Genomic DNA, 177,328 nt, shown 5'->3' with positions numbered 1-177,328 from the left:
ACGCGGCAACGCGGCAACGCGGCAACGCGGCAACGCGGCAACGCGGCAACGCGGCAACGCGGCAACGCGGCAACGCGGCAACGCGGCAACGCGGCAACGACAGACATTGGCCGCCAATAGGACATAGCGGCAGTCGTTCTCGCGTCAGTCCACCACCATGCCCCGTCAATCATGAGATGCCCGATCTTGGTGAGCGATCGAAATGGTTGACTACGTGGGTGATTGAATACGAGGTGTTGCGCGTCTTCTGCGGCCCTGACGGTCGACATGGCAATCAACTCGGCGTCGTGCGCGATGGGTCGGCTGTCGCCGGGGAAGCCGAGCGCCAGGCTTTCGCCAGGAAGCTGGGTTTCAGCGAGACCGTGTTCATCGATGACCCCGAGCGCGGCGTCATCGACATCTACACGCCGACCCTCCGACTGCCTTGGGCCGGACACCCGTGCGTAGGCACAGCCTGGCTCCTCAACGTCCCCACCCTGATCACGCAAGCAGGCGTCGTGCGCACCCGCACCGACGGAGAGTTCACTTGGATTGCGGCGCAAGCCGAATGGGCACCGCCGCGCACCCTGCGCCAGTACAACTCCGCGGCCGAAGTGGACGCACTGGCCGTGCCGGAACCGGGCGAGTGGATCTACGCCTGGGCCTGGCAGGACGAGCCTGCCGGTCAGCTCCGAGCCCGCGCCTTCCCCGGCCGCGACGACGGCATCGACGAGGACGAGGCAACCGGCGCCGCAGCCCTACTCCTCACCGCCAGTCTCGGCCGCCCGCTGCACATTTCACAGGGACACGGCTCGCAAATCGTGACCGCCCCGCGCCCGGACGGTCTGATCGAAGTGGGCGGACGCGTAAGACAGGAAACGAAGCTCGAGTACTAATTCCAAGCCAGCGGAGCGTTGGCTGTCGCCAAGCGGATCCGCTTGGCGACAGCCGCGAGGGCTCACGAGGATCGGACCCGAGCAGAGCGATACCCGCTGGCCGTGCCTGCTCTTTCGCCGCAGCCGCCGCATACGTGCACGCGGATCGCGCTCTCGCTCAGCGGATCAGGAAACCCGATCCACGGTCACGCGATCCGATCCCGGGTCCACTGCGATCCTGATCGACCGCGATGCAATCCCGATCCACTGCGGCGCGAACTCAACTCACCGCGCCGCGAGCCAACCACCGATCCGTCGGGCGATGTCCGGCGCGGTCAACCCGAGCTCCGCGTGCACGGCACCGCGCGACGCGTGATCCAGGAACTGTTGTGGCACACCGAGATCCCGGGTCGGGATGTCCAGTCCGGAGTTGCGCAACCGGGCCGAGACGGTCGAGCCGATGCCTCCGTGCAGCCCACCGTCTTCCAATGTCACTACGAGCCGGTAGTTTTCGGCAAGCTTGACCAGGGTGTCGGAGACCGGCAGGACCCAGCGCGGATCGATGACGGTGACCGAAACACCTTCGTTCTCCAGCAGATCCGCGGCCTGCAGGGCAACCTCGGCGAAGGAGCCGACGGCCACCAGCAGCACATCACCGCGCACCGCCTGGACCGATCCGCCACCGTCGAGGGCGTCGCCGGCGCGATCGCCCGCGGCAAGCCGGAGCACATCGACCCCGTCGAGTCGCTCGACCGCCGAGATATCGTCGGAGACACTACCTTTGGGGAACCTGATCGCGGTGGGTCCGTCGTTGACGGCGAGCGCCTCCGCCAGTTCCTCGCGCAACGTCGCCGCGTCACGCGGTGCCGCCACCCGGATCCCCGGAATGATGCCGAGCACGGACAGATCCCACATCCCGTTGTGGCTGGCGCCGTCCGGTCCGGTGATGCCGGAGCGATCGAGCACCACGGTTACCGGCTGCTTCAACAGCGCGACGTCCATCAGCAGCTGATCGAACGCACGGTTGAGGAACGTCGAATAGATCGCCACGACCGGATGCATGCCGCCGAGCGCGAGCCCGGCCGCCGACGCCATCGCGTGCTGTTCGGCGATGCCGACATCGAACATCCGCTCCGGAAACCGCTCCCCGAACGCCGCGAGCCCGGTCGGCCCCGGCATGGCCGCGGTGATCGCGACGATGTCGTCGCGCCGTTCAGCGTGTGCGACAAGTTCCTGCGAGAACACCGACGTCCACCCCAGCGCCTTCGGCCCACCCACCGGCACCCCGGTGAGCGGATCGATCGGATCGCAAGCGTGCATCTGATCGGCGATGTGGTTCTCGGCCGGCGCGTACCCGTGCCCCTTCTGCGTCACCGCGTGCACCACGACCGGCCCGCCGAAGTCCTTGGCCCGGCGCAGCGCGGATTCCAGCGCGACGATGTCGTGCCCGTCGACCGGGCCGACGTACTTCATCCCGAGGTCGCTGAACAGCTCCTGCGGGCTCACCGCATCCTTTATCCCGGCCTTCACCGCGTGCATCATCGAGTACGCGGACTCGCCGACCCGCGGGATGCTCTTCAGGATCCGCTTCCCGGCGTCGAGCGCGTGCTCGTAGGCGGGTTGGGTGCGTAGCGCGGTCAGCCGGTCGGCCAGGCCGCCGATGGTCGGCGCGTAGGAGCGGCCGTTGTCGTTGACGACGATCACCACCGGCCGGTCCGGCGCGCCCGCGATGTTGTTGAGCGCCTCCCAGCACATGCCGCCGGTGAGCGCGCCGTCGCCGACCACGGCGACCACCCGCCGGTCCTGCCCGGTCAGCGCGAACGCCTTGGCCAGTCCGTCGGCGTAGGACAGCGACGCGGAGGCGTGCGAGGACTCCACCCAGTCGTGCGCGCTCTCGGCGCGGCTCGGGTAGCCGGACAGGCCGCCCTGCTTGCGCAGCGTGTCGAACTCGCCCTTGCGGCCGGTCAGGATCTTGTGCACGTAGGCCTGGTGGCCGGTGTCGAAGATCAACGGATCGGCGGGCGAATCGAAGATCCGGTGTAGCGCGATGGTCAGCTCGACCACGCCTAGGTTCGGGCCGAGGTGCCCGCCGGTCGCGGCAACCTTCTGCACGAGGAAATCGCGGATCTCGTCCGCCAGCTCACGCAATTGCGGTGCGGTGAGCGGACGAAGATCTTCGGGCGTGTCGACCCGGGAAAGCACTCCCACCTGAACTCGCTCCCTCCGGATAGCGCTTCTGATCCGATCAGTCTACGGAGCGGCGGGCAGTGCCTTCGAACGAGAACCCAACTGCCACACCTGGCAACGACCGCCACCTGCCGACATCAGGCCGAAATGTGAGCCTCGGCATACCGTACTCGGCCTACAGTGATCGTGTGGCCCAGCCCGAAGAGGCGATCGAGCGGACAATTGAACCGGGCGTCGTGTCCAGGATCGTCAACGACGTATTCCAACTGTGCCGGCCCGACGATTCCGGTACACTTGCCGACTACATTCCGGAACTCGCTGCGGCGCAGCCGGATTCGTTCGCCTTGTGCCTGGCCACCGCCGACGGGCGGGTCTACGGCACCGGCGACCTGGACATCTCCTTCACCATCCAATCCATCTCCAAGCCGTTCACCTACGCGCTCGCGCTCGCCGATCGCGGCACCGAGTTCGTGGACGAACGCATCGACGTGGAGCCCTCCGGGGAGGCGTTCAACGAGATCAGTTTGGATCCGGTGACCGAGCGCCCACGCAACCCGATGATCAATGCGGGCGCGATCACCGCCGCGTCGCTGATCACCGGCCGCGATCCGAGCGAGCGATTCGAGCGCATCCGGCGCTGCTATTCGCGCTTCGCCGGGCGCGAACTGAGCATGAACGAGGCGGTGTACGCGTCCGAAGCGCGCACCGGTTTCCGCAATCGCGCGATCGGTTACATGCTGCGCTCGTTCGGCATCATCGACTCCGACCCGGACGAGGCGGTCGACCGCTACTTCCGGCAGTGCTCGATCGACGTGACCTGCCGCGACCTCGCGCAGATGGCGGCCACCCTGGCCAACAACGGACGCAACCCGGTGACCGGCGAACGCGCACTGTCCACGGCGCTCACCGAGCGGGTGCTCAGCGTGATGACCACCTGCGGCATGTACAACGCGGCGGGCGACTGGGTGACCAGCGTCGGACTGCCCGCGAAGAGCGGGGTCGGCGGCGGCATCGTCGCCGTGCTGCCCGGGCAGATCGGCATCGCGGTCTACTCGCCGCGGCTGGACAAGCACGGCAACAGCGTGCGCGGCGTCGCGGCCTGCCGGGAGCTGTCGCAGCGGCTGGAACTGCACTTTCTGCACGTCACGCGGGCGGCGCGGACGGCGATCCGAGCCGGGTACTCGGTGGCCGAGGTGCCATCGCGGCTGCGCCGGACGACCGAGGAGATCGCCGTGCTCGCCGAACACGGGCATCGGGCGCGGGTCTACGAACTGCACGGCGATCTGTTGTTCGCGGGCGCGGAGAGTGCGGTACGGACCATCGAGACCCAGGCGGGTGAGCTGGAGGCGCTGGTAGTGGATCTGCGCCGGGTCGGTGAGGTGAGCGAGATCGCGGTGCGGATGATCGATGATCTGCAGACCGAACTCGCGGCGGTCGGTGTGCGGGTGGCACTGGTCGATCCCGACGCCAAGCTCGGGCACGTGGTGTCGAGCCTGGATCCGAACGATCCGCGCGGGCGAGTGTTCATCGACCGCGACACGGCGACCGAATGGTGCGAGGACATCGTGCTCGACCAGCATCGGCCCGGCGACGAGCCGGTGTGCACATCGATCGCGATCGAGGATCATCCGGCGCTCGCGGCGCTCGAGTCCGATGATCGGGTGCAGTTGGCGAAGGAGTTCGAGGTGCACACCTTCGCCCGCGGTGAGGTGATCGCGCGGCGCGGGAGTGCCCGGTCCGGGCTGTATCTGATCCTGGAGGGGCGGGTGCGAATCACCTTCGAGGGCAGTGACAACCGGACGCATCGGCTGGTGAGTTTGTCGTCCGGGATGTCGTTCGGGGAGATTCCGATGCTGGTCGGGACCCCGTTCGTGAACGAGGCGCGGGCCGAGACCGGGGTACGGGTCGCGGTGTTGAGTCCTGCGCGATTCGATCAGCTCGCATCCCGGGCCCCGCAGTTGAAGTTGGCGTTGCTCGAGCGGTTGGCGGCAGGGGCGTATGCGCAGATGGACGCGGCGGTGCGCGCGATTGCCGTGCGCGGGGGTGATTACTGAGCGATTCATTGGTTGGTGCGTGGGTTGCCGTCATCACGGCGGACGGCGGTGCTGCGAGATTTCGGGGAACGCGGGGGGGTGTGGTGGTGGAGACTCTTCGTGAAGGGTGTACGCGTCCCACGTATTTACCCAATAGTGCTGAGCACGCCGTGCGCCGTACCCGACCTTCCCCGTACGGTCAGGCGCGCGCGTGGACTTCCAGCCTGGCTGGCCGGCTGTGGCGGCGTATCGAGACCTTCGGAACCCGAGTTCGGTGCGCATTGGCCCGTTCCAGCGTCGTCAGGCAGCTGTCGTTGCGCGACAGGGCTTCGGAGAATCGAGTCGAGTCAAATGGTCGCTAATTGATCTTCAACAACGACCTTTTGACTCGACTCAACGCAGCCACGACGACTTGACGTACGAAGCATCCTCTTGACGTAGGTTGCAACATGCGTCAAGAGGACACAACCTACGTCAAGTGGCACTGCACAGGCTCGCTCGACACCACCGACTACACCGCACCCGAGTCACTCCCCTGGCGGACAGCGGTGGGGTGCGATTTCGGGGGCCGCGGGGGTTTTGCGGGTGGCGACTTCCCGTGAAGATGTACGCGTCCCACGTATTTACCCAATAGTGCTGAGCACGCCGTGTGCCGTACCCGGCCTTCCCCGTACGGTCAGGCGCGCGGCGTGGACTTCCAGCCTGGCTGGCCGGCTGTGGCGGCGTATCGAGACCTTCGGAACCCAAGTTCGGTGCGCATTGGATCCGTTCCAGCGTCGCCAGGCAGCTGTCGTTGCGCGACAGGGGCTTCGGAGAATCGAGTCGAGTCAAATGGTCGCTACTTGATCTTCAACAACGACCTTTTGACTCGCCTCGATCCGCAAACGACCATTTGACTCGACTCAACGCAGCCACGACGACTTGACGTACGAAGCATCCTCTTGACGTAGGTTGCAGCATGCGTCAAGAGGATGCAACGTGCGTCAAGTGGCAATGTGTTGGCTCGCTCGACACCACCGACTGCACCGCACCCGACACACTCGCTGCTCAAGATGCTTGAGAGCAGCACCGCAGCGGGCCAGCCAGGCTGGAACCGCCACTCCGTGACCAACAGCAGGGGAAGGCCGGGAACCCCACCTCACGCGCTCGGCAGTACTCGATCATTCCCGAACAAGCAGACGTCCCTGAACCGTTGTTGCGTCGGCAGCATCGCACCCCGCACCCGGCACGCAACCGACGACGAGAGTCACCCAACCAGCGGACGCCGAGATCGGGTCGCGACGCGTGGGCAAAAGGTGCGGCTCTGACCAGGTATCCCGAGGAAGGCTGACAAACTTTGACCGGCGGGGACGATTGCGTGCTTTCCGCCGTTGACCACATGAAGCGAGACTCACCGCCGACCATTTGAGGAGCATGCCGTGAACGAGAAGTCCGAGTCCGCCGGTGCGGGCGTAATCACGATTTTCGGCAGCGGCACTGCACGCGCCACGCCGGATTTGATGCGCGTCACGATTTCTGTCGAATGTCGGGCGGGCAAGGTCGCGCTTGCCTACAGCAAGGCTGGTGAGCGGGTCGCGGGTGTCACTCGTTCGCTGCGCTCCGACGGTGTCGAGGGTAAGGACATTGCGACCAGCGGATTGTCGGTGCACACCGAGACAGTGTGGACCGAGGGCCAGGGCAATCGGATCACCGGATATCTCGCGAGTACGTCGCTGACCGTCGCGTTGCGCAACCTTGGTGACGATGCCGATCCGGGTCCCGCGACGATCATCGCCAACGCTGTCGACGCGGGGGGCGACGATGTTCGGCTCGGTGGGTTGAACCTCACCTTCGCCGATCAGGAGTCGCTGCTCGTCCAAGCCCGGGACGCGGCGTGGGAGAACGCGGTCGCCAAGGCCGAGCAGTTCGCGGCAAGGGCGGGCCGGGCGCTCGGCGCGGTGCTCGAGATCACCGAGAATACTTCCGCCGCACCGCCTTCCTTTCCGCGGGTGAAGGCGATGTCGGTCGCGATGGACGCCTATGGTGCCGCTCCGGTTCCGGTCGAGCTCGGCGAGAGCGAGATCTCGGCGGACATTCGGGTTACCTGGCAGATGGATTAATCCGACAGGGCCAGACTGCCACAGGTCTCGGCAATCATTTATCGCAAACCGTTTGCCGCAAACCGTTGTCGCAAATGGATTGTCGCACATAGTTTGTCGCACATAGTTTGTCGCACACGGAATCTCGCGTGTCGGTCAACGAATCCGATGGCCGTTCATCTCGGTGAACTCATCGCCCTGCAGCAGTCCGGCCCGCTCCGGCTCACCGTCCGCCACATTCCCCGCTCGGACATCGGACAACCTGCCGACCAACCGTTGCTGGTCTCAGCGGGCATGCGCAACAGATCGACTGGCGACGAGCCGCCACCGTTCTGATCGGGCGACAATAGAAGAACTTTCGACATCGATGGAACCGGACGGACGTCCGCCGCGTCCGAGTAGGTAAGGCAGCACGCCGTCCTAAGGATGTCGGATGATCGCTCGTCGCAACGATTTCGTTCTGTTCCTGCTCGTCGCGTTCGGTGCGGCGTGGGTGCTCGCGTCCGGGCCGTGGCTCGATGGTCAGGGGCTGCGGTCCGGACTGTGGCTGCATACGGCGGCCGCGTTGATGATGCTGTCCCCCGCGCTCGGCGTGCTGGCGGTGTGGCGATACCGGCGACTATCGTGGTCTGCGCTGTTCTCGCAGAACGGGTTACGGCTCGGCGCGCGACCACGGCGGACAGGGTGGCTCATCGTGGCCGCCTGGCTCGGCGCGCCAGTGTTCCTCTGGCTGGCGTTCGGGTTGAGTGCGCTGTTCGGCGTGTACATCTTCGAGTTCCCGAGCCCCGCGATGGTGGCAGCCCTCGTCGTCGACGCGGTCACCGTATCCACCCTCGGCACCCTGCCGTTCGCGCTCGGCGAGGAGCTCGGCTGGCGTGGCTGGCTGATGCCGCAGCTCACCCGCCGCCTCGGCCTCACCGGCGGAATCGTTGCCACCGGCGTGATCTGGGCGCTGTGGCACGCTCCGCTGACGCTGCTCGGCTACAACTATCCGAACCTCGGCGCCTGGGCCGCCGTCGCGTTCATCGGATTCTGCGTGCCGCTCGGCGCCATCCTCGGCTGGCTGCGGATGTATACCGGCAGCATCTGGCCATGCGTCGTCGCGCACGCCGCGATCAACGGCAGCGCAGCGCTGTTCGGTTGGTTCAACTCCCCTGCACACGAAGCGAATCCGCTGCTCGCGGGCTGCGGAATCGTCGGCTGGGGCGTGCTCACCGTCATCGCGGCGTTGCTGTTCACCTGGTTCCCGGTCCGTCCAGTGGCGGCCAAATCGGAAACCTTTGCGGCACCGGCAAACTCCTGGCCTTCATTCGGCTGAGGCTCCGCATCCCTTGCGGCAAGCGCGTATCCGGCACAACCCGGCGCGCGTCCGAGGAACCGCGACCGGACATGGTGAGCGTCGATCACCATCACCGCAACCGGTGCGCGTACGTCTTAGTCGCGATCGGACGAGTGCGGACCGCCGACGACTTATATTGAGAAGTTGGTGACACGCCGTCGCCGGTTAGGGGTTCGTATGTCGTTCGTGCTCATCGACACACCGCGACCGCACATCGCCCTGGTCACGTTGAATCGCCCTGATCGTATGAACGCCATGGCCTTCGACGTGATGATCCCGCTACGCGAGGCACTGGAAGAAGTCAGCGCCGACAACGATATTCGGGTCGTGGTGCTCACCGGCGCGGGACAGGGTTTCTGCTCCGGCGCCGATCTGCAGAGTGCGGGCAAGGTGCCCAATGTCGAGGGACTCACCGTCACCAGCGTCGCGCGCCGTTCGATGGACCTGCTCAACGATGTGATGATCACGCTGCGACGGATGAACCAGCCGGTGATCGGCGCGATCAACGGCGCTGCCATCGGCGGCGGATTCTGTCTCAGCGTCGCCACCGACATCCGAATCGCGGCCGAGGAAGCCTACTTTCGCGCGGCGGGCATCAACAACGGTCTCACCTCCACCGAACTCGGCATCAGCTACCTGCTGCCCCGCGCCATCGGCGCCTCCCGCGCCTTCGAAATCATGCTCTCCGGCCGCGACGTCGACGCCGCCGAAGCCGAACGCATCGGCCTCGTCTCCCGCACCGTGCCCGCCGCCAAACTCCTCGAAACCTGCTACGACCTCGCCGACCGCATCATCAGCTTCAGCCGCGTCGGCACCGAACTCACCAAACGCATGCTGTGGAGCGGCATGGAAGCGGGCGGCTTCGAATCCCACATGCAACACGAGGGAATGGCCCAACTCTACGTCCGCCTCACCACCGACAACTTCGACGAAGCCATCCGCGCCCGCCGCGACCGCAGACCCCCGGTCTACGACGACTGACCCGCCGTACGCCGCCGCGCACACTCGATTTCCGCATGCGGTCCGGTGTGTGCAACCCCAAAGGATGTGCAGCCGCACCGAATCTGGCGTCACGCGCCGCCGGTTCAGCAACGACTAATACGCGACTCGCCACCGCCGTACGTACCTTGCCTCCCGTACACGGGCCACATGGGATCTCGCGTGACCAGCGCAAAGAATGTGGCGCCCTGCCCAGCCTCCCCCGCCACCGTCCGGCAACGACTGACGCACACCCGCCACCACCGCACGAACCTTGCCTCCCATACACGGGATCACATGCGATTCCGCGTGACCAGCGCAAGGAATGTGGCGCCCTGCCCCGGCCTCCCCCACCACTGTCCGGCAACGACTGACGCACACCCGCCACCGCCGCACGAACCTTGCCTCCCGTACGCGGCATCACATGCGATTCCGCCGCGAGACCCGCGCAAAGAGTTTGCGGACCGCTCCTAATCGGCACCCGGCACTGCTAGTCCAGCACCGGCCGCCCGCTCAATCCAGCCGCCCCGCTCAATCCGGCCACCGTGCTCCGCCCGCCCGCCACGCAAGCCCGGATCAGCACAGTTGCGTTGCCGAACGCGACATGAGGGCGAGCCCACGCACATTCGCCGCCACATGTCCCGACGAACGGTCGAGTTGTCGAGGCACCGTCCAATTCGATGCTCTGAATCGAGCTCGAGCACGGTCACAAGGTTCTCGCGCATCTCAGCGGGAAGATTCGCCAGCACTACATTCGTATCTTCCTCTGGGACTGTGCGGTCCGTCGTCGCCGTGTTACTGCGAGGCTGGACGCTCGAGCAACGCGATGCATTCGACGTGGTGAGTGCCGGGGAAAGCGTCGAAGGCCCGCAGGTCGGCCAGTTGGTAGCCAGCGGACTGATAGAGGCCTAGGTCGCGGGCGAAAGCGGCTGGGTCGCAGCCGATGTGGATGATGCGGAGGGGGCCGGTTGTGGTTATCGCGGCGACCACCTCTTTGCCCGCACCCGCGCGGGGTGGGTCGAGGACGATGGTGTCTGGTGCTGCGCCGCCTACGCGTTCGGTGACCCAGCGCTCTACTCGCTGGGCGTGCAGGTCGAGCCAGGGCAGGTCGTGCAGGGCCGCGGTGCCGTCGGCGACCGCCGAGCGGGCCGACTCCACTGCGAGTACCGCGCCGGTCTGGCCGACCTGGTCCGCCAGGCGGGACGCGAAAACGCCTGCACCGCTGTACAAATCCCAGGCCAGGCCGCCGGGGTGTAGCCCGGACCACTCGGCCACCAAGTCCGAATAACATTGCGCGGCACCATGATGGGCTTGCCAGAAGCCGGTCGCGGAGACCTCCCAGCGGCGGCCCGCAACATACTCGACCGCGCGCCCGGTTCCAGCGATCACCCACTCATCGCGCGCCGCATGAGTAGCCGCGCGCCGAGCAGAAGCATTACGCCGCTCACCGGCCTGCGGCGCCTCCAGCCGGCCGTCGGCGTCGTACCGTTCCTCCGCGCGCCCCACCCCGCGGTCATCAGTGCCACGCCCGTCCCGACCACGCATGTCTGCACCGTCGCCGCGCCGAGCACGACTCTCCTGCCGACCACGGCGCTCATCAGTACCGCGCGACCCATCGCGACCACTCGAGCTGCCCCGTGTATCGCCCACGCCACCAGACTCGTTGACGATGCGGCGATCGTCCCAACCGGTGCCACCACGCCCATCAAGGCCCGGCAACCCGTCACGACCACGCGGTCCGACCCGGTCACCGTCGCCACTTCGGCCAGCATCCTGCCGACCACGGCGCTCATCAGTACCGCGCGACCCATCGCGACCACTCGGGCCGCGCCGTGTATCGCCCGTGCCACCAGACTCATTGGGGCTGCGCCGATCATCCTGACCATCAGGGTCCGGCAGCCCGTCGCGACCACGCGGTCCGACCCGGTCATCGTCGCCACGCCGACCAGCATCCTGCCGACCCCGATGCTCATCGGCACCGCGCAGCCCGTCACGACCACTCGATCCGGCCCGGTCATCCTCGCCCCGCCGATCAACGTCCTGCCGACCGCGGCGCTCATCGACGCCGCGCAACTGATCGCGATCGTCGACGGTTCGGTCGTCGCCAGCAGGCCGATCGAGCCCGCCGTGACGGTTGCGGTTGTGTTTGGCAGAGCCGCGGCGACCGGCTTCTTGCTGCCCACTGCTATCAGTCTCATCGGGGCCGCGGTCATCGTTCTCGGTATCGCGCCGCGCGGTGCCCCCGCGCCAGACGCCGCCGATTTCACCTGGGCGGCGACGATGGCCACGCTCGGTGACACCCTGCGCGTCGTCGCCGCGCAGTTCGCTGCCTGGTTTGCCGGTCGGGCGGCGACGGTTGTCGCGCTCGGCTCCGCCGCTACGCCCGGCACGGTCGTCACGCCCACGCACGCCCTGGTCATCACTGGCACGGCGGCGATCGGTTCGCTCGGCGCGACCACGGCGATCACGGCCGCGTTGGTCGCGACGCTCACCGGCCGCGCTCGGCTCGGCTCGCTGCCACTCACCGCCGCGGGACTTCCGTCTGTCCCCGTCAGCGGCCGGAGCCAGCTCGATGATGTGCCGTACCCCGTCACCGTCGACGGCGATCACCAAATCCGCTCCCGGCGTCCACAATCGATCCGCCACCCCGTCGAGCGCACCTGAAACCGGTTGGGGGCACCGTAGATCCGTGATCACCTCGGTGCTGCGGTAGCCGTGTACGCCCGCTCGTCCTTCGGCGTCGACGGCCAGTCGGATGCGGGTACGCCAGCCGCCGGTGGCGTCGCCGGCGCCGGTGATCGGCTCGACGACGATCTCGCGGTCGATTCCGGCGAGTCGGCGTAGTTGTTCGGCGACCACCGAAGCCTTCAGCGCCCGTTGGGCTTTCGGGGTGGCGTAGGAGAAATCACAGCAACCCGCACCACCGGGGCCGGAGACGGGGCAGGTGGCGGGGACGCGGTCCGGGGACGGCTCGAGGATCTCCACCGCGTCGGCGCGGCAGAACGAACCGCCACGATCCTCGGTGACCTGCACCCGTACCAGTTCACCCGGCAGCCCGTGCCGGACGAACACCACTCGCCCCTCGTGCCGACCAACACAGAACCCACCGTGTCCGGGCGGCCCGAGGCGCACCTCGAAAGTCGTGCCACGCCAATCGGTCATCCCTGCGCCTCGCCGTCGCCGAGCTCGGACAACGCACGCAGCGTCGTCACACGCACCGCCGCGACACAATCCGAGCCGTCACCCACGGAACCGTCCCGCCCACTCATGATCGATCGTCGTAACCGCGACGCACCGCCCCGGGCGCGTTCACCATGCCAGGCGTGCGCGCCCGCGTCGACGAACTCAACTGCCACGGCACACTCGTCACCATCACACCCGGCTCGAACAACAGCCGCCCCTTGAGCCGCAACGCACTCTGGTTGTGCAGCACCTGTTCCCACCAATGCCCAACCACGTACTCAGGAATGAACACGGTCACCACATCACGCGGCGAATCCTTACGCACCCGCTTCACATAATCGAGAACAGGCTTGGTGATTTCCCGATACGGCGACTCGATCACCTTGAGCGGCACCGTCACATCACTCTGCTCCCACTCACGCACCAGCGCCCTGGTGTCGGCCTCGTCGACGTTGACCGTGATCGCCTCCAACGTGTCCGGCCGAGTAGCGCGGGCATAGGCCAGCGCCCGCCGGGTGGGCAGATGCAGCTTGGACACCAGCACGATCGAGTGCGAGCGGCTCGGCAGCACGCCGTCCCACTCTTGCTCGTCCAGCTCGCGCGACACCGAATCGTAGTGCCGGCGAATCATTTTCATCACGATGAAGATCGCCACCATGGTGCAGATGGCGATGTACGCACCGGCGAAGAACTTGGTGATGAGCACGATGATCAGCACCGCGCCGGTCGCGCTGAGGCCGACGGCGTTGATCACCCTGGACCGCTTCATCCGCGACCGTTGCGCCGGATCGGTTTCGGTGCGCAGCAGCCGGGTCCAGTGCCGCAGCATGCCGGTCTGACTGAGCACGAACGAGACGAACACGCCGACGATATACAGCTGGATCAGCTTGGTGACCTCGGCGCCGAACAACACCACGAAAGCGATGGCCGCACCGGACAGGAACAGGATGCCGTTGCTGAACGCCAGCCGGTCGCCACGGGTGTGCAGCTGCCTGGGCAGGTAACGGTCCTGCGCCAGAATCGAACCGAGCACCGGGAACCCGTTGAACGCGGTGTTCGCGGCGAGCACCAGGATCAGCGCGGTCACCGTCGTGATGAAGAAGAACCCGACCGGGAACCCATGGAACACCGTCTCGGCGAGCTGCGCGATCAACGTCTTCTGGTGGTAGCCGGGCGGCGCACCGATCAGATCCGCATCGTTGTGCGCGTACACGATCCCGATCTTCTGGGCCAGGATGATGATGCCCATCAGCAGCACGATCGCGATGGTGCCGAGCATCAGCAGCGTGGTGGCGGCGTTGCGCGACTTCGGCTTCCGGAACGCGGGCACGCCGTTGCTGATCGCCTCGACACCGGTCAGCGCGGCACAGCCGGAGGAGAACGAGCGGGCGATCAAAAAGGCGAAGGCGAGTCCGTACAGGTGCTCGTCCTCCGCCTTCAAGCCGAAACCCGCCGATTCCGCCTGTAGGTTGTCGCCGAGGATGAAGATCCGGAACAGCCCCCAGCCGAGCATGATGAACATGCCGACGATGAACGCGTAGGTCGGAATGGCGAAGGTGGTGCCCGACTCGCGGATGCCGCGCAGGTTGATCGCGGTCAGGATGGCGATCGCCACCACGGCGAACAGCACCTTGTGCGTGGCGACGAACGGAATCGCCGAGCCGATATTGGACGCGGCCGAGGAAATCGACACGGCCACCGTGAGCACATAGTCGACGAGCAGCGCGCTGCCGACGGTCAGACCGGCGTTGGGTCCGAGGTTAGTAGTGGCGACCTCGTAGTCACCGCCACCGGACGGATAGGCGTGCACGTTTTGCCGATAGCTTGCTACGACCACGGCCATCACCAAGGCGACGGCCAGGCCGACCCAGGGGGCATAGACGTAGGCCGAGATCCCGGCCGCGGATAACACCAGGAAAATTTCTTCGGGCGCGTACGCGACAGAGGACATCGCATCGGAGGCGAACACCGGAAGGGCGATGCGCTTCGGCAGCAGGGTATGGCCAAGCGAATCACTACGGAAAGGCCTGCCCAGCAGCATTCGTTTCGCTGCCGTCGTCAACTTGGACACTGGAGCGAGCATAGGCGCACGCGAGGGTGGTCGCGCGCGTGGCTCGCAGGTTTGGCCACGCGGTGGAGGGGGAACGTGGCCGATGGAATGATTCGGCAGGTACCGTTCGACCACATAATTAGCAGACCGAACGCTTGGTTCCAGGAACGAGGTTGCACGGGTGTACGTAGTGATCATGGGTTGTGGGCGCGTCGGCTCGGCGCTGGCCCGTGCCCTGGTCCGGGTCGGCCACGAGGTCACCGTGATCGATCGGGACCCGGCCGCCTTCTTGCGCCTGGGCCAGGATTTCACCGGTGAACGGGTGACCGGCGTCGGCTTCGACCGAGATGTGCTGGTGCGGGCCGGAATCGAACGCGCCGACGCGTTCGCCGCCGTCTCCTCCGGTGACAATTCCAACATTATCTCCGCGCGGGTGGCCCGCGAGATGTTCGGCGTCGAGCGGGTGGTCGCGCGCATCTACGACGCGAAACGCGCCGCGGTCTACGAGCGGCTCGGCATCCCGACCATCGCCACCGTGCCGTGGACCACCGACCGGTTCCTGCGCACCCTCATCGGCGACAACACCACCACCACCTGGCGCGACCCGACCGGCACGGTAGCTGTGACGCAGCTGACGTTGCACGAGGACTGGTATGGCCGGACGGTGCGCGACCTGGAGCGCGAGGTGAGCGTGCGGGTCGCGTTCATCATCCGATTCGGCCAGGGCCTGCTGCCCGACAGCAAGACCATCGTGCAGGCCGACGACGTCGTCTATGTCGCCGCCACCTCCGGTTCCGTGGGTGAGGCCATCGCGTTGGCAGGCAAGCCCCCCGTGAGCGAGGACTGAACATGAAAGTGGCCATCGCCGGGGCAGGCGCCGTCGGCCGATCCATCGCCAGGGAATTGCTGCGCGGTGGACACAACGTCATGCTGCTCGAGCGGCAACTCGACCACATCGAGCCGGAGGCGATCCCGGACGCGGTCTGGGTGCACGCCGACGCCTGCGAACTCGCGCTGCTCGAGGACGCGGGACTGGAAACCTACGAGGTGGTCATCGCGGCCACCGGTGACGACAAAGCCAATCTGGTGCACAGCCTGCTCGCCAAGACCGAGTTCGGCGTGCGCCGGGTGGTGGCGCGGGTGAACGATCCGCGCAACGAATGGCTCTTCGACGGGTCCTGGGGTGTGGACGTCGCGGTGTCCACGCCGCGGCTGCTCGCCTCGCTCGTCGAGGAGGCGGTCACCGTCGGCGATCTGGTGCGCCTGATGACGCTGCGGCAGGGTCAGGCCAACCTGGTCGAGATCACGCTGCCCGGCGACACCGGGCTGGCCGGGAAACCGGTGCGCACGCTCACCCTGCCGCGCGACGCCGCCCTGGTGACGATTCTGCGCGGCGGCCGGGTGATCGTGCCGCAACCGGATGATCCGTTCGAGGGCGACGACGAACTGCTGTTCGTGACCTCGGTGGAGGCCGAAGAGGACCTCCGGGTCGAACTCGCCAACCATGGCATCAAGCCTTGACTCCCCGACAGGGCTGATGCGCGGCGGTAGCGACTTTCGCGGGCGCTAGCGACTTCGGCTAGGCCACTTTCAGTTCCGCGCGCAGCTTGTTCAGCGCGCGGTGCTGCATCACCCGGACCACGCCGGGGCTGGTGCCGATCGCCTCGGCGGTCTGCGCCGCCGACCAGCCGAGCACGATGCGCATCACCAGCACCTCGCGGTGCGCGGGCGCCAGGATCTTCATGAGTTCCTTGGTGGCCGCGCGTCGTTCGAGCGCCAGCGCCCACTCCTCGGGGCCCGCCTCGGTGGACGCGGTGTCCGGCATCTCGGCCATCGGGTAGGTGGGGTGCTGCTGCGAGCGGCGGAACGCGTCGGCGACCTTGTTCGAGGCGATGCCGTAGACGAAGGCGAGGAACGACTTGCCCTGATCGCGGTAGCGCGGGATCGCCTTGACGGTGGCGATCAGGATCTCCTGCACCACGTCGTCGGCGGTCACCTGCAGGTGCGCCGTATTACCAAGGCGCGCACCGCAATACCGGCGGACCAGCGGATGCACGACGCGGATGATCTCGGTGACGGCGTTCTGGTCGCCCGCTGCCGCCGGGCCGATCAACTTGTCCAGTTCGGCCGCCACCCGGCGGCTCTCCGACAGGGCCGGATTGTGGTTCTTCGACAATGCTGCGGTGTTGTGCTCGGTAGCCACGTCCGAGTCCTTTCCTACGATCGTGCGTTGTTTTCTGTACGCAACGATCGTCTGACGAACCGGACCCACCAGCCAGGCACCCCAGGGTGGGTAACCACCCACCTCGGCGGTGGCAGTTACCCCACCCCTGATGGCTTTCGCGGGAAAGACCCGCAGGGTTAACGTTTTACGCGGCTACCGCGGACTTGGTGGGCATGTGGCCCGCACGACGCACCGCCCACACGGTGACCGCCAGCGCGACCGCGGTGAGCGGCCAGCCCATGGCGATGCGGGTGAAGGCCAGCCAGCCGGTGCGGTCGGTGTCGTAGAGCTGCGACTGCACCAGGTAGCGGGCACCGAAGACCAGCACCCAGGTGGTGGTCGCGACGTAGTAGAGGCGCTGCACCCGCTGATCGCTGCGCCAGTCGGTGCCGTGCCCGTTCAGCACGCCCCAGATCACGCCGACCAGCGGCCAGCGCACCAGCATCGAGATCAGGAAGACACCCGCGTACACCAGGCTCGTGTAGATGCCGAACAGGAAGAAGCCCTTGGCCTCACCCATCCGGTAGGCGATGAACGCGCAGATGCCGACGCCGAGGAAGCCGGAGATGGCGGGCTGGATGGGGCTGCGCCGGATCAGGCGCCAGACCAGGATGAGTGCGGCCACACCGAGGGCGGCCCAGATCGCCCAGGTGAGTCCGGCGAAACTGTTCACGGGGACGAACACGACGACGGGAACCGTCGAATAGATCAGGCCGCTGAAGCCGCCCAACTGCTCGAGCAACGTCTGTTCGGCCACGTCCTCGTCAGAGCCGACAGCCTCGTCAGCGTCTAGAGCCTCGCCAGGGTCGAGAGCCACGGCGGGCTCGAGCGGTTCGGTCGAGGGGGTCTGTTCGCCCGAGGGGGCGTTGTCGTTGCTCGATGGCATACGTCAGCTGTTCCCGCGCAGTTCGTAGTAGGGGTTGTAGATCACCTTGCGGCCGTCTCGATCACCGACGCGGCCGCGAACCAAGATACGCCGCCCGGGTTCGATACCGGGAATGCGGCGACGGCCGATCCACACCAGGGTGATGGCGTCGGTGCCGTCGAAGAATTCCGCTTGCACAGTAGCGCCGGCGGTCTTCGAACACGCTTCGACACTGCGCAGCTTACCGAGCATCGTGGCCTCGTCGCCGCGGCGACACTCCGACGCACGGCACGCTCCCGAAGCCTCCGATTTCTCGGCAAGCTCCTCGGCGTCCAACTGGTCGAGATCCTCGGTCAGTCTGCGGCCCAGACGTCGAAAATACCCTGAGGCAGCGGATGACATTTCGCACGCTCTCCTGCATAGAGCAGACAGTGTGGATCGCACACCATCGTGGATTCTCAGCACGACCGGCGGTGGACGTACACCCGCCACTGTAGATGCACCGGCACACCCCCGCTACGCTCGGACCGGTGTTCGACTCCCCACACTCCGTGTCGGCCGCCCACGTCGTCGTGGCGCTGCCGGGAACCGGATCCGACGCGGATTTCGCGCGTCGCGCGTTCGAACCCGCCTGCAGCGCGCGCCGTCTCGGCGTGGTCGCGGTGGAGCCCGACCCGACGGCGGTGGTCGCGAGTTACCGGGCCGCGCTCGACGCGGCGGCCGCGGCGGGACCGATTGTTGTGGCGGGAATCTCGTTGGGTGCCGCGGTCGCGATCGAGTGGGCGGCCGAGCATCCGGACCGGACGGTCGGGGTGGTCGCGGCGCTGCCCGGGTGGACCGGGCCGGACACGACCGCCTGTCCTGCCGCGTTGAGCGCGTCGGCGACCGCGGCGCAGTTGCGGACCGACGGCTTGGACGCGGTGGTCGAGCGGATGCGAGCGAGCAGCCCGCGCTGGCTCGCCGACGCGCTTACCCGGTCGTGGCGGTCGCAATGGCCGAATCTGCCTGCGGCACTGGAGGAAGCGGCCGACTACAAGTGGCCGGGGACCGAGCGGCTCGGCACCATCGAGGTGCCCGTCGCGGTGGTCACGGCCGTCGACGACCCGGTGCATCCGTTCGCGATCGCCGAGGAATGGGCGGCGCTGATCCCGCGGTCGACGATTCACCGGATCACGCTTGCCGAACTCGGCGCGGATCCGGCGATCCTCGGGCACACGGGATTTGTCGCCCTGGCGCGCGGCTGAGCTAATGCAGAGTTAGTTCAGACCCAACTGCTGCATCGCCGAACCGTCCGCGCCGCGGCGCGGTCCCTCCGGCATCCGCGGCGGCGCGGCCTGCGGAGCCGCGGCTTGCGCCGCCGCCTGCTGTTGCTGGGCATCGGCCTGTGCCTGGTGCGCCGCGGCCAGCTGTTCGGCCAGTTCCTGCGGCAGCACCACGGGTAGTGGTTCACGCACCGGCAGCGGATCGTCGCCGCGGCGAATCACGGTCTCGCGCAGGATCGCCCGGGCCGCCGCGACCAGCGGACTCCCGTCGTTCGACGCACCCGACGGGCCCGCCGCGACCAGACGCACCATCCAGCGTGGCCCATCGACACCGATGAACCGCAGATCCGCACCCTCGGTGATGGCGAGCAGCTCGCGCCCCCACGGACCGGTCTCCACCGCGACCCGCGCGCCGTCGTTGCGCAGCGAATCGGCGAGATCGGCGGCCACCGTGCGCCATTGGCCCGCCGACTTCGGCGCGGCGTACGCGGAGACGGTGAGCCTGCCGTGCTCGGTGGCCAGGTGCACCGCCTGCGGCATGCCGTCGGGCGTCATCTCGACCTGCAGCTGGCCGCCCTGCGGCACCGGCAGGATCACCGAGCCGAGGTCGAGCCGCTGATCGGTGACCTTCTCGAGCAGATCGGAAACCTCGGTGAAGTCGTACGGGCCCGAACCTTCCGCACCGGCGGCGCGGTAATTGCCGGCGACCACCGGGTGCTGGTCGGTGTCGTACTCGTCTTCGTCGTCGTACTCGTCGACCTCGTAATCGTCGTCCAGGTACTGGTCGTCGTCGGATCGCTTCTTCTTGCCGAACATGCCCATCACGCCTCCTTGACGGTGACCTGGCCCGCACCGGTCAGGCTCGCGTGACCGCCGCTCGAGCCGTAACCGCCCGCACCGCGCGCGGTTTCGTCGAGCGTGTCGACCTCCACGAAGTCGACCAGCTCCACCCGCTGCACCAGCAGCTGCGCGATCCGGTCACCCCGGCGCAGCTCGATGGGCGTGCGCAGGTCGTGATTGATCAGGCACACCTTGATCTCGCCCCGGTAGCCCGCGTCGACCGTGCCGGGTGTGTTCACCACCGACAGCCCGGTTTTGGCCGCCAGACCCGATCGCGGATGGATCAGGCCGACCGTGCCGACGGGTAGCGCGACCGCGACGCCGGTGCCGACCAGCACCCGCTCCCCCGGTTCCAGGATGACGTCTTCCGTGGTGCACAGGTCCACGCCGGCGTCGCCCTGATGGGCACGCGCGGGCATGGGGATGCCGGGATCCAACCGCAGCAAGGGTATGGGTGAAAGTGCGCTCACGACTCCGCCTCGCTGGCGCTCGGCTCCGTCATGAGCGTGGCTGCTGTGTCCATGGTTCGCTCGCTTCGCTCCCTCACGTTGGTCGAGCCTACGCGTTGACCAGCCGCAGTCGTGAATTAGTGTTGAGTCGTGTCGGACCAGCCCAACCCCGTGACGATGGACCAGAAACAGCAAACCCCGCAGCTGTACCGCGAGCGCCTCTGGGTGCCGCTGTGGTGGTGGCCGGTGGCGTTCGCTATCACCGGGCTGCTGGCCGCCGAAATCCACATGGGCGCACCAGGATTGCGGGCCTGGCTGCCCTATGTGCTGCTGTTCCCGATTCCGGTGTGGGTGCTGGTGTGGCTGAGCAGGCACCGCGTCGAGGTCGCGCGGGACGCGTCGGGCACGCTGGAGCTCCGTGCCGACCGCGCCCACCTCCCGGTGAATTTCGTCGCCCGTGCGGCCGTCGTGGCCCGCACGGCGAAGAGTGCGGCGCTGGGTCGCCAGCTCGACCCCGCCGCCTATGTGCAGCATCGGCCATGGATCGGACCGATGGTGCTACTCGTGCTCGACGACCCGGACGATCCGACGCCGTACTGGCTGGTCAGTACGCGTCACCCCGAGCGGGTCCTAGCCGCGCTGGGGCTGCCCAGCGCGGGCTGATCACCGCGAGCTAGCTCACGCCGCGCAGTCCATGCAGATCAGCTGACCACCCTTCTCGCTGGCCAGCCTGCTCCGGTGGTGCACGAGGAAGCAGCTGGAACAGGTGAACTCGTCGGCCTGCTTCGGGATCACCCGAACGCTCAGCACTTCGTCCGACAGGTCCGCGCCGGGAAGCTCGAACGACTCCGCGGTATCGGATTCGTCGATATCCACGACGGCGGACTGTGCCTCGTTACGACGAGCCTTCAGCTCCTCCAGCGAATCTTCCGACACATCGTCGGTTTCGGTGCGCCTCGGTGCGTCATAGTCGGTTGCCATGTCGTCTTCCCCTCGTCCTTACTTCGTATATCCCGGACCGGCTTGCTCACCCGATTCCTGCTGGAACCGCCGTGACTCGCACCGTCCCGCCGGTGGTGCACGTCACACGTACACCGGTCACCCATCAGGTCGGATCGGGCTGATCCACTCCGGATAGCGCTCGGTAAACGCAGGACATGCCCTACTTGTTCCCGCGACCGACCACCAATTTCGCCATCGGCGATTCGATCTGGGCCGCCAGACAATAGCGGACCCCAGCACAAAAGTCGCAATCAAAACACAGACGATTCGAAACCGACGGGTAATCGACACCGTCCGTCGAACTCCCCGAGACCTTCCGCAACCTATTTCGCCGCTCGACGGCCTGCCGTCACCCCGTACCGTGACCTTTTCGTAGAGTGTGCTGGTGGTTTCACTGATCACCGAAGGCCGCCCCGTGGATTCCCAGGGCAGGCCCTTCCTCCGACGGCGCCCGCAGCCCTGGCTCATCATGCTCGGCATAGTCACGCTGATCTGCACGATTGTGTGGGTCAAGGCGTTGACGACGACCGAGCACGACACCAGCGCGATGGCGTGCAACTCGCCGAGCCCGGCCACCGAGCCGGGCGCTCAACCAGCGGCGGCGCTCGGTCAGCGGGTCGGCGCGAGCAGGCTGCAGGACGTGGAACCCGCGCCGCTCGCGGCCAGCAAGGTGCGCGTGCTCAACGCGAACAACCAGCGTGGCCAGGCCGCGCACGTCGCGGCGCAGTTCGGCGACCTCGGGTTCGCCAGCGCGCCGGGAACGCAATATGGCAACGATTCGGTATACGTCAACGGCGACCTGGAGTGCACCGGCCAGATCCGGTTCGGCGTGAACGGCCGACCGGCCGCCGCGTCGGTCCAGCTGGTCGTGCCGTGCGCCGAGCTGATCGAGGATCAGCGGGCCGACGAGACGGTCGACATGGTGCTCGGGTCGCTGTTCCGCGACATCCGGCCGAGCAACGACGCCGAGGAGGTGCTGCGGTCGCTGAAGAACCCGGCGCCGGGCAACAGCACCTCGATCGACATCAAGCTGCTGGAAGCCGCCAGACAGGCCCGCTGCTAGCTAGAAGCTGAAGAAGCCCGATCGGCGGTCGCTGATCGGGCTTCTTCGCGTTCAGCGGTCGGGAATCGGCTCCGTGGCACCGACTCGGTCGAGCAGGTCGAACAACTCGTCGGCGATGCCCGGAGCCGCGGCGATCACCAGGTCGCCCGCCTCGCCCGGATTGGTGGCAGGCGGCAGCGTGAGCCGGGCACCCGCCTCGGCCGCGATCAACGCGCCCGCGCCCCAGTCCCACGCGTTGAGGCCGTGCTCGAAGTAGGCGTCCACCCGGCCCGCCGCGACGTGGCACAGGTCGAGCGCGGCCGCGCCGAAGCGACGAATGTCACGCACCTGCGGCAGGATCTCGCCGATCAACTGGGCCTGCCTGGTCCGCCGGTGCTTGCCGTAGGCGAAACCGGTGGCCACCAACGACATCGAGACCGTCTCGACCGGTGTGCAGCGCAGATGTTCCACCGCGCCCTCGGCGTCCACCCGGATCGCGCCGAGCCCTAGCCCGGCGCTGTAGGTGGCCCGCCGGGCGACGTCCACCACCGCGCCGGCGACCGGACGCCCGCCACGCATCGCGGCCACCGAGACCGCGTAGCCGGGGATGCCATACAGGAAATTCACCGTGCCGTCGATTGGGTCTACTACCCAGTGCACGACGTCGGCGGCCGAGTCGGCGAGGCTGCCGCCGCCCTCCTCGCCGAGGATGGGATCGCCGGGGCGTTGCTCGGCCAGCAGGCCGCGGATCAGTTCTTCGGTTTCGGTGTCCACGATGGTCACCGGGTCGGTCGGATGGGCCTTGGCCTGCACCGCCCCCTCGGCGGGTCCACTGGCCTGGCCGAAGACCTCGGGGCGGCGGGCACGGACGTGCGCCGCGGCGGTTTCGGCGAGGTCGACGGCGACTCTGCGCAGTTCAGCCTCGTCGCCGCGGGCGACGATGATCTCGGAGGTGTAGTCGGACACGGGCGATGAGGTTTCCGGCACGCCCCCCATCGCATCACAGATCCTCGGGAACGCGCAGCATCGATCGCGCATTACTCTTGTCGTGCACGACACAACGCCGTCGTCGGGCACACCACCGCATCGCCGCTCGCGGCCGGGGTGAAGCCTTGTGCATCGGTGTTGTGCTCCACACCGGCCAGCACAGGAACGAGGGCTCAGTCATGTCCGCTCGGGGGCACGCATTCGGCATCGATATCGGCGGCAGCGGCGTCAAGGGTGGCGCGGTGGATCTGGCGACCGGTGAGCTGGTCCACGAACGCATCAAGATCGCGACACCGCATCCGTCCACCCCGCAGGCCGTCGCCGACGCGGTGGCAAAGCTGGTGGCTCAAGCCGATTGGGACGGACCGGTCGGCATCACCCTGCCGTCGGTGGTGCTCGACGGGGTCGCGCGCACCGCGGCCAACATCGACAAGGCGTGGGTCGGTACCGACGCGCGGGCGCTGTTCTCGAACACCCTGGACGGGCGCGAGGTGACCGTGCTCAACGACGCGGACGCGGCGGGCCTGGCCGAGGATCGCTACGGCGCGGCAAAGGATTTCGACGGACTGGTGCTGCTGCTGACCTTCGGCACCGGCATCGGCTCGGCCCTGCTGTACCAGGGGACCCTGGTGGCCAACAGCGAACTCGGCCATCTCGAGGTCGGCGGCATGGAGACCGAACATCGCGCCGCCGCCTCGATCAAGGACCGCGACGGGTTGTCCTTCGAGCAGTGGGCCGCCGAGGTGAGCACGGTACTGATCGGTCTGGAGAACCTCTTCTGGCCGAAGGTGTTCGTCGCGGGCGGCGGCATCAGCCGCGACTCCGATCAGTGGATTCCGTTGCTCACCAACCGAACTCAGGTGATCCCGGCGCATCTGAAGAACACCGCGGGCATCGTCGGCGCGGCCATGGCGATCGACGCGGGCATCGCGCCGTAGACCGGCTGCGGCAACCTTCCGACGGCGCGAGTTCGGACGGTATACCGTGGGTGTAGCGCAGCGAAAGAACGCTTTACCGTTGCTGACATCGAGTGAAGCGGAGCTTGCGAAGCGCCGCCTCATGCATGGTGGCCATAGGTACCCTGGTTAGATCGTTACAATGGAACGTGCCCGGTGCTGAACCGGAGAAACCCCGACCGGCTTTCGCCGGTGAAACCCGACAGACCGCTCCGCCGGAAGACCACTCTGGCGTGACGCCGCACGAGACCGTCACGAAAGGGCGTACGTGGTAGCCACGAATACCCGTCAGACCGCCGATTCGGCCGAGGCCGATTCCGCAGATGTAACCGAAGCCCGGCCGGTCCGTAAGGCGGCTGCCGCGAAGAAGGCCCCGGCCAAGAAGGCCGCTGCCAAGAAGGCGCCTGCGAAGAAGGCCGGTGCCAAGGCGCCCGCCAAGAAGGCCGGCACCAAGAAGGTGGGAGCCGACGGCGAGCCAGGCCCCGACGACGCGGGCGACGAGGAGTCGCTCGACGTCGCCGATCTCGGCGACCTCGAGGTCTCCGAGGACGACCTCACCGAGGACGCCGAGGACCTGGTCGTCGAAGAGGTCGCCGAAGTCGCCGAGGAGGAGGCCGAACCGACCGCCGCCGACAAGGCCTCGGGCGACTTCGTCTGGGACGAAGAGGAATCCGAGGCGCTACGGCAGGCCCGCAAGGACGCCGAGCTCACCGCCTCGGCCGACTCGGTGCGCGCCTACCTCAAGCAGATCGGCAAGGTCGCGCTCCTCAACGCCGAAGAGGAGGTCGAGCTCGCCAAGCGGATCGAGGCCGGCCTCTACGCGGCGGAGAAGGTGCGCGAGTTCACCGAGCAGGGCGAGAAGCTGCCGGTCGCGATGCGTCGCGACTACACCTGGATCGTCCGCGACGGCAACCGCGCCAAGAACCATCTGCTGGAAGCCAACCTGCGACTGGTCGTCTCGCTGGCCAAGCGCTACACCGGCCGCGGCATGGCGTTCCTCGATCTGATCCAGGAGGGCAACCTGGGTCTGATCCGCGCCGTCGAGAAGTTCGACTACACCAAGGGCTACAAGTTCTCCACGTACGCCACCTGGTGGATCCGGCAGGCCATCACCCGCGCCATGGCCGACCAGGCCCGCACCATCCGCATCCCGGTGCACATGGTCGAGGTCATCAACAAGCTCGGTCGCATCCAGCGCGAACTGCTCCAGGACCTGGGCCGCGAGCCCACCCCGGAGGAGCTCGCCAAGGAAATGGACATCACGCCGGAGAAGGTGCTGGAAATCCAGCAGTACGCGCGTGAGCCCATCTCGCTGGACCAGACCATCGGCGACGAGGGCGACAGCCAGCTCGGTGACTTCATCGAGGACTCCGAAGCCGTTGTCGCCGTGGACGCGGTGAGCTTCACGCTGCTGCAGGATCAGCTGCAGTCGGTGCTGGAGACGCTGTCCGAGCGGGAGGCGGGCGTGGTCCGGCTGCGCTTCGGCCTCACCGACGGCCAGCCGCGCACCCTCGACGAGATCGGCCAGGTGTACGGGGTCACCCGTGAGCGCATCCGGCAGATCGAGTCCAAGACCATGAGCAAGCTGCGCCACCCCAGCCGCTCGCAGGTCCTGCGCGACTACCTGGACTAGGTCGTTTCGACGCCCGCATTCGTTGTGCCGCTTTCGTTTTCAGCGGCGCGGCGGATGCGGGCTTTGTCGTTTCCGAGGTGATCTTCGGCGGGCCTGAGCAAACGCGCAGCACGATGGCCGGTAGTGTGGTTGTGCCACATCGTCTCGTCTCTCGCTTGGTCCGGCTCTACCCTGATCATTCTTGGAGGACAAGTGCGTGTTCTGCGTTCCCTGTTCGTCGCCGTCGCGATCACTGCCGTGCTGGCCGTGGTCGGTTTTGTCGTTCGTGCCCAGGCCGCGCCCGCGCCGACGCCCGGCGTGACCCAGGTCGAGGTCACCGATTCCGAAGAGAAGCTCGTCAAGCAGGCCGCCGCGCGCGCGAAAAGCGCTGCCGCACGGGCCGACGCCGCGATGAAAGCCTCGCGCAGTTACGGGCTGTGACAGTCAGGTCAGTCGCTGGTGATGGAGATGATCTCGCCGGATTCCAGCGCATCGGCGCGTGAGGTGTCCTTGAGGTCGACACCCGAGCGGCCGAGGACGCGTGCGCCGGAGACCAAGCCCGCGACCACCTTTGCCGCCTGCCGATAGCCGAGGCCTTCCGGCGGGTGAATGTTGGAGATGCAGTTACGGTCGGCGTCCGTGCGACCTGGGTGGGGTAAATGGGTCAGGTAGATGCCGAGGCTGTCGGCCACCGAGAGGCCGGGGCGCTCGCCGATCAGGACCACTACTGTCGCCACGCCCATCGCCGCGGCGATGTGGTCGCCTAGGGCGACTCTGGCCTGGGTCGCGATCACGGGGGCGGCGATCGAGTAGTGCGGTGTGAGTTCTTCGATCAGTGCGGCCAGGGTCGCGGGGCCGTGGTCGGTGAGTGCGCGTGGGGACAGTCCGTCGGCCAGGACGAAGCCGATGTCGGCGGTGCCGTGCGGGACATCGGACAAATCGGACCTGGCTGCGGGATCGGGGGATTCGGCGGGCAATCGGCCGAGGTCTGGTCGGCGTAGGTACTCCGCGCGGTCGCTTGCTCGGCTGCGTACGTGCACGGGTTCGCCGATGCCGAGCTCGGCGACCCGCTCCCCCAAGGCTGCTACGTCCAACGGCATGTGCACAGCGTCGCGGGCTGCCGAGTGTGCCGCGCGGAATTCCAGGACCCGCGCGGTGGGCAGTGCGTCACCGGTGCGGCCCAGGCCGATCCTCGACTGGGTACTGCGCCGGAGATCCTGCCAGAACAGGTGCGCTGCAGCGCTTTCCGACGCCGCGTCGGTCTCGAATGCCGATTCTTCCAGCGAAGCAACAACTTCCAGCCTGCGTTTCATCAGGCACCCGCCAGCGCGCGTAGTGGCGATGCGAGGGGTTCTACCGGGAGCACTCGCCCTGCAGCATCGATCATGCCGAGCCCGGACAACCACGCCTCGAATTCCGGTGCCGGACGCAGATTCAGGACGCGTCGGGCATACAGGGCGTCGTGGAAGCTGAGACTCTGATAGCCGAGCATGACGTCGTCCGCGCCGGGCACGGCGATGACGAAGGCACAGCCCGCCGCACCCAGCAGCGTCAGCAGCGTGTCCATGTCGTCCTGGTCGGCTTCGGCGTGGTTGGTGTAGCAGACATCCACGCCCATCGGCAGGCCGAGCAGCTTGCCGCAGAAGTGATCCTCCAGTCCGGCGCGGATGATCTGTTTGCCGTCGTAGAGGTATTCCGGGCCGATGAAACCGACGACGGTGTTGACCAGCAGCGGGTCCAGGTCGCGGGCCACCGCGTAGGCGCGGGTCTCCAGCGTCTGCTGGTCGACCGGCTTGCCGCCGGTGCCGAGGTGCGCACCCGCGGACAGCGCCGAGCCCTGACCGGTTTCCAGGTACATGACGTTGTCGCCGACGGTGCCGCGGCGCAGCGACCGGCCCGCCTCGTTGCCCTCGCGCAGCAGCGAAATGTTCACGCCGAAACCGGCATTGGCGCCCTCGGTGCCCGCGACCGACTGGAACACCAGGTCGACCGGCGCGCCCGCCTCGATCAGACCGATAGTGGTGGTCACGTGCGAGAGGACGCAGGATTGCGTCGGGATGTCGAAGCGGACCCGCACCTCGTCCAGCAGGCTCAGCAGGTCCGCGGTCGCCTGGGGCGAATCGGTCGCCGGGTTGATCCCGATCACCGCGTCACCACAGCCGAGCAGCAGCCCGTCGAGCGTGGCGGCAGCGATGCCGCGTGGGTCGTCGGTGGGATGGTTCGGCTGCAACCGGGTGGCCAGCGTGCCGGGCAGGCCGACGGTGGTGCGGAAACCGGCGGTGACCACGGCGGCACGGGCGACCGCGATCAGGTCCTGATTGCGCATGATCTTGCTGACCGCGGCCACCATTTCGGGCGTGAGGCCGGGCGATACCGCGCGCAGGATCGCCGCGGCACCGGCACCGGCCGCGACGGCCAGCAACCAGTCCCGCAGACCACCGACGGTGAGATGCGAAATCGGTTGGAACGCAGCGCGATCGTGGGTATCGATGATCAGTCGGGTGACCTCGTCGGTCTCGTACGGCACCACCGGCTCGTCCAGGAACCGGGTCAGCGGCACCTCCGCCAGCGCCCACTGCGCGGCGGCCCGTTCGGCGTCCGAATGCGCCGCGCAGCCTGCCAATTCGTCGCCGCTGCGCAGCGGGGTGGCCTTGGCGAGCAACTCGACCAGACCGTCGAAGGTGTAGGCGGTACCGCCGAGTTGCTGTGTGTAGCGAGTCATTCCAGCTCCTCTTCGGCCTTGGCCAGCATCGCGAATTCCTCATCCGGTGAGTTGGCGACCAGCCGATGCCTGCTGTACAGCCCGAAGTAGGCCATGAAGGCGCAGAACGCGACGAGCGTCCAGGTCGCCGCCACCGGGTCGACCAGGAACGTGGCAATCACTGCGGCACAGGCGATCACGAGCGCGAACGCGGTGGTGGCGATGCCGCCGGGCGTGCGGTATGGGCGCGGCATGTTCGGTTCGCGAACCCGAAGCACGATGTGGCTCACCATCATCAGCACGTAGCTCAGCGCCGCGCCGAACACCGCCATGTTCAGCAGCATCGCGCCCTTGCCGGTCAGCGACAGCGCGAAACCGACGACGCCGGGCACGATCAGCGCCAGCACCGGCGCCTTGCGCGCGTTGGTCACCGACAGGCTCGTCGGCAGATAACCCGCCCGCGACAGCGCGAAAGTCTGCCGGGAGTAGGCGTAGACGATGGAGAAGAAGCTCGCGACCAGACCGGCCAGGCCGATGTAGTTCACCAGTTTCGCGGCGCCGCTGTCACCGAGCGCCTCGACCAGCGGATTGCCCGAGGTCGAAATTGCCTGCGCGCCAAGCGCTCCGGTGGCCAGGAAGAGCACGGCGGCGCCGGTGACGATCAGCACGAGCATCGCGCTGATGATCCCCTTCGGCACGTTCTTCTCCGGCTCCCGCGCCTCCTCGGCGGCCAGCGGCACACCCTCCACGGCCAGGAAGAACCAGATCGCGAACGGCACCGCCGCCCAGATCCCGAACACACCGAACGGCAGGAACGACGAGCTGCCAACAGCATTCGGGTCCGCCGGGATGTCGGTGAGATTGCCAACCTCGAACAATCCCCACGCCGAGACCGCGAACACCGCGAGTCCGACCAGCGCGATCGCCGTGATCACGAACATCGCCTTGAGCGCCTCCCCCGCCCCGGTCAGATGCACCCCGATGAACAACGCGTACACCGCGAGATACACCCACCAGCCGTCGGTGATCCCGAACAGATGCAACGATTCGACGTACCCGCCGATGAACGTGGCGATGGCCGCGGGCGCGATCGCGTATTCGAGCAATACCGCTGTGCCCGTGGCGAATCCGCCCCACGGACCGAGCGCCCGCCTGGCGAAGGTGTAGCCGCCGCCCGCCGCGGGCAACGCCGCCGACAACTCGGCCATGCCGAGGACCATCGCCAGGTACATGCCCGCGATCAACACGGTCGCGATGAGCAGACCACCGAAGCCGCCCTGGGCGATGCCGCTGTTCCAGCCCGCGTAGTCACCGGAGATCACATAGCTGACGCCGAGCCCGGCGAGCAGCACCCATCCGGCCGAGCCCGAGCGCAGCGTCCGCTTGGCCAGATACTCCGCACCGGCGGTATCGGTCACCTTCACGTCCTCGATCGTCATAGGCGCTACGCACTCCTTGTCCACATACCGTTTGGTCGGTGGACCAATTCTTGGGAGTGTTTGTTGCCCGGGTGTGAAGCGAGGTTACGGACGCGGTGCCGGCTCGGGTGACCCGGAACACAGCAGGCCGCGCCCGGTTTCCGCCACGCGTCGACGGCGACTGCCAAGCTGTCTGCCAACAGACAGCAAACCCCTTGATCCAGTGCGGATTTCGCAGAACGCTGGGGATCTACTCAGGAGGGGCTTCATGAAAACACTCACGCAGGTACTGAAAATCGGCATCCTGACCGCCGCGTTCGTCGGCCTGGCCATCCCCGGCGCGCACGCCGACACGTGGCACGCCACGGTGGAATGTAAGGGCAAAGGCAGCGCCGTGGGGTACGGAAACAATGCCGAGGAAGCTGTCACCGACGCTCTCACGAAACTCGGCGTAGGTCCCTACGGACCGGGCTGCACGATCACCAACGTCGGGTAACAGGCGAGCCGGTCGGGGCTTCCCGGCCCGGACACGGCAGACTGGGTAGGTGGTTGCCTCTACCTCGAGCAGGCTCGAGACACCCTGGACCCAGACGGTCGATCTGGTCACGGAACTGCGGGCGGCATGGGCGTGGTTACGCCGCCCGCGGCTCTGGCGTCGAGTGCTCCCAGCGATTCGAGCGCATCTGTCCGCCGCACCGGCCAGCACCGCCTACGCCTTCACCCTGTTCGTCACCTGGTGGACGCTGCGTGGCCTCGGTGACTCGACCGAACATCGACTGATCCTGTCCGCGTCCACCAATCTGATCAACATGCGGCACAATCCGGTTCAGGTGCTGGTCGCCTCCGCGTTCTGGACCGACGGCGGCTTCCCGTGGACCACCATCGGCAGCTTCCTGATCGTGATGGCCGCCGCCGAACGCTGGCTCGGCACCAGTCGCTGGATCCTGTTGTTCGCCGCCGGGCACATCGGCGCGACCCTGCTCACGGTCACCGGGATCTCGCACGCCATCGACCACGGCATCATCCCGTTCAAGGTGGCGCACGCCACCGACGTCGGTACCAGTTACGGCTTCACCGCGGTGCTGGCCGCGATGGCGTTCCGATTCCGCGGGTCGACGCGACTGATCTGGGCCGTCACGCTCATCGTGGTGCTGGTCGCGGCGGCATTCAGCGGGCCGTCGTTCACCGACTACGGCCATCTCTGTGCGATGGTGATCGGCTTCCTGATCGCGATACTCGCGACCACCGTGTGGCGCTGGATCGATCGAGCGACGGCGCGCCGCGCGGCACGCGAACTGGACGAGCCTGCGCCTACGACGGTGGGAGTCGCGGATTCCGCGGCGACCCCTACTGCTAGCGGGTGACTGTCACGGAGTGACGACGGCGGGCTTCATGCGCCGCTGCACCAGCCCGACCACCGGCTCGACGACGCGCGCGGCAATGGGACCGACGATCGCCATCAGCAGCACGTAGGCCGACGCGAGCGCGGCCAGTTGTCCGTCGACACCGCCCATGGTCACCGCCAATCCGGCGATGACGATGGAGAATTCGCCGCGCGCGACCAGTGCCGCGCCCGCCCGCGCCCGGCCCATCGGCCGGATGCCCTGCCTGCTGGCCGCCCACCAGCCGGTGGCGATCTTGGTCAGTGTGGTGACCACCGCCAGCGCCACCGCCCAGCCGAGCACCGGCGGAATGGCCTGTGGGTCGGTGGTGAGCCCGAACGCCACGAAGAAGATCGCCGCGAACAGATCACGCAGCGGTTCCAGCAGTTTCGCGGCCTCGTGCGCGGTCGAGCCGGAGATGGCGATGCCGAGCAGGAACGCCCCGACCGCCGCGGACACGTTCAACGCCGAGGCGACACCGGCCACCAGCAGCGCCGCGCCGAGCAGCTTCAGCAGGAACACCTCGTTGTCCGAGCTGTCCACGATGGCCGAAACGTACCGGCCATAACGCAGCGCGACGACCAGCACCACCGTGATCGCGGTGAGCGCGACCGCCAGGGACTTCGCACCGCTGGCGAAGCTCAGCCCGGCCAGGATGGTGGTGAGGATCGGCAGATACACCGCCATCGCCAGATCCTCGAACACCAGGATCGACAGGATCACCGGTGTCTCCCGGTTACCGAGTCGCCCGAGGTCGTTGAGGACCTTCGCGACGATGCCCGAGGACGAGATGTAGGTGACACCGCCCATGGTGACCGCGCCGACCGCGCCCCAGCCCAGGATCAACGCCACGATCACACCGGGCGTCGCGTTCGCCACGATGTCGACCAGACCGGCCGCCCAGGACCGGCGCAGGCCGGTCATCAATTCCGGCGCCGTGTACTCCAGGCCGAGCAGCAACAACAGCAGCACGACACCGATTTCGCCTGCTATGTGGCCGAATTCGTTGGCGGCGCTGAGTTCGATGAAGCCGCCCTGGCCGAAGGCGAGGCCGCCGATCAGGTAGAGCGGAATGGGAGACATCCCGAAGCGACCGGCCAACCGCCCGAACGTGCCGAGGGCAAACAGAATCGCTCCGAGCTCGATCAAGGCGAGCGCGGTTTCAGTCACTGGTTTCAGCCGTGCGTGAGGATCTTCGCGGCGGCGTCCAAGCCGTCCGGGGTACCGACGACGACGAGCACATCGCCTGAGGTGAAGGTGAAGTCAGGGCCAGGTGAGGGATGCAACTGGCCGGCCCGCATGACCGCGACGATGGACACCTTGGTGCGGGTGCGCATCGCGGTCTCGCCGAGTGTGCGTCCGCCGTACGGCGATTCGTCGGCGATGGGCAGCTGCCGGGTGGTTATGCCGGGCAGGTCGCTGTGTTCGTCGTTCAGCTTCGCGACCAGCTGCGGCGCGCCGAGCAGATTGGCGAGCACCGCCGCCTCGTCGACACTCAGCGGGATCTGCGCGGCGCAGGCGTCGGGATCGTCCATCTTGGAGACGATGAGGTCGATATCGCCGTCGCGATGCGCGACCACGCCGATCCGGCGGCCGGAGCGCACCTCGAAGTCTTTGCGGACTCCAATCCCGGGTAGGGCAGTCACGTCGACATTCACGGGGTCCAGGTTAGCCCGATGTCCGATTCACTCGACCGCGCGGTCATCACTTCGGCGGACGGCGCCTGGTCAGAGCTGTGCTGAGATAGTGGGGTGAGGCAGTGGTCGGAGGTCCCCGGTACCGCGCGCGACGCGCTGGGCGCGCTGCTCTCGTTCGCCGCCGGGACCGGGCTCTACGCCGCGAGCCTGTACGCCCTGGTCGAGCGCGGGGTCGAGGTGCCGCTGACGACGCGGCTCGTCGTGTTCGCGCCGCTGTGCCTGTTGACGATGTGCCGTCGTCGAATGCCGGTGCTGGCCATGATCGTCGGGCTGGTGCCATTGCTGGTCGACATGCGCCTGGGCCCGTCGGTGCCGGTGTGGATTCTGTACGGCGACCTGATTTACGCAGCCGTGCTGTATTCGGCGCAGCGGGCGTCGCGGATCACGATGGTGGTCTGGTCGGTGTTCTCGGGCTTGGTGGTGATCCTGACGCTGGTCCGTACCGGCGATCTGCGGGCGGTCTCGATCGCGCTGGTCGTCGTGTTCGCGTTCATCGCCACGCCGCTGTGGTGGGCGAATTCGGTACGCACGCACAAGGAGATCGCCGGTGCCGAACGCGCCCGCGCCCAGGCGCTCACCCTGGTCGCCGAGCTGGACCGGCGCGCCGCCATCGCCGACGAACGCACCACCATGGCGCGCGATCTGCACGACGTGATCGCCGGGCACCTGTCGGCCATCGCGATCCAGTCCGAGGCCGCGCTGGGGGTGATGAGCCGCAAGGAAATCGACCCCGCGGTCACCGGGATCATGCGGTCGATCCGGACCAACAGCGTCAGCGCGCTGCAGGAGATGCGCACCATGATCGGGCTGCTGCGCAGCGACGGCGGCACCGACGAGGTGGCCGCGCCGCGCAGGCTGGCGCAGCTGCCCATCCTGGTCGACGCCGCCCGCGCGGCCGGGATCAGCGTGCGGGTGCGCGAAACGCTCGACGGGACCGAACTTCCCAGCGCGGTCGATCAGGCCGCGTACCGCATCGTTCAGGAGGCATTGACCAACGCCATGAAACACGCACCGGGACAAGAGGTCGAGATCGAGGTCGGCGCGCGGGACGGGGAGCTACGGGTGCTGGTGCGCAACCCGATGGCGGCGCTCGCCGTGCGGCGGGCCGAGAACGGCGACCCGCACCGCGGCCTGATCAACATGCGCGAGCGCACCGCCGCGCTCGGCGGAAACTTCACCGCCGGACCGGATTCCGGCCGGTGGGAAGTGCTCGCCCACCTGCCGCTCACCGCGGCGAGCGCGTCATGACGATCCGGGTACTGATCGCCGACGACCATGCCGCGATCCGCGCCGGGCTGCGGATGATCCTGGACGCCGAGGATGACATCGAGGTGGTCGGCGAGGCGGCCGACGGCGATGTCGCGGTCGCGCAGGCCAAGGCGCTGCGGCCGCACGTGGTGCTGATGGACGTGCGGATGCCCGGCGTCGACGGGATCACCGCGACCGAGCGGGTCACCGCCGACGGGCTGGCCAAGGTGTTGATCCTGACAACGTTCGATCTGGACGAGTACGTCTTCCGGACCTTGCGCGCGGGCGCGTCGGGTTTCGTGCTGAAGTCCGCGTCGGGGCAGTCGCTGATCGAGGCCGTGCGCACGGTGGCGGCGGGCGACGGCGTGCTCGCCCCGGAGGTGACCCGGGCGGTGATCACCGCGTTCGCCGCGACGGATACCGATGCGGCCGAACCGGAACCGAGCGGCTTCGGCGACCTCACCGAACGCGAACGCGAGGTGCTCGACTGCCTCGGCGACGGGCTGTCCAACGCGCAGATCGCCGGTCGCCTGTTCATCGGCGAGACCACCGTGAAAACGCACGTGTCCCGGGTGTTGACGAAACTCGGTGTGCGGTCGCGGGTTCAGGCGGCCATCGTGGCGCGCGAGGTCCGCGACCGATAGCTCATTTGGCCAATGGCGCGAACACGCCATCCGGACCGGGCTGGAACTCCTCGACCGCGATCACCGCGCCCGTCGGCAGCGGCCCGTACAGGTGCGGGAACAGCATCGACTCGGGGTCGGTCGGCACGCCGGGCTCCCACTTCACCGGCGCGCCGAGCCGGGCCGGGTCGAGGCGGAGCAGCACCAGGTCGCGGCGACCGGCGAAGAGGCGGTTCGCGGGCAGGTGGGCCTGCTGCGGCGCGGACAGATGGATGAACCCCACCTCGTCGAGCGACGGCGCGCGATACTCGCCCGTTTGCCGAGCGGAAAGCCACTCGCCCAAAGTGCATATGTGAACAAGCGTGTGAGTGTCATGGGTCACGGGTAATCTCCCGGTAGACAACTGGATCGGCCTGTTCGAGGTGGTGACCAAACGTAGTTCGTAGCGTGACCTGGGATGTTCGCCAGTAGCGAAATCCCTGGTCGTGTTATCGAAAACACACAGAATCACTCACGGGAACAAAGCCCCCGTCCCGAACGTCTGACAGAGTAGTCATACCACTGCTGGGAAGTAGCGGTTGCGAGCCCGCGGAGTGACCACGGGCCCCACACCAGGCGAACGGTCTGTGAAACCGGGAGCCAGGACGGAGGAGTCATGCCAGGAACCCTGACTAGCACCCCACTGACCGCGGTCGATCGTTGCGACCGCTGCGGGGCGGCAGCACGAGTGCGTGCCGTTCTGCCCGCAGGTGGAGAGTTGCTCTTCTGCCAGCACCACGCGAACGAACACATGGATCGACTGCGTGAGCTGGAAGCCGTGATCGATACGGAATCCGCTCCCGCAATCTGACCACTCCTCGCGTCCTGAGATAACAGCATCCGACAACAGAAAACCGTTTACCGCAGCGGGCGATCCTCGGATCGCCCGCTGTCGGTGTGTTCAGGGGTTTTCCGGTCCTGGAGGATTCCGTCCAGCAGCCGGGCCAGGCCGTAGTCGAAGGCGCCGTCCGGGTCCGCCGGGGCTTGATACAGCTCGCCGACCGCCTGGCCGACCCGGGACGACAGTGGAAACAGACTGGACGGCATGGCCTGAGCGAGCAAGGGGCCGTACACCTCCCACCACTGCGCGTCGGTCATATCCTGCGTGTCGCGCTGCGCCCCGACCGCGACACGCGCGTTGCCGGTGGCGAATTCCGACAAAACGGCGATCACCCGATCCAGCTCGACCTCCGACAGGCCGATGCCGTCGATGGCGGCCAGCTGCCGTTCGTAGCGGCGCATCCGGCCGGGGCCGATCACCTGACGCCACGGCGACACTTCCAGCAGCCACGGATGGGCGATCAGCTCAGCGCGCGTCTGGCGGGCAATGGCGGCCATCCGCTCGCGAGCGGGCAAGGTCGATGGGATCGGCGTGTCCTCGTCGGCCACCGCGTCGACCATCAGCACGGTCAGCGCGTCCTTGCTCGGGACGTAGGTGTACAGGCTCATCGGACGTAGGCCCAGTTCGGCGGCCACCGCCCGAATGGACACCTTCGCGTAGCCGTCCCGATCGGCGAGCGCCACCGCGGCGTCGACCACCGCGTCCACACTGACCGTCGGCTTCGGTCCGCGCCCACCCGACCGCGGCGGGAGTTCGTGCCGCCACAGCAGGCTCACCAGTTGTTTGGCCTGCTCGGCGGCGGATTCGTCGGGCAAGGGACTCCTCGGAACAAACTCGGTACTCTGTACGTTATTCAGATACTTCGTACACCATACGCCGATGGAGGGGTTCGCTCTGCCCAGCACACAGGCCACTTATCTGCCCGACCGTCACATGTTCGCGTTATGGACCTGGACCGGGCAGCACACCGGGTCGGCACCCGCCGCGCTCGGTGATCGGGAGACGCTGACCCTTGCCGTGCCAACCGGGTTCGACGGGGCGATCGAGGTCGGCGAGGTCGATTGCGCGTTGATCGATCCCGCGACCTTCGGCGCGCTCGAGCTCGCCGATGCGGGGGCGTCCGTGCAAGTTTGGCGTACGACACTGGACGACGAATCCCCCGATTCACTGCCGATCGCGGCGCATGCGGTACCGAACGCGGCGGGCACCTCGATCGTGTCCGCCGAGCGTGCGATGCGGGTGCTGCGCGAGACCCAAGCCGTGACAACGGAATTGCGATCGGCCCTGAAAGCCGATCTGCGGCCGTATCAGGTGCGCGGGGTCAGCTGGCTGCGGGAAACCACCGCGGCGCACGGCGGGGCCGTGCTGGCCGACGAGATGGGCCTCGGAAAGACCGTGCAGACCATCGGTTTTCTGCTCGGGCGGGCGGCCGCCGGACCGCAGCTCGTCGTGTGCCCGACCTCGCTGGTGGGCAACTGGGCGCACGAGATCGATCGGTTCGCGCCGGGACTGCGCGTGGTGGTGTGGCGCGGCGGTGAAATCGATGCGGGTGCGGGGACTGTCGTCGTCGCCGGATATCCCACGGTGCGGATACACAAGCAGCACCTGGACGAGCGCCGCTGGGCGACGGCCGTTTTCGACGAGGCGCAGGCGTTGAAGAATCCGGGCACGCAGCTGTCCAAGGCCGCGCGGGCGCTCGACGCCGAGGTGCGCGTCGCACTGACCGGCACGCCGGTGGAGAACCATCTCGAGGAACTGTGGGCGCTGCTGAACCTGGTGACGCCCAAGCTGTTCGGGCACAAGACGCAGTTTCGTCGGCGATTCGTCCGGCCGATCCAGGAGGGATCCGCGGCCGCGGCGGCGCGGTTGCAGGACGCCATCGAACCCGTCGTGCTCACCAGGAAGAAGGCGCAGGTCGCCGCGTCGCTGCCGGCCAAGATCCACACCGACCTGCTGTGTGATCTCACCGACGAGCAGGAAGAGCTCTACGACAAGCTGCTCGTCCGCGCCATCGACGACGGATTCGGCACCGGCATCGACCGCCAGAGCCGGGTGCTCGCGGCGCTGACCGCGCTCAAACAGGTCTGCAACCATCCCGGCCTGGTCACCGGCGAGCTCACCGAGCTCGCGGGCCGCTCCGGAAAGCTGGACCTGTGCACCGACATCCTGGCCAACAACCTCGAAATGAACGCGCCCACCCTGATTTTCACCCAGTACCGGCAAACCGGTGAGCTGCTGGTCCGGCACCTGGCCGAGCAGTTCGGGATCACGACGCCGTTCTTCCACGGTGGGCTGAACCAGGCCGAGCGGGCCGCCATCGTGACCGGCTTCCAGGCCGAGGACGGGCCGCCGGTACTGGTTCTCAGCCTGCGCGCCGCGGGCACCGGTCTCACCTTGACCCGCGCCGCGGACGTCATCCACTTCGACCGCTGGTGGAACCCGGCGGTCGAGGCGCAGGCCTCAGACCGCGCACACCGCATCGGCCAGACCCGGACGGTCACCGTCACCACCCTCACCTCGACCACCTCCGTCGAAGAGCACATCGCACGCATGCACGACCGCAAGTCCGCGCTCTCGGACCTCGGCGACTCGGCGGGCATCGCCGCACTCGCCCGCCTCGACGACGACCAACTCGTCGAGATCCTGCGCCGAAAGAGGGAGAACTGATGGCGGACAACGAGTTCGGCTACACCAAATGGGGCAGGGATTGGGTTCGCCTTGCCGAACCGCTCAGCCAGACCCGGCCCGAACCGCTGCTCCCCCGCGCTCGCTCCATCGCACGCAACCACGGCGTCAAGGCCACCATCGAGGGGCGCGTCGTGCGCGCCACCATTCATCGCGGCAGTGAGGCCTCGGTGATCCACCTGGAAGTGACGCCGATGCCCCGGGCCGCGATCACTGCGATCGGTGAGATCCTCCCGGACACCACCGTGCTCACCGACGACATGCATCGAGCGGTGGTTGCCGCCGAACTCAGCATCGCGCCTGTACTCGCCGGGACCGACTGCTCGTGTAAGGCGCGCACGGCACGGTGCCTGCATGTGCTGGCCGCGTTCTACGACATGGCGAGCCGGGTGGACGAAAACCCGCGCCTCGCCTTGGAAGTGCAGGGGTATTTCCAAGCCGCACAGGATGATTCACCCGCTCCTGTGGAAGTACCACGGTGGGTACCGATCAACACCTTCGCCCCCGCCACCTACTTCGATGCCGCAGCCCCGGCCTGACCGAGGCTCACAGACCCTGCATACGCCTCACAGGAGCGAACACGCCCTCTGTGAGGCGTACCGACACTCTGTGGATGTCGCGTCAGTCAGGCCGACGGGCCTGGAAGCGGAAGCTTGTTGCGCCCGTTTCAATTTGGACGTCAGTGAACCCGATGCGGGTCAGGCGGTCAGCGGCGGTTTCCGGCGGGACGGGAACGCAGGTGTCGCCGATATGCATCAGGCGGAACATGCGGCTGTCGAGGCCGTCGCTGCCCGCGAAGACGCCACCGGGACGCAGGACGCGTAGCGCTTCGGCGAACAGGGCGTCCTGCTGGACGGGCGTCGGCACGTGATGCAGCATGGTGAAGCACACCACCGAGTCGAATTCCTTTACCGGGAAAGGCATCTCGGTGCCGTCACCCTCCACCACCGTCATCACCGATCCGTGCCGGGTGCGCAGCCGCGCGGCCAGGTCCGGGTCGATCTCGACGCCGGTGAGGGTGCCTGCGCGGTCGAGCAACGCGCGCACATTCGCGCCGTAGCCGGGGCCGATCTCGAGGGCAGAGCCGCCGAGGTCGAGGCCGGACAGCGCCCAAGGCACGATCTTCGTCGCGCTGGTCCGTTCCCACATCGACGAGCGACAGCAGAATCGGTGGAAGAGGTTCATCGCCATGCGCATGACGCTAGGAGCCGACGGCCGTGACCGCGATGAGCTACGGTGACATATTGTGTCGCGAAACGGCCATCCGTCCGTCCAGCCCGACCCGCCCGGTTCCACCGCGATGGTACTGGGCGCCGGGGTGCTGCCGGCCGGTTACTGGTTCGATACCCACGAGCATCCACTGCACCAGATCGCTTGGGCCGCAAGAGGAGTCATCGCCGTCGAGGTCGGCGACAATCGTTGGGTGTTGCCGCCGACCCGAGCCCTGTGGATCCCCAGCGGCCTCCCGCACCGCACCGGCACCGCCGACGGCGCGGACATGCGCGGTATCTACGTCGAACCCGAACGCTGTCCCGTCGCCTTCACCGCGCCGACGATGATGCGCGTCACCCGACTGCTGCACGAACTGTTCGACCATCTCGGCGCCCCGGACACGACCCTCGATCGCCGGGAACGGGCCGAGTCCGTGGTCTTCGACCTGATCGAACCCGTCGACGTGATCCCCATCGGCGCCCACTCACCCACCGACCCCCGCGCCAAGCAGGTCGCCGACGCCCTGACCGCCGACCCCGCCGACAACCGCACCCTCACCGAATTCGCCACCGCCGTAGCCACCAGTCCCCGCACCCTCGCCCGCCTCTTCATCGCGGAAACCGGAATCAGCTTCGGCCAGTGGCGAACTCAGATCCGCCTCACCGCGTCCCTCCCCCTGCTGGCCGCAGGGCTCCCGATCGCCCGCATCGCAGGCCGCGTCGGCTACGCCACCCCCAGCGCCTACGTCGCCGCATTCCGCCGCGCCGTAGGCGTCTCTCCGGGGCGATACTTCGCTGGCTAGTCCGCCATTCCGGACCATCGCCTGTCTCCTGCCGCTACTGGCCTGCGATCGCCCGCATCGCCGATCGTGTCGACTATGCCTGCCCTGGTGCGTGGAGGAAGCGTCACTTCCGACGGCAGGAGTGGTCGCCGCATTCCGCCGCGCCGTAGGGGTCTCGCCGGGCAGATACTTCGCTGGCTAGTCCGCCCCCTCGGACCATTGCCTACCGCCTGTCGCTACTGGCCTGCGATCGCCCGCATCGCAGGGCGCGTCGGCTACGCCACCCCCAGCGCCTACGGCGCCGCATTCCGCCGCGCTGTAGGCGTCTCGCCGGGCAGATACTTCGCTGGCTAGTCCGCCCCCTCGGACCATTGCCTACCGCCTGTCGCTACTGGCCCGCGATCGCCCGCATCGCAGGGCGCGTCGGCTACGCCACCCCCAGCGCCTACGGCGCCGCATCCCACCGCGCTGTAGGCGTCTCGCCCGGGCGAGACTTCGCCGGCAGGCCGCCATTCCGGACCGTCGCCTGTCTCCCTGCCGCTACTGGCCGACGGCCTACATCGCCGATCGTGTCGACTATGCCTGCCCTAATGCGTGGGGTAAGCGTCACTTCCGATGGCACGAGTGGTCGCGGCGACGTTCCACCGGACACCGTCGCGCCCCCCGAGACTGCTCGAGTTGGCGGCGCGAGAACCTACGCGTTGGAGCCACCGTCGACCGTGAAGATCGAGCCGGTGACGCTGCGGCCCGTCTCCCCTGCGAGGAACGCGACCATCGCGGCCATGTCGTCCGGCTTCGCGAAGTGGCCGAGGGCGGTCAGCTCGACCTGGGTGTCGTAGTGGCCGCCGTCGACCGGATTCATGTCTGTCACAGTGGATCCCGGCTGCAGCAGGTTCACGGTGATCGCGCGGGGGCCGAGTTCGCGGGCGAGGGCCTTGGTGAATCCGTTCAGCGCCGACTTGCTCAGGTTGTAGAGGGAGAGCCCGGCGAAGGGGGCGTGCTCGGACAGGTTGGTGCCGACGCTGATGATGCGACCACCGTCGGTCATGTGCGCGACCGCGGCCTGCGCGCCGACGAACGCGGCCCGCGCGTGGATGTTCAGCGCGCGGTCGACCTCCTCGAGGGTGAACTCTTCGAACGGCTTGGCGGGGAAGATGCCCGCATTGTTCACGAGGATGTCCAGCCGGCCCAGCTCGGCAGCGGCCTGGTTCACCGAGCGCACCACGTCACCGGCGTCGGCGCTGTCCGCCTGGATCGCCACCGCCCGGCGGCCGAGCGATTCGATCTCCGCGACAACGGATTTCGCCTGCACCTCGGCGCTCTGATAGGTGATCGCCACGTCCGCGCCGTCGGCCGCCAGCTTCCTGGCGATCGCCGCGCCGATCCCTCGGCTGCCGCCGGTCACCAGTGCCACCTTGCCCGTGAGATCCGACATCGGTCCTCCTTCAAATTCTGTGTCGATCAATACATAAATAGCTAAGCGCATCGACCGCACTGCCGTCAAGGGGTATATTTAACGATCGACACAGAAAGGATCGACCATGGCCGAACGCGGACGACCACGCGCCTTCGATCGCACCGACGCGCTGCGCCGCGCCATGGAGGTGTTCTGGGAGCACGGCTACGAGGGCTCGTCGATGACCGACCTCACCACCGCGATGGGCATCAACTCCCCCAGCCTCTACGCCGCGTTCGGCGGCAAAGAGGCGCTCTTCCGGGAGGCCATCGGCCTGTACGGGCAGACCGACGGCGGATACACCGCGCGGGCGTTACGCGAGGAGCCGACGGCGCGCGCCGCGATCGATGCGATGTTGCGGGACAACGCGATCGCCTACACCGTCGAGGACAAACCGCACGGCTGCATGGTTGTGCTGGCGGGCTCGACCTACACCACGCGCAGCGAGAGCATCCGCGATTTCCTGGTCGAAAAACGCAGGGAGACAACCGAAGATATTCGGCGACGACTGGATCGCGGTGTCACGGAAGGCGATCTGCCCGCAACCACCAACACCCATGGACTGGCTCACTTCTACACCACGGTGCTGTATGGATTGTCGATCCAGGCCCGCGATGGGGCTTCACTGGCGGACCTGACGCAGTCGATCGACTGTGCGATGGGGGCCTGGCCAACGACGGCTCCTGCCTGATGCGCCGGGCAGGCCCACTGCCTGCCCGATGCGCCCGGCAGGCCCGCTAGCCGGTCAGCCAGCAGTTCAAGGGCGGTCGGCGGCGCGTTGCATTGTGCGCCATGCCAATTGGCGGCTATCGCGAGGCCGACCCGCGACATCTGAGCCGGTCAGCTCCCCTGCCGATTGGCCGCGCGCCGCCATTCCGAGGCACGCCGGACGGGTGTTTCGCGACCTGCGGCGCTGGCGACCTCGCCGCCGCACCTACATCCGGCGCAGCGCCGCGATTCGCTCAACCAGTTGATCAGCCGACGCCAACGCTGTTGGCGGCCCGCCACATTCGCGGCGCAACTCACCATGGATTACTCCGTGCGGCTTGCTGGTCCGGTGGTGGTGCATGGCGACCAAGCTGTTGAGTTCACGCCGCAACTCACCCAATCGATCGGCGGTAGCGACTCTTTCGGCCGCACTCGCGACCTGCGGGCCCGGCTCGGGCGCGTTGGCCGATTCCCCACGGTCGGCGATCTGCTTGGTCTGCCGCTCGCGCAGCAGCGCGCGCATCTGGTCGGCGTCGAGCAGACCGGGGATGCCGAGATAGTCCGCCTCCTCGTCGCTACCCGCGAAAGTGGCGGTGCCGAAGGAGGATCCGTCGTAGATCACCTGATCGAGCTCGGCGTCGGCGGCCAGCGCGACGAAGGACTTCTCCTCCTCACCCGGCTCGTCCTGTTGCTTGTTCGCGTCGATCAGCAGCTCGTCGTCGAGCCCGTCCTTCTCCCGGTGCGGCTTGCCGATGACGTGGTCGCGCTGCAACTCCAGCTGCGCGGCCAGGTCCAGCAGCACCGGCACCGAGGGTAGGAACACGCTCGCGGTCTCGCCGGGCTTGCGCGCACGCACGAACCGGCCGATGGCCTGCGCGAAGTACAGCGGCGTCGAGGCGCTGGTCGCGTACACGCCGACCGCGAGGCGCGGCACGTCGACGCCCTCGGACACCATGCGCACCGCGACCATCCACGGTTCGGTGCTCGCGCCGAACTGCTCGATCCGATCCGAGGAGGTCGGTTCGTCGGACAGCACCAGCGCGGGCTTGGTGCCCGAAATGTGTTCCAGCAGTTCGGCGTAGTCGCGGGCCCGGTCCTGATCGGTGGCGATCACCAGGCCGCCCGCGTCGGGCATGCCGGTGCTGCGCAACTGGCGCAACCGCATGTCCGCGGCGCGCAGCACGGCCGAGATCCAGTCGCCGGCCGGGTCCAGCGCGGTGCGCCAGGCGCGGGCGGTCTGTTCGGGATTGAGCGGCTCGCCGAGCCGTGCGGTGTGCTCGTCGCCCGCGCTGTCGCGCCAGTGCGCCTCGCCGGAGTAGGCGAGGAACACCACGGGCCGGACCACGCCGTCGGCGAGGGCCTCGGAGTACCCGTAGGCGTGGTCGGCGCGCGAGCGCGGGAAACCCGACTCGTCGGGTTCGTAGGTGATGAACGGGATCTGACTGTCGTCGCTGCGGAACGGGGTTCCCGTGAGCGCGAGCCGCCGGGTCGCGTCGCCGAACGCCTCGGCCGTCGCCTCACCCCAGCTCTTCGCATCGCCCGCGTGGTGGATCTCGTCGAGAATCACCAGGGTCCTGCGGTTTTCGGTGCGCACCCGATGCCGGGACGGATGCGACGCGACCTGGGCGTAGGTGACCACGACACCGTGATAGTCGCCGGACGTGCCGCCGGTCGCGTTGGAGAACCGCGAATCCAGCTGGATCCCGGACCGGGCCGCGGAATGCGCCCACTGATGCTTGAGGTGCTCGGTGGGCGCGACGACCGTGATCTGGTCGACAGTCCGGTCGGCGAGCAGTTCGGCGGCCACCCGCAGCGCGAACGTGGTCTTGCCGGCGCCCGGCGTCGCCACCGCGAGGAAGTCGCGTGGCTTGGACGCCAGATACTTGGTCAAGGCCCGGCGCTGCCAGGCACGCAGCGATCCGCCGCCCGATGTACCGGAGCTGTTCGGCGTCCCCGACGCATCGGGTCTTACCGAATCGCCCGGTGTCTCCGCTTTTCCCGCCACAGCGGCGCCACCCGACCCAGTCACGCACTCGACCCTACTGGCCCGGCACGGCGTGTTGCTAAACCGACGCGGCATCGGCGACAGGCATCACATGTTCAACTACCGACACGCCGAAGTTCACCGATTGCCCGACGACACGTCGCCCCCGGAATCCGGTGCGGGGACGTCGGGTGCGCGATGCTGTAGACACGATGACCGACGAAAACTCCCTGCCGAGCGATCCGCTGCGGACCGACTTACCGTCGCTCAGCGGTGGCATCGCCGCGCGTCAGCTCACTTTCGGTCAGCGGGTGACCATCCGGCTGCGCCGCGCCCGCAGGAACACCACCAAGCTCATCGTGCGGGTGGTGGTGAAGGCGTGGGACGACTCGATCTTCGCCAAGTCCGCAGCCGCCGCGTTCTGGCAGACGCTGTCGCTGGCTCCGCTGCTGCTCGGCGTGCTCGGCAGCCTCGGTTATGTCGGCACGTGGTTCGGGCCGGACACTGTGCAAATCGTGGAATCCAAGATCATTTCGTTCAGCCGGGACCTGTTCAGTGCCAGCGTGGTGACGGATCTGATCGAACCGACCGTCAAGGACGTGCTCGGGAAGGGCCGCGGCGCGGTCGTTTCGGTGGGTTTCGTGCTGTCGCTGTGGGCCGGGTCGTCGGCGATGGCGACGTTCGTCGACTCGATCGTCGAGGCGCACGATCAGCAGGACCTGCGACATCCGGTGTGGCAGCGCATCTTCGCGCTGCTGCTGTACGTGGCGTTCCTGGTGGCCTCGGTGTTCATCCTGCCGCTGGTGGCGCTCGGGCCCACGCTGATCGGCCGGGTGATACCCGAACCGTGGCGGGTCACCGGACTGCAGCTGCTGGATTTCTTCTACTACCCCGGCGTCGGGTTGCTGCTGATCATCGTGCTGACCACGCTGTACAAGCTGGCGCTGCACACCTCGCTGCCCTGGCACCGGCTGTTCGGCGGGGCCTTGGTCGCGGCGGTGTTCTTCATCGCGGCCAGCGAGGTGCTGCGGCGGTATCTGGCGTGGGTGACCAAGACCGGCGTCAGTTACGGCGCGCTGGCAACGCCGATCGCGTTTCTGCTGTTCACGTACTTCCTCGGGTTCGCGGTGATCCTCGGCGCGGAATTCAACGCCGCCGTGCAGGAGTTCTGGCCCGCCCGGGCGACCCGGATGGAACAGGTGAAGGAGTGGATCACCAACCAGCTGACCGGGGATTCGTCCGACGAGGACGATCCGAAGACAGAAAGTAGCGCGACGGCGGAGAAGTCTCCGCCGTCACCTGTCGACGCACCCGATCAGCCGCATGCGGCGTCCTCGCAGACGCCCCAGCAACCTCAGTCGCCCTTTTTCAGCCCGTCGTAGACCTTCTTGCAGTCCGGGCAGACCGGCGAACCGGGCTTGGCCGACCTCGTCACCGGAAAGACCTCACCGCACAGCGCGACGACATGGGTGCCCATGACGGCGCTCTCCGCGATCCGGTCCTTCTTGACGTAGTGGAAGACTTTGGGGGTGTCGTCGCTCGTCGACTCGTCGGTGGTCGAATCGGGGCGAACCATGGTGTCGGTGCTCACGCATTCCATGATGCCGCATTCCAAGATGGGATGACTGATCACGGTCCGGTGTCCGCCTGACCACGCTGTGTGCGCTGGTGCGCCGACAGTGGAAGACTCAGAGATATGCAGCAGCACGGCGACTCTCCCAACGCCGACGACATCGGCCGTGGTGAGCGCCCGGACGTGACGATGCCGCCAGCTTCCACTGGCTCGGCCGGATACTTCCCCGGCACCGACGACAAGCATCCCGTCCTGATCACCGAGGCTCAACCCTCGCTGGAAGATCAGCATCGCTCCCGGGTCCGCCGGTACACCATCATCATGGCGTTCCGCATCCCCTGCCTGGTGCTGGCCGCGATCGCCTACAGCTCCTTCCACAGTGCGCTGCTGGCGATCCTCATCATCGCGGTCTCGATCCCGCTCCCGTGGATCGCCGTGCTCATCGCCAACGACCGGCCGCCCCGTCGCAAGGACGAACCCAGCCGCTGGGACGAGCGTCGCACCGCCATCGAGGCACGGTCACACAAGTCCATCGACGGCTGATCAGACCTTGCGGCGGACGAACGCGGACATGACCGCTGCGGTCGCGCACAGGCCACCGGCCAAGTACCAGGCCAAGTTGTAGCTGCCCTGCACGTCGCGGATAACGCCCGCGCCGGTGGCGGCGACGGCGGCACCGATCTGGTGCGAGGCGAACACCCAGCCGAAGGCGACCGGGCCGTCGTTCCCGAAGAGTTCGCGGCAGAGCACGACGGTGGGCGGGACGGTCGCGACCCAGTCGAGGCCGTAGAAAATGATGAACACCCACAGGCTGGGCTGGGTGTGCGGGCCGAGCAGCGACGGCAGGATCAGCAGCGACAAGCCGCGCAGCACGTAGTAGCCGATCAGCAGATAGCGCGGGTCGATGCGGTCGGTCAGCCAGCCGGACGCGATGGTGCCCGCCACATCGAAGATGCCGACCGTCGCAAGCAGGCTCGCCGCGGCGGTCGGCGGCATGCCGTGGTCGTGCGCGGCGCTGACGAAGTGGGTGCCGACCAGACCGTTGGTCGACGCACCGCAGACCGCGAAACCGCCTGCCAGCAGCCAGAATCCGGGCGTGCGTGCGATCTTGACCAGCACCGTGATGGCGCGCGAGGCGCCGACCGTCGCGGGTGTCCGCACACCGACGACACTGCCCGGCTCCGCACCGTAGGCGGTGACACCGACATCACTCGGGAAATCCCGAATGAACAGCAGCACCAACGGGACAACGGCCAGCGCGGTCCCGGCGACGATCAGCGACGGCAGCCGCCAACCATGCTCGTGCGCCAGCATGGAGATCAGCGGCAGGAACACCAGCTGACCGGTCGCACCCGCCGCCGTGAGCACCCCGGTGACCAGTCCGCGCTGGCGCACGAACCAGCGACCGGTGATGGTCGCCACGAACGGCATCGACATCGACCCCACCCCGACGCCGACCAGCAGGCCCCAGGTGAGCATCAGATGCCACGGCTGAGTCATGAACACCGTCAGCCCGGCACCCGCCGCGACGAGCACCAGCGCACCCGACACCACCTTGCGGATACCGAACCGGTCCATCAGGGCCGCCGCGAACGGCGAAATCAGCCCGTACAACAGCAGATTCAGCGATACCGCCGATCCGATCGTGCCGTGCGACCAGCCGAACTCCTCGTGCAGCGGATCCATCAGCACGCTCGGCACCGAACGGAACGCGGCGGCACCAAGCAACGCGATGAATCCGACGCCCGCGACGATCCACGCGGGATGCGGACCGCGCCTGATGACGGTGTCGGGGGGCGGGACGGTCGGCGTCTGCAGTTCGGTCACCCGCTGAGCGTGCCGGAAAACCACCCACCCAACGAGTGGCCGGAATGCCACAAAGCACCAAGATCGTGCCAGCGCGGGCGACACGCCAATCCGCTCGACACCGCGCGTGGCTTTCCCTAGGGTGTCTCGGGGTACAAGACAGGAGTGAACATGATCAGGTGGATCTGGGCCTTCCTGGACCGCCCCGCACAGCGATTCGACGACTGCGCGAAGTTCTGGTCCACGGTCACCGGCACCGAGCTCTCCGCACGCCGTGGCGAACACGACGAATTCCTCACGCTGCTCCCCGATCCCGCGCTCTTCGCCGCGGCGGGCGTGAAGATGCAGGCGGTCACCGGTCTCGGCGGCGTCCATCTAGACCTCGACGTCGACCACATCCCCACCGCCGTGCGCACCGCGCTCGACCTCGGCGCCGACCTGGTCGCGAACCATCCCGACTACGCGGTCCTCCGCTCCCCCGGCGGCCAAACCTTCTGTCTCACACCGAGCGGCCGCGCCACCAGCACCCCCGCGCCCGCCATGACCGCCCCCGACGGCACCCTCAGCCGCCTCGACCAGGTCTGCCTCGACATCGGCCGCACCGACCACGCCGCCGAGACCGACTTCTGGAAGTCGTTGACCGGCTGGAACTTCCGCCAAGGCAACCACCCCGAATTCGCCCACCTGCGCGCCGCCGAGCCCCGCCCCCTCCAACTACTCCTCCAGCGCCTCGACGAAGACCGCCCCACCAGCGCCCACGTCGACCTGTCCTCCTCGGACATCGAAGCCACCGCCACGTGGCACGAAACCCTGGGCGCCACAGTGGTAGAACGCCACGAAAGCTGGATCGTGATGAACGACCCAGCAGACGCCATCTACTGCATCACCGCCCGCGACCCGAACACCGGCTAACCATCAAGTCGAGTCATATGGTCGCTAACTGATCTTCAACAACAACCTTTTGACTCGACTCGATGACGCCCAACGCCCCTTTGGCTCGACTCGTTTTCCCTAGCCTCTTTCAACCGGACCACAGCCAGTCCTCCCGCTCCCAACCCGCACCTGTCATCACCAAGCCGCGGTAGAGAAGGTCGGGAACCCCACCTCACGCGCCCAGCACTACTCCGGTCATCCGATGAACCAGTCGAAAACCTCGGAGACAGCACCCACCGGAGATCTCTGGGCACACCAACCCGGACCAGTACACAAAGAGACCCCCGGAATAGTGCACCCATCCGGGCAAGTGCTTCTTAGAACTCCAGAGGTGGACAGTCCATAGAAGCTGAAGACCTATCCACATTTTCCCGTGAGTAGTGCTGGGCGCGTCGCCTGCCGTACCCGGCTTTAGGTGCACGTCAGGTGCGCGATGTCGCGTTCCTGAAGTGGTCATCTGGCTGTGGTCACGTCACAAGCGCTTTGGACAAGAGCGGGGTGGTCGGCGGCGGTTTCGGTGGCCGATCGGGCCTGCGAGGTGCTCCCCGAGTCGGTATGCCCAGGATCTGCACTCTGTCTCGGGATCGGCACTCGGAATAGGGCCCTAAAGCCAGTGCCGATCCCGAGTTAAGGTGCGGATTCTGCTGTCGGCGTGGCGAGTTGGAGGCCGCTCACCCTTTGTGTAACCCGAACACCGCGTATGCCGGGTGTTCGGGTTACACAACGGGTGAGCGGCTGGGTTCCAGTCCGGTGATCGGCTGTCAGTGTCGGGAATTGCACTACTTCTCGGGATCTGGCCTTGAACCCCAGTCGGAATAGGGCCCTAAAGCTAGTGCCGATCCCGAGACAGGGTGCAGATTCTGCTGTCGGGGTGAGGTAGGGGGGTTGGGGGAAGGGTGTTTGGGTTGGCTCGATCTCTTGTGTGCGGGGGGCGGTGGCAAAGTACCGGTGTGCCTACTAACCGAGCTACGACTACCGGATCTCTGCTCACCGCGCTGTGCCCGGAGCTGCGGGCGGCGCTTACTCGGGTCGGTTATGACGCCGACACGCTGCTCGAGGTACTCGGAGAGGACGTGCACGCGGCGTTGGGGCGGTCGGAGCCGGTGCCGGTGCGGCGGGCCGCGCGGGACGCGGGGGAACTGGGCACGTTGATTCGGTTGCTGCTGCTCGGTGACCCGCTCCCGGAGCGTGATGTCGCCGCCGCGCTCGCACCGGTAGATATCGAGCGCGGGATCGCAGCGGGGCTGCTGGACCGGGATGGCGACACCGTGCGTGCTGCGCTGGACCTGCGTCCCCTCGACGCCGGAGCTGGCACCCGCTGGATCCTGTCCGATCTCGACGACTCGATGCGGCGGCGCACGCTCACCGAGGAGCACGTGCTCGGTGTCGGCCACGCCTCCCTGTCACTGCTGCGCGCCACCCCGACGCGCAAGGTCGGCACCGTGCTCGATCTCGGCACCGGCTGCGGTGTGCAAGCCGTCCACGCCGCCTCCTACGCCGGCCGTGTCACCGCGACCGATGTCAACGCACGCGCACTGTGGCTCGCCGAGGCGACCGCCGCACTCAACGGACTCGATATCGAACTCCTCGAAGGCTCCTGGTTCGAGCCGGTCGCGGGACGACGCTTCGATCAGGTGGTAGCCAATCCGCCGTTCGTCGTCGGCCCGGCCCGGATCGAACACACCTACCGCGATTCCGGCCTCGCCCTCGACGGCGCCAGCGAGTTGGTCATCGGACAGGCGGCGGATCTGCTCGCGCCCGGCGGCACCGCCGCGATGCTGGCGGCCTGGGTGCACGTCGACGGCGAGGACTGGCGGCATCGAGTGTCGTCCTGGCTGCCCGCGGACGGTGTCGACGCGTGGGTGGTGCAGCGCGACGTCGCCGACCCCGCCCTCTACGTCGGAACGTGGTTGCGTGACGCAGGTCTCGACCCGCGCGACCCGGCCGCACAGGCCCGCGCCGAACAGTGGCTGGACGCCTTCACCGCCGCCGACGTCGAGGGCATCGGCTTCGGCTTCGTATACCTGCGCGCCATCGACGGTCCGACCGAGCTGCTCGCCGAGGACCTCACCCACGGTTTCGACGATCCGCTCGGCGACGAGGCCACCCGTTACTTCGAGCGATCGGCCTGGTTGCGCACCGTCGCGGGCGACGAAAAACTCGCCTGGACTTCACGTTTCGTGGTCGACCCGGCGACCGCGCTGGAACGCGTCGCGCTGCCGGGCCCGGACGGCTGGGCGCAGCAGGTCGCGCGCGTGCACCGCGGCGACGGACCCCGCTGGCAGCACGAGGTGGACGAGACAACCATCTCCCTGCTCGCGGGAATGCGCGCCGACGGCCTGCCGTTATACGAGTTAATCGAACTGCTGGCGGTTGCCCAAGGATCTGACGAGGTGACCACGGAGTTCGCGGCCGACGCGTTGTCCGTGGTGGCCGGATTGGTCCGCCACGGACTGGTGCGGCCCGTGTAATTCCGGCAATCGCGGGTAGGTCGGTGCAGGCACCGGACAACAGGCGCGTTCCACGGCTGAGACCTTCTCAGGAACTTCTCAGACGAGAGTGATGAAAACCGCACGTCAGAGCGGTTTATCTGAGCCGAGACGGGGAACTTTCTCTCTGTCGGGTCCGTTGTTCGGAGTGAGACACCACCGACAGGAGGCAAGTCATGACAAGCCCCGCCACCACTCGTGTGCGCATCAGCGATCAGGACCTCGACGCCCAGAGCCCCGCAGCCGATTTGGTACGTGTGTACCTGAACGGAATCGGCCGTACCGCGCTGCTCACGGCCGCCGACGAGGTCGAGCTGGCCAAGCGTATCGAGGCGGGCCTCTACGCGCAGAACCTGTTGGAGACCGGCAAACGTTTGTCGGCCACCCGCAAGCGCGATCTGGCGCAAATCGTTCGCGAGGGTCAAGCCGCGCGGTCGCACCTGCTGGAAGCCAACCTTCGCCTCGTCGTCTCGCTCGCCAAGCGCTACACCGGCCGCGGCATGCCGCTGCTGGACCTCATCCAGGAAGGCAACCTGGGTCTGATCCGCGCGATGGAGAAGTTCGACTACGCCAAGGGCTTCAAGTTCTCCACGTACGCCACCTGGTGGATCCGTCAGGCCATCACCCGCGGCATGGCGGACCAGAGTCGCACCATCCGGCTGCCCGTCCACCTGGTCGAACAGGTGAACAAGCTGGCTCGGATCAAGCGTGAACTGCACCAGCAGCTCGGCCGCGAAGCCACCGACGCGGAACTGGCCAACGAGTCCGGCATCCCGGTCGAGAAGATCTCCGATCTGCTCGATCACAGCCGCGACCCGGTAAGCCTGGACATGCCGGTCGGCAACGACGAAGAGGCCCCGCTCGGCGACTTCATCGAAGACTCCGAGGCCACCTCGGCCGAGTCCGCGGTAATCGCCGGCCTGCTGCACCACGACGTCCGCAGCGTCCTCGCCACCCTCGACGAGCGCGAACAGCAGGTCATCCGCCTGCGCTTCGGTCTCGACGACGGCCAGCCGCGCACCCTCGACCAGATCGGCAAGCTCTTCGGGCTCTCCCGCGAGCGCGTCCGGCAGATCGAGCGCGAGGTCATGGCGAAGCTGCGCAAGGGCGAGCGGGCCGACCGCCTGCGGGCCTACGCCAGCTGATATCCCCGAAACCCGTGCCGGATTCGCTCCGGCATTACTGACGACGCCGGGCTGCTCCCGAGGCAGGTCCGGCGTCCGACCTGGTGACCCTCGGGGTCACCTGCCAACGCCGGCCGGTGCCGCGCTCCCCGCCCCCTCCGGGAGCCGCGAACCGGTCGGCGTGAATCTGCCCGTAGGGGCGAATCCACCAGCCCTCGATTCATCGAGACACCAAGCGCATCAACACCTTCGGTAGTGCTGCCCGAGCGTGGTCAGGTCATTTGGTAGGCCTGCGCGAGTTCGGTGAATGCTGCTTTTGGTTCCCATGACATGTCCAGGTAGGTCTGACCATGGCCGGTCTCGAGTGGCTGATTCATCAACGGGCAGAAAGTTTCCGCGGACTTGCTGGCCGCCAGCGCGGATCGAAGCGAGCTCACGCATCTTCAGCCGGTCAGCCGGGTTGCAAAGCGACCCGGTTCAAGGTCGATACGGCCATGGACGTACCGGATTTCCGCCGAGCTCGCGGCCGAGAGCGACGATCGGAGACGAGCTCACATACCACCGGCAGGTCAGCCGAGTCTGCGCGGGCCCGTGTCGAACCGGCTCGGTTCAGGGCCGATTCGTCCACGCGCGTACAGGATCTCGGCCGAACTGGCGGACGCGAGCACACGGCCGAAAGCGGGCTCACGCAACTCCGGCAGGTCAGCCGAGCCGGCGCGGCCCCGTGTCGAAACGGCTCGGTTCAGGGCCGATTCGTCCACGCGCGTACAGGATCTCGGCCGAACTGGCGGACGCGAGCACACGGCCGAAAGCGGGCTCACGCAACTCCGGCAGGTCAGCCGAGCCGGCGCGGCCCCGTGTCGAAACGGCTCGGTTCAGGGCCGATTCGTCCACGCGCGTACAGGATCTCGGCCGAGTTGGTGGAGGCGAGGACGGGGTCGAAGGCGAGTTCGCGCATCTCCGGGAGGTCGTCGAAGAGGGCCGAGATGCGTTGGGCGAGTTCGGCTAGGGCCGCTTTGTCGACGCGGGGGCTGGCCGGGGTGCCGGAGAGTAGTGGGGCGGCGCGGGGAGCGTCGATGAGGGCGGTTGCCTCGTCGGCGGTGAGGGGTAGGGCTCGGTAGGCGCGGTCGCCGAGGAGTTCGATGATCAGGCCGGAGAGGCCGAATTCGATGACCGAGCCGAATGACGGGTCGTCCTGGACGCGCAGGACGCAGCCGACGCCCTTGGTCGCCATCTTCTGGATGTGCAGGACCGGGTCACCACACAGCTCGGCCAGGTCCGCGTATCCCTGGCGCACCGCTTCGGGACGCCACAGGTCCAGGCGGACACCGGTGAGATCCGGTCGGCGGCGCCACATTTCGCCGGTCGCCTTCGCCGCCACCGGGTAGCCCAGCTCCTCGGCCGCGGCGACCGCCTCGTCGGCGTTGCGCACCTCGCGGAACTCCACCACCGAAATGCCGTAGCAGTCGAGCAGTTCGACGGTTTCCAGATCAGTCAGCCGACGCCCGCCCGAGTCGGTCATCCACTGCGCCACCAGTCGCTTCGCGCGTTCGGTGTCGATTCCGTTGGGACGCAGCACCTGCGACACGGGCCTCGTCCGCCACTCGGCATAGCGACGGACTCGGGCGAGCGCTCGCGCGGCCCGCTCCGGATCGGGATACGAGGGAATCGACCCACGCACCGCCGCCGCACCGGGGCCGCGGACCGAGAGCAGATTCGGAATGCCTTGTTCGGCAACGAAAGTGGTCAGGATCGGTTTGCCCGCGTCGGGCACCTCCGCCGCGGCGGCGCGAATGGCATCGGCGAAACCCGCCATCGGCAGCGGCACCGGCGGCGCGAAAACCACCAGTACCGAGTCGATGTCGTCCGAACGCAACGCCGCCACCGTGGCGTCGAGGTACGCGCCAGGGGTCGCCTGCGGACCAAGATTCACCGGGTCACCGACGTCGAGTCCTTCGCTCTGCGCCGCGTCGACGGCCAACCAGTTCAGTGCCGCGCTGTTCCCCACCACGGCCAACCGGGAACCGCTGGGCAGCGGCTGATACCCGAGCAGCGCGGCGCAGTCGAACAGCTCCGAGATCGAGTCGACCTGCACAATCCCCGCCTGCGCGAACAGGTCTCGCACGATCGAACGATCCATATCGCCCGCGGGTCGTGCCGCATGGCGACCACTGCTGACCGCGACGATCGGCTTGGTCCTGGCTACCCGGCGCGCGATCCTGGAGAACTTGCGCGGGTTACCAAAGCTCTCCAGGTACAGCAGGACGACATCGGTGTCCGGGTCGGTGTCCCAGTATTGGAGCAGGTCGTTGCCGGACACATCGGCGCGGTCACCGGCTGACACGAACGTCGACAGCCCCAGATTCCTGGCCGCGGCCTCCCCGAGGATCGCCGCGCCCAACGGCCCGGACTGACAGAAGAACCCGATCCGCCCGCGACCGGGCAGCACCGACGCCAACGTCGCGTTGAGCGCCACCGCCGGATCGGTGTTCGCGATGCCGAGCGCGCTGGGCCCGACCACCCGCATCCCGTGTCCCCGTGCGGCCGCGACCAATTCGCGTTCGGCTTCCCCGCCGCCGACGCCGGTCGTGTCGAATCCCGCGGTGAGCACGACAAGTCCCTTGACACCCTTGGCCATACAGTCGTCGAGCACCGAACCGATCGCCCCCGGCGGCACCGCGACCACCGCGAGGTCGACCTCGTCCGGGATCTCGCGCACCGTCGCGTAGGCGCGCACGCCGCGCACCGAGTGCCGATTCGGATTCACCGGGAACACCGGCCCCTGGAACACCCCCGACAGCAGGTTGTTCAGCACCGCGCCGCCCACCCGGCCCGCGCTCGGCGTCGCACCGATCACCGCCACCGATCGCGGGGTGAGCAGATTGCCCACGCTGCGCGCCTCGGAGGCACGTTCACGCGAATCCCGCACGGAGAGTAAGGCTTCGGACGGATCGATGGCGAATTCCAAGTGCAGCACCGACCCGTCCCGGCTGCGCTCGACCTGATAGCCCGCGTCCCGGAAGACCGTCACCATGGTGGTGTTCTCGGCGAGCACCTCGGCGACGAAGGTCTCGATCTTGTTCTCGGCGGCGGCACCGGCCAAGTGCTCCAACAGGATCGAGCCGAGTCCGCGCCCCTGATGCCCGTCGGCCACCACGAACGCGACCTCCGCGGACCGCCGGCCCACCCGGTCGAGTCCCTCGTAGCGGCCCACCGCGATGATCGCCGTCCCCAGCACCAGCACCAGACCGACGCGGTCGTGATAGTCGACGTGGGTGGTCCGATACAGGTCCTTCGGCGAAATCCGCGGGTACGGACCGAAATAGCGCAGATACCTGGTGCGGTCCGACAGCGCCGCGTGGAACTCTTGCAGCGCGTCCGCGTCGTCGGGTGTGATCGGCCGCAGCCGGACCACGCCACCGTCGGAGGCGAGGATGTCGGCGAACCAGTGTTGCGGCGGGGGCGGCGGAACCGCAGGCGTGTCCGGAGTGTCTACGGGGTCAGTCACGAGGGTCCTCCGGGTCCAGGCCGAGCAATCCGAAAGTTGCTCGGCGGGTGGCCAGCACGGCCGTGTCGATGGCGCGTTGGGCGCGGTCTACCCGCGGGTCCCCAGTCTCCCCCGTGCCGCCCGGACCATCCCACGGGAGGTAGGCGATGTCGCCGCCGTCACCCATCGTGCGCGGCGGGTCCACCCTGGGCGCTTGCGCTTGGACCTGGTCGATCCAGTCCTGCGGGATCGCGGTCTCCGGGGCGATGGTGCGGTCCAGTGCCGTGGCGAGCAGGTGTGTCCAGGCGCGCGGCACCACCCGGACCAGCCCGTAACCGCCGCCGCCGACGGCGAGCCAGCGTCCCTCGGCGTGCTCGTCGGCCAGGTCCCGCATCGCACGGAAGGCGGCGCGCTGGCCGTCCACCGTGAGTTCCAGATCGGCCAGCGGATCCTCGCGATGGGTGTCCACGCCGCATTGGCTGACCACGATCTGCGGGCGGAAGGCCGCCAACGCGCCGGGCACCACCGCGTGAAAACCGCGCAGCCACTGGGCGTCTCGGGTGCCGGGCAGCAACGGCAGGTTGATCGCGGTGCCCTCGGCGGCGCCCATGCCCGTCTCCTCCGGCCAGCCCGTGTTCGGCCAGAGCGTCGCCGGATGCTGGTGTAGCGAGACGGTGAGCACGCGCGGGTCGGCGTAGAACGCACACTGCACACCGTCACCGTGGTGCACATCGACATCGAGATAGGCGATCCGGTCGAAGCCGTTGTCCAAGAGCCAGGAGATGGCCACGGCCGCATCGTTGTACACACAGAACCCGGCCGCCGAGTCGGCCATCGCGTGATGCATGCCACCGCCGATGCTCACCGCCCGCCGCGTCCGGCCCGCCGCGATCTCCCTGGCCGCGGCCAGGGTGCCGCCGACGATCACCGAGGCCGCCCGATGCATCCCGGGGAACACCGGATTGTCCGGCGACCCAAGCCCGTACGGCGGCGCCTGCGGCGATCCGGCCGGTGGTTCGGCGTGCTCGACCGCGTCGATGTAGTCGGCGGTGTGGATGCGCAGTAGGTCGGCCCGCTCGGCCGTGGCGGGCGCCAATAGCTCGACACCGTCGAGTAATCCGAGACTTTCGGCCAGCGCCATGGTGAACTTCAGGCGCGCCGGTTTCATCGGGTGTTCCGGAGTCCAGGCGTAGTCGAGAAATCGGTCGGTCCAGACGACGGTTCCCCGGCTGCGCTGTTCGCCGGGTGGCGCCGGGTGTTCGCTGCGCGGTGCAGTGGCCATGGTCGCAACGCTACGCGGGAAGGTACAAGCCCCGTCGAACGTTGCTATGCAGTAGAAATACAGAGAAGAGCGATCGCGCCCGCTTGCCGTGCGCCGGCCGGAATCCCGCATTGCCGCGTGTTGCGCGGCGCGACACCGTCCGGCGCAGGGCCGTGTCGGTGTGCGCAGGTAGAATTCGTGCCGACGAAGGGGTAACAGGTGAAAGATCTGGTCGACACCACGGAGATGTATCTCCGTACCATCTACGACCTCGAGGAGGAGGGCGTGGTGCCCCTGCGCGCCCGCATCGCCGAGCGCCTCGAGCAGAGTGGGCCGACGGTGAGCCAAACTGTCGCCCGGATGGAGCGCGACGGTCTGCTGCTGGTCGCCGGAGACCGGCATCTCGAGTTGACGGAGAAGGGCCGCGGTATGGCGGTCGCGGTGATGCGCAAGCACCGCCTCGCCGAACGACTCCTCGTCGACATCATCGGCCTGGACTGGCAGAACGTGCATGCCGAGGCCTGCCGCTGGGAGCACGTGATGAGCGAGGACGTCGAGCGGCGCCTGGTCGAGGTGCTCAACCACCCGACCACCTCCCCCTACGGCAACCCGATCCCCGGCCTGGACGAGCTGGGCATCGTGGCATCGACCTCCGCCGAGGAGACCCTGGTCCGGCTGTCGGATCTGCCGCACGGTCAGGTGCACGCCGTCGTCGTGCGCAGGCTCGCCGAGCACATCCAGACCGACCCGGAGGTCATCGGTCAGCTGCGGGAAGCGGGCGTGGTGCCCGACGCGCGCGTGACCGTCGAGAACAGGCCGGGTTCGGTGATCATCACCGTGCCGGGCCACGAAGGCTTCGAACTGTCCGACGAGATGGCGCACGCCGTCCAGGTGAAGCTGGTCTGACGCGTGAAACTTCTCGTCACGGGTGGCGCCGGATACGTAGGCGGCGTCTGCGCCCAGGTGCTGCTCGAAGAGGGTCATGAGGTTGTCGTTGTCGACGACCTGTCCACCGGCAACGCGGACGGCGTCCCGTCCGCCGCCCGCTTCGTCGAGGGCGACATCGCGCAGGCCGCGACCGCGCTGCTGGCCGCCGAAACCTTCGACGGTGTCCTGCATTTCGCCGCGCAGTCGCTGGTCGGTGAGTCGGTGCAGCAGCCGGAGAAGTACTGGCACGGCAACGTGGTGAAGACCTTCGAGCTGCTCGAGGCGATGCGCCACGCGGGCACGCCGCGACTGGTGTTCTCCTCCACCGCCGCCGTGTACGGCGAACCGGAACAGGTGCCGATCACCGAGGACGCGCCGACCCGGCCGACCAACCCGTACGGTGCGTCGAAACTCGCCATAGATCACGCCATCACCTCCTACTCGATCGCGCACGGGCTGGCGGCGACCAGCCTGCGCTACTTCAATGTCGCCGGCGCCTACGGTGGCCTCGGCGAAAACCGGGTGGTGGAAACACATCTCATCCCGCTCGTACTGCAGGTCGCGCTCGGGCACCGCAAGGCCATCTCGGTGTTCGGCACCGACTGGCCGACCCCGGACGGCACCGCGGTCCGCGACTACATCCACATCCGCGACCTCGCCCAGGCCCACCTGCTGGCCCTGTCCACCTCCGAGGCGGGCACGCACCGCGTCTACAACCTCGGCAGCGGCACCGGATTCTCGGTCCGCGAGGTGATCTCGTCCTGCGAACGCGTCACCGGCCTCCCCATCACCGCCCAGGACGCCCCGCGCCGCCCCGGCGACCCGGCCACCCTCATCGCCTCCAGCGCCCGCGCCATCGCCGACCTGGGCTGGCACCCCGAACACAACGACCTCGACGAAATAGTCTCCGACGCCTGGGATTTCCTCCAGTCCCTCGGCCCCCGCGCGCACAGCGCCCGCTGAGGTCTCTCCCCTTCGTGTTCACCGGGGCGGCACGGCTTCCACGCCGTGCCGCCCCGGCTATATATCCGGCCCCTCCGTCGGCTCTAGCGGCGTTAGTCGCCGCCGAGCACAGCTCTCGTTGAGACTCCCATCGCCCACCCTGTCGCACGGCATTCCTCGAACGCTGCGCTGCCCCGGCCATCTCTGCTTCAGACTTAGTTGGCGCTGAACACGATTGGTCACAACGAGCGCTGATCCCGCTGAGTCGGCGCGACTCCTCGCGAAAGAGGGTGCTCCCGGTGCGACGCAAGAGGATTGCGCACTGACGCTTGCACATGCTGCATCACACCGCCCGATACGAGAACTCGCTGTGCACATACGGCCCACAGTGACGGCGGGAAGCCGGTCGCAAACCTAGTCTCGGACTGGACTTCACGGTGCGGGCGAGCCGAGGTCGATGCCCAGGTCTGCCGCGGTGTCATAGCCGCTGCGGGCCAGGCGGCGCAGTTGGTCGGGGCGCATGCCGATCATCAATGCCGTTTCCAGCAATGCCGCCATCGGGTGGTCCGGGTCGGCGTCCATCGCGGCTTCGAGGGCGATGCCCGCGAGCGGTCCGTCGCCTCGGACGTAGGCGCTGTAGCCGAGCAGAGCTGCGGCCTCGGCGCGATCGCGGCCGGTCAGGGCGCGGGTGAGGGCGGCCCACAGGCCTTCGGCCGCAACGGCGTGGTCGCCGACGGCGAGGGCGAACATGGCGTCGCGGACCGCCCGGTCACGCAGTGCGGCAGCGAGTTCCGCGAGCTCGGGGACCATGAGTTGCACGCCGGATTCGGTGTTCGCGATCTGCCACAGCACGTAGTCGAGGGCTTGCCTGCTGTAGTCGCTCGGATCACCGCGCCGGACTGCCCGTGCGTAACGATCGCGGGCCACCGACAGTGCGCTGTGCAGTATCGCCGCCACCTGATCCCGCACCTCGACGTCCTCGGCCACCAGCGCCGTCAACTCCGCGCGGGAGCCGCGAATCTGGCGACCGTCGAGCACATGCGACAGCGCCACCGCCGAAGTGGCCGGATCTGGCACTGCCCCACGCCGATCCGGGCCCACCAAACTCCACCACTGCTGCTCCGGCTCGATCGCGGGCACCGCCCAAGCCCCGGCCAGATCGATGTCGTGCGCGGCGAGCCGCCGCTCCAGCGAGTCGACCAGCACCTCGAATCGCCCACTGCCGCACCATTCCCCGACCTCTACACTGCGCCGTTCCGGCTCCACGGCCCGATCATCGACCACGACCACCAGCACCTCGGCCACATCGTCATGCGCACAGATCTGCAGAATGCACTGCGCCACCATCCCTGCCCGCAGCCTGCGCCGACCACCCTCCTGCTCCAGATCGAACCGCACCACCGCATCGATGATCGCCCCACCATTGCGCCCCGGCGCGGACCGCAACACCAACACCACCAGCGACCGCTCCGGCGGAAACCCGATCATCGCCGGCACCGCCGCAATGATCTCCCCCGGTTCCTCCACGCACACAGCACAATCCGGCACCTCCGCATCGAACGGCGGCGCCTGATCGGCAAAGACCAGGGTGCGGCCGCGATCATCGACCCTGAACTCGCCGCTGTCAGGTACGACGCCGACATCCGCACTCGCCGAATCGCCGAATCGCTCACCGTCGTCGTCGCGAACCTCAGTTGCGTCGCACGAGTCGATGTCCGCGATCAGCTCGCTGTCGCACAGCTGCTCGATGTCATCCGACTCCGCGATGTCCTTGGGCCGCACCACACCACCCGGCAGCGTTGTATCGTCCAGCCCCTCTGCGTCGTCCAGCCACGCCGCGCGATCCGGCAGCGCCGTATCGTCTGACCGCGCCGTGTCGTCCGACAGCGCCCGGCCTGCCAACTGCGCGATCTCATCAGGCCGCACAGGACCCTTCGAACGCGCTGAATTACCCAGCTGCGCCGCTTTGTCCGGCCGCACCATGTCGTCCGGCAGCGCCCGATCTTCCAGCTGTGCGATGCCATTAGGCCGCGCCGCGCCCTTCGAGCGCACTGTATTGCCCCGCTGCACAGTTTGGTCCGGCCCTATCTCAACCTGATCTGCTGCGGCATCCGACCACATTGCACTGTCTCGCACCGTGTCGTCCGACGACGCCGTCCGACCCAGTTGCGCCGAATCTTCCTGCGGCGCTGAACTATCGGGCCCCAACTGATCACCCAGACGAAGGAACTCGCACGACCGCATGGCGGCGGCCAGGCTCACCGGTGCGCGGGAAGGGCTTTTGCCCCTGAGCAGCGATGGGCGGGAACAGAAGAGCTCGTCCTGGGCGCGGGCGTCGGGTGTGGAATCGGCCTGTGCGTCGGCATTACCGGAGGGATGAGGGTTCGCGGGAGTGGTCATGGCGTCGAGACTGCCCGGCGATACCACCGAGCCTGCCGCGTTGACCTGGCGATTCAGCCGCCCTGGGGAATTCTCAGTGCCTGTGGACAAATCAGCTTCATGGCCCAGCCGCTACCGCTCGACTGTCCGCGCGACCTGCTACCGTGCCGCGCCCACTACCCCTTCTCGACCCGCTGCACCGCCGTCGTGAACAGCTCATCCACCGCGGTCATATCCGGCTTGGCATCGGAAAAAGACATATACGTCACAGTGATTCGCACATCCCCGACTTGTCCGGCCAACGTCCGCATCGTCTGCGTCAACCCGGCTCCGCCGACGTCCGGCGTCACCGTCCGCCGCAACGCCAACGTGTCGTCCGCATCGATCGGCGGCGCCGCCTCGAGCTCGGTCGCCACAGTCGTCATCGCGGGCCCCTTGCTCACCCGCACCGAGCCACACTGTTTCAGCTGGTTACGCAGCACAGCGAGCGGCTGCTCGGTCCGCGTCAATTCCACCGTGATCGTCGCCCGACTCGCATCATCGGTACCGACGGCGATCGCCGTCTTGTCCGCCCCGAACTGCTGCGCGGGCGGCACACAATTCTCCGGCTGCACCCGCGCACTCCGCCCGACCCCGGTCAAATCCCCTGCCGCCTGCGCCGCCGCCTCGGCGGGCAACACCACCGCCGGATATTTCCCCGGAAACTGCGAAGGTTGCACCAGCAACGCCGACAACGCCCCATCCACATGCCGTGTGACCACGGTCTGTTCCCCCGCGACCGGATGACCGTCCACGGTCGACGCGCACCCGGCGAGCAGCACGACACACGCCGCGGACACGGCGAAGCCCGCCCCTTTGCCCGTCGAATCCGCCACAGTCACCCACCCCACTGTGCCAAACTCCCCCTGCCCGCCCGCGATGCCACGCCGCCGCACCGGGAATGCGCGGGGCGCCGACGCTGTTGCCTCGTCGTATGGGTCGGTGTCCGGCCGTGCGCGGTGGCAGTCACCCACATGGGGGACAATGGACGTTGGTCCCCGTCTCGGACGCTGCTCGTCTCGAATGACTTCGGTGTCGAAGACCGAGCATCACCCGGGCCGGCGGAACCGCGCAGGAAGGAGCACGCGATGGACCACGAGTCGCGAATGTACGAACTGGAGTTTCCCGCTCCACAGCTGTCGTCCGACGACGGCGCGGGTCCGGTCCTGGTGCACGGACTGGAGGGCTTCACCGATGCCGGGCATGCGGTGCGGCTGGCCACGACGCACCTGCGCGAGAGTCTGGAAAGCGAGCTGGTCGCTTCCTTCGACGTCGACGAGCTGCTGGACTACCGCTCGCGCCGTCCGCTCATGACGTTCAAGACCGATCACTTCTCCGAGTACGCCGAGCCCGAGCTCAACCTCTGGGCCCTGCGCGACACGGCGGGCACCCCGTTCCTGCTACTCGCGGGCATCGAACCGGACCTGCGCTGGGAGAAGTTCACCACCGCGGTGCGCCTGCTCGCCGAACAGCTCGGCGTGCGCCGCAGCATCGGCCTCAGCGCCATCCCGATGGCGATTCCGCACACCCGCCCGCTGGGCGTGACCGCGCATTCCTCCGACCGCGACCTCATCGCCGAGCACCAGCGCTGGCCCGGCGAACTGCAGGTGCCCGGCAGCGCCTCGTCGCTGCTGGAATACCGGATGGCCCAACACGGTCAGGAGTCGGTCGGCTTCTCGGTGCACGTGCCGCACTACTTGGCGCAGACCGCGTACCCCGAGGCCGCGCAGACCCTGCTGGAAAACGTCGCCGACAACGCGGGCCTGGATCTCCCGCTCGCCGCGCTCGGCGAGGCTGCGGCCAGGGTCCGCGAACAGGTCAACGAGCACATCGCCGGAAACTCCGAGGTGGAGACCGTCGTGCACGCCCTGGAACGCCAGTACGACAGCTTCGTCAGCGCGCAGGAACGCCAGTCGAGCCTGCTCGTCGGTGACGGCGAACTGCCCAGCGGCGACGAGCTCGGCGCCGAATTCGAACGCTTCCTCGCCGAGCAGGGTGGCTACGAGGGGGAGACCGGTCCCGGGCCGGAAGAGCAGCGGTAACAACCCTGCGGGCGCCAGCCCGTAGGGTGTTCGGAGTGGATCTGACCGAGCTGCTGGAGATACCGGGAACCGACGCCGACGCCCTCTACGAGTCCTTCGGGGCGTGGGCGGCCGAGCAGGGCACCCCGCTGTATCCGGCGCAGGACGAGGCGCTGCTCGAATTGGCGTCCGGATCCAACGTGATCTTGGCGACGCCAACGGGTTCCGGTAAGTCACTGGTCGCGGTCGGCGCGCATCTCATCGCCCTCGCCCAGGGCAAACGCACCTACTACACCGCGCCGATCAAGGCGCTGGTCAGCGAGAAGTTCTTCGCCCTGTGCGAGGTCTTCGGCGCGGACAAGGTCGGCATGGTCACCGGCGACGCCGCCGTCAACGCGGACGCGCCGATCATCTGCGCCACCGCGGAAATCCTGGCGAACCTCGCCCTGCGCGAGGGCTCGGCCGCCGACGTCGGCCAGGTCGTGATGGACGAATTCCACTTCTACGCCGACCCCGATCGCGGCTGGGCCTGGCAGGTTCCGCTGCTGGAACTGTCCAGCGCCCAGTTCTTGCTGATGTCGGCCACCCTCGGCGAGGTCGACTTCTTCGCCGAGGACATGCAGCGCCGCACCGGCCGCCCGTCGGCCATCGTCGCGGGCACCGAACGCCCGGTCCCGCTGACCTTCTCCTATGCGCGCACCCCCATCACCGAAACCCTGGAAGAACTCGTCACCACCCATCAGGCCCCGGTCTACGTGGTGCATTTCACCCAGGCCGCCGCGCTCGAACGCGCCCAGGCGCTGACCAGCGTGAATTTCGCCACTCGCGCCGAAAAGGACGCCATTGCCACGGCATTGGGCGAATTCCGCTTCGCCTCCGGTTTCGGCAAAACGCTGTCCCGGCTGATCCGGCACGGCATCGGCGTGCATCACGCGGGCATGCTGCCGAAGTACCGTCGCCTGGTCGAACGCCTCGCGCAAGAGGGTCTGCTGAAGGTGGTCTGCGGCACCGACACCCTCGGCGTCGGCATCAACGTGCCCATCCGCACCGTGCTGCTCACCGGCCTGACCAAGTACGACGGCGTGCGCACCCGCAGGCTGAAAGCCCGTGAGTTCCATCAGATTTCGGGCCGCGCGGGTCGTGCGGGTTACGACACCATGGGCACCGTCGTCGTGCAAGCTCCCGAGCACGAAGTCGAGAACACCCGCCTGCTCGCCAAGGCGGGCGACGACCCGAAGAAACAGCGAAAGGTGGTGCGCCGCAAGCCACCCGAGGGTTTCGTCTCGTGGAGCGAGGAGACCTTCGACCGCCTCGTCGCCGCCCAGCCGGAACCGATGGTGTCGCGCTTCAGCGTGACGAACTCCATGCTGCTCAACGTGATTGCCCGTCCAGGCAACTGTTTCGACGCCATGCGCCACCTGCTCGAGGACAACCACGAGCCGCGCCCGGCCCAGCGCAAACACATCCTGCGCGCCATCCGCCTCTACCGCGCGCTGCGCGACGCGGGCGTGGTCCAGCAGCTCGACGAACCCGACGCGCAGGGCCGCCGCGCCCGCCTCACCGTCGACCTGCAACGCGACTTCGCCCTCGACCAGCCGCTGTCGCCGTTCGCACTGGCCGCCTTCGACCTGCTGGACAAAGACGCGCCCGGCTATACCCTCGATGTGGTGTCCCTCATCGAATCGACGCTCGAGGATCCGCGCCAGCTGCTGATGGCTCAGCAGCACAAGGCGCGCGGTGTGGCGATCAACGAGATGAAGGCCGACGGCATCGAGTACGACGAGCGGATGGAGCTGCTCGAAGAGGTCACCTGGCCCAAACCCCTGGCCGAGCTCATCGAGCCCGCCTTCGAGACCTACCGCGCCGGGCACCCGTGGGTGTCGGAATTCGCGCCGTCACCCAAGTCGGTGGTGCGCGACATGATCGACCGATCGATGACCTTCGCGGAGCTGATCTCGTTCTACGAGCTGGCCCGCTCCGAGGGCGTGGTGCTGCGCTATCTCGCCGACGCCTACCGCGCGCTGCGCCGCACCGTGCCCGATGCCGCGCGCACCGAGGAACTCGACGACATCACCGAGTGGCTCGGCGAACTGGTCCGCCAGGTCGACTCGAGCCTGCTCGACGAATGGGAGCAGCTCACCAACCCCGGCGCGGAGATCGACACCGACCAGCTCGCCTTCGGCGCCGAGACGGTGCGCCCGATCTCCGCCAACGAGCGCGCGTTCCGGGTGATGATCCGCAACACCATGTTCCGCCGGGTCGAGCTGGCCTCGCTGCGGCGCTGGGATGTGCTGGCCGACATGGGCACCGGGCCGGACTGGGAGACCGACCTGGCCCCGTATTTCGAGGAATACGAGCGCATCGGCATCGGCCAGGACGCGCGCGGACCGCAACTGTTCCAGATCGAACGAAGACCCGGTTTCTGGCAGGTGCGTCAGGTCCTCGACGACCCGGCGGGCGACCACGGCTGGTCGATCGTCGGCGTGGTGGACCTGGCCGAGTCCGACGCCGCGGGTGAGGTCGTCTTCGACGAAATCACGGTCTCCGCAGGCTGAGGCGCACCGCCCGGCCCACCCGAATCACTACAGAATCCATACAGGTCAGCGGCTATCTCGCGCCCGTTTACGGGTGGTTCGCTGAGGTGCCACCGGCACGAGGTTTCACGGATTCGTTTCTGGGTAGGGGCCGCTGATACTCTCTCCGCTGCTGCCAAGCGAAAGATCAACTATGCCCGAATCACCGTTTCTTGTCATCTATCCCGAGCGAGTGCGTGCGAACTTCCACGCGCTCCATGCCGCCATGCCCGCGGCAAGGATTCGCTTCGCGGTCAAGGCAAGTCCGGTGCCGGAGATCATCCGCGCACTCGACGAGGAAGGCGCCGAGTTCGATGTCGCCAGCATCGGCGAGATCGAGCTGTGCCTCGCGCTCGGCGTCGAACCCGACACGCTCTGCTACGGCAACCCGATCAAGAAGGCCGCCGACATCGCCCGCGCCTACGCGCTCGGCGTGCGCCGCTTCGCCTTCGACACCGAGGACGATCTGCTGCGCATCGTGGAGCACGCGCCGGGCTCGGAGGTCGAATGCCGTTTCCTCGCTTCGGCTCCCGAGTCGCGCACCCCGTTCGGCACCAAGTTCGGCTGCACGCCGGGCGAGGCGTTCCGGCTGCTGGTGCGGGCCCGTGACCTCGGGTTGATCGTCGCGGGACCGTACTTCCACGTCGGGTCCCAGCAGCTCGATCCGGATGCCTGGCGGATCGGCGTCGAGCAGGCGGGACGCATCGTGGAAGCGTTGGCCGACAAGGATATTCACGTCCGATCCGTGAATATCGGTGGCGGACTGCCGATCGCGTACGCCGATCCCGCGCCCGCCCTCGCCGAGATCGCGGCGGTGGTCAACGCCGCCGCGGCCGAATTCCTGCCCGAGACCGCCGGATTGGTGGTCGAACCCGGCCGCGCGCTGGTCGGTTCCGCGGGCATCATCCACGCCGAAGTTGTCGGCGTGCGCATCGCGCCGGACGCCCGGCGCTGGGTGTATCTCGACATCGGCCGCTACAACGGCATGGCCGAGACCGAGAACGAGTACATCGCCTATCGATTCGTCACGGATCGGGACGGTGACCCTGTCGACGAGGCAGTGGTGGCTGGTCCTACCTGCGACGGAGACGATGTACTGTATCAACGCACGCGTGTCCTCCTACCGACCACGTTGCGAGCCGGTGATCGCATCCAGATCCTCGACACCGGCGCCTATACCGCGAGTTATTCGTCGGTGTCCTTCAATGGTTTTCCGCCCTTGACCGTTCATGTCTCGGGCGCTGAACCCACCCGCCCCGCCGGCTTCGCCGGCTGCCATCCCCTTAGGCGAGAGTGAGTATGCCCATGACGGCGGATTTCACCGGCTGGCACGTGCTGGCCGAGTTCGGTGGTGTCGACGCGACCCTTTGCGACGACCTCGAACGACTCGAATCGGCGTTGCGTGAGTCTTTGATCGCGGCGGGCGTCACCATCTGCGATGTCGTACACAAGAAGTTCGATCCGCAGGGGGTGACTGTCCTCGCGCTGTTGTCGGAGTCTCACGCCTCGATTCACACCTATCCGGAGTCCGGCGACATCTTTGTCGACGTTTTCACCTGCGGCAGTATCGGCGCCGGTGCGTCGAAAGCTGTCGAACTCCTACGAGATAGATTGTCTCCCAAGGATGTTCGAATGCAGGTCATCCGCCGCGGGCACGGCTCGCGGTATTCACCCACCCCGTCGGCAACGCCGACTGCCGACCCCCAGCGGATCGAGGAACCGGTGGGCGCGGGCCTGACCCGCATCTGGGACCTGCACGAGGTCATCGTGGACACCAATACGCCGTTCCAGCACATGGTGATCGCGCGCACCGAGCAGGGCATCAGCCTGTTCTCCGACGACGATCGTCAGTCCACGGAGTTCTCCCAGGTGACCTACCACGAGGCGATGATGGTCCCCGCCTTCGTGCTGGCCGAGAAGCTGCACAAGGTGCTCATCATCGGTTCCGGTGAGGGCGTGGCCAGTCAGATGTCGGTCGCCGCAGGCGCGACGCTGGTGGACCACGTCGACATCGATCAGCTCGAGGTCGAGCTGTGCGCCGAGCACCTGCCCTACGGCTACACCAGCGACGAGCTGGCCGCCGCCGTCCGCGGCGAGGGCCCGGTCAAGGTGCACTACGCCGACGGCTGGGACTTCCTCGCCAAGGCCGCCGAGGCGGGCACCCGCTACGACGTCATCGTGATCGACCTGCCCGACGAGCGAGTCGAAGACGCGCAGCACAACCGCCTCTACGAGTCCGAGTTCCTGTCCCGATGTCGGGCCCTGCTCGCCCCCGGCGGCGTACTCAGCGCCCAGGCAGGCTGTGCGACCATGTGGCGCAACGAAACGTTGAAGCGTTCCTGGAACCGCTTCCACGACCAGTTCGACACCGTGGTGCAGTACGGCAGCGACGAACACGAATGGACATTCCTGTTCGGCACGAACGAGCGCATCGACGACCCGGTCCAGGCCATGACCGACCGCCTGACCACCCTCCCCTACCGCCCCGAAACCGTCGACGCCCGAGCCCTCGTGCGCGGCGCGATCGAACCGTACGCCCTGCGCGTATAGAACCTCCGAACACCACCGGCTCCCAAGTGTTTTCACGTGGGAGCCGGTGCCGTTTTCGACTTGACGTACGTTGCATACACCTGACGCAGGCTGCAACCTACGTCAAGAGGATGCTTCCTACGTCAAGTCGTCGGTGTTGCGGCTAACGGGGAGGTGTTGGGCGCGTACATGTTCGGTTAGGAGTGGTTGCGGTAGTCCTCGACGTTGAGGCCGCCGACGCCCCAGTTGGTGAGGTCGATCTCGTCGATGACTACGAAGGTGGTTGCCGGGTCCTTGTCGAGGACGTCCTGGAGTAGGTCGGTGACGCCTTTGATCAGCCGGGCCTTTTGGTCGCGGGTGACGCCTTCGTTGGTGACCTTGATGTTGACGTAGGGCATCAGGCAGCCCGGCCTGCGATGAAGCCGCCGTCGACGGGGAAGATGTGGCCGGTGGTGAACTCGGCGTCGGCGAGATACAGGACTGCGGCGGTGGTTTCGGAGACCTCGCCGATGCGGTTCAGCAAAGCCAGTCGGCCGGAGGCGGTTTCGTCGCCGTCGCCGAACAGCGGGGTGCGGATGATGCCGGGCGCTACCGCGTTGACCCGGATTCCGTCGGCCGCGAGTTCTGCGGCGAGGCTTGTGGTCAGCGCGTGCACGCCACCCTTGCTGACCAGCGCGGCGGAGGCAGGGAGCCCGGCCAGGGCGTGGTTGATGAGTACCGTGCCGATATTCACGATGCTGCCGCCGGTTCCTTGCTGCTTCAGCTGCCGCACCACGGCTTGCGTGGTGAAGTACGTGCCTTTCAGGTTGCCGTTCAAGTAGCTGTCGAGATCCTCCTCGGTGACGTCCACGAACGGCTTGGCACCGAAGATGCCGGCGTTGTTCACCAGCACATCGACACCACCGAATCGCTCGATCGCCGCCCGCACCAGCTCGGAACCCGTTGCGGGAGAACCGATATCGCCCGCGAAGGTGGCAACCTGCTCAGGTGCACCCAGTTCCGCGGCCACGTCGGCCAGCTTGCCCGGATCCCGGCCGTTGAGCACTACCTTGTCCCCGCGCGCCACAAACGCCCGGGCAATATCGCGCCCGATCCCACTGGAGGATCCGGTCACGATCACCGTCTTCGTCATCTGCACTCCTTCTGATTGATACGACCGGTCGTCTTGGAATAGGTATGCAAGACGACCCTTTCAAGAAAGCCCAACGTCAGGGCAGGAAGTAGTCCCCCAGCAAACGGTCCAAACACTTGTTCAGCGGCGTCAACGTCCGATCGATCTTCATCCGGATCACCGCCCCCTCCCACGATTCGAGCAACAGATCCGCCAAATCGACCGCGTCGATATCCCGCCGAATCATCCCCAGCCCCTGCGCTTCCCGCAGTTGCTCGGCCACTCGATCACGCCACATCCCCCACGCACTCGACAGCGACTCCCGAAGCAGCTCACTACCTTCGAGCTCCCCACCCAGATTCGCGATCAAGCACCCGCCGGTGAACTCCGCCTCGACGAAGTCCTCCATCAGCCGCCCGAAAAACGCCCGCAACCCACTGACCGGATCCGCCGCCGCCCCGAACGCCTCACTCAAATTCCGCTGCACACACAACGAATGATGCTCGATCACCGCCCGCCCAAAACTCTCTTTGCTATCAAAGTAGTTATAGAACGACCCCTTGGGCACCCCCACCTTGTCCAAGACCTGCTTGATCCCGGTCCCGTGATACCCATTCGCCAAAAACCCAGCAGCCCCCTCCTCCACCAAAAGCTGCCGAGTGTCCCCACTCCGTCGCGGTCGCGCCATACCCCGAATATACGACCGGTCGTCTACAAACGCCAATCGGACCGATCGACATCAAGTGGGTATTGCCCACATGCACACTTGGTGACATGATGGGCGCGGAGGTAATGCGATGACAATGTCGGGTTTGGATCTGAGCCGCTTCGAGATCGTCGGTGAAAGCGAGGCCGATTCCCGCGGGCGCGTCGCATTGGGGCGCGCGGGCGCACGCCCCGGCCGCCGATATCAGATACGCATCAACAGCGACGGGGTGGTGGTTTTGGTGCCAGTGGTCTCGATTCTGGAACGCGAAATGACGGTGTGGGAAAACCCGCACCTCGCCGCGGAGATCCGACAGGGCGTGCAAGACGCCGAGTCCGGCGACACGGTCGACCTCGGCGACTTCACGCAGTTCGCCACCGACCCCGAGGACAAGGCCTGACCGGTGGCAGATGAACTGCGCTTCGCGCGCGCTGCCGCCGATGCCTTGCACACACTGGCCGAAAGGCCGAACACGGCAACCAAACTCAGAAAGGTTCACAAAGCGCTGGGCCTACTGCAGACGGACCCGCTCTATCCCGGTCTGAATTCCCATCGCTACCAAAACTTTCCAGGCTTGGAGAAGGAAAAGATCTGGGACTCCTACATCGAGAACCACACGCCGGGCGCATGGCGCATCTACTGGATGTACGGACCGGACGTCGAACGCGACGGCGAATCGGTGTCAGTGATCACCGTTCTGTCGATCGGACCACATCTTTAACCGATGCCGCCATTCGGCGGAGTGGGTGATGAAGTGTGGGAGATGGTGGATGGCGAAGTGGTCGGGGCGCCAATCTTCTTGGGCGACAGGGGCAGTCCATACGTAGGTCCAGGCTGGGTCCGCCGAGTCGGCCAGCTGGATCGGGCGTAGGTCGTATTCATCGTCTTCGAAGGCGTCGAGGATCTCCCACTCCCCCGCGGTGAGACCGCTGAGGAGGACGCCGCGGGCTAGGGCGTTCGGTTCGGCGACTAGGCCGGGATACACGCGGCCGGGTAGGGCCGCGACCCGCCAGCCCGGCGCGGTGGCGGTTGCTCGCTGCGGGACGCGGCCGATCAGGACCTCCAGCACCTCCGGGAACTGGAGAGTCCCGTAGGCGAACAGCGAATAGTTCTGTGCAGCAACCGCATTCCATCGTCTGATGCTCGGCGACTGGTTCATCTGCCTATCCTCTCGCATCATCGATCCGCACTCTGCGCGAGTGACGCTGATGACGAAACCGGCTGGCGCCGAACACCTTCAGTTCTTACTCCGGACGCTTGCTGCGGATGATCGCGGCGAGGTACTCGTAATCCTCCGCGCGAGCAGTCGAGGTGCGGTAGGCGAGGCCGATGGTGCGACCCGGTGCGGGGGTTGCGAAGTGGGCGGTATCCAGTGTGCCGCGGGCAGTTTCGGAGGCGACGGCCATCTCCGGGATCAGCGTAACGCCGAGACCGCCTGCGACACACTGCACTACGGTCGCCAGCGAGGCGGCGCGGGTGTCGCCGACCGCGGCCGGGTGGACCTCGGCGGAGCGGCACAGGTCCAGGGTTTGGTCGCGCAGGCAGTGGCCCTCGTCGAGTAGCAGCAGGGGCAGCGAGTCGAGGACGGACGGGGCGAGGTCGGTGCGGCCGGCCAGCTCGTGACCGCGCGGTGTCACCAACACGAATTCCTCGGTGTACAGAGGGATCTCGACGAGGCCGGGCAGCTCGGCAGGCAACGCGAGCAGCGCGACATCGAGCACGCCGGTGCGCAGCCCGTCCAGCAGCCGTGCGGTCTGATCTTCGATCACCTGCGGGTGTAGCGCGGGTAACTTCTTCTGTAACTCGGGAAGAAGACCCGGCAGCACATACGGAGCAACCGTCGGGATGATGCCCATCCGCAACGTGCCCCCGAGCCCGTCTCCGGTCGCCGACGCCACGAACCGATCCGCGGCCTCGAGCGTTGCCATCGCCTTCGGCAGCAACCGCATGCCCGCCGCGGTGACGAGCACCCGCCGGGTGCTCCGCTCGATCAGTTGCAGTCCGAGCCCGTGTTCAAGTGCCGCGAGCGCCTGCGATAGCGTGGGTTGGCTCACACTGAGCCGCGCTGCGGCAGTGCCGAAGTGGCGGTATTCCGCGACCGCCACGAACGCACGCAGCTGTGACAGGGTCGGCTGATAAGTCTGATCGGTCACGGCTATCAGTGTAGTGCGACTGATCACCTTTACCTTTCACAAGCCCTTCGGCAAGATCGCAAGGGAGCTTTTCTGCTTTTCTGCACAGTGCTAGCAAACCCACCCAGAACGAGGAGATTAGGCATGGCCTTGCTGACCATCGGCGACCAATTCCCGGCATACAACCTCACCGCTGTCATCGGTGGTGATCTGTCCAAGGTCGACGCTCAGCAGCCTGACGATTACTTCACCCAGATCACCAGCGACGATCACGCGGGCAAGTGGCGGATCGTCTTCTTCTGGCCGAAGGACTTCACCTTCGTGTGCCCGACGGAGATCGCTGCGTTCGGCAAGCTCAACGAGGAATTCGCGGACCGTGACGCGCAGGTGCTCGGCGCCTCGGTCGACAACGAGTTCGTGCACTTCCAGTGGCGGGCCCAGCACGAAGACCTGAAGACCCTGCCGTTCCCGATCCTGTCCGACCTCAAGCGCGAATTGGCCGCCGCCACCGGCGTTCTCAACGCCGACGGCGTCGCCGACCGCGCGACCTTCATCGTCGACCCGAACAACGAGGTGCAGTTCGTCTCGGTCACCGCGGGTTCGGTCGGCCGCAACGTCGACGAGGTGCTGCGCGTGCTCGACGCACTGCAGTCCGACGAGCTGTGCGCCTGCAACTGGAAGAAGGGCGACCCGACCATCAACGCGGGCGAACTGCTCGCGGCGAGCGTCTGACCTCAGAAGCACTGCGCCACTAGATGATCGACCCTGAATTCACTGCTCCCCGCGCCGGCGGGGATGACCCGAGGATAGAGACATATGAGCGTTGAGAACCTGAAGAACTCCCTCCCCGAGTACGCCAAGGACCTCAAGCTCAATCTGTCATCGCTCGCGCGCACCACCGTGCTGAACGAACAGCAGCTGTGGGGCACCCTGCTTGCGTCGGCGGCCGCGACCCGGTCGGCGACCACGCTGCGCGAGATTGCCGAGGAGGCTGCGGACGTGCTGTCCGAGCAGGCGTACAACGCCGCGCTCGGCGCCGCCTCGATCATGGGCATGAACAATGTGTTCTACCGGGGCAAGGCCTTCCTCGACGGACGCTACGACGACCTGCGGGCCGGTCTGCGCATGCAGATCATCGGCACCCCCGGGGTCGACAAGGCCGATTTCGAGCTGTGGTCGTTCGCGGTGTCCTCGATCAACGGCTGCGGGCATTGCCTGGAGGCGCACGAGCACACGCTGCGTGAGGCGGGCGTGTCCCGTGAGGTGATCTTCGAGTCGCTGCGCGCGGCCGCGATCGTCGCCGGTGTCGGCCAGGCCGTGGAGTCGACCGAAACGCTTGCCGCCGCCAAGGTCTGAGCAATCGAATCGAGGCCGTCGACGGATCCGCTCAGCGGACCGTCGGCGGCCTCTTTCGTACCCGCCTGACCAGCGACAATGACTCGATAAACGCCCGGTGTGGGCTACGCGACAGTTCGGTGTCGGCATCGGATAGTAGGCTCGGCGACCATGGGCACACAGCTTGACGTGGTGCGAGTTTTCACCGATTCCGCAGGCCGATTCGGCAACGAACTGGGCATCGCCCGGGCCGCGGACGTGGCCGAAGCCGACCGACAGGCCCTCGCGGCGAAAGCCGGATACAGCGAGACCGTCGTGGTCGAGGACCCGGTCGACGAGATCGCGCGCGTGCGGATCTACACCCCCGCCGTCGAACTGCCGTTCGCCGGCCACCCGTCGGTAGGCACCGCCTGGTGGTTCGCCGAACAGGGCAAGCCGGTGCGGCAGCTGACCGTTCCGGCGGGCCCGGTCGCCGTCGAGCTGTCCGAGGGCCTCACCTGGATCACCGCCCGCGGCGAATGGGCCCCCGACTTCACCTTCCACCAGCTCGCCGACCTCGACGAACTGACCACCCTGCGCCCCGACGACTTCACCGGTGGCCCGCACTACTTCTGGGCCTGGACCGACGAGACCCGTGGCGTCCTTCGCTCTCGAATGTTCGCCCCCACCTTGGGAATCGCCGAGGACGAGGCAACGGGCGCCGCAGCCGTCGCCATCACCGCCCTCCTACGCCGCGGCTTGGTGATCACCCAGGGCAAGGGTTCCCAACTCTTCACCGCCTGGGACTCCGACGGCTGGGTCCGCCTCGGCGGCCGCGTAGTCGCCGACCAATCAGTGGAGATCTGACCGCACCGCAAAGACCCGATCGGCCGCGTAGGCCAGCTGCGCCAGGCAACCCCGCCGCCGAGCGCGACGAGCTCCCACCGACCCCGGGCTGCGCATGTACTGTCGTGCCGCGCACGAAATCGCTAGCTGATTCGTACGCGGCAGGCAAACCTATGCGCGGCGGACCGATCGGTGCACGGCTCAGGGCAGCGGCACCCCTGTGATCGGAGTGGTTGTTGGGGCCGGGGAACCGCCGAGGGGTTCGATGCTGACTGCCAGTGTTTCGCCGGGGTCGAAGGCCGTCACGAAAGGCCGTGCCGCCGAGGGTAATCCGTCGAGCACCCCCGCCGACCGCGCCTTCGGGTCCGTACCGGCCGGCAGCAACCACACCTGATACACCCGCCCGGACGGCGGTGTGGCCACTCCATCGAACGCGACCACCGCAAGTCGTTGCTGCGGTGAGACTTCCACCACGACCGTGCCGCCGCCGGTGACCGGCTTGGTCAGCGTGCGCGCGTCCGGTTGCCGGTGCACCTGCTCCGCGCCGGGCACTCCGGGTGGCGCGTCGCCGATCCGGTCGGCGATCACGCTGCCGCCGATGACCAGACAGGCCGCCGCGGCCACCGGCACCACCCAGCGCATCCGCCGCTGCCACGCGGACGGAAGGTCGGCGCGCCCGTCGTCGGGCAGTGCCGCCAGAATCCGCGCCTCCAGTTCCGGCGGCGGCGCCTGGGCATCGAGGGCCGCGACCCGCGCCATCACCTCGTGCATCCGCTCCACGGTGTCCGAGAATGCCTGCTGCACAGCAGGATCGGCTTTCGCCAGCCGCTCCTCGATATGGCGGCGTTCGATATCGCCGACGGCGTCCAACGCGCACGGGTACGCCAGGTCGAGCAGTTCCGCGTCGGACCGCGGGGGAATGTCAGCCATCGGCGCCTTCTACGGACAAGCATTTCTCCAGTCTCTTCAGACCATCACGAATGCGGGTCTTCACGGTGGGTAACGGCACCGATAGATGGTCCGCGACTTCACGGTACGTGCGTCCGGTGTAGTAGGCGAGGGCGATCGCCTCGCGCTGGGTCGCAGTGAGCGCGTCCAGGCACCCGAAGACCTCCCGCTCCTCCATCCGCTGGGTCACCGATTCGGCGACGACGTCGTGATCGCGGCACCCGTGCGAATGGGCATAGGTCAGGTCGCGAACCGCGGCGGCGGCTTCCGCGCGCACCCGGTCGACCGCGCGACGATGCGCGAGCATCATGAGCCAGCCGACCGGGCTCGACAGCGCGGCGTCATAGTGATCGGCGGTCGACCACACCTGGAGGTACACCTCCTGCGTGACTTCCTCCGCAGTGGCGTGGCTGCGCAGGATGCGCACGGCGAGCCCGAAGACCCGCGAGCTGGTGAGCCGGTAGAACTCGGTGAACGCGGCACGGTCCCCCGTTCCGGTCGCCGCGAGCAAGGTGACGAGTCGCCGGCCGGCCAGCGCGGATCGATGTCGATCGAGCTCGCTCGGCAGCGGGCACAGGCGTAACGCATCGTCGGCACCCGGCGCCGGATCGCCGGACCGATGGGCTGAAGCGAAACCGTGCTCCGTCATGGCCGAATCCCTGCCTGCATAGACAGGGGTTCGGTATGAGCTGGCGCGCGGATTGGTCTGCGACGCCGGTCAATTCGAAACTGCCGCAATCAACATGTAGGCGGTGCCGAGATCCATGACCACATGCGGCACCATCGCCGACCGCTTTCGCGGTCCGGTCAGCGCCGCGACACACCCACCGGAGCGCAGAAGAATGCCCCGGTAGCCCGGCGTGTTGGCGAGCGGACGGCCGACCGCGAGGGCAACGAGCAGCGCGTCCGCGGCGAACACCGCGGCGAGCCCGAGCGCCGGAATCACGGCGGGACCGCCGGGGTGACCCGACATCGCGTGCCCGGACAGGGCGTACAGCATGGCCGCAGCGGTTACCGTGTGGTAACCCAGCGGCACGAGCCGCTCGACCGGCGTCCGGTCAGGCGCGCTGTGCCACTCCGAGATTCGACTCACCAGCAAGGCCGCGAAGACCACGATCATCGCGGTGAGGACGCCGCGCACGGCCGACGGGTTCGCGCCGGAAGGAAACACCAGCATCGCGAGCATCACCAGGCACATGATCAGGTGCGCGGCGTCGGACTCGTGATACCCGGCCGTCACCGAGCCTGCAGTCGAAGCCCCTTGCCGCCACCCATGATCCGATCCCACGACCAGCCGAGCAGGCGCGGCCAACCGTCCGAGCACGATCGCCCCCGCGATCAGAAACGCCGCGACCACGGACCACCGCAATGCGGCGTACTCCTGCACGAACTGCGCCACATCCCACCACCTCTCGTCGCGGCGACCGTGGACCTGCCCGTTCTATGCTCGCACCCGATAACGGCAGGGGCGCCCTTTTCGCCGGGCCCGCAATCTCAGTGCGGCACCGTCTGCCGGTACCGGTCGACGGCCGAGCGCGCGAATCGGCCCGGCGACACACCACGCCACTGCTTGAACGCGTTCGAAAAGCTCGGCGCGCCCGAATATCCCATCCGGTAGGCGACGTCCTCGACGGTCAGGCCGGTCGAGAGCAGCTCCTCGGCCAGCGTGCCGAAGGTTTCGGCGCAGAGCTGACGGTAGGACGTGCCTTCCTCGGCCAACCGCCGCCGCATGGTGCGCAGGCTCATGTGCAGCCCGGCCGCGACGTCTTCCTGACCGAGCCTGCCGTTCATCTGATGCATCAGCATCGACCGCACCGAACCGGCCACGCCCTGCCGCAGGCCGCGACGCTGCAGCAGATCGTCGCACTGCTCCTCGAACAGCTGGGCGGTGAGCGGGCTGGCCTGTGGCATCGGCTCATCGATGCCGGTGGCGTCGAAGACCGCGGTCTGCAACTCGGCGGAATCGATGCTCGGGATCTCGAATTGGTCGAAGATCGGCGCCAGCCGCGGTCGCAGTCCACCCGCGACCTCGACGCGCAGCACCGGCGGCGGCACGCCGAACACCAGGAACCAGTTCGTCAGCAGCGCGGACACGTCGCGTTCGGCCAGGAAGCCGCGCAGATCATCGGGCAGCTCGCGGTCGTCGCCGTAGAGCCAGATCTCCTCGCCCCGATAGACGTGCCAGGCGCGAGAGAACGAGGTCATCAGGCTGAAGTACCGCATGGCGACGTCGATGGCCTGTCGCATCGTCGGACTGCTGAGCACGGCGAGGGCGAACACGCCGAGGGTGGTGATGTGGGTGCGGGTGCCCGCTTCCAGGCCGAGGCCCGGCTTGTCGTCGAGCAGCGTGACGACGTTGCGGACGATACCGAGTTCCTGCGCGGCCGTGATCTCCGCGCCGGGCGTCTTCAGCACCCGAGGATCCAGATCCGTGCCACGCAGGCACTGATTCTGGGTGAGACCGTGATCTTCCCCGAGCTCGACGAGGATCACCGCGTGTGTCACCGACCGCCGCCACTCCCATGAGGCCACGCGTCCATCGTTGCTTGCTATGGCCGATATGCGCAAGGTTTTTGGCCGGAGATCGTATGTTCCGCTCTCCCAAGGGGGTTCGGGCCGGGAAACCAAACCGTCCGACCGGTTCGGCGTGGCCGGTCTCCGCAACCTTCTCGGCCGAAGTCAGCATGGACACCTGCCCCTGGCCGGATTGCGCAAAGTGCTGACCCGATATCGCATGGAACGCGCGCTAGCGACAATCTAGCGTTTGAAGGAGACTAAGGCAGGCGAAAATATATGTCTCGGAAGACACTCGCTGGCAAACGTATCGCGATCACCGGGGGTGCGCACGGCATCGGCCGCGAAACCGCGTTGGCGTTCCTGGCCGAGGGCGCCGATATCGTCCTCGGCGACGTGGATGTGGGGGCGGTGCGCGCGGTCGCCGATCAACTCGCCCGCTCGCACGGCGGCACGGTGATCGGGCTGGCGCTCGATGTCACCGACAGTGCCCGTTTCGGGAGCTTCCTCACCTTCGCCGAACGCAAACTCGGCGGCTTGGATGTCGTGGTCAATGCCGCCGACATGATGCCGGCCGGCCCGTTCCTGGCGGAATCGGAGGCCGAGTCGGACCTGCAGATCGATATCAACCTGCGCGCGGTGATCATCGGAACTCGGCTGGCCGCAGAACGATTCATCAGTCAGGGGCACGGGCAGATCGTGAACATCGGTACCGCGGCCGGGGTGCCCGCTGCGCTCGGAGTCGCCGTGTACTGCGCGACCAAACACGGCGTGGTCGGTCTCGGCGCGGCACTCGACCTGGAACTCGCGGACAAAGGCGTAACCGTCAGCACCGTGTCCTCGGGGTCGCTCGAGGATCCAGAAGCCGTGGCCGACTCCGTAGTCGACTGTGTCGTGCACCAGCGAGGCGGCCTGATCAGCGTCCCACCGACCAGTCCCCTACGTGCCGCACTGCGACCGCCGCGCGGAATCCTGCGCCACATGTTCACGCGCAACGGGCAGACCCACTGAGCCCGACCAGAACTCGCGCGGCACAGATTCGAACACCTTGATCGCGCACCACGGACGTGGCTCGAACAGAGCTCGCGCAGTGCGACTTCGAGCATCGATCACACACAACAGGCACTGCGTGTACACGTTCGAGCACTTCGCTCACGCGCAACGGGCGCAGCGCAGCACGCGTTCGATGACTTCGCCCACGCGCGACAGGCACAGCGCAGCACGCTCGACCACCTCACTCACGCACAACAGGCAGCAGCGTCGACCCCGATCAGAGCTCGCGCAATACACGTTTGAGCACCTTGCCTGTTGGATTGCGTGGCAGCTCATCGATGAACAGGACATCGCGCGGGACCTTGAAGCGCGCCAAGTGCGCCTTCACGTGCTCACGCACGTCGTCCTCGCCGAGTGAATGTCCTTCCCGCACAACGATCACCGCGCGCAACCGTTGCCCGTACCGGTCGTCGTCCACGCCGAACGCGCTCACCTCCGCGACCGCCGGGTGCGCGGAGAGCAGCTCCTCGACTTCGCTGGGGAAGACGTTCTCGCCGCCGGAGACGATCATGTCGTCGTCTCGGCCGTCGATGAAAAGCCTTCCCGCACGGTCGAAGTGGCCGACGTCGCCGGTCGACATCAGGTTGCCGACGCGTGCCTTGTCGCCGCCGCCGGTGTAGCCCTCGAACTGGAAATTGTTGCCGACGAAGATCCGACCGGTCTGCCCCGCGGGCAGTTCCGCACCGTGCTCGTCGAGGATCTTCACGATCGCGCTCGACACCGGGCTACCCACGCATCCCGGCTCGACCGCCAGGTCAGCGGGGGTGGCGATGGTCGCGTAGGCCACCTCGGTGGAGCCGTACAGGTTGTAGACGACCGGACCGAACGCCTCGGTCACCTTGGTACACAGATCCGCACCCAACTGCGAGCCAGCGACGAAGATGATCCGCAATGCGGAAAAGTCATGTCCCGCACGAGCTTCCGGGCCGAGATCGACCAACCGCTGCAGCATCACCGGCACCGCCACCAGTGCGGTGGCGCGATGGCGGTGCAGGCTGTCCAACACGACCTGCGGATCGAAGCGGCGACGGATCACCAGCGTCGAACCGAAGCCGAGCGCGATGAACATGTGCGCGAAGCCGAGCGTGTGGAACATCGGCGCCGGGCATTCGGTGATCTCGCGGGCCCGGAACGGCACCTTATCGAGAATCGCGCCGAGCGGAGCCAGCGAGGTCGGCTCGCTGCGCGGTGCGCCTTTCGGGGTGCCGGTCGTCCCGCTGGTCAGCAGGATGACCTTCGCGGTGGTGGTGGCGCGCCGCGGGGTCGATCGAGCGGCGCCCGCGATCAGATTCTCCAGCGTGTCGACGCCGGGCTGTTCGGCCCAGGCCCGATAGCGGCCGCGCGGCGCGGTGAGATCGCCGAGCACCTCCATGTACTCCTCGTCGAACACCAGCAGGTCGGCCCCCTCCCTGCCGACCACCTCGCGCAACTGCGGGCCCGCGAAATCGGTATTCAGCAACACGATTCGGGCACCGCATTTGGCCGCGGCGAACACCGCGTAGTGGAAACCGCGGTGGTTGCGGGCGAGGATCGCCACGACCTCACCGTCGCGCAGGCCGCGGGCCCGCCAGGCATTGGCCAGCGCGCTGGTGCGGTCGTCGAGTTCGCGGAAAGTGATCGAGCCCACTTCATCGATGAGTGCCGTGCGGTCCCGATAACGCTGGGCGGCGACCGACGGGATCGCGCCGAGCAGGCCGAACCGGTAGACCGCCGCGCCCATCTTGGCCAGCCGATCCGGCCGTTCCGGCGTCACCAATCCGGCGCGCACGGCCAGTGTTGCGTAATAGGTTTCGTCGGCGGCCCGGCGAGCAGCGCCCGCGGCGAGGGTTGCGACCTTGGCGAGCTTCATGATTCAGACCCCCTGGCCGGACAACGACGTCCGCCGAGCAAGTGCGGGCAAGTGCCCTCTCAGTAAAGCCGGTCGATCGGGGTCCGTCGAGTGATCATGACTCCGCGATGCGGTGCACTATGGACAAATGTCTAGCAACACCGACCAGTCTGCTACCGCGGGCGCCCTCGCCACCGACTCGACCTCGACCAGCTCGAAGCTCGCACTGCGCATCGTCATCGACGACCTCTCCGGACCGGAGATCGCCGCCCTGCTCACCGAACACGTGGCCGAGTTGGGCGCGCAATCCCCCGCCGAGAGCATGCACGCCCTCGACCTCGACGCGCTGCACCGTCCAGAGATCACTGTGTGGAGCGGTTGGGACGGCGACACCCTAGCTGGCTGCGCCGCACTCAAGCAGCTCGACGCCGAGCACGCCGAGATCAAGTCCATGCGCACGGCGGCGACGCACAAACGCCGCGGCATCGCGTCAACGCTGCTGCGCCACTTGCTGGCCGAAGCGACTGCCCGCGGGTACCGGCAGGTGAGCCTGGAGACCGGCACCCAAGACTACTTCGTCCCGGCCCAGAAGCTCTACGCCGCACACGGTTTCGAGTTCTGCGCACCTTTCGGCAACTACAAACTAGACCCGTACAGCCACTACATGACCCGCACACTCTGAGCCACACAGCCGCACGCCTCCTGGTCTCCCGCACCGAGATTCGCATGCGATTCCCGGTGCCGGAGATCAGAAAGCGTGCCGCAGATCAGTGGGCGCGCAGGAGCTCAGCCGAGGGCGCGGGTGAAGCCCTCGACCAGCTCGTCGACCTGCTCGTCGGTCATGACGAACGACGGCGAGATCTGCATGGCACCCTGGCCTGCGGCACGACTCGAAACACCATGGGCACGTAGGGTTTTCACCATCGGCAGGCCCTCGGCGGGGTCGACGAGCTGCACCGCGGCGACGGCACCGAGCCCGCTGCGGACCTCGGCGACGCGCGGGTGTTCGGCCAGCGGGGCAAGCTTCGCGTGCAGCGTGGCTTCCAACCGGGCCGACCCATCGAGGAGGTTCTCCCGCTCGACGATGTCCAGGTTGGCCAGCGCGGCCGCGGCCGCACCCGCGTGCCCGCCGTAGGTGTAGCCGTGCCGCCACCAGACACCGCCCGCGAAGAACGGTTCGGCAATGTGCGGCGCGATGAAAACCGCACCCATCGGGACGTACCCGGACGTGAGGCCCTTGGCGGTGGTCATCAGATCCGGCTGCAGGTCGAAGCGCGACGAGGCGAACCAGGATCCGCCGATCCGGCCGAAGCCGGTGACGACCTCGTCGACGACGAACAGGATGTCGTGCTCGCGGCAGATGCGGCGCACCTCGGCGAGGTAGCCGTCCGGCGGCAGGTAGATGCCGCCCGCGCCGATGATCGGCTCGCAGAAGAACGCGGCGATGCGGTCCGCGCCGACCTCCTCGATCAAGGCGAGCAGCGACTTGGCGTTGTCCCATTCGATGGTGCGCGCGTCGGCCATGAACTCGCCGTAGCCCTCGCGGTTCACCGGGATGCCCGCGAGCGCGGTGCCCGCCACGTGCATGCCGTGATAGGCCTTCTGCCGTCCGACCACGATGGTCTTGTCCGGCTTGCCGAGTTCGTGCCAGTAGCGGCGGGCGAGCTTGGCGGCGGTGTCGATCGAGTCCGAGCCGCCGGAGGTGAAGAAGATCTTGCTGCCCGGCACCGGCGCCATGGCCGACAGCCGCTCGGCGAGTTCCTGGGTGGCCGGTTCGGTGAAGTCACCGAAGTTCGAGTAGTGCGCGACCTTGCGCAGCTGCGCGGCGACCGCGTCGGCGATCTCGCCGCGGCCGTGGCCGACGTTGGTGAACCAGAGCCCGGCCGTCGCGTCCAGGTAGCGGTTGCCGGCGGCGTCGTAGATGTAGGCGCCCTCGCCACGGGCAACGACGAACGCGCCGTCCCGCTCGACCGCACCCATGTCGGCAAATCCATGCCATAGCGAGTTCATGTGTCCACCTTTACCGGAGGAAGGTGTCGCCCTCCGAATCGCGACGACGGCTCCTATGTTCACCGATTGCTTCGATACCCGCTACACCAGGCCAAACACAACTGCGGCCCAGTGCTCGTATGGCCATCAACACGTCTTCGTAAGCATCGAACAGATATAGCCGTCGAGACGCAGCTGTTTCCCGCTCACGGCGTTCGGCGGCGGGCCAGGCCACCGACGGCCGCGATGGCGACGGCCAGGAGGGTGAAGACGCCGGTGAGGATGATCAAACCGATCGTCAGCGAGACGTAACCCTGCCGCCGCGGATCCAGGAAGGGGTACGGATACCAATCGACGATCGGGCCACGAATGAGGGTGTAGACGCCGTAGATCATCGGATAGATCAGCCACAGACCGACCAGGCGCGGCGAGAGGGTCAGACGCTGGCGCGCCGGGATGAGCACCCAGTCCGCGACCAGCACGATCGGCATCACCCGATGCAGGATGTCGTTGATCCAGCGATCGGTGAGCATCACATCGATATTGGCCAGCAGCACGGCGTAGACCACGCCGGTGATGAGCAGATACAGCGCGGCCGCGCCGCGCAGCACCTCCCAGCGATGACTGTTCGGATCGCGCACGGCGCCGATCAGCAACACCAGCACCGCGAACACGTTCGATTGAATGGTGAAGTAGCTGAAGTAGTTTCCCGTCGAGAACGCCGCCTCGTGCATGTTGCGCCACGGAATCCACACCAGCGCCACGATGCCGAGCACACCGAAGACGATCCGTAGACCGCGATACACCCAAGCCGTGCCCGAATCGGCGTCCATCGCCCGATCCTCGCATATCAAGCCCCGTTCACCCGGCAAATCCGGACAGTCCGCACACTGTCGGCAACCCGGTCGGGCCGCCTGACGGAAATACCAGTTGCCGCCCTTCGCTACGCTTGTGAATGCAATGACCAGGACAGCTGATACCGGACCCCGCGAGCTCCGCACCCGCCTGGCGAATCTCTCCCTCCGCGACGAATACCGGCTGCGCCGCCAGCTCGACCGGGCGCGCGGTGCCGACCTGGGCAAGGTCGAGGCCGAGATCGCCGCGGCCGAGCTCCGCATCGACGCGCGACGGGCCGCCGTGCCGGAGATCCGCTACCCCGAGCAGCTGCCGGTCACCCAGCGCCGCGAAGACATCGCCGCCGCCATCGCCGCGCATCAGGTGGTGATCGTGGCCGGCGAGACCGGTTCCGGCAAGACCACCCAGATCCCGAAGATCTGCCTGGAACTCGGGCGCGGCATCCGCGGCACCATCGGCCACACCCAGCCGCGCAGGCTGGCCGCACGCACCGTCGCCGAGCGCATCGCCGAGGAACTCGGCACCGAACTCGGCGACGCCGTCGGCTACACGGTCCGTTTCACCGACCACGCCTCCGACCGCACGCTGATCAAGCTGATGACCGACGGCATCCTGCTCGCCGAGATCCAGCGCGACCGGCTGCTGCGCCGCTACGACACGATCATCATCGACGAGGCGCACGAACGCAGCCTCAATATCGACTTCCTGCTCGGCTACCTCAAACAGCTGCTGCCGCGCAGGCCCGACCTGAAGATCATCATCACCTCGGCGACCATCGACCCGGAGCTGTTCGCTCGGCATTTCGCCGACGAGAACGGCGCTCCCGCACCGATTGTCGAGGTTTCCGGCCGGTCCTATCCGGTGGAGCTGCGCTATCGGCCGCTGTCGCTGGAGCTGCCCGGTGCCGACGACGAAGACGACGAGGACACCCGGGTCGTCGATCGCGACCCGGTGGACGCCATCGGTGACGCGGTCGCCGAACTGTTCGACGAGGGCGACGGGGACGTGCTCGTCTTCCTGTCCGGCGAACGCGAAATCCGGGACGCCGCCGACGCTTTGCGCGATCTGAAGCTGCCGCGCACCGAGATCCTGCCGCTGTACGCGCGGCTGTCCACCGCCGAACAGCACCGGGTGTTCGCGCCGCATGCCGGCCGTCGCGTGGTGCTCGCCACCAATGTCGCGGAGACCTCGCTCACCGTGCCGGGCATCCGGTACGTGGTCGACCCTGGGACAGCGCGCATTTCGCGGTACTCGATGCGCACCAAGGTGCAGCGGCTGCCCATCGAACCGGTCTCCCAGGCCTCCGCCCGGCAGCGCGCCGGACGCTGTGGTCGCGTCGCCGACGGCATCTGCATCCGGCTGTACTCCGAGGACGATTTCGAGTCGCGGCCCGCATTCACCGAACCGGAGATCCTGCGCACCAACCTGGCCGCCGTCATCCTGCAGATGACCTCGCTCGGACTGGGCGATATCGAGAACTTCCCGTTCGTCGAGGCGCCGGACAAGCGGGCGATCCGCGACGGCATCGCGCTGCTGGAAGAGCTTGGCGCGCTGGGTCGGCGGACAGGTAGCGACACCGAATCGGACGTCGGACTCACGCTGACCCCGATCGGCCGCGACATGGCGCAGCTTCCGGTCGATCCGCGGATGGCGCGGATGCTGGTGGAGGCGCACAGCAACGGATGCCTGGCGGAAGTGCTGATCATCGTTGCGGCACTGTCGATTCAAGATGTCCGCGAGCGGCCCGCGGACAATCAACAGGCCGCCGACACCAAGCACGCGCGGTTCATCGTCGAAGGATCGGATTTCCTCGCCTACCTCCGGCTGTGGGAGTACCTGACCGAGCAGCGAAAATCGTTGTCGTCCAACCAGTTCCGGCGCATGTGCCGCGAGGAGTTCCTGCATTACCTGCGGATCAGGGAGTGGCAGGATCTGCACGGACAGTTGCGCACCATCACCAGAGGACTCGGATGGTCGGCGGATGGGGCATCGGATCGCTCTGCGGAAGTAGGCGACTCGGCTCCTGCCTCGGGGCAGGCAGGGCGTGGTTCGCGCCGCGGACGGGCGCGCGGCCAAGGCGGCGACGGTGCGCCAGAAGGACAGTCCGGCTCGCGGGAGGGCACCGAGGGTGGTTCGCGCCGCGGACGATCTCGTGGCCAAGGAGACGGCGCGTCAGAAGGGCAGCCTGATTCGCCGGAAAACTCCGAGAATGGTTCGCGCCGTGCACAGTCGGGCGAGCAGAACGCGGACAGTTCGGCGAGTGGACAGCCTGGTTCCAGCAGCGAGGGTGGTTCGCGGCGTCGGCGGTCCGGCAAGGCCACTGTGCAATCCGCCGAAAATCCGCAGTCCGTCGCACGCGCTGGGGCATCGAACCGGCAGGATGCCAACGCGGCTCGTGGTGGTCGCTCGAAGCGCGGCGGCGCACCGCAGACGGCCGACAGCTCGTCGGTCGAATCCGACGACATGCCTTGGGATTCCACCGGGATCCATCAAGCCCTACTGGCGGGCATGCTCTCCCATATCGGCTTGCGCGAGGCGGAATCGCGGGAGTTTCTCGGGGCGCGCAATGCGAAGTTCATGATCTTCCCCGGCTCGTCGCTGGCGAAGAAGCCGCCGCGTTGGGTGATGGCGGCGGAGTTGGTCGAGACGTCCCGGTTGTGGGGGCGGATGGCGGCCAAGGTGGAGCCGGAGTGGGCTGAGCGGCTCGCGGGGGATCTGGTGAAACGCACCTACTCCGAGCCGCATTGGTCGGCCAAGCGCGGGGCGGCGAGTGCCTACGAGCGGGTCACCCTGTACGGCATCCCGCTGGTCACCGGTAGGCAGGTGGATTACGGCCGGATCGATCCGGAGCTGTCGCGCGAACTGTTCATCAGACACGCACTGGTGCAGGGGGAATGGCAGACCCGGCACGACTTCTTCCACCGCAACCGTGAATTGATCGACGACGTCGCCGATCTGGAGCACCGCGCCCGCCGCCGCGACATCCTGGTGGACGACGAGGTGCTGTTCGAGTTCTACGACAAGCGCCTGCCCGCCGACATCGTGTCGGTGCGGCATTTCGACAGCTGGTGGAAGTCCGCGCGCCGGAAAGACCCGGCGCTGCTGGACTTCTCGACCTCGACCGTCGTCAACGCGGGCACCGCGGCGCTGGATCCGGCCGCCTTCCCCGACGCCTGGCGGCAGGGCGAACTCAGCTTCCCGCTCACCTACCAGTTCGAGCCGGGCAATGAGGAAGACGGCGTCACCGTCCGTATCCCGGTCGAACAGCTGGCCCATGTGCGTGCCGTCGGCTTCGACTGGCTGGTGCCGGGCATGCGCGACGAGTTGGCCGCGGCGCTGATCAAGACGCTGCCGAAGGCGTTGCGGCGCAGCGTCGTTCCGGCTCCGGACTTCGCCGCAGCGGCCTTGGCCGCGCTCACTCCGCGCGCGGAGCCGCTGCGCATCGGGTTGGCACGGGAGCTGTCCCGCCTGGGCTCGATCACGATCGACCCGACCGACCTCGACACCGGTGCGCTGCCGGATCATCTGCGGATGACGTTCGCGGCCGTCGACACCAAGGGCAGCGTGCTTGCTCGCAGCAAGAGCCTGCCGACGCTCAAAACTCAACTGGCCGACCAGGTCGCCGCATCGGTAGCCCGCGCGACAGCGGGCGCGGAACGGGCGCCAGCGGCGGCATGGACGTCGGAATCGCTCGGCACGGTGGAGCCGACGGTCCGCCGCGAGGTCGCCGGACAGACCGTCACCGGCTATCCCGCCCTGGTCCCCGAGGGCGACGGCGTGGCCGTCCGAGTGCTCAGTTCGCCTGCCGCACAGGCCACCGCGATGCGCGCAGGCACCCGCACCCTCATCCTGAACGCACTGCCGACCTCGGTCCGCACCGTCACCTCGAGCCTGCGTCCCACGGATCGCCTTGCGCTGACACAGAATCCGTACGGCTCACTGGACGCACTGATCGAGGACTGCCGCGCCGCGGCCGCCGACGAGCTCATCGCCGCCGCGGGCGGACCGGTGCACAACCCGGACGATTTTGCCGCGCTGGTCGCCAAGATTCGCCCCGACTTCGTCTCCGCGGTAGCCCAACTGGTCCGTCTCGTGGTGCCGATTCTGGCTGAGGCTCACCGGGTTTCGGCCGCCCTGGCCGAGACCTCCGAACGCGACATCGCCGACGACGTCCGCGACCAGCTCGACAACCTCGTCTTCCGCGGCTTCGTCTCCGAATGGGGCAGCACCCGGTTACGCGAACTCCCCCGCTACCTCCAGGCCGCCGTCGCCCGCCTGGAGTCCCTGCCCGCCGCCGCGGTCCGCGACCGTCAGGGCATGATCGAACTCGACCGCGCCCTCACCGCCTACGACCGCCTGGTCAACGCCCTGCCGGAAAACCGCCGCCACGCTCCGGCCGTAGTCGAAATCTGGTGGATGCTCGAAGAATTCCGCATCAGCCTGTTCGCCCAAAAGCTCGGCACCCCATACCCGGTGTCCGCCAAGCGCATCGAACGCGCCATCGCCGCCATCCGCAGGTAGCGGCACCCACCACCGGAGAACACGTGCCCGCCCACCGCGGGGCACGGTACCGAAACAGCTGCACTACTTCTGATTTCGCGCACCGGGAATAGCATGCGATTCCAGGTGCGCGAAATCAGAAGTGGTGCGGCGGTTGCTATTCGGCGGCGACGGCCGCTGCCTCGCGGGCGGTGCGCATCTCCTGGATCTCGCGTTCGAAATCCGCTGCGGAGGTGAAGGAGCGGTAGACCGAGGCGAAGCGCAGGTACGCGACCTCGTCCAGGTCGCGCAGCGGGCCGAGGATGGCCAGGCCGACCTCGTGGCTGGGCACCTCGGGGGAACCCTTGGCGCGCACGGCGTCTTCCACCTTCTGCGCGAGCAGGTTCAGGGCGTCGTCGTCGACCTCACGGCCCTGGCAGGCGCGGCGCACGCCGCGGATGACCTTCTCCCGGCTGAACGGCTCGGTGACGCCGCTGCGTTTCACCACGGACAGGATCGCGGTTTCGACCGTGCTGAACCGCCGCCCACAGTGCGGGCACGCGCGGCGGCGGCGGATGGCCGCGCCTTCGTCGGCCTCGCGCGAGTCCACCACCCGGGAGTCGGGGTGTCGGCAGTACGGGCAATGCATCCGAGAGATCCTTCGTCGATGCGCGTGCTCGCGGCCGGCCCGGCAACCGATCGGGGTGACCGTCCCGGCGAGCACGTGTACAGGGGCCTAGACCCCGGCACCAGGTAAACCTCAGGCGATATGCGGAATACCTGCATAGCTCTTCGAGGATACCTGTCCGGGTACGTGGGTTGTCCCACTCACCCTGTACCCGCCGGCGCTGCCCCCGCTCGTGGCAGGACTATTCGACGATCTGCCACTGCGAGGTCAGGTCGGCGATGAGCTCCGGCAGGCGCGGGACGAGGCGGCCACGGGCGAGTTTGTTCCAGAACGGCTCGCCGAGCACGGCGGGTCCGAGCACGGGGTTCAGCTCCATGTCGACGTGGCGTGGGACGAGGTCGCCGGTGATGTAGGTCCAGCGGGTGTCGCGGTCGGCCCAGTTGAAGTCGGGCAGCGGGGTGCGCAGGGCCAGGCTGCGGCCGCCGACGTCGGCCCGGACGGTGGCCGGCGCGAACACGCCCGGTGCGCGGACGCCGGGCACGGCGGGTTTGCCCGCGATGGTGCTCACGTAGGTGAGCACGCGGCCGATCGGGGCGCGGCCCGCCGCGGTCGCGTCCCACTGGTCGGCGATCACCCGGTTCTGTTCGCGGTCGGTCATCCGGATCAGCGCGTCGATATTGCCCGCGCTGGTGCCGGACGCGATGGACTGCCATGCGGTGTGGATGTCGGCATCGAGCACGCCCGCGTCGTACATCTCGTCGATGCCCCGCATGCCCAGCGCGACATACGCTTCGTGCATCGGGACCAGGTCGGTGAAGATGTGCTTCTGCATGATCATCAGCCGGGTCTGATACCAGGCGACATCCTCAGCGCTGAGCCGCGAGCCCTCCTCGGCGAGCAGGCGGACGTCGGCGGGCAACCCCTGCACCAGTTCCGGCGGCGTGTTGCGCAACAGGTCGGCTACCGCGGCACCGAGTTGATGGATGCCGGGCACGTCGAGCACCACGCCGACATCGCTCATGTCGAAGAATCCGGAGGCGAACGAACCGCCCGCGATGCCCGCCAGCCCCGCCCAGTAGAACTCCGGGTGCTGCGTGGTGAGCCGCAGGTAATTGACGTACACCTGACAGAAGGTGCCCTCATTGGCCTGCACGCCACGCGCCGGATCCCAAGCCGCGAGGTCGATGTTTGCGTTGCGCGTCGCGACAACCAACCAGTACTGATGCAGCAACGTCGCATACCGGCGCGGCGACACGCCGTCGGCGCGCGCTTCCTCGACCGCCGCGGACAGCGCCGATTCATCCAGCGGGAGCGCCGGATTCAACCCACCACCGCCCGCACCGTCACCATTGACGGAGGGCAGGTCCAGGTATGCCGCATAGGCAGGCGCCGCCTGAGCAACCGGGATAGCAGCGAACCCGAATACGAGACACAGAGCGAGCCCGACGATTCGGGCGAGAAGCCGGGCAGACCGTCCGGCGGTGGCGAGGTGCGTCATTGCTAGTCCCGAACTCGTTCGAAGGCCAAGGCCATGTCTGGCAAAGACCTTTGCCAGATCACGTGTTCAGCACACTAGCAACATGTTCTAGTCGATGATCAACAAATTCGGCCACTTCGCGACCGGCCGGCAAAGCCGAGCGTCAAGCCCGCTACTCGACAAGATTCACGAAGAGGATGGCGTCGCGGGCAGACCCGACAATCAGCGCGGCGCGATATCACCTTGGGGCAGCACGCTTCCGGGCACGACATCGACGGGCGCGGACCGACCATCGACCACCGCGGGCACGGTGCTCGTCGAGGTGTCGCCACCCCAGTCCCCCGCCCGCAGGTGCGCCAGCGTGATGAGCGCGGCCACCACGAGCGCGCTCAGTAGCGCGGCCACCGCCAGGACGGCGAATCCGACCTGTGCCTGTTCGACCAGCTCACCCGGATGCGCGCCGCTGGGCCGCCGCACGGTGGAAGTTCGTGTGCCGCGGTCGTATACGGCGACCCCGCCGGGCCTCGCGCCACGCGGGCGGCGGTCGACGGTGGAGCGGTGGGTCGAATCCAGGGTCCGCGTACGCAGGGTGCCTCGATGCACGCGCGGGACGGTTTCGAAGGCCAGGTCGATCTCGGCCGAGTCGATGTCGCGCGGGTCGACCTCGCGAGTATCGATGTCACGGGCAGCGTCCACGTGCGGCACGAGGGCCGTTGCGGGCGCGTCGAGCTCCGTGTTGATGTCGCTGATCGCAGTGCTCATCGGACAAACCTCCGTGGTGGGTGCTCCGTCTGTGTTCGAGCTGGGTCGTTCGAGCTGGGCGGACCGGTCGGGCTGGTCGGTACCGCTGTTCAGTGCCGCTTTTCGATGCATTGTTCGCTCAGGTGTTCGAAGAACTGATGTTCGATTTCTACCACGTGCCACCGACAATGTCAGCAGGAAACGCCCGACACTCCTCGAACAGATGTTTGAAACATCGGCTCGACCGGACTAGATTCGAAAGACGAAATTCAAGACAGGCCATGCACAGATATGCCGGGCGACGGATCAGCCCGGACACAGCAAGGAAGGGCGGTTGCGGTGAGGCACACAGACGACACGGGCGTAGAGAGCGAAGGCGGCGCCGACACGGCGGTTACCGGGGCGGATCTCACCGTGCGTCAGCGCAAAGTGCTGGACGTGATCCGGTCTTCGGTGAGCGAGCGCGGCTACCCGCCGAGCATCCGGGAGATCGGCGACGCCGTCGGGCTGACGTCGACCTCCTCGGTCGCTCATCAGCTGCGCGCATTGGAGCGCAAGGGCTTTCTGCGACGCGACCCGAATCGTCCACGCGCCGTGGACGTTCGCGGCCTCGACGAGGTCGGGCGCGCCGTCACCAGCCTGCACGCCGCCACGGCGGACGAATCCGACAGCGCCGCAGTCGATCCGAGCAGGCCGACGCCGACGTTCGTGCCGGTCCTCGGCCGGATCGCCGCCGGTGGCCCGATCCTGGCCGAGCAGGCGGTCGAGGACGTGTTCCCGCTGCCCCGCGAGCTGGTCGGCGAGGGCTCGCTGTTCCTGCTGAAGGTCGTCGGGCAGTCGATGATCGACGCGGCGATCTGCGACGGCGACTGGGTGGTGGTGCGGCAGCAGAACGTCGCCGACAACGGCGATATCGTCGCCGCGATGATCGACGGCGAGGCCACGGTGAAGACGTTCAAGCGCACCGGCAAGGATGTCTGGCTGATGCCGCACAACCCGGTGTTCGAACCGATCCCCGGCAACGACGCACAGGTACTCGGCAAGGTCGTCACGGTAATCCGCAAGATCTAGCCGAGTTCGATACCCGAACGGCCGCACGGTGATCCGTGTGGCCGTTCGTTTCGTCGGTCCGACGATCATCCGCGCAGGCCACGGGCGTTCACAGCATATTGCCAGCGAGCGCCCAGCGCCTTCACCGCTGCGCCGGGCATGCTCCTGCGGTGACCACGATCAGCGCCGAACCGGCCCTGCACGATGCGACCGACCCCGCCGACACGCCCGAGCCGGACGGCCTGCCACCGGCCACCCGCTGGGAGCGGGTGGGACTGGCCGCGCTCCTGATCGGCACGGCTGCCGCGTATCTATGGCACATCACCGTCAACGGCATGGGCAACAACTTCTACGCTGCGGCCACCTGGGCGGGCTCGCGGAACTGGAAAGCGCTGCTGTTCGGCTCCCTCGATCCCGGCAACTTCATCACCGTCGACAAACCGCCCGTCTCCCAGTGGGTGATGGGGCTGTCCGGCCAGGTGTTCGGGTTCAGCAGTGCGAGCATGCTTATCCCCCAGGCACTGATGGCGGTCGCCGCGGTCGCGCTGACCTACGCCGCGGTCACCCGCGCGACCGACAGCCGCGGCGCCGGACTGCTCGCCGGGGCGGCGCTGGCGGTTACCCCGGTGGTGGCGTTGATGTTCCGGTTCAACAACCCGGACGCGGTAATGGTGCTGCTCATGACCGCGGGCGCGTACTGCACCATCCGGTCGCTGCGCCACGCCAGCCCGCGCTGGCTGATGCTGGCCGGTGTCGCCCTCGGATTCGCGTTCCTGGCCAAGATGCTCGAGGGGCTGATGGTGCTGCCCGCCCTTGGCATCGCCTACCTCATCGTCGCGCCGACCACGCTGCGGAATCGTTTGTGGCACTTGACCGGTGCGGCCGCCGCGCTGATCGTCTCGTCCGGCTGGTACGTGCTGCTGACCATCCTGTGGCCCGCCTCGTCCCGTCCCTACCTGGCCGGATCCACGAACAACACCTTCATGGACCTGGTCCTCGGCTACAACGGCTTCGCGCGGTTCCTCGGCCAGAACCATCGAGGCGGCGGCAACCGCTTCGAGCTGCCGGCCGGCTACGAGATGCCGCGCAATCTCGGCGGTGGTGGGTTCGGCGGTTTCGGTGGGTTCGGCGGATCGGGCCACTGGAAGCTGTTCACCGGTGAGATCGGCTTCGAGATCTCCTGGCTGCTGCCCGCCGCGCTACTGGCGTTCGTGGTGGTGCTCGTGTCGCGCTGGCGCGCGCCGCGCACCGATCAATTGCGCGGGGCCGCTTTGGTTTTCGGTCTGTGGCTGGTGATCGACGGCATCGCGTTCACCACCATGAAGGGTGGCATGCACGCGTACTACACCCTCGCCATCGGGCCTGCGGTGGCGGGAATGTTCGCCCTCGGCGTGCACGAAGCGTGGCGGCGGCGCGACGAGATGTTCGGCCGAATCGGTTCCGCCGCACTGGTTCTCGCGACCGGCGGGTGGGCTTTCGTGCTGCTGGGTCGCAATGCCGACTGGCTGCCGTGGCTGCGCTGGACCCTGCTCGCGGTTTCGGTGCTCGCCACACTCGGACTGCTCGCCACCGCCTTCCCCGCCGTGTCGAGCAGGCTCCGCACCCGGGCCACCTCGGTATTGGTGATCGCGGGCGTGCTGGCCGGGCTCGGCGGCACCTCCGCCTACGCGGCGGCCACCCTGCCGCAGGAACACGTCGGCGGCGGACCCTCGGTCGGTCCCGTCAAGCCCGAAAGACCGGGCCCCGCAAACCAGATCCGCCGCGCCGTCACCGCGTTCCTCGACGGCACTACCGAACCGCAGGTCTCCGAAATGCTGCGCAACACGACCACCACCTGGTCGGCGGCGGTCGATCGGTCCTCGACCGCCGCCAGCCTGGAACTCGACAGTCGCACACCGGTGATCGCCATCGGCGGCTTCACCTCTGACGACCCGGTGCCGACCCTGCCCGACTTCCAGCGCCTCGTCAGCACTCACCAGGTGACGTATTACCTCGCCCAGGAGGTGCAGCTGCCTGATTCCTGGAAGGTCGCGGACCAGCCGGGAGTCCTGACGGAACCGGGCCAGCCGAAAAGCAACGGACTATGGCGGCCATCCGGAAACAAGGAAATCGCGGATTGGGTTGCCGCCCACTTCAATTCGGTCCATATCGGCAACGTCGCGGTCTACGACCTGACGACGCCGCACTGACAGATCGCTCCATGATCAACGGCGCATGTGCCGCCGCCCATGCGCCGTTGATCGTGAACCCCAGCTACGGCCTGCACGCGCCTGAAACATGTCGGTGGGTCGTGAGATGGTAGGGATCGTGGCTACCTGGCGCGATTTCGAGAACGAAGCTCCGCAGTTGGCAGCGGAGGTGAAACGACGATTCCAGCTACACGAGAGTCACGTGCTGGCAACGATTCGCCGCGACGGATCTCCCCGAGTGAGCGGTTCCGAAGTCGCCTTCCACGACCCGGACCTCACCTTCGGCTCGATGCCCGGCGCAAGGAAAGCCCGCGACCTCCAGCGCGACGGCCGATGCGCGATCCACGCCCACCCGTCCGACGGTGACGCCAAGATCTCCGGCACCGCAATCGAACTCACCGATCCCGCCGCACGCGAGGCAGTCGGCGCAGACCCCGCAGGCGAAGATCACGCATTCCGCCTCGACCTCAGCGCCGCCGTCCTGACCAGCGTGGACCAGGAACAGCAACTACTGGTCGTCGAGGTGTGGCGCCCCAGCCAAGGCGTCCAGGTCACCAAGCGCCACTGAGACCAAGCCGTCAAAAGGACTGGGCGCCCACCTCAGTCGGCGACCGGTCCGCGCCGGCGTCGAGCGCATCGAGGACCGCGTCGCCGTTAGCCCTCGCCCACTCGGTCAGTAGGTGGATCGGATCGATCAGCGTCGCTCCGAGCGGGGCACAACAAGATTCAGGGGGCGCGCCCTAGTCGCTGGTTGGTGACGTGTAGTTGGCGGGCGGTGCTGGTCTCTAGGGCTTGGACTTGGCTGGGATCCAAGCGGCCGCACAGTCGTCCCCAGTGCACGGCGACTTGGTCGCCGGGTGTCAGGTTAGGGACGGCTGAGTAGCCGTCGGTCCAGATCTCGGCGTGCTGGGGTGCGGGGGCCGACAGGCTCAGTTCGCGGCCGTCCCACACCAGTTCGCGGCGGGTCAGTGTGATATCGGTTCCCGTGCAGTCGATTACGGTGCCCCAGGAGATGCGGCAGCCGTCGAGGACCTGGAGCGGGTGGTTGCTTTTTCCCTTGCCGAGCAGGCGAGTCCACGGGTACACGCCGAGCACGTGGAAGCAGTGGTTGGCGGCGGCCTCGGTGGCGAGGTCTGCGGTCAGGTGTGTCCAGTAGTGGCCGGCCATCGGACCGATGACGGCGAGCAGTTCGGCTGCGAACGCGTCGGGGTCGAGGTCCGCGCCGATACCGCCGCCGAGCCAATACGATTCGACGAGGCGGTGATCGAGTGGGTCGGCGATTCCGGTCAGTCTTGACATCACCTGTAGGTAGGGCCACGCGCCGGAGAACTGCCGGGCCACCGCGCGCACGTCGGCCTCGGCGCCGCCGCGCAGCGCGACGGCTTCTGGTGGGCCGCAGTAGCCGAGCCGGTTCGGCGCGTAGGCGTACCTGGCGAAGAACTCGGTCCCGCTGATGAGCTGCTCGATAGTGAACTCCTCTCGATGACCTGGTGCTCAACAGATCCGGGGCAGCTGCTCCCCTGCCGGAAGGTCGACCACGCGGGTGCCGCCGAGCGCGGTCCGCGCGACCACCATGCCGGGGTGTTCCTCGACGCAGACACCGATGGCGGCGGCGCGGGAGCCGAGCGGATGCTCGCGCATCGCGGCCAGCACCATGTCCGCCTCCTGCGGCGCGACGAAGGCGACCAACTTGCCCTCGTTGGCCACATACATCGGGTCGAGCCCGAGCAGACCGCACGCGTCGCGCACAGCGGCGGGCACCGGTAGCTTCCGTTCGTCCAGCGACACACCGACTTTCGCGGCCCGCGCGATCTCGTTCAGCGTGGCCGATACGCCACCGCGGGTGGGGTCACGCAAGACGTGCAGGTCGGCGCCGGTGGCCAGCATCGCGGCGACCAGGCCGTTGAGCGGCGCGGTGTCGCTGCACACGGTGGTGCCGAATTCGAGGCCCTCGCGGCAACTCATCACCGCGACACCGTGCACCCCGATATCGCCGCTGACGATCACCACATCACCGACTCGCGCCCGCTGCGGCCGGATATCGACACCGTCATCGACAATGCCGATGCCCGCGGTGTTGATGAAGATGCCGTCGCCGTGCCCGGAATCGACCACCTTGGTGTCGCCGGTGACCAGGGTGACGCCCGCCGCGAGCGCCGCCGTGCCCACCGCCTTGGCGACCTGGGCGATCTCGGCCAGCGCGGTGCCCTCCTCCAGGATGAACGCGGTGGACAGCACCATCGGGCGCGCACCCGACATCGCTAGATCGTTGACCGTGCCGTTCACCGCGAGGTCACCGATCGAGCCGCCGGGGAACATCAGCGGCTTCACCACGAACGAGTCGGTGGAGAACGCCAGCCGGACCCCGCCGAGGGTGATCACCGCGGAATCGCCGAGCCCCGCGTCCGCGGCCGCCCCGAAGGCGGGCAGGAAGAGGTGCTCGATCAGCTCGCCGGACATCGCGCCGCCACCGCCGTGACCCATCACGATGTTGGGTGAGTCCCGCAGCGGCATCGGGCAGACCCAGCTCTCCATGTCGATGGTCGCCCCCGCGACGACCGTTTCGTCAGGCATGAGCCACCTCCGCGGGCAGATCCAGGCGCCGGTACAGGTAGTAGGCCGCGCACGCGCCCTCGGAGGACACCATGGTGGCGCCCAACGGGTTTCGTGGCGTGCACTCCTTGCCGAAGGCGGCGCATTCGTGCGGTTTGATCAGGCCCTGCAGTACTTCGCCGGAGCGGCAGATCGACGACTCGTCGGTATGCATATCGCTGACGGAGTAGCGGAGCTCGGCGTCGTAGTCCTGATAGCGTTCGGACAGCTTCCATCCGCTCTGCGGGATCATGCCGATCCCCCGCCAGGCCCGGTCGGTGACGTCGAACACGTCGCGCAGCATCGCCCGCGCGGCCGGGTTGCCCGCCGCCTGCACCGCGCGCGGATAGGCGTTCTCCATTTCGTGTTTGCCCGCCTCCAGCTGAATCACCGTGCGGCGGATGCCTTCCAGGATGTCCAGCGGTTCGAAGCCGGTAACCACCATCGGCACCTTGTATTTCGCGGCGAGCGGCGGGTACTCCTCGGTGCCCATCACGCTGCAGACGTGTCCGGCGGCGAGGAAGGCCTGGACCCGGCAGCTCGGCGACTCCATGATCGCGGCAATGGCGGGCGGGACCAGCACATGCGAGACGAGCAGCGAGAAGTTGTCGATACCAAGGCGTTTGGCCTGATACACGGTCATCGCGTTGGCCGGGGCGGTGGTTTCGAAGCCGATGCCGAAGAACACCACCTGACGGTCGGGGTTCTGCCGGGCGATGTTCAGCGCGTCCAGCGGCGAGTAGACGACGCGCACGTCGCCGCCCTCGCTCTTCACGTGGAACAGATCCTTCTGACTGCCGGGCACGCGCAGCATGTCGCCGAACGAGCAGAAGATCACGCCGGGGCGGGCGGCGATCGCCAACGCCTTGTCGATCACCTCGAGCGGGGTGACACACACCGGGCAGCCTGGGCCGTGGATCATCTCGATCTGGTTCGGCAGTAGCTGATCGATGCCGTGCCGGATGATCGAATGTGTCTGTCCACCACAGACTTCCATGATGGCCCAGCGTCGGGTGGTCACACCGCGGATCTGGTCGAGCAGCTTCGCGGCCAGTTCCGGATTGCTGAACTCGTCGAGATACTTCATGGCGTCACCTCGGTAACTGGTTGTGGTGGGGCTGTTTCGGCGGTGGGGTCGGCGAGCCCGGCTTGTTTGGCGGCGAGGGCGAAGCCGTCGCCGAATTCCTCGTTGAGCACGCCGAGGCGCTCGAATTCGGCGAGCGTCTTCAGCGCCGACTCCTCGTCCAGGCGCTGGATCGCGAAGCCGACATGGACGACCACGTAATCGCCGATCGCCGCGTCCGGGATGTATTCCAGGCACACGTCTTTGTGCACGCCGCCGAAGTCGACGACCGACATCAGGGTGCCGTCCCGCTCCTGCAGGTCGAGCACCTTCCCTGGTACTGCCAGGCACATGGCCGCGCTCCTTTCCTCATCCCGCGCTGACGGCGAGTAATTGCCCGAACGCGAGTCCGCCGTCGTTGGGCGGCAGCCTGCGATGGGTGATGACGTGAAAGCCGTTGTCCTGCAACAGGGCGCGGGAGCGCGCGAGCAGGAGGGCATTCTGGAAGACGCCGCCGGAGAGGGCGACGGGGGTCGACGGTGCCGAATAGGCCACCGCCAGTTGGAGAATCAGGTGTGCCACCGCGTGGTGGAAGCGCGCGCCGATCACGGCGGCCGGGACACCGTGTGCCGCATCGGCAACTACCGCGGCGAGAACGGGGGTCGGGTCGAGTAGTGCGGGGGCGGTTTCGTCGGCGTCGATCGTGAACCGATATCCCAAGTCGTCCGAAACACCGCGGGCCAGCCCTTCGAGCTCGATCGCCGCCTGCGCCTCGTAGTCCACCACGTGCCGGACGCCGGCCAGCGACGACACCGCGTCGAACAACCTGCCCATGCTGGAGGTCGGCACACAGCCGAGGCCGGTCTCGAATTGATGGGCCAGCACGGTACGTTCATCGGCGGGGCAGGCGCGCACCGAAGGGATCGACTCCGACCAGTCGATACCCGCCGCCCACAGGTGCGCCAGCGCCATCCGATACGGCCGATGCACGCTCACGTCACCGCCCGCCAACGGCGCGTACCTCAGGTGGGCGAGCCGCCGGAAACCCTTGTAACCGGCCGAGAGCACCTCACCGCCCCACACCGCGCCGTCCGGGCCGAACCCGGTGCCGTCGAACGCGATACCGAGAACCGTTGCCGCCGCGCCTAATCCGTGCTCCCCCATCACCGAGGCGATGTGCGCGTGATGATGCTGCACCAGGCGCACCGGGCGGTCGCCCGCATTGCGCTGCGCCCACGCGGTGGAGCGATAGCGTGGGTGCGCGTCGGCGACGAGTTGGCTCGGCTGAACGCCGGTGAGCTGCTCGAGATGGTGTTCGGCGTCGTCGAAGGCCCGGAGTGTGGCGAGGTCGTCCATGTCACCGATGTGCTGGCTGAGCCACGCGTATCGCCCGTCGGCCACCGCGCAGGTGTTCTTCAGGTCCGCGCCTACCGCAAGCGTCGGCGGCATCGGGATGGGCAAGGCAAGAGGCAGCGGTGCGTACCCGCGAGAGCGGCGCACGGGCAGTTCGATGCCGTCGACCAGGCGGACTACGGAGTCATCACACGGCACGAGGATGCGCCGGTTGTGCGACAGCCACCCGTCCGCGAGGCCAGTGAGGCGAGCGCGGGCATCGTTGTCGTCGTAGCAGATCGGCTCGCCGCCGAGGTTGCCCGACGTCATGACCAACACCTGCGGGCCGGGCGGATCGCCGGGCAACCCGAACAACAGCAGGTGCAGCGGGGCGTAGGCGATCATGACGCCCAAGTCGGGATTACGAGGAGCCACCGAGGTCGCGGGAATCACCCTTCCGGCGGGCCCCGGACCTTCAGCGCGCAACACATCGCCACGTGCGCCCGATTCGGAGCCCGACGGTCCAGCCGAGACCCGCCTCGCGTCCAGCCCAGGCAGGGTACCGACGGCATGCATGCCGTCGGCCGCGAGCGGACCGTCTGTCACCTGCGAGCCATCCGTCGACCACAAGCGACCTGGCGACTGCAGGCCATCTGCCGAGGTCGCGGGGCCAGCGGAGTCGAGGCGGGCCAGCAGCACGATCGGTCGTGCGGGGCTGGTCAGTAATGTGGCAGCCGCTGGATCGACTTCGACAATCGCGCGGGCAGTATCCAAGTCGGGCACCATGACCGCGAAAGGCTTGTCGCCGCGGCGCTTTCGCTTGCGGAGTTCGGCGACGGCGGATTCGTTGGTGGCGTCGCAGGCGAGGTGGTAGCCGCCGATGCCTTTGACGGCGAGGATGCCGCCGTCGCGCAACAGGTTTCGGGCGGCGGTGAGGGGGTCGCCGGTGCCCGTGTAGGCGAGGGTTGGGCCGCAGTTGGGGCAGGCTATCGGCTGGGCGTGGAAGCGGCGGTTGGTCGGGTCGGCGTATTCGCGGGCGCAATCGGCGCACATCGGGAAGTCGGCCATCGAGGTGTGCGGGCGGTCGTAGGGCAGGGTGGCGATGATGGTGAAGCGGGGGCCGCAGTTGGTGCAGTTGATGAACGGGTGGCGGTGGCGGCGGTTGTCGGGGTCGGCGAGTTCGCGGGCGCAGTCGGCGCAGAGGGCGACGTCGGGTGAGGCCAGAGTGCGGCCCGCGCCGTCGCGGGTGGTGTCGGCGATGTGGAAGCCGGTGCCGCCGCGCAGCGGGATGGTTTGCTGCTCAACCGATTCGACCACGGCGAGGGGCGGCGGACTCTCGCGTACCCGGCGCACGAATTCGTCCAGATCGGCTGGTGCGCCCTCGATTTCGATGAGCACGCCGGAGCTGTCGTTCGATACGCGGCCGGCCAGCGCCAGTTCGGCGGCGGTGGTGTAGACGAAGGGCCGGAAGCCGACCCCCTGCACCACGCCGCGCACCACCACCTTGCGCCGCGACCGGTGCACGGTCATGGTTCTTCACCGCTCCCGAGCATGCGCAACCCGGCCAGCGCCGCGGCCGCGCCCGCCTCGTCGGTCTTCTCCATCACGAAGCCCATGTGGATGATCACCCAGTCGCCGGGCCGCGCCGGATCGTCCTCCAGCAGACCAATATTCACCTTGCGCTTCTCGCCCTGGACATCGACCAGCGCGATCTGATTGTGGTAGCCGTCGAGGATTTCGACGACGCGGCCGGGAATGCCAAGGCACATCGGTCATTCCTCCTGTCGAGCTGCTGCGGGCGTGGGCAAGTGTTGGGGCGGTAGCACCTCGGAATCGGCGCCAGGCGCGGGGGCCGCATCCGGCGCGTAAGGGGCATCCCGAGAGATCACGGCGACTGGCGCGGCAACCGGATCGGGCGCGGCAACCGGATCGGGACGGGCGGATTCGGTGATCGATACCGGCGACAAATCCGCCAGAACTTCGACGACCGCAGCTACTGCCGTATCAACCGCGGCCGCAACAGGTTCGGACAGACCCATCCTCTCGTCCACGGACTCGACCTGGCAGCCGACCACATAGGTCGGCGGTAGCGTGCCGCCGAGCGCGCGAACGCTGGCGAACACCGCCTCTGGATTCATGGCGTGCGCATCGAGATTCGCGGCGCCGTCGCGGTCGGGTTCGGCTTGGAACACCCGGATACTGCCCGGCGCACCGCGATTCGGTAGCGCGTCGATCAGTACCAGCGCGTCCCACCCATCGAGCAGGTCGTAGGCCAGATGCATGCCGCGGATGCCGTAGTCGATCACGCGCACCGCGGGGTCGGGATGGTGTGGCAGCCGCCGCACCACCTCTGGTCCGAATCCGTCGTCGCCGAGGAAGATGTTGCCGATTCCCGCGACCAGCACTGTCGTCGTCAGATCACCCCTGATCCTCGGTCGGCGCGGTCGCCCCGCCGACTTCCGCGCCGCCGACTTCGCCGGTGGCCGTCTCGTCCGGGTCGTTCGCCTCGGTTTTGCGGCCCTCGTACGGCGGGATCGGCGCCTGGGCGTCGGAACCGGCTGTCTCATTGGTGAATTCGACGGTCCGCGTGGGATCGGTGCCCTCGGCGGAGGTCGTCTCCTCGTGTCCGATATCGCCCGAGGGACGGTCCGCGGGTCCGGCCGCTACCTCGTCGGAGCCGGTGTCGCGCGAGCCCGGCTCGCCCCGTTCCGACTGGGGTTCCTCGCGCTGATCAGGGTCGGTCATGACATCTCCTCAGTGCTACATGTGACGGATCTTCAGATATCGCCGCAAATCCGGTATCGATCGAATGCCGACATAGGCGGCTCCGAGGACGATCACCGCGACAACCGCGGTCGCAACAATTCCGACGATCTCCATATCGGACCTTCCTTTACTTTTCGGGGCTGATGAGTGGTTCGATCTCGTCCGGCGCGAAATACAGGTAGCGGCCGTACCATTCGTGCAGATCCGCCGCCGGGTCGTCGTCGATGACGACGCCGACGTGGGCGTGGCCGTCGACGTCTTCGTGCACCGAGGTGACGCGGGCGACCTTGCCGTCGAAGAACAGGTCCTGCGCGTCGGCCCGCCGGGAGGGGTGCAGCCGCACCTTGCTGCCCTTACGCACCCGCACCCCGGCGATCGATACCGCGTCGGAATCGGGTTGAACGGCGTTGTCGGCCAGCGGATCCCACCAGTCGACACCCTCGGGGATTTCCGGAATCAGTTGTGGCTGCCCGAGATGCGGGTCGCGCAGCACGCCGTGTAGCTGCTGCATCGACTCCGGCGTCATGGCGTCGCAGCGGTCGATGATCTGGGCCGCCCGCGGATCGGTGGCGCGGGCCTGCGCCTTCTCGTCGTCGGTCATCGTCATCACGCGCAACGTGAGGATCTCGTCGATCTCGGTGGAGTCGAACAGTGGTCCGTCACTCTGCTCGGCGATCTCCGGGTGGTCGTAGAGGATGATCGGCGAGATCAGCAGCAGGCTCTGGTCGCCGGGTGGTCCGGCGAGCACCGGGAACCAGCGGTCGCGCACGCAGCGGGCGGCGGCGTCGGCCGCGTCGGCCGGTGGTTCGAGCAGCGAAATGAACTGTCCGTCGGTGACTTCGGCGATGATGTGGGCGCCGATCAGCGAGCGGGCGATCGCGTCGCGCTGATCCGTCGCGGCCGCGCCGGTATTGCGGAGCAGCACCGTGAGCCGGAGGTAGCCAGCGTCCTGATCGACGGCGAGTTCCAGTTGCGAGTCCAGCGCGAGGCGGGTGCGCACCAATCGACCGGCCGCCTTGCCCGTCGCGTTGGTGATGTCTTCGATGTCGGTCCCACCCGGCACCCGCACCGGCCACGTCCCGGCGGCGAGCGGCATTGGGCCGATGACGATTTCGCGCTCGACGGCCTCATCCCAGGTGATCCATGAACGCGTACCGACGGTCAGCTCCGCGATCCGCGCCCCGTCCCGATCCTCGACCGCGCGCCGCTGCAACTGCAGGAACCGGACGGTCAGGGTGATCGCCGTGTCGGCGGTCGCGTCGATCAGGCATTGCGCCGACATACTCGGCTCTTCGCCCAGCCCGTTCGCGGCGGCACCCTCGGGACCGAGCACACCGAACTGCCAGCGCGACTGGTTCTTTCGGGAACTCGCCCGATAGGGATACAGCAGGTACCCCTCGTACAGCACCGCGTCGGCGACGGCGCGCGCTCTGGCCCTGGTCTCGGCGGTCATGACGGTGCCTCGCCGGTCGACGGGGTCTCTTCCGGACAACGCGCCAGCAACGAAGTCACCGCGTCGTCGAACCCGAGCATCCCGTGCTCGGACTTGTACGTGGCAAGCGCATCCAGGGTCTCCCTGGTCAGTCGCAACCAGCCGGAGTTCGGATAGTGCGCGGCCATCACGTCGCGCCAGACCGACACCGGCATGTCGAACTTGTCCTCGCGGTCCCACGGGATCTGCTGAATCCCGAAACCCGTTGTCCCTTTGAGAAATACCGTGCCACTGAACAGAAAGATCAACGGCACACTGCCCTCGCGCAGCGCATGCAGATACTTGGACCCGGTCACTTCGAAGTCGTAGGTGACCGGCATCGGCAGATCCACCTCGGACCCACCGCTGAAGCCGCGAATCATGGTGGCGCAGTGCATCCAGAGAAAGGTCCGCTGGGTGTCGCGCCAGCGTTCCCGCGGCCCGAACAGGTCGGCCAGGCCCTCGCCCTCCTCCTCGGAGTAGCGGCGACGGTGCGGTTCGATGCGCACCTGCGCCCGCAACGCGATCGCGTGCACGGGCTCGTCGGCGAGCGACGCTATGCCGATGCGCGCGGTCAGATTCGGCGCGACGGCATAGGGTTCCGGCTTCACGTCGAGTACCGCGAAGGTCATCGAGTTGACCGGGCTCATCACGCACCGCCCGGTCGAGCCGGTTTCGCGCGAGCGGACACGGCGGCAAAGAACTCGTCGAGGTAGTCGTGCACATCCTGCCCGCCGTCGAAACCGCGCCAGAGCGTGCGCATCCGGCCGACGAACTCGTAACAGGTGTCGATCGGCAGCAGCAGACACACGGCCTCGCCGGTGCCGTGCTCCGGGACCCGGATGAGCAGCGCCTCGACATCCGGTGCCAGCACGGTCAATTCGGGATGCCGATCCAGCACCGCCTGCCATTCGGCAAGCGGCAGTTCGGATTCGGTGGCACCGGCCGGCCCCGGATAGAACGCGACGGTCCGATCGAGGGCCGAGTTGCGGAAGAAGAAGGCAAGCCCCACCGGGATTTCCAGACCGTCCCACTCCCCCTGACTGATCGTGAATTCGGGGAAATGCAGATAGCGGTCCGGCACCGCCCGGTAGCGCAGCTGCGCGCCCTGATCGGTGAACAGCAGATAGCACCCGCGACAGGTGCACATCAACTGTCTGCCTTCGACATTCACCACATGCTGGTGTTCGTCGGAGATCGGCTCGGCGCACATCTCGCACCGCTCGCCGACCGGCACCACGGGTGGCCGGTCGGCGGTGATCCGCTGCAGGGCGCGAAACGGCGAGGTCACCCACTCACCCCCACCGGTACCGCCACCGACAGTTCACCGGAACGCACCAGCACGGGCAGCGGTTCGAGATGTCCCTCGCCGTCCACCCGCGCGCCGGCCCGCACCGCGTCGAAATGCGCGAGACAGTTCGGGCAGCGCAGCACCGCGTCGCCGACCGGATAGCCGACCCGACGATGCAGCGCGGCCCCGGCCAGCGAGCTGTCGCAGGCCGGGCAGTGATCCCGATAGGCGAACAGGTTGTCGCCCACCCGGCAGGCCAGCACGATCAGCCCGGCGATATCGAAACCGCCCACCTCGCCCGGCTGCAGTTCCGCGAGTTCCGGTACCGCCACCCAGTTTCCGGCGGGCTGGCCGGACTGCTGACCGTTGGCGTGCACCCGGGAGAACAGCGAGTCGGCGGCGATCACACCCGCCGACGCCGCCTGCGCTTCCGCCACTTCGATGGACACGATCTCGGGCGCGGCGGCGCGCACCGCGTCCTCGACCGCCAGCTCCAACGTCACCGACGACGACGGACAGGTCTTGCAGCTGCCCGACAGCTCGAGCCGCACCACACCGTCGGCGACACCGAGCAGCGCCACGTCCCCACCGTGCGACCCGAGGTAGGGCCGCACGGTGTCGAGCGCCGTCCGCACTCTGGTGTGCACGTCGTGCGGGTGCAGTCCGTGCACCAGCAGCAGGCTGGCCACCAGATCGTCGCGGACGAGGCGATCGATCGTGTCGGTGTCGTTGCCGAGCAACCGCAACACCCGTTGCAACCCGGCGCCGTACAGATCCGCGACCTCACGCACCAGGTTCTCGGCGCGCTCACGGGCCATGGCCCCGCCCGCCGAACTCGCGTCCAGCAGGGTCTCGATCCGTTCACCCGCTGTGCGCCAGCGGGTTTCGTCGTCGAGTGCGGTGTCTGGCTGGTCTCCCGGGCGATCGTCTACTGTCATCTTCTCCGACCCTCCGCTCGACCGGGCCTCACTCCGCGGTCAGCGTTTGCGTCGGTGAGTGCAGTTTCTCCAGCGTCTTGCCGTTGCCGAGATACATGTGCACGCCGCACGGCAGACAGGGATCGAAGCTGCGCACGGTGCGCATGATGTCGATGCCCTTGAAGTGCTCGCGGTCGTTCTCCTCGAAGATCGGCTGACCCTGCACCGCGTCCTCGTACGGGCCCGGCGTGCCGTAGCTGTCGCGTGGGTTGGCGTTCCACGGCGTCGGCGGGTACGGGTGGTAGTTCGCGATCTTGCCGTCCCGGATCACCATGTGATGCGACAGCACGCCGCGCACCGCCTCGGTGAAGCCGCAGCCGATGCCCTCGTCGGGCACCTCGAACTTCTCCCAGGTCTTGGTGTGGCCTGCCCGGATCTCTTCCAGTGCCTTCTCCGCGAAGTGCAACGCACACGCCGCGGCGTACGCCTGGAAGTAGGTGCGCGCCCGGTTGCGTTCGATCGTGTTGCTGCCGTGCACGGGCACATGCCATTCGAAGCTGACCGGACCCTTCAGCGCGGTCTTCGGCAGGTTGATCTGCACGCTGTGCCCGGTCGACTTCACGTAGCCGATGTCGACCAGCCGAGCCAGCGCCGTCGACCACAGGCGGGCGAGCGGCCCACCGCCGGTGTCCAGCGCGAGATGGTCCTTGCCGTCGTACCAGCGCGGTGACATGACCCAGCTGTACTTGTCGTCCATGTCGCGCTTCTGCGGCCGGGGATTCGTGTGCTGGTTCCATGGGTGGCGCCGGTCGACCGGATTGCCGAGCGGATCGGACTTGACGAACATCTCCTGATCGGTCCAGTCGTCGTAATACGAACTGCCCAAAAGGATTCGGATGCCGAGGTTGATATCGACCAGCGACGTCGTGACCAGCTTGCCGTCGACGACGACGCCCGGAGTCACGAACATCTTGCGGCCCCACTCCGCCATGTCCTTGTAGTTGAAGTTGCAGAAATCGGGGTCCTGGAACGAGCCCCAGCAGCCGAGCAGGGTTCGGCGTAGGCCGACCTGTTCGTAACCGGGCAGCGCCTCGTAGAAGAAGTCGAACAGATCGTCGTGCATGGGCACGACCTTCTTCATGAACTCGACGTAGCGCATCAGCCGGGACATGTAGTCGGTCATCAGCTGAATGGTCGCGACGGTGCCGACGCCACCGGGATACAGCGTGGACGGATGCACGTGCCTGCCTTCCATCAGGCAGAACATCTCCCGCGTATACCGGCTGACCTGCAGGGCTTCCCGGTAGAACTCGCCGGTGAACGGGTTGAGCGCCCGCATGATGTCGGCGATGGTCCGATAGCCGTGGTCGTTGGAGTGCGGCGAGAGCGTCTTCTCCGCCATCGCCAGCACGCCGGGATTGGTCTCGGCGACCATCCGTTCGCAGAAATCGACGCCGACCAGGTTCTCCTGGAAGATGTTGTGGTCGAACATGTACTCGGCGGCCTCGCCGAGATTGACGATCCACTCGGCCAGGTTCGGTGGCTTCACCCCGTACGCCATGTTCTGGCAGTAACAGGAGCACGTCGCGTGGTTGTCACCACAGATGCCGCAGATGCGGCTGGTGATGAAGTGCGCGTCGCGTGGATCCTTGCCCTTCATGAAGATCGAGTAGCCGCGGAAGATCGACGAAGTGCTATGGCACTCGACGACTTCCCGGTTCTCGAAATCGATCTTGGTGTAGATACCCAGGCTGCCGACAATGCGCGTGATCGGATCCCAGGCCATCTCCACGAGACTGTTGGGGTCGATCACCTTGCGCGACGGCTCAGGGATGATGGCAGTCATCGAAGATCCTCCTACCAGGTGCGAGTCGCGCCAGTTGTCAGCTTCTCGCCCTTGTGCCGCCAGCGCGGCTCTTTGTCGACCGTGCGGCCGGTGATGTGTCGGAGGCTGCGGATCATGGATCCGTAGAGCCCTGATGCGGCGGAGGAGAGCTTCCCGCCGGGTGGTTCGTCCATGAACGGCATGAACTTGTCGGGGAAGCCGGGCATGGTGCAGCCGATGCAGATGCCGCCCACGTTCGGGCAGCCACCGACGCCATTGATCCAACCGCGTTTGGGCACATTGCATTTCACAACCGGGCCCCAACAGCCAAGTTTCACAATGCATTTCGGCGAGCCGTATTCGGTCGCGAAATCGCCCTGCTCGTAATAGCCTGCGCGGTCGCATCCTTCGTGCACGGTCGCGCCGAACAACCACTTGGGTCGTAACGCCTCGTCGAGCGGGATCATCGGCGCTTGACCGGTGGCCATGTAGAGCAGATAGGTGAGCGTCTCCGACAGATTGTCCGGCTGAATGGGACAGCCGGGCACGCAGACAATCGGAATGCCCGCCTTGCTCTTCCAATCCCAGCCGAGGTAGTCGGGCACACCCATGGCTCCGGTCGGGTTGCCTGCCATCGCGTGGATGCCGCCATAGGTCGCGCAGGTACCGACCGCGACTATCGCGGTCGCTTTCGGCGCGAGACGGTCCAGCCACTCGCTGGTGGTCATCGGCTGGCCCGTCGCGGGGTTATTGCCGAAACCACACCAATAGCCTTCATCGTGCAGGTTTTCATTAGGTATCGAACCCTCTACGACCAGCACAAAGGGTTCTAACTCGCCTCTATCGGCTTTGAAAAACCACTCCAGGAAGTCGTCGGCCCCACCGTTCGGACCGCACTCGAAATCGATCAGCGGCCAATGCACCGCAATTTTGGGCAGCCCAGGTAGGGCACCCAAGGCGATCTCTTCGATACTTGGCTGGGTGGCGGCGGTTAGCGCTACCGAGTCGCCATCGCAACTGAGACCCGCGTTGATCCAGAGCACATGGATCAGAGTCTCTTCGGCTCGCACTGCTTCCTGAGTTGGCATCTAGCTGCCACCTTCCACAGCGGATCTTCGGTTTGCGGTCTCACTGGGCTTGAAGACACATCATCCGAATGTGATCCTGATCACGTTATTCTAGGCCCTGCTTGACGGCATCCTCAAGGGCGGCCGATTTCAGAGGACGTCGTTGCTCGAAAAGCCACGAGTACCAACGATCCACGCCCTCACCTGTGGTTACCGACAGCGGAAGGATCTGCACGCCGGGGTTCACCGCGCTGGCAAACTCGCCGCACTTGTCCAGATCGAAGTCCACATAGGGCAGCAGATCGATCTTGTTGATCAGCACCAACTCGGCGGCGGCGAACATGTGCGGATACTTCAGCGGTTTGTCGGTGCCCTCGGTCACCGAGATAACCACGACCTTGCTGCGTTCGCCGAGATCGAACAGTGCCGGGCAGACGAGATTGCCGACATTTTCGATGAACAGCAGGGTGCCCGGCGCGGGGTCCAGGGTCTCCAGCGCGCGCTGCATCATCTCGGCATCCAGATGGCAACCGGCGCCCGTGTTGACCTGCACCACCTTGCAGCCGGTCGCCTGGATTCGCTCGGCGTCGAGCAGGGTGGCCTGGTCGCCCTCGATCACCGCGACCGGCAGCTCGCCGAGCTCCCGGATGGTCCGCTCCAGCAGCGTGGTCTTGCCTGCGCCGGGTGAGCTCATCATGTTGAGCGCGAGGATGTCGCGCTCGGCCAGCCATTCCCGATTGCGTTGCGCCAGTTGATCGTTCTTGGCCAGGACCTTCATTTCCAGGCTCACCGTCTCGGTGCGCGGCAGGTGCACATGATCGGCGCCGGGGCCGTGCTGGTGCTCGTGGTGATGATCATGGCCGTGCTCGTGGTCGTACTCATGATCGCCGTGCTGGTGGTGTTCGTGCGGGACGCGGATCACGGCTGCCGCGTCGTCGCCACATCCACAGGTTGCGCACATGCTTCGCTCACTTCCATCGACCGGATGCGTAGGTCGCGCCCGGAAAGGATCTCGACGTCAGCGCTCCCGCAACGACACAGCACAATCGGATCGGCCAGGCCGAATTCGGCGCCGCAAGAACGACACTCGGCGGTGCCGAGTATTTGCTGAATGACCAGTCGCGCGCCTTCGGCGACCGTCCCCTCGGCGGCGAGTTCGAAACAGAATTGCATCGCGTCGGGCACCACCGCACATAACGCGCCGACCTCGACGGTGACACTGTGTACGGTCCGGCCGGCGGCGTGCTCACACACGGCGTCGATGACGCTCTGGGTAATGGCCATTTCGTGCATCGCGGTTCTCGGATCATCGAGTAGGACCCCTTTCGAGGCTACCTCCGCGCCCTGCGCCGTCGTGGCCGAATCAGCGCGGTTGTCCCGTTCTGGTAGTGACGATTCCGGCCAGAATGACGCGCAGACCGTGGTCGAACTCGGCGTCGTAATCAGCAGTGAAAAGGGTGTCTACCAAATTGGCGGTCAGTGGATATCGGGCGGCGTCGATGACCTTTTCGAGGCGATCGGGCCGGTAGGGATTGCTATCGTATTCCGCGCCGCTGCGCGCCTGTTCCTCGATGACGAAGCCGACGGTGTAGTGCAACAAGATCGGGAACACGCGGGCCGACTCACGGGGCGCGAAGCCCGCGTCCTCGAGCGTGCGCAGCATCAATTCCACTGTGCGCCACATTGCTTCGTCGTCGACGTAAGTGCCCGCGAGCACGTTCGCGCCGTCGCGGTAGCGCAGCATCGATCGGCGCAGGCGGGTAGCGAGCCCGATCGCCCACTCCTGCCACGCCTCGCCCTGCCGCGGCGCCTCGACGCCCTCGACGGCCGCGACGAAGACGGTTCGCGCCATCGCGTCGAGCAGTTCGCGTTTGTTCTTGATGTGCCAGTAGAGCGCGGGCGCCTGCACGTCGAGTGCGGCGGCCACCTTGCGCATGGTCAGGCCCTCGAGGCCGACGTCGTCGAGCAGGTCCAGTGCCGCCTGGGCGATGACCTGGGTATCGAGCTTCACTGCCGCCTCCTGTCGGGAACCTCTTGACAGCTTAACAACGTTCGCTGTCTACTTAACAGCGTTAAGGGATTTAACTTTGTTAAGGAGCGGGTCATGGAGACGACCGAGGTTGTTATCGCAGGTGGCGGGCCTACCGGGCTGATGCTGGCGGCCGAACTGCGGCTGGCCGGAGTCGAGGTGGTCCTGCTCGACGGGCTGCCCTTGCGCACGGGCGAATCGCGTGCCGGTGGCATCCACGCGCGCACCATGGAGATCTTCGATCAGCGCGGGTTGCTCGACGACCTGATGCCGCAGGGGCGCGTCATGCGGGCGGGACACTTCAGTGCGTTGCGCTTGAATTTCAGCGACTTCCACACTCGGTACCCGTTCATGCTCGCGGTACTGCAGTCGGTGGTCGAGCGCGAACTCGACCGGCGCGCAACCGAATTGGGTGCGCCGGTGCGGTGGGGTTCGCCGGTCGTCGGGTTCCGGCAGGACGCGACGGGGATCGACGTCGAAGTCGGCGGACCGGACGGGACCCGCTGGATTCGCGCCGCCTACCTGGTCGGCTGCGACGGTGGGCGCAGCACGGTGCGCAAGCTGGCCGGCATCGGCTTCACCGGGACCGATGCGACCGCGACCGGGATGCTGGCCGATGTCGAACTGGCCGATCCGCCCGCTGAGCCGTTCTTCGGGCTGCGGCGTGGGGCAGGCGATTACTCGGCGGTGCAGTTCGAGCCCGGCTGGTGGCGGCTGGTCGTACAGCGGCACGACCTCGTCATGGAGCGTGGATCGACGCTGTTGTTCGAGGACTTCCGGAAGAACTACATCGAGATCGCGGGCACCGATTTCGGCATGCACAGCCCGCGGTGGGTGACGCATTACGGTGATGCGGCTCGGCAGGCGGATCGTTACCGCGACGGGCGTGTTTTCCTCGCCGGAGATGCGGCGCACATTCACTACCCCGCCGGTGGGCAGGGACAGAACCTCGGCGTGCAGGACGCGGTCAATCTCGGTTGGAAGTTGGCAGTCGCCTTGCGGGGCAACGGGTTCGACGAGGTGCTCGATACCTATGAGTCGGAGCGACTGCCGGTCGGGGCTCGCGTGCTGCACAACACTCGGGCGCAGACCGCGTTGCAGCGGCCGGGGGCGCATATGGAGGCGTTGCGCGACATCATGGGCGATTTGATCGATATGGATGTGGTGCGGGAGCGGCTCGGGCTGATGATCACCGCGCTCGATATTCGGTACGACACCAAGGGGGATCATCCGTTGGCTGGACGGCGGGTGCCGGATGGGGATCTCGTCACGGGCGAGGGCGACACTCGGGTCTTCGAGCTGCTGCGCTCAGGCCGTCCGATGCTATTGCGGCTCAATGGGAACCAAGCTCCGTTGGCGCAGGGGTGGCGGGATCGGGTCGATGTGGTCGACGCTCGCAGCCGGGATGAGCGCTGGGCCGTCCCCGGCGTGGGTGACATCGCGGTTCCGGCCGCCATCCTCATCCGGCCCGACGGTTACGCGGCCTGGGTCAGCGACCGAGCCGGTGACGACGGCCTGGTCGAAGCGCTGGCCACCTGGCTCGGTCCGGCATCCTGATCCATCAGCGCGCGTCCACTCGACGTGCGCTGCGGTCATGTCCCGCTCGACGTGCGCTCGCCGAGCGGGGCGCGAGGGGATCCGGCGGAACCGGCTCAACGATTCCGCGGCGTGGGTTGGGTGAGAACGACAGTGCCAACGGGCTGTTGGACGCGCTCGGCACCTGGTTCGGTCGGCCGCCTGAGCTGGTCCAGCCGCATTGGGGACGGTGGCGGACGGTGGCGGGTCTCGCCATCTCACGAATCGCGTGGTGCCAGCGTCTTCGAGGTGTGAGCATGCAACGGAAGTTGTCCGGAAACCACGCATTTCGTTCGCGCGGTGAGGCCGATCGTCCCTCGCCGCGGCTGCGAAATCTAGGGCTGTTTCCCCCGCCGCCGGCTCCCCTGCCGCACACCGAAGCCGAACTCGAGCGCCTCCTGGTGATGTTGCAGCAACAACATCAATCTGGCACGACCGTCAGCATCGGACACAGCCGAGATTTCCACTCCGCCGCGGCGGCGAATGCTTTTTCCTCGGCGTGCCGCGAGCTCGGCTACCGCGTGTCGGCCGTTGTCGACTGGCCCGAGGACGCCGCATCCTGGCTGCGGCAGGCCCAACGCCTCACCGCCGGAGCCCCCGACGCGTGGGTAATCGCCGCCGCCGTCCCGGGTTTCGCGCAATTGAGCCGACGGCTCGTGCACTCCACCCGCTGGACCGCGCGCCGCACCTTCGCGTTCGCGTCGCTGGCGGATCCGATGTGCGCGGCGCTCGCGGGCCCCGAAGTCCTCGACGGACTACGGGGCGCGACCAGTGCGGGCGGCAGCTGGGCAATCTCGGGCAACGAGGTTGTCCGCGACGCCGATTGACTACCCGGTCTGATCGTCGACCGTGGCGACGGAGGCGTTCTTCTGCACCGACTCGATGCCGTTCTTCGCCGCGGCCTTGCTCTCATACGCCTGGCCGGCGGCGATGACCTCGCCGTTCAACCATCACAGCCACCGATCGGCAATCAATGCTCGCGCAGGAACCACGTGCGATCAGGTGCTGCCCACGACTTCCTGTTCGATCGATTCCTCCGCATGCGTGGCGCCGATCCAATGCAGCAGGTCGTGGATGGTGTCGTCGGCGAGGCGGTAGCGGACGATGCGGCCGTGTTTGGCGCTGGATACCCAGCCTTGGTGGCGGAGCAGGCGCAACGCGTGCGAGACCGCGGTGCCGGACATGCCGACGGCGGCGGCGAGATCGCTGACGCTGATGTCGGGTGCGTGATGCAGGCACACCAGGAGGCGGAGCCGGTTGGCGTCGGAGAGCAGGTCGAAACGGCCCGCCCAGTGCTCGATACCGGCGATATCCAAACCCGATGCGGCACGGCCTGCGTGATCGGGGTCCAGCGGAATGCTCACTGCCACATGTCTACTCTGCCGGTCCTGGGCGGATACGACCAGTCCTTACCGATATAGGAACATCTGTTCAACTGATCATGTATCGCGAGTATCGTCTCGAGGGGTGAGCTACAGCACCACCCAGGCCATGCACATGAGCGACGGCATCGTGAACGCGCCGACCTCGTTGATTTTCGCGGTAATAGCGGTCGGCGGCCTAGGTTTCGCGGCTTGGCGGGCCCGTGCCGAGCTGGATGAGCGGGCCGCGCCGATGGCCGGGCTGGTGGCGGCGTTCATCTTCGCGGTGCAGATGGTGAACTTTCCGATCATGCCGGGAGTGAGCGGGCACCTATTGGGCGGTGCGCTTGCCGCGATTCTGGTCGGGCCGTACGTCGGTGCGCTGTGTGTGGCGATTGTGCTTGTCGTTCAAGCGCTTCTGTTCGCCGATGGTGGGTTGACCGCGCTCGGCACGAACATCACGAACATGTCGCTGATCGGGGTCACGGTCGGGTACACGGTCGCGCGCCTCGTGCTGCCGGTGCTGTCCCGGCGGCGAGCCGATGCGGGGATCGGGATCGTCGGATTCGTCGCCGCGTTCGCCGGAACTGTTGTCGCCTCAATAGGTTTCGTGATCGAGTACGCGATCGGCGGTGCGGCGGGCTCGACCGTCGGGGCGGTCGCGGGGTACATGCTCATCACGCACGCGCTGATCGGCGTCGGGGAAGGGATCATCACCGCGATCACGCTCATCGCGGTGGTCAACGCGCGACCCGACCTCGTCTATCTGTTGCGGGTCACCGGTCAGCGCCGCACCGCCGCGACACCGCTGCGGCCTCGGCTGTCGATGACCGGATTCCTGTTCGCGTTCGCCGCGGTGGCGGTGCTCGTCGCGGGACTGCTGTCGTACGTGGCGAGTTCGCAGCCGGACGGGCTCGACGCCACCACTCAGCGTGGTTGCACCGTGGTCCAGGTCGACGGTGCCGAACAGCTACAGGGCGACTGCATCGCCAAGAATGCCAAGGAGCATCACCTCGCGAAGTCGCCGTTCGCGGGATACACGATCGATGGCGACAACAAACTCACCGGCGTGGCAGGCATTCTCGGGGTGGCGGCCGCGTTCGCGGTGCTGTTCGCCCTGGTGAATTTGATTCGGACCGGACGGAAGAACCACGCCCACAGTGCTACCGAGTCGGAGTCGACGTAAGTGACCGTCACCAGCCATCGCCTGTATCTGCCGGGAAGTTCACCGGCGTATCGGGTTCCGGCCGAGGTGAAGATCATTTGCGCGGTGTTGACGGTGTTCGCCGTCGTGGCGACGCTGCGAGAATTGTTCTGGCCCTTCGGTTGTTATGCGCTCGGCTTGATCGTGTTCTGGGAGTGGGCGGGCATTCCGTTGCGCTGGATCGCGCCTCGGCTGCTGATCGAACTGCCCTTCGTTGTGCTGGCGGTGTTGCTGCCGTTCGCGGCGGGTGAGCCTAGGACGACGTTTCTCGGGATGTCACTTTCTACTACCGGACTGTATGCCGCGTGGGGGATCGTCGCGAAAGGGACTATCGGCGTGGGAGTTTCGTTGACGTTGGCCGCTACGACGAACGTGCGCGAATTGCCGGGCGGCCTGACCAGGCTGCGCGTTCCGGGCATGATCGTCACCATTGTCGTGCTGATGCTCCGTTACGTCGACGTGCTGCTCGAGGAGGCGGCGCGGATGCGCCTGGCGCGGATCTCCCGCGGCGACGACCCGCGAACCCTGCGTCAAGCAGGCGCGACGGCACGTGGTGCGGGCACCTTGTTCCTACGTTCCTACGAACGCGGCGAGCGAGTGCATCTGGCCATGCTGTCGCGCGGTTTCGACGGCGCCGTACCGGATTTCGGCACCCAGCCCGCGACACGAACGCAATGGCTACTCGGCTGTCTGCCCGCCGTCGTCGCGATCTGCGTCTGCCTGACCGCGTGGGCGCTCCGATGACCGATCTGGCAACGCCCGCAGTACGTTTGGTCGACCTGACCTTCGCCTACCCCGACGGAACCGGCGCCCTGCACGGCGTCGATCTCGACATCGCCCCCGGCGAACGGGTCGCCGTCCTCGGCCCCAACGGTGCCGGCAAATCCACCCTCATGCTGCACCTGAACGGCGTCCTCATCGCAGCCTCGGGCGAGGTACACATCGGCGGAACCCTGTTGAACCGCAACACTGTTCGCGCCATCCGCCAACGCGTCGGCCTGGTCTTCCAAGACCCCGACGATCAACTCTTCATGCCCACCGTCGAACAGGACGTCGCCTTCGGCCCCGCCAATTTCGGCATCCGCGGCACCCAACTCACCGAAAACGTCCGCAACGCCCTAGCCGCCGTCGGCATGTCCGACCGAGCCGACCGCTCCCCCACCCAACTCTCCGTAGGCGAACGCCGCCGCGCCGCCCTGGCCACCGTCCTCGCCTGCCAACCAGAAGTCCTCGTCCTGGACGAACCAGCCGCCAACCTAGACCCCGTGGCCCGCCGCGAACTAGCCGACGTCCTGACCGCCCTCCCCACCACCATCCTCATGGTCACCCACGACCTCCCCTACGCCCAACGCATCTGCGACCGAGTAGTAATCCTCGACGCAGGCCGCATAGTCGCCGACGGCCCCACCAACGAAATCCTCGACGACACAGCCCTTCTCGCCAAACACAGGCTGAGCTGACCGGCACCCTTCTACCAGCGAGCAGGCTTCAGCCCCCGCGACTCCCGCACCTACCGCCTACTCCTCGAGACCAGTCGCGGTTGAACCAAAGGCGGCGCCTGGCGGTCGCGAAATCAGCGCAGGGCGCTGACAAACACGCTCCGACCCGAACCGGGCAACGGTGCGCAGAACTGTGTGGAGCGTTCGGGTTACTCAGGACGGAGTCTGCCCAGCGGGTCCAGGTCTGATCGAACCAAAACAACGCGGATTCCGTATATAGCGATGTCAGGATGCTCGGGGCGCCTGGAACCAGACAGTCGGCAGTACCGTCCCGTGCGTGCGAGGAGGAATCAGGCATGCTCGAATCCGACGAGGGCAATCTCGTCCGGCTCACCGAGACCTCCGAATCCGCCGAATCCGCCGAATCCGGCCGGAGTGTCCTGCAAGACGCGTTCTCGCTACTCGAGACCCTCGGCCGTGCACCGGAAGGACTGCGCGTAATGGAGTTGGTCGAGGCGACCGGACTGCCGAAGACGACGGTCCGCCGGCACATCGCGCAACTGGTCACCATGAACGCGGTGCGACGTGTGGGCAGCCGCCATCTAGTTGGGTCCAGGCTCGCCACTCTGGGTCGACAGTGGCGGCCCGACGCGCAACTGCGTCAAGCCGTGGACGCGCCGCTGCACCGGCTAGCGGACATGTCCCACACAATGGCCTATGTTCACGTGCTCGAAGCGGGCAAGCTGCCGATGGTCGCCGGAGCAATACCGCACAACCGGGCGCCTTGGCTACAGCTCGGTGATTTCGGGGAAGTCGCAGGACGCACCGCCGTGGGGCGAGTCTTGTTCGCCAGCCAGCCCGAGCCAGCGTTCCGGCTGCGGGAATGCTGGTCCGACAAGGATATTCGGCAGCTACGCGCCCGGCTCGGCGAACCTCGGGCAGTGGTGATCGATCAAGAGGACGCCGCCGTGGGCATCTCCTGCGCCGCGGCACCAATCCGGCGGCCGAACGGTGAATGCGTCGCCGCGGTTACCGCGGTAGTCTTCGCGCGCACGCTGTGCCCGGCGATCGCCGGCCTGGTCGTCCACGCCGCCGCCGAAATCGGCCGGGCGCTACCGTATTCCGAGTAGGACGACGAAGGCCAAGCTTGCGCCTCACCAGGGAGCCGACGGACGATGGCGGCCGAATCCATGCCGTCATCCGTTCGATGCATTCGAGCTCTCCGGTGCCCATGAAATCTTCCTCGCGTTGCGTGAAACCTTCTGCTGTCAAGACAGTTCCGCGGCCAGTCCCTGAAAGACATTGACAAGGTACTGAATTCCTGCCATCGCGATCCCACGGCCGGGTAAGCGAGTCCAATTCACAAGGTGCGTACTTTATTTCGGCACCGGAGGGGCCGCCCAGCGGCTCTACTCTGTACAGCAAAGCCCGGATCCGCAAATCAGGGCCATTGAGCGGCCCGGTCGGTTGCAGTCGCGGTCCGGACGGGATTACCTGGATCCAGGACACCCGATCGGAAATCCGGCGCCGGGCGAGATCCTCGGGAATGAATTGGAATCCGCGAAAGGCGACGGCATCTTGGAAACTGTTGGCGCATCACCGAATACCGGGACGTTGCCGGACCGGAGGAGGTTCACCTACCGTCAGATACTGGCACTGGTCGCGCTATCCGCCGCGTTGTTCATCGGAGGTATGGACACCACGCTCCTGAATGTGGCTCTTCCCGAACTGATCAGCGTGCTCAATGCGAACACAGCCGAGACCGTCTGGACCGTGAACAGCTATACGTTGACCATCGCGGCAACTATTGTCACGCTGGCCACGATCAGCACCTGGGTCGGCCGTAAACGTACTTTCATCATCGGCCTGACCGGTTTCGCGATCGCATCATTTGCCGCAGCCTTCGCGCGATCACCCGTCGAGGTCATCGTGCTGCGCTGCGCTCAAGGCATCTTCGCGGCGGCCCTGATGGCTACTTCGATACCGCTGTTGAGCGCGATCTTCACTGAGCCCATCGGGCGGCGGTTAGCGGTGTCGATATGGACCGCGAGCGCGAGCCTCGGCGCAGCGTTGGGACCGGTGATCGGCGGTATCTTGCTCCAGCATTTCTGGTGGGGCGCGAATTTCCTGGTGAATGTGCCAGTCGCGGTGGGCGCCGCGGCGATCGGTTGGGTTTACCTCGACGAAGCGGCAGGCAGCCCGCGCCCGGTGGACCTCATCAATTTGGCGTGCAGCGTCGTCGGCATCGGCGGTTTGTCCTATGCGTTGCAGTCACTCAGCGATGCGCATCTGCGTAATTCGCTCAGCGTGGTGGCGATTCCGGTCAGTGTGATCGCCATCGGCGCCTTCGTGTATCGGCAACTCCGATCGCGGACTCCGACATTGCAACTCCACCTTTTTCGGAATGCCGGATTTGCTGCGGCGACGATTGCGGTCATGGCCTCGTGGGGATTTTATGGTGCGGCGATATTCTCGATGACGCAGTATCATCAATTGGCGGCTGGAAAGACACCGCTGGCAGCCGGGCTGCTCATCGTTCCGCTGGCGCTCTCGTGTACCTTTGGGGCGATAGCGACGCCGCGGTTGCTGAACAGATTCGCGCCGTCGGCGGCCTTGGCAATGGCGCTTGCCGCCGACTGCGCTGGATTCCTGACAATGTCCGCACTGAACTTGTCGCTGGGATATTACGCGATCATTGTGGTCGGCATATCGACCGGTGTCGCGGCCGCGTCGGGCACCACGCTCATGGTCGAGTCCGCCCGCATCGCTGATCAGCCCGATGTCGGCGCCATACAGGAGACCGCATTCGCCTTGGGCTCCGGATCAGGCGTGGCACTGATCGGTCTGAGTATCGCACTTGTCTCCGATCGTGTCGGTGGCGCGGACGTCACCGCAGCTGTCACCAGGGAGGTCGCGACACGGTTCTCATACCTGCTGCCCGCTAGCACTTTGCTTGTTATCGCACTTTTGGTGTGGATGACTGCGCGCCGATATCAGCCGATAACAGATCAAGAAAGGACCAGTCCATGACAATCAGCACAGCCTTGGCTTGACCGCGCCAGAAGAACGGTATTTCCGTGCCGAATGCACCTCAGGCACGGACACCCAGTACCCAGCGCACGCATCAAACGACCCGGATACACCTCCGACGAAATCCGGATACTTCATCTTCGTCTCATAACCGCAGGAGACCTCCCCATGACCGACACAAACGTCCCGGTGGTCGCCGTGGTCGACCCCGTGGCATCCGCAGGACCGTACGGCGCGCAGGCCGCACGGATCGGCGTCGACACGATCGCCGTTCTGTCCCAAGAATTCTCAACCCCCTATGTCCTGGCCAGCTACCGCACCGACGACTACCGCGCTGTCCTTCGACTGGCTGACTTCGACAACCTCGACAAGCTGGCGGGCGCGCTCGAGGCATACCACGTCCGGGCCGTGATCCCGGGAGCCCAAACCGGAGTCGGACCAAGTGATCTACTCGCCGCCCGAATGAGACTGCTCGGCAACAATGTCGATCTGGTGGAAGCACGCACGAATAAGGATAAGATGAAGGCCGCGTGGCGCCGAAGCGGCCTCGCGTGCGCGGATTGGCATACGGTGCGCTCGGTCACCGAGGCTGTCGAGCTCGCGGATCGGTTGAGCTATCCGGTCGTGGCCAAGCCACCTGCTTCCGCAGGATCCTCCCATGTCACGCGATGCGACGACAAAGAATCGGTCCTTCGTGCAGTCCATCGAATTTTGACAGCACCCGACATGTACGGCAACACCACATCCTATGCGTTGATCGAGAGTTTTATCGACGGCCCGGAATACTCTGCTAATATCGCATATTCACCGCATATCGAATCGCCGCAGATCGTCTGCGCAGCAAGCTTTGAGAAGGTCCGGTTAGGCGACAATCTCAGCGTCTACCGGAACTTTCGATCGGTATCACCGGACCTGCCTGCGATCAGGAACTCGATCTCTTACCTCCAAGCGGTGAATGCCGCGTTGGGTGTCAGGATCGGCATCAACGACACGGAGTTCAAATACTCCGCCGGCGGGCCGGTTGCCATAGAGGTGAATAACCGACTACCTGGCGCACTGATACCCGAGATGATCGAGGCGTGCACCGGAACCAGCCCGTTCAGCGAGAATGTCCGACTGTATCTGGGCGCCGATTCGGTCGCAACATTCCAGTTCGAGAAGAACTTCCTGGTCTGCTGTCTCATCAATATCGAGCCCGGATCGGTCGTCGAGATCGACGGCCTCGATCTCGTGCGGAAATTACCCTCGTACGACCGTTCACGGATCCTCGCGCGCCGCGGCGCGTACGTTCCGGCGACCACCGGCCTTGCCAGCGCATGGGGCCTGGTCTGCCTGGTGCACGAAGACCTCGATCAACTCGAAGAAGACGCCGAAATCGTTCACGAAAAACTTACCCTGAGACTCAAATGACATCTTCGGCCGCTACGGATCGCTGATCGGTGAGCTGGGCCAGACCGTGCGCAACGTGCGCGAGGTTCGCCCGGATCTGCGGCAATGCCACCGGATCGGCGGCGGCGAGCGCCGCCGCCTGCTGCTGCTCATCGCCGTAGAGCAGGCTCGTGGCGGCTTTGAACCGCAACGCACCCGGGTCGTCCCCGAGCAGATGACCGGCTAGGACCACGACACCGGATTCTTCCAGCAGCGCCTCGGCCAGCGATGCCGCATCGGTGACGCCCCGGGCGGCCAATTGCGGGCGCAGCGGCTCCAAGTCCGGATAGACGTAGAAGCCACCCGTCGGCGGGCGGCACCGTGCTCCGGCCGCGACGGCGATCCGGTGCACCGCGCGGGCGACGTGCCCGTGCAGGCGGGCCGCATCGGCCATGCGCTGGGTTACCTCCGGCGGCTCGGCGTAGGCATAGGCGGCGACCTGCTGCATCGGAGCGGCCAGCGCGGACCAGATCTCGCTGGCCGCGGCGAGCACCGGATTGCGCAGCTTATCGCCGATATCGCCGTCCGGAAAGCGCGCCGCGCCGATGCGCCAGCCGCCCAGCCCCAGCGACTTCGACAGACCGGTGACGACGATGGTGCGCTCCGGAGCCAGCTCGGCCGGACTCGAGAACGGCGTCGCGGCGGGGTCGTGGACGATATCGCGGTAGATCTCGTCGGAAACGATCAGCAGATCTTCCGCGCGGGCCAGCGCGCACAGCTGCCGGATCAACTCGGGCGGCGCCAGGGTTCCTGTCGGATTGTCCGGCAGGGTGAGGATCAGCAGCCGCGGTGTGGCGCCTTCGCGTCGGGCCCGGATCAGCTTGTCCTGCAAGGCCTCTGGATCGGGTACCCCACCGCACGCTGCGGGAATCGGCACGCCGAAGCCCTGCTTACCCGCGTAGTTCACCTGCGGTCGATAGGTGTTCCACGCCGGCCGCGGCAGCACCACGTCGCCTGGAATGGCCAGCTGGATCGCCATGAGCAGAGCTTTGCTCCCCGGAGCCACCACAATCTGGTCCGCATCGGTCGGCAGACCACGGCGGGTGAAATAGCCCGCCACCGCGGCGCGCACCTGCAACGATCCGGCCACCGGACCGTAGGACGTGCGGGTCGCACCGATCGCGAGCTGTTCGGCCAGCTCGGGCAGCAACGGCAAGCGCGCCTCGCCGAAGGCCAGATGGACCAGCGATTCCCCCGCGGCCCTACGTTGCGCAACGAGCTGGTTCAACGCTAGATTCGGTGACAGGTCGCTATGCACTGCGGATCGCCTCCATCAGATCCGGCGGGGTGTCCGCAGCCAGTTCCAGTTCATTTAGCCAGCCAGCCTCGTCCGAGAAGCGGGCCCGGAAAGGACGGCCGACCAGTGCGGGACTGCGTGCCTGCAGCATGCGCAGCCGGAAATAGCTGCCGTCGGCGGTCGTCTCGACACCGTCGACCACCACTTTGCCTGGCGTCGCCGACATCACCGGACCCCGGACGGTCCGGGCCAGGCCGGGTAGCGAGCGGTATGCCTCGGCGAATATCGCTACGGCCCGTGCCAACGGCACCTTGAAATAGTCGTGCGGCCCCGTATCCCGTTCGACGAAAAGGTAATACGGCACCGCCCCTTGCGCCAGTTCCGCGCGCCACAGCTGCGTCCAGGTCGCGGCGTCGTCATTGACACGCGCGATCAGCGGCGCCTGGCAGTAGATCACCGCACCGGTGCCGCGGATGCGCCGCAGCGCCGCTCGGGTCCGGTCGGAATCCAGTTCGCGTGGGTGGCTGAAGTGCGCCATCACCGCCAGCTGCCTGCCGCCGTCGACCACCTGCTCGAACAACCGCAAGGCTTCGTCGGCGTCCGGATCGGTGACGAACCGCTGCGGCCAATAGGCCGGTGACTTGGTACCGATCCGGATCGTGCGCACGGTCGGCACGCGCAGCAGCGGCTCGAGGTGCGCCCGCAGCCGTTCGGTGGACATGATCATCGGATCGCCGCCGGTGATCAGGACGTCGCTGACCTCGGGGTGCTCGCCCAGGTAGTCGACCAGCTGCGCCGGATCGGGTGCGGCGAAACGCAGTTCAGGATCCCCGACGAACTGCGCCCAACGAAAGCAGTAGGTGCAGTAGGCGTGACAGGTCTGCCCTTGACCGGGGAAATACAGCACCGATTCCCGGTACTTGTGCTGAATGCCCTGCATCTCGCGCCCGCCCCGGCTGGGGACATTGAGGTCCATCTGCCCGGACGGATGCGGGTTAAGCCGGTAACGGATATCTCGTACGGTTACCTTGAGCTGCAAGGCATTTCGCGAATCCGCCGAGAGTTCGGCCAGTCGCCGCTCGTCGACCGCCGTGAGCATCCCGTGCTGCGGGAAGGTCAGCTGAAAGATCGGGTCATCGGGCACCCGGTCCCAATCGATGAGCTCGGTGAGCACGTATTCGTTCACCCGGAAGGGCAGGACCAGCGAGACGCGGCGGATCGTCTCCCGCATATCGTCGGAGAGGCCGAAACGTGAAGCGATGGCGTCGATGTGGCGGGGCCCGTAGGCCCGGAACCTTTCGGTGGGCGGCTCGAGCTGGATGGTCACCGCAGCTGCCCCGCCGAATTCTTCTGGTAGAGCCGATTTCCCAGACTTCGAGCAGCGCCGCGGTCGGCCGCGGACAGCGGAAGTCCTTGTCTTGCATTCAGTTTCACTGCAAGAATGGACGAATCCTCGTCATTCTCGCCCGCCGCCATCGCCGCAGTGAGCTTCATATCCACGGTGGGCGGTTCGCCACTTTTGGTCAGAGCCGACATCCAGTCCTCCACGTTATATCTGATTGCCCCCGCCGAAACTCCATCGTCGCCGGTCCGTGGACAGGTGTCGCTTCCCCGATTCTGGGGACGCAGGCCCTGGCTCTCCGATCATGTTGCGGTGGCCGAACTTTCGAGGCGTCCGAGTCCAGCCGGGTTGCGGGGTTCGGACGAGCTCGGCATAGCGGCAGAAGCCGCCGACATTGCCGGAACGTGCCTACCCCCGGCGCGGATCCAGCACACGCTTGTCCCGATTTTCGGGGACATGGGAGACGAGAGAACCGATTGATGCTCTGAACCCGCGCCCAATCTGAAACGTATATAGATCCATATGGTGCTTACTTAGCTGAGATCCATTGGAGCTTAACTTGATTCGGACGGACCTACTCATCAGGTCACCTCTGTTCCTGCTAGGCCTGCGCCAAACCTTGACTGCGGCCGGGATCGAAGTCACTTCCGTCCGGACATCGCTCACCGAGGACCCGTGCTGGTCCGCCGACGCCGCACTGGTCGACGCAGCGGCTATCCCGCACCCAACGGACCTGACGCTCATCACCGAGGTTGCGAAGTCCATTGCGGTACTAGTGCTCAACAATGAGGCCGCAGCGGACGACGCTATCTACCTCCGAGCCGGAGCGACGGGCGTGGTCAGCAAGTCCGAACCAGGCGAGCGCATCGTCCGCGCGGTGCTGATCGCTACCGCTGGAACACGTGTCGGCGCACAACAGCCTGCTCCGGAGTGCACCGAGACCACCGGCCGCTACCTGCACCTATCCGGACGGGAAGAACAGGTTCTGCGACATATCGCACACGGCCTCACCCACGGGCAAGTCGCGACCCGACTAGGGATCAGTCAGCACACCGTCGATACGTACGTGAAGCGCATCCGCTCGAAGCTCCACCTTGGGAACAAAGCCGAACTCACGCGCGCCGCCATGCTCGGCCAACTCGCCGCGCAGGCCGACGACGTTCGCCTGTCGCGCAAGAGGGGACCCCCTTCCATGAGCGCCATCGAGAACAGCGGCAACCACAAGCCGCTGATCGACTGAACGGTTACCCGCGGCAAAGCGGCGACCGTACGGACAACCGCTCATCGCCCATCGTGCCCTGCCATTTTCTCCGTTCCACTCTCGAGCCCGTGTCATGGGGGGCGAATCGCCTACAGATATCACGAGGTCCGCAATCCCTTGCGTTGCAACGACTTTTGGCTCTCACCGTGCCGTGTGCACCCGTGTTGCTGACGAGGGGCCCCGTCCAAGTCCCCCGTCACGGGTATCACTGTTGTGGATTCAGGGGTTTGCCGGTATCCCGATGCGGCGCAACTCGTTCAGGATGGCTCGGGCCCACAGTGATCACAACGCTTCCTGGCACATGGCACGACCTGCGCCATTTCTATGTGTCCGCGTTGATCCTCGGAAACCGCCTCGTATCAGGACAGTTTCAAGCTACGCCCGATGATTTCCTTCATGATTTCGGTGGTGCCGCCGTAGATGGTTTGGACGCGGGCGTCCATGTAGGCCTTGGCGATCGGGTATTCCTTCATGTAGCCGTAGCCGCCGTGCAGTTGGAGGCAGCGGTCGATGAGGTCGACCTGTTCCTCGGTGCTCCACCATTTGGCCATGGCGGCGTCTTCGACGGAGAGCTTGCCGCGGTTCAGGTCTTCGATGAAGCGGTCGACCAGGACGCGGACGGCGGTGGTCTTGGTGGCGAGTTCGGCGAGCACGAAGCGGGTGTTCTGGAAGGTGCCGATCGGCTTGCCGAACGCCTTGCGGTCGCGGACGTACTGGATGGTCATGTCCAGGCACGCCTCCATCGCGGCGGCGGCCATCACGGCGATGGACAGGCGCTCCTGCGGCAGGTTCTGCATCAGGTGGATGAAGCCGGCGCCCTCCTGGCCGAGCAGGTTGGCGGCGGGCACCCGGACGTCGGTGAAGCTCAGCTCGGCGGTGTCCTGCGCCTTGAGGCCGAGCTTGTCCAGGTTGCGGCCGCGTTCGAAGCCGGCCATGCCGCGCTCGACGACGAGCAGGCTGAAGCCCATCGCGCCCTTCTCAGGGTCGGTCTGCGCGACCACGATGACGATGTCGGCGTTGATGCCGTTGGTGATGAAGGTCTTGGCGCCGTTGAGCACCCAGTCGTCACCGTCGCGGACCGCACGGGTCTTGATGCCCTGCAGGTCGGAGCCGGTGCCGGGCTCGGTCATCGCGATCGCGGTGATGATCTCGCCGGTACAGAAGCCGGGCAGCCAGCGCTGCTTCTGCTCCTCGTTGGCCAGCTCCGACAGATACGGTGCGATCACGTCGTTGTGCAGGGCGAAACCGAGGCCGGAGTACTGGCCGCGGACCGATTCCTCGGCCACGATCGCGTTGTAGCGGAAGTCCTTGACCCCGCCGCCGCCGTGCTCCTCCGGCATGGCCATGCCCAGGAAGCCCTGCTTGCCCGCCTCGAGCCAGACCGCGCGGTCGACAATCCCCTGCTCTTCCCACTTCGCGTGGTTCGGCGCGACGTGCTGATCGAGAAACTTGCGGAACGACTCCCGGAACAGATCATGTTCGGGTTCGAACAGTGTGCGCTCCACACCAACCTCCTAGTGACCCACCGGCCGGTCGACACCGACCCGTCATTGCCTCATACGGTACCCGGAACGAGAATCTCAGTTCACTTCTGGGGCGGAATCGTTGGCTAACCAGGCGCGGGGTCCGGCCTCGCGGAAGAAGATCGAGATTCTCGACAAACCGCGGCCGAGCACGCCGTGTCCTCGACCACAGAATTCCGACTCCGTGTTAACCCGCCGTCCAACTTTTGGTGAACATCAGCATGCGACCGTGGGACGATGGCGGCGACCCTCATCGCGACGGCTCCGACCGGTTCCGTTGCCCCAACCTCCAGTCCGACAGCCCTGCCACCGGCCCGTCCGGTGGAACGCCTCGGCGTAACTGTGCTGCTGCTCGGGACAGCGATCGCGTATCTGTGGCACATCACCGTCAACGGCATGGGCAACAACTTCTATGCGGGCGCGGCATGGGCGGGATCGCGAGACTGGAAGGCGCTGCTGTTCGGGTCGCTCGATCCGAGCAACTTCATCACCGTCGACAAGCCGCCGGTGTCGCAGTGGGTGATGGGGCTGTCCGGGCAGTTGTTCGGGTTCAGCAGTGCGAGCATGCTGATTCCGCAGGCGTTGATGGCGGTGGGCGCGGTCTGGTTGACCTATGGGGCGGTCGCGCGCGCGACTCGAAACCGGGGCGCCGGGCTGTTGGCCGGGGTGGTGTTGGCGGCTACTCCGGTGGTGGCGTTGATGTTTCGGTTCAACAACCCGGACGCGGTGTTGGTGCTGCTGATGACCGCGGGTGGCTACTGCACGATCAGGGCGTTGGAGCGGGCGAATGGGCGGTGGCTGATGATGGCCGGTGTCGCACTCGGGTTCGCGTTCTTGGCCAAGTTGCTCGAAGGGTTGATGGTGTTGCCCGCGCTGGGCGTCACGTATCTCATCGTCGCGCCCACTACACTGCGGAATCGGTTGTGGCACTTGGTCGGTGCTACGGCGGCGTTGATTGTTTCGGCTGGCTGGTACGTGTTGCTGACCGTCCTGTGGCCTGAGTCATCGCGACCGTATCTCGCCGGTTCGACGGACAACAGCTTGATGGATTCCGTGCTCGGCTACAACGGATTCGGCCGCTTCCTCGGTCACACTCCGGCGACCGGGAAGATCGACCTGCCGTCCGGTTATCAGACGCCGCCCGGACTTCTGCAGAGCTTCAACGATTTCGGCTCGCCCGGGATCGGCCGACTGTTTGTCGGTGAGAGTGGGTTCGAGATCTCGTGGCTGGTACCGGCTGCGCTGTTGGCGTTCGTGGTGGTGCTGGTGTCCCGGTGGCGTGCGCCGCGAACCAATCAAATACGTGGTGCGGCATTGGTTTTCGGGCTGTGGCTGATCACGATGGGTGGCGCCTTCAGTGCGATGAAGGCCATCGATCACTCCTACTACACGCTGACCCTCGCGCCCGCCGCGGCCGGGATGGTCGCGGTTGGCGTGCATGAACTGTGGCTGCGGCGCGACGAGCTGCTGGGCAAGCTCGGAGCCGCCGCGCTGATACTGACCATGGGTCTGTGGGCTTTTGTTGTGCTGCAACGTAATTCGGACTGGCTGCCGTGGATGCGGTGGACCGTCGCCGGGGTGACGGTGGTGGCGGCGCTCGGGCTGCTGGTGACCGCGATTCCGGCGACGGCCGGGTGGCGGGTCGCGCGGACCAGGACTACCGCGATCCTGGTGGTCGTCGGGGTGCTCGCCGGGCTCGGCGGGTCGACCGCGTACGCGGCGGCCACGCTGCCGCAGGCCCATGTCGGCCGCAGTCCGCAGGTCGGGCCGGCCAAGCCCGTCGAGACCGGGATCGCGGCGCTGATCCACCGCCAGACGCAGAACTTCGCCGACGGCGGCGCGTTCACCAATCCGCAGCTCGTCACGATGCTGATGAGCAGCACGACCCGGTGGTCTGCCGCGGTAGATCGAGGTTCGATCGCCGCCGCACTCGAATTAGCCAGCCGCACTCCGGTGATCGCCATCGGCGGATTCGCGGTCGAAGACCCGGTACCGACGTTAGAGGAGTTCCAGAAGATCGTGGCCGACCATGAGTTGACGTACTACCTGGTGCAGGAGATGCAGCTGCCCGCGTCGTGGAAAGTCGGCGGGCAGCCGGGCGCCACCACGCCATCCGCACCCGAAAAGCCGTGGCAGGTAACCGGGAAGCCGGAGATCGCGGAGTGGGTGAGCCATCACTACACCGCGACGCACATCGGCAACATCGCGGTCTACGACCTCACGCCGCACCCGAATTAACCCGAACCCCCGCACCACTCCTGATCTCCCGCACCGAAATTCGCATGCGATTCTCGGTGCGGGAAATCAGGAAACGTGCGGCGGCATCAGCGCGGTCACCAGGTCGAGCAACTGAGCCTGGCACGGACCCGCCAACCGCACCACTCTTGATTAGGCGCACCGAGAGTCGCATGCGATTGTCGGTGCGACAGATCAGGAATGGTGCGGCGGCACCACTGCGGTGGGCGGTGAGGTCGGCCCGGGCGCGCAAACCGCCAGTCGCCGAGCGGCACGCAAAGGTCAGCGCTGGATCCAGTCGCGCACGCGGCCGAATAGGGTGCGACCGGAGTCATGTTCGCGTTCCGTGAAGAGGAATTTCAGTTCTTCCTCCAGGGCCTTGCGGACGACATCGCGCAATTCCCTTGCGGCCGTGGTGATGTCGTCGGCGTCGCGCCAGGGAGCCGGATCGATGGGGGTGCCCGCGGAGAAGTAGAAGCGTTCGGGGCGCGGGAGGACGGTCGGGCCGAGGCCGCGCAGGAGCGGGGGTGTCAGCTCGGGGTTCATGCCGAGGGCTTCGACGGTCCAGCGCAGGGGGCGGAGCAGTGGGTGGTCGCCATCGATGACGATGTCGTAGGCGTCGTCGACGCCGATCATCGCGATCGGCACGATCGGTGCGCCCGCTTCGATCGCCATCCGGGCGAAGCCGGTGCGGCCTTCCCATTTGAGGACGTACTTCTCGTTCTTGCGGCGCACCGCCTCTCGGCCACCGCCGGGGAACACGATGACGGCCTCGCCGCGCTTCAGCAGGGCGAGGCAGTTGCCACGGGTGCCGCGGACCGCGCCGTAGCGATGCAGGAAGTGCCGCACGCCGGGGACCGCGATCAGCACGTTTTCGGCGAGGCCACGGATCAGGCGGCCGCGGCGGCGCAGCACCTCGGGCAGCAGCAGCGGGGCGTCGATGCCGCCCATCAGGTTGTGGTTGCCGACGAGCAGGACGGGACCGTCGGTGGGGATGTTGTCGAGTCCGTAGAACCGCGGACTGGTCCACGCGCGCAACGGCGACAGCAGCGCCTCGATTACCCGAAGATCGCTGTCGGTGAGCGAAACGGCCAGCGGGGCACCGTCGCTGAGCGCCGGTTTGTCGAGCAACAGCGCACCGGACGCCTTATCTGCGGAATCGGCCGAACCCACACGGTCGTGCGACATACATCCCTCCTGATGTCGCCTCGAACGATACCGTAACGAAATCCACTGTGCCGCATCGAATGTGAGCGCCAACACAGTCTGATCGGTCTGCTATGAGCTCACCGCCCACTCCCCGCACCGCCAAAACCCCCGCCTGCCTGCCGCGCACCACATCTCGTCCCGCGCACAAATTTGCTGGCAATTTCATGCGCATCAGCACAACATGTGCGCGCGACCATGGCCCATGTGCGCCATCACAAACATGTGCGAGCCAACCACCGAACCTTCACAGTGCCGGCTCACATCGAGGTCGACGGCACCGGATCAGGACCACCCGCGCAGCCGACATGATGGCGCAGTCGCCGCGCACCGTTTCGCGTGCCGCGCCTCAATTTGCTGGCAACTTCTGCGCGCTGATACAACTTGCGAGCGCGAGGGTGGCACTGCGAGCGCTCGCGCCGTCGCTGACAGCACCGGACTGTCGGCCCTGGGATTGCAGCCAAAGTCGCCGCGCACCTCTTCTCGCGCTGCGCCTCAATTCGCTGGCAGTTTCATGCGCGCCGACACAACTTATGCGCGAAGGTAGCGCCACGAGCGCCCGCCTGCGAGGGGCACAGCGCCAACCGGGGCCTCCCTGTTGGCAGGCGTCGGCGCCGTGCACGATCCCTCGCGCAGCGTATGAAAATGCCAGCAGTTTCATACGCGTCGGCACAAACCGTGCGCGGGAGGGTGGATAGCCCCGACGGAAGCGACAGGCGGTCCGCCGAGCGGGAGATGATGGCGGCACAGTGCGAGTGAGCGCGCCGTCATGTCCCGTTCGGTGTCACGGGAGGTGGCTAGGCCTCGGCGTGGCCGTTGGTTTCCGCGCCGCCCGCGTGGGCGTATTCCGAGAGGGCCGCGGCGAGGGAGTGGGGCACGCGGGCGTGGACTCGGGTGCCGCCTTCCTCGTGGGTGGAGTCGATGATGCGGCCGTCGGCGTGGATGCGGGCGAGCAGGTCGCCGCGGCTGTACGGGAGCAGGATGCTGATTTCGGCGTCGAGGCCGCCGAGTACCTCGGCGAGGCGGTCGCGCAGGGCGTCGATGCCGAGGTCGGCGCGGACGGAGACGTATGCCGCGTCGGGGAGCTGGCCGCGCAGGCGGGTGAGCGCCATCGGGTCCAACGCGTCGATCTTGTTGACCACCAGCAGTTCCGGCGGGGCCGAGGTGCCCTGCTCCTTGATCACGTCGGTGATCACCTCGCGGACCGCCTTGATCTGTTCGGCGGGCAGCGCGTCGGAACCGTCGACCACGTGCAGCAGCAGGTCGGCGCCGGTCACTTCCTCCAGCGTCGAGCGGAACGCCTCGACCAGCTGGGTCGGCAGGTGCCGGACGAAACCGACGGTGTCGGTGAATACAACCTCACGGCCGTCATCGAGATCGGCGCGGCGAGTGGTCGGATCGAGGGTGGCGAACAGCGCGTCCTGCACCAGCAATCCGGCGCCGGTGAGCGCGTTCATCAGGCTGGACTTGCCCGCGTTGGTGTAGCCGACGATCGCCACCGACGGGATGCCGCTGGAACTGCGGCGGGCCCGCATGGTGTCTCGCGCGGTCTTCATCTCGCGAATCTCGCGGCGCAGCTTGGCCATTCGCTCGCGGATGCGGCGACGATCGGTTTCGATCTTTGTCTCACCGGGACCACGCAGACCGACGCCGCCGTTGCTGCCCGCGCGACCACCGGCCTGCCGGGACATGGACTCACCCCAGCCGCGCAGTCGCGGCAGCATGTATTCCATTTGCGCGAGCGCGACCTGCGCCTTGCCCTCGCGGGAGGTGGCGTGCTGGGCGAAGATGTCGAGGATCAGCGCGGTCCGGTCGATCACCTTGACCTTGACGACCTTTTCCAGCGCGGTCAGCTGCGCCGGCGTGAGCTCACCGTCGCAGATCACGGTGTCGGCGCCGGTTTCCAGCACCACGGCCCGCAGCTCTTCGGCCTTGCCGGAGCCGATGTAGGTGGCCGGGTCCGGCTTGTCGCGGCGCTGGATCAGTCCTTCGAGCACCTCGGACCCCGCGGTCTCGGCGAGCGCGGCCAGTTCGGTCATGCTCGCGTCGGCCTGCGCCGCGCTGCCCGTGGTCCACACGCCGACCAGCACGACCCGTTCCAGGCGCAGCTGCCGGTACTCGACCTCGGTGATGTCGGTGAGTTCGGTGGACAGCCCGGCGACGCGACGCAGCGAGCTGCGTTCGTCGAGCTGCATCTCGCCGACCGTGGGGTTTGCCGACGTCCAGCCGCCGGAGCGCTTCATTCGCGCGGCGTGCTCGGCGACGACATCGCCGGTCGCGGCGTCGTCGGACAGCGCGCCGTCGGCGGCAGCGTCGAGCTGGATGTCGTCATCGGCCGTCTCGGTGAAGTCGTCGGCCGGAGTGAATTCATAAACTTTAGATTTCGTCATACAAGATCCATGATCCCACGATGCACCGACATGGCGCATTCGGATATTGAGCACAGCGTGTTGGGGGTTGTCGGGTCAAGTTCGTCCGGAGACAGCGCGCGACCTGCTGGACGTGTCAGAGCTGCCGTCACCGACCCTCATCGAGGGCCCACAACCGACGCAACGCGCGAGGTACGCCTACAGCGAACCGAGGTGCTGCCACCAACCCTCGGCGATGGATCCAGACGCGACGAGTACCGAGGGCCCGCGCAGCCAAGCGGTGCCGTTGGACAGGCCGACGGTGACTTCCCCGCCGGGGATGCGGACGCGGACCTCGCCGGTGTCGGTCGCGAGGTCGAAACCTTCGCGGGCCAGGGCTGCGGCGGCCGCGGCTACGGTTCCTGTTCCGCAGGAACGGGTTTCGCCGACGCCGCGTTCGTAGACGCGCATGTCGACGGAGTGGTCGGCGTCGAGGGCGGTGACGATTTCCACGTTGACGCCGTGCGGGAAGAGGTCGGGGTCGTAGCCGGGAGGCACGGTGAGGTCGAGTTTGGCCAGGCCTTCTGCGGAGAGGTCGGGGTCGACGCAGGCCAGGTGCGGGTTGCCGACGTCGATGCCGATGCCGGGGTGGGCCCAGCCCGCGATGGTGGCGGTGGATTCGCCGAGTTCGCGCACGGTGCCCATGTCGACCGTGACCATGTCGACGGTGACGTCGCCGTCGACCTCGGTGGCGGAGTGCACGACGACCGGACGTCCGCCCGCACGACTACCGACGACGAATTCGTGCTCGGTCTCCAGTCCGGAGGCCACCAGGTAGTGGGAAAACACCCGCACTCCGTTGCCGCACATCTCGGCGATCGAGCCGTCGGCGTTGCGGTAGTCCATGAACCAGTCGGTCTCGTCCACACCCTCGGGCAGTTCGGCGAGCACGCCCGCGGCACGCAACGCACCGGCCCGCGCCACCCGCAGCACACCGTCGGCACCGAGGCCGCGTTGGCGGTCGCAGAGCGCGCTGATCCGCTCGGCGGTCAGCTCCAGCCGAACCTCGAGGTCCGGCAGCACCACGAAGTCGTTCTGGGTGCCGTGCCCCTTGGTGAACTCGATATCCGACACGTGCGTGTTCTCCCTAACTACTCGTCATTTGGCAAACGTCCGGCGCTGCCGGGAAATTTCGTAGAGCGCGACGGCGGCGGCCGAGGGCGCGCCGAGCGAGCTGGCGGTGCCGCCCATCGGGATGTGCACCATGTCGTCGCAGGCTTCCTGCCAGGCGGCGCTCATCCCGCTGGTCTCGTTGCCGACGACGAGGATGGTGGCGTCACTGAAGTCGTGGTCGTAGGCCGCGTGCGGGCCGTTCTCGTCGGTGCCGACGATCCGGGTCGGGATGCCGCGCCGCACCTGCCGGTCCCGGAATTCGAGAACCTGTGCGGCACCGGCCGCGCGCACGATCGGCATGGCGAACAGCGAGCCCGTCGACGCGCGAACGGCCTGCGGGTCGTACTGGTCGGCGCCGTGCCCGGTGACGATCACGCCGCTGGCACCGAACGCGTCGGCCGATCGGATCAACGTGCCCAGATTGCCCGGTGAATTGGGCCGGTCGAACACCACGACCACCGGCGCGTCCTCGCCGGGCTCCCCCGGCTCGAAGGTGTCGAGCTCCTGCTGCCGCGACACCGCGACGGCCACCACTTCCGGTATGCCGCCGACCTTTTCGCCGAGCTCGGCCATCAACTCCGGCACCAGGCCGACCTGCGGCACGTCGCTGGTGTCCAGTAGCTCCCTGGCCCAGCTGGACAGGTCGGGCGTGCCGAGGCGGTAGAGCAGCGTCTCCAGCGGCCAGTCGTTGGCGACGGCCTGGGTGATCGGGCGGACGCCCTGCACCAGGAAGCGACCGTCGCGGTGGCGTTTGGTCCGGTTGTTCAGGTACGCCTGCCATACCTGGACCGAGGCATTGCGGGTGCTCACACGTCGGGTCACTGCGGAGTCCGTTCTTTCTCGTCGAGCAGGGCGAGCGCGGTCGCCACCAGATCGGGGGCGGCGCCGTCCACCCAGCGCACCCGTGGGTCACGCCGGAACCAGGAGCGCTGCCGCCGAACATAGCGCCGGGTGCCGATCAGGGTGCGTTCTTGCGCTTGCTGTAAGTCGTATTCGTTGTCGAGGTACGACAGGACTTGTGCGTATCCGATGGCGCGCCGGGCGGTGACGCCGTCGCGCAGGCCGTGGTCGATCAAGGTGCGTACTTCGTCGACGAGTCCGGCGGCGAACATCAGCTCGGTGCGACGTTCGATCCGTTCGTCCAGCGCGGCGGTCTCGCGGTCGACACCGATGATCACCGTGCCCCAGCGCGGTGTGCCGATCTCAGGTGCGGAGGCGGCGAACGGTTGGCCGGTGAGTTCGACGACCTCTAGCGCCCGCACCATGCGGCGGCCGTCGGTGGGCAGGATGGTCGCTGCCGCAGCCGGATCCGCAGCCTGCAATGCCGCGTGCACCGCGTCGACACCCCCCTCGGCGAGCACAGCTTCCCAGCGGGCGCGCACGACCGGGTCGGTGGCCGGGAACTCCCACTTGTCCAGCAGCGCTTGCACATACATCATCGAACCGCCGACGATAACCGGCACGCGACCGCGAGCCATGATCTCGACGACGTCCGCGCTCGCCGCGGACTGATAGGCGGCGACGGTCGCGGTTTCGGTCACCTCGAGCACATCGAGTTGATGATGCGGAATGTCACGCCGTTCCGCGACGGTGAGTTTCGCGGTGCCGACATCCATGCCGCGGTAGAGCTGCATCGCGTCGATGTTGACGATCTCGCCGCCGAGTCGTTCGGCGAGGTCGAGGCCGAGGTTCGATTTGCCGGTGGCGGTGGGGCCGACCACGGCGATCGGGGTGATATCGGGATCGGTCACGACTCGGCTCCGTCGTAGGCAACGCGACCCGATGACGTTGCGCCCATTGCTCGCTCGCTCATGCGGACTCGGTCCGTCGCCACAGGCTCACGTCGTACCCGACGCCGAACGGCGCGTCCTGATACAGCGTCTCGACCATCGGATCAGTGTCGAACAACCCGGCCAGCACCTGGTAGGCGGCCCGCCCGGTCATCACGAGTTCCGCACACAGTGCGGGATCCAGCGCACGCAACGCGGCCAGGTCCCCCGCGGCCAATGCGCGATCGAGCTCGTCCTGCACGGCGCCGGCCCGCTCATCGAGATACCCCGGCGCCTTCAACGACAACGTCGCGGCACCGTCCGCGATCACCAGCACGCCGTGCCGTTTGTCCGAATCGTCCATTTCCGCGCGCAGTTTCGCGCCGAGTTCGACGCAGCAGTGCACCGGAGCGTCTTCGGCGATGAGGTGAACCTCGGCACTCACGACAGGCGCCACCTGCCCCCGCAACCACCCAGCGATCAACACCGGCAGCGGATGCTGGGCATCCGGCTCGGCCGTCGCGGCCGCGGAAAGCGCGACCCGCACGTCCGCGCCGAACCCGCGGAACGTACCGACCGACTCGGAACCGAACACCTGGTCGGCGGCCCCGGTACCGACAACTGTCCAGCGGTCTGTCACTGCCGCAAGCCTTTCCGCGGCCGTCAGCACGGCCGCGCGCAGCACCGCGCGCGGATCACCCTGCTGACCGGGAAGCGCGCCCGTCACACCGCCGCAGAGCTCGGGCACCAGGATCGGCGGCGACGGGACCAGGGCGGCAATCGAGAACACCGGATAACCGTAACCGTTCCGCGCGACGCCCTTACGCACCCCGGGTACCGCCCGGGTTCGAGTGTCTCTGCCGCAAAGCTGGTCGAGATTGATACTGTTCGATGAGCTACAACCCAGGTCATCAGGGGTTGCAATCCCCGAGATTCCTCCGAGTGAAGGCATGGGTCGATGGTCACAAGGGCTCAAACCGGGTTCAATGGGATGAGCTAGGGCGTAACCAGGCAGCCGTGACGCGCGGCAGGGACGAGGAGCAATGACCGACAGCAACGGAACCGCGAAAGCCAGCCCCGGCGCGATGCCGCGCTCTTCCGGTGCCCCGAAACCCGGTGGCTCGATCCAACCGCCCAAGCCGCACGCGACGCCGGGCCAGGCCCAGCATCCGCATCCCGTCGTGCCGACGGTCTCCGACCCCAGCGCGTGGGGCCGGGTCGACGACGACGGCACCGCGTGGGTGAAGACCGCCGACGGCGACCGTCAGGTCGGCTCCTGGCAGGCCGGTGACGCCGCCGAGGGGCTGGCCCACTTCGGCCGCCGGTTCGACGACCTGGCCACCGAGGTCGCACTGCTGGAAGCCCGCCTGGCCGCAGGCGCGGACGCCCGTAAGACCAAGGCCGCCGCCGTCGCCCTCGCCGAATCGCTGCCCACCGCCTCCGTCATCGGCGATATCGACGGGCTCACCAAGCGCCTGGCCGCGATCGCCGAACACTCCGAAGAGGCTGCCGCGCAGGCCAAGGAGGAGAAAGACAAGGCGCGCCACGAGCACACCGAGCGCAAGGAAACGCTGTGCGCCGAGGCCGAGAAGATCGCCGCCGAATCCACCCAGTGGAAGGCGGCGGGCGACCGGCTGCGCGAGATCCTCGACGAGTGGAAGTCGATCCGCGGCGTGGACCGCAAGGTCGACGACGCACTCTGGAAGCGGTACTCCAAGGCGCGTGAGGCGTTCAACCGCAGGCGCGGTGCGCACTTCGCCGAACTCGACCGGGAACGCGCCTCCGCGAAGACGCGCAAGGAAGAGCTGTGCGTGCGCGCCGAGGAACTGTCCGGCTCGACCGACTGGGTCGGCACCGCGGGCATCTTCCGCGACCTGCTCGCCGAGTGGAAGGCCGCGGGCCGGGCGCCACGCGAGGCCGACGAGGCGCTGTGGCGGCGCTTCAAGAGCGCGCAGGACGTGTTCTTCGCCGCCCGCAACGCCGCCGTCACCGAGCGCGACGCCGAGTTCGACACGAACGCCGCCGCCAAGGAAGAGCTGCTGCAGGCCTACGAGCACATCGACCCGGCCAACGGCCTGGAAGCCGCCCGCGCTGCGCTGCGCGAACTGCAGGACAAGTGGGACGCCGTCGGCAAGGTCCCGCGCGAACGCATCCAGGAATTGGAAGGCAAGCTGCGCACCATCGAGAAGCGGGTCCGCGACGCGGTCGACGCGCAGTGGCGGCGCACCGACCCGGAAGCGATGGCACGCGCGGCCCAATTCCGTGAGCGGGTAGCACAATTCGAGGAGCAGGCCGCCAAGGCTCAGGCCGCAGGCAAGGCCCGTGACGCGGAGAAGGCCCTCGAACAGGCCAAGCAGTGGCGCGAGTGGGCCGAAGCCGCCGAGGGCGCGGTCACCAACCGCTAACCCCCTTCCGACCGAAGGCGCCCTTCACCCCGCCGGACAGTCCGAAGGCCACCTTCAGTCGACTACATGCGATCGACCGAAGGTGGCCTTCGGTCTGTCTGGGTGACTGAAGGGCGCCTTCGGTCGGTTTGTGGGGGTTAGTTTTCGCCGGTGAGGCGGCGGCGGTCGCGTTCCTCGGCGGCTACCGATGCGTTGCGGCGCTGTTCTTCGGCGGCCAGCTGCAGGGTGGTGCGGCTCCAGACGACGCGAATCCAGTGGAACGTCAACACGATTGCGGCGATGGTGCCGAGGATGAGGCCGACCGCGGGGCCCGCGCCGTGGTAGTTGTTGATGCCGGGGGTCTGGCGGTGCCAGATGGAGAAGACGCCGAACACGCTCGTGATGGCCGTGCCCGCGACCGCGATCCAGGCCAGGAACCAGCGGCGGGTCATCAGGGCCAGGGTCGAGAAGCCGACGCCGAACACCACCAGGAACCAGACGAAGATCCGGGACGGCAGCCCGATGTGCTCCATCCGGGCGGCCTCGGTGCCGAGCAGCACGTCGAAACCGCGCGCGCCGCCGGCGTGCGGCAGCACCAGCGAGAGCAACAGGACGAACACCGCGCCGGCCACCACCATGGCGCGCACGCCGGGGTCGATCTCGCCCGCGATGCGGCGTTCCACCGCGTCCAGGTCGTCGCGGAACTGCTCGAAGTTGCTGCTCTCGACCGAGTTCACTGAACCCTCGTTTCGTTCGGCTTGTTCGTGGTTCGCTGCTGTGCCCGCGTCCACTGTGCCAGCACCGGGTTCGTTAGCATCGGCCGACCCACTACCGCCGGTAGTAGGTTTGCGGTTCGCGGGCTGGTCGGGTTCCGCACCGCCGGCCACGAAGCCGTTGTCGCCAGGCTTGTCGTTCACGCTGCCCCCTCGCCGATACACCGTTGCGGCTCGTGCGATCCGCGTCGCGTATCGCGTTCGGCTCCAGCATGACCGAGCACCCGGGCGATGTCTGCGATTCGCCGACTCATGCGCCGCAACCGGTCGAGCAGCCCGCGGCCGCGACCGGTTCCGGCGCGGGCGCGCCGATGCGAGGCAGCCCCAGACCGACGCCGATCGGTTCGGTCTTCGGCGTGACGCCCCGTTCGTGCGCGTCACCGGCTGTGGTGCGGCGATGCGACTTGATCGGCGAGTCGGCGATCAGGTGATGCGGTGCCGCCTCGGTGATATCGACGGTGACGAGGTCGCCGGGACGAATCGACTCGGGCGTGCCGCCCGGCCGGAAATGCACCAGCCTGCCGTCGCGGGCCCGGCCGCTCATCCGCGCGGTGGCGGCGTTCTTCTTGCCCGCGCCGTCGGCGACCAGCAGTTCGACCTCGGTGCCGATGAGCTCCCGGTTCGCGTCCAGCGAGACTTCCTCCTGCAACGCGATGAGCCGCATATAGCGTTCCTGCACAACGGCTTTCGGCAGCTGATCGGGCATATCGGCGGCCGGTGTGCCCGGCCGCTTGGAGTACTGGAAGGTGTAGGCGCTGGTGAACCGCGCCTGCCGCACCACGTCCAGGGTCTCCTGGAAGTCCTCCTCGGTCTCGCCCGGGAACCCGACGATGATGTCGGTGGTGATCGCCGCGTGCGGCATCACCGCGCGCACCTTCTCGATGATGCCGAGGTAGCGCGCCTTGCGGTAGGACCGACGCATCGACTTGAGCACCCTGTCCGAACCCGACTGCAGCGGCATGTGCAGTTGCGGACAGATGTTCGGCGTCTCGGCCATCGCCTCGATCACGTCGTCGGTGAACTCGGCCGGGTGCGGTGAGGTGAAGCGCACTCGCTCCAGTCCGTCGATGTTTCCGCACGCGCGCAACAGCTTGGCGAACGCGCCGCGATCGCGGGCCTCGTCCGGATCGGCGAACGAGGCGCCATAGGCGTTCACGTTCTGCCCGAGCAGCGTCACCTCCAGCACGCCCTGGTCGACCAGCGCCTGCACCTCGGCGAGCACGTCACCGGGGCGGCGGTCGACCTCCTTGCCGCGCAGCGCCGGAACGATGCAGAAGGTGCAGGTGTTGTTGCAGCCCACCGAGATCGACACCCAGCCCGAGTACGCGGACTCGCGCTTGGCGGGCAGGCTCGACGGGAACGCCTCCAGCGATTCCAGGATCTCCACCTGCGCCTCGGCATTGTGCCGCGCGCGTTCCAGCAGGACGGGCAGCGAGCCGATGTTGTGTGTGCCGAACACCACATCCACCCAGGGCGCCTTGCGCACGACCGTGCCGCGGTCCTTCTGCGCCAGGCAGCCGCCGACGGCGATCTGCATGCCGGGCTGGTCGGCCTTGATCGACGCCAGATGGCCGAGGGTGCCGTAGAGCTTGTTGTCGGCGTTCTCGCGCACCGCGCAGGTGTTGAGCACGACCAGATCGGCCGTCGCCCCCGGCGCGGCCTTCACGTACCCCGCGTCCTCCAGGAGTCCGGACAAGCGTTCGGAATCGTGCACGTTCATCTGGCAGCCGAAGGTGCGGACCTCATAGCTGCGGGTGCCTTCAGAGGCGAGGTGGGTGGGAGTCAACACTGCCTGTCCGATCGATTCCACGGGTCCAGGGTACGGGCACGCCCAACCCCAATTTTGGGGGCATGCAATTTGCGAACGCGCCGCCAAACGACGGCGCGTTAGCCGTTGGCCCGCTCTCTCGCGGCAGTGGCCTTGCTCACCCGCACAGCCCCTGATCAGGCACTGTGCGACGATGACGGGCCCGCCCACGGCCGGAAAACCGGCGATCCGGACGAACCGGTCGATCCGGTTAACGTGACGTGTCATCGCGGCGTGCCAAAACGGTGTGTCGCGGAAACTCGGGCAAATCCACATTTTGCCTTTACAGTCTTGGACCATGACCGACGACGCCGCCGCGCCCGATACAACCGGGAACGCTTCAACCGGGGACGCCAGCGCCGCCAGCGCGCCGATGATCTCGATGCGCAACGTGCAAAAGCACTTCGGTGAATTGCACGTGCTGCGGGATATCGACCTGGAAGTCCCCAAGGGACAGGTAGTCATTGTTCTCGGGCCCTCGGGCTCCGGGAAATCGACGCTGTGCCGCACCATCAACCGCCTCGAACCCATCGACTCCGGTGACATCGCCATCGACGGTGTCCCGCTGCCCGCCGAAGGCCGCGGCCTGGCCGCGCTGCGCGCCGACGTCGGCATGGTTTTCCAATCGTTCAACCTGTTCGCGCACAAGACGATCCTGGAGAACGTCATGCTCGCGCCGATGAAGGTTCGCAAGATCAAGAAGGACGCGGCGCGCACGCACGCCATGGAACTGCTCGACCGGGTCGGCATCGGCAACCAGGCCGACAAGTACCCGGCCCAGCTCTCCGGTGGCCAGCAGCAGCGCGTCGCCATCGCCCGCGCGCTGGCGATGAACCCCAAGGTGATGCTGTTCGACGAGCCGACCTCGGCCCTGGACCCGGAAATGGTCCAGGAGGTGCTCGACGTGATGGTCTCGCTGGCCAAGGACGGGATGACCATGCTGGTTGTCACCCACGAGATGGGCTTCGCCCGCCGCGCGGGCAACCGGGTCCTGTTCATGGCCGACGGCCAGGTGGTGGAGGACGCCGAACCCGAAGTGTTCTTCACCGCGCCGAAGTCCGAACGTGCCAAGGACTTCCTCGGCAAGATATTGAGCCACTGAACCATAGAGATCGACCCGCGGCCTCGCGCATTCGCGACTCGCAAGCGCTCCAAGCTGAGCTCGTGCCGAACCGAGGGACGGCCTCGTCCCACGAACACGGCCAGCAAACCCATGAGAGGGAGAAGGAAACTCGATGAGGATCAACCGTGCTCTGCGACTCGGAGTCGGCGCGATCGCGCTGACCGTCGTCGCCGCGACCGCCACCGCGTGCGGCGGCGGTGACAGCAAGTCCGCCCTGGATCACGCCAAGGACGGCAAGCTGACCATCGGCATCAAGTTCGACCAGCCCGGCATCGGCCTGCGCAACAAGGACGGCTCCTACAGCGGCTTCGACGTCGAGGTCGCCAAGCTGGTCGCGGGCAAGCTCGGGGTGAAGCCCGAGGGCATCACCTGGAAGGAATCGCCGTCCAGCCAGCGCGAGACGCTGATCGAGAACGGCCAGGTCGACTACATCGTGGCCAGCTACTCGATCACCGACGCACGCAAGCAGAAGGTCGACTTCGCCGGCCCCTACTACGTTGCGGGACAGTCGTTCCTGGTGCGCTCCGACAACACCGACATCTCGACCCCGGAAACCCTCAAGGGCAAGAAGGTCTGCTCGGTGAAGGGCTCCACGCCCGCACAGAACATCGAGAAGAACTTCCCCGACACCCAGCTGCAGCAGAACGACACCTACTCGGTGTGCCTCGAGGGCCTGCGCGCCGGCTCCTGGGACGCGGTGACCACCGACGACATCATCCTGGCCGGCTACGCCTCGCAGAGCACCGGTGCGTTCAAGGTCGTCGGTAAGCCGTTCACCACGGAGAACTACGGCATCGGCCTCAAGAAGGGCAACAAGGAGCTCCGCGACAAGGTCAACGACGCGATCGAGGCGATCTTCGCCGACGGTTCCTGGAAGAAGGCCTTCGACGCGTCCGTCGGCGGCTCCGGATACCAGGCGCCGGAACCGCCGAAGGTCAACCGGTACTGAGCTTCACCCCGCACGGGTGGCCTGCTCCGCACGGATCAGGCCACCCGCCGCACTCTTCCCCCTGAAAATCGAGACCCGATGGGAGGGACACGTACGCCGTGTTCGACCTGATCTCGAGGTATGACGACAAAATCCTCGACGCCTTCTGGGTGACCATCAAACTGACCGTCCTCTCGGCGGTCGGCGCGCTGATCCTGGGCACCATCGTCGCTGCGCTGCGTGTGTCCCCAGTACCGATCGCCCGCGCGGTCGGCACCGCCTACGTCACCATCTTCCGCAACACCCCGCTCACCCTGATCATCCTGTTCATGTCGCTCGGTCTGTACACCACGATGGGCTGGCACCTCGCGGCCGACGGTCCGGACTCGGTGGCGAACAACAACTTCCGTTACGCCATCCTCGGATTCAGCATCTACACCGGCGCTTTCGTCTGTGAGTCGCTGCGGTCCGGTATCAACACGGTGGCCATGGGCCAGTCCGAGGCGGGCCGGTCACTCGGCCTGACCTTCAGCCAGAATCTGCGGCTCATCGTGCTGCCGCAGGCCTTCCGTACCGTCATCGCCCCGCTGGGCAGCGTGCTGATCGCGCTGACCAAGAACACCACGATCGCCTCCGCCATCGGTGTCATCGAGGCTGCCAGCCTCATGGCCGAAGTCAACGAGAACGAGGCAGCCGTCATCGCCGTCGGTGCCATCTTCGCGCTCGGCTTCGTCATCCTGACCCTGCCGACCGGGCTGCTCTTCGGCTGGCTCGCCAAACGATACGAGGTGGCCCGATGACTACCGCGCCTTCGGTTCTCTTCGACGCGCCCGGCCCCAAGGGACGCGTTCGGCACCGCCTCTACTCGGTGGTCGTCGTCGTCGCGGTGGCGGCGTTCCTCTGGGTGCTCTACCGCGGGTTCGCCAGCCATGACCAGTTCACGGCGGCCAAGTGGAAGCCGTTCACCGACCTCGAGGTCTGGCAGACGTATCTGCTGCCCGGCCTGAAGGGCACCGTCGTCGCCGCGCTGCTGTCGATCGTGTTCGCGCTGGTCATCGGCATGATCTTCGGCATCCTGCGGCTGTCCGAACATCGGGTGGTGCGCTGGGTCGCCGGCGCGATCGTCGAGGTGGCCCGTGCCATCCCGGTGCTGATCCTGATGATCTTCCTGTTCGCGCTGTTCTCCCAGAAGCAGCTGTTCCCGTCCGATCAACTGGCGCTCGCCGCGGTCGTGATCGCGTTGACCATCTACAACGGGTCGGTCATCGCCGAAATCGTGCGCGCGGGTATCCGTTCGCTGCCGAAGGGGCAGGCCGAGGCGGCGGTCGCGCTCGGCATGCGCAAGAACCAGCTGATGCGGTTGATCCTGCTGCCGCAGGCGATCACCGCCATGCTGCCCGCGCTGGTCTCGCAGATGGTTGTCGCGCTGAAGGATTCGGCGCTCGGCTATCAGATCACCTATGTCGAGATCGTTCGCTCCAGCCAGCAACTCGGTGCGGCGCAACAGAACACGATCCCGTCGCTGATCGTGGTCGCGATCGTCATGATCATCTTGAACAGTGCGCTGACGTTCACCGCGACCAAGCTGGAACAGCGGCTGCGCACCCGCAAGAAGGGCAAGGTCGCCGTGCTCACGGCCGAGTCGATCCTCACCGATGCCGCGCCGGGAATGGACCTCACCAGCAAGAAGTAGCAAGTTCTAGGCACATCGACGGTGCGTTGGACGCGGTAACCCGCTCCAGCGCACCGTCTTTCGTATTTGCGCGGGTGCAGCCAGCGCGCCTTTTGTCCGCCGCGCACGAAACTGCCAGCGGATTCGTGCGCGGGTCGAGAATCTGTGCGCGGGATCTGTGGGGTTCGGGGCGCTGACATTGGGGGCGGGTAAGTAGTCGGTGGGGCGGGCTACGATCGCGGGCGTGCAGATGGGGCGACGGGTTTCGGGGTTCGTGGCGTTTGCTGTGCTGTTGGCTGTGGTGTTGCTGACCGCGTGGGATCAGCAACCGCATGGGCATCGGTCCGAGTCGGCGCCGGCGGATGTATTCAGTGCTGAGCGGGCGTTTCGGGTGGTGCGGGAGATCGCGCAGCGGCCGCATCCGATCGGCACGGCGGACCATGATCGGGTTCGGGACCATCTCGTCGGGGAGTTGCGCAAGCTCGGGGTGGACACCGAGATTCAAGAGGGGGTCGGGCGATATCCGACCGGGCTGCGGCGGGACGTGCTCGGGATGGGGCGGGTTGCCAACATCGTCGCCCGGATACCGGGGACGAATTCGACCGGAACGGTTTTCCTGACGGCGCACTATGATTCCGTCGCCTCCGGGCCCGGCGCGAACGATGACGGGGTCGGGGTCGCGGCGGCGCTGGAGAGTGTGCGTGCGCTGCGGGCCGGTGGCACCGCGTTGCGTAATGACGTTGTTGTGCTGCTGACCGATGGGGAGGAGACCGGGCTACTCGGCGCGGAAGCGTTCGTCGCGGACAGTAACGGTCGAAATACCGGTGTGGTCATCAACAATGAGGCGCGCGGCGCGGGCGGCCCACCGTTGTTGTGGCGCACCACCCATCCCGACGGCACGCTGGTGGACGCCGTCGAGCAGGCCGCGCCGCATCCGAACACCGACTCGTTGACCACGACGCTGGCCGGTGCGCAGACCGGAAGCAACACCGACTTCACCTCGTTCAAACCGGCTGGCCTGCGCGTGCTCGACTGGGCCTTCGCCGGTCGTAGTGCGTACTACCACAACATTCTCGACGATCCGGCGCACGTGGACCTGGCGACGGTGCAGCAGATGGGCGACAACAGCCTCGCGTTGCTCGAGGAGTTCGGCGGCAAAGATCTCACCGCCGCGGACGACACCGATCGCACGTACTTCCAGTTGCCGTTCGGTCTGCTTGTGGTGCTGCCGTTCTGGGTGATCATCGCGCTCGCCGTGGTCACCGTCGTCGGCGTAGCGTGGCTGTGCCGGCAGCTCCGACGGGCGGGCGAGACCAGTTTGCGGCGGATATTCGGTGCTGCCGCTACCGCTTTCGTCGCGGCACCGCTGGCGACCGGCGCGGTGTACGGGCTGTGGGAAGTGGTGCAGGCCATTCGGCCGGAGTACCGGCCGCTGATCGGCGACCCGTATCGGCCCGAGTTCTACTACGTGGCGATCCTCGTGCTGTCCGCCGCGGTGCTCGTCGCTTGGTATGCGATCGCGCGGCGCCTCTTCGGCACCACCGCCGCGGTGGCCGGGCTGCTGTGCTGTCTGGCGGTGCTGGGCGGGCTGCTCGCGATCCTCGCGCCCGCTACCGCACACGTGCTGGTGGTACCCACCCTCGGCGCGACGGTGGGGGTAGCCGCCACCTTCGCGGTGCCCGAGCGCTGGCGGCTGCCGGTGCTCACCGTCCTCCTCGTCCCGGCGGCGATATTCCTCGGCAGCGCAACGTGGCCCGCGTTGCAGACCGGCATCACCACGGCCCCGTTCCTGGTCGCGCCCGCGGTGGTGCTGCTCGGCGGGCTCCTGCTGCTGACCCTCACCCAGGCGTGGCCGGATCGGCGCGGCTGGGCGATTCCGTCGACCGCGTTCATCCTCGCGCTCGTGCTCGCGGCCGCCGGGCTGGCGGTGGACCGCTTCGACGATCAGCATCCGCTGCCGTCGCAGCTCATCTACGCGCTCGACGCCGACCGGCACGAGGCGCTGTGGCTCTCGCGCGAAACTCCCGATCGCTGGACCCGCCACCTCGTCAACGACACCGCGCCAGGTCAGCGATTCACCCAGCTCTGGCCGGACGTCGCCGCGAGTGGCGTCGCGCCTGCCGAGAAACTCTCCCCGCCGACCGCTGAAATCCTTTCCGACACCACCGAATCCGGACAGCGCACCGTCCACTTGCGGCTCCGCTCCACCCGAGGCGCGACGAACATTGCCCTGCGCTACGACACCGCACCCATCTCCATGCGGGTGGCGGGCCGCGACGTGACTCCCCTGCCGAAAACCGGCTTCCAGTTCTACGCACCCCCGACCGAGGGTGTCGATGTGCAGTTAGTCGCACCGGCCGGCCCTCTGTCGCTGCAACTGGTGGACTACACCTGGCTCCCCGACTCCGGCATCCCGTCCTACCGAAATCCCCCGGCCGACATCTTCTTCCGCCAGGACAGTGTGGGCGCCGTCTTCGTCACCATCCCGGGGCTGTGATCGCTATCCGTCTAGTTCGCTCAGCACCTGCAAGATGAGTCCTCGTGCGTCGCGGCCATAGACGGCCGCACCCTTGAGCACCTCGAACATGCGCGCATACATCGCGCACTCGGCGGGCTGGGTGACCTGAATGCCCGCGGTCGGCGTTTCCAGGGCGACCATGGCGTCGTCGAAGATCCAGAAGCCGGTGGAACCGACCGCCTCGCGTTCGATCATCAGCGGAATGATGCCGAGCGAGATGTTCGGCATCGACATCAGCTCCAGCAGGCGACCCAGCTGTCCCACTTGGACTTCCGCCGTGCCGAACCAGGTGCGCAGCGCCTGCTCCTCGAGTACGGCCACGAACCGTTTGCCGCCGCGATGCAGGACGCGTTGCCGCTCCATTCGCACGGCGACGGCTTCCTCGATGTCATTGGGGGTGTCGAGAAAGCGGATCCAGAACGACAGCATGGCCGCGGTGTACTCCGCCGTCTGGAACAGTCCCGGAATGACGTTGTGTTCGTAGATGCGGAACACCTTCGTCGCCTGGTACCGCTCGGGCGTGTGGGCGCCGAGCACCCGCTTCATGCCCGCTCGGCTCTGTCGCCGGTATTCGAGATAGGCCGAGTCGACCGCGCGCAGGGTCGCGACCAGGTCGAGTTCCTGATCGACGGCGGCGCAGACCTGACACCAGGCGTGGATGTCGCGATCGGTCGGGAACTGCACGCCGTTCTCGATCTTGGACACCCGAGTGAAATGTTGGCCGGTCTCCGCGCCGAGCTGACGAATCGTGATACCGGCGGCTTTGCGGATCTCCCGCAGCCGACTGCCGAGGGCCCGTCGGGCCTCCTGCGCGGAACTAGCTGGGCCGGTAGTCACGGTGCGGTATGGACAGCCGCCACACGGCCTCGAAGGCGGTGCGGCACAGCTGAATATCGTGCGGATCGACGGAGGTGACCTGGTCGGTGGCCACGCCGCTGCCCGCGTAGTGGAGGAAGATCACGAGTCGGTTGTCCAGGAGGTAGAAGTCGTTGCCCGGGATGGCCACCGAGGACGTCAGGCGCCGCGGCACCCAGCGAATGTCCTCGCCGGCCGCCACCATCGGCGCGGCGATGCTGTGGGACCAGCGCTGATAATCGCTCAACGGTTCCGACACGATCCTGGCCCGGCGCACCGATCGGCCCGCCGACACATGGTCGCGAACCGTCGCGCACCAGTCCTGCAGCCAGACCAGGTCGTCGGGCTCGCCGGCGGTCCACTGTGCGATGTGTGGCAGCTCGACCGCCGTCCGGTAGGTGTCTCGCGTCTCCAGATGCACTGACTCCACAACGAACTCGTCCAGTAATCGCTCGAACTCTTCATAGGCTATCGATGCCACGGTCCCCCTTCCTGAAGAACTGAATCATCCGGTCCGGGATCTCCACGCAGGTTTCGCCCTGCGGAATGTTCATGTGGGCCAGCGCCTCGGGGTCGGTGACTACCCATCCCTGCACGATCCACGAATCGCGGTCGGTGCGATACACCGTGGGCGAGCCGTTCGGATTCGAGCCCGGATCCTCGCCGATAAAAGTCAGACGCATCGTTGACCCCTTGTCATGGGATGTTGCGAACTGTTGCCCCGAGCGTGTCGATTGTCGCGCTCCACCGGACGATGGGTCAAGGGAAAAGTGCATCTGGAAACTACTGAATATGTATGCTGCGCAGTGGAATCCACCAATGCAGCCCAGTCGTGTAGCCGCACGGTGCATCACTCTCGCAACCTTTCGCAACATGCTATCCAACCGGCACTGGCCACTTCTAATCTCGGAGATTGCACGGAGACGAGCAACCGACGAGAGGGCAACTGGGGATGTGGGGACGGCCTACCGCGATCGGCTATCTGCGCCGCGATGTGTCGGGGATATCGCAGGTCTGGGACGAGACGCAGATCCGCAGTGTGGCAAAGAGACTCGGCTACGAACTGGCCAAGATCGTGGTCTTCGGCGCCCACACCGATGAACCGGTGTCACAGCTACTGAACACGATCGCCCGGGTGCGCGCGGACGCCGTGGTCATCCCGACCCTCGCCCACTTGGCAGACGAACTGGATTTGGTGGTGCGGGTGTGCGATGTGATCACGGTGCACCCAGAGAACACCTATGCCCGTTGGGTCCTGCCGACGGATCGCTGGCCCGCTCCAGGGGACGAGGTCGAGGCGGCAAGGCCCCTCGACGACACTGCGGAGGGGCAGCAGCCTGACGGCGTCGAATATCCGAACTAACGTCCAGCGAGGAAGTGACTTGCCGCTAGTCCTGGTGGAGGTCCGAGGTGTCGATTTCGGCTTGGGCCAGTTCGGATTTCACCACGGTGAAGGCGGTGGACTGGTTGTAGCCGCGGCGGGCGAGCATGCCGACCAGGCGGCGGATGGTTTTGTCGCGGTCGAGGCCGGGCGGGATGCTGCGGAGTTTGCGGCGGACGAGTTCGCGGGCGCGGGATTCCTCGTCGTCGGAGCTGATGGCGTCGAGGGCGGGCGCGGCGTCGGCATCGGTGACGCCTTTGCGGCGAAGTTCCTGGGCGAGCGCCTGTTTGCCCTTGCCGGAGAAGGTGTGCCTGGCGTGCACCCACTCTTCGGCGAAGGCGGCGTCGTCGATCAGGCCGACCTCGGTGAGCCGGTCCAGGGCCGGGTCGGTGATCTCCGGGCTGTACCCCTTGGCCGCGAGGCGTTGCGCGAGTTCGGCGCGGCTGCGGGCGCGGACGGCGAGCAGGCGAAGACATGCCTCCTTCGCCTGCTCGACCGTCCCGCCTGGCGGGGTGAGCTCCGTAGAGCGGGCACCCCGCTCGGATCCGGCCGCCACCGGATCCGCCCATCGGCCTTCGGCATGTTCGGAGTCAGCCGACTGGGAGTCTGTGCGCCGGGACGACTTTCGTCGGCCGCGGCCGGACCCAGTCGAACGCGCCCGCTGCGGATCGGACGCGCTCGACCGAGTTCCCAACGTGTCCGTTTCGGCCGAACCACCTTCGGCCGGACGAACTCGTCCGGGGTCCTGTCCGCCGGGCCAAGATCCAACCGGATCGGTGGCGGCACCAGAGGCGGACAGGAGTTCATGGAGCCGGCGGCGCATCTCCTGCACCGGCTCGGACCGCGACTCATCGGGCGCGGTCCGGCGCGGTGGGGACTGGCGTCGGCTGTTCATCGGATCAGAAATCGGCGGGGACCTCGGCGGCAGCCGCGTCTGCGGTCACATCGGCGCCGATGCCGAGCTTCTCCTTGATCTTCTTCTCGATCTCGTTGCAGATGTCGACGTTCTCCAGCAGGAACTTGCGGGCGTTCTCCTTGCCCTGGCCGAGCTGGTCGCCCTCGTAGGTGTACCAGGAGCCGGACTTACGCACGAAGCCGTGCTCGACCCCCATGTCGATGAGCGAGCCCTCCTTGGAGATGCCGTGGCCGTAGAGGATGTCGAACTCGGCCTGCTTGAACGGCGGGCTGACCTTGTTCTTCACGACCTTCACCCGGGTACGGTTGCCGACCGCGTCGGTGCCGTCCTTGAGCGTCTCGATGCGGCGCACGTCGAGGCGGACCGAGGCGTAGAACTTCAACGCCTTACCGCCCGTGGTGGTCTCGGGAGAACCGAACATCACGCCGATCTTCTCGCGCAGCTGGTTGATGAAGATGGCGGTGGTGTTGGAGTTGCTGAGCGCGCCGGTCATCTTGCGCAGCGCCTGGCTCATCAGGCGAGCCTGCAGGCCGACGTGGCTGTCACCCATTTCGCCCTCGATCTCGGCGCGCGGCACCAGGGCGGCCACCGAGTCGATGACGATGATGTCGATGGCACCGGAGCGGACCAGCATGTCCGCGATTTCCAGCGCCTGCTCACCGGTATCCGGCTGCGAGACGAGCAGCGCGTCGGTATCGACACCGAGCTTCTTGGCGTAATCGGGGTCGAGCGCGTGCTCGGCGTCGATGAACGCGGCGACACCGCCCGCGGCCTGCGCGTTGGCCACCGCGTGCAGCGCGACGGTGGTCTTACCCGAGGATTCCGGGCCGTAGACCTCGACGATGCGGCCGCGCGGCAGGCCGCCGATGCCGAGCGCCACGTCCAGCGCGATGGAGCCGGTCGGGATCACCGCGAGGGGCTGACGTACCTCATCACCGAGACGCATGACCGCGCCCTTGCCGAAGTTCTTCTCAACCTGAGCAAGAGCGAGTTCGAGAGCCTTGTCGCGGTCGTACGCCTGTGGTGCCATGTCTTGATCCCCTTTTCGACGGGTAAGTCTCTGCTGTGGTTGGCGCCAACATTAGAGGGCGGCACCGACAAGTTCTGGCGCCAAGATTAGACGAACACGTGTTCGAGTCAAGCGACGCGCCCACGAACACGCACTTGAACTTCTGCGGCCTCGGCAAACGCCGCGGGTCAACGCACCAACGACACCCGGTCACTGTCGAGCAGCGTCTGTGCCTGCTTGAACACGCGTAGCGAGGGTGTCACCTCCAGGTCGGTGATGCCGTCCAACGCGCCGAGCCGTTCGGTGATGTAGCGGTAGAGGTGGGGCGTGTCGCGGCAGAGTATCGACGCCATCATGTTGGTCGGGCCGGTGGTCGCGGCCACGAACACGATCTCGGGGTGGGTCGCCATCGCCCGGCCGACCGCGTCGAGGTCTGCCGGGCGGACCCGTAGCCACAGCGCCCCGCGCACGGTGTGCCCCATCCGCTCGGTCGCGAAATCGAGGTCGAAATAGAGCACGCCGGACTGGGCGAGCTCGGTCATCCGCCGCGCGACTCGTGGTGCGGTCCAACCGGTTTCGGCCGCGATCTGGGCGTAGGGCGCGCGACCGTCGCGACCGAGCAACGCGAGCATCGCCTCGTCCTCGGGCGTCAGATCCGGCGGGGTATCCGGTCCGATGCCCGCCAGCCTGGAGCGCTGCGGACCCAGGTCGCGCAGCTGCTGGCCGGTGAAGAGGTGGCTGAAGCGCGGCCATTCCTCGTCGGCCTCGAACCGGTGCATCACCTCGTGCGCGGTGACCTCGCGCACCTGACTCGCCCGCGGCAGCGTGTGCAGCAGCAGCGCGTCGCGGCGTTCGAGGGAGCGCGGCCTGCTCACGCAGGTCACCTCGGAACCGGTGGACAGCAGCGTGACCCAGCTCAAATCCGGGAATCTGGCCAATGATTCGGCCAGCCGCAACGCCTTGTCCGGTGTCGACTTGATCCGCAGCACCCACCGCGCGTGACCGAGTGGCACCGCGTTCACCTGCCCGGACACGTGCATGATGCCGCGCTCGCGCAGCGAACGGTAGCGGCGCGCGACGGTCTGTTCGGAGACGTCGAGGATGGCGCCGAGCTTGGCGAACGGGATCCGGGCGTCGTGCACCAGCGCGTGCAGGATCTGCCGATCGAGAACGTCCAATGCGGAGGATTCCGGGGCGATGTCGTGCTGCATAGGAGGAATCTAACGTGGAGGGTGGTTCGACTAGGGCGATACGTTCGATTGCCGCACGCTTGGCGTCGATATCGTTCGATTCCGCCGTGGAGGCCCCCTGTGAAGAAATGGCTCCCCCTGTTCGCCGCGTGCCTCGGCACGCTGATGCTCCTCATCGACGTCACCATCGTGAATGTCGCGCTGCCCGACATCGCGACCGATCTGCGCGCCGGGCTGTCCAGCCTGCAATGGGTGGTCGACGGCTACGCGCTGGCCTTGGCGGCGCTGTTGCTCGTGCTCGGTTCGCTCGCCGATCGGGTCGGCGCGAAACGCGCCTATCTCGCCGGGCTCGTCCTGTTCGCCCTCGCCTCGCTCGGCTGCGGAATCGCCGATACCGCGTCGAATCTCATTGTGGGGCGGGTACTTCAGGGGATCGGCGGTGCGGCCATGTTCGCGACCACGCTGTCGCTGCTGCACTCGACCTACACCGGCCGCGGCATCGCCTTCGGCGTCTGGGGCGCGGTGTCCGGTGCGGCGGCGGGCATCGGGGTGGTGCTCGGCGGCGTGCTGACCGAGGCGTTGTCGTGGCGGTGGATCTTCTTCGTCAACCTGCCGATCGCGGTGCTGGCAATCGCGTTGACCGCCAGCGTGTTTCCCGCGTCGGTGCGGCGCGCGGACCGGGCCGTCGACGTGCCGGGCATGCTCGCCTTCGCCACCGCGGCGACCGCGGTCACCTATGGCGTCATTCGCGGCGGTGAGCACGGCTGGTCGGAGGGTCGCGCGGTGAGCGCGCTGATGCTGGGCGTCGTCGCGGTGATTGTCTTCGCGGTCGTCGAATCCCGCAGTGCGGCACCGATGTTCCCGCTGGCGCTGCTGCGCAATCGCGACTTCGGGGCGACGCTGCTCGGGGCGAGCGGGCAGACGTTCGCGGCTTTCGCCAGCACTCCCCTGGTGTCGATCTGGTTGCAGCAGCAGTTGCGGATGACGCCGCTGCACGCGGGTCTGGCACTGCTGCCGATGGCCGCGACGGCGTTCCTGGTCGCCGGGGTGTTCGGCCGGTTGATGCACGACGCTCCCCCGAAGTGGACCATCGGCGCGGGACTGGTGCTGGTCGGGATCGGCACCGGACTGCTCACGGTGATCGACGCCGGATCATCCTGGCCCGCACTGATTCCCGGGCTCGTGGTGATCGGCGCGGGAATCGGCGTCAACGCGCCCGCGCTCGTGTCGGTGGGGATGGCGGCGGTGCCGCCGCAGCAGGGTGGCACCGCGGCCGGTGCGGTGAATACGGCACGGCAACTCGGGCTCGCGCTCGGAGTCGCGGTGCTGGGCACGGTATTCCGTGGCGTGGCGGGTGCGGACCAGCCGATGACATTGCCGCACTTCACCGCCGGGCTCGACGCGGCCTTCACGGTCGCCGCGGCCGTCGGCATCGTGTTCGGCGTGATCGCCTTCGTCCTGTTCCACCGCCAACGCGCCATCGTGGCGTCGGACAACGTCGAGCAGAAGGTCGTCGTCGCCTGATCCAGGTTGCCCCACCACGGCGCCGTCCACCTCGGACGGCGCCGCTGCCGCGCACGGGTTCTCGTACTGCGCATGCATTTGCTAGCGGTTTCGTGCGCGCCAGGGCAATCGATGCGCGGCCGGAAGGACTGCGCGCAAGATGCCGCCGCGCCCAGGCCAGCTACTGCTGGGGCAGGACCGAGTTGTCGCCTGGCTCGCGAGGGCCGAAGATGCGGCGGGCGGATTCGGGGATGGGGACGTCGTTGATGCTGGCTTCGCGGCGAGACATCAAACCGTCGGAGGCGAATTCCCACTGTTCGTTGCCATAACTGCGCCACCATTGGCCGGATTCGTCGTGCCACTCGTATTGGAAGCGCACCGCTATGCGGTTGCCTTCGAAGGCCCAGAGGTCCTTGCGGAGTGCATAGCCGTTCTCCGAAGCCCATTTGCGGGTGAGGAATTCGATGATGGCGGGGCGGCCGGTGAAGAACTCGTCGCGGTTACGCCACACCGAGTCCGCGGTGTAGGCGGCGGCGACCTTCTCCGGATCGCGGGTGTTCCAGGCGTTTTCGGCGGCGAGCACCTTGACCTTGGCGGATTCGAGGTCGAAGGGTGGCAGTGGAGGTCGCACGAACGACTCCTTATCTTTGAGGTGGCTCAGGGGTTGACCGGGGATAGTTCGGGTGGACCCCAGCGCAGTGGGCCCGCGCCGGGCCGTTCGACAACCTCGGTGACGGTGAAGTCGATCGAGCATTGCGCACCGACGGCGAAAGTTTCCGGTGCCCAGGTCAACTCGGCGGTTCCGGTGAGCTGGAGGGTGCCGCCGGTGGCCCAGTCGGGGATGAGGATGCCACAGCGCGGGTTCACCTCGATGTTCCCAAGTGTCATGAACATCGAGTTGCCCCGGTAGTCGGGCCAGCACAGCCGGGTCGGCGAAAGCACCTGCAGGAAGCCGGGATTGCCGCCACGATGCGAGGCATCGGCGTTGCCATGGGTGTCGGCGGTGGCGACGAAGAACGCGTCGGCCGCCGTGATCGTCGCCTGCTGGCGTGCGTCGAGTTCGGTGCTGCGCCGAGGCGGCGACGGTTCGACCTCCGGGTGGTACGACTCGATGTGCCTGCGGGTGATGTACTTCGGGCAGTTCGCGTAGACCTGCTCGGTATCGATGAGTAAACCACCGCGCGCGGTGGTCGCGGTGCCGTTGATGCGCATCCGCCTGCGCCGCTGCGGTTGCAGGGCGATCATGCCGATTCGGGCGGGGTGAGTCAGCGCCTCCTGCAACGGATCTCCCGCGGTGGGCCGGGTGTCGACGGCGATGGTGTCCGCGTCGACGGCATGCACGAAGCCAGGTGGCCCGACCAGTTCGCTCGCCCACAGCCTGCCCGCGGCGTCGGCGGCGGCGATCACCACCATCGGCTGCTCGGCCAGGAAAGAGGCGGCGACAGCGGGGATGTCGGCGCGGATAGACCGGCCGACCCGATCGGCGATCTCCGTCTGACCCATCCGCTGCTGGACGGCGAGTTCACCGGAATGGAAGGGTGCCATCGCAATACTCCTTCACGGAAAATGCGCCGACGACGGCATCCGCCGCCGGAACGTTCAACAACACTGCGGTTCAGAAGAATCCACAGGTCGGCGCTTCGCCACTGGGCGCGGGTGCGGACTCTGCGCCGGTCGGCGCGTAGACCTCGAGGCGGATGCCGTCGGGGTCGGTGAAGAAGATGCCGCCGGAGGCCGTGCCCTCGCCGTGTGCGACAACGCCGTCATGGACGATGGGTACCGACTGTGCGCGCAGCGCCGCCTCGATCGCGCGCACCTGGTCGATGGTGTCGACCTGGAACGAAAGATGGTGCAGGCCGGGGGTTTCGGCGGAGAACGTGCCCGCACTCTGTTGCCACAGCGTCAGCGAGAGTTTGCCACCCGAACCGAGGAACGCCCATTTCCGGTCGCCGTCGGTGCTCGCGGTGAGCTGCTCGAAACCCAGTGCGCTGCGGTAGAAATCGACCGAACGATCCAGGTCGGAGACGTTCAGGCCGATGTGCCCGGTGGCGAGCTTGGGTGCGGCGACCGTGGTCATGTAATCCTCCTCCAGAGGCAAACCGTCTTTACCGGTTTAACTGGTTAGACGATAACCGCAGTCGACCAGTCGAGTCAACCTGTAAACTACATTTAGCCGGTTAGAGAACCGGCGGTCGTCACGACCACCAGAAGGAGCTGGATACCCTCAGTCATGCACGATCCACGCCCCCACCTCGGCGAACCGCTGGCACTCGACCTGCTGGACACGCGGTGGAACCAGCACGGCCGGCCACAGGACCTGCTCACCGACGTGGCCGGTCTCACCGTGTGGCTGAGCTCGGCCGGACTGACCGATCGCGCGACCGCCGACCAGGCGACCCTCGACGCGCTCCTCGCGGCGCGCACCGCCATCTACGACGTGGTGCAGAGCGCCACACACACCGCGCTGAACGAGGTCCTCGACCGCGGCCGCATCCGACGCACGCTCACCGATGCCGGACCCGAGAACGTCATCGACGTCCCCGACATCACCTGGCTGCCCGCGTGGTTGGCGGCCGACAACCTGCTATACCTACTCGGCGAGGCACCCGACCGCATCCGTCGGTGCGCCCACCCCGACTGTGTGCTGTTCTTCTACGACACCTCGAAAAACGGCACCCGCCGCTGGCATTCGATGGCGACGTGCGGTAACCGCACCAAGGCCGCCCGCCATTATGCGAAGAAGCCTTGAGCCTCAGAACAATTCGTCGAGCAGGCGATAGTACTCCAGGCGGCGGTGATCCGGTTCGGCGAGGCCGTACGCGGTGCAGAAGGCGGCCACCTCGTCCTCGTCGAAGTCGTCGCGCAGGTCGCGTACGGCAAGCGCGAGGTCGCGGTATCGGTCGGCCACACCGAGTGCGCCCACGTCGAGCAGGATCGCGCCTTCCAGCACGTTGGGCGGCGTGAAGTCGCCGTGCGCCACGACTAGGTCCTCACCGTCGGGACGCTCGGCAAGCAGTTGCGCCAGTACATCTCCCGGGCCGAGGTCCCGGTTCTCTTCCTCGAAGTCGTCTAGGTCGACCAAGCCCTCGATCACCTGACGCCGCGCCTGGGTCAGCACGACGTCGAGCCGGCCGTCGAAGGGACACTCGGCGACCGGAATGCTGTGCAGCCTGCGCAGTAGCTCACCCATGATCGTGCCCACCGACGCCTCGCCGGAACCTGCGGCGAGGCTCGAAGCACCCGCATCGGCGAGCACCAGCACATCACCGTCGAAAGCAACGATCTCCGGGAGCCGAATTCCCCTGTCGCGCAGCCAGTTCAGCCGCTCGTGTTCGGCAACAGCCTTCGGCCCACGCTTGACCCAGTAGGTTTCGTTGACGAACGCGACACCGCCACTTCGCCCCTCGTGCTCGGTCGACCAGGTCGGCGCGGCACCGAGCAGCGCGGCGACCTTCGGCGGCAACGGAATCGGCAGCGCAGGGAGCCTTTCCAAGGCGACCCGAGTGGATTCGATCAATTCCGAATCGCCCTCGGCCGCACGCAAGTCGAGCGCCTCACGCAGCAACGTATGAGCTTCGGCCAGCTGATCCTGTTCGGCGAGCGCCTTTCCGAGGTGTTGCACGGCGAACGACAGCACGTCCGGCGCGGCGACGCGCGCGTGCTCGACGGCCCGGCGGTACAGCGTTTCGGCAGTGGCGGCGTCGCCTTGATAGCGATAGACGTCACCGAGGTTGATCCACACCGTGATCCGGCGCTCCTCGGTGTCCACGAGTTCCAGCGCCCGATCCAGCAGATCGAGGGCCTGGTCGTAGCGCCCGAGCAGCATCGCCTCGATACCGGTCTGCCGGAATCCGGCGAAGTCGACCGGCTCGGCCTTCGCCAGCCGCGCCGCCAACCGCTGCGGGTCGACCGGAATCATCCGCTCGCGATCGTCGAACCGATACAGCGGCCCGTCCTGGTCCACTGCCGGGCCGGGCACGCTCACCACCGCCCGCGCGGCACGTCGAACTCCGTGCAGAGTGCCCGCCAGACATCGCGCGGATCAACCCCGGCCTCGATGGCAGCGGAGCCTGTCCGCCCCAACGACGGGATCACGTGATCGGCCAGCAAGGCATCGCCGCGGGCCGACCCGAATTCGGTATGCAACAGCTCCTGGAACTCCGTCAATCGCACCGTGCCCAAGATACCCGCGCCGACCCGCGACCCCCACCTGCCCCGTTACTCGCCGACGGTGGCGGCGCGGAGCAGCTCCTGGATGACTTCCCAGCTGTTCCACTGGATGGGAGTTCCGCGACTGGCGTAGTGGCCGTTGGTGTTCTCGAGCTGACTCAGCAACGCGGCGAGGTAGTCCGGGATCGAACGGTTGTCCCAGTTCGCCGGTGGGCCATCCGACCAGTCGTCGAGCAGGGCGCGGACGGTTGCGGCCAGCCGCTCCTCTTGCCGGATGGCCGGAGCCGACGGACATCCGGGGACACCGCAGTCCTCGTCCGGATCCCCATCGCTGAACGCGTCGTGCTCGAATTCATAGTGGAAGCAGACGTAGTGCATCTGCTCGAATACGTCGTAGTGGCTGCGGTTTACGCGAACAGGTCGCTTGCATCGACGGCACTCGAGGTCGGCCATGCTAACTCGCGCGGACGGTGTCGAGGACCTGGTGACAGAGCTGGATCGGGTCGGCGACGTCCGCGGCCGTCGACGCTGCCGCCTTCGCGGCGGCGGCGAAGCGCGGAGTGGCCAGGATTTCGAGGACGGCGGCGCGGACGGCCGCCGGGGTCAGCGGGCGGACGAGGAGTGAACTTCCTTGGCGGACTGCCCTATTGGCGAGCTCCCATTGGTCACCGCCGCCAGGGATGGTGACGACAGGAACGGCGGCCGACAGGGATTTGGCGAGCAAGCCGTGACCACCGCCACCGACGACTACCGAAGCGTGCGTGAGAAGTTCGTCCTGGCGGCCCAAACCCGCTGTCGCCCAAGGTGGCAGCTCGGCCGGTGGAGTGTCGAGGGTCGAGATCGCCACGCGCACATCGGCGCCCGCGAGTGCGTCGAGGACCGTCTCCACCATGCCGGTCACGCCGGTGTGGGCGGTAGAGGGGGCGACCATCACCAAGGGGGCGTCACCCGGCGGCGGTGCCAGGATCGAGTCGGTGGGTTCCCAGAAGAGCGGGCCGATGACGTGCGCGTTCTCGGGCCAGTCGGGTCGCGGAACCTCCAGAGCAGGGAGGGTGGCGATCAAACGAGCGGCGGGGCCCGGGTCGGTCGCGGGCAGGCCGACACCCTCGCGGGCATGTTCACGCTGACGCAGACCGTTGCGGATATCGCGGGCGGTCATGGTGCGCAACACGTTGTCCCGCATCCGCCCGCGCAGCCCTTCGCCAGGAGCGAGACCACTTCCGATGGGCGGCAAGGCTTTCGACGGTAGGTACAGCGGGTGCGGGGACAGCTCGACCCACGGGACACCGAGACGTTCCGCGGCCAAACCGCCACCGGCGGTGAGCACATCGGAAACGACCAGTTCCGGCAGCATGGCGCCGAGGTCGGGCAGGATCTCGGTGGAAATGTGCGCAGCGCGCTCGTGGATGCGCTGGCCCGCGTCGGTATCGTCGTCGGCCGGCCGCGGGGCCAGACCCTTCAGGCGACGGACGCCGATTCCGGCCTCTCGTGCGGCATCGAACCAGCGCGGGGCCGTGAACAGCACCGGCTCGTCACCGGCGGCCAGGAAACGCAAGCACAACGCGATGGCGGGAAACGCATGCCCGGGATCGGGTCCCGCGACTACGGCTACTCGCATCCGCATAGCGTGCCACACCGGCTTCCGGCCTGGTGGCATCCGTGTCCCGCGTCTTCACCTGCTCGACAACAGAACTTCACGTGACCTCCGCCGCGGACGACGCTATGGTCTAGACCAATTAGTGTCGGAGAGTGGAGCGATCGTGCTGGTGTCCACGGTGGACGAATTGATGGTGTTGCTGGCCAACGGCGAGGACGTGTGGGACATGCCGGACCGCAGTGGCGATCCGGTCGACATCCTCGACCACGATCGGCAGTGCGCGGAATTGCTGCGGCAGCGGTTTCCGCGGGATGAGCAGCTGCAGGTCGCCGGGCTGGTGCATGACATCGGTCATCAGTTGGTCCCCGGTGATGATGCGGGTCACGGCAGGCATGGCGCGAACGCCATCCGCGAGTTGCTCGGCGCGCGCGTTGCCCGCTTGGTCGAGCTGCACGTGGTCGCGAAACGCTATCTGGCGGCAACGGATTCGGCGCACACCGAGAGACTGTCCCCCTCCAGTCAGCGCACCTTGATCGCTCAGGGTGGTCCGATGAACGCCGCCGAAATCGCCGAGTTCGAGGCCGACCCGGACTTCGACGCCGCCCTCGCCCTGCGCCGCGCCGATGACGCGGGCAAGGTCGTCGGCCTCACCGTCGCTCCCCTCGACTCGTGGATTCCGGTCATCAAGCGCGTCGCCACACAACGGCCGCTCGACCAAGATCATGGGGAACTGGTGTCGGAGTAACGCGAGGCCACCTTCACCAGTTCCCCCGCACCGTTAGCGACTCGACGGTTCAGCTGGGCGCCAACGGATCTCAGCTGAAGTAGTAGAGCTCGAAGCCGACGGCATGCTCGGCCGGGAAGCCTTCGATCGGGCCGGTTGCCCTCTCGACGATGGCGCGAACCTGCTCTTCCACCGGTTCCGAACTGAGCACCTCCAGATAGCGGCGGTGCTCGGCCAAGGACGCCCTGGCCTGATCGATGTTCGCGGAGACGTCGACGGCGTGAGTTACCTTGGGGCCCATCACCGCTCCCCACCGCGGCGACCACGGCGCGTCGGTGAGCTCGGGGAAGATCCACTCGTTACCCGCGTCGGAGATAGCGTCCAGCGCCGCGCGGCCGACGGCGCGGTGATCGGCGCTGTTGGCGTAGCCGGGGGCCCAGATGTCGCCGAAGTTGAAGAGCACCACCAGTTCTGGTTGATGGCGACGGATCGCGGCAGCCAGGTCGCGACGCAGCTGCAGGGATTCCTCGACCCGCCCGTCGGGATAGCCGAGGAAATCCACCTGGTGCACGCCAACGGCTTTGGCGGAGGCGATCTCCTCGGCCTCACGCACCGGCCCGGATTCCGCGGGCGGCAGACCGGCGATCCCCGCCTCGCCGCTGGTCACCAGAACGTAGCGAATGTCCTTGCCCTGTCCCGTCCAACGGGCCACGGCCGCGGCGGCACCGTACTCGATGTCATCGGGATGCGCGACGATCACCAATCCGCGCTGCCAATCCTCCGAAAGCCGCTCTACCAACTGCCTGCCTCTCTGTCCTGCCATTTCGCTTGTTCAGGCAAGACTAAGGGGCCGTGCGCTTTCCCCTCATCGGGGAGCGCACGGCCCCTGGTCGGACGGTTCGCGACTTCGCTCGCGCCTCCCGGTGGCATCCCGGCCACACCTGGATCCGTCCGACTACCGCCCACCCGGCCCCGCAGCGCTACCCGGCGCGCGGAGGCTCCGCGGGCGGAAGCTACAGCTTGCTGACCGAGGAGTCCGAGCCCGACACCGCCTTGTACAGCAGGTACAGCCCGAACACGATGGCGCTGATCACCAGGATCGGGAACAGGCCCTTGATCAGCGCACCGATGATGGCCAGCGCGATCCAGACGACCGCGACGACACCGATAATCTTCCACAACATTTGCCAGCCTCCGAGAGTCTCTGCGAACCGCTCTCCCACGATCCGACAGGTTCCACTCTGACAGCTGAGCGACGAGAAATCACCAGGTCAGCAGCGATATCCGGGTGAAGATCAGGGTGAACCCTGACTGCCTACCCGCCGTGAGTAGTACCCGGCGACTCGGTCACCGCACCCTCGGCGGCCAGTTCGGCGCCGACCTTCATCGCAGTCCGAATGAACGCCGCCACCAGCGGCCGAGTGTCACCCGTGCGGCAGGCGACGGCCAGCACCGCGGGCGCGACATCGACCAATGGCCGGGTGATCACACCGGACCAGGGGAAGAAGCGGGAGACAGAGGCGACCGAGACCGCGACCGCCTGGCCACTACCCACCGCGGCCAGTAGGTCTTCCAGCGTGGCCACCTCGGCGCCGATGATCGCCGGGCCGTCGCGATACTCGGCCAGTGTCATGAACTCGCGCGCCGCGAGATCGCGGTTGTCGGTCCACCACGCGAACGGCTGGACGGCCAGATCCGCGGGCAGGACCGCGGTGTCGGCGGCGAACGGATGATCAGCGGGGAGCAGGGCGATCCGCTCCTCCGACAGCAGCGGCGTCACGTCCAAGCCGTCCGGGGCGGGCAGCCAGATCAGCCCGACATCCGAGGCGCCGGCCAGCACGCCCGCGCTCGAATCGTCGAATTCGACCTTGCCGACGGTCACCGCGACGTGCGGATACTCGGCCGAGAAGGCGCGCAACACGCGGGGCGTGATGTCCAGGCCGGTGACGCCGCGAATACCGACGATCAGCTCGGTGCGCTCGCCGGATTCGGTGTCGCGGGTGTCGGCGATCGCCGCGCCGACGGTGTCCAGGATGTCGGGCACCCTGGCCAGCAGCGTCCGGCCCGCGTCGGTGAGCGTGACCTGGCGGCTGTTGCGTTGGAAAAGGGTCGCGCCGATGCGGGTTTCGAGCTGCTTGATCTGATTGCTCAGCGCCTGCTGGGTCAGGTGCAGCCGCGCCGCCGCCCGGGTGAAATTCAGCTCGGTGGCCAGTGCGTGGAAAGCACGCAGGTGCCGCAGTTCCACATCCACAACTCCGGATTGTAGATCCGACAGCCGATCGGTGTTTCCCTTCTCGGCCCGCCGGATCGAGCATGGTGCACAGCGAGTCATCGAATCGAGGAGCTTCACTTGCCAGAACAGCGTCACGAACTCGGGCCGCATCAACCGATCGCCGAATGGGCGTTCGGGTGCCTGATGATCTGGCATCAGCGCGCCGAAACCACCGGCGGGGTGCTCTCGCTGGCCGAGGTCGTGCTGCCGAAGGGTGACGAGCCGCCGGTTCATCTGCATTCGCGGGAGGACGAACTGTGCTTCGTCCTCGACGGTGAGTTGACCGTGCACCGCGGGCTGGCGCGGATCCAGGCCGGACCCGGTACCTCGGTGTGGCTGCCGCGCGGTATTCCGCACGGGTTCGCGGTGCATACCGCGACGGCTCGGGTGCTGCACCACTACACCCCGGCGGGTGTGGAGCGGGCACATCGCGCGTTCGGGACCACCGCCACCGAACTCGTGCTGCCGCCTGCCGGAACCCGACGGCCCTCGGACGCGGAGGTCGAGGCCGAATTCGCGCACTACGGGGTCACGCTCGTCGGCCCCGCACCATCGAACCACCGGGAGGAGCGAAAATGACCGTGCCGCAAGGCATTGTCTACTCGACCCGCGCACCCGACCCCGGGTACGCGCAGGTGCGCATCCTCGGGCCGGTGTCGGTCACCGACGGGGCGGGGACGATCGGGGTCGACCGTCCGCTGGAACGGGCGGTGCTGGTCCGACTGGCGCTCGCGGGCGGGGTGCCTGTCCCCGACCGGCGACTTGCCGCCGACCTGTGGGGTGACGGTGAATTGTCGCGTCCCGTCGAACGATTGCGCGTTGTCGTGTCGAGGTTGCGGACGGCGTTGGGCGCGCACGGCGGGACAGTCCTGCGCACTCCGGCGGGCTACCGGACGACAATGGTCGTCGGCGACCTGCTCGCCGCCGAAGCCACCGCGGACCGACTGCAGGCCGCGCAACGCGCCGGTCGGTACGCCGAGGTCGGCGCGGCCGCCGACCAGGCGCGCCGACTCTGGCGCGGACCCGCGCTGGCCGACCTGCTGTGGGCGCCGTACGCGGCGGTGGAAGCCGCGCGGCTGGACGCGTGGCGGCTGGAACTGACCGTCACCGGATTGGAAGCCGCGCTGCGACTCGGCTCCGGCCTCGAATGCCTCAGGGAAATGAGCATTTTGGCGGGCGAACACCCATTGCACGAGCCGCTCGCCCGGCTGCACGCACTGGCCCTCTACCGGGCGGGCAGACAGGTCGACGCACTCGATCGCCTGCGCGTTGTGCGGCTGACCCTCGCCGAGCAATTCGGCGCCGCCCTCGCCCCGGAAACCGTCGACCTCGAGGTCCGCATCCTCCGCCACGATCCGACCTTGCATCCCGCTCGGCCCACTGTAAAACCAAGCGGCCCAGCATATTCGACCGTTCAGCGAATCACCCGATACCGCGACGTAGCAACACTCGCGCATCGCTTCCGACGACCGGAGCCAGGATTCTGACCGGTGACAGATTTCTGGGTGAGGATCAGGTTGGCCCGATCCTCACCCAGTGATATCAATCGAGGGACTGAGCTACTTGCGGCGCGGGTTGTGGCGGTCGTTGTCTACGCCCTCGGTCTCGATCCGCTCCTTGCGAACCGTTTCGGACACGGTCTGCTCGTCTTGGACCTGGTCGACCGCGAGGCGGACGCGCTCGACCGGCACGGTTTCCTTCTGCACGGTGACGCGCTCCTCGTGCAGCGTGACCTCGGCTTCCTGCTCACCGATGTCGGTGCGACCTACTCGCGAGCGGTCGGTGATCGGCTCGCGCTCGATCCGGACCTCTTCGCGGGTGGTCGGCACGGTGACGGTCTGCTCCTCGGTCACCACGTACTTGTGCAGGCGCGCGTGACCGACTTCCTCGTTTTGCTTGTTGACCGCCAGACGCTCCTCGGAACGCACCATGCCCTGGTCATCGGGTCGGCGACCGCCGCGCATCTGCTGCTTGCCGCCCATTTCCATGCCGGCCCGGTTCGGGTCGATGTGGTAGTGGTCGAACAGTTCGCGCTCGGCTTCGGGGCTGATCAGACCGTCGTGCTCGAGATGCGGCGCGGTCTTCACCTCCTCCTTCTCGACGCGCACCTGCAGGGCCTCCGGGTCGTGCCGCAGCTGTGCGCCGGCCAGCGGGACCAGCGAGTCACCGCTGAACATGCCGGTGGTCACCGACACCCAGGTCGGTGCGCCGGAGGTGTTGTCGACGTAGATCCGCTTGACCTTGCCGATCTTGTCGCCCTCCGGGGAGTACACCGCGCTTCCGATGAGTTCTTCCAGCATTCCGGTCATGATTCGATTCCTCCGCGTTGCGTTCGATGAGAGTGCTTCAGGCACTTGCCTTGTGCTCGGACTGGTCGAGATCCTCGGCGATTCGCTGCGCTTGCCGCGAGCGTCGGACCGGATCATCGACGTTGCCCCAGGCCAGGTATCTGCTGATATCCAGCCGCTGCGTGTCCTGGTCGATCGCGGATTTTCGGTAGGCAATATCAAGCATCTGACTGCTCCTGCCCTTTGTAGTGAATGTTCCCGATCCCTGAGACGGAATCCGGCCGATCAGCTACATGCAGGCAACTACCCGGCGTGCTCGGCACCAAACGCCCGGTCGGCGAAATCGGCCTGCGACCGGGTGATGTGTCGCCGACGAGCGGTAGGGCCCGGGCAAAGTTGGTGTTCCGGTCGGACCCGTCGCCTATTACGCTTCGCGAAAGGCTTGGGTTTTGCGCTCTCCCGGCCGCGCGGTCGGTCAGTGTACGGTTGTACTCTGATCTTGCGCGCAGCTTTCCGGATAGCCGCAGTCAGGAAGGGATGGTCGGCTCATGTACACACCATGTTCGGCACACACTCATTCACTGAATCCCACGTGACGGTCGGTGCCTGATGGAAAACGAACTCGCACAGGAACTCGCCGCGGCGGCCCGTCGCCACGGCGGAGCGATCGCCGGCATCGTCGGCGGCGCCGCCCGCAAAGCCTCCTGGGAGGTGCTCGACCTGATGGCCGAGGGCCGCGAACTGGTGAATGCCGCGCTGCGCGCCCGGGCCGAAGAACTGCGACGCAAGGACACGCTGCGCTGATCCGGTAGCGCGCGGTTCGCGGACGCCGTGCCTTGTCGACTGTTCGACGGATACACCGGTGTCCGTCGAACAACGACGATGAAGCAATGAGCGAGGCCTCGCCGACACCCGAGTACTCGGTACCGTGGTGTCCCCATCCGTGCACCCCACTGCACAACATCGCCCCCGGCCACCCGACGAGCCAGCACCCGGACCTGCCGACACCGCAAAAGTCCGCGCCACGGTACCTGACGAATCAGTACCCAGGCCCGCCATACGCAGCACCACAACGCTCAACTGAGCCACACACCGAAACCACCACTGCCGCAGCATTTCTCGTGCTACTGGCCGCCTTCCTCGCACTCCCAGTTCTCATCCTGCTGCTGGCGCGTCGACTGAGGCGTCGAACGTAATCACCTACCCCACCCAGACCTGGCTCGACCGCGCCGATCCCGAAGCTGAAGACGCCGAACAGGCGGAAGTGGTTGATGTGGTGCGGTTTTCAGCAGTGCGCGGAACCCAGACGCGTGTCACTCAGAGCTGACAGTCCGACGGCGATGCCTGCCTGATCGGCGACCTCAGTAGGCGGTGACGCTCAGTGCTGCCCCGGCTGCCCGAGCGGCACCTGCTGGTCGGCGACCTCGGTGAGGGCCTGGGCCCAGCCGTCCAGGCGGTCGGCGGCGTGCCGTAGGTCGGCGACGATCGCATCGAAATTGTGTCGTAGCACGGCACTTTCGGGGACTGCGAGGATGCGGCCTGCGGCCGCGACGACCTGCTCGTATTCCTCGACACCGGTATCGAGGCGGCCGAGGGCGAACTGGAGGTTATCGGTGAGGCCCACTGCCACAGGGGATTTGGTGCGGCCCATGGCGCCGAGGGCCTGTTCCATGGCGGTGATGTCGGCGGCGAGGGCGTGCAGGGCGGCGGAGCCGGAGTCCGCCGTTTCGAGCATGTCGGTGAGTTCGTCGTCGGGCAGGCGGTTGCCGCGGGCGATCTGGGCGCCGAGGCCGTGCAGGGCTCGTTCGGCGCGGACCAGTCGCGCGATTGGTCCGCGGGCACGAGACCACAGGGGTGGTTGTTTGCGCGGGATGAACGTGGCCTGCGGCAGCGGGGTGTTGCGCAGCCGCAGATAACGGCGGGCACTGAGCGCGGTGCCGGTGACGAGTGCGACCGCGCCGCCACCGATTACGACAACGATCCAGGCGGGCGCGGTGAGAACCACGAGCCCGACGGCTCCCGCAGTGGTGATGCCGGAGGCGGTGCCGAGTTGGAAGCTACGGCGGCGGGCTCGGCGCCGACGGCGCAGTTCCCGCTCGCGTGGGTCGGCCCAGCGGCGCACGGTGACCAGTGCGTGCTCGCCGACCTCGCGCAGACTGTCGGGCAGGCTTCCCGGTTGTGGAGCCAGCGCGGCTTGCGCCCGCACGATCGCCGCATCGCGCCTGCGGCCCGGAAGCGCCTTATCCCGAGTCATGCCATCTCTCCCACTGGTAGCGCGGATCGGACCAGCACGGTCCCGACGCGGCCGACGGCCGGCCCGCCGGGTACCCGTGCAGTGCTTGCCAGTGAACCACCTACCACCGACAAAGTCCTCGCCGTGCGGCCAACCGTTACTGCTGTGCGGCCTGGCCCTTGTTCATCTGCGGCTGCGCCGGATTGGCCTGGGCCGGTGCGGGATTGACGGCGGGCTGCGCCGCGCCACCCGCGGGCAGCTGATCGCCGCGCATCGACGCACGGATCTGCTCGAGCTTGCTGTGCCCGGCCATCTGGATGCTGGCCTGCTGCACCTCCAGCATGCGGCCCTGCACGGTGTTCTGCGCGAGCTCGGCGGAACCGAGCGCGTTGGCGTAGCGGCGCTCGATCTTCTCGCGCACCGCGTCCAGGCTCGGGGTGCTGCCCGGCGCCGACAGCGTCGAATCCATCTGCTGCAGCGACGCGGAGACCTGCTCCTGCATCTTGGCCTGCTCCAGCTGGCTGAGCAGCTTGGTGCGCTCGGCGACCTTCTGCTGCAACAGCATCGCGTTCTGCTCGACGGCCTTCTTGGCCTGGGTGGCCGCCTGCAGCGACTGGTCGTGCAGCACCTTGAGGTCCTCGACCGACTGCTCGGCGGTGACCAGCTGTGCGGCGAACGCCTCGGCGGCGTTGGTGTACTGGATTGCCTTCTCGGTGTCGCCGGCGTTCGCCGCCTGGTCGGCCAGCGTGACCGCCTGGCGCGCGTTGGCATTGAGCTTCTCGACCTCGTCGAGCTGCCGGTTCAGCTTCATTTCCAGCTGACGCTGGTTGCCGATGACCGATGCGGCCTGCTGTGAAAGGGCCTGATGCTGGCGCTGAGCTTCCTCGATAGCCTGCTGAATCTGGACCTTCGGATCCGCGTGCTCCTCGATCTTCGAATCGAAGAGGGCCATCAGGTATTTCCAGGCCTTGACGAACGGATTAGCCATCGATTGATCCCGCCTCCATCTGACGTGCCGCGCCCTCGACGCGGCTCCAGTGCGCGACCGTCACGCACTCGATATGTGCCTATCCTCCACCATGCGGCCGTTGGGCCGGGTATACCCGGCCCAACCGACGCCTAGTGAGAATCTATCCGCTTCGGGCGCCGGTCCGCAGCGTTGCCGCGGCAGCCACCTTTTGCTAGGTGTCACATGCCCTTCACCAGGACCAGCATGTCGGCCTTGGGTGCGGGAATGACGATTCGGGTGTCCATGGCCAGCGGCAGCGGACGTCCGCCCGTGCCGGCCACCGACAGACTGGCACTCGCGGGTGCGAGCGCGGGCTCGGCGGCGGGTGCGTCCGCGGCAGGCGCGGCCTCGGCGGCGGTGGACTGCTCCGCGTCGACCGGCAACGGCGCGGCCGCGGCATCGGCCGGGGTACGCGTTGGCAGGCCGTCGGCACCGGCCATGATCGTGCTCACATCCCAGAGCACCCGGGACAGCGGCACATCGAGGGCCGCGCAAATGGCGGCCAGTAACTCACTGGAGGCTTCTTTGCGGCCCCGCTCGACCTCGGAGAGATAGCCCAGGCTCACGCGCGCCGAGGTGGACACCTCGCGCAGGGTCCGGCTCTGGGCGAGACGAGCACGCCGCAGACTGTCCCCGATGGCCTCTCGCAGCAGCGTCATCTCGTTCTCCTTCGCTCCCTGTCAGGGGACCTGCATGACACTCACGAGTGCCACGCACGCCGTTCTTTCTGGCACAACGTCGGACAAGGGGCGGTTGGTTCCCGCCCAGCGGAAATCACTCGCCTTGCCCGCCCTGCCCGGCCGGACTCGGGTCCGGCCGTCGTACACATCGCAGCAACTCACGCACGGCGATGTGCGTCGCACTGATCCTGATCGTCCACCGGTCCCCGAGGAGTTTCAACCGCATCACCTCGGTGTGCCCCGGACCGGCCAGACCGAGGAAGACGGTGCCCACCGCATGCCCATCCTGAGAGTCGGGCCCGGCGACACCGGTCAGCGCTACTCCCCAGTCTGCCCCGCAATTGGTTCGAGCGCCGACCGCAAGCTGTTCGGCGGTGCTGGCGGCGACCGGACCTTCCGTCTTCAGTACTTCGTCGCTGACGCCGCCGAGGCTGTGTTTGAGGTCTGTGGCGTACACCACGAGGCCGCCGCGCAGCACCGCGCTGGCACCGGGCACACCGGCGATGGTCGCGGATAACAGCCCGGCGGTGAGGGATTCGGCGGTGGCGACGGTCTGGCCCGCCGCGGTCAGCGCGTGCACCAGGTCGGCGGCGGGCACGTCCACCAGCAACGGGTCGGTCGACACCGCGGCGGTCACCGTCATGCGCCGCGCGTTCGGCCCGGCCCGCCCGCGAACCACACCCGCAGTGCCTGGCCGACGTAGTCGAGGCCGGTGAGCACGGTGAGCGCGACGGCCACATACATCAACACCATGCCCGCCGAGGCGAGCCAGCCGCCCAGCGGCAGCAGCAGCACCGCGATGGCGAGGGACTGCACAAGGGTTTTCAGCTTGCCGCCGCGGCCGGCGGGAATCACGCCGCGGCGCACCACGGCCAGGCGCAGCAGCGTCACGCCGATCTCGCGGCCGCAGATGACCAGGGTGATCCACCAGGCCAGGTCGCCGAGCACGGACAAACCGATCACCGCGGAACCGATCAGCGCCTTGTCCGCGATGGGATCGGCGAGCTTGCCGAAGTCGGTGACCAGGCCGTATTTGCGTGCGAGTTGCCCGTCGAATCGATCGGTGATCGCGGCGATGCCGAACAGCGCGGCCGCGACGATCCGCCAGACCGGCTCGTGCCCGCCGTCGACGAACAGCGCGACCACGAACAGCGGGACCAGCGCGATGCGCAGCATGGTCAGGATGTTCGCGATATTCATCAGCGGCACGACGGGTTCGGCGTGCGGCGCGACGATGCCGGAGCGGATCGGACTGGCCGCGGACCAGCGTCGCTCTATCTCTTCCGGCTGGGCACTCATGAACACTCCAGACAACGCATGGCATGACGATGACCGGCGCCTACCCGGCGCACGTCATGCCGGACCCGCTGCCCGGCATTATGCGGTGAGCGGGACGACTGGATGTGTGGCACACGTTCAGCCTATCGGTAACCCACCCGACTACTCTGCACCCCATGAACTCTCGGGGACCACTAGGTGGTTCGACCAGCGACGCGCATCCCAGCGTGCCTAATGGCGCGCACAGCACCGCACTGGTTGTCCGACGCGCGCGAACCTCCGACGTGCCCGAGATCAAACGCCTCGTCGATGTCTACGCCGGCCGGATACTGCTGGAAAAGAACCTGGTCACGCTGTATGAAGCGGTGCAGGAATTCTGGGTCGCCGAGCTCGACGGCCGGGTGGTCGGCTGCGGTGCGCTGCATGTGCTGTGGGCCGATCTCGGTGAGGTGCGCACGGTCGCGGTGCATCCGGATGTCAAGGGCAGTGGCGTCGGCCGGATCGTGGTGGAGCATTTGATCGCGGTGGCCCGCGAGCTCGAGCTGCGGCGGGTGTTCGTGCTGACCTTCGAGGTGGATTTCTTCGCGCGGCACGGGTTCGCGGAAATCGAGGGGACGCCGGTGACGGCCGAGGTGTACGCGGAGATGTGCCGGTCTTACGACACCGGTGTCGCCGAGTTCCTGGACCTGAGCTACGTCAAGCCCAACACCCTCGGTAATACTCGGATGCTGCTTACTCTCTGACATAGGAAGCGATTTCCCCGTGCCGATCTTCGCTGTTCACTACACCTACTCCGAGGCCACGGTCGCGGGCCGGGACACCCATCGCCCCGCGCACCGCGGCTGGCTCGCCGATCAGCTCGCGGCGGGCGCCCTGCTGACCAGCGGGCCGTACCCGGACGGGTCCGGCGCATTGCTGCTGTTCCAGGCCGCGGACGTCGAGGCGTTGCACGCGCTGCTCGCGGTGGATCCCTTCGCCAAGGAGCAGCTGATCGATGACGTTCGCGTCGTCGAATGGCTGCCGGTGCTCGGCGCTTTCGCGTCCTGAAACGTGCCACCCGCTCGCCCGTCCTGATTCCCCTTTTACCGGTTCTTCCTGCGGGGAATCAGGCGGCGAGCCCGGGTAGTTAGTCGAAGTCAGCTAACTTGCGGCGACACACCGTGCGTGATACGGACATACCCCCTATGCCACACGGCAGACTCGCGGCCATGCGCACATACGTAGCGGTTTTCGCGTCGACGGCTGCCACCGCTGGCCTGTTGTACGCGTACCTGGGCGTACCGGACAAATCGGACCCAGCAACTTCCTCTTCGGCCCGTCCGCTGACCCAGCCCGGTATGGCCGACCCGGTGCTGTACCGGAACGCCGACGGCTATTACTTCCAGACGGCGGACCGTCAGATCACCTGCGGCATCCTCGATCAGCCGACGGGCCAGCCCCGACGCACCGCGGGTTGTCAGGGCGCGACCGGCCCCGCGCCGCCGCACATGCAGAAATGCTGGAGCACCGATCCGACGGCCGCCGCGGTCGCGGTCGGCGAGGACGCCGGATACCTCTGTGTGAACCAGGGTTTCTACACGGGGCCTGCGGGCGAGTTCGGCACCGGCATCGGACCGGTGCTGCCCGCCGGATCCACCCTGCGCGCGCACGGATTCACCTGTCGGGCCGAGACTTTCAGCGTCATCTGCAGCAACGACGAAGACGGGCACGGGTTCGAGATCGCACCGGACAACAACCGGGTGTTCTGAATTCTGGCGCCCCGCATCAGTCCTTGCGGGTGCGCAGCAGGCTGGCGACCGTCGCGATGATCAAGATGCCGAGGATCACTCCGAGCGATACTCCAGTGGAGATTTCCGGCACGCTGACATGCTCGCCGCCATTGATGAACGGCAATGTGTTCTCGTGCAACGCGTGCAGCACCAGCTTCACGCCGATGAACGCGAGGATCGCCGACAGACCGTAGGACAGGTAGACCAGACGATCGAGGAGTCCACCGATCAAGAAGTACAACTGCCGTAAACCCATGAGCGCGAACGCGTTTGCGGTGAATACCAGGTACGGCTCGTTCGTCAGACCGTAGATCGCCGGGATCGAATCCAGGGCGAACAGCAGGTCGGCGAAGCCGATCGCCAGCAAGGCGAGCAGCAGCGGGGTCACCACGCGACGTCCGTCGACGCGGGTGATCAGCTTGTCGCCGTCGTAGCTGTCGGTGGTCGGCAGCAGCCGTTTGGCCAGCGCGACGACTCGACTGTCGCGCTTCTCCTCGTGCTCGGCCTCGTGGCCGCTCTCCTTGATCAGCTTGGCCGCCGTGTAGATCAGGAAGGCGCCGAAGAGATAGAACACCCAGCTGAACGCGTTGATCGCGGCCGCGCCGACGGCGATGAACGCGCCGCGCATCACCAGCGCGATCACGATGCCGATCAGCAGCGCCTTCTGCTGGTACATCCGCGGCACCGCGAAGGTGGACATGATGATGAGGAAGACGAACAGGTTGTCCACCGAGAGCGCCTTCTCGGTGACGAAGCCCGCGTAGTACTCCCCCGCGAACGTCGAACCCCACTGCCAGGCGACGAAACCGCCGAAGGCCAGGGCGATTCCGATATAGACGGCGGACCAGAAGCCGGACTCGCGGAAGGTCGGTTCGTGCGGGGTGCGGACGTGGGCGAAGAAGTCGAAGACGAACAAGCCGAGGATCACCACGATGGTGATCACCCACTCGACAGCGGTTACCTGCATGCGGTGCGTCGATCGATAACGAAGGTCATGGCGTTCATCATGCCCGATTTGTCCGTTCTTGTCGGCTAGCGGGGTGGTTGCTGACCATAATTTCACATGCGTTCACTGCGGCGTCCATGCCACAGTGGCGACCGTGACCGACGACTACCGCCACCTCAACCGGGCCAACTGGGACGAGCGCGCACCCGTGCACGCCGCGTCACGCGACTACGCGGTGCACCGATTCCTCGCGGAACCGGACTTTCTCAGCGAGGTGGTGCGGTTCGATCAGCCGCTGCTCGGCGACATCAGCGGGCTGCGCGGGGTGCACCTGCAATGCCACATCGGCACCGACACGCTCTCGCTCGCCCGGCTCGGTGCCACCATGACCGGGCTGGACTTCTCACCCGCCTCGCTGGAGCAAGCCCGGTCGCTCGCCGAAAAGACCGATGCGCGTATCGATTTCGTCGAGTCGGACGTTTACGACGCGGTATCCGCGCTCGGCGCCGCACAATTCGACCTGGTGTACACCGGAATCGGTGCACTGTGCTGGCTTCCGAGCGTCGAACGCTGGGCGCGGACCGTCGCCGAACTGCTGCGACCCGGCGGGCGGCTGTTCATCCGGGAGGGTCATCCGGTGCTGTGGGCCACCGACGAAACCCACACGGACCGACTGGTTCTCGGTTACCCGTACTTCGAAATGCCGGAGCCGACGGTGTTTTCCGACGGCGGCACCTACGTCGAGACCGACGCCGAGTTCGAACAAACGACGACCCACGAATGGAACCATGGGTTCGGCGATCTGGTGACCGCGCTGCTGACCGCGGGCCTGTCGATCACCGGGCTGGTCGAGCATCGGAGTGTGCCGTGGGAGGCGTTGCCCGGGCAGATGACGCTCGGGGACGGTGGCGAGTGGCATCTCACCGCACATCCGGAGCGGTTGCCGCTCAGCTACACCTTGCAGGCGCGCAAGAACTGATCGCCACCTGGGGCGATGGCGGCGACACGCCCAACGGCGCGTCCTGACCGAAAGCTCGCGGGCGCACGACAGAATGCCGTCATGCAAATCCGAGGAGCTCGTATCGCCGTGGTGCCGTGCGCCGTCGCGCTGGCGTTGCTGGCCGGGTGTGGCAATGACGACAAGGGTTCGGCCACACCGACGTCCACCTCGGCGGTGCCGAGTTCGGCCGTGGCCAGCTCCGCCGCGCCGAGCTCCTCCGCAGCACCGATAACCTCCTCGGCCGCCACCGCGACGCGGCCGCCGGTGTCCGGTCCGGTCGATCCGGCGCAGTACCGGCAGCAGATGGGGTACTACTTCCAGTCGCCGAGTGGGTCGTTCCTGTGCGCGATCCTCGATCAGCCGATCGACGACAACGCTCAGGTCGGCTGTCAGGGGCCCACCGCGCCCGCGCCCGCGGAGTTCAAGGACTGCTGGAGCAAGAATCCACAGGCGAGCGCGCTCACCGTCGGCGTGCACTCGGGGGCACGGTGCTTGAACCAGGGCGTGTTCGTCGGCGCGCCGATCGATGGCGGCAATCGTGGCGGCGGTCGGGTGCTGCCGTACGGCGGGGTGCTGACCGTCGGACCGTTCACCTGTGACTCCGCCGAGGCCGGGGTGACCTGCACAAACGACAGCACCGGCGCCGGGTTCAAGATCGCGCGGGAAACCAACCGAACCTTCTGAACCCCGAAATTCAGTTCCCATCTGGAAATTCGGATGTTAACGTCGGTACCACAGAAGGCACACCCCACCAGGAAGGCGAAGACGATGACCGGGATCCAGCAGCGACAGTGGTCGCGTACTGGTGCCTGGCGGTCGCGCGCCAATGCCGTGCTATCGACGGTCAGCTATCGACGGCTGAACGTCCGGAGCGGCCCCTGACCCGTGTCTTTCACAGACCCGAGCAAGGGGTCACTCCGCGGCGAACGCCAAGGGGTGACCCCTTTTTCGTGTATACGGCCGTAGCTCAACTCCGAAGAGCAGCGACCTCCAAAGCCGCCGGTTGTGGGTTCGAGTCCCGCCGTCCGTGCTCGACAACTTCATAGCGACGATCACGGCAGCATGCCCGAGCGGTCGAAGGGGCCTGACTGTAAATCAGGTGTATTCACCACCGGAGGTTCGAATCCTCCTGCTGCCACCCGAGTTTCAGATCCGTGTAGCTCAGTGGAAGAGCGGCACCCTCCGAAGGTGCAGGCCGGTGGTTCGACTCCACCCACGGATACGAAACCCGATCCCTCGTAGCCCAATCGGTAGAGGCACCGGACCTAGATTCCGGGAGGTGCGAGTTCGAATCTCGCCGAGGGAACCCCGCTCGCGCAAGCGAGCAACGCGTTCGTAGCTCAACGGAGAGAGCACCTGGTTACGAGCCAGGGGGTTGGAGGTTCGAATCCTTCCGAGCGCACCACTTCCTGCCGAATCATGCTCAACCGCAACGCGGTCGATCCCGGGCAGCTGGTCGGCAGACACAGCGGTCAGCGACCCATTCGGCACCGCGCACCACATACGACCCCCGTAGCGACTGGAATCTAACAGTGTGAAGGCTATGGAGGACGGAGACCTGCTCCCCGCCAAGGCTGCCTGAGGTTCTGCGCTGCTCAAGTCCATCCGAGCACAGCCTTCTAATGTGGAGGCGAATTGGCATGAGGTCGTTTGCACGAGAACGCATCCTTTCGACCAGGCGAGGTTGCGTGCATCAATGCACTGGCATGTCATCACCCGGATTTCGCCCCCACTCCCCCGGCGCTATTTCGGGCTACTCCGTGCGCGTCGAGCCGACGTGCGAGTGTTGGTGGAGGAATCGACCTCCGGATCATCCCGCGTGCGCGGGGGAGCACGGGTTGTTTCCAGCACCGGCTGATCGCCTTGTCGGATCATCCCCGCGTGCGCGGGGAGCACTCCCCCCAGCAACCACCGGCGATACCAGCGCTCGGATCATCCCCGCGTGCGCGGGGAGCACCTGAGTCCCGAACAGCTCTCGACCCTGTCTTCGGGATCATCCCCGCGTGCGCGGGGAGCACTTGTCACCCACTGCCACGTAGTGGCGGTTCTCGGATCATCCCCGCGCGCGGGGGGAGCACGTGATCAGGCGGCCTTGCAGCTTGTGGCCGACCGGATCATCCCCGCGTGCGCGGGGAGCACACTTCTTGACCTCGCTATTCTCGACGCAATCCACGATTTCTCGTTCGGTTTGCTTCGCGCTCCTTCGACGCCACCGAAATCCACTCGAAGCCGTAGACCACGCTCAGGCCAAGCCTCGCGGAGCGCAGCGCGGGCTCGTCGGCTATGACGAGTAAGTCGTCGAAGAAGGCTCGCAGGGCTTGTGCCAGCGGTGTGGCGGTTTCGCCCCATTCCGGCAGTGGTTGGTCTTGGGCATGGTCGAGGCGGGCGATCACCCCGGTCAACTGCTGCTCGGCTGGTTCGCTGAGTCGGGTCGGGTCGTAGTCGGCTGGTGTATCTGGTGGCAGGATCCGCACGATCCGCTGCAGTCCTTCTACGAGTGCGGCGAACTGCGGGCCGTGGATGCTGCGAGCTTGCTCGATCTCGTCTCGCAACCGGTCCGCGCGCCGGGGATTGTCCTCAGCGAACCGGACTGCGTCGATAAGGGGCCGGGTGTGTTCTCGTCGCGGAGACGCTGCTGGTAGCGGGTCTTCAACAGTTCCTCGGCGGTGTCGAGGACGTTGTCGGCGACCGTGATTCCCTGATCTCGCAGCGCCTGGGCTGCGGCATCCAATCCGTCTCGGTAGGTGATTGTTTCGAGTTCGGGGTGTGCGCGCAGGATGCGCACGATGCCGAGCGCGGCGCAGTCCGTAGGGGTCGGAGGTTCCGGTGAGCTTGGCTCCGATAGCGAGCATTGCCACGAGGAGATCGAACCGGGCGGCCAGCGCGAGCAGCGCCCCGGGCAGCGTCGCTGGAATCCGGTCGGTGTGGTGTCGAGGCAGCTCGGTTTCGAGGAGTGCTTCAGCGACAGGGGTGGGTTCGCCTGCTTTGCAGGCGTATTCGCGGGCCATGGTGCCGGCCAGTGAGGTCATCTCGATGACCATTTGGGTGGCCAAGTCGAATTTGACCAGCTGTCCCGCCCGCGCCTGCCTCGCGGAGTCGTTGGCGGACAAGGTGATTGGGTTGGCCAACTCGCGACTGGCAGTAGCGATGCGGTTGGCGCGGTCGGCCATGGAGCCCAGGCGTTGTTCGAAGGTGAGTGCGGTGAGGCGAGCGCGGAATTCTTGCGGTGAAGTGTGCAGGTCGGTGTTCCATGTCACCCAGATGGGTGGGCGCGTACAGATCGGCGACCCTCACGCCACCACCGAGGAATGCTCGGACAACCAGTCGACCGTCACCTCGATCGCCTCATCCTCACGTTCTCGGGAGTCGAATCCATGATCCGAACCGACCACCGTGTGCAACGTCGTATCCGGACGGGACCGCGCGAACTCCGCGGCGATGTCGTACGACACCGACTCGTCACGGTCACCGTGCACCACAAGCGCCGTCGCCTGGCTGGCAAGGAGGTCATCGAGCGGCCGGTATCGCGCGAACTCCAGAAAGAGAACTCTTCCCAGCCTGAACTCCCCATCAACTAGCAGAAAACCCTTGTCCTGCAATATTTTCTGTTGATCAGGGCCGAAATTTTCTCTCCCCCAAGCCAGCTCCGGCGCCAGGAAAGTGTGGGACAGATCCAGCACCGGATTCCACAACACCAGACGGTGCAACCCACCCAACCATGACAGCGACAACGCCACGGACACAGCACCGAAACTGGCTGCCACGATCGACAATCGCTGTCCGGGGAACTGATCGTCCACTGCGGCCAGAGCGGCCTGCAGATCCAGGCACTCGCCCGCGATCGTCATCCCTTCCGGGGTACCACCGCTCGACCCATGCCCTCGGAACGAGAACCTCACGACATTGAATCCCGAGGCCACCAACAGATCAGCCAACCGGACAAACATGCCCCCGCCCTCATCCATGTCCACCGTGATGCCATGCACCAGCAGCACCACACCTCTCGAAGGCGCAACAGGGGCGTGATGTACGGCGGCATCCAAAAGGATCCCGTCTATCGAGGTCGGGCCTTGACCCCAGGTAGTGGACACGCTTGATCTTGGTCTCAGACCAGGGAAAGCGAGAAGATCTACCCGATGTCCAAGAACTACAACGAAGAG

Annotated in this window: 175 protein-coding genes, 5 tRNA genes and 6 pseudogenes; 82 read left to right on the top strand and 104 right to left on the bottom strand. The window is 67.0% G+C overall.

Going from position 1 to position 177,328, the window contains the following annotated elements:
• The first annotated feature begins 218 nt into the window (after positions 1 to 218).
• The gene (locus ACIBK2_RS11750) at positions 219 to 875 is read left to right on the top strand and encodes a PhzF family phenazine biosynthesis protein (protein ID WP_396966231.1); all 657 of its coding nucleotides are present in this window, start codon (positions 219 to 221) and stop codon (positions 873 to 875) included.
• A gap of 264 nt (positions 876 to 1,139) precedes the next feature.
• Here ACIBK2_RS11750 and dxs read toward each other — a convergent pair whose 3' ends face one another.
• Positions 1,140 to 3,062 (bottom strand): 1-deoxy-D-xylulose-5-phosphate synthase, encoded by a 1,923-nt coding sequence (gene dxs / locus ACIBK2_RS11745; RefSeq protein WP_396966229.1) that lies wholly within the window; start codon positions 3,060 to 3,062, stop codon positions 1,140 to 1,142.
• A gap of 167 nt (positions 3,063 to 3,229) precedes the next feature.
• Here dxs and glsA point away from each other — a divergent pair, with 167 nt between their 5' ends.
• The 6 genes and pseudogenes from glsA to ACIBK2_RS11715 form a co-directional block, all read left to right on the top strand.
• Positions 3,230 to 5,095 (top strand): glutaminase A, encoded by a 1,866-nt coding sequence (gene glsA / locus ACIBK2_RS11740; protein ID WP_396966227.1) that lies wholly within the window; start codon positions 3,230 to 3,232, stop codon positions 5,093 to 5,095.
• A 1,397-nt stretch (positions 5,096 to 6,492) separates the two neighbouring features.
• Positions 6,493 to 7,173 (top strand): SIMPL domain-containing protein, encoded by a 681-nt coding sequence (locus tag ACIBK2_RS11735; protein ID WP_396966224.1) that lies wholly within the window; start codon positions 6,493 to 6,495, stop codon positions 7,171 to 7,173.
• Positions 7,174 to 7,320: 147 nt separating this feature from the next.
• Positions 7,321 to 7,488 (top strand): hypothetical protein, encoded by a 168-nt coding sequence (locus ACIBK2_RS11730; protein WP_396966222.1) that lies wholly within the window; start codon positions 7,321 to 7,323, stop codon positions 7,486 to 7,488.
• A 97-nt stretch (positions 7,489 to 7,585) separates the two neighbouring features.
• Positions 7,586 to 8,470, top strand: a complete 885-nt coding sequence (locus ACIBK2_RS11725) for a lysostaphin resistance A-like protein (protein WP_396966220.1) — start codon at positions 7,586 to 7,588, stop codon at positions 8,468 to 8,470.
• 198 nt (positions 8,471 to 8,668) lie between these two features.
• The gene (locus ACIBK2_RS11720) at positions 8,669 to 9,472 is read left to right on the top strand and encodes an enoyl-CoA hydratase (protein WP_396966218.1); all 804 of its coding nucleotides are present in this window, start codon (positions 8,669 to 8,671) and stop codon (positions 9,470 to 9,472) included.
• 635 nt (positions 9,473 to 10,107) lie between these two features.
• Positions 10,108 to 10,251 (top strand): annotated as a pseudogene (locus tag ACIBK2_RS11715) (translation initiation factor IF-1); the annotation flags it as partial.
• A 13-nt stretch (positions 10,252 to 10,264) separates the two neighbouring features.
• Here the strand turns inward: ACIBK2_RS11715 and ACIBK2_RS11710 are convergent.
• Complete coding sequence (locus tag ACIBK2_RS11710; RefSeq protein WP_396967199.1) at positions 10,265 to 10,858, bottom strand: class I SAM-dependent RNA methyltransferase; 594 nt, start codon at positions 10,856 to 10,858, stop codon at positions 10,265 to 10,267.
• An 18-nt stretch (positions 10,859 to 10,876) separates the two neighbouring features.
• Between ACIBK2_RS11710 and ACIBK2_RS11705 the strand changes: the two genes are divergently transcribed.
• On the top strand, positions 10,877 to 12,133 hold the full coding sequence (locus tag ACIBK2_RS11705) for a hypothetical protein (RefSeq protein WP_396967253.1): 1,257 nt from the start codon (positions 10,877 to 10,879) through the stop codon (positions 12,131 to 12,133).
• Between the two features lie 51 nt (positions 12,134 to 12,184).
• Positions 12,185 to 12,313 carry a hypothetical protein gene (locus ACIBK2_RS11700; protein ID WP_396967251.1) on the top strand — a complete coding sequence of 43 codons (129 nt, stop codon included), beginning with the start codon at positions 12,185 to 12,187 and terminating at the stop codon, positions 12,311 to 12,313.
• Positions 12,314 to 12,487: 174 nt separating this feature from the next.
• Here the strand turns inward: ACIBK2_RS11700 and ACIBK2_RS11695 are convergent.
• Positions 12,488 to 12,631: pseudogene (locus ACIBK2_RS11695) on the bottom strand (TRAM domain-containing protein); the annotation flags it as partial.
• Positions 12,632 to 12,734: 103 nt separating this feature from the next.
• Positions 12,735 to 14,723 carry an APC family permease gene (locus ACIBK2_RS11690; RefSeq protein ID WP_396966216.1) on the bottom strand — a complete coding sequence of 663 codons (1,989 nt, stop codon included), beginning with the start codon at positions 14,721 to 14,723 and terminating at the stop codon, positions 12,735 to 12,737.
• A 160-nt stretch (positions 14,724 to 14,883) separates the two neighbouring features.
• Here ACIBK2_RS11690 and ACIBK2_RS11685 point away from each other — a divergent pair, with 160 nt between their 5' ends.
• The gene (locus ACIBK2_RS11685) at positions 14,884 to 15,549 is read left to right on the top strand and encodes a potassium channel family protein (protein ID WP_396966214.1); all 666 of its coding nucleotides are present in this window, start codon (positions 14,884 to 14,886) and stop codon (positions 15,547 to 15,549) included.
• Positions 15,550 to 15,551: 2 nt separating this feature from the next.
• Complete coding sequence (locus ACIBK2_RS11680; protein ID WP_396966212.1) at positions 15,552 to 16,223, top strand: potassium channel family protein; 672 nt, start codon at positions 15,552 to 15,554, stop codon at positions 16,221 to 16,223.
• A 58-nt stretch (positions 16,224 to 16,281) separates the two neighbouring features.
• Here ACIBK2_RS11680 and ACIBK2_RS11675 read toward each other — a convergent pair whose 3' ends face one another.
• The 3 genes from ACIBK2_RS11675 to ACIBK2_RS11665 form a co-directional block, all read right to left on the bottom strand.
• Positions 16,282 to 16,905 carry a sigma-70 family RNA polymerase sigma factor gene (locus ACIBK2_RS11675; RefSeq protein ID WP_396966210.1) on the bottom strand — a complete coding sequence of 208 codons (624 nt, stop codon included), beginning with the start codon at positions 16,903 to 16,905 and terminating at the stop codon, positions 16,282 to 16,284.
• 166 nt (positions 16,906 to 17,071) lie between these two features.
• Positions 17,072 to 17,812 (bottom strand): DUF3159 domain-containing protein, encoded by a 741-nt coding sequence (locus tag ACIBK2_RS11670; RefSeq protein WP_396966208.1) that lies wholly within the window; start codon positions 17,810 to 17,812, stop codon positions 17,072 to 17,074.
• A 3-nt stretch (positions 17,813 to 17,815) separates the two neighbouring features.
• Positions 17,816 to 18,193, bottom strand: coding sequence for an OB-fold nucleic acid binding domain-containing protein (locus tag ACIBK2_RS11665; protein WP_396966206.1), 378 nt, complete (start codon positions 18,191 to 18,193; stop codon positions 17,816 to 17,818).
• 128 nt (positions 18,194 to 18,321) lie between these two features.
• Between ACIBK2_RS11665 and ACIBK2_RS11660 the strand changes: the two genes are divergently transcribed.
• Positions 18,322 to 19,035 carry an alpha/beta fold hydrolase gene (locus tag ACIBK2_RS11660; RefSeq protein WP_396966204.1) on the top strand — a complete coding sequence of 238 codons (714 nt, stop codon included), beginning with the start codon at positions 18,322 to 18,324 and terminating at the stop codon, positions 19,033 to 19,035.
• 12 nt (positions 19,036 to 19,047) lie between these two features.
• Here the strand turns inward: ACIBK2_RS11660 and ACIBK2_RS11655 are convergent, their stop codons facing one another.
• On the bottom strand, positions 19,048 to 19,869 hold the full coding sequence (locus ACIBK2_RS11655; RefSeq protein WP_396967197.1) for a DUF3710 domain-containing protein: 822 nt from the start codon (positions 19,867 to 19,869) through the stop codon (positions 19,048 to 19,050).
• 5 nt (positions 19,870 to 19,874) lie between these two features.
• Positions 19,875 to 20,363: a dUTP diphosphatase gene (gene dut / locus ACIBK2_RS11650; RefSeq protein WP_379283879.1), complete on the bottom strand. Its 489-nt coding sequence runs from the start codon at positions 20,361 to 20,363 to the stop codon at positions 19,875 to 19,877.
• A 156-nt stretch (positions 20,364 to 20,519) separates the two neighbouring features.
• Here dut and ACIBK2_RS11645 point away from each other — a divergent pair, with 156 nt between their 5' ends.
• A complete protein-coding gene (locus tag ACIBK2_RS11645; RefSeq protein ID WP_396967195.1) occupies positions 20,520 to 21,005 on the top strand; it encodes a DUF3093 domain-containing protein in 486 nt (161 codons plus the stop codon).
• Between the two features lie 15 nt (positions 21,006 to 21,020).
• On the opposite strand, the gene ACIBK2_RS11640 is transcribed toward ACIBK2_RS11645, so the two are convergent.
• Positions 21,021 to 21,323, bottom strand: coding sequence for a DUF4193 domain-containing protein (locus ACIBK2_RS11640; RefSeq protein WP_396966201.1), 303 nt, complete (start codon positions 21,321 to 21,323; stop codon positions 21,021 to 21,023).
• A gap of 406 nt (positions 21,324 to 21,729) precedes the next feature.
• Here ACIBK2_RS11640 and cei point away from each other — a divergent pair, with 406 nt between their 5' ends.
• The gene (cei, locus tag ACIBK2_RS11635; protein ID WP_396966199.1) at positions 21,730 to 22,407 is read left to right on the top strand and encodes an envelope integrity protein Cei; all 678 of its coding nucleotides are present in this window, start codon (positions 21,730 to 21,732) and stop codon (positions 22,405 to 22,407) included.
• Positions 22,408 to 22,458: 51 nt separating this feature from the next.
• Here the strand turns inward: cei and ACIBK2_RS11630 are convergent, their stop codons facing one another.
• Positions 22,459 to 23,382, bottom strand: a complete 924-nt coding sequence (locus ACIBK2_RS11630; RefSeq protein ID WP_379283873.1) for an inositol monophosphatase family protein — start codon at positions 23,380 to 23,382, stop codon at positions 22,459 to 22,461.
• A 170-nt stretch (positions 23,383 to 23,552) separates the two neighbouring features.
• On the opposite strand from ACIBK2_RS11630, the gene ppgK reads away from it, so the two are divergent.
• The 3 genes from ppgK (at position 23,553) to ACIBK2_RS11615 (ending at position 26,382) form a co-directional block, all read left to right on the top strand.
• A complete protein-coding gene (gene ppgK, locus ACIBK2_RS11625; protein WP_357378994.1) occupies positions 23,553 to 24,311 on the top strand; it encodes a polyphosphate--glucose phosphotransferase in 759 nt (252 codons plus the stop codon).
• A gap of 286 nt (positions 24,312 to 24,597) precedes the next feature.
• Positions 24,598 to 25,962, top strand: a complete 1,365-nt coding sequence (locus tag ACIBK2_RS11620) for an RNA polymerase sigma factor (RefSeq protein ID WP_396966196.1) — start codon at positions 24,598 to 24,600, stop codon at positions 25,960 to 25,962.
• A 192-nt stretch (positions 25,963 to 26,154) separates the two neighbouring features.
• Positions 26,155 to 26,382, top strand: a complete 228-nt coding sequence (locus ACIBK2_RS11615) for a hypothetical protein (protein WP_396966194.1) — start codon at positions 26,155 to 26,157, stop codon at positions 26,380 to 26,382.
• An 8-nt stretch (positions 26,383 to 26,390) separates the two neighbouring features.
• Here ACIBK2_RS11615 and eutC read toward each other — a convergent pair whose 3' ends face one another.
• From eutC to eat, 3 genes are read right to left on the bottom strand one after another with little or no spacing between them, the layout of a single operon-like run.
• Complete coding sequence (gene eutC / locus ACIBK2_RS11610; protein WP_396966192.1) at positions 26,391 to 27,254, bottom strand: ethanolamine ammonia-lyase subunit EutC; 864 nt, start codon at positions 27,252 to 27,254, stop codon at positions 26,391 to 26,393.
• Entirely contained in the window at positions 27,254 to 28,663 is a 1,410-nt protein-coding gene (locus ACIBK2_RS11605; protein ID WP_396966190.1) for an ethanolamine ammonia-lyase subunit EutB, read from the bottom strand. Before ACIBK2_RS11605 ends, eutC begins: the two co-directional genes overlap by 1 nt.
• The gene (gene eat, locus ACIBK2_RS11600) at positions 28,660 to 30,081 is read right to left on the bottom strand and encodes an ethanolamine permease (protein ID WP_396966188.1); all 1,422 of its coding nucleotides are present in this window, start codon (positions 30,079 to 30,081) and stop codon (positions 28,660 to 28,662) included. Before eat ends, ACIBK2_RS11605 begins: the two co-directional genes overlap by 4 nt.
• Before the next feature lie 247 nt (positions 30,082 to 30,328).
• Between eat and ACIBK2_RS11595 the strand changes: the two genes are divergently transcribed.
• On the top strand, positions 30,329 to 30,556 hold the full coding sequence (locus ACIBK2_RS11595; protein WP_396966186.1) for a hypothetical protein: 228 nt from the start codon (positions 30,329 to 30,331) through the stop codon (positions 30,554 to 30,556).
• Positions 30,557 to 30,605: 49 nt separating this feature from the next.
• Complete coding sequence (locus ACIBK2_RS11590; protein ID WP_396966184.1) at positions 30,606 to 31,424, top strand: rhomboid-like protein; 819 nt, start codon at positions 30,606 to 30,608, stop codon at positions 31,422 to 31,424.
• Positions 31,425 to 31,427: 3 nt separating this feature from the next.
• Here the strand turns inward: ACIBK2_RS11590 and ACIBK2_RS11585 are convergent, their stop codons facing one another.
• A complete protein-coding gene (locus ACIBK2_RS11585) occupies positions 31,428 to 32,612 on the bottom strand; it encodes a cation:proton antiporter (protein WP_396966182.1) in 1,185 nt (394 codons plus the stop codon).
• Positions 32,613 to 32,617: 5 nt separating this feature from the next.
• Positions 32,618 to 33,100 carry a cation:proton antiporter regulatory subunit gene (locus ACIBK2_RS11580; protein WP_396966180.1) on the bottom strand — a complete coding sequence of 161 codons (483 nt, stop codon included), beginning with the start codon at positions 33,098 to 33,100 and terminating at the stop codon, positions 32,618 to 32,620.
• 93 nt (positions 33,101 to 33,193) lie between these two features.
• Between ACIBK2_RS11580 and ACIBK2_RS11575 the strand changes: the two genes are divergently transcribed.
• Positions 33,194 to 34,387 carry a sensor histidine kinase gene (locus ACIBK2_RS11575; protein ID WP_396966178.1) on the top strand — a complete coding sequence of 398 codons (1,194 nt, stop codon included), beginning with the start codon at positions 33,194 to 33,196 and terminating at the stop codon, positions 34,385 to 34,387.
• A complete protein-coding gene (locus ACIBK2_RS11570; RefSeq protein WP_357378970.1) occupies positions 34,384 to 35,031 on the top strand; it encodes a response regulator transcription factor in 648 nt (215 codons plus the stop codon). The genes ACIBK2_RS11575 and ACIBK2_RS11570 overlap by 4 nt, the downstream gene beginning before the upstream one ends.
• Position 35,032: 1 nt before the next feature.
• On the opposite strand, the gene ACIBK2_RS11565 is transcribed toward ACIBK2_RS11570, so the two are convergent.
• Positions 35,033 to 35,353: a DUF952 domain-containing protein gene (locus ACIBK2_RS11565; protein WP_379283857.1), complete on the bottom strand. Its 321-nt coding sequence runs from the start codon at positions 35,351 to 35,353 to the stop codon at positions 35,033 to 35,035.
• Between the two features lie 312 nt (positions 35,354 to 35,665).
• On the opposite strand from ACIBK2_RS11565, the gene ACIBK2_RS11560 reads away from it, so the two are divergent.
• A complete protein-coding gene (locus ACIBK2_RS11560) occupies positions 35,666 to 35,860 on the top strand; it encodes a hypothetical protein (RefSeq protein WP_150405918.1) in 195 nt (64 codons plus the stop codon).
• Between the two features lie 47 nt (positions 35,861 to 35,907).
• On the opposite strand, the gene ACIBK2_RS11555 is transcribed toward ACIBK2_RS11560, so the two are convergent.
• Complete coding sequence (locus ACIBK2_RS11555) at positions 35,908 to 36,705, bottom strand: TetR/AcrR family transcriptional regulator C-terminal domain-containing protein (protein WP_396966175.1); 798 nt, start codon at positions 36,703 to 36,705, stop codon at positions 35,908 to 35,910.
• A gap of 118 nt (positions 36,706 to 36,823) precedes the next feature.
• Here ACIBK2_RS11555 and ACIBK2_RS11550 point away from each other — a divergent pair, with 118 nt between their 5' ends.
• Together ACIBK2_RS11550 and ACIBK2_RS11545 are read left to right on the top strand one after the other, a co-directional pair.
• Positions 36,824 to 38,557 carry a DEAD/DEAH box helicase gene (locus ACIBK2_RS11550; RefSeq protein WP_396967193.1) on the top strand — a complete coding sequence of 578 codons (1,734 nt, stop codon included), beginning with the start codon at positions 36,824 to 36,826 and terminating at the stop codon, positions 38,555 to 38,557.
• The gene (locus ACIBK2_RS11545) at positions 38,557 to 39,114 is read left to right on the top strand and encodes a hypothetical protein (RefSeq protein ID WP_396966173.1); all 558 of its coding nucleotides are present in this window, start codon (positions 38,557 to 38,559) and stop codon (positions 39,112 to 39,114) included. Before ACIBK2_RS11550 ends, ACIBK2_RS11545 begins: the two co-directional genes overlap by 1 nt.
• An 82-nt stretch (positions 39,115 to 39,196) precedes the next feature.
• On the opposite strand, the gene ACIBK2_RS11540 is transcribed toward ACIBK2_RS11545, so the two are convergent.
• Positions 39,197 to 39,766 (bottom strand): class I SAM-dependent methyltransferase, encoded by a 570-nt coding sequence (locus ACIBK2_RS11540; RefSeq protein WP_396966171.1) that lies wholly within the window; start codon positions 39,764 to 39,766, stop codon positions 39,197 to 39,199.
• A gap of 55 nt (positions 39,767 to 39,821) precedes the next feature.
• Between ACIBK2_RS11540 and ACIBK2_RS11535 the strand changes: the two genes are divergently transcribed.
• The gene (locus tag ACIBK2_RS11535; protein ID WP_396966169.1) at positions 39,822 to 40,589 is read left to right on the top strand and encodes an AraC family transcriptional regulator; all 768 of its coding nucleotides are present in this window, start codon (positions 39,822 to 39,824) and stop codon (positions 40,587 to 40,589) included.
• Positions 40,590 to 41,262: 673 nt separating this feature from the next.
• On the opposite strand, the gene ACIBK2_RS11530 is transcribed toward ACIBK2_RS11535, so the two are convergent.
• Complete coding sequence (locus ACIBK2_RS11530; RefSeq protein WP_396966167.1) at positions 41,263 to 42,003, bottom strand: SDR family NAD(P)-dependent oxidoreductase; 741 nt, start codon at positions 42,001 to 42,003, stop codon at positions 41,263 to 41,265.
• Positions 42,004 to 42,109: 106 nt separating this feature from the next.
• Here ACIBK2_RS11530 and ACIBK2_RS11525 point away from each other — a divergent pair, with 106 nt between their 5' ends.
• Positions 42,110 to 42,715: a TetR/AcrR family transcriptional regulator gene (locus ACIBK2_RS11525; protein ID WP_396966165.1), complete on the top strand. Its 606-nt coding sequence runs from the start codon at positions 42,110 to 42,112 to the stop codon at positions 42,713 to 42,715.
• A gap of 243 nt (positions 42,716 to 42,958) precedes the next feature.
• On the opposite strand, the gene ACIBK2_RS11520 is transcribed toward ACIBK2_RS11525, so the two are convergent.
• Complete coding sequence (locus ACIBK2_RS11520) at positions 42,959 to 44,647, bottom strand: DEAD/DEAH box helicase (protein WP_396967191.1); 1,689 nt, start codon at positions 44,645 to 44,647, stop codon at positions 42,959 to 42,961.
• A 281-nt stretch (positions 44,648 to 44,928) separates the two neighbouring features.
• Here ACIBK2_RS11520 and ACIBK2_RS11515 point away from each other — a divergent pair, with 281 nt between their 5' ends.
• Positions 44,929 to 46,098 carry a YihY/virulence factor BrkB family protein gene (locus ACIBK2_RS11515; protein ID WP_396966163.1) on the top strand — a complete coding sequence of 390 codons (1,170 nt, stop codon included), beginning with the start codon at positions 44,929 to 44,931 and terminating at the stop codon, positions 46,096 to 46,098.
• Here the strand turns inward: ACIBK2_RS11515 and ACIBK2_RS11510 are convergent.
• Positions 46,071 to 46,316 (bottom strand): DUF3039 domain-containing protein, encoded by a 246-nt coding sequence (locus ACIBK2_RS11510; RefSeq protein WP_379283925.1) that lies wholly within the window; start codon positions 46,314 to 46,316, stop codon positions 46,071 to 46,073. The genes ACIBK2_RS11515 and ACIBK2_RS11510 overlap by 28 nt on opposite strands.
• 96 nt (positions 46,317 to 46,412) lie before the next feature.
• Between ACIBK2_RS11510 and ACIBK2_RS11505 the strand changes: the two genes are divergently transcribed.
• Positions 46,413 to 46,832 carry a DUF3099 domain-containing protein gene (locus tag ACIBK2_RS11505; protein WP_396966161.1) on the top strand — a complete coding sequence of 140 codons (420 nt, stop codon included), beginning with the start codon at positions 46,413 to 46,415 and terminating at the stop codon, positions 46,830 to 46,832.
• On the opposite strand, the gene ACIBK2_RS11500 is transcribed toward ACIBK2_RS11505, so the two are convergent.
• Positions 46,833 to 48,116: an MFS transporter gene (locus ACIBK2_RS11500; RefSeq protein WP_396966159.1), complete on the bottom strand. Its 1,284-nt coding sequence runs from the start codon at positions 48,114 to 48,116 to the stop codon at positions 46,833 to 46,835.
• A gap of 150 nt (positions 48,117 to 48,266) precedes the next feature.
• Here ACIBK2_RS11500 and ACIBK2_RS11495 point away from each other — a divergent pair, with 150 nt between their 5' ends.
• The 3 genes from ACIBK2_RS11495 to ACIBK2_RS11485 all read left to right on the top strand — a co-directional run bounded on the left by ACIBK2_RS11495 (position 48,267) and on the right by ACIBK2_RS11485 (position 52,662).
• Entirely contained in the window at positions 48,267 to 49,007 is a 741-nt protein-coding gene (locus tag ACIBK2_RS11495) for a VOC family protein (protein ID WP_396966157.1), read from the top strand.
• 971 nt (positions 49,008 to 49,978) lie between these two features.
• A complete protein-coding gene (locus ACIBK2_RS11490) occupies positions 49,979 to 51,499 on the top strand; it encodes a methyltransferase (protein WP_396966155.1) in 1,521 nt (506 codons plus the stop codon).
• A gap of 194 nt (positions 51,500 to 51,693) precedes the next feature.
• The gene (locus ACIBK2_RS11485; protein WP_357378948.1) at positions 51,694 to 52,662 is read left to right on the top strand and encodes a sigma-70 family RNA polymerase sigma factor; all 969 of its coding nucleotides are present in this window, start codon (positions 51,694 to 51,696) and stop codon (positions 52,660 to 52,662) included.
• A gap of 251 nt (positions 52,663 to 52,913) precedes the next feature.
• Here ACIBK2_RS11485 and ACIBK2_RS11480 read toward each other — a convergent pair whose 3' ends face one another.
• From ACIBK2_RS11480 to ACIBK2_RS11470, 3 genes are all read right to left on the bottom strand, one after another.
• On the bottom strand, positions 52,914 to 53,078 hold the full coding sequence (locus ACIBK2_RS11480) for a hypothetical protein (protein WP_396966153.1): 165 nt from the start codon (positions 53,076 to 53,078) through the stop codon (positions 52,914 to 52,916).
• Positions 53,079 to 53,476: 398 nt separating this feature from the next.
• Positions 53,477 to 56,149 carry a GNAT family N-acetyltransferase gene (locus ACIBK2_RS11475; RefSeq protein WP_396966151.1) on the bottom strand — a complete coding sequence of 891 codons (2,673 nt, stop codon included), beginning with the start codon at positions 56,147 to 56,149 and terminating at the stop codon, positions 53,477 to 53,479.
• On the bottom strand, positions 56,142 to 57,410 hold the full coding sequence (locus tag ACIBK2_RS11470; protein ID WP_396966149.1) for an acetoin utilization protein AcuC: 1,269 nt from the start codon (positions 57,408 to 57,410) through the stop codon (positions 56,142 to 56,144). Before ACIBK2_RS11470 ends, ACIBK2_RS11475 begins: the two co-directional genes overlap by 8 nt.
• A 198-nt stretch (positions 57,411 to 57,608) precedes the next feature.
• On the opposite strand from ACIBK2_RS11470, the gene ACIBK2_RS11465 reads away from it, so the two are divergent.
• Together ACIBK2_RS11465 and galE are read left to right on the top strand one after the other, a co-directional pair.
• Positions 57,609 to 58,295, top strand: a complete 687-nt coding sequence (locus ACIBK2_RS11465) for an iron dependent repressor, metal binding and dimerization domain protein (protein ID WP_396966147.1) — start codon at positions 57,609 to 57,611, stop codon at positions 58,293 to 58,295.
• 3 nt (positions 58,296 to 58,298) lie between these two features.
• The gene (gene galE / locus ACIBK2_RS11460) at positions 58,299 to 59,279 is read left to right on the top strand and encodes a UDP-glucose 4-epimerase GalE (RefSeq protein WP_396966145.1); all 981 of its coding nucleotides are present in this window, start codon (positions 58,299 to 58,301) and stop codon (positions 59,277 to 59,279) included.
• Between the two features lie 411 nt (positions 59,280 to 59,690).
• On the opposite strand, the gene ACIBK2_RS11455 is transcribed toward galE, so the two are convergent.
• Together ACIBK2_RS11455 and ACIBK2_RS11450 are read right to left on the bottom strand one after the other, a co-directional pair.
• On the bottom strand, positions 59,691 to 61,310 hold the full coding sequence (locus ACIBK2_RS11455) for a DUF4192 domain-containing protein (RefSeq protein ID WP_396966143.1): 1,620 nt from the start codon (positions 61,308 to 61,310) through the stop codon (positions 59,691 to 59,693).
• A gap of 503 nt (positions 61,311 to 61,813) precedes the next feature.
• A complete protein-coding gene (locus ACIBK2_RS11450; RefSeq protein WP_396966141.1) occupies positions 61,814 to 62,518 on the bottom strand; it encodes a sensor domain-containing protein in 705 nt (234 codons plus the stop codon).
• Positions 62,519 to 62,764: 246 nt separating this feature from the next.
• Between ACIBK2_RS11450 and ACIBK2_RS11445 the strand changes: the two genes are divergently transcribed.
• The 4 genes from ACIBK2_RS11445 to speD all read left to right on the top strand — a co-directional run bounded on the left by ACIBK2_RS11445 (position 62,765) and on the right by speD (position 68,820).
• Entirely contained in the window at positions 62,765 to 63,718 is a 954-nt protein-coding gene (locus tag ACIBK2_RS11445; protein WP_357378934.1) for a PAC2 family protein, read from the top strand.
• Between the two features lie 35 nt (positions 63,719 to 63,753).
• Positions 63,754 to 66,252: a DEAD/DEAH box helicase gene (locus ACIBK2_RS11440; protein ID WP_396966138.1), complete on the top strand. Its 2,499-nt coding sequence runs from the start codon at positions 63,754 to 63,756 to the stop codon at positions 66,250 to 66,252.
• A 172-nt stretch (positions 66,253 to 66,424) separates the two neighbouring features.
• Positions 66,425 to 67,567, top strand: a complete 1,143-nt coding sequence (locus tag ACIBK2_RS11435) for a type III PLP-dependent enzyme (RefSeq protein ID WP_396966136.1) — start codon at positions 66,425 to 66,427, stop codon at positions 67,565 to 67,567.
• Between the two features lie 8 nt (positions 67,568 to 67,575).
• Positions 67,576 to 68,820 carry an adenosylmethionine decarboxylase gene (gene speD, locus ACIBK2_RS11430; RefSeq protein ID WP_396966134.1) on the top strand — a complete coding sequence of 415 codons (1,245 nt, stop codon included), beginning with the start codon at positions 67,576 to 67,578 and terminating at the stop codon, positions 68,818 to 68,820.
• 176 nt (positions 68,821 to 68,996) lie between these two features.
• Here the strand turns inward: speD and ACIBK2_RS11425 are convergent, their stop codons facing one another.
• The 4 genes and pseudogenes from ACIBK2_RS11425 to ACIBK2_RS11410 all read right to left on the bottom strand — a co-directional run.
• Positions 68,997 to 69,197 (bottom strand): 4-oxalocrotonate tautomerase family protein, encoded by a 201-nt coding sequence (locus tag ACIBK2_RS11425; RefSeq protein ID WP_396966132.1) that lies wholly within the window; start codon positions 69,195 to 69,197, stop codon positions 68,997 to 68,999.
• Positions 69,197 to 69,931 carry an SDR family NAD(P)-dependent oxidoreductase gene (locus tag ACIBK2_RS11420; protein ID WP_396966130.1) on the bottom strand — a complete coding sequence of 245 codons (735 nt, stop codon included), beginning with the start codon at positions 69,929 to 69,931 and terminating at the stop codon, positions 69,197 to 69,199. Before ACIBK2_RS11420 ends, ACIBK2_RS11425 begins: the two co-directional genes overlap by 1 nt.
• Positions 69,932 to 70,007: 76 nt before the next feature.
• The gene (locus tag ACIBK2_RS11415; protein ID WP_396967188.1) at positions 70,008 to 70,385 is read right to left on the bottom strand and encodes a TetR family transcriptional regulator C-terminal domain-containing protein; all 378 of its coding nucleotides are present in this window, start codon (positions 70,383 to 70,385) and stop codon (positions 70,008 to 70,010) included.
• Positions 70,386 to 70,442: 57 nt separating this feature from the next.
• Positions 70,443 to 70,598: pseudogene (locus ACIBK2_RS11410) on the bottom strand (TetR/AcrR family transcriptional regulator); the annotation flags it as partial.
• 109 nt (positions 70,599 to 70,707) lie between these two features.
• Here ACIBK2_RS11410 and ACIBK2_RS11405 point away from each other — a divergent pair.
• Positions 70,708 to 71,016, top strand: coding sequence for a hypothetical protein (locus ACIBK2_RS11405; protein WP_396966128.1), 309 nt, complete (start codon positions 70,708 to 70,710; stop codon positions 71,014 to 71,016).
• 3 nt (positions 71,017 to 71,019) lie between these two features.
• Positions 71,020 to 71,337: a hypothetical protein gene (locus ACIBK2_RS11400; RefSeq protein ID WP_396966126.1), complete on the top strand. Its 318-nt coding sequence runs from the start codon at positions 71,020 to 71,022 to the stop codon at positions 71,335 to 71,337.
• Here the strand turns inward: ACIBK2_RS11400 and ACIBK2_RS11395 are convergent.
• Entirely contained in the window at positions 71,299 to 71,775 is a 477-nt protein-coding gene (locus ACIBK2_RS11395; RefSeq protein WP_396966124.1) for a gamma-glutamylcyclotransferase family protein, read from the bottom strand. The two genes, ACIBK2_RS11400 and ACIBK2_RS11395, sit on opposite strands and share 39 nt — an antisense overlap.
• An 85-nt stretch (positions 71,776 to 71,860) precedes the next feature.
• Positions 71,861 to 72,769 (bottom strand): hydrogen peroxide-inducible genes activator, encoded by a 909-nt coding sequence (locus ACIBK2_RS11390; protein ID WP_396966122.1) that lies wholly within the window; start codon positions 72,767 to 72,769, stop codon positions 71,861 to 71,863.
• Positions 72,770 to 72,892: 123 nt separating this feature from the next.
• On the opposite strand from ACIBK2_RS11390, the gene ACIBK2_RS11385 reads away from it, so the two are divergent.
• The 3 genes from ACIBK2_RS11385 to ACIBK2_RS11375 all read left to right on the top strand — a co-directional run bounded on the left by ACIBK2_RS11385 (position 72,893) and on the right by ACIBK2_RS11375 (position 74,929).
• Positions 72,893 to 73,480 carry a peroxiredoxin gene (locus ACIBK2_RS11385; protein WP_107658151.1) on the top strand — a complete coding sequence of 196 codons (588 nt, stop codon included), beginning with the start codon at positions 72,893 to 72,895 and terminating at the stop codon, positions 73,478 to 73,480.
• Between the two features lie 84 nt (positions 73,481 to 73,564).
• The gene (locus tag ACIBK2_RS11380; RefSeq protein ID WP_357378915.1) at positions 73,565 to 74,104 is read left to right on the top strand and encodes a carboxymuconolactone decarboxylase family protein; all 540 of its coding nucleotides are present in this window, start codon (positions 73,565 to 73,567) and stop codon (positions 74,102 to 74,104) included.
• Between the two features lie 150 nt (positions 74,105 to 74,254).
• The gene (locus tag ACIBK2_RS11375) at positions 74,255 to 74,929 is read left to right on the top strand and encodes a PhzF family phenazine biosynthesis protein (RefSeq protein WP_379283820.1); all 675 of its coding nucleotides are present in this window, start codon (positions 74,255 to 74,257) and stop codon (positions 74,927 to 74,929) included.
• A gap of 180 nt (positions 74,930 to 75,109) precedes the next feature.
• On the opposite strand, the gene ACIBK2_RS11370 is transcribed toward ACIBK2_RS11375, so the two are convergent.
• From ACIBK2_RS11370 to ACIBK2_RS11355, 4 genes are all read right to left on the bottom strand, one after another.
• Complete coding sequence (locus ACIBK2_RS11370; RefSeq protein ID WP_396966119.1) at positions 75,110 to 75,838, bottom strand: anti-sigma factor domain-containing protein; 729 nt, start codon at positions 75,836 to 75,838, stop codon at positions 75,110 to 75,112.
• Entirely contained in the window at positions 75,831 to 76,505 is a 675-nt protein-coding gene (gene sigK, locus ACIBK2_RS11365; RefSeq protein WP_396966117.1) for an ECF RNA polymerase sigma factor SigK, read from the bottom strand. Before sigK ends, ACIBK2_RS11370 begins: the two co-directional genes overlap by 8 nt.
• Before the next feature lie 69 nt (positions 76,506 to 76,574).
• Complete coding sequence (locus tag ACIBK2_RS11360; RefSeq protein ID WP_396966115.1) at positions 76,575 to 77,255, bottom strand: DUF5134 domain-containing protein; 681 nt, start codon at positions 77,253 to 77,255, stop codon at positions 76,575 to 76,577.
• A 95-nt stretch (positions 77,256 to 77,350) separates the two neighbouring features.
• Positions 77,351 to 78,388 (bottom strand): AraC family transcriptional regulator ligand-binding domain-containing protein, encoded by a 1,038-nt coding sequence (locus ACIBK2_RS11355; protein WP_396966113.1) that lies wholly within the window; start codon positions 78,386 to 78,388, stop codon positions 77,351 to 77,353.
• Between the two features lie 261 nt (positions 78,389 to 78,649).
• On the opposite strand from ACIBK2_RS11355, the gene ACIBK2_RS11350 reads away from it, so the two are divergent.
• Complete coding sequence (locus ACIBK2_RS11350) at positions 78,650 to 79,381, top strand: SDR family NAD(P)-dependent oxidoreductase (protein ID WP_396966111.1); 732 nt, start codon at positions 78,650 to 78,652, stop codon at positions 79,379 to 79,381.
• Positions 79,382 to 79,640: 259 nt separating this feature from the next.
• On the opposite strand, the gene ACIBK2_RS11345 is transcribed toward ACIBK2_RS11350, so the two are convergent.
• Positions 79,641 to 81,272: an acyl-CoA synthetase gene (locus tag ACIBK2_RS11345; RefSeq protein ID WP_396966109.1), complete on the bottom strand. Its 1,632-nt coding sequence runs from the start codon at positions 81,270 to 81,272 to the stop codon at positions 79,641 to 79,643.
• Between the two features lie 127 nt (positions 81,273 to 81,399).
• On the opposite strand from ACIBK2_RS11345, the gene ACIBK2_RS11340 reads away from it, so the two are divergent.
• On the top strand, positions 81,400 to 81,933 hold the full coding sequence (locus ACIBK2_RS11340; protein ID WP_396966107.1) for a GNAT family N-acetyltransferase: 534 nt from the start codon (positions 81,400 to 81,402) through the stop codon (positions 81,931 to 81,933).
• A 104-nt stretch (positions 81,934 to 82,037) separates the two neighbouring features.
• On the opposite strand, the gene ACIBK2_RS11335 is transcribed toward ACIBK2_RS11340, so the two are convergent.
• Positions 82,038 to 83,261, bottom strand: a complete 1,224-nt coding sequence (locus ACIBK2_RS11335; protein WP_396966105.1) for an aspartate aminotransferase family protein — start codon at positions 83,259 to 83,261, stop codon at positions 82,038 to 82,040.
• A 185-nt stretch (positions 83,262 to 83,446) separates the two neighbouring features.
• Positions 83,447 to 84,073: a Pr6Pr family membrane protein gene (locus tag ACIBK2_RS11330; protein ID WP_396966103.1), complete on the bottom strand. Its 627-nt coding sequence runs from the start codon at positions 84,071 to 84,073 to the stop codon at positions 83,447 to 83,449.
• A gap of 127 nt (positions 84,074 to 84,200) precedes the next feature.
• Here ACIBK2_RS11330 and hrpA point away from each other — a divergent pair, with 127 nt between their 5' ends.
• The gene (gene hrpA / locus ACIBK2_RS11325; RefSeq protein WP_396966100.1) at positions 84,201 to 88,616 is read left to right on the top strand and encodes an ATP-dependent RNA helicase HrpA; all 4,416 of its coding nucleotides are present in this window, start codon (positions 84,201 to 84,203) and stop codon (positions 88,614 to 88,616) included.
• A gap of 136 nt (positions 88,617 to 88,752) precedes the next feature.
• Here hrpA and nrdR read toward each other — a convergent pair whose 3' ends face one another.
• The 3 genes from nrdR to ACIBK2_RS11310 form a co-directional block, all read right to left on the bottom strand.
• Positions 88,753 to 89,223 carry a transcriptional regulator NrdR gene (nrdR, locus tag ACIBK2_RS11320; protein WP_357378891.1) on the bottom strand — a complete coding sequence of 157 codons (471 nt, stop codon included), beginning with the start codon at positions 89,221 to 89,223 and terminating at the stop codon, positions 88,753 to 88,755.
• Between the two features lie 220 nt (positions 89,224 to 89,443).
• On the bottom strand, positions 89,444 to 90,700 hold the full coding sequence (locus ACIBK2_RS11315; protein ID WP_396966097.1) for a hypothetical protein: 1,257 nt from the start codon (positions 90,698 to 90,700) through the stop codon (positions 89,444 to 89,446).
• Positions 90,701 to 90,901: 201 nt separating this feature from the next.
• Entirely contained in the window at positions 90,902 to 91,441 is a 540-nt protein-coding gene (locus ACIBK2_RS11310) for a hypothetical protein (protein WP_396966095.1), read from the bottom strand.
• A 318-nt stretch (positions 91,442 to 91,759) separates the two neighbouring features.
• On the opposite strand from ACIBK2_RS11310, the gene lexA reads away from it, so the two are divergent.
• The 3 genes from lexA (at position 91,760) to ACIBK2_RS11295 (ending at position 95,227) form a co-directional block, all read left to right on the top strand.
• Positions 91,760 to 92,491, top strand: coding sequence for a transcriptional repressor LexA (gene lexA, locus ACIBK2_RS11305; RefSeq protein WP_396966093.1), 732 nt, complete (start codon positions 91,760 to 91,762; stop codon positions 92,489 to 92,491).
• Between the two features lie 149 nt (positions 92,492 to 92,640).
• The gene (locus tag ACIBK2_RS11300) at positions 92,641 to 94,659 is read left to right on the top strand and encodes a glycosyltransferase family 39 protein (RefSeq protein WP_396966091.1); all 2,019 of its coding nucleotides are present in this window, start codon (positions 92,641 to 92,643) and stop codon (positions 94,657 to 94,659) included.
• Between the two features lie 118 nt (positions 94,660 to 94,777).
• Complete coding sequence (locus tag ACIBK2_RS11295; protein ID WP_396966089.1) at positions 94,778 to 95,227, top strand: pyridoxamine 5'-phosphate oxidase family protein; 450 nt, start codon at positions 94,778 to 94,780, stop codon at positions 95,225 to 95,227.
• Positions 95,228 to 95,385: 158 nt separating this feature from the next.
• On the opposite strand, the gene ACIBK2_RS11290 is transcribed toward ACIBK2_RS11295, so the two are convergent.
• The 18 genes and pseudogenes from ACIBK2_RS11290 to ACIBK2_RS11205 all read right to left on the bottom strand — a co-directional run bounded on the left by ACIBK2_RS11290 (position 95,386) and on the right by ACIBK2_RS11205 (position 110,994).
• On the bottom strand, positions 95,386 to 96,126 hold the full coding sequence (locus ACIBK2_RS11290; protein ID WP_396967186.1) for a DUF6390 family protein: 741 nt from the start codon (positions 96,124 to 96,126) through the stop codon (positions 95,386 to 95,388).
• Positions 96,127 to 96,153: 27 nt separating this feature from the next.
• On the bottom strand, positions 96,154 to 97,233 hold the full coding sequence (gene hypE / locus ACIBK2_RS11285) for a hydrogenase expression/formation protein HypE (protein WP_396966087.1): 1,080 nt from the start codon (positions 97,231 to 97,233) through the stop codon (positions 96,154 to 96,156).
• The gene (gene hypD, locus ACIBK2_RS11280; protein WP_396966085.1) at positions 97,226 to 98,338 is read right to left on the bottom strand and encodes a hydrogenase formation protein HypD; all 1,113 of its coding nucleotides are present in this window, start codon (positions 98,336 to 98,338) and stop codon (positions 97,226 to 97,228) included. Before hypD ends, hypE begins: the two co-directional genes overlap by 8 nt.
• Positions 98,335 to 98,667, bottom strand: coding sequence for a HypC/HybG/HupF family hydrogenase formation chaperone (locus tag ACIBK2_RS11275; protein ID WP_396966083.1), 333 nt, complete (start codon positions 98,665 to 98,667; stop codon positions 98,335 to 98,337). Before ACIBK2_RS11275 ends, hypD begins: the two co-directional genes overlap by 4 nt.
• A 16-nt stretch (positions 98,668 to 98,683) precedes the next feature.
• Positions 98,684 to 101,176: a carbamoyltransferase HypF gene (locus tag ACIBK2_RS11270; protein WP_396966081.1), complete on the bottom strand. Its 2,493-nt coding sequence runs from the start codon at positions 101,174 to 101,176 to the stop codon at positions 98,684 to 98,686.
• Positions 101,173 to 101,415, bottom strand: a complete 243-nt coding sequence (locus tag ACIBK2_RS11265; protein ID WP_357378873.1) for a HypC/HybG/HupF family hydrogenase formation chaperone — start codon at positions 101,413 to 101,415, stop codon at positions 101,173 to 101,175. The genes ACIBK2_RS11270 and ACIBK2_RS11265 overlap by 4 nt, the downstream gene beginning before the upstream one ends.
• 195 nt (positions 101,416 to 101,610) lie before the next feature.
• Positions 101,611 to 102,063: pseudogene (locus tag ACIBK2_RS11260) on the bottom strand (hydrogenase maturation protease); the annotation flags it as partial.
• A 1-nt stretch (position 102,064) separates the two neighbouring features.
• Positions 102,065 to 102,391 (bottom strand): hypothetical protein, encoded by a 327-nt coding sequence (locus ACIBK2_RS11255; protein ID WP_396966078.1) that lies wholly within the window; start codon positions 102,389 to 102,391, stop codon positions 102,065 to 102,067.
• A 15-nt stretch (positions 102,392 to 102,406) separates the two neighbouring features.
• Positions 102,407 to 102,526, bottom strand: coding sequence for a DUF6893 family small protein (locus ACIBK2_RS11250; protein ID WP_396966076.1), 120 nt, complete (start codon positions 102,524 to 102,526; stop codon positions 102,407 to 102,409).
• 13 nt (positions 102,527 to 102,539) lie between these two features.
• Complete coding sequence (locus ACIBK2_RS11245) at positions 102,540 to 103,865, bottom strand: hypothetical protein (RefSeq protein WP_396966074.1); 1,326 nt, start codon at positions 103,863 to 103,865, stop codon at positions 102,540 to 102,542.
• Positions 103,862 to 104,533 (bottom strand): DUF6084 family protein, encoded by a 672-nt coding sequence (locus ACIBK2_RS11240; RefSeq protein ID WP_379283786.1) that lies wholly within the window; start codon positions 104,531 to 104,533, stop codon positions 103,862 to 103,864. The genes ACIBK2_RS11245 and ACIBK2_RS11240 overlap by 4 nt, the downstream gene beginning before the upstream one ends.
• Positions 104,533 to 105,174 carry a DUF5947 family protein gene (locus ACIBK2_RS11235; protein ID WP_396966072.1) on the bottom strand — a complete coding sequence of 214 codons (642 nt, stop codon included), beginning with the start codon at positions 105,172 to 105,174 and terminating at the stop codon, positions 104,533 to 104,535. Before ACIBK2_RS11235 ends, ACIBK2_RS11240 begins: the two co-directional genes overlap by 1 nt.
• The gene (locus ACIBK2_RS11230) at positions 105,171 to 106,112 is read right to left on the bottom strand and encodes a NifU family protein (RefSeq protein WP_396966070.1); all 942 of its coding nucleotides are present in this window, start codon (positions 106,110 to 106,112) and stop codon (positions 105,171 to 105,173) included. The genes ACIBK2_RS11235 and ACIBK2_RS11230 overlap by 4 nt, the downstream gene beginning before the upstream one ends.
• 28 nt (positions 106,113 to 106,140) lie before the next feature.
• On the bottom strand, positions 106,141 to 107,937 hold the full coding sequence (locus ACIBK2_RS11225; RefSeq protein ID WP_396966068.1) for a nickel-dependent hydrogenase large subunit: 1,797 nt from the start codon (positions 107,935 to 107,937) through the stop codon (positions 106,141 to 106,143).
• Positions 107,938 to 107,948: 11 nt separating this feature from the next.
• Positions 107,949 to 109,004, bottom strand: coding sequence for a hydrogenase expression protein HypE (locus ACIBK2_RS11220; RefSeq protein ID WP_379283782.1), 1,056 nt, complete (start codon positions 109,002 to 109,004; stop codon positions 107,949 to 107,951).
• Between the two features lie 85 nt (positions 109,005 to 109,089).
• Complete coding sequence (hypB, locus tag ACIBK2_RS11215; protein WP_396966065.1) at positions 109,090 to 109,944, bottom strand: hydrogenase nickel incorporation protein HypB; 855 nt, start codon at positions 109,942 to 109,944, stop codon at positions 109,090 to 109,092.
• Entirely contained in the window at positions 109,902 to 110,276 is a 375-nt protein-coding gene (locus ACIBK2_RS11210; protein ID WP_357378855.1) for a hydrogenase maturation nickel metallochaperone HypA, read from the bottom strand. Before ACIBK2_RS11210 ends, hypB begins: the two co-directional genes overlap by 43 nt.
• Before the next feature lie 70 nt (positions 110,277 to 110,346).
• On the bottom strand, positions 110,347 to 110,994 hold the full coding sequence (locus ACIBK2_RS11205; protein WP_396966062.1) for a TetR/AcrR family transcriptional regulator C-terminal domain-containing protein: 648 nt from the start codon (positions 110,992 to 110,994) through the stop codon (positions 110,347 to 110,349).
• 93 nt (positions 110,995 to 111,087) lie between these two features.
• Between ACIBK2_RS11205 and ACIBK2_RS11200 the strand changes: the two genes are divergently transcribed.
• Positions 111,088 to 112,569 carry an FAD-dependent monooxygenase gene (locus ACIBK2_RS11200; RefSeq protein WP_396966060.1) on the top strand — a complete coding sequence of 494 codons (1,482 nt, stop codon included), beginning with the start codon at positions 111,088 to 111,090 and terminating at the stop codon, positions 112,567 to 112,569.
• 275 nt (positions 112,570 to 112,844) lie between these two features.
• Positions 112,845 to 113,414 carry a hypothetical protein gene (locus ACIBK2_RS11195; RefSeq protein ID WP_396966058.1) on the top strand — a complete coding sequence of 190 codons (570 nt, stop codon included), beginning with the start codon at positions 112,845 to 112,847 and terminating at the stop codon, positions 113,412 to 113,414.
• Here ACIBK2_RS11195 and ACIBK2_RS11190 read toward each other — a convergent pair whose 3' ends face one another.
• Positions 113,415 to 113,534, bottom strand: coding sequence for a YegP family protein (locus ACIBK2_RS11190; RefSeq protein ID WP_396966056.1), 120 nt, complete (start codon positions 113,532 to 113,534; stop codon positions 113,415 to 113,417).
• Positions 113,535 to 113,585: 51 nt separating this feature from the next.
• Complete coding sequence (locus ACIBK2_RS11185) at positions 113,586 to 113,957, bottom strand: ArsR/SmtB family transcription factor (RefSeq protein WP_396966054.1); 372 nt, start codon at positions 113,955 to 113,957, stop codon at positions 113,586 to 113,588.
• Positions 113,958 to 114,078: 121 nt separating this feature from the next.
• On the opposite strand from ACIBK2_RS11185, the pseudogene ACIBK2_RS11180 reads away from it, so the two are divergent.
• The 7 genes and pseudogenes from ACIBK2_RS11180 to ACIBK2_RS11150 all read left to right on the top strand — a co-directional run.
• Positions 114,079 to 114,741, top strand: a pseudogene (locus ACIBK2_RS11180) (energy-coupling factor ABC transporter permease); the annotation flags it as partial.
• A 33-nt stretch (positions 114,742 to 114,774) separates the two neighbouring features.
• Complete coding sequence (locus ACIBK2_RS11175) at positions 114,775 to 115,134, top strand: PDGLE domain-containing protein (RefSeq protein ID WP_396967184.1); 360 nt, start codon at positions 114,775 to 114,777, stop codon at positions 115,132 to 115,134.
• Entirely contained in the window at positions 115,135 to 115,896 is a 762-nt protein-coding gene (gene cbiQ / locus ACIBK2_RS11170; RefSeq protein ID WP_396966052.1) for a cobalt ECF transporter T component CbiQ, read from the top strand.
• The gene (locus tag ACIBK2_RS11165) at positions 115,893 to 116,612 is read left to right on the top strand and encodes an energy-coupling factor ABC transporter ATP-binding protein (protein WP_396966050.1); all 720 of its coding nucleotides are present in this window, start codon (positions 115,893 to 115,895) and stop codon (positions 116,610 to 116,612) included. The genes cbiQ and ACIBK2_RS11165 overlap by 4 nt, the downstream gene beginning before the upstream one ends.
• Positions 116,613 to 116,947: 335 nt before the next feature.
• Complete coding sequence (locus tag ACIBK2_RS11160) at positions 116,948 to 117,721, top strand: helix-turn-helix domain-containing protein (protein WP_396966048.1); 774 nt, start codon at positions 116,948 to 116,950, stop codon at positions 117,719 to 117,721.
• Between the two features lie 448 nt (positions 117,722 to 118,169).
• Positions 118,170 to 119,621 carry an MFS transporter gene (locus tag ACIBK2_RS11155; protein ID WP_396966046.1) on the top strand — a complete coding sequence of 484 codons (1,452 nt, stop codon included), beginning with the start codon at positions 118,170 to 118,172 and terminating at the stop codon, positions 119,619 to 119,621.
• Positions 119,622 to 119,789: 168 nt separating this feature from the next.
• Positions 119,790 to 121,031 (top strand): ATP-grasp domain-containing protein, encoded by a 1,242-nt coding sequence (locus ACIBK2_RS11150; RefSeq protein WP_396966044.1) that lies wholly within the window; start codon positions 119,790 to 119,792, stop codon positions 121,029 to 121,031.
• Here ACIBK2_RS11150 and ACIBK2_RS11145 read toward each other — a convergent pair.
• Genes ACIBK2_RS11145 through ACIBK2_RS11135 form a run of 3 tightly spaced genes read right to left on the bottom strand, consistent with a single transcriptional unit; the run spans position 121,024 to position 123,822 of the window.
• Positions 121,024 to 122,277, bottom strand: coding sequence for a pyridoxal phosphate-dependent aminotransferase (locus ACIBK2_RS11145; protein ID WP_396966042.1), 1,254 nt, complete (start codon positions 122,275 to 122,277; stop codon positions 121,024 to 121,026). The genes ACIBK2_RS11150 and ACIBK2_RS11145 overlap by 8 nt on opposite strands.
• Before the next feature lie 22 nt (positions 122,278 to 122,299).
• Complete coding sequence (locus tag ACIBK2_RS11140) at positions 122,300 to 123,613, bottom strand: KamA family radical SAM protein (RefSeq protein ID WP_396966040.1); 1,314 nt, start codon at positions 123,611 to 123,613, stop codon at positions 122,300 to 122,302.
• On the bottom strand, positions 123,610 to 123,822 hold the full coding sequence (locus tag ACIBK2_RS11135) for a hypothetical protein (RefSeq protein ID WP_396966038.1): 213 nt from the start codon (positions 123,820 to 123,822) through the stop codon (positions 123,610 to 123,612). The genes ACIBK2_RS11140 and ACIBK2_RS11135 overlap by 4 nt, the downstream gene beginning before the upstream one ends.
• Positions 123,823 to 124,187: 365 nt before the next feature.
• Between ACIBK2_RS11135 and ACIBK2_RS11130 the strand changes: the two genes are divergently transcribed.
• Entirely contained in the window at positions 124,188 to 124,868 is a 681-nt protein-coding gene (locus tag ACIBK2_RS11130) for a response regulator transcription factor (protein ID WP_396966036.1), read from the top strand.
• Between the two features lie 380 nt (positions 124,869 to 125,248).
• Here ACIBK2_RS11130 and ACIBK2_RS11125 read toward each other — a convergent pair whose 3' ends face one another.
• A complete protein-coding gene (locus tag ACIBK2_RS11125; RefSeq protein ID WP_396966034.1) occupies positions 125,249 to 126,394 on the bottom strand; it encodes an acyl-CoA dehydrogenase family protein in 1,146 nt (381 codons plus the stop codon).
• A 255-nt stretch (positions 126,395 to 126,649) separates the two neighbouring features.
• On the opposite strand from ACIBK2_RS11125, the gene ACIBK2_RS11120 reads away from it, so the two are divergent.
• On the top strand, positions 126,650 to 128,650 hold the full coding sequence (locus ACIBK2_RS11120) for an ArnT family glycosyltransferase (RefSeq protein ID WP_396966032.1): 2,001 nt from the start codon (positions 126,650 to 126,652) through the stop codon (positions 128,648 to 128,650).
• A gap of 279 nt (positions 128,651 to 128,929) precedes the next feature.
• On the opposite strand, the gene ACIBK2_RS11115 is transcribed toward ACIBK2_RS11120, so the two are convergent.
• From ACIBK2_RS11115 to ACIBK2_RS11090, 6 genes are all read right to left on the bottom strand, one after another.
• Entirely contained in the window at positions 128,930 to 129,835 is a 906-nt protein-coding gene (locus tag ACIBK2_RS11115) for a lysophospholipid acyltransferase family protein (RefSeq protein ID WP_396966030.1), read from the bottom strand.
• A gap of 815 nt (positions 129,836 to 130,650) precedes the next feature.
• On the bottom strand, positions 130,651 to 132,096 hold the full coding sequence (hflX, locus tag ACIBK2_RS11110; protein ID WP_396967182.1) for a GTPase HflX: 1,446 nt from the start codon (positions 132,094 to 132,096) through the stop codon (positions 130,651 to 130,653).
• Between the two features lie 324 nt (positions 132,097 to 132,420).
• The gene (gene dapF, locus ACIBK2_RS11105) at positions 132,421 to 133,326 is read right to left on the bottom strand and encodes a diaminopimelate epimerase (protein WP_396967180.1); all 906 of its coding nucleotides are present in this window, start codon (positions 133,324 to 133,326) and stop codon (positions 132,421 to 132,423) included.
• 33 nt (positions 133,327 to 133,359) lie between these two features.
• Entirely contained in the window at positions 133,360 to 134,196 is an 837-nt protein-coding gene (locus ACIBK2_RS11100; RefSeq protein ID WP_396966028.1) for a TrmH family RNA methyltransferase, read from the bottom strand.
• Positions 134,193 to 135,125 carry a tRNA (adenosine(37)-N6)-dimethylallyltransferase MiaA gene (miaA, locus tag ACIBK2_RS11095; protein WP_396966026.1) on the bottom strand — a complete coding sequence of 311 codons (933 nt, stop codon included), beginning with the start codon at positions 135,123 to 135,125 and terminating at the stop codon, positions 134,193 to 134,195. Before miaA ends, ACIBK2_RS11100 begins: the two co-directional genes overlap by 4 nt.
• Positions 135,126 to 135,183: 58 nt before the next feature.
• Positions 135,184 to 135,933 carry a hypothetical protein gene (locus ACIBK2_RS11090; protein WP_396966024.1) on the bottom strand — a complete coding sequence of 250 codons (750 nt, stop codon included), beginning with the start codon at positions 135,931 to 135,933 and terminating at the stop codon, positions 135,184 to 135,186.
• Positions 135,934 to 136,186: 253 nt separating this feature from the next.
• On the opposite strand from ACIBK2_RS11090, the gene ACIBK2_RS11085 reads away from it, so the two are divergent.
• Entirely contained in the window at positions 136,187 to 137,548 is a 1,362-nt protein-coding gene (locus ACIBK2_RS11085; RefSeq protein WP_396966022.1) for a DUF349 domain-containing protein, read from the top strand.
• Positions 137,549 to 137,685: 137 nt separating this feature from the next.
• On the opposite strand, the gene ACIBK2_RS11080 is transcribed toward ACIBK2_RS11085, so the two are convergent.
• A complete protein-coding gene (locus ACIBK2_RS11080) occupies positions 137,686 to 138,318 on the bottom strand; it encodes a hypothetical protein (RefSeq protein ID WP_396967178.1) in 633 nt (210 codons plus the stop codon).
• Positions 138,319 to 138,550: 232 nt separating this feature from the next.
• Positions 138,551 to 140,110 carry a tRNA (N6-isopentenyl adenosine(37)-C2)-methylthiotransferase MiaB gene (miaB, locus tag ACIBK2_RS11075; RefSeq protein ID WP_396966020.1) on the bottom strand — a complete coding sequence of 520 codons (1,560 nt, stop codon included), beginning with the start codon at positions 140,108 to 140,110 and terminating at the stop codon, positions 138,551 to 138,553.
• Between the two features lie 370 nt (positions 140,111 to 140,480).
• On the opposite strand from miaB, the gene ACIBK2_RS11070 reads away from it, so the two are divergent.
• The 5 genes from ACIBK2_RS11070 (at position 140,481) to ACIBK2_RS11050 (ending at position 146,327) form a co-directional block, all read left to right on the top strand.
• Positions 140,481 to 141,209: an amino acid ABC transporter ATP-binding protein gene (locus ACIBK2_RS11070; protein WP_357379363.1), complete on the top strand. Its 729-nt coding sequence runs from the start codon at positions 140,481 to 140,483 to the stop codon at positions 141,207 to 141,209.
• A 133-nt stretch (positions 141,210 to 141,342) separates the two neighbouring features.
• A complete protein-coding gene (locus tag ACIBK2_RS11065; RefSeq protein ID WP_396966018.1) occupies positions 141,343 to 142,179 on the top strand; it encodes a glutamate ABC transporter substrate-binding protein in 837 nt (278 codons plus the stop codon).
• Positions 142,180 to 142,277: 98 nt separating this feature from the next.
• Positions 142,278 to 142,958: an amino acid ABC transporter permease gene (locus ACIBK2_RS11060; RefSeq protein ID WP_396966016.1), complete on the top strand. Its 681-nt coding sequence runs from the start codon at positions 142,278 to 142,280 to the stop codon at positions 142,956 to 142,958.
• The gene (locus ACIBK2_RS11055; RefSeq protein ID WP_396966014.1) at positions 142,955 to 143,851 is read left to right on the top strand and encodes an amino acid ABC transporter permease; all 897 of its coding nucleotides are present in this window, start codon (positions 142,955 to 142,957) and stop codon (positions 143,849 to 143,851) included. Before ACIBK2_RS11060 ends, ACIBK2_RS11055 begins: the two co-directional genes overlap by 4 nt.
• A gap of 229 nt (positions 143,852 to 144,080) precedes the next feature.
• The gene (locus ACIBK2_RS11050) at positions 144,081 to 146,327 is read left to right on the top strand and encodes a M20/M25/M40 family metallo-hydrolase (RefSeq protein WP_396967175.1); all 2,247 of its coding nucleotides are present in this window, start codon (positions 144,081 to 144,083) and stop codon (positions 146,325 to 146,327) included.
• Positions 146,328 to 146,330: 3 nt separating this feature from the next.
• Here the strand turns inward: ACIBK2_RS11050 and ACIBK2_RS11045 are convergent, their stop codons facing one another.
• The 3 genes from ACIBK2_RS11045 to ACIBK2_RS11035 are packed head-to-tail and all read right to left on the bottom strand — an operon-like array spanning position 146,331 to position 147,886.
• A complete protein-coding gene (locus tag ACIBK2_RS11045; protein ID WP_396966012.1) occupies positions 146,331 to 147,185 on the bottom strand; it encodes a helix-turn-helix domain-containing protein in 855 nt (284 codons plus the stop codon).
• Positions 147,166 to 147,684 carry a DUF6879 family protein gene (locus ACIBK2_RS11040; protein ID WP_396966010.1) on the bottom strand — a complete coding sequence of 173 codons (519 nt, stop codon included), beginning with the start codon at positions 147,682 to 147,684 and terminating at the stop codon, positions 147,166 to 147,168. Before ACIBK2_RS11040 ends, ACIBK2_RS11045 begins: the two co-directional genes overlap by 20 nt.
• The gene (locus ACIBK2_RS11035) at positions 147,665 to 147,886 is read right to left on the bottom strand and encodes a hypothetical protein (RefSeq protein ID WP_135232271.1); all 222 of its coding nucleotides are present in this window, start codon (positions 147,884 to 147,886) and stop codon (positions 147,665 to 147,667) included. Before ACIBK2_RS11035 ends, ACIBK2_RS11040 begins: the two co-directional genes overlap by 20 nt.
• Positions 147,887 to 148,155: 269 nt before the next feature.
• Between ACIBK2_RS11035 and ACIBK2_RS11030 the strand changes: the two genes are divergently transcribed.
• A complete protein-coding gene (locus ACIBK2_RS11030) occupies positions 148,156 to 148,566 on the top strand; it encodes a hypothetical protein (RefSeq protein ID WP_396966007.1) in 411 nt (136 codons plus the stop codon).
• A gap of 25 nt (positions 148,567 to 148,591) precedes the next feature.
• Here the strand turns inward: ACIBK2_RS11030 and recX are convergent, their stop codons facing one another.
• The 3 genes from recX to ACIBK2_RS11015 form a co-directional block, all read right to left on the bottom strand.
• Entirely contained in the window at positions 148,592 to 149,140 is a 549-nt protein-coding gene (gene recX / locus ACIBK2_RS11025) for a recombination regulator RecX (protein WP_396966005.1), read from the bottom strand.
• Between the two features lie 343 nt (positions 149,141 to 149,483).
• A complete protein-coding gene (recA, locus tag ACIBK2_RS11020; protein WP_379283745.1) occupies positions 149,484 to 150,530 on the bottom strand; it encodes a recombinase RecA in 1,047 nt (348 codons plus the stop codon).
• Positions 150,531 to 150,697: 167 nt separating this feature from the next.
• Positions 150,698 to 151,720 carry an Lrp/AsnC family transcriptional regulator gene (locus ACIBK2_RS11015; protein WP_396966002.1) on the bottom strand — a complete coding sequence of 341 codons (1,023 nt, stop codon included), beginning with the start codon at positions 151,718 to 151,720 and terminating at the stop codon, positions 150,698 to 150,700.
• 99 nt (positions 151,721 to 151,819) lie between these two features.
• On the opposite strand from ACIBK2_RS11015, the gene ACIBK2_RS11010 reads away from it, so the two are divergent.
• A complete protein-coding gene (locus tag ACIBK2_RS11010) occupies positions 151,820 to 153,223 on the top strand; it encodes an MFS transporter (RefSeq protein ID WP_396966000.1) in 1,404 nt (467 codons plus the stop codon).
• A 160-nt stretch (positions 153,224 to 153,383) separates the two neighbouring features.
• Here the strand turns inward: ACIBK2_RS11010 and ACIBK2_RS11005 are convergent, their stop codons facing one another.
• From ACIBK2_RS11005 to ACIBK2_RS10995, 3 genes are all read right to left on the bottom strand, one after another.
• Complete coding sequence (locus ACIBK2_RS11005) at positions 153,384 to 153,833, bottom strand: nuclear transport factor 2 family protein (protein ID WP_396965998.1); 450 nt, start codon at positions 153,831 to 153,833, stop codon at positions 153,384 to 153,386.
• 26 nt (positions 153,834 to 153,859) lie between these two features.
• Complete coding sequence (locus tag ACIBK2_RS11000; RefSeq protein WP_396965996.1) at positions 153,860 to 154,747, bottom strand: pyridoxamine 5'-phosphate oxidase family protein; 888 nt, start codon at positions 154,745 to 154,747, stop codon at positions 153,860 to 153,862.
• 70 nt (positions 154,748 to 154,817) lie between these two features.
• Positions 154,818 to 155,279, bottom strand: a complete 462-nt coding sequence (locus tag ACIBK2_RS10995; RefSeq protein WP_396965994.1) for a VOC family protein — start codon at positions 155,277 to 155,279, stop codon at positions 154,818 to 154,820.
• Between the two features lie 153 nt (positions 155,280 to 155,432).
• Here ACIBK2_RS10995 and ACIBK2_RS10990 point away from each other — a divergent pair, with 153 nt between their 5' ends.
• Positions 155,433 to 155,951: a CGNR zinc finger domain-containing protein gene (locus tag ACIBK2_RS10990; RefSeq protein ID WP_396965992.1), complete on the top strand. Its 519-nt coding sequence runs from the start codon at positions 155,433 to 155,435 to the stop codon at positions 155,949 to 155,951.
• Positions 155,952 to 155,954: 3 nt separating this feature from the next.
• Here the strand turns inward: ACIBK2_RS10990 and ACIBK2_RS10985 are convergent, their stop codons facing one another.
• The 4 genes from ACIBK2_RS10985 to ACIBK2_RS10970 are packed head-to-tail and all read right to left on the bottom strand — an operon-like array spanning position 155,955 to position 158,990.
• A complete protein-coding gene (locus ACIBK2_RS10985; RefSeq protein WP_396965990.1) occupies positions 155,955 to 157,181 on the bottom strand; it encodes a phosphotransferase in 1,227 nt (408 codons plus the stop codon).
• Between the two features lie 2 nt (positions 157,182 to 157,183).
• On the bottom strand, positions 157,184 to 157,375 hold the full coding sequence (locus ACIBK2_RS10980; protein WP_396965988.1) for a DUF3046 domain-containing protein: 192 nt from the start codon (positions 157,373 to 157,375) through the stop codon (positions 157,184 to 157,186).
• 45 nt (positions 157,376 to 157,420) lie between these two features.
• Complete coding sequence (locus tag ACIBK2_RS10975) at positions 157,421 to 157,825, bottom strand: hypothetical protein (RefSeq protein WP_396965986.1); 405 nt, start codon at positions 157,823 to 157,825, stop codon at positions 157,421 to 157,423.
• Between the two features lies 1 nt (position 157,826).
• Entirely contained in the window at positions 157,827 to 158,990 is a 1,164-nt protein-coding gene (locus tag ACIBK2_RS10970; RefSeq protein WP_396965984.1) for a glycosyltransferase, read from the bottom strand.
• Positions 158,991 to 159,132: 142 nt separating this feature from the next.
• On the opposite strand from ACIBK2_RS10970, the gene ACIBK2_RS10965 reads away from it, so the two are divergent.
• Positions 159,133 to 159,714 (top strand): HD domain-containing protein, encoded by a 582-nt coding sequence (locus ACIBK2_RS10965; protein WP_396965982.1) that lies wholly within the window; start codon positions 159,133 to 159,135, stop codon positions 159,712 to 159,714.
• Positions 159,715 to 159,784: 70 nt separating this feature from the next.
• On the opposite strand, the gene ACIBK2_RS10960 is transcribed toward ACIBK2_RS10965, so the two are convergent.
• The 3 genes from ACIBK2_RS10960 to ACIBK2_RS10950 form a co-directional block, all read right to left on the bottom strand.
• A complete protein-coding gene (locus ACIBK2_RS10960; RefSeq protein WP_396965980.1) occupies positions 159,785 to 160,516 on the bottom strand; it encodes a PIG-L deacetylase family protein in 732 nt (243 codons plus the stop codon).
• A gap of 190 nt (positions 160,517 to 160,706) precedes the next feature.
• Complete coding sequence (locus ACIBK2_RS10955) at positions 160,707 to 160,877, bottom strand: hypothetical protein (RefSeq protein ID WP_040737037.1); 171 nt, start codon at positions 160,875 to 160,877, stop codon at positions 160,707 to 160,709.
• A gap of 131 nt (positions 160,878 to 161,008) precedes the next feature.
• The gene (locus ACIBK2_RS10950) at positions 161,009 to 161,944 is read right to left on the bottom strand and encodes a LysR family transcriptional regulator (RefSeq protein ID WP_396965978.1); all 936 of its coding nucleotides are present in this window, start codon (positions 161,942 to 161,944) and stop codon (positions 161,009 to 161,011) included.
• 99 nt (positions 161,945 to 162,043) lie between these two features.
• On the opposite strand from ACIBK2_RS10950, the gene ACIBK2_RS10945 reads away from it, so the two are divergent.
• Positions 162,044 to 162,544 (top strand): cupin domain-containing protein, encoded by a 501-nt coding sequence (locus ACIBK2_RS10945; protein ID WP_396965976.1) that lies wholly within the window; start codon positions 162,044 to 162,046, stop codon positions 162,542 to 162,544.
• A complete protein-coding gene (locus ACIBK2_RS10940) occupies positions 162,541 to 163,452 on the top strand; it encodes a BTAD domain-containing putative transcriptional regulator (protein WP_396965974.1) in 912 nt (303 codons plus the stop codon). Before ACIBK2_RS10945 ends, ACIBK2_RS10940 begins: the two co-directional genes overlap by 4 nt.
• A gap of 72 nt (positions 163,453 to 163,524) precedes the next feature.
• Here the strand turns inward: ACIBK2_RS10940 and ACIBK2_RS10935 are convergent, their stop codons facing one another.
• Positions 163,525 to 164,274 (bottom strand): DUF2382 domain-containing protein, encoded by a 750-nt coding sequence (locus ACIBK2_RS10935; RefSeq protein ID WP_396965972.1) that lies wholly within the window; start codon positions 164,272 to 164,274, stop codon positions 163,525 to 163,527.
• Between the two features lie 37 nt (positions 164,275 to 164,311).
• Positions 164,312 to 164,479 (bottom strand): hypothetical protein, encoded by a 168-nt coding sequence (locus ACIBK2_RS10930; protein WP_396965970.1) that lies wholly within the window; start codon positions 164,477 to 164,479, stop codon positions 164,312 to 164,314.
• Between the two features lie 383 nt (positions 164,480 to 164,862).
• Here ACIBK2_RS10930 and ACIBK2_RS10925 point away from each other — a divergent pair, with 383 nt between their 5' ends.
• Positions 164,863 to 165,057: a hypothetical protein gene (locus ACIBK2_RS10925; protein ID WP_150405801.1), complete on the top strand. Its 195-nt coding sequence runs from the start codon at positions 164,863 to 164,865 to the stop codon at positions 165,055 to 165,057.
• A 574-nt stretch (positions 165,058 to 165,631) separates the two neighbouring features.
• Here the strand turns inward: ACIBK2_RS10925 and ACIBK2_RS10920 are convergent.
• The 5 genes from ACIBK2_RS10920 to pgsA all read right to left on the bottom strand — a co-directional run bounded on the left by ACIBK2_RS10920 (position 165,632) and on the right by pgsA (position 169,474).
• Positions 165,632 to 166,507: a hypothetical protein gene (locus tag ACIBK2_RS10920; RefSeq protein ID WP_396965967.1), complete on the bottom strand. Its 876-nt coding sequence runs from the start codon at positions 166,505 to 166,507 to the stop codon at positions 165,632 to 165,634.
• 136 nt (positions 166,508 to 166,643) lie between these two features.
• Entirely contained in the window at positions 166,644 to 167,474 is an 831-nt protein-coding gene (locus ACIBK2_RS10915; RefSeq protein WP_357378723.1) for a PspA/IM30 family protein, read from the bottom strand.
• Positions 167,475 to 167,674: 200 nt separating this feature from the next.
• Complete coding sequence (locus ACIBK2_RS10910; protein WP_396965965.1) at positions 167,675 to 168,154, bottom strand: helix-turn-helix domain-containing protein; 480 nt, start codon at positions 168,152 to 168,154, stop codon at positions 167,675 to 167,677.
• Positions 168,155 to 168,269: 115 nt separating this feature from the next.
• Positions 168,270 to 168,818: a CinA family protein gene (locus ACIBK2_RS10905; protein WP_396965963.1), complete on the bottom strand. Its 549-nt coding sequence runs from the start codon at positions 168,816 to 168,818 to the stop codon at positions 168,270 to 168,272.
• Positions 168,815 to 169,474, bottom strand: a complete 660-nt coding sequence (gene pgsA, locus ACIBK2_RS10900) for a CDP-diacylglycerol--glycerol-3-phosphate 3-phosphatidyltransferase (RefSeq protein WP_379284495.1) — start codon at positions 169,472 to 169,474, stop codon at positions 168,815 to 168,817. Before pgsA ends, ACIBK2_RS10905 begins: the two co-directional genes overlap by 4 nt.
• 155 nt (positions 169,475 to 169,629) lie before the next feature.
• Between pgsA and ACIBK2_RS10895 the strand changes: the two genes are divergently transcribed.
• From ACIBK2_RS10895 to ACIBK2_RS10885, 3 genes are all read left to right on the top strand, one after another.
• Complete coding sequence (locus ACIBK2_RS10895) at positions 169,630 to 170,196, top strand: amino-acid N-acetyltransferase (protein WP_396965961.1); 567 nt, start codon at positions 169,630 to 169,632, stop codon at positions 170,194 to 170,196.
• A 19-nt stretch (positions 170,197 to 170,215) separates the two neighbouring features.
• Positions 170,216 to 170,500 (top strand): YciI family protein, encoded by a 285-nt coding sequence (locus tag ACIBK2_RS10890; RefSeq protein ID WP_396965959.1) that lies wholly within the window; start codon positions 170,216 to 170,218, stop codon positions 170,498 to 170,500.
• Positions 170,501 to 170,661: 161 nt separating this feature from the next.
• Complete coding sequence (locus ACIBK2_RS10885) at positions 170,662 to 171,201, top strand: hypothetical protein (protein ID WP_396965957.1); 540 nt, start codon at positions 170,662 to 170,664, stop codon at positions 171,199 to 171,201.
• A 16-nt stretch (positions 171,202 to 171,217) separates the two neighbouring features.
• Here the strand turns inward: ACIBK2_RS10885 and ACIBK2_RS10880 are convergent, their stop codons facing one another.
• A complete protein-coding gene (locus tag ACIBK2_RS10880; protein ID WP_396965955.1) occupies positions 171,218 to 172,189 on the bottom strand; it encodes a TerC family protein in 972 nt (323 codons plus the stop codon).
• A 133-nt stretch (positions 172,190 to 172,322) separates the two neighbouring features.
• Between ACIBK2_RS10880 and ACIBK2_RS10875 the strand changes: the two genes are divergently transcribed.
• The 7 genes from ACIBK2_RS10875 to ACIBK2_RS10845 all read left to right on the top strand — a co-directional run bounded on the left by ACIBK2_RS10875 (position 172,323) and on the right by ACIBK2_RS10845 (position 174,573).
• Entirely contained in the window at positions 172,323 to 173,147 is an 825-nt protein-coding gene (locus ACIBK2_RS10875; protein WP_396965953.1) for a class I SAM-dependent methyltransferase, read from the top strand.
• Between the two features lie 81 nt (positions 173,148 to 173,228).
• Complete coding sequence (locus ACIBK2_RS10870) at positions 173,229 to 173,852, top strand: hypothetical protein (protein ID WP_396965951.1); 624 nt, start codon at positions 173,229 to 173,231, stop codon at positions 173,850 to 173,852.
• 272 nt (positions 173,853 to 174,124) lie between these two features.
• Positions 174,125 to 174,198 (top strand) — tRNA-Trp (locus tag ACIBK2_RS10865).
• A gap of 26 nt (positions 174,199 to 174,224) precedes the next feature.
• Positions 174,225 to 174,306: transfer RNA gene (locus ACIBK2_RS10860), tRNA-Tyr, on the top strand.
• Between the two features lie 12 nt (positions 174,307 to 174,318).
• A tRNA-Arg gene (locus ACIBK2_RS10855) sits at positions 174,319 to 174,390 on the top strand.
• Positions 174,391 to 174,400: 10 nt separating this feature from the next.
• Positions 174,401 to 174,474, top strand: a tRNA-Leu gene (locus ACIBK2_RS10850).
• 23 nt (positions 174,475 to 174,497) lie between these two features.
• A tRNA-Arg gene (locus tag ACIBK2_RS10845) sits at positions 174,498 to 174,573 on the top strand.
• 748 nt (positions 174,574 to 175,321) lie between these two features.
• Here the strand turns inward: ACIBK2_RS10845 and ACIBK2_RS10840 are convergent.
• The 4 genes and pseudogenes from ACIBK2_RS10840 to ACIBK2_RS10825 form a co-directional block, all read right to left on the bottom strand.
• Positions 175,322 to 175,642 (bottom strand): hypothetical protein, encoded by a 321-nt coding sequence (locus tag ACIBK2_RS10840; protein ID WP_396967249.1) that lies wholly within the window; start codon positions 175,640 to 175,642, stop codon positions 175,322 to 175,324.
• Between the two features lie 17 nt (positions 175,643 to 175,659).
• Positions 175,660 to 175,953, bottom strand: coding sequence for a hypothetical protein (locus tag ACIBK2_RS10835; protein ID WP_396967247.1), 294 nt, complete (start codon positions 175,951 to 175,953; stop codon positions 175,660 to 175,662).
• A gap of 19 nt (positions 175,954 to 175,972) precedes the next feature.
• Positions 175,973 to 176,425: pseudogene (locus ACIBK2_RS10830) on the bottom strand (glycine--tRNA ligase subunit beta); the annotation flags it as partial.
• A gap of 33 nt (positions 176,426 to 176,458) precedes the next feature.
• Positions 176,459 to 177,259: an alpha/beta hydrolase family protein gene (locus ACIBK2_RS10825; protein ID WP_396965949.1), complete on the bottom strand. Its 801-nt coding sequence runs from the start codon at positions 177,257 to 177,259 to the stop codon at positions 176,459 to 176,461.
• Positions 177,260 to 177,328: the final 69 nt, after the last annotated feature.

It is taken from the genome of Nocardia sp. NPDC050175, from assembly GCF_044459885.1.
GTDB lineage: Bacteria > Actinomycetota > Actinomycetes > Mycobacteriales > Mycobacteriaceae > Nocardia.
The sequence above is the reverse complement of the archived record's forward strand: the minus strand, read 5'-3'. Positions and strand labels throughout refer to the sequence as shown.

Bases quoted from the DNA above. Each gene is read 5' to 3' on its own strand.
- ACIBK2_RS11730 (WP_396966222.1), top strand. From the start codon at position 7,321: ATGGCCGTTCATCTCGGTGAACTCATCGCCCTGCAGCAGTCCGGCCCG.
- ACIBK2_RS11725 (WP_396966220.1), top strand. From the start codon at position 7,586: ATGATCGCTCGTCGCAACGATTTCGTTCTGTTCCTGCTCGTCGCGTTC.
- ACIBK2_RS11720 (WP_396966218.1), top strand. From the start codon at position 8,669: ATGTCGTTCGTGCTCATCGACACACCGCGACCGCACATCGCCCTGGTC.
- ACIBK2_RS11705 (WP_396967253.1), top strand. From the start codon at position 10,877: ATGAGTAGCCGCGCGCCGAGCAGAAGCATTACGCCGCTCACCGGCCTG.
- ACIBK2_RS11680 (WP_396966212.1), top strand. From the start codon at position 15,552: ATGAAAGTGGCCATCGCCGGGGCAGGCGCCGTCGGCCGATCCATCGCC.
- ACIBK2_RS11670 (WP_396966208.1), bottom strand. From the start codon at position 17,812: ATGCCATCGAGCAACGACAACGCCCCCTCGGGCGAACAGACCCCCTCG.
- ACIBK2_RS11665 (WP_396966206.1), bottom strand. From the start codon at position 18,193: ATGTCATCCGCTGCCTCAGGGTATTTTCGACGTCTGGGCCGCAGACTG.
- ACIBK2_RS11655 (WP_396967197.1), bottom strand. From the start codon at position 19,869: ATGTTCGGCAAGAAGAAGCGATCCGACGACGACCAGTACCTGGACGAC.
- ACIBK2_RS11645 (WP_396967195.1), top strand. From the start codon at position 20,520: ATGGACCAGAAACAGCAAACCCCGCAGCTGTACCGCGAGCGCCTCTGG.
- ACIBK2_RS11640 (WP_396966201.1), bottom strand. From the start codon at position 21,323: ATGGCAACCGACTATGACGCACCGAGGCGCACCGAAACCGACGATGTG.
- ACIBK2_RS11630 (WP_379283873.1), bottom strand. From the start codon at position 23,382: ATGGGGGGCGTGCCGGAAACCTCATCGCCCGTGTCCGACTACACCTCC.
- ppgK (WP_357378994.1), top strand. From the start codon at position 23,553: ATGTCCGCTCGGGGGCACGCATTCGGCATCGATATCGGCGGCAGCGGC.
- eutC (WP_396966192.1), bottom strand. From the start codon at position 27,254: ATGAAACGCAGGCTGGAAGTTGTTGCTTCGCTGGAAGAATCGGCATTC.
- ACIBK2_RS11605 (WP_396966190.1), bottom strand. From the start codon at position 28,663: ATGACTCGCTACACACAGCAACTCGGCGGTACCGCCTACACCTTCGAC.
- eat (WP_396966188.1), bottom strand. From the start codon at position 30,081: ATGACGATCGAGGACGTGAAGGTGACCGATACCGCCGGTGCGGAGTAT.
- ACIBK2_RS11595 (WP_396966186.1), top strand. From the start codon at position 30,329: ATGAAAACACTCACGCAGGTACTGAAAATCGGCATCCTGACCGCCGCG.
- ACIBK2_RS11570 (WP_357378970.1), top strand. From the start codon at position 34,384: ATGACGATCCGGGTACTGATCGCCGACGACCATGCCGCGATCCGCGCC.
- ACIBK2_RS11560 (WP_150405918.1), top strand. From the start codon at position 35,666: ATGCCAGGAACCCTGACTAGCACCCCACTGACCGCGGTCGATCGTTGC.
- ACIBK2_RS11550 (WP_396967193.1), top strand. From the start codon at position 36,824: ATGTTCGCGTTATGGACCTGGACCGGGCAGCACACCGGGTCGGCACCC.
- ACIBK2_RS11545 (WP_396966173.1), top strand. From the start codon at position 38,557: ATGGCGGACAACGAGTTCGGCTACACCAAATGGGGCAGGGATTGGGTT.
- ACIBK2_RS11540 (WP_396966171.1), bottom strand. From the start codon at position 39,766: ATGGCGATGAACCTCTTCCACCGATTCTGCTGTCGCTCGTCGATGTGG.
- ACIBK2_RS11530 (WP_396966167.1), bottom strand. From the start codon at position 42,003: ATGTCGGATCTCACGGGCAAGGTGGCACTGGTGACCGGCGGCAGCCGA.
- ACIBK2_RS11525 (WP_396966165.1), top strand. From the start codon at position 42,110: ATGGCCGAACGCGGACGACCACGCGCCTTCGATCGCACCGACGCGCTG.
- ACIBK2_RS11515 (WP_396966163.1), top strand. From the start codon at position 44,929: ATGACCGACGAAAACTCCCTGCCGAGCGATCCGCTGCGGACCGACTTA.
- ACIBK2_RS11510 (WP_379283925.1), bottom strand. From the start codon at position 46,316: ATGGAATGCGTGAGCACCGACACCATGGTTCGCCCCGATTCGACCACC.
- ACIBK2_RS11505 (WP_396966161.1), top strand. From the start codon at position 46,413: ATGCAGCAGCACGGCGACTCTCCCAACGCCGACGACATCGGCCGTGGT.
- ACIBK2_RS11495 (WP_396966157.1), top strand. From the start codon at position 48,267: ATGATCAGGTGGATCTGGGCCTTCCTGGACCGCCCCGCACAGCGATTC.
- ACIBK2_RS11485 (WP_357378948.1), top strand. From the start codon at position 51,694: ATGACAAGCCCCGCCACCACTCGTGTGCGCATCAGCGATCAGGACCTC.
- ACIBK2_RS11470 (WP_396966149.1), bottom strand. From the start codon at position 57,410: ATGGCCACTGCACCGCGCAGCGAACACCCGGCGCCACCCGGCGAACAG.
- ACIBK2_RS11445 (WP_357378934.1), top strand. From the start codon at position 62,765: ATGGACCACGAGTCGCGAATGTACGAACTGGAGTTTCCCGCTCCACAG.
- ACIBK2_RS11435 (WP_396966136.1), top strand. From the start codon at position 66,425: ATGCCCGAATCACCGTTTCTTGTCATCTATCCCGAGCGAGTGCGTGCG.
- speD (WP_396966134.1), top strand. From the start codon at position 67,576: ATGACGGCGGATTTCACCGGCTGGCACGTGCTGGCCGAGTTCGGTGGT.
- ACIBK2_RS11425 (WP_396966132.1), bottom strand. From the start codon at position 69,197: ATGCCCTACGTCAACATCAAGGTCACCAACGAAGGCGTCACCCGCGAC.
- ACIBK2_RS11420 (WP_396966130.1), bottom strand. From the start codon at position 69,931: ATGACGAAGACGGTGATCGTGACCGGATCCTCCAGTGGGATCGGGCGC.
- ACIBK2_RS11405 (WP_396966128.1), top strand. From the start codon at position 70,708: ATGACAATGTCGGGTTTGGATCTGAGCCGCTTCGAGATCGTCGGTGAA.
- ACIBK2_RS11395 (WP_396966124.1), bottom strand. From the start codon at position 71,775: ATGAACCAGTCGCCGAGCATCAGACGATGGAATGCGGTTGCTGCACAG.
- ACIBK2_RS11385 (WP_107658151.1), top strand. From the start codon at position 72,893: ATGGCCTTGCTGACCATCGGCGACCAATTCCCGGCATACAACCTCACC.
- ACIBK2_RS11380 (WP_357378915.1), top strand. From the start codon at position 73,565: ATGAGCGTTGAGAACCTGAAGAACTCCCTCCCCGAGTACGCCAAGGAC.
- ACIBK2_RS11375 (WP_379283820.1), top strand. From the start codon at position 74,255: ATGGGCACACAGCTTGACGTGGTGCGAGTTTTCACCGATTCCGCAGGC.
- ACIBK2_RS11370 (WP_396966119.1), bottom strand. From the start codon at position 75,838: ATGGCTGACATTCCCCCGCGGTCCGACGCGGAACTGCTCGACCTGGCG.
- sigK (WP_396966117.1), bottom strand. From the start codon at position 76,505: ATGACGGAGCACGGTTTCGCTTCAGCCCATCGGTCCGGCGATCCGGCG.
- ACIBK2_RS11350 (WP_396966111.1), top strand. From the start codon at position 78,650: ATGTCTCGGAAGACACTCGCTGGCAAACGTATCGCGATCACCGGGGGT.
- ACIBK2_RS11345 (WP_396966109.1), bottom strand. From the start codon at position 81,272: ATGAAGCTCGCCAAGGTCGCAACCCTCGCCGCGGGCGCTGCTCGCCGG.
- ACIBK2_RS11340 (WP_396966107.1), top strand. From the start codon at position 81,400: ATGTCTAGCAACACCGACCAGTCTGCTACCGCGGGCGCCCTCGCCACC.
- ACIBK2_RS11335 (WP_396966105.1), bottom strand. From the start codon at position 83,261: ATGAACTCGCTATGGCATGGATTTGCCGACATGGGTGCGGTCGAGCGG.
- ACIBK2_RS11330 (WP_396966103.1), bottom strand. From the start codon at position 84,073: ATGGACGCCGATTCGGGCACGGCTTGGGTGTATCGCGGTCTACGGATC.
- hrpA (WP_396966100.1), top strand. From the start codon at position 84,201: ATGACCAGGACAGCTGATACCGGACCCCGCGAGCTCCGCACCCGCCTG.
- nrdR (WP_357378891.1), bottom strand. From the start codon at position 89,223: ATGCATTGCCCGTACTGCCGACACCCCGACTCCCGGGTGGTGGACTCG.
- ACIBK2_RS11315 (WP_396966097.1), bottom strand. From the start codon at position 90,700: ATGACGCACCTCGCCACCGCCGGACGGTCTGCCCGGCTTCTCGCCCGA.
- ACIBK2_RS11310 (WP_396966095.1), bottom strand. From the start codon at position 91,441: ATGAGCACTGCGATCAGCGACATCAACACGGAGCTCGACGCGCCCGCA.
- hypE (WP_396966087.1), bottom strand. From the start codon at position 97,233: ATGCCTGACGAAACGGTCGTCGCGGGGGCGACCATCGACATGGAGAGC.
- hypD (WP_396966085.1), bottom strand. From the start codon at position 98,338: ATGAAGTATCTCGACGAGTTCAGCAATCCGGAACTGGCCGCGAAGCTG.
- ACIBK2_RS11275 (WP_396966083.1), bottom strand. From the start codon at position 98,667: ATGTGCCTGGCAGTACCAGGGAAGGTGCTCGACCTGCAGGAGCGGGAC.
- ACIBK2_RS11270 (WP_396966081.1), bottom strand. From the start codon at position 101,176: ATGACCGTGCACCGGTCGCGGCGCAAGGTGGTGGTGCGCGGCGTGGTG.
- ACIBK2_RS11265 (WP_357378873.1), bottom strand. From the start codon at position 101,415: ATGTGCCTTGGCATTCCCGGCCGCGTCGTCGAAATCCTCGACGGCTAC.
- ACIBK2_RS11255 (WP_396966078.1), bottom strand. From the start codon at position 102,391: ATGACCGACCCTGATCAGCGCGAGGAACCCCAGTCGGAACGGGGCGAG.
- ACIBK2_RS11250 (WP_396966076.1), bottom strand. From the start codon at position 102,526: ATGGAGATCGTCGGAATTGTTGCGACCGCGGTTGTCGCGGTGATCGTC.
- ACIBK2_RS11245 (WP_396966074.1), bottom strand. From the start codon at position 103,865: ATGACCGCCGAGACCAGGGCCAGAGCGCGCGCCGTCGCCGACGCGGTG.
- ACIBK2_RS11240 (WP_379283786.1), bottom strand. From the start codon at position 104,533: ATGAGCCCGGTCAACTCGATGACCTTCGCGGTACTCGACGTGAAGCCG.
- ACIBK2_RS11230 (WP_396966070.1), bottom strand. From the start codon at position 106,112: ATGACAGTAGACGATCGCCCGGGAGACCAGCCAGACACCGCACTCGAC.
- ACIBK2_RS11225 (WP_396966068.1), bottom strand. From the start codon at position 107,937: ATGACTGCCATCATCCCTGAGCCGTCGCGCAAGGTGATCGACCCCAAC.
- ACIBK2_RS11220 (WP_379283782.1), bottom strand. From the start codon at position 109,004: ATGCCAACTCAGGAAGCAGTGCGAGCCGAAGAGACTCTGATCCATGTG.
- hypB (WP_396966065.1), bottom strand. From the start codon at position 109,944: ATGTGCGCAACCTGTGGATGTGGCGACGACGCGGCAGCCGTGATCCGC.
- ACIBK2_RS11210 (WP_357378855.1), bottom strand. From the start codon at position 110,276: ATGCACGAAATGGCCATTACCCAGAGCGTCATCGACGCCGTGTGTGAG.
- ACIBK2_RS11200 (WP_396966060.1), top strand. From the start codon at position 111,088: ATGGAGACGACCGAGGTTGTTATCGCAGGTGGCGGGCCTACCGGGCTG.
- ACIBK2_RS11195 (WP_396966058.1), top strand. From the start codon at position 112,845: ATGCAACGGAAGTTGTCCGGAAACCACGCATTTCGTTCGCGCGGTGAG.
- ACIBK2_RS11175 (WP_396967184.1), top strand. From the start codon at position 114,775: ATGACCGGATTCCTGTTCGCGTTCGCCGCGGTGGCGGTGCTCGTCGCG.
- ACIBK2_RS11165 (WP_396966050.1), top strand. From the start codon at position 115,893: ATGACCGATCTGGCAACGCCCGCAGTACGTTTGGTCGACCTGACCTTC.
- ACIBK2_RS11160 (WP_396966048.1), top strand. From the start codon at position 116,948: ATGCTCGAATCCGACGAGGGCAATCTCGTCCGGCTCACCGAGACCTCC.
- ACIBK2_RS11150 (WP_396966044.1), top strand. From the start codon at position 119,790: ATGACCGACACAAACGTCCCGGTGGTCGCCGTGGTCGACCCCGTGGCA.
- ACIBK2_RS11135 (WP_396966038.1), bottom strand. From the start codon at position 123,822: ATGTCGGCTCTGACCAAAAGTGGCGAACCGCCCACCGTGGATATGAAG.
- ACIBK2_RS11120 (WP_396966032.1), top strand. From the start codon at position 126,650: ATGGCGGCGACCCTCATCGCGACGGCTCCGACCGGTTCCGTTGCCCCA.
- ACIBK2_RS11115 (WP_396966030.1), bottom strand. From the start codon at position 129,835: ATGTCGCACGACCGTGTGGGTTCGGCCGATTCCGCAGATAAGGCGTCC.
- hflX (WP_396967182.1), bottom strand. From the start codon at position 132,096: ATGAAGCGCTCCGGCGGCTGGACGTCGGCAAACCCCACGGTCGGCGAG.
- ACIBK2_RS11085 (WP_396966022.1), top strand. From the start codon at position 136,187: ATGACCGACAGCAACGGAACCGCGAAAGCCAGCCCCGGCGCGATGCCG.
- ACIBK2_RS11070 (WP_357379363.1), top strand. From the start codon at position 140,481: ATGATCTCGATGCGCAACGTGCAAAAGCACTTCGGTGAATTGCACGTG.
- ACIBK2_RS11065 (WP_396966018.1), top strand. From the start codon at position 141,343: ATGAGGATCAACCGTGCTCTGCGACTCGGAGTCGGCGCGATCGCGCTG.
- ACIBK2_RS11055 (WP_396966014.1), top strand. From the start codon at position 142,955: ATGACTACCGCGCCTTCGGTTCTCTTCGACGCGCCCGGCCCCAAGGGA.
- ACIBK2_RS11050 (WP_396967175.1), top strand. From the start codon at position 144,081: ATGGGGCGACGGGTTTCGGGGTTCGTGGCGTTTGCTGTGCTGTTGGCT.
- ACIBK2_RS11035 (WP_135232271.1), bottom strand. From the start codon at position 147,886: ATGCGTCTGACTTTTATCGGCGAGGATCCGGGCTCGAATCCGAACGGC.
- ACIBK2_RS11030 (WP_396966007.1), top strand. From the start codon at position 148,156: ATGTGGGGACGGCCTACCGCGATCGGCTATCTGCGCCGCGATGTGTCG.
- recA (WP_379283745.1), bottom strand. From the start codon at position 150,530: ATGGCACCACAGGCGTACGACCGCGACAAGGCTCTCGAACTCGCTCTT.
- ACIBK2_RS11015 (WP_396966002.1), bottom strand. From the start codon at position 151,720: ATGCAGCACGACATCGCCCCGGAATCCTCCGCATTGGACGTTCTCGAT.
- ACIBK2_RS11000 (WP_396965996.1), bottom strand. From the start codon at position 154,747: ATGGCACCCTTCCATTCCGGTGAACTCGCCGTCCAGCAGCGGATGGGT.
- ACIBK2_RS10995 (WP_396965994.1), bottom strand. From the start codon at position 155,279: ATGACCACGGTCGCCGCACCCAAGCTCGCCACCGGGCACATCGGCCTG.
- ACIBK2_RS10990 (WP_396965992.1), top strand. From the start codon at position 155,433: ATGCACGATCCACGCCCCCACCTCGGCGAACCGCTGGCACTCGACCTG.
- ACIBK2_RS10975 (WP_396965986.1), bottom strand. From the start codon at position 157,825: ATGGCCGACCTCGAGTGCCGTCGATGCAAGCGACCTGTTCGCGTAAAC.
- ACIBK2_RS10970 (WP_396965984.1), bottom strand. From the start codon at position 158,990: ATGCGAGTAGCCGTAGTCGCGGGACCCGATCCCGGGCATGCGTTTCCC.
- ACIBK2_RS10960 (WP_396965980.1), bottom strand. From the start codon at position 160,516: ATGGCAGGACAGAGAGGCAGGCAGTTGGTAGAGCGGCTTTCGGAGGAT.
- ACIBK2_RS10955 (WP_040737037.1), bottom strand. From the start codon at position 160,877: ATGTTGTGGAAGATTATCGGTGTCGTCGCGGTCGTCTGGATCGCGCTG.
- ACIBK2_RS10940 (WP_396965974.1), top strand. From the start codon at position 162,541: ATGACCGTGCCGCAAGGCATTGTCTACTCGACCCGCGCACCCGACCCC.
- ACIBK2_RS10935 (WP_396965972.1), bottom strand. From the start codon at position 164,274: ATGACCGGAATGCTGGAAGAACTCATCGGAAGCGCGGTGTACTCCCCG.
- ACIBK2_RS10930 (WP_396965970.1), bottom strand. From the start codon at position 164,479: ATGCTTGATATTGCCTACCGAAAATCCGCGATCGACCAGGACACGCAG.
- ACIBK2_RS10925 (WP_150405801.1), top strand. From the start codon at position 164,863: ATGGAAAACGAACTCGCACAGGAACTCGCCGCGGCGGCCCGTCGCCAC.
- ACIBK2_RS10920 (WP_396965967.1), bottom strand. From the start codon at position 166,507: ATGACTCGGGATAAGGCGCTTCCGGGCCGCAGGCGCGATGCGGCGATC.
- ACIBK2_RS10915 (WP_357378723.1), bottom strand. From the start codon at position 167,474: ATGGCTAATCCGTTCGTCAAGGCCTGGAAATACCTGATGGCCCTCTTC.
- ACIBK2_RS10910 (WP_396965965.1), bottom strand. From the start codon at position 168,154: ATGACGCTGCTGCGAGAGGCCATCGGGGACAGTCTGCGGCGTGCTCGT.
- ACIBK2_RS10905 (WP_396965963.1), bottom strand. From the start codon at position 168,818: ATGACGGTGACCGCCGCGGTGTCGACCGACCCGTTGCTGGTGGACGTG.
- pgsA (WP_379284495.1), bottom strand. From the start codon at position 169,474: ATGAGTGCCCAGCCGGAAGAGATAGAGCGACGCTGGTCCGCGGCCAGT.
- ACIBK2_RS10895 (WP_396965961.1), top strand. From the start codon at position 169,630: ATGAACTCTCGGGGACCACTAGGTGGTTCGACCAGCGACGCGCATCCC.
- ACIBK2_RS10885 (WP_396965957.1), top strand. From the start codon at position 170,662: ATGCGCACATACGTAGCGGTTTTCGCGTCGACGGCTGCCACCGCTGGC.
- ACIBK2_RS10880 (WP_396965955.1), bottom strand. From the start codon at position 172,189: ATGCAGGTAACCGCTGTCGAGTGGGTGATCACCATCGTGGTGATCCTC.
- ACIBK2_RS10870 (WP_396965951.1), top strand. From the start codon at position 173,229: ATGCAAATCCGAGGAGCTCGTATCGCCGTGGTGCCGTGCGCCGTCGCG.